General features: G+C 63.3%; 230 protein-coding genes, 3 tRNA genes and 2 pseudogenes (1 of these 235 running past the window's edge). 150 read left to right on the top strand and 85 right to left on the bottom strand.

Translation table 11 applies throughout. The features are described from left to right. Nucleotides 1-283 precede the first annotated feature (283 nt). From BMI85_RS21635 to BMI85_RS07220, 7 genes and pseudogenes are all read left to right on the top strand, one after another. A pseudogene (locus BMI85_RS21635) lies at nt 284-787 on the top strand (IS5 family transposase); the annotation flags it as partial. A 198-nt stretch (nt 788-985) separates the two neighbouring features. Further along, the gene (pheS, locus tag BMI85_RS07245) at nt 986-2059 is read left to right on the top strand and encodes a phenylalanine--tRNA ligase subunit alpha (protein ID WP_078600495.1); all 1074 of its coding nucleotides are present in this window, start codon (nt 986-988) and stop codon (nt 2057-2059) included. Further along, nucleotides 2059-2700 (top strand): hypothetical protein, encoded by a 642-nt coding sequence (locus tag BMI85_RS07240; RefSeq protein ID WP_078600493.1) that lies wholly within the window; start codon nt 2059-2061, stop codon nt 2698-2700. The genes pheS and BMI85_RS07240 overlap by 1 nt, the downstream gene beginning before the upstream one ends. A 96-nt stretch (nt 2701-2796) precedes the next feature. Beyond that, nucleotides 2797-3228 (top strand): ASCH domain-containing protein, encoded by a 432-nt coding sequence (locus BMI85_RS07235; protein ID WP_078600491.1) that lies wholly within the window; start codon nt 2797-2799, stop codon nt 3226-3228. After that, a complete protein-coding gene (locus tag BMI85_RS07230; protein WP_078522554.1) occupies nt 3188-3481 on the top strand; it encodes a YrhK family protein in 294 nt (97 codons plus the stop codon). Before BMI85_RS07235 ends, BMI85_RS07230 begins: the two co-directional genes overlap by 41 nt. A gap of 10 nt (nt 3482-3491) precedes the next feature. Further along, entirely contained in the window at nt 3492-5900 is a 2409-nt protein-coding gene (pheT, locus tag BMI85_RS07225) for a phenylalanine--tRNA ligase subunit beta (RefSeq protein ID WP_078600490.1), read from the top strand. Nucleotides 5901-6135: 235 nt separating this feature from the next. After that, nucleotides 6136-7758, top strand: coding sequence for a GMC family oxidoreductase N-terminal domain-containing protein (locus tag BMI85_RS07220; RefSeq protein WP_078600488.1), 1623 nt, complete (start codon nt 6136-6138; stop codon nt 7756-7758). Here BMI85_RS07220 and BMI85_RS07215 read toward each other — a convergent pair. Genes BMI85_RS07215 through BMI85_RS21385 form a run of 3 tightly spaced genes read right to left on the bottom strand, consistent with a single transcriptional unit; the run spans nt 7734 to nt 9296 of the window. Beyond that, nucleotides 7734-8120, bottom strand: coding sequence for a GFA family protein (locus BMI85_RS07215; RefSeq protein ID WP_078522557.1), 387 nt, complete (start codon nt 8118-8120; stop codon nt 7734-7736). The two genes, BMI85_RS07220 and BMI85_RS07215, sit on opposite strands and share 25 nt — an antisense overlap. Further along, entirely contained in the window at nt 8120-8848 is a 729-nt protein-coding gene (locus tag BMI85_RS07210) for a rhomboid family intramembrane serine protease (protein ID WP_078600486.1), read from the bottom strand. The genes BMI85_RS07215 and BMI85_RS07210 overlap by 1 nt, the downstream gene beginning before the upstream one ends. Nucleotides 8849-8888: 40 nt before the next feature. Further along, a complete protein-coding gene (locus BMI85_RS21385; protein WP_158522130.1) occupies nt 8889-9296 on the bottom strand; it encodes an META domain-containing protein in 408 nt (135 codons plus the stop codon). A 166-nt stretch (nt 9297-9462) separates the two neighbouring features. Here BMI85_RS21385 and BMI85_RS07200 point away from each other — a divergent pair, with 166 nt between their 5' ends. Both BMI85_RS07200 and BMI85_RS07195 read left to right on the top strand, forming a co-directional pair. Then, a complete protein-coding gene (locus tag BMI85_RS07200) occupies nt 9463-11430 on the top strand; it encodes a heme lyase CcmF/NrfE family subunit (protein ID WP_078600482.1) in 1968 nt (655 codons plus the stop codon). Nucleotides 11431-11433: 3 nt separating this feature from the next. Continuing rightward, nucleotides 11434-11910 carry a cytochrome c-type biogenesis protein gene (locus BMI85_RS07195; protein WP_078600480.1) on the top strand — a complete coding sequence of 159 codons (477 nt, stop codon included), beginning with the start codon at nt 11434-11436 and terminating at the stop codon, nt 11908-11910. 158 nt (nt 11911-12068) lie between these two features. Here BMI85_RS07195 and BMI85_RS07190 read toward each other — a convergent pair whose 3' ends face one another. Together BMI85_RS07190 and BMI85_RS07185 are read right to left on the bottom strand one after the other, a co-directional pair. Then, complete coding sequence (locus tag BMI85_RS07190; RefSeq protein ID WP_078600478.1) at nt 12069-13523, bottom strand: NAD-dependent succinate-semialdehyde dehydrogenase; 1455 nt, start codon at nt 13521-13523, stop codon at nt 12069-12071. A 1-nt stretch (nt 13524) separates the two neighbouring features. Further along, nucleotides 13525-14799 (bottom strand): 4-aminobutyrate--2-oxoglutarate transaminase, encoded by a 1275-nt coding sequence (locus tag BMI85_RS07185; protein WP_078600476.1) that lies wholly within the window; start codon nt 14797-14799, stop codon nt 13525-13527. 158 nt (nt 14800-14957) lie between these two features. Between BMI85_RS07185 and BMI85_RS07180 the strand changes: the two genes are divergently transcribed. Continuing rightward, entirely contained in the window at nt 14958-15542 is a 585-nt protein-coding gene (locus tag BMI85_RS07180; protein WP_078522564.1) for a cupin domain-containing protein, read from the top strand. Between the two features lie 9 nt (nt 15543-15551). On the opposite strand, the gene BMI85_RS07175 is transcribed toward BMI85_RS07180, so the two are convergent. Next, the gene (locus BMI85_RS07175) at nt 15552-16508 is read right to left on the bottom strand and encodes a LysR family transcriptional regulator (RefSeq protein WP_078522565.1); all 957 of its coding nucleotides are present in this window, start codon (nt 16506-16508) and stop codon (nt 15552-15554) included. 155 nt (nt 16509-16663) lie between these two features. Here BMI85_RS07175 and BMI85_RS07170 point away from each other — a divergent pair, with 155 nt between their 5' ends. The 15 genes from BMI85_RS07170 (at nt 16664) to BMI85_RS07100 (ending at nt 31575) form a co-directional block, all read left to right on the top strand. Next, on the top strand, nt 16664-17449 hold the full coding sequence (locus BMI85_RS07170) for an ABC transporter substrate-binding protein (RefSeq protein WP_078600474.1): 786 nt from the start codon (nt 16664-16666) through the stop codon (nt 17447-17449). A 68-nt stretch (nt 17450-17517) separates the two neighbouring features. After that, a complete protein-coding gene (locus BMI85_RS07165) occupies nt 17518-18336 on the top strand; it encodes a creatininase family protein (RefSeq protein WP_168173872.1) in 819 nt (272 codons plus the stop codon). Between the two features lie 10 nt (nt 18337-18346). Then, on the top strand, nt 18347-18994 hold the full coding sequence (locus BMI85_RS07160; RefSeq protein ID WP_078522568.1) for an amino acid ABC transporter permease: 648 nt from the start codon (nt 18347-18349) through the stop codon (nt 18992-18994). Nucleotides 18995-19041: 47 nt separating this feature from the next. Continuing rightward, nucleotides 19042-19698, top strand: coding sequence for an amino acid ABC transporter permease (locus BMI85_RS07155; RefSeq protein ID WP_078600472.1), 657 nt, complete (start codon nt 19042-19044; stop codon nt 19696-19698). A gap of 16 nt (nt 19699-19714) precedes the next feature. Beyond that, nucleotides 19715-20485, top strand: coding sequence for an amino acid ABC transporter ATP-binding protein (locus tag BMI85_RS07150; RefSeq protein WP_078522570.1), 771 nt, complete (start codon nt 19715-19717; stop codon nt 20483-20485). Next, the gene (locus tag BMI85_RS07145; RefSeq protein WP_078600470.1) at nt 20482-21840 is read left to right on the top strand and encodes an aspartate aminotransferase family protein; all 1359 of its coding nucleotides are present in this window, start codon (nt 20482-20484) and stop codon (nt 21838-21840) included. Before BMI85_RS07150 ends, BMI85_RS07145 begins: the two co-directional genes overlap by 4 nt. Next, complete coding sequence (locus BMI85_RS07140) at nt 21837-22529, top strand: CoA transferase subunit A (protein ID WP_078542167.1); 693 nt, start codon at nt 21837-21839, stop codon at nt 22527-22529. Before BMI85_RS07145 ends, BMI85_RS07140 begins: the two co-directional genes overlap by 4 nt. Continuing rightward, entirely contained in the window at nt 22516-23169 is a 654-nt protein-coding gene (locus tag BMI85_RS07135; RefSeq protein WP_246831871.1) for a 3-oxoacid CoA-transferase subunit B, read from the top strand. The genes BMI85_RS07140 and BMI85_RS07135 overlap by 14 nt, the downstream gene beginning before the upstream one ends. Nucleotides 23170-23177: 8 nt before the next feature. After that, nucleotides 23178-24470 carry an ArgE/DapE family deacylase gene (locus BMI85_RS07130; protein ID WP_078600468.1) on the top strand — a complete coding sequence of 431 codons (1293 nt, stop codon included), beginning with the start codon at nt 23178-23180 and terminating at the stop codon, nt 24468-24470. Nucleotides 24471-24478: 8 nt separating this feature from the next. Beyond that, on the top strand, nt 24479-25654 hold the full coding sequence (locus tag BMI85_RS07125; protein ID WP_078600466.1) for an acetyl-CoA C-acyltransferase: 1176 nt from the start codon (nt 24479-24481) through the stop codon (nt 25652-25654). Nucleotides 25655-25756: 102 nt separating this feature from the next. Beyond that, complete coding sequence (locus tag BMI85_RS07120) at nt 25757-26533, top strand: enoyl-CoA hydratase-related protein (protein WP_078600464.1); 777 nt, start codon at nt 25757-25759, stop codon at nt 26531-26533. A 51-nt stretch (nt 26534-26584) separates the two neighbouring features. Beyond that, nucleotides 26585-26666 (top strand) — tRNA-Leu (locus BMI85_RS07115). 127 nt (nt 26667-26793) lie between these two features. After that, nucleotides 26794-28575 (top strand): ABC transporter transmembrane domain-containing protein, encoded by a 1782-nt coding sequence (locus tag BMI85_RS07110; protein ID WP_078600462.1) that lies wholly within the window; start codon nt 26794-26796, stop codon nt 28573-28575. Nucleotides 28576-28745: 170 nt separating this feature from the next. Continuing rightward, a complete protein-coding gene (locus BMI85_RS07105) occupies nt 28746-30635 on the top strand; it encodes an acyl-CoA synthetase (protein ID WP_078600460.1) in 1890 nt (629 codons plus the stop codon). Between the two features lie 244 nt (nt 30636-30879). After that, a complete protein-coding gene (locus BMI85_RS07100) occupies nt 30880-31575 on the top strand; it encodes a VPLPA-CTERM sorting domain-containing protein (RefSeq protein WP_210402324.1) in 696 nt (231 codons plus the stop codon). A 370-nt stretch (nt 31576-31945) separates the two neighbouring features. On the opposite strand, the gene BMI85_RS07095 is transcribed toward BMI85_RS07100, so the two are convergent. Together BMI85_RS07095 and ettA are read right to left on the bottom strand one after the other, a co-directional pair. Then, nucleotides 31946-32755 (bottom strand): division plane positioning ATPase MipZ, encoded by an 810-nt coding sequence (locus tag BMI85_RS07095; RefSeq protein WP_078522580.1) that lies wholly within the window; start codon nt 32753-32755, stop codon nt 31946-31948. Nucleotides 32756-32947: 192 nt separating this feature from the next. Beyond that, nucleotides 32948-34603: an energy-dependent translational throttle protein EttA gene (gene ettA / locus BMI85_RS07090; RefSeq protein ID WP_078569868.1), complete on the bottom strand. Its 1656-nt coding sequence runs from the start codon at nt 34601-34603 to the stop codon at nt 32948-32950. A gap of 282 nt (nt 34604-34885) precedes the next feature. Here ettA and BMI85_RS07085 point away from each other — a divergent pair, with 282 nt between their 5' ends. The 3 genes from BMI85_RS07085 to BMI85_RS07075 all read left to right on the top strand — a co-directional run bounded on the left by BMI85_RS07085 (nt 34886) and on the right by BMI85_RS07075 (nt 36919). Continuing rightward, on the top strand, nt 34886-35218 hold the full coding sequence (locus BMI85_RS07085) for a hypothetical protein (protein ID WP_078522583.1): 333 nt from the start codon (nt 34886-34888) through the stop codon (nt 35216-35218). Between the two features lie 275 nt (nt 35219-35493). Beyond that, on the top strand, nt 35494-36045 hold the full coding sequence (locus BMI85_RS07080) for a hypothetical protein (protein WP_078600456.1): 552 nt from the start codon (nt 35494-35496) through the stop codon (nt 36043-36045). Between the two features lie 112 nt (nt 36046-36157). Continuing rightward, complete coding sequence (locus BMI85_RS07075) at nt 36158-36919, top strand: ion channel (protein WP_078600454.1); 762 nt, start codon at nt 36158-36160, stop codon at nt 36917-36919. A 3-nt stretch (nt 36920-36922) separates the two neighbouring features. Here the strand turns inward: BMI85_RS07075 and BMI85_RS07070 are convergent, their stop codons facing one another. Continuing rightward, the gene (locus BMI85_RS07070; RefSeq protein WP_078600452.1) at nt 36923-37393 is read right to left on the bottom strand and encodes a CAP domain-containing protein; all 471 of its coding nucleotides are present in this window, start codon (nt 37391-37393) and stop codon (nt 36923-36925) included. Next, on the bottom strand, nt 37390-38775 hold the full coding sequence (gene rimO / locus BMI85_RS07065) for a 30S ribosomal protein S12 methylthiotransferase RimO (protein WP_078522587.1): 1386 nt from the start codon (nt 38773-38775) through the stop codon (nt 37390-37392). The genes BMI85_RS07070 and rimO overlap by 4 nt, the downstream gene beginning before the upstream one ends. A gap of 235 nt (nt 38776-39010) precedes the next feature. Between rimO and BMI85_RS07060 the strand changes: the two genes are divergently transcribed. Then, a complete protein-coding gene (locus BMI85_RS07060; RefSeq protein WP_078522588.1) occupies nt 39011-40276 on the top strand; it encodes an outer membrane protein transport protein in 1266 nt (421 codons plus the stop codon). 71 nt (nt 40277-40347) lie between these two features. On the opposite strand, the gene BMI85_RS07055 is transcribed toward BMI85_RS07060, so the two are convergent. Continuing rightward, nucleotides 40348-40950 (bottom strand): GcrA family cell cycle regulator, encoded by a 603-nt coding sequence (locus tag BMI85_RS07055; RefSeq protein ID WP_078522589.1) that lies wholly within the window; start codon nt 40948-40950, stop codon nt 40348-40350. A 220-nt stretch (nt 40951-41170) separates the two neighbouring features. On the opposite strand from BMI85_RS07055, the gene BMI85_RS07050 reads away from it, so the two are divergent. Beyond that, on the top strand, nt 41171-41965 hold the full coding sequence (locus tag BMI85_RS07050) for an ABC transporter permease (protein ID WP_078600450.1): 795 nt from the start codon (nt 41171-41173) through the stop codon (nt 41963-41965). A gap of 26 nt (nt 41966-41991) precedes the next feature. On the opposite strand, the gene trpA is transcribed toward BMI85_RS07050, so the two are convergent. Together trpA and BMI85_RS07040 are read right to left on the bottom strand one after the other, a co-directional pair. Then, complete coding sequence (trpA, locus tag BMI85_RS07045) at nt 41992-42783, bottom strand: tryptophan synthase subunit alpha (RefSeq protein WP_078522591.1); 792 nt, start codon at nt 42781-42783, stop codon at nt 41992-41994. A 106-nt stretch (nt 42784-42889) separates the two neighbouring features. Next, nucleotides 42890-43306 (bottom strand): VOC family protein, encoded by a 417-nt coding sequence (locus tag BMI85_RS07040; RefSeq protein WP_078600448.1) that lies wholly within the window; start codon nt 43304-43306, stop codon nt 42890-42892. Nucleotides 43307-43421: 115 nt separating this feature from the next. Here BMI85_RS07040 and ychF point away from each other — a divergent pair, with 115 nt between their 5' ends. Beyond that, a complete protein-coding gene (gene ychF, locus BMI85_RS07035; RefSeq protein ID WP_078600446.1) occupies nt 43422-44519 on the top strand; it encodes a redox-regulated ATPase YchF in 1098 nt (365 codons plus the stop codon). Between the two features lie 16 nt (nt 44520-44535). Here ychF and BMI85_RS07030 read toward each other — a convergent pair whose 3' ends face one another. Beyond that, nucleotides 44536-45024: a cupin domain-containing protein gene (locus BMI85_RS07030; protein WP_078548781.1), complete on the bottom strand. Its 489-nt coding sequence runs from the start codon at nt 45022-45024 to the stop codon at nt 44536-44538. A gap of 53 nt (nt 45025-45077) precedes the next feature. Further along, nucleotides 45078-46700, bottom strand: coding sequence for an acyl-CoA dehydrogenase family protein (locus tag BMI85_RS07025; protein ID WP_078600445.1), 1623 nt, complete (start codon nt 46698-46700; stop codon nt 45078-45080). Between the two features lie 120 nt (nt 46701-46820). Between BMI85_RS07025 and msrB the strand changes: the two genes are divergently transcribed. From msrB to BMI85_RS07000, 5 genes are all read left to right on the top strand, one after another. Beyond that, on the top strand, nt 46821-47261 hold the full coding sequence (msrB, locus tag BMI85_RS07020; RefSeq protein WP_078600443.1) for a peptide-methionine (R)-S-oxide reductase MsrB: 441 nt from the start codon (nt 46821-46823) through the stop codon (nt 47259-47261). Between the two features lie 83 nt (nt 47262-47344). Next, nucleotides 47345-48391, top strand: a complete 1047-nt coding sequence (locus tag BMI85_RS07015; RefSeq protein ID WP_078600441.1) for an aldo/keto reductase — start codon at nt 47345-47347, stop codon at nt 48389-48391. Beyond that, the gene (locus tag BMI85_RS07010) at nt 48391-48741 is read left to right on the top strand and encodes a hypothetical protein (RefSeq protein ID WP_078600439.1); all 351 of its coding nucleotides are present in this window, start codon (nt 48391-48393) and stop codon (nt 48739-48741) included. Before BMI85_RS07015 ends, BMI85_RS07010 begins: the two co-directional genes overlap by 1 nt. Beyond that, nucleotides 48738-49244 carry a lipocalin family protein gene (locus BMI85_RS07005; RefSeq protein WP_078600437.1) on the top strand — a complete coding sequence of 169 codons (507 nt, stop codon included), beginning with the start codon at nt 48738-48740 and terminating at the stop codon, nt 49242-49244. The genes BMI85_RS07010 and BMI85_RS07005 overlap by 4 nt, the downstream gene beginning before the upstream one ends. Beyond that, on the top strand, nt 49241-50143 hold the full coding sequence (locus tag BMI85_RS07000; RefSeq protein ID WP_246832505.1) for a DMT family transporter: 903 nt from the start codon (nt 49241-49243) through the stop codon (nt 50141-50143). Before BMI85_RS07005 ends, BMI85_RS07000 begins: the two co-directional genes overlap by 4 nt. Here the strand turns inward: BMI85_RS07000 and BMI85_RS06995 are convergent. Together BMI85_RS06995 and BMI85_RS06990 are read right to left on the bottom strand one after the other, a co-directional pair. After that, the gene (locus BMI85_RS06995; RefSeq protein ID WP_078600435.1) at nt 50140-50847 is read right to left on the bottom strand and encodes an NUDIX hydrolase; all 708 of its coding nucleotides are present in this window, start codon (nt 50845-50847) and stop codon (nt 50140-50142) included. The two genes, BMI85_RS07000 and BMI85_RS06995, sit on opposite strands and share 4 nt — an antisense overlap. After that, nucleotides 50840-51241, bottom strand: coding sequence for a DUF983 domain-containing protein (locus tag BMI85_RS06990; RefSeq protein WP_078522601.1), 402 nt, complete (start codon nt 51239-51241; stop codon nt 50840-50842). Before BMI85_RS06990 ends, BMI85_RS06995 begins: the two co-directional genes overlap by 8 nt. 188 nt (nt 51242-51429) lie before the next feature. Between BMI85_RS06990 and BMI85_RS06985 the strand changes: the two genes are divergently transcribed. The 4 genes from BMI85_RS06985 (at nt 51430) to BMI85_RS06970 (ending at nt 53902) form a co-directional block, all read left to right on the top strand. Then, complete coding sequence (locus BMI85_RS06985) at nt 51430-52302, top strand: EF-hand domain-containing protein (protein WP_078600433.1); 873 nt, start codon at nt 51430-51432, stop codon at nt 52300-52302. Nucleotides 52303-52396: 94 nt separating this feature from the next. Continuing rightward, complete coding sequence (locus BMI85_RS06980; RefSeq protein WP_078569883.1) at nt 52397-52981, top strand: RNA polymerase sigma factor; 585 nt, start codon at nt 52397-52399, stop codon at nt 52979-52981. Next, complete coding sequence (locus BMI85_RS06975) at nt 52974-53396, top strand: hypothetical protein (protein WP_078569884.1); 423 nt, start codon at nt 52974-52976, stop codon at nt 53394-53396. Before BMI85_RS06980 ends, BMI85_RS06975 begins: the two co-directional genes overlap by 8 nt. Beyond that, nucleotides 53396-53902, top strand: coding sequence for a periplasmic heavy metal sensor (locus BMI85_RS06970; protein ID WP_078548755.1), 507 nt, complete (start codon nt 53396-53398; stop codon nt 53900-53902). Before BMI85_RS06975 ends, BMI85_RS06970 begins: the two co-directional genes overlap by 1 nt. Before the next feature lie 110 nt (nt 53903-54012). On the opposite strand, the gene BMI85_RS06965 is transcribed toward BMI85_RS06970, so the two are convergent. Further along, nucleotides 54013-55407, bottom strand: a complete 1395-nt coding sequence (locus BMI85_RS06965) for a diguanylate cyclase (protein WP_078600431.1) — start codon at nt 55405-55407, stop codon at nt 54013-54015. 143 nt (nt 55408-55550) lie between these two features. Between BMI85_RS06965 and BMI85_RS06960 the strand changes: the two genes are divergently transcribed. Genes BMI85_RS06960 through dacB form a run of 7 tightly spaced genes read left to right on the top strand, consistent with a single transcriptional unit; the run spans nt 55551 to nt 62384 of the window. Then, a complete protein-coding gene (locus BMI85_RS06960; protein ID WP_078542139.1) occupies nt 55551-55829 on the top strand; it encodes a DUF3572 domain-containing protein in 279 nt (92 codons plus the stop codon). A 45-nt stretch (nt 55830-55874) separates the two neighbouring features. After that, on the top strand, nt 55875-56579 hold the full coding sequence (locus tag BMI85_RS06955) for an HAD family hydrolase (protein WP_078600429.1): 705 nt from the start codon (nt 55875-55877) through the stop codon (nt 56577-56579). Between the two features lie 50 nt (nt 56580-56629). Beyond that, nucleotides 56630-58363, top strand: coding sequence for a DUF4153 domain-containing protein (locus tag BMI85_RS06950; protein WP_078600427.1), 1734 nt, complete (start codon nt 56630-56632; stop codon nt 58361-58363). Nucleotides 58364-58423: 60 nt separating this feature from the next. Next, complete coding sequence (locus BMI85_RS06945) at nt 58424-59035, top strand: heme NO-binding domain-containing protein (RefSeq protein ID WP_078600425.1); 612 nt, start codon at nt 58424-58426, stop codon at nt 59033-59035. Then, complete coding sequence (locus BMI85_RS06940; RefSeq protein WP_078600423.1) at nt 59035-60237, top strand: GGDEF domain-containing protein; 1203 nt, start codon at nt 59035-59037, stop codon at nt 60235-60237. The genes BMI85_RS06945 and BMI85_RS06940 overlap by 1 nt, the downstream gene beginning before the upstream one ends. A gap of 50 nt (nt 60238-60287) precedes the next feature. Then, a complete protein-coding gene (locus tag BMI85_RS06935) occupies nt 60288-60905 on the top strand; it encodes a nicotinate-nucleotide adenylyltransferase (protein ID WP_078600421.1) in 618 nt (205 codons plus the stop codon). A 51-nt stretch (nt 60906-60956) separates the two neighbouring features. Beyond that, nucleotides 60957-62384: a D-alanyl-D-alanine carboxypeptidase/D-alanyl-D-alanine-endopeptidase gene (dacB, locus tag BMI85_RS06930; RefSeq protein WP_078600419.1), complete on the top strand. Its 1428-nt coding sequence runs from the start codon at nt 60957-60959 to the stop codon at nt 62382-62384. Nucleotides 62385-62448: 64 nt separating this feature from the next. Here the strand turns inward: dacB and BMI85_RS06925 are convergent, their stop codons facing one another. Further along, nucleotides 62449-62871, bottom strand: a complete 423-nt coding sequence (locus BMI85_RS06925; RefSeq protein WP_078522614.1) for a tellurite resistance TerB family protein — start codon at nt 62869-62871, stop codon at nt 62449-62451. Nucleotides 62872-62976: 105 nt separating this feature from the next. Here BMI85_RS06925 and BMI85_RS06920 point away from each other — a divergent pair, with 105 nt between their 5' ends. Further along, the gene (locus BMI85_RS06920; protein ID WP_078600417.1) at nt 62977-64623 is read left to right on the top strand and encodes a lysine--tRNA ligase; all 1647 of its coding nucleotides are present in this window, start codon (nt 62977-62979) and stop codon (nt 64621-64623) included. Here BMI85_RS06920 and BMI85_RS06915 read toward each other — a convergent pair. Then, nucleotides 64620-65474 carry a CHAD domain-containing protein gene (locus BMI85_RS06915; protein ID WP_078600415.1) on the bottom strand — a complete coding sequence of 285 codons (855 nt, stop codon included), beginning with the start codon at nt 65472-65474 and terminating at the stop codon, nt 64620-64622. The genes BMI85_RS06920 and BMI85_RS06915 overlap by 4 nt on opposite strands. Nucleotides 65475-65727: 253 nt before the next feature. Between BMI85_RS06915 and BMI85_RS06910 the strand changes: the two genes are divergently transcribed. Then, complete coding sequence (locus BMI85_RS06910; RefSeq protein WP_078600413.1) at nt 65728-68019, top strand: glycosyl hydrolase family 28-related protein; 2292 nt, start codon at nt 65728-65730, stop codon at nt 68017-68019. A gap of 81 nt (nt 68020-68100) precedes the next feature. Here the strand turns inward: BMI85_RS06910 and BMI85_RS06905 are convergent, their stop codons facing one another. Next, on the bottom strand, nt 68101-68598 hold the full coding sequence (locus tag BMI85_RS06905; protein WP_078600411.1) for a pyridoxamine 5'-phosphate oxidase family protein: 498 nt from the start codon (nt 68596-68598) through the stop codon (nt 68101-68103). Nucleotides 68599-69021: 423 nt separating this feature from the next. Between BMI85_RS06905 and acs the strand changes: the two genes are divergently transcribed. From acs to BMI85_RS06865, 8 genes are all read left to right on the top strand, one after another. Continuing rightward, nucleotides 69022-70989: an acetate--CoA ligase gene (gene acs, locus BMI85_RS06900; RefSeq protein ID WP_078569896.1), complete on the top strand. Its 1968-nt coding sequence runs from the start codon at nt 69022-69024 to the stop codon at nt 70987-70989. Then, on the top strand, nt 70986-71681 hold the full coding sequence (locus BMI85_RS06895; RefSeq protein WP_078548729.1) for an adenylate kinase: 696 nt from the start codon (nt 70986-70988) through the stop codon (nt 71679-71681). The genes acs and BMI85_RS06895 overlap by 4 nt, the downstream gene beginning before the upstream one ends. Before the next feature lie 64 nt (nt 71682-71745). Next, nucleotides 71746-72003, top strand: coding sequence for a DUF4212 domain-containing protein (locus BMI85_RS06890; protein WP_078548726.1), 258 nt, complete (start codon nt 71746-71748; stop codon nt 72001-72003). A gap of 21 nt (nt 72004-72024) precedes the next feature. Then, a complete protein-coding gene (locus BMI85_RS06885; RefSeq protein ID WP_078548724.1) occupies nt 72025-73764 on the top strand; it encodes a sodium:solute symporter family protein in 1740 nt (579 codons plus the stop codon). A gap of 93 nt (nt 73765-73857) precedes the next feature. Beyond that, nucleotides 73858-75687 (top strand): DUF294 nucleotidyltransferase-like domain-containing protein, encoded by a 1830-nt coding sequence (locus tag BMI85_RS06880; RefSeq protein ID WP_078600409.1) that lies wholly within the window; start codon nt 73858-73860, stop codon nt 75685-75687. Nucleotides 75688-75696: 9 nt separating this feature from the next. Then, entirely contained in the window at nt 75697-76233 is a 537-nt protein-coding gene (locus tag BMI85_RS06875) for a hypothetical protein (protein ID WP_078522623.1), read from the top strand. 4 nt (nt 76234-76237) lie between these two features. Further along, on the top strand, nt 76238-76627 hold the full coding sequence (locus tag BMI85_RS06870) for a response regulator (RefSeq protein ID WP_078548717.1): 390 nt from the start codon (nt 76238-76240) through the stop codon (nt 76625-76627). Continuing rightward, on the top strand, nt 76627-78723 hold the full coding sequence (locus tag BMI85_RS06865) for an exonuclease domain-containing protein (protein ID WP_078600407.1): 2097 nt from the start codon (nt 76627-76629) through the stop codon (nt 78721-78723). The genes BMI85_RS06870 and BMI85_RS06865 overlap by 1 nt, the downstream gene beginning before the upstream one ends. Before the next feature lie 185 nt (nt 78724-78908). Here the strand turns inward: BMI85_RS06865 and arsC are convergent, their stop codons facing one another. Genes arsC through BMI85_RS06850 form a run of 3 tightly spaced genes read right to left on the bottom strand, consistent with a single transcriptional unit; the run spans nt 78909 to nt 80625 of the window. Then, nucleotides 78909-79238 carry an arsenate reductase (glutaredoxin) gene (gene arsC / locus BMI85_RS06860; RefSeq protein WP_078548712.1) on the bottom strand — a complete coding sequence of 110 codons (330 nt, stop codon included), beginning with the start codon at nt 79236-79238 and terminating at the stop codon, nt 78909-78911. After that, complete coding sequence (locus tag BMI85_RS06855; RefSeq protein ID WP_078601095.1) at nt 79229-80281, bottom strand: quinone-dependent dihydroorotate dehydrogenase; 1053 nt, start codon at nt 80279-80281, stop codon at nt 79229-79231. The genes arsC and BMI85_RS06855 overlap by 10 nt, the downstream gene beginning before the upstream one ends. 5 nt (nt 80282-80286) lie before the next feature. Next, entirely contained in the window at nt 80287-80625 is a 339-nt protein-coding gene (locus BMI85_RS06850) for a DUF952 domain-containing protein (RefSeq protein WP_078600405.1), read from the bottom strand. Nucleotides 80626-80704: 79 nt separating this feature from the next. Between BMI85_RS06850 and BMI85_RS06845 the strand changes: the two genes are divergently transcribed. Further along, nucleotides 80705-81373 (top strand): SOS response-associated peptidase, encoded by a 669-nt coding sequence (locus tag BMI85_RS06845; RefSeq protein WP_078600403.1) that lies wholly within the window; start codon nt 80705-80707, stop codon nt 81371-81373. 36 nt (nt 81374-81409) lie between these two features. Further along, nucleotides 81410-81483, top strand: a tRNA-Gly gene (locus BMI85_RS06840). 107 nt (nt 81484-81590) lie between these two features. On the opposite strand, the gene BMI85_RS06835 is transcribed toward BMI85_RS06840, so the two are convergent. The 3 genes from BMI85_RS06835 to BMI85_RS06830 form a co-directional block, all read right to left on the bottom strand. After that, on the bottom strand, nt 81591-81740 hold the full coding sequence (locus tag BMI85_RS06835; protein WP_075774069.1) for a hemin uptake protein HemP: 150 nt from the start codon (nt 81738-81740) through the stop codon (nt 81591-81593). Further along, the gene (locus BMI85_RS21380) at nt 81737-81904 is read right to left on the bottom strand and encodes a hypothetical protein (RefSeq protein ID WP_158522126.1); all 168 of its coding nucleotides are present in this window, start codon (nt 81902-81904) and stop codon (nt 81737-81739) included. The genes BMI85_RS06835 and BMI85_RS21380 overlap by 4 nt, the downstream gene beginning before the upstream one ends. Before the next feature lie 175 nt (nt 81905-82079). Continuing rightward, nucleotides 82080-82964, bottom strand: coding sequence for a glycosyltransferase family 2 protein (locus BMI85_RS06830; RefSeq protein WP_078600401.1), 885 nt, complete (start codon nt 82962-82964; stop codon nt 82080-82082). A 151-nt stretch (nt 82965-83115) separates the two neighbouring features. Between BMI85_RS06830 and miaB the strand changes: the two genes are divergently transcribed. Then, complete coding sequence (gene miaB, locus BMI85_RS06825; protein ID WP_078600399.1) at nt 83116-84438, top strand: tRNA (N6-isopentenyl adenosine(37)-C2)-methylthiotransferase MiaB; 1323 nt, start codon at nt 83116-83118, stop codon at nt 84436-84438. Between the two features lie 77 nt (nt 84439-84515). On the opposite strand, the gene BMI85_RS06820 is transcribed toward miaB, so the two are convergent. Continuing rightward, complete coding sequence (locus BMI85_RS06820) at nt 84516-84884, bottom strand: hypothetical protein (RefSeq protein WP_078542121.1); 369 nt, start codon at nt 84882-84884, stop codon at nt 84516-84518. 511 nt (nt 84885-85395) lie between these two features. Between BMI85_RS06820 and BMI85_RS06815 the strand changes: the two genes are divergently transcribed. Continuing rightward, on the top strand, nt 85396-86406 hold the full coding sequence (locus BMI85_RS06815) for a PhoH family protein (protein ID WP_078600397.1): 1011 nt from the start codon (nt 85396-85398) through the stop codon (nt 86404-86406). 172 nt (nt 86407-86578) lie between these two features. Here BMI85_RS06815 and BMI85_RS06810 read toward each other — a convergent pair whose 3' ends face one another. Beyond that, on the bottom strand, nt 86579-86827 hold the full coding sequence (locus tag BMI85_RS06810; protein ID WP_078520603.1) for an accessory factor UbiK family protein: 249 nt from the start codon (nt 86825-86827) through the stop codon (nt 86579-86581). A gap of 123 nt (nt 86828-86950) precedes the next feature. Here BMI85_RS06810 and lgt point away from each other — a divergent pair, with 123 nt between their 5' ends. The 5 genes from lgt to BMI85_RS06790 all read left to right on the top strand — a co-directional run bounded on the left by lgt (nt 86951) and on the right by BMI85_RS06790 (nt 91164). Beyond that, nucleotides 86951-87856, top strand: a complete 906-nt coding sequence (gene lgt, locus BMI85_RS06805) for a prolipoprotein diacylglyceryl transferase (protein ID WP_078600395.1) — start codon at nt 86951-86953, stop codon at nt 87854-87856. Further along, on the top strand, nt 87853-88935 hold the full coding sequence (locus tag BMI85_RS06800; RefSeq protein ID WP_078600393.1) for an SAM-dependent methyltransferase: 1083 nt from the start codon (nt 87853-87855) through the stop codon (nt 88933-88935). The genes lgt and BMI85_RS06800 overlap by 4 nt, the downstream gene beginning before the upstream one ends. Before the next feature lie 25 nt (nt 88936-88960). Beyond that, entirely contained in the window at nt 88961-89713 is a 753-nt protein-coding gene (gene pgeF, locus BMI85_RS06795) for a peptidoglycan editing factor PgeF (RefSeq protein WP_078601093.1), read from the top strand. 181 nt (nt 89714-89894) lie between these two features. Next, the gene (locus BMI85_RS21375; RefSeq protein WP_168174749.1) at nt 89895-90050 is read left to right on the top strand and encodes a hypothetical protein; all 156 of its coding nucleotides are present in this window, start codon (nt 89895-89897) and stop codon (nt 90048-90050) included. A gap of 439 nt (nt 90051-90489) precedes the next feature. Next, nucleotides 90490-91164 carry a Hint domain-containing protein gene (locus tag BMI85_RS06790; protein WP_168174748.1) on the top strand — a complete coding sequence of 225 codons (675 nt, stop codon included), beginning with the start codon at nt 90490-90492 and terminating at the stop codon, nt 91162-91164. A 125-nt stretch (nt 91165-91289) separates the two neighbouring features. Here BMI85_RS06790 and BMI85_RS06785 read toward each other — a convergent pair whose 3' ends face one another. Further along, the gene (locus BMI85_RS06785) at nt 91290-93107 is read right to left on the bottom strand and encodes a M3 family oligoendopeptidase (RefSeq protein WP_078600391.1); all 1818 of its coding nucleotides are present in this window, start codon (nt 93105-93107) and stop codon (nt 91290-91292) included. Between the two features lie 218 nt (nt 93108-93325). Here BMI85_RS06785 and BMI85_RS06780 point away from each other — a divergent pair, with 218 nt between their 5' ends. The 4 genes from BMI85_RS06780 to BMI85_RS06765 are packed head-to-tail and all read left to right on the top strand — an operon-like array spanning nt 93326 to nt 97272. Then, a complete protein-coding gene (locus tag BMI85_RS06780; RefSeq protein WP_078600389.1) occupies nt 93326-94738 on the top strand; it encodes a circularly permuted type 2 ATP-grasp protein in 1413 nt (470 codons plus the stop codon). 4 nt (nt 94739-94742) lie between these two features. Next, nucleotides 94743-95705 carry an alpha-E domain-containing protein gene (locus BMI85_RS06775; protein WP_078520529.1) on the top strand — a complete coding sequence of 321 codons (963 nt, stop codon included), beginning with the start codon at nt 94743-94745 and terminating at the stop codon, nt 95703-95705. After that, a complete protein-coding gene (locus BMI85_RS06770; protein ID WP_078600387.1) occupies nt 95702-96514 on the top strand; it encodes a transglutaminase family protein in 813 nt (270 codons plus the stop codon). The genes BMI85_RS06775 and BMI85_RS06770 overlap by 4 nt, the downstream gene beginning before the upstream one ends. A gap of 32 nt (nt 96515-96546) precedes the next feature. Then, nucleotides 96547-97272, top strand: a complete 726-nt coding sequence (locus BMI85_RS06765) for a peptidase (protein ID WP_078548680.1) — start codon at nt 96547-96549, stop codon at nt 97270-97272. On the opposite strand, the gene BMI85_RS06760 is transcribed toward BMI85_RS06765, so the two are convergent. Together BMI85_RS06760 and BMI85_RS06755 are read right to left on the bottom strand one after the other, a co-directional pair. Next, nucleotides 97253-98236: an alpha/beta hydrolase gene (locus BMI85_RS06760; protein ID WP_078600385.1), complete on the bottom strand. Its 984-nt coding sequence runs from the start codon at nt 98234-98236 to the stop codon at nt 97253-97255. The genes BMI85_RS06765 and BMI85_RS06760 overlap by 20 nt on opposite strands. Further along, nucleotides 98236-98523 carry an SCP2 sterol-binding domain-containing protein gene (locus tag BMI85_RS06755; protein WP_078542112.1) on the bottom strand — a complete coding sequence of 96 codons (288 nt, stop codon included), beginning with the start codon at nt 98521-98523 and terminating at the stop codon, nt 98236-98238. The genes BMI85_RS06760 and BMI85_RS06755 overlap by 1 nt, the downstream gene beginning before the upstream one ends. Before the next feature lie 134 nt (nt 98524-98657). On the opposite strand from BMI85_RS06755, the gene BMI85_RS06750 reads away from it, so the two are divergent. From BMI85_RS06750 to BMI85_RS06730, 5 genes are all read left to right on the top strand, one after another. After that, nucleotides 98658-99161, top strand: a complete 504-nt coding sequence (locus BMI85_RS06750; RefSeq protein ID WP_246832504.1) for a tetratricopeptide repeat protein — start codon at nt 98658-98660, stop codon at nt 99159-99161. A 19-nt stretch (nt 99162-99180) separates the two neighbouring features. Continuing rightward, nucleotides 99181-102015 (top strand): helicase-related protein, encoded by a 2835-nt coding sequence (locus tag BMI85_RS06745; RefSeq protein WP_078600381.1) that lies wholly within the window; start codon nt 99181-99183, stop codon nt 102013-102015. A 9-nt stretch (nt 102016-102024) separates the two neighbouring features. Beyond that, entirely contained in the window at nt 102025-102315 is a 291-nt protein-coding gene (locus BMI85_RS06740; protein ID WP_078600379.1) for an RNA-binding S4 domain-containing protein, read from the top strand. Between the two features lie 101 nt (nt 102316-102416). Continuing rightward, nucleotides 102417-102755, top strand: coding sequence for a ferredoxin FdxA (fdxA, locus tag BMI85_RS06735; RefSeq protein ID WP_078520521.1), 339 nt, complete (start codon nt 102417-102419; stop codon nt 102753-102755). 320 nt (nt 102756-103075) lie between these two features. Beyond that, on the top strand, nt 103076-103585 hold the full coding sequence (locus BMI85_RS06730) for a CarD family transcriptional regulator (RefSeq protein WP_075774088.1): 510 nt from the start codon (nt 103076-103078) through the stop codon (nt 103583-103585). A 78-nt stretch (nt 103586-103663) separates the two neighbouring features. Here BMI85_RS06730 and BMI85_RS06725 read toward each other — a convergent pair whose 3' ends face one another. From BMI85_RS06725 to BMI85_RS06710, 4 genes are all read right to left on the bottom strand, one after another. Next, a complete protein-coding gene (locus BMI85_RS06725) occupies nt 103664-105556 on the bottom strand; it encodes a monovalent cation:proton antiporter-2 (CPA2) family protein (RefSeq protein WP_078520520.1) in 1893 nt (630 codons plus the stop codon). A 121-nt stretch (nt 105557-105677) separates the two neighbouring features. Next, the gene (locus BMI85_RS06720) at nt 105678-108947 is read right to left on the bottom strand and encodes a hypothetical protein (RefSeq protein WP_078600377.1); all 3270 of its coding nucleotides are present in this window, start codon (nt 108945-108947) and stop codon (nt 105678-105680) included. Nucleotides 108948-109167: 220 nt separating this feature from the next. Continuing rightward, nucleotides 109168-110451: an O-acetylhomoserine aminocarboxypropyltransferase/cysteine synthase family protein gene (locus tag BMI85_RS06715; protein WP_078600375.1), complete on the bottom strand. Its 1284-nt coding sequence runs from the start codon at nt 110449-110451 to the stop codon at nt 109168-109170. Nucleotides 110452-110539: 88 nt separating this feature from the next. Continuing rightward, nucleotides 110540-111544, bottom strand: coding sequence for a hypothetical protein (locus BMI85_RS06710; RefSeq protein WP_078600373.1), 1005 nt, complete (start codon nt 111542-111544; stop codon nt 110540-110542). Nucleotides 111545-111600: 56 nt separating this feature from the next. On the opposite strand from BMI85_RS06710, the gene BMI85_RS06705 reads away from it, so the two are divergent. Beyond that, nucleotides 111601-112017, top strand: a complete 417-nt coding sequence (locus BMI85_RS06705; RefSeq protein WP_246832503.1) for a hypothetical protein — start codon at nt 111601-111603, stop codon at nt 112015-112017. Between the two features lie 290 nt (nt 112018-112307). Here BMI85_RS06705 and BMI85_RS21090 read toward each other — a convergent pair whose 3' ends face one another. Genes BMI85_RS21090 through BMI85_RS06700 form a run of 3 tightly spaced genes read right to left on the bottom strand, consistent with a single transcriptional unit; the run spans nt 112308 to nt 113702 of the window. Then, nucleotides 112308-112802 carry a hypothetical protein gene (locus BMI85_RS21090; RefSeq protein WP_143595019.1) on the bottom strand — a complete coding sequence of 165 codons (495 nt, stop codon included), beginning with the start codon at nt 112800-112802 and terminating at the stop codon, nt 112308-112310. After that, nucleotides 112799-113167 carry a helix-turn-helix transcriptional regulator gene (locus BMI85_RS21085; RefSeq protein ID WP_210402323.1) on the bottom strand — a complete coding sequence of 123 codons (369 nt, stop codon included), beginning with the start codon at nt 113165-113167 and terminating at the stop codon, nt 112799-112801. The genes BMI85_RS21090 and BMI85_RS21085 overlap by 4 nt, the downstream gene beginning before the upstream one ends. Further along, nucleotides 113142-113702, bottom strand: coding sequence for a hypothetical protein (locus BMI85_RS06700; RefSeq protein ID WP_210402322.1), 561 nt, complete (start codon nt 113700-113702; stop codon nt 113142-113144). The genes BMI85_RS21085 and BMI85_RS06700 overlap by 26 nt, the downstream gene beginning before the upstream one ends. A gap of 410 nt (nt 113703-114112) precedes the next feature. Here BMI85_RS06700 and BMI85_RS21080 point away from each other — a divergent pair, with 410 nt between their 5' ends. Beyond that, on the top strand, nt 114113-115063 hold the full coding sequence (locus BMI85_RS21080; RefSeq protein ID WP_143595017.1) for a hypothetical protein: 951 nt from the start codon (nt 114113-114115) through the stop codon (nt 115061-115063). A 259-nt stretch (nt 115064-115322) separates the two neighbouring features. Here BMI85_RS21080 and BMI85_RS06695 read toward each other — a convergent pair whose 3' ends face one another. The 13 genes and pseudogenes from BMI85_RS06695 to BMI85_RS06635 all read right to left on the bottom strand — a co-directional run bounded on the left by BMI85_RS06695 (nt 115323) and on the right by BMI85_RS06635 (nt 122995). After that, nucleotides 115323-116297 (bottom strand): calcium/sodium antiporter, encoded by a 975-nt coding sequence (locus BMI85_RS06695; protein ID WP_078600368.1) that lies wholly within the window; start codon nt 116295-116297, stop codon nt 115323-115325. A gap of 266 nt (nt 116298-116563) precedes the next feature. Continuing rightward, entirely contained in the window at nt 116564-117193 is a 630-nt protein-coding gene (locus BMI85_RS06690; RefSeq protein ID WP_078600366.1) for a hypothetical protein, read from the bottom strand. A 319-nt stretch (nt 117194-117512) separates the two neighbouring features. Next, the gene (locus BMI85_RS06685) at nt 117513-118613 is read right to left on the bottom strand and encodes a tyrosine-type recombinase/integrase (RefSeq protein ID WP_246832502.1); all 1101 of its coding nucleotides are present in this window, start codon (nt 118611-118613) and stop codon (nt 117513-117515) included. Further along, nucleotides 118598-118786: a hypothetical protein gene (locus BMI85_RS06680; RefSeq protein ID WP_078548641.1), complete on the bottom strand. Its 189-nt coding sequence runs from the start codon at nt 118784-118786 to the stop codon at nt 118598-118600. Before BMI85_RS06680 ends, BMI85_RS06685 begins: the two co-directional genes overlap by 16 nt. Nucleotides 118787-119063: 277 nt before the next feature. After that, nucleotides 119064-119696: an HNH endonuclease gene (locus BMI85_RS06670; protein ID WP_078600362.1), complete on the bottom strand. Its 633-nt coding sequence runs from the start codon at nt 119694-119696 to the stop codon at nt 119064-119066. Beyond that, nucleotides 119683-119943 (bottom strand): hypothetical protein, encoded by a 261-nt coding sequence (locus BMI85_RS06665; protein ID WP_078600360.1) that lies wholly within the window; start codon nt 119941-119943, stop codon nt 119683-119685. Before BMI85_RS06665 ends, BMI85_RS06670 begins: the two co-directional genes overlap by 14 nt. 22 nt (nt 119944-119965) lie before the next feature. Next, nucleotides 119966-120214: a LuxR C-terminal-related transcriptional regulator gene (locus BMI85_RS21370; RefSeq protein WP_281480488.1), complete on the bottom strand. Its 249-nt coding sequence runs from the start codon at nt 120212-120214 to the stop codon at nt 119966-119968. 289 nt (nt 120215-120503) lie between these two features. After that, on the bottom strand, nt 120504-120779 hold the full coding sequence (locus BMI85_RS21630) for a DUF2312 domain-containing protein (protein WP_246832531.1): 276 nt from the start codon (nt 120777-120779) through the stop codon (nt 120504-120506). A gap of 126 nt (nt 120780-120905) precedes the next feature. After that, nucleotides 120906-121094 (bottom strand): annotated as a pseudogene (locus BMI85_RS21770) (DNA translocase FtsK); the annotation flags it as partial. 14 nt (nt 121095-121108) lie between these two features. Continuing rightward, nucleotides 121109-121324 carry a hypothetical protein gene (locus tag BMI85_RS06650; protein WP_078600354.1) on the bottom strand — a complete coding sequence of 72 codons (216 nt, stop codon included), beginning with the start codon at nt 121322-121324 and terminating at the stop codon, nt 121109-121111. Beyond that, entirely contained in the window at nt 121321-121509 is a 189-nt protein-coding gene (locus BMI85_RS06645; RefSeq protein ID WP_078600352.1) for a hypothetical protein, read from the bottom strand. Before BMI85_RS06645 ends, BMI85_RS06650 begins: the two co-directional genes overlap by 4 nt. Before the next feature lie 115 nt (nt 121510-121624). Then, nucleotides 121625-122335, bottom strand: a complete 711-nt coding sequence (locus tag BMI85_RS06640) for a type VI secretion system-associated protein TagO (RefSeq protein ID WP_078600350.1) — start codon at nt 122333-122335, stop codon at nt 121625-121627. 21 nt (nt 122336-122356) lie between these two features. Beyond that, the gene (locus tag BMI85_RS06635) at nt 122357-122995 is read right to left on the bottom strand and encodes a S24 family peptidase (RefSeq protein ID WP_078600348.1); all 639 of its coding nucleotides are present in this window, start codon (nt 122993-122995) and stop codon (nt 122357-122359) included. 87 nt (nt 122996-123082) lie between these two features. Between BMI85_RS06635 and BMI85_RS06630 the strand changes: the two genes are divergently transcribed. After that, a complete protein-coding gene (locus BMI85_RS06630; protein ID WP_078600346.1) occupies nt 123083-123298 on the top strand; it encodes a hypothetical protein in 216 nt (71 codons plus the stop codon). Nucleotide 123299: 1 nt separating this feature from the next. Then, nucleotides 123300-123650 carry a hypothetical protein gene (locus BMI85_RS21070; RefSeq protein ID WP_143595015.1) on the top strand — a complete coding sequence of 117 codons (351 nt, stop codon included), beginning with the start codon at nt 123300-123302 and terminating at the stop codon, nt 123648-123650. Nucleotides 123651-123719: 69 nt separating this feature from the next. Here BMI85_RS21070 and BMI85_RS06620 read toward each other — a convergent pair whose 3' ends face one another. Next, nucleotides 123720-124049 (bottom strand): hypothetical protein, encoded by a 330-nt coding sequence (locus tag BMI85_RS06620; RefSeq protein ID WP_078600344.1) that lies wholly within the window; start codon nt 124047-124049, stop codon nt 123720-123722. Nucleotides 124050-124585: 536 nt separating this feature from the next. Here BMI85_RS06620 and BMI85_RS06615 point away from each other — a divergent pair. The 8 genes from BMI85_RS06615 to BMI85_RS06580 all read left to right on the top strand — a co-directional run bounded on the left by BMI85_RS06615 (nt 124586) and on the right by BMI85_RS06580 (nt 128730). Next, nucleotides 124586-124906 (top strand): hypothetical protein, encoded by a 321-nt coding sequence (locus BMI85_RS06615; protein ID WP_078600342.1) that lies wholly within the window; start codon nt 124586-124588, stop codon nt 124904-124906. Then, on the top strand, nt 124903-125412 hold the full coding sequence (locus tag BMI85_RS06610; RefSeq protein ID WP_078600340.1) for a DUF1937 family protein: 510 nt from the start codon (nt 124903-124905) through the stop codon (nt 125410-125412). The genes BMI85_RS06615 and BMI85_RS06610 overlap by 4 nt, the downstream gene beginning before the upstream one ends. Next, on the top strand, nt 125412-126200 hold the full coding sequence (locus BMI85_RS06605) for a hypothetical protein (protein WP_078600338.1): 789 nt from the start codon (nt 125412-125414) through the stop codon (nt 126198-126200). Before BMI85_RS06610 ends, BMI85_RS06605 begins: the two co-directional genes overlap by 1 nt. Next, complete coding sequence (locus BMI85_RS06600) at nt 126197-126415, top strand: hypothetical protein (protein ID WP_078600336.1); 219 nt, start codon at nt 126197-126199, stop codon at nt 126413-126415. The genes BMI85_RS06605 and BMI85_RS06600 overlap by 4 nt, the downstream gene beginning before the upstream one ends. Continuing rightward, on the top strand, nt 126415-126648 hold the full coding sequence (locus BMI85_RS06595; RefSeq protein WP_078600334.1) for a hypothetical protein: 234 nt from the start codon (nt 126415-126417) through the stop codon (nt 126646-126648). Before BMI85_RS06600 ends, BMI85_RS06595 begins: the two co-directional genes overlap by 1 nt. Next, complete coding sequence (locus tag BMI85_RS06590) at nt 126645-127283, top strand: hypothetical protein (RefSeq protein WP_143595014.1); 639 nt, start codon at nt 126645-126647, stop codon at nt 127281-127283. The genes BMI85_RS06595 and BMI85_RS06590 overlap by 4 nt, the downstream gene beginning before the upstream one ends. A 164-nt stretch (nt 127284-127447) precedes the next feature. After that, a complete protein-coding gene (locus tag BMI85_RS06585; RefSeq protein WP_078600332.1) occupies nt 127448-128023 on the top strand; it encodes a hypothetical protein in 576 nt (191 codons plus the stop codon). Beyond that, nucleotides 128020-128730 (top strand): hypothetical protein, encoded by a 711-nt coding sequence (locus BMI85_RS06580; protein ID WP_246832501.1) that lies wholly within the window; start codon nt 128020-128022, stop codon nt 128728-128730. The genes BMI85_RS06585 and BMI85_RS06580 overlap by 4 nt, the downstream gene beginning before the upstream one ends. Nucleotides 128731-128810: 80 nt before the next feature. Here BMI85_RS06580 and BMI85_RS21620 read toward each other — a convergent pair whose 3' ends face one another. Next, entirely contained in the window at nt 128811-129032 is a 222-nt protein-coding gene (locus tag BMI85_RS21620; protein WP_246832536.1) for a hypothetical protein, read from the bottom strand. Between the two features lie 311 nt (nt 129033-129343). On the opposite strand from BMI85_RS21620, the gene BMI85_RS06570 reads away from it, so the two are divergent. The 9 genes from BMI85_RS06570 (at nt 129344) to BMI85_RS06530 (ending at nt 136539) form a co-directional block, all read left to right on the top strand. Continuing rightward, on the top strand, nt 129344-129835 hold the full coding sequence (locus tag BMI85_RS06570; protein WP_143595013.1) for a hypothetical protein: 492 nt from the start codon (nt 129344-129346) through the stop codon (nt 129833-129835). Further along, nucleotides 129835-131550 (top strand): terminase large subunit, encoded by a 1716-nt coding sequence (locus BMI85_RS06565; RefSeq protein ID WP_078600326.1) that lies wholly within the window; start codon nt 129835-129837, stop codon nt 131548-131550. The genes BMI85_RS06570 and BMI85_RS06565 overlap by 1 nt, the downstream gene beginning before the upstream one ends. Beyond that, nucleotides 131547-132779: a phage portal protein gene (locus BMI85_RS06560; protein WP_078600324.1), complete on the top strand. Its 1233-nt coding sequence runs from the start codon at nt 131547-131549 to the stop codon at nt 132777-132779. Before BMI85_RS06565 ends, BMI85_RS06560 begins: the two co-directional genes overlap by 4 nt. Continuing rightward, the gene (locus BMI85_RS06555; protein ID WP_078600322.1) at nt 132776-133624 is read left to right on the top strand and encodes a head maturation protease, ClpP-related; all 849 of its coding nucleotides are present in this window, start codon (nt 132776-132778) and stop codon (nt 133622-133624) included. Before BMI85_RS06560 ends, BMI85_RS06555 begins: the two co-directional genes overlap by 4 nt. A gap of 11 nt (nt 133625-133635) precedes the next feature. Then, on the top strand, nt 133636-134940 hold the full coding sequence (locus BMI85_RS06550; RefSeq protein ID WP_078600320.1) for a phage major capsid protein: 1305 nt from the start codon (nt 133636-133638) through the stop codon (nt 134938-134940). A gap of 68 nt (nt 134941-135008) precedes the next feature. After that, the gene (locus tag BMI85_RS06545; protein ID WP_078600318.1) at nt 135009-135494 is read left to right on the top strand and encodes a hypothetical protein; all 486 of its coding nucleotides are present in this window, start codon (nt 135009-135011) and stop codon (nt 135492-135494) included. Between the two features lie 18 nt (nt 135495-135512). Beyond that, nucleotides 135513-135800: a head-tail connector protein gene (locus BMI85_RS06540; protein WP_078600317.1), complete on the top strand. Its 288-nt coding sequence runs from the start codon at nt 135513-135515 to the stop codon at nt 135798-135800. Continuing rightward, a complete protein-coding gene (locus BMI85_RS06535) occupies nt 135761-136138 on the top strand; it encodes a head-tail adaptor protein (protein WP_281480483.1) in 378 nt (125 codons plus the stop codon). Before BMI85_RS06540 ends, BMI85_RS06535 begins: the two co-directional genes overlap by 40 nt. Beyond that, a complete protein-coding gene (locus BMI85_RS06530; RefSeq protein ID WP_078600314.1) occupies nt 136135-136539 on the top strand; it encodes a DUF3168 domain-containing protein in 405 nt (134 codons plus the stop codon). The genes BMI85_RS06535 and BMI85_RS06530 overlap by 4 nt, the downstream gene beginning before the upstream one ends. A 3-nt stretch (nt 136540-136542) precedes the next feature. Here BMI85_RS06530 and BMI85_RS06525 read toward each other — a convergent pair whose 3' ends face one another. Then, entirely contained in the window at nt 136543-136827 is a 285-nt protein-coding gene (locus BMI85_RS06525; RefSeq protein ID WP_078600312.1) for a hypothetical protein, read from the bottom strand. A gap of 10 nt (nt 136828-136837) precedes the next feature. Here BMI85_RS06525 and BMI85_RS06520 point away from each other — a divergent pair, with 10 nt between their 5' ends. The 16 genes from BMI85_RS06520 to BMI85_RS06440 all read left to right on the top strand — a co-directional run bounded on the left by BMI85_RS06520 (nt 136838) and on the right by BMI85_RS06440 (nt 150551). Beyond that, nucleotides 136838-137263 (top strand): HK97-gp10 family putative phage morphogenesis protein, encoded by a 426-nt coding sequence (locus tag BMI85_RS06520; RefSeq protein WP_078600310.1) that lies wholly within the window; start codon nt 136838-136840, stop codon nt 137261-137263. Between the two features lie 202 nt (nt 137264-137465). Then, nucleotides 137466-137912, top strand: a complete 447-nt coding sequence (locus BMI85_RS06515) for a phage tail tube protein (RefSeq protein ID WP_078600308.1) — start codon at nt 137466-137468, stop codon at nt 137910-137912. Beyond that, nucleotides 137912-138349 carry a GTA-gp10 family protein gene (locus BMI85_RS06510; RefSeq protein ID WP_078600306.1) on the top strand — a complete coding sequence of 146 codons (438 nt, stop codon included), beginning with the start codon at nt 137912-137914 and terminating at the stop codon, nt 138347-138349. The genes BMI85_RS06515 and BMI85_RS06510 overlap by 1 nt, the downstream gene beginning before the upstream one ends. A 127-nt stretch (nt 138350-138476) precedes the next feature. Next, entirely contained in the window at nt 138477-140678 is a 2202-nt protein-coding gene (locus BMI85_RS06505) for a hypothetical protein (RefSeq protein WP_078600304.1), read from the top strand. After that, entirely contained in the window at nt 140678-141253 is a 576-nt protein-coding gene (locus BMI85_RS06500; RefSeq protein WP_078600302.1) for a hypothetical protein, read from the top strand. Before BMI85_RS06505 ends, BMI85_RS06500 begins: the two co-directional genes overlap by 1 nt. Further along, on the top strand, nt 141250-141816 hold the full coding sequence (locus BMI85_RS06495; RefSeq protein ID WP_078600300.1) for a hypothetical protein: 567 nt from the start codon (nt 141250-141252) through the stop codon (nt 141814-141816). Before BMI85_RS06500 ends, BMI85_RS06495 begins: the two co-directional genes overlap by 4 nt. Next, the gene (locus BMI85_RS06490; RefSeq protein ID WP_078600298.1) at nt 141816-142214 is read left to right on the top strand and encodes a hypothetical protein; all 399 of its coding nucleotides are present in this window, start codon (nt 141816-141818) and stop codon (nt 142212-142214) included. The genes BMI85_RS06495 and BMI85_RS06490 overlap by 1 nt, the downstream gene beginning before the upstream one ends. Before the next feature lies 1 nt (nt 142215). After that, nucleotides 142216-144975, top strand: a complete 2760-nt coding sequence (locus tag BMI85_RS06485) for a phage tail protein (protein ID WP_078600296.1) — start codon at nt 142216-142218, stop codon at nt 144973-144975. After that, nucleotides 144975-145613 carry a hypothetical protein gene (locus BMI85_RS06480; protein ID WP_078600294.1) on the top strand — a complete coding sequence of 213 codons (639 nt, stop codon included), beginning with the start codon at nt 144975-144977 and terminating at the stop codon, nt 145611-145613. The genes BMI85_RS06485 and BMI85_RS06480 overlap by 1 nt, the downstream gene beginning before the upstream one ends. Further along, entirely contained in the window at nt 145610-146272 is a 663-nt protein-coding gene (locus BMI85_RS06475; protein WP_078600292.1) for a hypothetical protein, read from the top strand. Before BMI85_RS06480 ends, BMI85_RS06475 begins: the two co-directional genes overlap by 4 nt. Nucleotides 146273-146344: 72 nt before the next feature. Next, the gene (locus BMI85_RS06470; RefSeq protein ID WP_078600290.1) at nt 146345-146659 is read left to right on the top strand and encodes a hypothetical protein; all 315 of its coding nucleotides are present in this window, start codon (nt 146345-146347) and stop codon (nt 146657-146659) included. A gap of 4 nt (nt 146660-146663) precedes the next feature. Continuing rightward, nucleotides 146664-147467, top strand: coding sequence for a lysozyme (locus BMI85_RS06465; RefSeq protein ID WP_078600288.1), 804 nt, complete (start codon nt 146664-146666; stop codon nt 147465-147467). Continuing rightward, a complete protein-coding gene (locus tag BMI85_RS06460) occupies nt 147464-147832 on the top strand; it encodes a hypothetical protein (RefSeq protein ID WP_143595012.1) in 369 nt (122 codons plus the stop codon). The genes BMI85_RS06465 and BMI85_RS06460 overlap by 4 nt, the downstream gene beginning before the upstream one ends. A gap of 565 nt (nt 147833-148397) precedes the next feature. Then, the gene (locus BMI85_RS06455) at nt 148398-149654 is read left to right on the top strand and encodes a DUF6161 domain-containing protein (RefSeq protein ID WP_078600284.1); all 1257 of its coding nucleotides are present in this window, start codon (nt 148398-148400) and stop codon (nt 149652-149654) included. Nucleotides 149655-150174: 520 nt separating this feature from the next. Then, nucleotides 150175-150369: a hypothetical protein gene (locus BMI85_RS06445; RefSeq protein ID WP_078600280.1), complete on the top strand. Its 195-nt coding sequence runs from the start codon at nt 150175-150177 to the stop codon at nt 150367-150369. After that, on the top strand, nt 150369-150551 hold the full coding sequence (locus tag BMI85_RS06440) for a hypothetical protein (RefSeq protein ID WP_078600278.1): 183 nt from the start codon (nt 150369-150371) through the stop codon (nt 150549-150551). The genes BMI85_RS06445 and BMI85_RS06440 overlap by 1 nt, the downstream gene beginning before the upstream one ends. A 134-nt stretch (nt 150552-150685) precedes the next feature. Here the strand turns inward: BMI85_RS06440 and BMI85_RS06435 are convergent, their stop codons facing one another. Then, nucleotides 150686-152212 (bottom strand): anti-phage dCTP deaminase, encoded by a 1527-nt coding sequence (locus BMI85_RS06435; RefSeq protein WP_078600276.1) that lies wholly within the window; start codon nt 152210-152212, stop codon nt 150686-150688. 80 nt (nt 152213-152292) lie between these two features. On the opposite strand from BMI85_RS06435, the gene BMI85_RS21365 reads away from it, so the two are divergent. Next, nucleotides 152293-152463, top strand: coding sequence for a hypothetical protein (locus BMI85_RS21365; protein WP_168174746.1), 171 nt, complete (start codon nt 152293-152295; stop codon nt 152461-152463). 295 nt (nt 152464-152758) lie between these two features. Here BMI85_RS21365 and BMI85_RS06430 read toward each other — a convergent pair. Beyond that, nucleotides 152759-152842, bottom strand: a tRNA-Tyr gene (locus tag BMI85_RS06430). A 128-nt stretch (nt 152843-152970) separates the two neighbouring features. On the opposite strand from BMI85_RS06430, the gene rlmB reads away from it, so the two are divergent. Together rlmB and BMI85_RS06420 are read left to right on the top strand one after the other, a co-directional pair. Then, a complete protein-coding gene (rlmB, locus tag BMI85_RS06425) occupies nt 152971-153744 on the top strand; it encodes a 23S rRNA (guanosine(2251)-2'-O)-methyltransferase RlmB (protein ID WP_078520515.1) in 774 nt (257 codons plus the stop codon). 193 nt (nt 153745-153937) lie between these two features. Beyond that, nucleotides 153938-154357, top strand: coding sequence for a CoA-binding protein (locus BMI85_RS06420; protein WP_078600274.1), 420 nt, complete (start codon nt 153938-153940; stop codon nt 154355-154357). Between the two features lie 77 nt (nt 154358-154434). Here BMI85_RS06420 and BMI85_RS06415 read toward each other — a convergent pair whose 3' ends face one another. The 5 genes from BMI85_RS06415 to trpS form a co-directional block, all read right to left on the bottom strand. After that, entirely contained in the window at nt 154435-155619 is a 1185-nt protein-coding gene (locus tag BMI85_RS06415; protein WP_078600271.1) for an aminotransferase class I/II-fold pyridoxal phosphate-dependent enzyme, read from the bottom strand. Between the two features lie 102 nt (nt 155620-155721). Continuing rightward, nucleotides 155722-157023, bottom strand: coding sequence for an FAD-binding oxidoreductase (locus BMI85_RS06410; protein WP_078569918.1), 1302 nt, complete (start codon nt 157021-157023; stop codon nt 155722-155724). Nucleotides 157024-157027: 4 nt separating this feature from the next. Beyond that, nucleotides 157028-158383: a glutamine synthetase family protein gene (locus BMI85_RS06405; RefSeq protein WP_078520601.1), complete on the bottom strand. Its 1356-nt coding sequence runs from the start codon at nt 158381-158383 to the stop codon at nt 157028-157030. A 12-nt stretch (nt 158384-158395) separates the two neighbouring features. Continuing rightward, nucleotides 158396-159094, bottom strand: a complete 699-nt coding sequence (locus BMI85_RS06400; protein WP_078600269.1) for a type 1 glutamine amidotransferase — start codon at nt 159092-159094, stop codon at nt 158396-158398. 251 nt (nt 159095-159345) lie between these two features. Next, nucleotides 159346-160386: a tryptophan--tRNA ligase gene (trpS, locus tag BMI85_RS06395; RefSeq protein ID WP_078600267.1), complete on the bottom strand. Its 1041-nt coding sequence runs from the start codon at nt 160384-160386 to the stop codon at nt 159346-159348. 127 nt (nt 160387-160513) lie between these two features. Here trpS and BMI85_RS06390 point away from each other — a divergent pair, with 127 nt between their 5' ends. After that, entirely contained in the window at nt 160514-161200 is a 687-nt protein-coding gene (locus BMI85_RS06390) for a rhomboid family intramembrane serine protease (protein WP_078600262.1), read from the top strand. A 142-nt stretch (nt 161201-161342) separates the two neighbouring features. Here the strand turns inward: BMI85_RS06390 and murJ are convergent, their stop codons facing one another. Genes murJ through BMI85_RS06375 form a run of 3 tightly spaced genes read right to left on the bottom strand, consistent with a single transcriptional unit; the run spans nt 161343 to nt 166894 of the window. After that, nucleotides 161343-162896 (bottom strand): murein biosynthesis integral membrane protein MurJ, encoded by a 1554-nt coding sequence (gene murJ, locus BMI85_RS06385; protein WP_078600260.1) that lies wholly within the window; start codon nt 162894-162896, stop codon nt 161343-161345. 1 nt (nt 162897) lies between these two features. Then, nucleotides 162898-165660 carry a [protein-PII] uridylyltransferase gene (locus tag BMI85_RS06380; protein ID WP_078520600.1) on the bottom strand — a complete coding sequence of 921 codons (2763 nt, stop codon included), beginning with the start codon at nt 165658-165660 and terminating at the stop codon, nt 162898-162900. Nucleotides 165661-165718: 58 nt separating this feature from the next. Further along, complete coding sequence (locus BMI85_RS06375; RefSeq protein WP_078548480.1) at nt 165719-166894, bottom strand: penicillin-binding protein activator; 1176 nt, start codon at nt 166892-166894, stop codon at nt 165719-165721. 134 nt (nt 166895-167028) lie between these two features. Between BMI85_RS06375 and rsmI the strand changes: the two genes are divergently transcribed. The 4 genes from rsmI (at nt 167029) to BMI85_RS06355 (ending at nt 170221) form a co-directional block, all read left to right on the top strand. Continuing rightward, nucleotides 167029-167934, top strand: coding sequence for a 16S rRNA (cytidine(1402)-2'-O)-methyltransferase (gene rsmI, locus BMI85_RS06370; protein WP_078548478.1), 906 nt, complete (start codon nt 167029-167031; stop codon nt 167932-167934). After that, on the top strand, nt 167931-168296 hold the full coding sequence (locus BMI85_RS06365) for a YraN family protein (RefSeq protein ID WP_078548476.1): 366 nt from the start codon (nt 167931-167933) through the stop codon (nt 168294-168296). Before rsmI ends, BMI85_RS06365 begins: the two co-directional genes overlap by 4 nt. A 73-nt stretch (nt 168297-168369) precedes the next feature. Beyond that, complete coding sequence (gshB, locus tag BMI85_RS06360; RefSeq protein ID WP_078600258.1) at nt 168370-169311, top strand: glutathione synthase; 942 nt, start codon at nt 168370-168372, stop codon at nt 169309-169311. Between the two features lies 1 nt (nt 169312). After that, on the top strand, nt 169313-170221 hold the full coding sequence (locus BMI85_RS06355; protein ID WP_078600256.1) for an alpha/beta hydrolase: 909 nt from the start codon (nt 169313-169315) through the stop codon (nt 170219-170221). On the opposite strand, the gene BMI85_RS06350 is transcribed toward BMI85_RS06355, so the two are convergent. Continuing rightward, on the bottom strand, nt 170202-171713 hold the full coding sequence (locus tag BMI85_RS06350) for a YifB family Mg chelatase-like AAA ATPase (protein ID WP_078600254.1): 1512 nt from the start codon (nt 171711-171713) through the stop codon (nt 170202-170204). The genes BMI85_RS06355 and BMI85_RS06350 overlap by 20 nt on opposite strands. A 468-nt stretch (nt 171714-172181) precedes the next feature. Here BMI85_RS06350 and BMI85_RS06345 point away from each other — a divergent pair, with 468 nt between their 5' ends. From BMI85_RS06345 to BMI85_RS06320, 6 genes are all read left to right on the top strand, one after another. Beyond that, complete coding sequence (locus tag BMI85_RS06345; protein WP_078520502.1) at nt 172182-173060, top strand: RNA polymerase factor sigma-32; 879 nt, start codon at nt 172182-172184, stop codon at nt 173058-173060. Beyond that, complete coding sequence (locus BMI85_RS06340) at nt 173057-173869, top strand: ChaN family lipoprotein (protein WP_078600252.1); 813 nt, start codon at nt 173057-173059, stop codon at nt 173867-173869. The genes BMI85_RS06345 and BMI85_RS06340 overlap by 4 nt, the downstream gene beginning before the upstream one ends. A gap of 59 nt (nt 173870-173928) precedes the next feature. Further along, a complete protein-coding gene (gene coaBC / locus BMI85_RS06335; RefSeq protein WP_078600250.1) occupies nt 173929-175137 on the top strand; it encodes a bifunctional phosphopantothenoylcysteine decarboxylase/phosphopantothenate--cysteine ligase CoaBC in 1209 nt (402 codons plus the stop codon). A 127-nt stretch (nt 175138-175264) separates the two neighbouring features. Beyond that, a complete protein-coding gene (gene dut / locus BMI85_RS06330) occupies nt 175265-175735 on the top strand; it encodes a dUTP diphosphatase (protein ID WP_078600248.1) in 471 nt (156 codons plus the stop codon). 3 nt (nt 175736-175738) lie between these two features. Further along, nucleotides 175739-176803, top strand: coding sequence for a HesA/MoeB/ThiF family protein (locus BMI85_RS06325; protein WP_078600246.1), 1065 nt, complete (start codon nt 175739-175741; stop codon nt 176801-176803). Nucleotides 176804-176840: 37 nt separating this feature from the next. Continuing rightward, a complete protein-coding gene (locus BMI85_RS06320) occupies nt 176841-178862 on the top strand; it encodes a M3 family metallopeptidase (protein WP_078600244.1) in 2022 nt (673 codons plus the stop codon). 126 nt (nt 178863-178988) lie between these two features. On the opposite strand, the gene BMI85_RS06315 is transcribed toward BMI85_RS06320, so the two are convergent. Then, a complete protein-coding gene (locus tag BMI85_RS06315; protein WP_078600242.1) occupies nt 178989-179873 on the bottom strand; it encodes a cation diffusion facilitator family transporter in 885 nt (294 codons plus the stop codon). A 48-nt stretch (nt 179874-179921) separates the two neighbouring features. Beyond that, the gene (locus BMI85_RS06310) at nt 179922-180563 is read right to left on the bottom strand and encodes an SH3 domain-containing protein (RefSeq protein ID WP_078549772.1); all 642 of its coding nucleotides are present in this window, start codon (nt 180561-180563) and stop codon (nt 179922-179924) included. A gap of 184 nt (nt 180564-180747) precedes the next feature. On the opposite strand from BMI85_RS06310, the gene BMI85_RS06305 reads away from it, so the two are divergent. Continuing rightward, complete coding sequence (locus tag BMI85_RS06305; protein WP_078520495.1) at nt 180748-181734, top strand: D-glycerate dehydrogenase; 987 nt, start codon at nt 180748-180750, stop codon at nt 181732-181734. Between the two features lie 158 nt (nt 181735-181892). On the opposite strand, the gene BMI85_RS21360 is transcribed toward BMI85_RS06305, so the two are convergent. Then, a complete protein-coding gene (locus BMI85_RS21360) occupies nt 181893-183140 on the bottom strand; it encodes a PRC-barrel domain-containing protein (protein WP_246832498.1) in 1248 nt (415 codons plus the stop codon). A 368-nt stretch (nt 183141-183508) separates the two neighbouring features. On the opposite strand from BMI85_RS21360, the gene BMI85_RS06295 reads away from it, so the two are divergent. From BMI85_RS06295 to BMI85_RS06280, 4 genes are all read left to right on the top strand, one after another. Continuing rightward, a complete protein-coding gene (locus tag BMI85_RS06295) occupies nt 183509-186010 on the top strand; it encodes an FAD-dependent oxidoreductase (protein WP_078600238.1) in 2502 nt (833 codons plus the stop codon). Between the two features lie 277 nt (nt 186011-186287). Continuing rightward, a complete protein-coding gene (locus BMI85_RS06290) occupies nt 186288-186632 on the top strand; it encodes a carboxymuconolactone decarboxylase family protein (RefSeq protein WP_078520492.1) in 345 nt (114 codons plus the stop codon). Between the two features lie 93 nt (nt 186633-186725). Beyond that, nucleotides 186726-187241: an EF-hand domain-containing protein gene (locus BMI85_RS06285; RefSeq protein ID WP_168173971.1), complete on the top strand. Its 516-nt coding sequence runs from the start codon at nt 186726-186728 to the stop codon at nt 187239-187241. 199 nt (nt 187242-187440) lie between these two features. Further along, entirely contained in the window at nt 187441-188181 is a 741-nt protein-coding gene (locus tag BMI85_RS06280; protein WP_093477057.1) for a GH25 family lysozyme, read from the top strand. A 55-nt stretch (nt 188182-188236) separates the two neighbouring features. Here BMI85_RS06280 and BMI85_RS06275 read toward each other — a convergent pair whose 3' ends face one another. From BMI85_RS06275 to BMI85_RS06265, 3 genes are all read right to left on the bottom strand, one after another. Next, nucleotides 188237-188932 carry a porin gene (locus BMI85_RS06275; RefSeq protein ID WP_078600236.1) on the bottom strand — a complete coding sequence of 232 codons (696 nt, stop codon included), beginning with the start codon at nt 188930-188932 and terminating at the stop codon, nt 188237-188239. Nucleotides 188933-189072: 140 nt separating this feature from the next. Further along, on the bottom strand, nt 189073-192402 hold the full coding sequence (gene carB, locus BMI85_RS06270; RefSeq protein WP_078600234.1) for a carbamoyl-phosphate synthase large subunit: 3330 nt from the start codon (nt 192400-192402) through the stop codon (nt 189073-189075). A gap of 182 nt (nt 192403-192584) precedes the next feature. Further along, the gene (locus BMI85_RS06265) at nt 192585-193823 is read right to left on the bottom strand and encodes a cyclopropane-fatty-acyl-phospholipid synthase family protein (protein ID WP_078600232.1); all 1239 of its coding nucleotides are present in this window, start codon (nt 193821-193823) and stop codon (nt 192585-192587) included. A 243-nt stretch (nt 193824-194066) separates the two neighbouring features. Between BMI85_RS06265 and aspS the strand changes: the two genes are divergently transcribed. After that, nucleotides 194067-195845, top strand: coding sequence for an aspartate--tRNA ligase (aspS, locus tag BMI85_RS06260; protein ID WP_078600230.1), 1779 nt, complete (start codon nt 194067-194069; stop codon nt 195843-195845). 154 nt (nt 195846-195999) lie between these two features. Here aspS and BMI85_RS06255 read toward each other — a convergent pair whose 3' ends face one another. Next, nucleotides 196000-196476: a hemerythrin domain-containing protein gene (locus BMI85_RS06255; protein WP_078520485.1), complete on the bottom strand. Its 477-nt coding sequence runs from the start codon at nt 196474-196476 to the stop codon at nt 196000-196002. A gap of 68 nt (nt 196477-196544) precedes the next feature. Next, on the bottom strand, nt 196545-197255 hold the full coding sequence (locus tag BMI85_RS06250; protein ID WP_078600229.1) for a response regulator: 711 nt from the start codon (nt 197253-197255) through the stop codon (nt 196545-196547). Between the two features lie 169 nt (nt 197256-197424). On the opposite strand from BMI85_RS06250, the gene mce reads away from it, so the two are divergent. The 3 genes from mce to BMI85_RS06235 are packed head-to-tail and all read left to right on the top strand — an operon-like array spanning nt 197425 to nt 198833. Continuing rightward, complete coding sequence (gene mce / locus BMI85_RS06245; protein ID WP_078600228.1) at nt 197425-197829, top strand: methylmalonyl-CoA epimerase; 405 nt, start codon at nt 197425-197427, stop codon at nt 197827-197829. Next, a complete protein-coding gene (locus tag BMI85_RS06240) occupies nt 197829-198098 on the top strand; it encodes a DUF1467 family protein (RefSeq protein WP_078600226.1) in 270 nt (89 codons plus the stop codon). The genes mce and BMI85_RS06240 overlap by 1 nt, the downstream gene beginning before the upstream one ends. Nucleotides 198099-198155: 57 nt before the next feature. Further along, nucleotides 198156-198833, top strand: coding sequence for a DUF4396 domain-containing protein (locus tag BMI85_RS06235; RefSeq protein WP_078600224.1), 678 nt, complete (start codon nt 198156-198158; stop codon nt 198831-198833). 22 nt (nt 198834-198855) lie between these two features. On the opposite strand, the gene BMI85_RS06230 is transcribed toward BMI85_RS06235, so the two are convergent. Then, entirely contained in the window at nt 198856-199551 is a 696-nt protein-coding gene (locus tag BMI85_RS06230) for an EI24 domain-containing protein (protein ID WP_078600222.1), read from the bottom strand. Further along, entirely contained in the window at nt 199548-200150 is a 603-nt protein-coding gene (locus BMI85_RS06225; RefSeq protein WP_078600220.1) for a nitroreductase, read from the bottom strand. Before BMI85_RS06225 ends, BMI85_RS06230 begins: the two co-directional genes overlap by 4 nt. Before the next feature lie 108 nt (nt 200151-200258). On the opposite strand from BMI85_RS06225, the gene BMI85_RS06220 reads away from it, so the two are divergent. Then, nucleotides 200259-200507: a DUF167 domain-containing protein gene (locus BMI85_RS06220; protein WP_078600218.1), complete on the top strand. Its 249-nt coding sequence runs from the start codon at nt 200259-200261 to the stop codon at nt 200505-200507. A 27-nt stretch (nt 200508-200534) separates the two neighbouring features. On the opposite strand, the gene BMI85_RS06215 is transcribed toward BMI85_RS06220, so the two are convergent. Continuing rightward, nucleotides 200535-200801 (bottom strand): hypothetical protein, encoded by a 267-nt coding sequence (locus tag BMI85_RS06215; protein ID WP_078548415.1) that lies wholly within the window; start codon nt 200799-200801, stop codon nt 200535-200537. A 141-nt stretch (nt 200802-200942) separates the two neighbouring features. Here BMI85_RS06215 and BMI85_RS06210 point away from each other — a divergent pair, with 141 nt between their 5' ends. The 5 genes from BMI85_RS06210 to BMI85_RS06190 all read left to right on the top strand — a co-directional run bounded on the left by BMI85_RS06210 (nt 200943) and on the right by BMI85_RS06190 (nt 205152). Then, nucleotides 200943-201680, top strand: a complete 738-nt coding sequence (locus BMI85_RS06210; protein ID WP_078601084.1) for a M48 family metallopeptidase — start codon at nt 200943-200945, stop codon at nt 201678-201680. A gap of 99 nt (nt 201681-201779) precedes the next feature. Next, a complete protein-coding gene (locus tag BMI85_RS06205) occupies nt 201780-203108 on the top strand; it encodes a DUF2254 domain-containing protein (RefSeq protein ID WP_078600216.1) in 1329 nt (442 codons plus the stop codon). 76 nt (nt 203109-203184) lie between these two features. After that, the gene (locus BMI85_RS06200) at nt 203185-203478 is read left to right on the top strand and encodes a DUF6455 family protein (RefSeq protein WP_078520475.1); all 294 of its coding nucleotides are present in this window, start codon (nt 203185-203187) and stop codon (nt 203476-203478) included. After that, nucleotides 203478-203738: a DUF6455 family protein gene (locus BMI85_RS06195; RefSeq protein WP_078520474.1), complete on the top strand. Its 261-nt coding sequence runs from the start codon at nt 203478-203480 to the stop codon at nt 203736-203738. Before BMI85_RS06200 ends, BMI85_RS06195 begins: the two co-directional genes overlap by 1 nt. Before the next feature lie 286 nt (nt 203739-204024). Continuing rightward, on the top strand, nt 204025-205152 hold the full coding sequence (locus tag BMI85_RS06190) for an acyltransferase (protein WP_078600214.1): 1128 nt from the start codon (nt 204025-204027) through the stop codon (nt 205150-205152). A gap of 59 nt (nt 205153-205211) precedes the next feature. Here BMI85_RS06190 and BMI85_RS06185 read toward each other — a convergent pair whose 3' ends face one another. Next, the gene (locus BMI85_RS06185) at nt 205212-206132 is read right to left on the bottom strand and encodes a glycosyltransferase family 8 protein (RefSeq protein WP_078600212.1); all 921 of its coding nucleotides are present in this window, start codon (nt 206130-206132) and stop codon (nt 205212-205214) included. A gap of 28 nt (nt 206133-206160) precedes the next feature. Continuing rightward, a complete protein-coding gene (locus BMI85_RS06180) occupies nt 206161-207240 on the bottom strand; it encodes a glycosyltransferase family A protein (protein WP_210402321.1) in 1080 nt (359 codons plus the stop codon). 108 nt (nt 207241-207348) lie between these two features. On the opposite strand from BMI85_RS06180, the gene BMI85_RS06175 reads away from it, so the two are divergent. Next, nucleotides 207349-208119, top strand: a complete 771-nt coding sequence (locus tag BMI85_RS06175) for a sulfotransferase (protein WP_078600208.1) — start codon at nt 207349-207351, stop codon at nt 208117-208119. Here the strand turns inward: BMI85_RS06175 and BMI85_RS06170 are convergent. Both BMI85_RS06170 and BMI85_RS06165 read right to left on the bottom strand, forming a co-directional pair. Beyond that, complete coding sequence (locus BMI85_RS06170) at nt 208085-209596, bottom strand: lipopolysaccharide biosynthesis protein (protein WP_078600206.1); 1512 nt, start codon at nt 209594-209596, stop codon at nt 208085-208087. The genes BMI85_RS06175 and BMI85_RS06170 overlap by 35 nt on opposite strands. Before the next feature lie 53 nt (nt 209597-209649). Continuing rightward, complete coding sequence (locus BMI85_RS06165; protein ID WP_143595010.1) at nt 209650-210423, bottom strand: hypothetical protein; 774 nt, start codon at nt 210421-210423, stop codon at nt 209650-209652. Between the two features lie 647 nt (nt 210424-211070). On the opposite strand from BMI85_RS06165, the gene BMI85_RS06160 reads away from it, so the two are divergent. Both BMI85_RS06160 and BMI85_RS06155 read left to right on the top strand, forming a co-directional pair. Then, nucleotides 211071-211769: a sugar transferase gene (locus BMI85_RS06160; RefSeq protein WP_078569956.1), complete on the top strand. Its 699-nt coding sequence runs from the start codon at nt 211071-211073 to the stop codon at nt 211767-211769. Next, nucleotides 211694-213049, top strand: coding sequence for a polysaccharide biosynthesis/export family protein (locus BMI85_RS06155; RefSeq protein ID WP_143595009.1), 1356 nt, complete (start codon nt 211694-211696; stop codon nt 213047-213049). Before BMI85_RS06160 ends, BMI85_RS06155 begins: the two co-directional genes overlap by 76 nt. A 12-nt stretch (nt 213050-213061) precedes the next feature. Here the strand turns inward: BMI85_RS06155 and BMI85_RS06150 are convergent, their stop codons facing one another. Together BMI85_RS06150 and BMI85_RS06145 are read right to left on the bottom strand one after the other, a co-directional pair. Next, nucleotides 213062-214279, bottom strand: a complete 1218-nt coding sequence (locus tag BMI85_RS06150) for an O-antigen ligase family protein (RefSeq protein WP_078600202.1) — start codon at nt 214277-214279, stop codon at nt 213062-213064. Then, nucleotides 214276-215001 carry a family 16 glycosylhydrolase gene (locus BMI85_RS06145; protein WP_210402320.1) on the bottom strand — a complete coding sequence of 242 codons (726 nt, stop codon included), beginning with the start codon at nt 214999-215001 and terminating at the stop codon, nt 214276-214278. Before BMI85_RS06145 ends, BMI85_RS06150 begins: the two co-directional genes overlap by 4 nt. 277 nt (nt 215002-215278) lie before the next feature. Between BMI85_RS06145 and BMI85_RS06140 the strand changes: the two genes are divergently transcribed. Next, entirely contained in the window at nt 215279-216478 is a 1200-nt protein-coding gene (locus BMI85_RS06140) for a glycosyltransferase (protein WP_078600200.1), read from the top strand. A gap of 25 nt (nt 216479-216503) precedes the next feature. Here the strand turns inward: BMI85_RS06140 and BMI85_RS06135 are convergent, their stop codons facing one another. Continuing rightward, the gene (locus BMI85_RS06135; protein ID WP_078600198.1) at nt 216504-217487 is read right to left on the bottom strand and encodes a glycosyltransferase family 2 protein; all 984 of its coding nucleotides are present in this window, start codon (nt 217485-217487) and stop codon (nt 216504-216506) included. Next, complete coding sequence (locus BMI85_RS06130) at nt 217484-218590, bottom strand: nucleotidyltransferase family protein (protein WP_078600196.1); 1107 nt, start codon at nt 218588-218590, stop codon at nt 217484-217486. Before BMI85_RS06130 ends, BMI85_RS06135 begins: the two co-directional genes overlap by 4 nt. Before the next feature lie 346 nt (nt 218591-218936). Between BMI85_RS06130 and BMI85_RS21765 the strand changes: the two genes are divergently transcribed. The 5 genes from BMI85_RS21765 to BMI85_RS06110 all read left to right on the top strand — a co-directional run. Further along, the gene (locus tag BMI85_RS21765; protein WP_256365664.1) at nt 218937-219071 is read left to right on the top strand and encodes a hypothetical protein; all 135 of its coding nucleotides are present in this window, start codon (nt 218937-218939) and stop codon (nt 219069-219071) included. 87 nt (nt 219072-219158) lie between these two features. Continuing rightward, on the top strand, nt 219159-219431 hold the full coding sequence (locus BMI85_RS06125) for a PqqD family protein (protein WP_078600194.1): 273 nt from the start codon (nt 219159-219161) through the stop codon (nt 219429-219431). Continuing rightward, a complete protein-coding gene (locus BMI85_RS06120) occupies nt 219403-219879 on the top strand; it encodes a lasso peptide biosynthesis B2 protein (RefSeq protein ID WP_078600192.1) in 477 nt (158 codons plus the stop codon). The genes BMI85_RS06125 and BMI85_RS06120 overlap by 29 nt, the downstream gene beginning before the upstream one ends. A gap of 209 nt (nt 219880-220088) precedes the next feature. Next, entirely contained in the window at nt 220089-221765 is a 1677-nt protein-coding gene (locus tag BMI85_RS06115; RefSeq protein WP_168174744.1) for an asparagine synthase-related protein, read from the top strand. Continuing rightward, on the top strand, nt 221762-221805 hold the start of the coding sequence (locus tag BMI85_RS06110; RefSeq protein WP_078600188.1) for a hypothetical protein. It continues 943 nt past the right edge of the window; the window shows 44 of its 987 coding nt (coding positions 1-44); its start codon is at nt 221762-221764; its stop codon lies off the right edge, out of view. The genes BMI85_RS06115 and BMI85_RS06110 overlap by 4 nt, the downstream gene beginning before the upstream one ends.

Below are 221805 nucleotides of genomic sequence, written 5' to 3'. Positions count from 1 at the left end.
GGCGGCGGCCTTGCGGTGATCGGTGATCGCGCGGGTTGACTTGGAGTTGTGCTGAAATGCAGTGCTGTGACCCCCGACATTCATCCAGCTGATGCCGGAATCCGCGGTTGAGTTCGGCGCTGTTGCGCCGAGGGAGCAATGGGCGAGCGGTGGAACGTTTCCGTTTCGTGGAGGCGGTCGTCCATTGGGGTGAGTTGGGCCGCGAATGCGGCGGGTGTCTGGTAGCCGAGGGTCGTGCGTTGGCGCTCGGCGTTGTAGTGGGCCACCCAGTCCACGAAAATGGCGCGGGCAATGGCGCAAGGTCCACATCGCCATTGACACCGAGACCGGCGACACGCGCGCGGTAGAGTTCACCGCCAGCCGCCAAGGGAGCACCCCTCTGCTGCGCAAACTGCTGGAGAAAATTCCCGATGACAAATAGATCGCTACCGTTGCCGCGGATGGCGCCTATGACACATGACGATACCACGTCGCGATCATCGACCGAGGTGCCCATGCAGTCATACCGATCCGCCGCAACGGGCGCGCATCGAAAGAGGACTGCTCTTCAGCTTCGGCCCGGAACGAAATGCTGCGCGCGATCCGACGCATTGGCAGGGTACTCTGGAAGCGACGGTTCGACTATCACCTCCGAAGTCGGGTCGAAGCTCAAATGAATTGCCTGAAGCTTTTCGGTGAACGGATCCTGTCACGAGAACCAGATCGATAGACCGCTGAAATCCAGATCCGCATCGCCGTCATGAACCGTTTCTCGGCCCTCGGCATGGCTTGGATCGAGGCCATCGCCTCAACGGCCACGGGAAAGGGCATCTTCAGCCGAACGCTGATTTGCGCAACATCACCCCCTATGAAAACGCCCTTATGAAGTCGTCTGCAAAACAACGGTCAAACTAGGCCCCCATCCGCCCTTTGCCTGCAAGCGCGAGGTTGCAAAGGCGCGCCGGCGCGGCTAACCCGTGGGCCAAGCAAATTCCCGGGGAATGATATGCAAGAGCTTCGCGATAAATACCTGAGCGCCGTGGCCGATGTGACCGACGAGGCCGCGCTGGAAGAGATCCGTCTGGCCGCCTTGGGCAAGAAGGGCGAGATCAGCCTTAAGATGCGTGAGCTGGGCAAGATGACCCCGGAGGAGCGCCAGACCACGGGCAAGGCGCTCAACGTGCTGAAGGACGAGATCGACGCGGCGCTGCGCGCGAAGAAGGCGGCGCTGGCGGATGCGGCGCTCGATGCGCGGCTGCGCGAGGAATGGCTTGACGTGACGCTGCCGGGCCGCCCGCGGCGGCAGGGCACCATCCACCCGGTCTCTCAGGTGATGGACGAGGTCACCGCGATCTTCGCCGATATGGGCTTTGCGGTCGCCGAAGGCCCGCAGATCGAAGATGACTGGCACAATTTCGACGCGCTCAACATCGCGCCCGAACACCCCGCGCGGCAGGAGCATGACACGTTCTTCATGCATCGCGACGAGGGCGACAATCGTCCGCCGCATGTGCTGCGCACCCATACCTCGCCGGTGCAGATCCGCGCGATGCTGGAGCAGGGCGCGCCGATCCGCGTGATCGCGCCGGGCCGCGTCTACCGCATGGATATGGACCAGACCCACACGCCGATGTTCCATCAGGTCGAGGGTCTGGCGATCGGCAAAGACATCTCGATGGCGAACCTGAAATGGGTGCTGGAGGAGTTCTGCAAGGCCTTCTTCGAGGTGGACGGCGTCGAGCTGCGCTTCCGCGCCTCGCATTTCCCCTTCACGGAGCCGTCGGCCGAGGTCGATATCCGCTGCTCGTGGGAGGGCGGCAGCCTGAAGATCGGCGAGGGCGACGACTGGATGGAAATCCTCGGCTCGGGGATGGTGCATCCGAAAGTGCTCGAATCCGCCGGGATCGACCCGAGTGAATGGCAGGGCTTCGCCTTCGGCATCGGGATCGACCGCCTCGCGATGCTGAAATACGGCATCCCGGACCTGCGGGCGTTCTTCGAGAGCGACCTGCGCTGGCTGAAGCATTATGGGTTCAGCGCGCTGGATCTGCCTACGGTGGCTGGTGGGTTGAGCCGCTAATGGAGACGATCACGGCATGTGAGAATGTGTGCCGTGATTTTTCGTGGTTGCCCGCGACTATAGCATTTGCAGCCGATATCGCGACGATAGTTGCAGTAGCGTTCGCAGTTTACCAAGTTAGAGCTTGGCGAACCCAGCAACTTGCAATCAAAGGTCAAGAGTTCTCGAGTGAGCTACTGACCTTTTGCCACGTTTTGGAGCGCAAATTTGATGCTGTCGCAATGCTACCCGATCGTCACGAAGATGCCGGGTCTTTCTTCGCGACGTGGACGCCTCAGAGCTTCATTCGAAGTGTTCTAAAGCAGCGCGCATTAATTGCCGAAATTCACGCGACGCTCGATGAAGTCGAGACCCTCATTAGAAAGCTAGAAGCCCTGATGGGGGAAGAGGGTTATATCGATGTTACGAAATACTTGCGGTACAGTGTCCTTGAATATGAGAACTCGATAACCTCATTCATGTTTTCTGCGGGTGTGTACAACGCCTTGAAGGGGTCAGAAGCACAGAAAGAAAGAATTGAAAAAGCTTCTGATGAGTTGCTTGCCGCCGCGCGAAAGTTGGCGCCCTCGCAAAATGGAAATTCCCAGAGAAATTTCTCCCGCCTCAGAAATATTGCCGAAAGCCATTTGAGTCTGAGTTAAGTTGAGTTGAGTTGCGTTGCGTACCAATAAGGCTTCTCGGTTAAGTCATCGTCTTACGTTCGGACGGGCTGGTCTGAACCCCAAAAGGAAGCCCCAATGCCCAACCCCATCACCTTCACCTTCGGCGATAGCCGCGAACTCTGCGACCAGCTCCTCACCCTGATCCGCGAAGGCAAGAAGGCCGCCACCTGCGGTGCGCTCACTTACTTCACCGAAGGGGGCGAGGATATGCCGGTGGTGGGTCGGCGCGATATCGCGCTCGACTGGGACGGCAAGCCAGCCGTGATGATCGAAACCATCGAGGTCACGATCCGGCGGTTTTGCGATGTCGATGAGGATTTCGCGCTGGCCGAGGGGGAGGACGAGACGCTGGAAGGCTGGCGGCATGGCCATCAGGCCTATTTCGAGCGTAACGGAGGTTTTACCCCCGAGATGGAACTCGTTTGCGAGCGGTTTCGCTTGGTAAAGGACTATCAAGGAGAACCCGATGGCCCAGAAGAAACGCCTCTTCGACACCCCGAAGCATGAACAAAGCCCCGAGCAGCGCCGCTTCGTCGCCCTCACGGAGATCGCCTATACGGTGGTCGATTTCGGCGCGGCCTTCTGTTTCGTCATCGGCTCGATCTTCTTCTTCTACGAGAGCCTGATGATCCCCGGCACGTGGTTGTTCCTGATCGGGTCGCTCCTTTTCGCCGCAAAACCCTCGATCCGGCTTTGGCGGGAGTTGAAACTCCTTGAGATGGGGGATTACAAGGACCTCGCGCAGCGCAAGCAATCCTGAGGGAAGTCCGATGAAATTCACCCTGTCCTGGCTCAAGGATCATCTCGAGACCGAGGCCACCGTCGATCAGATCGCCGAGGCGCTCACCGATTTGGGTCTGGAAGTCGAGGAGGTCGTCGATCCGGCGGCGAAGCTGGAGACGTTTACGCTGGCGCGTGTGCAGTCCGCCGAGCAGCACCCCGACGCCGATCGTCTGCGGGTCTGCATGGTCGAGACGGATGAGGGTGTGACGCAGATCGTCTGCGGTGCGCCGAATGCGCGGGCCGGGATCACGGTCGTGCTGGCCAAGCCCGGCGATTACGTGCCCGGCATCGACGTGACGCTGTCGGTGGGCAATATCCGCGGGGTGGAAAGCCACGGGATGATGGCCTCCGAGCGCGAGCTGGAGCTGTCGGACGAGCATAACGGGATCATCGAATTGCCGTCGGGCGAGGTCGGGCAGAAGTTCACCGACTGGCTGGCCGAGAACCGTCCCGAGGCAGTCGATCCGGTGATCGAGATCGCGATCACGCCGAACCGTCCTGACGCGCTTGGCGTGCGCGGGATTGCGCGCGATCTGGCGGCGCGGGGGCTGGGCAAGCTCAAGCCGCTCGACGTGCCGGAGGTCAAGGCTGCGTTCGAGGCTCCGATTTCGGTGACGATCGACCCGGCGCTGAAGGACAAGGGCTGCCCGCTATTTGCTGGTCGCGTGATCCGGGGCGTGAAGAACGGGCCGTCGCCTGAGTGGCTGCAAAAGCGGCTCAAGGCGATCGGTCTGCGCCCGATCTCGACGCTGGTCGATATCACCAACTACTTCACCTATGACCTGAACCGGCCGCTCCACGTCTTCGACATGAAGAAGGTGGCGGGCAATCTGGTGATCAAGCCGGCTGAGGGCGGCGAGGAGTTCCTCGCGCTCGACGAGAAGACCTATACCGTGCGCGCAGGCGACATGGTGATCTGCGACGACAAGGGCGTCGAAAGCCTTGCCGGGATCATGGGCGGCGAGGAGTCCGGCGCGGATGAGGACACGGTCGATGTGTTCCTCGAGAGCGCCTATTGGGACCCGATCACCATCGCGGCGACGGGTCGTGCGCTGAAGATCAACTCGGATGCGCGCTATCGGTTCGAGCGCGGTGTCGATCCGGCCTTCACGCTGCCGGGGCTCGATCTGGCGGCGAAGATGGTCGTCGATCTGTGCGGCGGCGAAGTCTCGGAGCTGGTGATGGACGGCGCGGTTCCGGATGTCAGCCGCGCTTACAAACTGGACCCGGCGCGGGTGATCTCGCTCGTCGGCATGGACATTCCCGAGGCCACGCAGCGCGAGACGCTGGAGGCGCTTGGCTTCACGCTCGACGGCGACATGGCGACGCCCCCGACCTGGCGCCCCGATGTGCTGGGCGCGGCCGATCTGGTCGAGGAAGTGGCGCGGATCGCCTCGCTGACGAAGCTGATCGGCAAGCCGATGGGGCGCGAGACGACCGGCGTGCCGGACGCGATCCTCACGCCGATGCAGCAGCGCGAGCGGATGGCACGGCGCACGACGGCGGCTTTGGGCTACAATGAATGCGTGACCTACAGCTTCATCGACGAGGCGTCCGCCAAGCTGTTCGGCGGTGGCGCGGATGCGACCAAGCTGGAGAACCCGATCAGCTCGGAGATGACGCATATGCGCCCCGATCTGCTGCCGGGTCTGTTGCAGGCGGCTGCCCGCAATCAGGCGCGCGGCCTGAACGACCTGGCGCTGTTCGAAGTGGGCCCTGCGTTCAACGGCGGCGAGCCGGGCGAGCAGGTGTTGCAGGCGACCGGGCTTCTGGTCGGTCACTCCGCGCCGCGCGATCCCTTCGGGTCGCGCCGTCCGGTGGACCTTTACGATGCGAAGGCCGATGCAGAGGCTGTGCTGGCCGCGATCGGCGCTCCGGCGCGTGCGCAGATCAACCGCAAGCTGGATGCGTGGTGGCATCCGGGCCGCGCGGGCAATGTGGCGCTTGGTCCGAACCTGCTGGCGACGTTTGGGGAAGTGCATCCCAAGGTGCTGCGCGAACTGGGCGTGAAGGGCCCGGCGGTCGCCTTCACCATCCGTCTGGCAAACATCCCCTTCCCGAAGAAGAAGGGCGCGACGCGGCCCGCGCTGCAGATCTCCGACCTGCAGGCGGTCGAGCGCGATTTCGCCTTCGTCGTGGATGCGAATGTCGAGGCGCTGACGGCGGTGAACGCGGCGATGGGCGCCGACAAGAAGCTGATCGAGAGCGTCAACGTCTTCGACCAGTTCACCGGCGCCAAGGCCGAGGAGCAGATGGGCGCGGGCAAGAAGTCGATCGCGCTGACGGTGCGGATGCAGCCCGCCGACAAGACGCTGACCGATGCCGAGATCGAAGCGGTGAGCAAGAAGATCGTCGAGAAGGTGAGCAAGGCCACCGGCGGCACGCTGCGCAGCTAAGGTTGTCCTCGAGAGAGTTTGGAGCGCCCGGTCGGAGATGCCGGGCGTTTTCTTTTGCGTGCAGCAGAGGGCGGTCGGGCGCTGCCCGGGCAGTTGACGCGGCTGATCCGGGCATTCAATTCCAGTCGTTCTCACCCGAGGCTCGGGCGCGTCCCTGACGCGTCCGACCCAGCGTAATCCTTCCCTATCTTCCGAAACCCGTTAGGCTTTTCGCGAACGAGGGAAGGAGGAGCCCTTGCGTTTCGATTATCTCATTCTGGGCGGCGGCTCGGCGGGGTCGGTGCTGGCGGCGCGGCTGTCGGAGGACCCGCTCGTGACTGTCTGTCTTGTCGAGGCAGGCCGCGAGGCGCGCGACATCTTCGTGCGTGCGCCTGCGTTGGTCGCCACGATGGTGGCGGGGCGGCCGCCGATCCATAACTGGGCGCTGCGCACCGTGCCGCAGCCGGGGTTGAACGGGCGGCGCGGGTTTCAGCCTCGGGGCCGGGGGCTGGGCGGGTCGTCGGCGATCAACGCGATGCTCTATGCGCGCGGCCAGCCAGAGGATTACGACGGTTGGGCCGAGGCGGGCGCCGAGGGCTGGGACTGGGAAACCGTGAAGCCGTGGTTCCTCGCCTCCGAGCGCAATGCCCGCGGGGCATCGGACTGGCATGGCGCGGCGGGGCCCTTGCAGGTCGGCGATCAAAGGCGACCACGGGCGATCAGCCGCGCTTTCATCGAGGCCTGCGCGGCCATGCAATGCCCGCCGAACGAGGATTTCAACGGGCCGCGGCAGGAAGGGGCGGGGCTCTATCAGGTCACGCAGTTCTGGGACGGTCCACGCAAGGGCGAGCGCTGTTCGGCGGCGGCGGCCTATCTGCATCCCGTGATGGCGCGGCCCAATCTGACCGTGCTGACCCGCGCGCGGGCCGAGAAGATCGAGATCGCGGACGGGCGCGCGACGGGGGCAATCGTCAAGCAAGGCCGCAAGCGGATGAAGATCGAGGCGGCGCGCGAGGTGATCGTCTCGGCGGGGGCGTTCGGCTCGCCGCAGCTGCTGATGCTGTCCGGGATCGGGCCTGCGGATCATCTGCGCGAGGTCGGGATCGAACCGCGTCTCGATCTGCCGGGCGTGGGCGCGAACCTGCAGGATCATCTGGATTACGTCATCAGCTACACTTCGCCCCGGCCCGACGTTGTGGGGTTGAACCCGCGCGGGCTGATGCGGCTGGCGCGGGCGGCGGGCGCGTGGCGCAAGCATGGCGAGGGGCTGTTCGCTTCGCCCATGGCCGAGGGCGGGGCCTTCCTGCGAAGCGATCCGAGCCTCACCCGACCCGATCTGCAAATCCATTTCGTCGTGGGTATCGTCGATCAGCATATGCGCAAGCCGCATCTGGCCGATGGCTGGTCCGCTCATATCTGCCCGCTGCGGCCTCAGTCACGCGGCACGCTGCGGCTGGCGTCGAGCGATCCGCGCGCGGCACCCTTGATCGACCCGGAATACCTCTCCGATCCGCGCGATGCAGAGCTGCTGCTGAAAGGCGCGCGGCTTCTGGACCGGATCGCCGAGGCAGAGCCGCTTCGCCCGTGGCGGGGGCGCAGGTTCTATCCGCATGACGGGACGGATGAGGGGCTGATGGCCGATATCCGGGCGCGGGCGGATACGATCTACCATCCGGTCGGCACCTGCGCGATGGGGCAGGGCGACATGTCGGTGGTCGATCCTCAGCTGCGGGTGCGTGGGATCGACGGGCTGCGCGTCGTCGATGCCTCGGTGATGCCGCGGCTGATTTCGGGCAATACCAACGCGCCGACGATCATGATCGCCGAGCGCGCCGCCACGTTCATTCGAGAGGATCAGTCGACGCGATCGGTGGGGTGATTGACGCCGTCATTCCATGGCACCGGATCGAGATCGCGCGGGTTCACCCCTTCCAGACAGGCGGCGTTCACGCCGTATTGGTTCGGGTTCGAGCGGCGCTGGTGATGGGTGTAGATGCCGCAGGTTTTGCAGAAGTAATGCTTCGCGGTCATCGTGCCGAATTGGTAGAGCGTCAGGTTATCCTCGCCCTTCACAATGCGGATGCCCGAGAGCGGGGCCGAGACCGCCACCGCCCCGCGCCGACGGCAAAAAGAGCAGTCGCAGCGCCGCTTCGTGTTGAGCCCGTCGGAGAGCGTCACCTCCATCTCCACCGCGCCGCAATGGCAGGTCAGGCGGTGGGGCGACTGGATTTCGGGCAGCATCAGCGTCTCCGTGTGACTGTGGGGATATTGGTCTGGCGCTCGCGCGCCTCGGGGAAGGGCGGGTGGCCATGGGTGAGCCGCCAGAAGAGCGGCCCGCCAAGGCGATACCACAGCGGCAGCGTCAGAAGTGCGCCCGCCACGAAACCGCCGATATGGGCCATATGTGCCACTCCGCCTGCCGTGCCGCTAGTGACTTCATTGAACAGCTGAATCACGAACCAGAGACCGAGAACCAGCCAGGCAGGCGTGGCCCAGATCTTGAAGAAGACGAGGAAGTAGAACAGCACGTCGATCCGGGCTTTCGGATAGAGCAGCAGATAGCCCCCCATCACGCCTGCAATCGCCCCTGAGGCGCCCACCATCGGCACGGTCGCATCGGGGTTGGCCGCGATCTGCGCGAAGGCGGCGGCCAGCCCGCAGGCGAGATAGAAGATCAGGAAGAGAACGCGCCCCATCCGGTCTTCGAGATTGTCGCCGAAGACCCACAGAAACAGCATGTTGCCTGCCAGATGCAGGATGCCTGCATGCAGGAACATGTGGGTGAAAAGCCCGTGCCACGCGACGCCATGGGTCACCGCGGCAGGCCAGAGCGCGTTATTGAGCCAGAGGTCCCGCATATCGCCGCCCCAAGGCGCGGTGAAGACATAGACCACGATATTGATCGCGATCAGGGTCCATGTGACCCACGGGGTGCTGTAAGAGGGGTTGTGATCGCGGATCGGGAACATTGCCCGAGAGGGCCACGCCCCGCACCGTCGGTCAAGGCGCTTATTGCGTGGCTTCGATCACCGTGTCGCCCTGCGAGATCAGCTCCAGCCGGTCCTGCGACAGTTTCACCGTATCGACGCGGGCCATGGCCGAGTGGAAGGCCTTCTCGACGCCCATTGCGGGCTCGGGGCACATCATGCGCGTTCCGGCCAGTTCGCCGACGCGCACCCGGCCGTCCTTTTCCGAGATCCGGCCGTTATAGTGATTGCAGCCCGCCTTGCCCGCGATCAGGCCCTTTTCGGGATGGGTCAGGGTGACTTCGACGCCGTCGGGCAGGGGCTTGCCGTCGATCGCGACAACTTCCCAGATCGCGTTCGGCGCGATCGCCTCGAGAGGGTCGCCCGGCTCCGACTGGCATCCTGCCACAAGCCCCAAGGCCAGCAGCGGCCCGATCACGATCGCACGCATTTTCGCATCCCTCCTGGTCTCACGCGCCTTGCTTAGACCTTGAGAATGGGCTGTGCCATTCACGCCCCCGTGAGCGGCTGTCGGAAAGTTGCGACATCGGCGCGCACCCTCCTTGGCCCGAAGGCGGTATATCGCTATGCTCTCGCCCCGCGACAGGAGGAGTCCCATGATCAACGAACTCGGGCATTTTGCCCTGATTCTCGCCTTTGCGGTGGCCATCGTGCAGGCCATCGTGCCCATCGTCGGCGCGCAAAAAGGCTGGCGCGGCTGGATGGCGGTCGGCGAACCCGCAGCGACCGCGCAGTTTTTGCTCATCGCGGTGAGCTTTGCGGCGCTGACCCACGCCTTCGTCGTGTCGGACTTCTCGCTGAAGCTGGTCTGGGCGAATTCCCATACCGACAAGCCGATGCTCTACAAGATCACCGGTGTCTGGGGGAATCACGAAGGCTCGATGCTTCTGTGGGTGTTGATCCTGTCGCTCTTCGGGGCGGCGGCGGCCGTGTTCGGTGGCGCTCTGCCGCCGCGACTGCGCGCCCGCGTGCTGAGCGTTCAGGCCTGGATCGGCGTGGCGTTCCTCGGCTTTATCATCTTCACCTCCAACCCGTTCCTGCGTCTCGCAGAGCCGCCGTTCAACGGCGAGGGGATGAACCCGCTGCTGCAGGACCCGGGCTTGGCTTTCCACCCGCCCTTCCTCTATCTCGGCTATGTCGGCCTCTCGATGTCGTTCTCCTTCGCGGTGGCAGCACTGATCGAGGGCCGGGTCGACGCGACCTGGGCGCGCTGGGTGCGGCCGTGGACGCTGGCGGCCTGGATCTTCCTGACCATCGGCATCGCGCTGGGCTCGTGGTGGGCCTATTACGAGCTTGGCTGGGGCGGTTTCTGGTTCTGGGACCCGGTGGAGAACGCCTCCTTCATGCCGTGGCTTCTGGCCGCCGCGCTGCTGCACTCGGCCATCGTGGTCGAGAAGCGCGAGGCGCTTAAGTCGTGGACCATCCTTCTGTCGATCATGGCGTTCGGTTTCTCGCTGATCGGCACCTTCATCGTGCGTTCGGGCGTGATCACCTCGGTGCATAGCTTCGCCTCCGACCCGCAGCGCGGCATCTTCATCCTCGGCATTCTCGCGCTCTTCGTGGGCGGGGCGCTGACGCTCTATGCGTTCCGAGCGACCTCGATGCAGGCCAAGGGCGTGTTCTCGATGCTGTCGCGGGAAACCGCGCTGGTGATCAACAACATCCTGCTGGCCGTCGCGGCGCTGGTGGTCTTCGTGGGCACGGTCTGGCCACTGGTCGCGGAGATGTTCTTCGGCCGCAAGCTGTCGGTCGGCGCGCCGTTCTTCGATCAGGCCTTCACCCCGTTCATGGTGATCCTCGCCCTGATCCTGCCGATCGGCGCGATGATGCCGTGGAAACGCGCGCGTCTCGGCCGCGTGGTGAAGCCGCTGATCCCGGCCTTCGTGCTGGCGCTGGCCGTGGGCGGCCTCGCCTGGGCCGTCGAGAGCGGCAATTCGCTGCTCGCGCTCGTCGCGGTGTTCCTGGGCAGCTGGCTTGTCTTCGGGGCCATGACCGAGCTGTGGCAGCGTTCGGCGCGCAATTTCGGGCGCCTGACCCGTCTGCCGCGCGCCGATTGGGGCAAGGCTACGGCCCATGCGGGTCTGGGTGTCACCTTCATCGGCATCGGTCTTCTGACCGCGGGCCAGATCGAGGATATCCGCGTCGCCAAGATCGGCGAGCCCTTCACCGTGGACGGCTACCAGATCACGCTTCAGAAGGTCGAACAGGTCAAAGGTCCGAACTACACCTCCTCCACCGGCACGATGACGGTCGAGAAGGACGGCAAGCTGATCGGCACCATGCATCCCGAGAAGCGCGTCTATCCGGTGCAGCGGATGCCGACGACCGAGGCCGCGATCCACACCACGCCGCTGGGCGACATCTACCTCGTGCTCGGCGATCCGCAGGATCAGGGCGGCTACGCGGTGCGTACCTATATCAAGCCCTTCGCGGACTGGATCTGGGCGGGCGCGATCATCATGGCGTTGGGCGGGCTGCTGAGCCTGTCGGATCGCCGCTACCGTGTGGCAGCGGGGGCGCGCAAATCGCGTGCCGCCCCGTCGCAAGCGTCTCCGGCGGAGTAAACGATGCTCAGGAAAACCTTCTTTGCTTTGGCGTTGATGCTGTCGGCGCTCCTCTCGATCGGGCCTGCGCTTGCGGTGCAGCCCGACGAGATCCTGAAGGACCCGGCGCTCGAGGCGCGGGCGCGCGAAATCTCCAAGGTGCTGCGCTGCCCGGTCTGTCAGGGCGAGAATATCGACGACTCCAATGCCGAAGTGTCGCGGGATCTGCGGCTGCTTGTGCGCGAGCGCTTGCAGGCGGGCGACACCAATAGCCAGGTGATCGACTACATTACCGCGCGCTACGGCGAATATGTCCTGTTCGAGCCGGAGAAGCGCGGGGCGAACCTGCTGCTATGGTATCTCGGCCCGGGAGCTCTGATCGTCGCGCTGATCGGCGGGTTCTTCTATGTTCGTTCGCGCCGCGCCGCGTCCGAGGGTCCGGCTCAGCCCGATCTCTCCGACGACGAACGCAAGCGGCTCAATGAGTTGATGGGGGAGTAGGGGGCTTTCCGGCTCCGAGCCTAGCTCGAGCCTTCCCTCCAGACGGAAAAGCAGGGCGCGCTCCGGGCGCAGGCGCTCTTCAGGCCTCTGAAAATAAAAGAAGCGGCGGGAAAGCCCGCCGCTTCTCTATTCTCGCCCTGATGTCTCAGGTTCAGCGCTTACTCGATCCCGCCGAGGCACATGTATTTCAGCTCGGTGAAATCCTCGATCCCGTATTTCGAACCCTCGCGACCCAGACCGGATTGCTTGATGCCGCCGAACGGGGCGACCTCGGTTGAGATCAGGCCGGTGTTCACGCCGACGATCCCGGTCTCCATCGCTTCGGCCACACGCCAGACGCGGGCGAGGTCGTTCGCGTAGAAATAGCCTGCCAGCCCGAACTCGGTCGCGTTGGCCATCTCGATCGCTTCGGCCTCGGTCTCGAAGCGGATCAGCGGAGCGAGCGGCCCGAAGGTCTCCTCGCGCGCGACCCGCATCTGCTGCGTCACGCCGGTCAGCAGCGTCGGCTCGAAGAAGGTGCGCCCGAGGTTCGAGCGATGCCCGCCCGCGGCGACCTGCGCGCCCTTTTCGGTCGCGTCCGAGATATGCGCCTCGACCTTGGCCAGCGCATCCGCGTTGATGAGCGGCCCGGTGGTCACGCCCGGCTCGAACCCGTTGCCGGGGCGTAGGGTCGCAAGCCGCGCGGTCAGCTTCTCGGCGAAGGCGTCATAGACCCCGGCCTGCACGTAGATCCGGTTCGCGCAGACGCAGGTCTGCCCGTTATTGCGGAACTTGGCGATCATCGCGCCATCGACCGCCGCATCGAGATCGGCATCGTCGAAGACGAGGAAGGGCGCGTTGCCGCCCAGTTCAAGACTGATCTTCTTCACCGTCTCCGCCCCTTGGCGCATCAGGATTTTGCCGACACGGGTCGAGCCCGTGAAGGTGATCTTGGCGACCTTGGGGTTGGCGCAGAGCTCTTCGCCCATGCCCGCCGCATCGACGCCGGGGATGATGTTGAAGACACCCGCCGGGATGCCCGCGCGCTCGGCCAGAACGGCCATCGCGAGAGCCGAGAGCGGCGTCAGTTCGGAGGGGCGCCCGACGAAGGTGCAGCCCGCGGCCAGCGCCGGGGCCAGCTTGCGCGCGATCATCGCGTTGGGGAAGTTCCACGGCGTGATCGAGCCCACCACGCCCACGGGCTGGCGGATCACGAGGATGCGCTTGTCGCGCTGGTGGCCGGGGATCACGTCGCCATAGACGCGCTTGGCCTCTTCGGCGAACCATTCGAGGAAGCTTGCGCCATAGGCGATCTCGCCCTTGGCCTCGGCGAGCGGCTTGCCCATCTCGGCGGTCAGGATCGCGGCGAGGTCGTCCTGATTTTCCATCATCAGGTCGTGGAAGCGGCGCAGGTAGCCCGCGCGCTCCTTGCCGGTGAGTGCAGCCCAGTCCGGTTTCGCGGCATGGGCGGCCTCGATCGCGGCGCGCGTGGCGTCCACGTCGAGATCGGCCACCTCGGCGACGGTTTCGCCGGTCGCAGGATCCTGCACGGCGAAACGCTTCGCGCCCTCGATCCACTCGCCGTTCACATGTGCGCGGGTCTCCAGCAGGCTCGGGTCGTTCAGCTTGAGCATATCAGCCCTCCTTCGCGGCGGTCATCGCCTCTTCGAGGATGTCGAGCGCCTTGGCCATCTGCTCGTCGGGGATGGTGATCGGCGCGAGGAAGCGGATCACGTTGCCATAGACGCCGCAGGTCAGCAGCAGCAGGCCGCGGTTGAGCGCTTCGACACGGATGCGCTGGGTGAGGGCCGCATCGGGTTTGCCATCCGACATCAGTTCGACCGCGACCATGAAGCCGGGGCCGCGGATCTCGGCGATTTCCGGCATGTTGGCGCGGATCGCTTCGAGACGCTGCTTGAGACGCGAGCCGAGCTCGTTGGCGCGGGCGCAGAGGTCTTCTTCCTCGATCACGTCGAGCACCGCGTTCCCGGCAGCGATTCCCAGCGGGTTGCCGCCATAGGTGCCGCCCAGACCGCCCGGGTTCGCCGCGTCCATGATTTCGGCGCGACCGGTCACTGCCGCGATCGGAAGACCGCCGCCCAGACCCTTCGCCATCGTGGTGATGTCTGCGGCCACGTCGTAGGCGTCCATCGCAAACATCGTGCCGGTACGCGCGAAGCCGGTCTGCACCTCGTCCGCGATCATCACGATGCCATGCTCGTCGCAGAAGGCGCGCAGGCGCTTGACGAAATCATGCGGCGCCGGGTTGAAGCCGCCTTCGCCCTGCACCGGCTCGAAGATCACCGCGGCGAGGCGCGTGGGGTCGAGATCGGTTTTGAACAGGCTCTCCATCGCGGCGAAGCTGTCCTCGGTCGACACGCCATGCAGCGCGTTCGGGAAGGGGACGTGGAACACGTCGGGCATCATCGCACCGAAGCCCGCCTTGTAGGGCGCGACCTTGCCGGTGAGCGTCATGGTCATGAAGGTCCGGCCGTGGAAGCCGCCGCTGAACGCGATGACCGCGTTGCGGCCCGTGTAGGCGCGGGCAATCTTGATCGCGTTCTCGACCGACTCCGCGCCGGTGGTGACGAAGATCGACTTTTTGTCGAAATCGCCCGGCACCTTTTCGTTGAGCCGCTCGGCGAGGCGCACATAGGGCTCGTAGGGCATCACCTGATGGCAGGTATGGGTGAAGGCGTCGAGCTGGGCTTTCACCGCCTCGATGACTTTCGGGTGGCGGTGGCCGGTGTTCACAACCGCGATCCCGGCGGCGAAATCGATCAGCTCGCGGCCATCGGCATCGGTGACGGTGGCGTTCTCGGCGGAGACGGCGAAGTTTTGGGTCTGCACACCCACGCCCCGGGCAAGGGCGGCGGCGCGGCGGGTTTCGAGGTCGGCATTGCTGGACATGGGCACTCCTCAGGGGCTGGAGAATCACGGAATGATGTGACGCTAGTGTTTAACGGATAACTGTGCAATGTTTAGTTTGTTAAACGCATGGCTGCGGTGCGTGCGCTGGAATTCCGCCCGGCCGCACTCTAGAACAGGCACAGGACAGGAGGCTTGCGGTGAGCGAATTCGACGTGGGCGGACGGCTTCGGGCGATCCGCGAGGACAAGGGATTGTCGCAGCGCGAGCTGGCGCAGCGGTCGGGCGTGACCAACGGGCTGGTTTCGCTGATCGAGCGCAACAAGACCTCGCCCTCGATCACCTCGCTGCGCAAGATCCTCGAAATTCTCGAGACGACGCTGGCGGAGTTCTTCGACAGCGATACGCCCTCCGAGCCCGGCAAGTTCGTCTTCCGGCATTCTGAGCTCACCGAGATCAACCCGGGCCGGATCTACCGCTCGGGTGGCGCGGCGCTCGATGCGCTCTCGCTCAAGCGGGCAGGCAAGTCGGGGCAGACCAACATTCTGCTGCTCTACGAAACCTATGAGCCCGGCGCTGATACCGGGGCGGAGGCCTATGCCCATGAGGGCGAGGAGGGCGGTTTCGTCATCGAGGGCGAGTTGCTGCTGACGGTGGGCGAGACCACCGAGCTGTTGCGCGCGGGCGATGCCTACCTGTTCGACAGCCGCCTGCCGCATCGGTTCCGCAACGTGGCCAAGGCGCGTTGCGTGGTGGTCTCGGCCGCGACCCCGCCGACTTTCTGAGCGGTGCGCTCAGTAATAAGTCCGCTCTTTCAGGTCGCTCTCGGCCATCATTTTTTCGCAGGCTGCGAGGAAGGCGGCTTCCGCGCTCGACTGCTTTCGCTGCCGATTGGTGAGCAGGTAGATATTCACCATCGGCAACCCGTCATAGGGCGGCAACTGGCGTAGCCGACCCGACTCGACATCGCGATGCGCGACGTGCAGCGGCAGCGCCCCGATCCCGATGCCGGCCACGATCATCCGGCGCAGCTCGTGCAGGTTCGACGACACCCCGCGCCAGCTCGGGGCGAGCTTGGCCCGCGCACGCAGCAGCGAAACCGGGTGAAGCGGGCCGTCCTCGGTCTCGGTCTGGAACGAGACCGAAGTCTCGCCTTCGATCTCGGCGAGTGTGATGTCCTCGCGGTCGAAAAGGGGATGGCGCGTGCCGCAGAACAATCCGAAATACTCGCGGTAGAGCACCTGAGCGCGGAGGTTCTCGGGCGTCTTGTGAAGCAGGCAAATCCCCAGGCTCGCCCGATTCTGTTGCACCCGGTTCACCACTTCCTCGCTCTCGGCCACCGTCATCGAGAAGGTCACCTTCGAATGTTCGGTGGCGAAATCATGTAGCACCGCGTCGTAGTGATCCGAGATCACATGCGAGGTCGTCGTGATCGCGATATGGCCGCGCAGCTCCTCCGCGCCGGTCTCCAGCAGGGAAGGGATCTGCGACACCGCGCCGAAGATCTGGGCGCATTCCTGATAGAGCAGGTTGCCCGCCCTAGTGACTTTGAATTCATTGGGTTTTCGAATGATCAGCTCGTGGCCGGTGCGTTCCTCCAGCCGCTTGAGCGCCGCCGAAATCGTGGGCTGTTTGAGCCCCAGAAGATAGGCCGCGCGCGAGATGCCCCGCTGCTCCACCACCACCATGAAAGTGCGCAGAAGGTTCCAGTCGAGATGCCAGGGGAAACGTTGTTCGTAGGGCTTGACCATAGCCTAGATCTATATTGAAGATTTCTATTATTTATTTGCGCAATGGCGGTCGCCATGCAAGCGTTTCCGTCAACGAGGCTCTGGAAGGGGCGCTCGCCGTGGCGGGACGCGCCGGAAACAAGGCCGCCCGCAGTCATGACCAACAGGAGAAATCCATGACCAACCGCAGAACCGTTCTCAAAACCATCCTCGGGGCTGGCTCGCTCGCCGCGACCGGCATCTCGCTGCCCAGCCTCGCCGCGGCTGACGAGCTGGAGAGCCTCAAGGACAAGGGCGTGATCCGGATCGCCATGTCGGGCGCCTACCCGCCCTTCAACTTCATCAACGATTCGAACGAGGTCGTGGGCTTCGACCCGGCTATCGGCGAGGAGATCGCCAAGCGCATGGGGCTGAAGACCGAGATCGTGACGACCGCGTGGGACGGGATCATCGGCGGTCTGCTGGCCAACAAATACGACGCCATCGTCGGCTCGATGTCGATTACGCCCGAGCGCGAGAAGGTCGTCGATTTCGTCGGTCCGTATTACACGACAAAGCGCGCGATCTTCGTGCTGCCCGACAGTCCGATCAAGTCCGTCGCCGATCTGAAGGACGTCACCGTCGGCGTGACGCTGGGCGAAACGCACGAAGCCTGGGCGCGTGAGCAAGGCTATGACGTGAAGACCTACAAAGGTCTGCCCGAGTTGATCCTCGAGCTTCAGAACGGTCGTGTCGACGCGATCATCAACGACTCGATCGCGGCGATCCTCGCGATGAAGAAGAACGATTACAAATACCGCATTCTCGACGATCTGAAGACCGACGCGATCGGTGCGGGCATCGCCATCCGCAAGGGCAATCCCGAGCTGAAAGACGCGATGCAGAAGGCGCTCGATTCCATGATGGAAGACGGCACCTACGAGAAAATCGCGATGAAGTGGATCGGCGCTGACATCCGCTGATCGGCGCGATCCAAGGAATGGTGGGCAGTCCGTCGTCTGACGGCTGCCCCGCCACACCCCAAACTTCGATGGATTCCCGAAAGGACACCGAACGGATGACCGCCGACTATGGAAAGCTGACTTGGGAGCAGGTCCGTGACGCGGATAAGGATCGTGTGGTGATCCTGAATGTTTCTGCAACGGAAGATCACGGGCCGCATATGCCGCTCGATACCGATACGGTTCTGGGAATGGCGGTGGCCAACGGCGTTGCCGAAGCCGCGCCCGACGAAGTTTTCGTCATGCCCGCGATCCCCTATGGCTTCAACGAGCATCACAAGGACTTTCCGGGGGTCATCTGGATTCAGCCGGAGACGCTGATCAATTTCGTCTGCGACGTGACCGAGTCCCTCGCGCATCACGGCTTCCGCCGGATCCTGCTGCTGAACTCGCACGGGTCGAACCACCCGATCCTCGATCTCGCGGCGCGCAAGACGGTCATCCGCACCGGCATCATCTGTGTTTCGGCGTCCTATTGGAACTTGTGCAGCGATCGAATTCAGGGCCTGCGCAAATCCGAGGTGGGCGGCATTGCCCATGCCGGAGAATTCGAAGCTGCGATGTACAAGCATCTGCACCCCGAGCTTGTCGATCTCGACAAGGCCGAGTGTCAGAACCTGCACGATCCAGACACCAAATTCTTCAATCTCGATTTGGCGGCCGGTGGTGGCAAGGCGATGCTGATGCGCTGGTGGTCCTCTGTGTCACCCGACGGCACGATGGGGGATCCAACCGTCGCCGATGCCGAGACCGGCAAGGCGTTCCTGGAAGCGGCGATCGAAGAGACGACAGCGCTCGTGCGCGAGATACGCGCGCTGCCCATCCTGTCCCGCCGCGATCATCATTAAGGGGAATGCCGTGGATATCGAACTAATCCTCAAGGTCTATCCGTACTTCCTGAAAGCCGCCGTGATCACGGTCGAACTTTCGGTTCTGACCATCGTGCTGGGGCTCATCTGCGGCGCACTTGGCGCAGCATCCCGGCTTTCGCGCTTCGCCATCCTGCGCTTCATCGGGGCGGCCTATGTCAGCTTCTTTCGTGGCACGCCCGCGCTGATCCAGCTGTTCCTGCTCTATTTCGGTGGCCCGCAGATCGGCATCCAGCTCGATGCCTTTCAGGCCGGTGTGATCGGGCTGGGCGTCAATATCGGGGCCTACATGACCGAGACGATGCGCGGTGCGATTGTCGCGGTCGACCGGGGGCAGACCGAGGCCGCGCGCACGCTGGGCCTGTCGAAGGCGCAGGCGTTCCGAAAGGTGACGCTGCCGCAGGCGCTGCGGCTGATGATCCGCCCGCTCGGCGTGAACATCAACGCGCAGATCAAGGGCACGGCGCTCGTCTCCGCGATCTCGGTGGTGGAGCTGACCTATACCGCGCAACGCTACATCGGTTCGACCTACAAGCCGTTCGAGATGTTTTTCCTCGCGGGGGTTCTCTACCTCATCATCATCACTGCGGTGGGTAAGGGCGTGTCGTTCCTCGACCGCAAGGTGCGCATCCAATGAGCCGCGCATCCGCCCCCCATTCCCGCCCGCAAGAGAAGGAGTGAGCCATGGGTCTCGATTTCTCCGTCATCCCGCCTTTCTACGGCACGCTCATGCTGGGTGTCCTGTGGACCATCGCCATCACCGCCGCCTCGGCCCTGCTGAGCTTCTTCGGGGGTATCCTGCTTGCGGTGGTCGCGCTTTATGCGCCTGCGATCATCCGTCTGCCGGTGCGTTTCATCGCCTGGCTCTTCATGGGCACGCCGCTGCTGCTGCAACTCTTCCTGATCTATTTCGGGCTGGTGCAGATCGGCATCGACCTTCCGGCCTTCGTGGCGGGTGTGATCGGTCTGGGCTTCCACTTCGCCGTCTATAACTCCGAGCTGATCCAGACCGCGATGCTCGCGGTGGACAAAGGTCAGATGGAGGCCGCACGGACGCTGGGCCTGTCGCGCAAGCAGGCGCTCATCAAGGTGGTCGTGCCGCAAGCGGTGCGCGACGTGCTGCCGCCCATCGGCAACAACATGATTGCGCTTCTCAAGGACTCGGCGCTGGTCTCGGTGATCGGGGTGTCGGAACTGACGCTCTCGGCGCAACGCGCCATCGGCCAGACCTACCGCGCCTTCGAGTTCTACGCGGCCGCTGCCGTCCTCTACTACATCATCAATCTCGGCATGGAGGCGGTGATCCGCTGGTTCGAGAACCGCAACCGCCTCTATCGCTGATCCGGGAGATATCGACATGACAGAGACAAAATCCTTCGTCGAAATCCGTCACGCCCAGAAATCCTACGGCACGCTGGAAGTGCTCAAGGACATCTCGCTCAACGTGGAGCGTGGCCAGATCGTCGCGATCATCGGGCCCTCGGGCTCGGGGAAATCCACGCTGCTGCGCGCCATCAACGATCTCGATCCGCTGACCGGCGGCGAGGTCTGGCTCGACGGGGTGCAGGTCAACAAGAACCTGCCGCACAATCAGTATGAGAAGCACATCAACCAGATGCGTCAGGACATCGGCATGGTGTTCCAGCACTTTAACCTATTCCCGCATCTCAGCGTTCGGGACAACGTCACGATGGCGCCGAAGCTGCTGAAGAAGATCTCCGACAAGGAGGCCAACAAGCTCGCCGAAGAGCAGCTCGATCACGTCGGCATGCTGGAGCGGATCGACTATTACCCGGCGCAGCTTTCGGGCGGTCAGAAGCAGCGTGTGGCGATCGCCCGCGCGCTGGCGATGAAGCCGAAGCTGATGCTGTTCGACGAAGCCACCTCGGCGCTCGATCCCGAGCTGGTCGAAGAGGTGAACCTGGTCATGAAGAAGCTCGCGCAAGAGCACATGACCATGATCATCGTCACCCACGAGATGGATTTCGCCGCCTCGGTCTGCGATCGCGTGCTGTTCATGGACAAGGGCGTCGTGGTCGAGGAGGGCCCGCCCGAGCAGGTCTTCAAGAACCCGACCCAGGAACGGACCCGGAATTTCCTGCGCAAACATCTCGAAGGTGCAAAATGACGACTGAGAAGTCTCACCTGTTCTACCAGTCGCGCCAGCCGCGGCCTTTCCTCGAACGCTCCGAGGGAATCTACCACTACGACGAGAACGGGAAACGCTACATCGACGGTTCCTCGGGGGCGATGGTCTCGAATATCGGCCATTCCAATCCGCGCGTGCTGGAGAAGATGAAGGCGCAGATGGACCGTTCGACCTTCGGCTACCGGCTGCATTTCCGCACGCACCCGTCCGAGGATCTCGCCGCACGGGTCGCCGCGCGGATGCCCGAAGGGCTCGACAAGGTGTTCTTCGTCTCCGGCGGTTCCGAGGCCGTCGAGACCGCGATCAAGCTCGCGCGGCAATACGCCGTCACACAGGGCGAGGAGAGCCGTTACAAGGTGATCTCGCGGCTGCCCTCCTATCACGGTGCGACGATGGGTTCGCTGAGCGTGACCGGCAGCCCGATATTTACCGGAAAATTCGCGCCGATGTTCACGGAGATGCCGAAGATCCCGGCGCCGACCTGCTATCTCGACCGCGACAATCTCACCGAGGAAGAACGCGGCATCAAATATGCCGAGATGCTGCGTGAGAAGATCGAGGCCGAGGGCCCCGAGACGGTGCTCGCCTTCCTGATGGAGCCGGTGGGCGGGGCCTCGACCGGCGCGCTCGTGGCGCCCGACAGCTATTACACCCGCGTGGCCGAGATCTGCCGCGAATACGGCATCCTGCTGATCTATGACGAGGTGATGACCGGGGCCGGGCGCACCGGCAAGTTCCTCGCCGCGGAGCATTGGGGGATCACCCCCGACATCGTCGCGCTCTCGAAAGGGTTCGGGGCGGGCTACGCGCCGCTGGGCGCGGTGGTCGCGCGCAACGACATGGTCGAGGCGCTGCTCGACGCGGGTGGCTTCCTGCACGGCTTCACCTATGCGGGCAACCCGCTGGCCTGCGCGGCCGGTCTCGCGGTGCTCGACGAGATGGAAGAGCGGGACCTGATCGGCAATGCCGCGCGGATGGGCGATGTTCTCAAGGCCCGGCTGACCGGGCTGATGGACCGCTATCCCTTCATCGGCGATGTGCGCGGCAAGGGCTTGCTGCTGGCGTTCGAGCTGGTTTCGGATCGCGACACGATGGAGGTCCTGCCGAAAGAGTGGAACGCGCATACCGAGCTGGTCGAACTGGCCTATGAGCGCGGTCTCATCATCTATTCGCGCCGCACGCGGGGCGGCTACGAGGGTGACCATTTCCTCGTCTGCCCGCCGCTGATCGTGACCGAGGCGCAGATCGACGAGATCATGGCGATCCTCACCGACGCGCTCGACGCCTTCGCCGCCAATCACGACCTGCCGGTGGTCGAGGAGGTCAGCGCATGAAGCTGCCCGACAAATCCATCGCGATGGAAGAGGTAGTCGCGCAGATCCCCGACGGCGCCACGGTGCTGGTGGGCGGCTTCGGCGTGCCCGGTACCCCCTTCGCGCTGCTGCGCGAGCTGGCCCGTCAGGGGCAGCGCGATCTCGTGCTGGTCAAGAACGACGCCAACGAGGCGGGCATGGGTATCGACCACCTGATCGCGGGCGGTCAGGTGCGCAAGCTGATCGTGACCCATCTCGGGCTCAACGCCAACGCCATCGCGGCGATGAACGAGGGCCGGATGGAGGTCGAGTTCTGCGCGCAGGGCATCCTCGCCGAGCGTATCCGTGCAGGCGGCGCGGGGCTGGGCGCGATCCTCACCGATATCGGCATCGACACCGAATTGGCGCAGGGCAAGCAGGTGGTCGAGATGAATGGCCGCCCGATGCTGGTCGAACCGGCTCTGCGTGGCGATGTGGCGCTGGTCCATGCCGCGCGCGCCGATTGCTTCGGCAACCTCGCCTATGCCGCCACCGCACGCAATTTCAACCCGCTTATGGCGATGGCCGCGACCCGCGTGATCGCCGAGACCGAAGAGCTGCTGCCGTTGGGCGGGATCGACCCGGACGCGGCCGAGAGCCCCGGTGCCTTCATCGACCACGTCGTGAAGCTCGACGAGATTTCCGAGGAGTATGGCATTGTCAGACGCTAGATCCCGCATGGTGGCCCGTGCCGCGCGCGAAATCGCGCCCGGCATGGTCGTGAACCTGGGTATCGGCTTGCCCACCAAGGTGGTCAACCATCTGCCCGCCGACTTCCCCGTCTGCCTGCATTCGGAAAACGGGCTGACCGGGATCGGGCCGACGCTGCCGCCCGAGCGCGCCGACCGCAACCTGATCGACGCGGGCGGGGCCTATGTCTCGACGATCCCCGGCTCGGCCTTTTTCGACAGCGCGGTGAGCTTCGCGCTGGTGCGCTCGGGGCGGCTCGACCTGACGCTGCTGGGCGCTTTCGAGGTCGCGCAGAACGGCGATCTGGCGAACTGGAAAATCCCGGGCAAGTTCTCCCCCGGCGCGGGCGGCGCAATCGAACTGGCGCAGAAGGCGCGCCGCGTCGTCGTGATGACCACCCATTGCGACCGCAAGGGCAACCCGAAGCTGCTCGAGACCTGCTCGCTGCCGCTGACCGCGAAGGCGCGGGTGGCGCGGATCTATACCGACATGGCGGTCGTGGACGTGACCGCGCAGGGCTTCGCGCTGGTCGAACTGGCCGAGGGCATCTCCGAGTCGGAGATCCGCGAAGCGACCGGCGCGCCCCTTGCACTGCCGCAAGGCGACATTCCCAGATTCTGAGGCACCACATGGATACCGAGCTGAAAACCCGCATCCTCTCGGCGGTCGACGCCGCATTCGACGACGAGACCGCGTTTCTCTCCGAGCTGACCTCGCACCCGTCCACCCGTGGGCAGGAGCAGAGCGCGCAGGACTTCATGGCCGCCGCCCTCGACGAGCGCGGCTACGAGGTGGACCGCTGGCAGATCGATGTCGACAAGATCCGCGACATGCCGGGCTTTTCGCCGGTGATGGGCGATTACGAGGACGCGGTGAACGTGGTGGGCACCCATCGCAGCCAATCGCAAAAGGGCCGCTCGCTGATCCTCAACGGTCATATCGACGTGGTGCCTGCGGGCCCTCTGGACATGTGGGACGCGCCGCCGTTCGAGCCGCATGTTGCCGATGGCTGGCTCTATGGCCGCGGCGCAGGCGACATGAAGGCGGGGCTGGTGTCGAACCTCTTCGCGCTCGATGCGCTGCGCAAGGCGGGCTTCGCCCCCAGCGCGGATGTGTTCTTTCAATCCGTCGTGGAAGAGGAATGCACCGGCAACGGCGCGCTGGCCTGCCTTGAGCGGGGCTACCGCGCCGACGCCGCGCTGATCCCCGAACCGTTCGAGGAAAAGCTGGTCGGCGCACAGCTCGGCGTGGTCTGGGCACAGGTGCACCTGAAAGGTCTGCCCACGCATGTGGCCTATGCTGGCACCGGCGCCAATGCGATCGAGGCCGCGATCCCGCTGATCGAGGCGCTGCACGGGCTGGAGGAGCGCTGGAACGAACCGGGCTGCCGGCACGGTGATTTCGGTCATGTGCATCACCCGATCAACCTCAATATCGGCAAGATTCAGGGTGGCGACTGGGCCTCCTCCGTCCCGGCCTGGTGCATCTTCGACATGCGCATCGCGATCTATCCGGGTCAGGATATTGCCGCCGCGCGCGCCGAGATCACCGAGACCATCATGGATGCCGCGCGCTCCAACGCCTTCCTGAAGAACTCGCTGCCCGAGATCGTCTGGCACGGCTTCATGGCCGAGGGCTACGCGCTTTCCGACGACCACTCCGCCACCGCGAAGGCGGCGATCGGTGCCCTCGAAGGCGCGCATCGCAGCGTCAACGAGAGCGATCTCGACCGCGTGGCGATCACCGCGACCACCGATGCCCGCTTCTTCGGGCTCTATGCCGACACGCCCGCGCTGGTCTACGGGCCGCGCGCCGAGGCGATCCACGGCTTCAACGAGCGCGTCGAGCTGGAAAGCATCCGTCGCATCACCCAGAGCACCGCCCTGTTCATCGCGGACTGGTGCGGACTCGAAACCATCTGAGGGTTCCCATGCGCGACGCTGTCATCGTCTCCACCGCCCGCACGCCGATCGGCAAGGCCTATCGCGGGGCGTTCAACAATCTCGAAGGTCCGGCGCTGGCCGCCCATGCCGTGCGCGCGGCCGTTTCCCGAGCCGGGCTCGAAGGCGGCGAGATCGCCGATGCGATCTTCGGCTCCGCCCTCACGCAGGGCTCCACAGGCGTCAACGTGGCGCGCCATATCGCGCAGGCTTCGGGCCTGCCCGACTCCGTGGCGGGCGTCACGCTGGACCGTCAATGCGCCTCGGGGCTCAACGCGATCGCGGCGGCTGCCCATGGCGTGATGACGGGCGAGATGGACGTGGCGCTTGCGGGCGGGCTCGACTCGATCTCGCTGGTGCAGAACGAACATTGGAACGGCTATCGCTATCGCAGCCCCGGTGTGCCCGACGCCTATTACATGGCGATGATCGAGACGGCGGAGGTCGTGGCGGAACGCTATGGCGTGACCCGCGAAGCGCAGGACATCTACGCGTTGCAAAGCCAGATGCGCACCGCCGCCGCGCAGGAGGCGGGGCGTTTTGACGCCGAGATCGTCACGGTCGAGGCGGTGAAGCTGGTGAAGGACAAGGCCACGGGCGACGTCTCGGAGCAGTCGGTGCGGCTCGAGCGCGACGAGTGCAACCGCCCGCAGACCACGCTGGAGGGGCTTCAAGGGCTCAAGCCGGTGCTGGGCCCCGACAAATGCGTCACCGCAGGCAATGCGAGCCAGCTCTCCGACGGTGCGTCCGCCTGCGTGGTGATGTCCGTAGAGGAAGCCGCGCGGCGTGGGCTGGAACCGTTGGGCGCGTTCCGGGGCATGGCGGTTGCGGGCTGTGCGCCCGACGAGATGGGCATCGGTCCGGTCTTCGCGATCCCGCGCCTGCTGGAGCGCGCGGGGCTCTCCATCGAAGATATCGATCTGTGGGAGATCAACGAGGCCTTCGCCTCGCAGCTTCTCTATTGCCGCGACCGGCTGGGCATTCCCGACGACAAGCTCAACGTCAATGGCGGCGCGATCTCGATCGGCCACCCCTATGGCATGTCGGGCGCGCGCATGGCGGGCCATATCCTGCTGGAAGGCAAGCGTCGCGGCGCGCGCTATGGCGTCGTGTCGATGTGCATCGGCGGCGGGCAGGGGGCTGCGGGCCTGTTCGAGATCTTCTGAAGAAAACGAGGCGGGCGTCCTTCGTGACGCCCCGTTCCGCTTTCCCTTCGCGTGACCCGCGTTATCGTGGGCGCGCGACAAAGAGGGAGGCGCGTTTTCCAGATGGTGTTCAAGGTTATCCGGTACGAGGTCGAAGAGCAGGTCGCGGTGATCACGCTCAACCGGCCCGATGTGATGAACGCGCTCAACGCGCAGATGCGCGCGGAAATCCTCGAGGCGGTGAAACGCGCCGAGGATGAGGCCCGGGTGATCGTGCTGACCGGTGCGGGCCGGGCCTTCTGTTCGGGGCAGGATCTGGGCGATGGCGTCTCGGCGGCCGGGCTCGACCTGGAGCGGGTGCTGCGCGACGAATACGAGCCGATGCTCAAGGCGATCTACGAGAGTCCGCTGCCGGTAGTCTCCGCAGTGAACGGGCCTGCGGCAGGGGCGGGGGCGAATATCGCGCTGGCCGCCGACGTGGTCATCGCCTCGGAAGCGGCGAGCTTCATTCAGGCCTTCACGCGGATCGGGCTCATGCCGGATGCGGGCGGCACCTATTGGCTGCCGCGTCAGGTGGGTTTTGCCCGCGCGATGGGCATGGCGCTGTTCGCCGACAAGATCTCGGCGCGGCAGGCGGCCGATTGGGGCATGATCTGGGAAGCGATCGCGGAGGTCGATTTCGACCATCACTGGCGCGCCCGCGCGGCGCATTTGGCCAATGGCCCGACGGCGGCCTATCGCGCCGTGAAGCGCTCGCTGCGCGAGGGCTACAGCAACGATCTGTCGACCCAGTTGGAACTGGAAGCGGAGCTTCAGGGCGGCCTCGGCCAGAGCCATGATTTCCGCGAAGGCGTGACCGCGTTCCTCGAGAAGCGCGCGCCGAAATTCGAGGGGCGCTGAGCGCCTCGCGGCCTTGCCAAGTCGCCGCGCCCGCGCTAGCCAGAGCGCGCTGCGGGCGTGGCGAAATGGTAGACGCACGGGACTTAAAATCCCTTGGGCATTGCCCGTGCCGGTTCGAGTCCGGCCGCCCGTAGCCTTTTCGGCGAAAATGTGAGCTATCGTGAGGCCGTCCGGGCATGGGCGTGCCGCAGGCTTGACCAATCGAGGCTTGCCCGCAATGCCCCCGCCGCCTAAACCCGTCGTCAAGCAAGGGGGAATTCATGGCTCGCAGACCGACGGGACCGGCCGATGACCGGCCGAAGACGAAGAAGATCGGCGCGCTCAAGGGGCTCGGCCCCTTTATCGCACCTTACAAGGGACTTGCCTTCGGAGCGTTGCTGGCGCTGATCGCCACCGCCTCGATCTCGCTGATCCTGCCGCTCGCGGTGCGCCGCGTGGTGGACGGGTTCCAGAAGGGCGCGGCGCTGCTCGATCAGTATTTCTTCGCCGCTCTGGTCATCGCGGGGCTGCTCGCGATTGGGACGGGCCTTCGCTACTACCTCGTGACGCGCTTTGGCGAACGGGTCGTAGCCGATATCCGCAAGGCGGTGTTCGACCGGGTGATCTCGATGAGCCCCGCCTTTTTCGAGCGCATCCTGACCGGCGAGATCATCAGCCGCATCACCACCGACACGACGCTGATCCTCTCGGTGATCGGGTCCTCCGTCTCGGTGGCGCTGCGTAATGTGCTGATCCTGATCGGCGGGTTGATCATGTTGATGTTCACCTCGGCCAAGCTGACCGGGCTGGTGCTGCTGGTCGTGCCGGTGGTCGTAGTCCCGATCGTGGTTCTGGGCCGTCGGCTGCGGGTGCTGGGTCGCGAGAACCAGGACTGGATCGCGAATTCGTCGGGCTCGGCCTCGGAGTCGCTTCTGGCCGCGCAGACCGTGCAGGCCTTCACCCACGAGGCGATCACCCGCGAGAAATTCTCCGACGTCACCGAGAAAGCCTATCTCTCCGCCAAGAAGCGGATCGGCACGCGCGCGGTGATGACCGTGATCGTGATCTTCCTCGTCTTCGCAGGCGTCGTCGGCGTGCTGTGGATCGGTGCGCGCGATGTGCGCGGTGGCGAGATGAGCGTGGGCGAGCTGGTGCAGTTCGTGATCTACGCGGTGATGGTGGCGGGCTCTGTCGGCGCGCTGTCGGAAATCTGGTCCGAATTGCAGCGGGCGGCAGGCGCGACAGAACGTCTGGTGGAGCTGCTGCAAAGCGAGGATTCGGTGAAGGACCCCGAGCATCCGGTGCCGCTTCCGCTGCCCGCTACCGGCGCGATCCGGTTCGAGGATGTGAGCTTCCATTACCCCTCGCGGCCGCAGGCCTCGGCGCTCGACCATGTCGATCTCGACATCGCGCCGGGCGAGACGGTGGCGCTGGTCGGCCCGTCGGGTGCGGGCAAGACGACCGTCGTGCAGCTGATCCAGCGGTTCTGGGATCCCGAGACCGGCAAAGTCACGATCGACGGATACGACCTGCGCGACATGGCGCGGCGCGATTTCCGTCAGGCGATCGCGCTGGTGCCGCAGGACCCGGTCGTCTTCGCCGCTTCGGCGCGCGAAAACATCCGCTTCGGTCGTCCCGATGCGAGCGATCGCGAAGTCGAAGAAGCGGCCCGCGCGGCCCATGCCTACGACTTCCTCGAAGCGTTGCCCGAAGGGTTCGACACCTATGTCGGCGAGCGCGGCGTGATGCTCTCGGGCGGTCAGAAACAGCGGATCGCGATTGCGCGGGCGATCCTGCGCGACGCGCCGATCCTGCTGCTGGACGAGGCGACCTCGGCGCTCGATGCAGCCTCGGAACGCGAAGTGCAGGCGGCTGTCGATCAGCTGGCCAAGACCCGCACCACGGTGATCGTGGCGCACCGTCTGGCCACCGTGAAGAAGGCCGACCGGATCGTCGTCTTCGAGGACGGCAAGATCGTCGCGCAAGGCACGCATGACAGCCTCGTCTCCGAGGGCGGTCTTTATGCCGAACTCGCGAGGCTGCAGTTCACCGAAGGGGCGTAACGGGGCGTTCGCGCCTTTGCACCTTGAACCCGGACGCTTGTTTCCCCACGTCAGAATTTGCGTGACGTGACGTTTTGGCGGCGGCGTAACTCTTGCCGTGGCGGGCGCTTTTGCCGCATCCTGCGCATGGCCCGTCAGTGGAGGAACGCGGCGGCCGCTGGAGGAGACTAATGCAGAAATTCGCGACAGTTGCCGACCGTGATGCGGTCGAGGCCGAGAAACCTTGGGAGGCGCGCAACCGCCCCGAAACGCTTTACGGCTTTCTGAGCGAGACCGCCAAGGCCCATGGCGATCGTCCGGCCCTGTCATTCCAAATCATGTCCGGCCCGACCGACAAGGCGGAGACGCTGAACTGGTCGCAACTGCACGGCAAGGTCACGCAGGCCGCGAACCTGCTGCGCCATCTGGGCGTGGGGCCGACCGACACGGTGGCCTATCTGCTGCCGAACTCGCTCGAGACCGCGACGGTGCTTCTGGCGGGCGCGACGGCCGGGATCGTGAATCCGATCAACCCGCTTCTGGATGCCGAGCAGATCGGCGCCATTCTGCGTGAGACCAAGGCGAAGGTTCTGGTGACGCTGAAGGCGTTCCCGAAGACCGACGTGGCGCAGAAGGCGGCTGAAGCCGTGCGCCTTGCGCCCAATGTCGAGGCCGTGCTGGAGGTCGACCTCAATCGCTACCTCTCGCCGCCGAAAAGCTGGATCGTGCCCTTCATTCGCCCCAAGACCGAGGTGAAGCACAACGCGAAGGTGATGAGCTTCAACGGCGAAGCGAGCAAGATGCCCGGCGACCGGCTGATGTTCGACGATCCCAACGAGGATCGCGTCGCGGCCTACTTCCACACCGGCGGCACCACCGGCATGCCGAAAGTGGCGCAGCACAAATATTCCGGCATGATCTACAATGGCTGGCTCGGCGGGCGGCTCTTGTTCAAGCAAGACGACGTGATGATGTGCCCGCTGCCGCTGTTCCACGTCTTCGCGGCCTATCCGATCCTGATGTCGGCCATCGCGAGCGGCGCGCATGTCATCTTCCCGACCCCTGCGGGCTACCGCGGGGAGGGCGTGTTCGACAATTTCTGGAAGCTGATCGAGCGCTGGCAGGTGACTTTCCTGATCACCGTGCCGACCGCCGTCTCGGCGATGGTGCAGCGCAAGGTCGATGCCGATATCTCTTCGCTGCGGACCGCGCTCTCGGGCTCGGCGCCGCTGCCGATCGAGCTTTACAACCGCTTCAAGGCGGCGACCGGGGTCGAGATCGCGGAAGGCTACGGCCTGACCGAAGCGACCTGTCTCGTGTCGGTCAATCCGGTGGACGGGATGAAAAAGGTTGGGTCGGTTGGGATCCCGATGCCCTATACCCACGTGCGCATTCTCAAGAAGCGCAACGGCACGTTCGACGAATGCGCGCGCGACGAGGTCGGCGAAATCTGCGTCGCCAATCCGGGCGTCTTCGAGGGCTCGACCTATACCGAGCCGGACAAGAACCACGACCTGTTCGCCGAGGAGCGCTTCCTGCGCACCGGCGATCTGGGCCGTATCGACGAGGACGGCTATCTCTGGATCACGGGACGCGCGAAGGACCTGATCATCCGGGGCGGGCACAATCTCGACCCGGCGGAGATCGAGGACGCGCTGCTGAGCCACCCGGCGGTGGCCTTCGCGGGGGCGATCGGTCAGCCCGACAGCTTCGCGGGCGAGCTGCCCTGCGCCTATGTCGAGCTGGTGGCCGATGCCGAGGTGACCAACGAAGAGCTGATGGAGCATGCGCGCGCCAATATCCACGAGCGCGCCGCGGTCCCGAAATATCTCGAGGTGATGGACGAGTTGCCGAAGACGGCGGTGGGCAAGATCTTCAAGCCCGACCTGCGCAAGAAGGCGATCATCCGGGTGCTCAATGCCGAGCTGGAGGCGGCGGGCATCAAGGCGCATGTCATCTCGGTCACCGAGGACAAGAAGCGCGGTCTGGTGGCGCATCTGGCGACCACGGGAGACTGCGATCAGGACGCGCTGGCCCATAAGCTGGGCGAGTTCACCGTGCCGTGGGATTGGGCCCGGTAACCTCCCTCTCGCATCGCTAGCAACAATCGCGCCGCCCTCCGGGGCGGCGTTTCGATTGTGGAAACATCATGGCGGCCCATCGTGAAATTGCCCCGGTGGAGCCCCAGTGCGTCCCGATTCCGATGGTTAATGAAAGGTAACGAAGTCGTCTCCGCATCAAGAACGGGGCGACGCCATCGAGATCGAGCGTGTCATGTTGTTACCGATTGCCAGTTTTGCGAAACGCTGTCTCGCCCTTGTGGTGGTGAGCGTCCTCTATGCCTCTGCCGCGCAGGCGGTGACAGTTGATCTGATCACCAACGGTGATTTCGAGACCGGCGACCTTACGGGCTGGAATTCGACCAGCACCGCGCTTGCCGATGACTTCCAGATCAATAATGGGCGGTTCAATCCGCGTGGGCCGACACGCCGCGTGGATCCGATCTCTGGCAATTACGACGTGATGAACGAACAGACCGGCTATGGGATTTCGACCCTGACGCAGTTCTTCACGGTGCCCGATCAGGTGATCAGCGCCAGTTTCAACTTCACCTATCAGCTCGTGAACCATTACGTGCTGGGCTTCGACGATCCCAATCAGCAGTTCCGCGTGAGCCTGATCGACGACGCGGGCGCGGTGATCTCGCAGATTTTCTCGACCCAGCCGGGCGACGCGTCGGTGCAGGGCGCGACGCCGCTGAGCTACGATCTGACCAGCTATCTACAGGCGGGTGTGGGGTCGACGCTGGGCATCCAGTTCGATGTCGAGACGAGCTATTACTATATGAACGCCTCGCTCGACGACATTGCGATGATGGTGGAGACGCCCGCAACGGTGCCGCTTCCCGCTTCTGTCTGGATGATGCTGGCGGGGCTGGGGCTTTTCGCGGCGCTTGGCTGGTCGCGCAAGGTCCGTAATGGCGCGGATATCGCAAACTGCGACGGTCCTGTCGCGGCGTAAGAGGCCGTGAAAGCGTCCCGACAACGCCACTGACATATCCTCAGCCCGCCACGTAAGCGCCTCAATTGGCCGGAAATCTCGAAGGGTGACGCCAAAACGGCGTCGATACAAAGGAGACACGAAATGCGCTGTCTGGCTGCCCTTTTTCGCCTCTTCAAGCGCCGCGAGGATCGGATTGACCTGCGGATGAAAGAACTCGGCTCGATGCCCGCACCGTGCCGCAGACGCGTATCGCCTTTCGCCGAGATGCCGAAGCCTCAGTAAAAGCGCGCGCCTTAGTCAACCACCCGTACCAGTACGAAACGCCCGAGGGTCATTCCCAGCGGGCGTTTGTTTGTCTCAAGGGGCCTGTCGCGCCGTGTGATAGGCCTCAGAAGTCGACCGCGACGCCGGGCAGGTCCAGCTCCTTCATCAGGTCGCGCACTTCCTGACGGGCCGCCACGTTTGAGATGTTGAGGCTCTCGACGCCGAGGTCCTTGAGGTCCAGAAGCGTCAGCCCACGCGGGAACAGCTCGCGGAAGATCACCCGCTCGGAGAAGCCGGGCGAAACGCGGAAACCGATGCGCTTCGAGAGCTGCTCCAGCGCCGCGCCGACCTTGCGCTTGTTATGCATCTGCTGAGCGCCCACGCGGTTGCGCAGCACGATCCAGTCGATCGGCTTCAACCCCGCCTTCGCGCGCAGCTGCCGCGCCGACCAGACCATCTCGGAATAGATCGACGGGCCGATCACCTTCGACGTCACCGGGTCGATCCGTGCCAGCAGGTCGAAATCGATGAAGCTGTCATTGAGCGGCGTGACCAGCGTATCGGCCAGCGAATGTGCGACCTGAGACAGCCGCGTATGCGAGCCGGGGCAGTCGATCAGGATGAAGTCGCAAGACGGCTCCATCTCGGCCACGGCGGTCGACAGACGATGGTCATAGGGGTTCTCCCCCGGACCCAGCGTCGAGGCGTCCACCTCGGGCAGTTCGCGATAATCGGGGCAGGGCAGGTCGAGCCCCTCGCGGTCCATATAGGCCAGCCGGTTCTCGACATAGCGCCCGAAACTGCGCTGCCGCAGATCGAGATCGAGCGCCCCCACTTTCCATCCCATCCGCGCCAAGGCGGTCGCCACATGCATCGAGGTGGTGGACTTCCCCGACCCACCCTTTTCGTTGCCCATCACGATGATATGCGCCAAGTCCCATCCCCGCTTTGTCTTGTGTCTTGTCCCTTACCAGACACTATAGATGGCAATGGGGAACTGGGGAAGGTGGCGCGCAAGGTGCGAGGTGCCGTGGCGTAGAAACACTGCGTTTAAGCAACAGAGAAAGAGCGCAGAGCATGGATATGCTCTGCGCTCTTTCGTTTCGTTCGAAGTGTATGTCGGAACTTACCGGCTGAACTTCTTATACTTCACCCGCTTCGGCTCGACCGCATCCGGCCCCAGACGACGGATCTTGTCTTCCTCGTAATCCTCGAAGTTGCCCTCGAAGAATTCCACATGGGCGTCGCCCTCGAAGGCGAGGATGTGGGTGCAGAGGCGGTCGAGGAAGAAGCGGTCGTGCGAGATGATGATCGCGTTGCCGGCGAAGTCTTCGATCGCGGCTTCCAGCGCCTGCAAGGTTTCGACGTCCAGATCGTTGGTCGGTTCGTCGAGCAGCAGCACGTTGCCGCCTTCTTTCAGCAGCTTGGCCATGTGGACGCGGTTGCGCTCACCGCCCGAGAGGAGACCCACCTTCTTCTGCTGGTCGCCGCCCTTGAAGTTGAACGCGCCGCAATAGGCACGGCTGTTGACCTGCGCGTCGCCCAGCTCGATCAACTCGGCCCCGCCGGAGATTTCCTCCCAGACGGTCTTGTTCGCATCCAGCGCGTCGCGCGACTGGTCGACATAGGCCAGCTTGACCGTGTCGCCCACGGTGATCTCGCCGGTGTCCGGCTTGTCCTGACCGGTGATCATGCGGAACAGCGTGGATTTACCGGCACCGTTCGGACCGATCACGCCGACGATGGCGCCCGGCGGGATCGAGAAGGACAGGTTCTCGATCAGTTGCTTGTCGCCGTAATGTTTCGAGATGCCCTCGACCTCGATCACCTTGCCGCCCAGACGCGGGCCGTTCGGGATGATGATCTGGGCCTTGCCGACGCGCTCGCGCTCGGACTGGTCCGCCATCTTCTCATAGGCCGAGATACGCGCTTTGGATTTCGCCTGACGCGCCTTGGCTCCGGCCCGGATCCACTGAAGTTCCTTCTCGAGGACCTTCTGCTTGGCCTTGTCCTCGCGGGCTTCCTGCTCGAGGCGCTTGGCTTTCTGCTCCAGCCATGCGGAGTAGTTGCCCTCATAGGGGATGCCGCGGCCGCGCTCGAGTTCGAGGATCCACGAAGTGATGTCGTCGAGGAAGTAACGGTCGTGCGTGACGCAGAGGATCGTGCCCTTGTACTCGATCAGGTGCTTTTGCAGCCAGGCGATGGTTTCCGCGTCGAGGTGGTTGGTCGGTTCGTCGAGCAGCAGCATGTCGGGCGCTTCCAAGAGCAGCTTGCACAGCGCGACCCGGCGGCGCTCACCGCCCGAGAGGGTTTCGACATCGGCCTCGTCGGGCGGGCAGCGCAGGGCTTCCATCGCGACGTCGACCTGGCTGTCCAGATCCCAGAGGTTTTCCGAGTCGATCTCGTCCTGCAGCTGGGCCATCTCCTCGGCGGTCTCGTCCGAGTAGTTCATCGCCAGCTCGTTGAAACGCTCCAGCTTGGCCTTCTTGGCGGCCACGCCTTCCATGACGTTGCCGCGCACGTTCAGCGCCGGGTCGAGATCGGGTTCCTGCGGGAGGTAGCCGACTTTCGCGCCTTTCGCGGCCCAGGCCTCGCCCGAGAAATCCTTGTCGATTCCCGCCATGATGCGCAGCAGCGTGGATTTACCCGCGCCGTTGACGCCCACGACGCCGATCTTCACGCCGGGAAGGAAATTCAGGCGGATGTTTTCGAAGCATTTCTTGCCACCCGGATAGGTCTTCGAGACACCATCCATGTGATAGACATATTGATAGGACGCCATGGTCGACCTCGTTTGGAATAAGGGGTTTGGGCGCCTTCTATGCGGAAAGCCGGCATAGGGAAAGGGGGCGTGGCGGGGGCCTACGGGCGAGCCTGCCGCTTCTGTCGTTTAACTGTCATTTTTCAAGGTGCGCAAATGCGCAGAACTGTGTGTGAAAAGGATTGTTTTCTGCGAATGCGAACGGTCCTAAATCCCTCTCATCGCCGAGAGCACAGACGCTTCCCCCTGTCGCTTCGCTCTCGGTGAGAAGCACAACACGCGTATTCGTATAGGAGAGTAACAATGAAAACGCTGATCACGACTTCGGTCCTCGCCCTCGCCCTGAGCACCTCGCTGGCCGCTGCCGGCGGTGACGGCTACGGCTCCATCGCACCGTCGATGTCGCAAAGCTCCTCGGCCAGCAAAGGCTCGGCTGTTGGTGAAGTGACCCCCGGCAAAGCGCAGATCGCAGCCCAACTCGGCCTGAACCCGGCTGAATACACCACCGCTGAACTGTTCCGCATCCAGAACGCGCTGCGCAACGGTAACCGCGAAGAGGCGAAATACGTCATCAACCACACCAACCGTCAGCCGGTTGACGTGGCGCCGCAGCCCGTGATGGGCCGTGACGCGTAAGATCGACACAGTCTTCTGACCGAAAACGGCCCCCTCAGGGGGCCGTTTCTATATCCGGCCATCGTGCCGGATTCTTTCGAGGAATACGGTTTCCTTTTGTATTCCAGTCACTTCACGGAATCCGGACTGGATGAGAGTTCCCTGTGTATATGTGTTTGAGTGAACACGGGGCGGGGCCAAAACGGCCTTTTGTGCGATGATTGGGCTCATATGTCGGGGTCATCGGCGCCACAGGGTGCCGCTGGAAATCAACCTGCTGATGAAAGGATTTCATCATGACCCGCAATCTTCTGACCACTGCTATCGCTGCCCTCACACTGACCGCTGGCTTCGCCGGGATCGCCTCGGCCGCCACGACCCAAGTCGGGGCCGACAATGGTACGGATCTGGGTGTCATCGCCCCTTCGATGACGCCGCAACCCCAAGCGTCGTCGATGGTCGTCAACGCCACCAATCAGGGCAAGACCCAGCTTGCGGCGCAGCTGCAAACCTTCGCCGGTCTGAACAATGTCGATCCCACGCAATATTCGGTGGGTGAGTTGCAGAAGATGTTGCACGCGGCCCGCAATGGCGATGTCGCCAAGCTCGCCTATTACCGCAGCCATGCGGACCGGCAGCTGGGCGGTCCCGGCCTTGGTGAGACCACACCGGGCAAGACCCAGATGGCCGAGCAGCTCGGGCTCAACCCCGATGACTACACCGTGGCCCAGCTCCAGCGCATCCAGCATGACGTTCAGCGTGGACGTTACGGCGACGCCAATTACATCGTGACCCAAGGCGCCTCGTCGCAACCCGCGATGATGCTGTTCGCGCCCAGTGCGCAATGAGCTGATATGAGCTGCCTCAACGAAAAGGGCGGTCCTTCGGGGCCGCCTTTTTCATGCGCTTTGACAGGGCGTTCAAAGCCTGTATCCCTGAGCGAAGACGATGGGAGAGACGATGCTCAAGACGCTGCACCATTACTACGAGGAGGATTCCCGCCGCGCCCATGCGTTTCGCTACGCGCTTCTGGCCTTCGACCTTGCCACGATCCTCTTCGTCATCGTCACCTCCTTCTTCCCCCACACGGTCACGATCGAAGTCATCGATGCGGTGATCGGCGTCGTGATCGTGGCGGATTTTCTCGCCCGCTACGCGATCTCAGGCGAGAAGGTCCGCTTCTGGACCCGCGCGGCGACATGGGCGGACATCATCGCGATCGGGTCGTTCCTCGCGCCGATCGCAGGGGAGGGGTTGGGCTTCCTGCGGATCCTGCGGACGTTGCGATTGCTGCATACCTATCAACTCATGGCGCGGCTGCGTCACGACTTCAAATTCTTTCGCGATCATCAGGAAATCATCATCGCCGCCATCAATCTGGGCGTCTTCCTCTTCGTGATGACGGGGCTGATCTATGCCACGCAGGTGCGGATCAATCCGCAGATTTCGAACTATGCCGATGCGCTCTATTTCACCGTGACCACGCTGACGACGACGGGGTTCGGGGATATCACGCCCAAGGGCGAATGGGGGCGGATGATCTCGGTCGCCATCATGATCTTTGGCGTCACGCTGTTCTTGCGGCTCGCGCAGGTGTTGTTCCGGCCTACGAAGGTACGCCATGAGTGCCCGACCTGCGGGCTGAGCCTGCACGATGCCGATGCGATCCACTGCAAACATTGCGGCGAGGTGATCCACATCGACACCGAAGGGCTGACCTGAACTTCAGCAGGGCTTCGCGAGCACCATCACATACCACGGGCCCTTGCCGTCGCGCTGGGGCACGACCGCCACGCCGATCCGGGTCACGCCGCGCAGCAGGATGTTGCGGCGATGGCCGGGCGAATGCATCCAGGCGTCGAACACCTCGCCCGGATCGCGCTGGCCCATCGCGACATTCTCGGCGATCAGGCAGGCGCGGAAGCCAGCCTTCGCCGCCCGCCTGAGCGGGGTCGATCCGTCCGAGCCCTTGTGATCGAAGAAGCCGCGCCGGGCCATGTCGCAGCCTTGCGTTGCTGCGGCCTGCGTCAATTGCGGATCCATCGCGAGCGCGTTCAGCCCCTGAGCTTGCCGCTGTTGCGAAGTCGCCTGCGCAATTTCGCGACCCTGAGCGGCATCGATGGCGCATTCGCCAGCCTGCGCCGCGACGGGCTGCAGGCCGAGAAGCAATGCGAGCAGAGCGAGAGTGCGGATCAAACGAGCCTTCCCCAGAGATCGTATTCCGAGGCCTCATCGACCTCGACCGTCACGATATCACCGGGGCTGAGATTCTCGAAATCTTCATCGATGAAAAGGTTGCCGTCGATCTCGGGCGCGTCTGCCTTGGTGCGGCAGGTGGCACCTTCCGCATCGACCGCATCGACGATGACCTGTTGCACCGAGCCGACCTTGGCTTGCAGCTTCGCCTCGGAAATCGCCTGCGCCTTCTCCATGAAGCGGTTCCAACGATCCTGTTTCACCTCGTCAGGCACGTGATCGGGCAGGGTGTTGGAGCGCGCGCCCTCGACGTTTTCATATTGGAAGCAGCCGACGCGGTCGAGCTGCGCCTCGTCCATCCAGTCGAGCAGATATTGGAACTCGTCCTCGGTCTCGCCGGGATAGCCCACGATGAAGGTCGAGCGCAGCGTGATATCCGGGCAAGCCGCGCGCCATGCCGCGATCTCGTCGAGCGTCTTGGCCGAGGCCGCGGGCCGCGCCATCCGTTTGAGCACATCGGGGTGCGCGTGCTGGAACGGAATGTCGAGATAGGGCAGCACGCCGCCGCCGTTTTCCTGAGCCTCCGCCATCAGCGGGATCAGGTTGCGCACATGCGGGTAGGGGTAGACGTAATGCAGCCGCACCCACGCGCCGAGCGAGCCCAGATCACGGGCGAGATCGGTGATGTGCGCGCGGTGGCCCCGCTCCTCGGCATGTTTGATATCGACGCCGTAAGCGGACGTGTCTTGGCTGATCACCAGCAGTTCACGCACGCCCGCGCTGACGAGCTTCTCGGCCTCGCGCACGATCGCATGGGCCGGGCGGCTGACGAGGCGGCCGCGCATGTCGGGGATGATGCAGAACTTGCACTTGTGGTTACAGCCTTCGGAAATCTTCAGGTAGCTGTAATGGCGCGGCGTCAGCTTCACGCCGGCGGCGGGCAGAAGATCGACGAAGGGATCGGGATCGGGCGGCACGGCGGCATGGACCGCGTCCAGCACCTGCTCGTATTGATGCGGGCCGGTCACGGCGAGCACGGAAGGGTGCGTGCCGGTGATGTATTCGGGCTCTGCGCCCAGACAGCCGGTCACGATGACCCGGCCGTTTTCATTGAGCGCCTCGCCGATCGCCTCGAGGCTTTCCGCCTTGGCGCTGTCGAGAAACCCGCAGGTATTCACGATCACCGCATCCGCGCCCGCGTAATCGGGCGAGATCGCGTAGCCCTCGGCGCGAAGCCGCGTCAGGATGCGTTCGCTGTCGACCAGTGCCTTGGGGCAGCCAAGCGAGACCATCCCGATCAGCGGTTGACCGGGGCGGGGGGCATCCGTGATGCGCGCGCGGGGCGCGAGATCTGGACGCAGGTTCGGAGGGTTTGTGCTCATGGCGCGCGATATAGCCCTTGCAGAGCGTTCCGAAAAGCCCCCCGCGTGACGGGGGGTATTCCCGTGGCATGAGAGGCGGATTTCGGCCCCACTCGCGCCAAACGAGAAAACACTTGCCAGATCAGGTATATTTAAAGTTGAATATTTGAAGCTGTTTTTCGAACGGCACAGCCGAGGCGCAGGGGGGAAGGGAGAGCCTGCCTGCGCGACAAACCGGCTCAGAGGGAGGAAACTAATGAAGAAGTTTGAATTACCCCGTTTTGCGGGGGCGGTTTCGCTGTGCCTGGCGTTGGGCGTTCCAGGTGTCGCAAGCGCGACCGAGGGCTACTTCGCCCTTGCTTACGGACCCGCGCAGCGCGGTGTCGGCGGGGCAGGGGTGGCCTATTCGGTCGACCCGATGTCAGCGGCGATCAACCCCGCGAATATCGCCGATATCGGCCACGCGATGACCTTCGGGCTCGAGGCGTTCTCGCCGCGGCGGGGATTTGACGCAAACGGGGCCTTCCCCTTGCCCGATGGCGGGGCGGATTCGGGGCATGAATGGTTCGCGATCCCGAATTTCGGCTATAACCGCCCGCTGGAAGGCGGCGGCGCGTTGAACGTCATGGTCTATGGCAATGGCGGCATGAATACGAGCTATCCCGATGTCGCGAACCCGAACTGCGCGGCCGCGCCGGGCGATTCCGGGATTTTCTGCGACGGGAAGGCGGGCGTCGATCTGATGCAGATGTTCGTCTCGGTCGGCTACGGGCGCAAGGACGGGAACTTCAGCTGGGGCATCGCGCCGACCTTCGCCGCACAACGGTTCGCGGCGCGCGGCCTGAACCCTGCGTTGTTCGGGCCGATGACGACGGATGCCAGCAATTTCAGTGGCAGAGGCTACGATATCTCCACCGGGTTCGGCCTGCGCGCCGGTCTGAAATACGAGATTTCGCCGCAGGTCACGGTAGGCGTCGCGGGGCAGACCCGCTTCAAGATGACGAAATTCGACAAATATGCCGGGCTTTTCGAGGATGGCGGCAGTTTCGACATTCCCGCCTCGATCAGCGCGGGCGTCACATTCAAGCCGCGCAGCGATCTGGCGCTGATGCTCGATTACCAGCGGATATTCTACAGCAATATCGCTGCGGTCGGGAATTCCAATACCAACGGACTTTTCGGAGCCAAGGGCGGCGCGGGCTTCGGTTGGGACGATGTGGATGTCGTTCGGATCGGCGCGGAATGGCAGCAGACGCCGGACATGACGTGGCGCGCGGGCTATGCCTACGCGACGAACCCGATCGGCAAGGAGGACGTGATGCTGGGCGTGCTCGCCCCCGGTGTGGTCGAGCATCATTTCAGCTTCGGCGGGGCGAAGAAGCTCAACGAGCGCGACACGTTCGACTTCGCAATCAACTACGTTGCGCCGCATAAGGTCAAAGGGCCGGGCATGTTCGGCGGCGATGTCGAATTGGACATGCATCAGTTCTCGGCCTCGGTGGGCTGGACCCGGCGGTTCTGACCCTCCGACCAACCGACCAAAGAAAAAGGGCGCCTCGCGGGGCGCCCTTCGTCATTCGTATCGCGATTGCCTCAGCGGCGACGGTCGCGGCGCGAGCTCATCGGCTGGAAAGCGACGCCGACATGGGCCTCGCAATAGGGTTTTCCGGATTGGCTCGGCAGGCCGCAGAACCAGAATTCCTCGGTCGCGGGGTCGCCGATCGGCCATTTGCAGGTGCGCTCGGTCAGTTCCATCAGGCCAAGCTTCTTGGCGTGTTTCTCGACCTCACCGACCTTGGCCAGCGCGGCCGGGTCGATCTCGTTGGCGGAGGGCTGCGGCGGAAGCGGCTGACCGGCGGGGATGATCGCCTTGCGCGCAGGCGAGACCGCAGGCGTTGCAGCCTGTGCGGGCGCGGGGCTTGCCGGTTTCGCGGCGGGCTTGGGCTCGGGCGCCTCGGCTGCGGGCTGCGCGGCGGGCTTCTCGGCCTTCGCCTCGACCTTCTCGGGCTTGGCTTTCGGCTCGGGTTTCGCGGGCTCTGCTGCGCCGCCGGTGCGGTTCGACAGGCCGAGGCGATGCACCTTGCCGATCACCGCGTTGCGCGTCACACCGCCCAGCTCTTTCGCGATCTGGCTGGCCGACTGGCCTTCGGTCCACATCTTCTTGAGCAATTCGACGCGTTCATCGGTCCAGGACATGGGCATCCTTCCTTGGTTTCCTGCAAGTCCGTCTTGCAGGCCATTCCAGTTTCAATCCCTATTTTAGCGGGAGAGCGCAGAGATACAATCGCGAGGCCCGCTTTTCAAGGCCCGCGAGGACGTCCGGAGCAGTGCGCAAGCGGGAAACCAGCTGTGCGCGGGCTACGTTGAGATGCGGGCCGCGAGCGTGTAGGGAGCGGGCAACAACGGGAGTATCAGGATGTACGAGATCGGTGTGCGCCGTTTTGGCGCGGTGAACTGGATGGGCCTGCGGATGCTGGGGTGGCGCGAGATTCGCCGCTTTCTCGCGGTCTGGCAGCAGACGGTGCTGGCGCCGCTGATCACCGCCGGTCTGTTCCTGACCGTCTTCGCGCTGGCCTTCGGGCGCAACCGCGCCGACGTTCTGGGTGTCGATTTCCTGCATTTCATCGCGCCGGGCATCCTGATGATGACGGTGATCCAGAACGCCTTTGCCAACACATCTAGCTCGATCGTGATCGCGAAGGTGCAGGGCAATATCGTCGACACGCTGATGCCGCCGCTTGCGCCGTGGGAAATCCTCGTGGGTTATCTGACCGGCGCGGTGGCGCGGGCGCTGATCGTGGCCGTGGTGATCTGGCTCGGGCTGTTCGCCGTGCTGGGGCAGGGGATCGCGCATCCGCTCTGGGCGATTGCGGCGGTCGTGTTCGGCGCGGCCTTCCTTGGCGGTCTGGGCATTCTGGCGGCGGTGTTTGCCGACAAGTTCGATCAGATGGCGGCGATCACCAACTTCATCATCACGCCGCTGTCGTTCCTGTCGGGGACGTTCTACTCGGCCAAGGCGCTGCCGCCGGCCTTCCAGATTCTGACCCACTACAACCCGGTTTTCTACCTGATCGACATGGCCCGCTTCGGTTTCCTGGGCGTGTCCGACGCCTCGCCGTGGCACGGGTTGGCCGTGATCTGCGCCGCGCTGGTCTTGGTTTTGGGGCTTGGCTGGTACTGGCTGCGCATCGGCTATCGCATGAAGCCGTGAGCCGCGCTTAAGCGGCGCGTGGCCGTTCAGGCCGAATGCGCGCCGCCTGCGAGGCCCTTCACGAAGTCCAGCACTTCCGCCACCGGCTTGCCCTCGGCGATCTCTTTCACGATGGCCGAGCCCACGACGCAGCCATCGGCCACACCCGCGATGGTCTTCGCGGCTTCGGGCGTCGTGATGCCGAAGCCCACGATCACCGGCAGATCGGTCTTCGCCTTGATCCGGGCGACTTCCGGGCCGACCTCGGTCGCCTGCGCGGCCTGAGAGCCGGTAATCCCCGTCACAGAGACGTAATAGACGAAGCCCGAGGTGTTCTGCAGCACCTTCGGCAGACGCTTGTCGTCGGTCGTCGGAGTCGCGAGGCGGATGAAGTTGATCCCGGCGGCCTGCGCGGGGATGCAAAGTTCGACATCTTCCTCGGGCGGCAGATCGACCACGATCAGCCCGTCGATCCCGGCCGCCTTCGCGTCTTCGAGGAAGCGATCCACGCCGCGCGAATAGATCGGGTTGTAATAGCCCATCAGCACGATCGGCGTGGTGTCGTCGGTCTTGCGGAACTCCGCCGCCATATCGAGGGTCTTCTGCAGCGTCTGCCCACCGTCGAGCGCGCGCTGGCCCGCCAGCTGGATCGTCGGACCGTCGGCCATCGGATCGGTGAAGGGCACGCCCAGCTCGATGATGTCGACGCCTGCCGCCGGCAGCCCTTTCATCACCTCGAGCGAGGTCTCCAGATCCGGGTCGCCCGCCATGATGTAGGAGACGAAGGCTTTCTTGCCCTCTTCCTTGAGGCTGGCGAATTTGGCGTCGATGCGAGTCATGGCGTCCCTCCGGCTGGTCCCGAAGCGGTTTGCGCGAAGAGGGCGGGAAAATCAATGCCTCGCGCGCGGTCTCGCGCGCGGCGGCGACGTCCCAGACGGCCCGCGCCTACATCTTCGACGGGCCGTTGATCATCCACGCCGTGCCGAAACGGTCGCGTAGCATCCCGAACCCGTCGGCCCAGAACGTGTCGTCGAAGGGCATCATCACCTCCTCGGCCCCGTCCATCAGCCGTTCGAAGATCGCCTTCGCGTCCTCCCGGCTGTCCGAGACATGCGAGATCGAAACCGAACTTTGCGGGCGGTCGCGCCCCTCGGGCCAATCCGAGGCCATCAGCGCGCCATCGCCGAGCTTGATCAGCGCATGCATGATCCGCGCCTTGCCTGCCTCTCTCATGCCTTCGCTGGCCTCGGGCATATCGCCATAGCGCATGATGAAGGGCGGCTCGGTGCCGAAGAGCTCGGCATAGAAGCGCATCGCCTCTTCGCAGTTTCCTTGAAAGTGGATGTAGGGTTCGAAACTCATCGCGGTCACCTCCCTGAACGAGAAGGCCAGCCTATCACGATTCCGGCCCTCGCGCGCGCTTGCACCGGGGGCGGCCAATGAATAAGAAGCGCGCAGCCACAAACAGGAGGGCGAAATGGGTTTCAAGATGGGTATCGTGGGTCTGCCGAATGTGGGCAAATCCACCCTCTTCAACGCGCTGACCAAAACGGCGGCCGCGCAGGCGGCGAATTTCCCCTTCTGCACGATCGAGCCGAATGTCGGCGAAGTTGCCGTTCCCGATGAGCGGATCGACACGCTGGCCCAGATCGCCGGCTCGAAAGAGGTCATCCCGACCCGCATGACCTTCGTCGATATCGCAGGCCTCGTGAAAGGCGCCTCGAAAGGGGAGGGCCTTGGCAACCAGTTCCTCGCCAATATCCGCGAAGTCGATGCGATCGCCCATGTGCTGCGCTGCTTTGAAGACGGCGATGTGACCCATGTGGAGGGGCGCGTCGATCCGGTGGCCGATGCCGAGACCATCGAGACCGAGCTGATGATCGCCGATCTCGAAAGCCTCGAGAAGCGTATCGCGAACCTCGCGCGCAAGGTGAAATCCGGCGACAAGGAAGCGAAAGAGGCAATGCGCCTTCTGGAACAGGCGAAAGAGGCGCTGGAAGCTGGCCGTCCCGCGCGCACCGTCGAAGTCTCCGAGGACGACCGCAAAGCGTGGAACATGCTGCAGCTGCTGACCGCCAAGCCGGTTCTCTATGTCTGCAATGTCGAGGAAGGGTCCGCCGCGACCGGCAACTCGAAATCCGAGGCCGTGGCGAAGATGGCCGCCGAGCAGGGCGCGGGCACCGTGGTAATCTCGGCCAAGATCGAAGAGGAAATCTCGCAGCTCGACGCCGAGGAAGCCGAGATGTTCCTTGAAGAGATGGGTCTGGAAGAGGCCGGTCTCGACCGCCTGATCCGCGCGGGTTACGACCTGCTCGGCCTGCAGACCTATTTCACCGTCGGCCCGAAAGAGGCCCGCGCCTGGACGATCCGCAAGGGCACGCTGGCCCCGGCGGCAGCGGGCGTCATCCACGGCGATTTCGAACGCGGCTTCATCCGCGCCGAGACGGTCTCCTACGACGACTACGTCGCCAATAAGGGCGAAGCGGGCGCAAAAGAGGCGGGCAAGTTCCGCGTCGAGGGCAAGACCTACGAAGTGAAAGACGGCGACGTCCTCCACTTCCTGTTCAACGCGTGAACCTCGGCTGGGGGCGTTACTTCTTCGCCCCCGCCGTGACCTCCGTGATCGCGTCGGCCTCCACCATCTGCCACGCCATTCCCGCATTGCGATAGAGCCGTTTGCCGAGGTCGGGGTAGTCGCCCACGTCATGGCCCAAGCGCTGGCCCATGACGAGCAGCCGCAACAGCTCCGATCCGGTATTCTCGATCGTATGGGCCGCGCCGCCCGCGCGGTAGCCGATGAAATCGCCCGGCCCGATCGCGTGACGCTCTTCGCCGATCCGCGCGGTCGCCTCGCCACTCAGCACAAAGATCGCCTCGTCCTCATGGTGGTGGCGGTGAAACTCGGTGGTCTCGCAGCCGGGCTCCACCTCGATGATATGCACCCCGATCCCCGTCAGCCCCGTCGCGTCGCCAAGGCTCTTGTTGATCCGCCGCGCATTCGGGTTGAGGAAATGCTTCTTCGCCAGCCCTTCCATTGCCGCGATCTCATCGGCCCGGATCAGATACCGGTCTTCGCTCATCGCGCCTCTCCTTCTCATTGATCCAAATATCCCCGCCGGAGGCTTCCGCAGTCTCAGCCAGCGATCCGGCCCAGGATAGCAGAGACATCGCTGCCCGCCATCGCCCCGGTGGTCCGGCCCGCCTCGCCCGCAAGCCGCGTCGCGACGAAGGCGTCGCTCACCGCCGCAGGTGCATTTCGGATCAGCAGCGACGCGGTCAGGAGCAGTGCCAGCCGTTCCGCGAACCAGCGCGCTTCGGCCTCGGGTGGGAGCGCTGGCCAGCGGGCGAGGTGATCGGCCAGCGCCGCGTCGTAGCGCGGATCGGTGCCGCGCGCCGCGTCCAGCTCCGCGCGCAGCATCTCCGCCGCCAGTGGTTCTTTCGCCAGCGTGCGCAGTATGTCGAGACAGATCACATTGCCCGAGCCCTCCCAGATGCCGTTCAATGGCGCTTCGCGATAGAGCATCGGCATCGGCGTGTCCTCGACGTAACCGATGCCGCCCAGCACCTCCATCGCCTCATAGGTCACGACGGGGCAGCGCTTGTTGCCGTAATATTTCGCCAGCGCCACGCCGATCCGGGCGAAGGCGCGATCCTCGGGGCGCGTGCTGTCGAAGGCCTGCGCCACTCGCATCCCCAAGGTCAGCGCGCCTTCCCAATCCAGCGTCAGATCGGCCAGCACCGCGCGCATCAGCGGCTGGTCGATCAGGCGGCGTTGGAAGGCAGCGCGATGCGTCGCCCAGTGATGTGCCTCGGAAATCGCGGCGCGCATCAGCCCCGCAGGCGCGAGCGCGGTGTCGAGCCGGGTGTGGTGCACCATCTCGATGATCGTCGCGACGCCCCGGCCTTCCTCGCCCAGAAGATGGGCCACCGCGCCCTCATATTCGATCTCGGAAGACGCGTTGGAGCGATTGCCCAGCTTGTCCTTCAGCCGCTGGATGCGGATCGCGTTGCGCTCGCCTTCCAGCCAGCGCGGTACGAGGAAGCAACTGAGCCCCTTTTCGGTCTGCGCCAGCGTCAGGAAGCCGTCCGACATCGGCGCAGAGCAGAACCACTTATGCCCGGTCAGCCGCCAATGCCCGTCTGCGCGCTCGGCCCGCGTGGTGTTCGCGCGCACGTCCGAGCCGCCCTGCTTCTCGGTCATCGCCATCCCCAGCGTCGCGCCGGTCTTCTCGCCCACCGGCAGCACGCGCGGATCGTAGCTGCGCGCGGTGAGTTTCGGACGCCAGAGTGCGGCGATCTCGGGCGTGGCTTCGAGCGCGGGCACGGCGGCATAGGTCATCGTCATCGGGCAGCAACTGCCGGGTTCGATCTGGCTTGCGAGATAGACCATCGCGGCATGGGTGGCATGAGCGCCCTTCGCGCCCTCCCACGGCAGCGCGGCATAGCCCGCGCCGATCCCGGCCTCCATGAAACGATGATAGGCAGGATGAAAGCGCACCTCGTCGAGCCGCCGCCCGCCCATATCGAAGAGCCGCAGCTCCGGCAGGTATCGGTTCGCGTCGCGGCCCGCCTCGCGCATCTCTGTGGTGCCGAGCGTCTGGCCATAATCTGACAGCCCCTCCGCCTGACCGCCCGCCCGCGCCACGGCCTCGCGCAGGGGCGCATCCGTCCCGAACAGATCGACGTCGCCGCGCGCGGGCGGCTGGTTCTCGACGCGGTGGGTGGGCAGATCGGCGCGGGGATCGGGTGTGGTCATGGTCGGCTCCTCCTGATCCGGATGGTAGGCTTGCGCCGTAGAACATGCGAGTGAAACGCGGCGGCAGGGCTTTTCTCGCGGCCGCCGCCGCCTAGATCAGGCGCGAAAGGGAGACCCATCATGAGCAACTGGCAAAAATCCGACGACGCGGTCGCAAAGCTCACCCCCGAGCAATATCGCGTCACCCAGCAAAACGGCACCGAGCGGCCCTTCACCGGCGAATATGACAACCACTCCGCCAAGGGCATCTATGTCGACGTGGTCTCGGGCGAGCCGCTTTTCGCCTCCTCGACCAAATACAATGCGGGCTGCGGCTGGCCGTCCTTCACCAAGCCGCTGATCGACGATCATGTCGTGGAACTTACCGACACCAGCCACGGCATGACCCGCGTCGAAGTGCGCTCGAAAAACGGCGACAGCCATCTGGGCCATGTCTTCCCCGACGGGCCGCGCGATCAGGGCGGTCTGCGCTATTGCATCAATTCCGCCTCGCTGCGCTTTGTGCCTTACGAGGAGATGGAGGCCGAGGGCTACGGCGACTACATGGACCGGGTCGAGTAAACCCGACCGGGTCAGAGGCCTTTACCTTCCCGCGGCCCGGTGGCAGGGTCCGCGCAATATCATATGACAAAGGGGGCGCGGGCATGCGCAAGCTGGAACTTGGTCAAAGCGGGATCATGGTGTCCGAGATTTGTCTCGGGACGATGACCTGGGGCAGCCAGAACACCGAGGCCGAGGGCCATGACCAGATCGATTTCGCGCTCGACCGGGGGATCAACTTCCTCGATACGGCCGAGATGTATCCGGTGAACCCGGTGAAGGCCGAGACGATGGGCCGGACGGAGCAGATCGTGGGCACTTATCTGGCCAAGCGCGGCAAGCGCGACGATCTGGTGGTGGCCACCAAGATCACCGGCGAGGGCTCGAACGCGATCGAGGGCGGCCCCGAGATCAGCCCGACCCGCATCCGCCAGGCAGTGACGGATTCGCTGACCCGGCTGCAGACGGATTACATCGACCTCTACCAGTTCCACTGGCCCAATCGCGGCTCCTATCACTTCCGCAAGACGTGGCGCTTCGATCCATCGAAGCAGCCTTCGAAGCAGGAGGTGCTCGACGATATGAGCGCCTGTCTCGAGACTCTCGAAGATCTGCGTAAAGAGGGCAAGATTCGCGAATTCGGCCTGTCGAACGAGACCGCTTGGGGCACCGCGCAATGGCTGGCGCTGGCCGAGGCGGGCAAAGGGCCGCGCGTCGAGTCGATCCAGAACGAATATTCGCTGATGTGCCGCTACTACGACCTCGATCTGGGGGAGTTGGGGCAACAGGAGAAAGTGACGCTGCTGGCCTATTCGCCGCTCGCCGCCGGTATCCTGACGGGCAAATATTCGGGCGACGTGATCCCCGACAACACCCGGCGGTCGCTGGTCAATAATCTCGGCGGGCGGGCCAATCCGCGCGCCTTCGAGATCGCTGACCGGTATGTCGCGCTGGCCAAGGAGTTCGATCTTCACCCGGTGACGATGGCGATTGCGTGGGTGATGAGCCGTCCCTTCCCGGTGATCCCGATCGTCGGCGCGACCTCGGTCGACCAGCTCAAGCCGAACCTCGACGCCGAAGGGGTGGAACTGCCGAAGGAGCTGCTCGACAAGATCGCCGAGCTCCACAAGCATCACCCGATGCCCTACTGATGCGCGGGGCGTCGATCTTTCTGTGTGCGGCGCTCGCCTTGGCGGGCTGCAATCCCTTCGGCCCTGCTGACGGGACCGACACGGCAGAGCAACTGCCGCTGGTCGGGCAGGAGAAGATCGATGCCGGGAAATTCGAATGCGTCGCGCGCGGCGGCAAATGGCTCGCGCGCGACGGGGCGTTCATCTGCGTTAAGATGACCTCCGATAGCGGCAAGAGCTGTCAGGCGGGCAGCGAGTGCGAGGGTGAATGCCTCGCGCGCTCGAAGACCTGCGCGCCGGTGACCCCGCTTCTGGGGTGCAATGAGGTGATGAGCGAGGCGGGCTACCCGATGCAGCTATGCGTGCAATGAGCTGGGCGAAGATCGCTGCGCTGGGTGGGATGCTCGCGCTGACCCTCGCGGGCTGTGCGCCCCAGCCGGAGACCGCGTCGCTGCGCAAACCGGGCGCGCTGATTTCTTCGGCGTCGCTCTTCGATCCGCAGCGCTTCGAAGGCGAATGGCATGTCGTCGAGAGCGGCATTCCGGGCTGCTCGGGCACGCAGAACTGGGCGTGGGACGGCAAGAGCGCCTACCGGCTGCGCGGCACCAACTGTGCGATCAAGCCTGCCGCTGTCGACGAGACCGTGACGCTGACCGGGCCGGGCGGGCGGCTTCTGGCGAAGGACGCGTTCGGCGGCGAGCCGATCTGGGTGCTCTGGGTCGATTTCGATTACCGGGTTGCGGTGCTTGGCACACCTTCGGGCCGTTGGGGGATGATCCTGTCGCGGCAGACCCCGCCACGGCCCGATCTGATCAAGGCGGCGCGCGATGTCATGGATTTCAACGGCTATGACATGACGCAGGTCGGTAAGTGACCGACGCGCCGGTGCATCTCTGGGTCTGGGTGACGCTGTTCGCCGCGGCCGTCCAGACCATTCGCTTCATGCTGCAAAAGCTGCTGGCGGGGGCGCAGCTCTCGGTGGGCGGCGCGACGTTTTCACGCTTCCTGTTTGGTTTCCCGCTCGCGGCTGCGACGGCGCTGGGCTTTCTGGCTGCGACCGGCACGCCATGGCCGCATCTGAGCGGCCCCTTCTGGGGTTTCGTCATTGCGGGCGGCGCGGCGCAGGTGGCGGCGACCTTCCTGACGGTAGCGCTGTTCGGCCTGCGCAATTTCGCGGTGGGCGTGGCCTTCACCAAGACCGAGACGGTGCAGGTCGCGCTGTTCTCCGCGATCATCCTTGGCGAATTCGTGGGCCCTATCGGCTGGATCGGGATCGCGATCGGACTGGCGGGGGTGCTGTTCCTGACCAAACCGCCCGAAGGCGGCTTCAACCCGCGTGCGGCGCTTTACGGCGTCGGGGCAGGGGCGCTGTTCGGCCTGTCCTCGATCTTCTATCGCGGCGCGACGCTGGAGCTGGAGCCGCTCGACTTCTTCGCCCGCGCCATCGTCGCACTGGCCTGCGCGACCTTCGCGCAATCGCTCGGCATGGGGCTGTATCTGCGGCTGCGCGAGCCGGGCGAATTGACCCGCGTGTTCGGCGCGTGGCGACGCACGGTTCTGGTGGGGATCACCGGCGTTCTGGGCTCGGCGGGCTGGTTCACCGCGTTTTCGCTGCAAAACGCGGCCTTCGTGCGCGCGCTGGGCCAAGTGGAGATCGTCTTCACGCTGCTCGCCTCGGCGCTGGTCTTCCACGAGCGGCTGCACAAGCGCGAAGGGGTGGGCATCGCGCTCGTCGTGGTGTCGCTGATCGTGATCGTGCTGGCGGGACGTTAAAGCCCGATCCGCCGGAACTCCGAACGCGGCCCGCGATTGTCGAAGAACGGCACCGAATGCGGCGTGCCAAGCGCGTGTTTGGTGGTGATGAGGGCGGCGATTTCGGCCAAAACCACTTCGGTGATAAAGGGCAGGTTCAGCGCACGCGCTTCGGGCAGAGGCACCCAATGCAGATGCGAAAGCTCGTCGCAGGCGCGCGAGAAATCGTCGAGATCGCCCTGGATCGCACCCGCATCGATCAGGAAGAACCGCGCATCGAAGCGGCGCGGGCGGCCTGGGGGCGTGATCGCGCGGAACACGAAATGCAGATTGGCCGCCGAGGGCAGAAAGCCCAGATCGGCAAAGCCCTGCCAGTCGGCGGGCACCGCGCCGGGCCAGCTGGTTTTCTCGCCCAGCAACAGCCCGGTCTCTTCCCACAGCTCACGCAGAGCGGCGGCGGCCAGCGCCCCGCCGATCCCTGCGGGCGCATCGGCCTCGAGCCGCGCGTGATCGGGCGCGGGCAGGGGAGAGGCGAAGGGCACCTCCCAATCCGTGGCGTCGAGCGCGCCGCCCGGAAAGACGTATTTCGACGGCATGAAGGCGGCTCCAGCGCCACGCTGGCCCATCAACACGCTCGGCGTCGCATTCGCGTCACGGCGCAGGACGATCACGCTGGCCGCGTCGCGTAGCGCGGTTTTGTCGACCGGGGGGCGCGTGTCAGTCATGGACGATTTCGCCTTCGCCGAAACCATGCATCCGGCGCGACCATTGGATGCCCACCAGCATCCCCTTCATCAGCGGCAAAAGCACCGCCGAGAGCACCATCGAGCCGATGCCGAAAATCCAGATCATCTCCCACGGTCCGGGGCGGAAGGCGATGAAATAGGCCGCCATCATCGGAATCGCGAGATGGCCGACGATCAGGATCGTCAGATAGGCGGGGCCGTCATCGGCGCGCTGATGCGAGAGGTCCTCGCCGCAGGCCGGGCAGGTATCACGCACCTTGAGATAACTGTGCAAAATCCGCCCCTTGCCGCAGGCCGGGCAGCGGCAGCGCAGGCCCCGCCCGATCGAGCGGCCCAGCGGGCGGTCATCGTGATACTCGTCATGCGACTGCATTGCGCTCTCCCTTGTGGCGGTCTCTCTCCGCCCGTTCGCAGGGCAGTATGGCGGCAGCCGGGGCGGATGGAAAGTCCGGCGGGTCTATCACGGATGCGTGAGTTTGGCGACGGAATGCTGCGGGCGCCTCGTTTGGTTAGACATCGACGGCGCGAGATGTGCCGTGGGAGCGAGAACAGGAGTTTCGAATGAAAGTCATGAACAGGCAGACCCTCGTCGCGGCAATCCTCGCGGGCAGCGCGATCACCCTCGCAATGCCGGTGGTGGCGCAGAACCAGACCGGCAACCAGGCGCAGGGACAGCAAGTCATGCCCGGGAATGGGCCGGGCAACGGACCGGGCAACGGTGCTGGCAATGGCCCCGCCAATGGTATGGGGCAGAACATGAAGCCCGGCGCGATGCGCGATCAAGACGGGCGCGGCTTCGGCTTCGACATCAGTCGCTTCGACACCAATGGCGACGGTCAGGTGACGATGGAGGAAATCCAGGCCAAGCGAGCTGCTGACGCTGAGGCGCTCGACGCCAATGGCGATGGGATGATTTCTCAGGAGGAGCTCGTCAATTCCGAGATGGCCAAGGTGAAAGCCCGCATCGAAGCCCGCGTGAAAGCGCGCTTCGCCGCGCAGGACAGCAATGGCGATGGCGAGCTGTCGGCCGCCGAACTGATGGCGCATCCGATGCCGACGCGCATGTTCGACCGGATGGACCGCAACAATGACGGGGCGATCAGTGCCGACGAGATGCAGATGGCCAAACGGTTCATGCAGCGGATGAGCGACCGCCGCGACCATGGCCGGATGGGCAGGGGCGATTACCACGGCCATGACCGCATGGGCAAAGGGGATCGCCATGGCCATGACCGTATGGGGTGGAACGGCGACCGCGACGGCTACGGGCGGATGATGCAAGGCGACGGCCCGATGGGTCAGGGTCCGATGGGGCAAGGCCCGAACGGCCAAGGCCCGCAGGGCACGCCGCCGATGCAGCCGGGCGCCGGGGCTGGCCAAGGTCAAGGTCCGGGCAATGGACCCGCGGATGGCTCGGGCCGCTCCACGAACTGAGTTTCGAGCAGTGAAAAAAGCCGGGGCGCGGAAAAGCGCCCCGGCTGCATGTCAAATTGCATGCGCAGGGAAAGCAGGCTAGGCCTTTGACGGAATGACGATGGCACTGGATGCGATGAACGAGGCTTCGGACGAGGCTCTGCTGGAGCTTTACGCGCAGGGCGACCCGGCGGCGGCGCGGGCGTTGACGCTGCGCTTCGGGCCCTTGGCCTACCGGCTCGCCTATCGCTATCTGCGCGATGCGGCCGAGGCCGAGGACGTCGCGCAAGAAGGGCTCTTGCGGCTCTGGAAGATCGCGCCGGAGTGGCGCGCCGGCGAGGCGAAGGTCTCGACTTGGCTTTACCGGGTGGTGGCCAACCTCGCGACGGACCGGCTGCGCAAGCGCCGCGGCGTGGGGTTGGACGAGGCGCCAGAGGTGGCCGATGACCGCGCGAGCGCGCTGGACGAGTTGATCGCGCGCGACCGTTTGGCAGCGCTGGAAGCGGCGCTGGAGCAATTGCCGGAACGGCAGCGGATCGCGGTGACACTGCGACATATCGACGGTTTGTCCAATCCCGAGATCGCTGCCGCGATGGAAACTGGCGTCGAGGCCGTAGAAAGTCTGACAGCGCGTGGAAAACGCGCTTTGAGCAAGCTGCTTCGGGGGCAGCGAGAGAAATTGGGGTTTGGCGATGACTGACAAACGCATGGATCGCGAGACGGACGCGTTCGACGACGCGGCGCTGGAGCAGCTGTTCAGCGAGGCGCGCGCGGCGGGCGGGCCCGAGGCCGAGGCGGGGTTCCTCGCCCGGGTTCTGGCCGATGCGGAAGCGGAGCAAGCTGGCTTCGCGCGTCCCGGCCCCGCTGGAGCGTCCGACAAGCCTGACGTCTTGGCCGGTATCTGGGACGCGCTTCGCGGCGCGTTCGGCGGCTGGGCTCCGATGGGCGGTCTGGTCACGGCCGCTCTGGCCGGGGTCTGGATCGGCTTCGTGGGGGCCGACGAGATCGGCGCGCTCAGCCCGTTTTACGCCAGCAGCACGACCGAAAGCCTCGGCACGGTTAACCTGCTACCCGAGGGCGACACCTTCGCCTTCGCCGATGAAGGAGGGTTCTGATGGCGGCTGCCGAGACGCGAAATGGCCGGGGATTGCGCTGGGCGCTGATAGGGTCGGCGGTGCTGAACCTGCTTTTGCTGGGGTTCTTCATCGGCGGCTGGCTGGCGCATGAGCGGCATCCGCCGCGCCCGGTCGTGGGCGATGTCAGCCTCGGCGCTTTTACCGGGGCGCTGAGCCCGGAAGATCGTGATGCGCTGCGCAAGGCGGCGCAGGCGCGCGGCTCGGAGTTCCGCGATATGCGGCGGCAGGCGCGTAGCGACATGACGGCGCTGATCGCTGCGATCGACGCGGAGCCCTGGGATCGTGCGCAGGTGGCCGAGCTGCTAGAGCGACATAAGGCGCGGACGGTGCAGCGGGTCGATATCGGCGAGCAACTGATCCTCGACCGGCTCGACGCGATGAGCGCCGAGGCGCGGCATAGCTTTGCCGAGCGTCTGCGCGAGGGCGCGGCGCGGTTCGACAAGCGCAAGAAGGACCGCGAGGACGCGCCAAAGCCCAAGCCCTGAGGTCAGGCGGACGGGCGCCCCTAAGGGGGCATCACCATTCGCCGTTTGGAAAATCGCCAACCCTCAGTCTCATCACCTGCCCACGCGCGGCGTGACCCTTCTATTTCGGGTCAGGCCGCGTTTGTGTGTTGGGCGAGGGACACTTGGTTTCGACCGCTTCCCTTGGCGCAGAGAAGCGCCGCATCCGCCTCGTCGATAAGATGCTGAGGATCGTCATGGCGCGTGCCGCCGAAGGCGAGGCCAATCGAAATGGTGACCTGCGTCATTTGTCCGTCGGGCAGCGTGATCTTGCTCTGCGCGATTTCGTGCCGGAGCCGTTCCGAGATCCGGCAACCCTCGACCAGAGAACTGTCGGGCAGCGCCACGAGAAACTCCTCGCCGCCGATGCGGCCGATGAGATCGACGTCGCGCAGGCTTTGGCGCAGATGGCGGGCGATACTCGCCAGCACTTCGTCACCCGCGCCGTGGCCATAGGTGTCGTTCACTGATTTGAACCGATCGAGGTCGAGCAGCATCACCGCATAGCCGTGGCCCGTGCGGCGCGCGCGGTCGGACATGCGCGACAGATGCGCGTTCACGTAGCGACGATTGTGCAGCCCGGTCAGCGGATCGACCAGCGCAAGACGCAGACCTTCATCGACCGAGAGACGCAGTTGATCGGACAGGCGCTTGCGGCGGAGCTGCGCGCCGATCCGGAGTGCGGCTTCCTTTGCTGCGAGCGGTGTCGACATCTCGGCGGGCAGCAGGTCATCCGCACCCAGATCGAGCGCGCTGGCTTGCGTTTCGCGTGCATCAGGCTGGCTAGCGATCAGGATCGCCGCATGGCGCGTTTCGGGATGCGAGCGCAATTCCGACATCAGCCGTAGCCCATCGCCGCGCTGCGCGAGGTCTGCGCCGATCACGAACAGATCGGGGGCGCGACGCGTGGCGTCGTCGCCGCAGGGCTGATCGTAACTGGTCAGCAGGATCCGATTGGTCGTCAGCAGGGGCGCGAGCGCGGATTTCCAGCGCAGCCCCTCGGACGGGGTGGGCGCGATCAGAGCGATCCGCGCGAGAGGGACGAAGTCGCTCGCCGCCTCTGCGAAGCCGAGTTCCCGGCAGGTCTGCTCGCGCAGCGCCGAATCCTCGTCGCCGGCATGGGCGCGTATCAGGCTGCGCAAACGGGCGAGCAGCACGAGTTCGTCGAAGGGTTTGGCCAGCACCTCATTCGCCCCGGCCTGCAGCAGCGTCACGCGCTGCGCGGGCGTATCGCGCCCCGTCATCGCGATGATCGGGATGCGCCGGGTCCGCGGGTTCGCCCGCAACCGGGCAATGAGGCCCTCTCCGGTCATGTCGGGCAAGGTGACGTCGAGCAGGATCAGGCCGGGCCGTTGCGCCGCGGCGAGGGCGAGCGCCTCCGCCGCGCTTGCAGCTTGCAGCGTGTTGTAGCGCGCGCCGGTCAGCTTCGCCTTAAGCACAATGCGATTGGTCGCCACATCATCCACGATGAGGATCGATCCCGGCATATAACGCTACTCCTTCAACCTCCGGCGCGGTGCGGCTTGCATCGGGCGGTTCCCGACTGCGCCAGCTTCTCATCGCGCCTTTTCTTGACCTTAGCGGTCGATAGGTTAACAAAGCGTTTCCCCTCGGCAGAGAAGGACCCGTCATGCGGCAAGAAAACGCTCATACGCTCGCGTTGCAGACCCTCGGCTGGCTTGCCGGTCGCGAAGATCTGATCGGCGCGTTCCTCGCCAATTCCGGGGCGAGCGTGGACGATTTGCGGGCGCAGGCGAGCGATCCGGACTTCCTCGCAGGGGTTCTCGACCATGTTCTGCAGGACGATCAGGTGGTGCTGGATTGCGCGCAGGACCTTGGTGTGCAGCCCGAGGCGCTGATGCAGGCGCGCGCGGTTCTCGGGCGCGGCGATCTGCGCCACTGGACCTGACGCGCAGCTTTAGGCAATCTGCCCGCAAAGGGAGGCAGATCGCAGATGGCAGGCGGCAAGATACGGGCGGTGCTGTTCGACAAGGACGGTACGCTTTTCGACTTCGACGCGACATGGGGCGCGTGGGCGAAGCTGCAGATCGAGGCGTTGGCGAAGGATGCCGAGCAGGCCGGTAGGCTTGCCGCGGCGATCGGATTCGACCTCGATCGGATAGAATTCGAACCGCACTCGCCGGTGATCGCGGGCACGGTTCGGGAGGCGGCGGAACTGCTGTTGCCGCATCTTCCGGGACGGTCGCTCGACGATCTGGTGCTCGAACTCGAGCAGGCGGCGCATGACGTGCCACTGGTGGAGCCGGTGCCGCTTGCAGCGCTTCTGTCCGATCTGCGCGGACGCGGATTGCAGCTGGGCATTTGCACGAACGATGCCGAGTCCTCTGCGCGGGCGCATGCCGCGCAGGCGGGCATCACCGATCTTTTCGACCGGATTATCGGCTATGACAGCGGGCATGGGGCGAAACCCACGGCGCGCCCGCTTCTGGCCTTCGCGGATTCGCTGGGGCTGGACCCGGCCGAGGTCGTGATGGTCGGCGACAGCCAGCATGACCTGCACGCGGCGCGCGCGGCGGGGATGATTGCGATCGGCGTGCTGAGCGGACCGGCGGAGCGGGCCGATCTGGCCCCGCTCGCCGATGCGGTGCTCGATCATATCGGGGGGCTTCCCGACTGGCTCGCACAGCGCGCGGGCTAGCAAGGCGCGTCAGACGCGCGGGAGCCTCGCGCAAGACAGGAGAGGGACGCATGCAACTACGTTTGCAACATATTCTGCTCGGGCTGCTGGCGGGCATGTTCTTCTGGGCGCTCGATAACCAGTTGCAGCAACGGCTTCCGATTGACGCGCACGGACAGTTCGGCGTGTCGGTTCTGGGCACGGTGTTCTTCGCGACCGCGCTTGCGATGCTGGGTGAGATCGGCTGGCGCAAGGCATTCGGCGCGGCGGCGCTGATTGCGGTTCCGGTTGCGCTGCTCGGATGGTGGGCGTCGCTTGGCTATGCTGCGAGCGAGTCGCTGGCGGGATATATGCCTTACGAGCTGCTCGCGCTCTCGGTTCTGGCGATGCTGCCGATGCCCTTCGCGATGGCCGTGGCGCAGGGCGGCGGGCGCGCCTGGAACGACTATCCGGCGCTGTTCCTGCATGCCTGGAATATCGTGGTGCGCTATGCCGCCGCGTGTATTTTCCTCGGGATGGTCTGGCTCGTGCTGTACCTCTCGGCACGCCTGCTCGAGAGTGTGGACCTCGATTTCCTGCGCCAGCTTCTGCGGGAGAAGCTGTTCGCCTTTACGGTCTCGGGCGGCATTCTCGGGCTCGGACTGGCAGTGGTGACCGAGTTGGAGGAGATGATCTCTCCGACCCTGATCCTGCGGCTTCTGAGGCTGTTGCTGCCGCCCGTTCTGCTGGTGGCGGTGATCTTTGTGGCTGGGTTCATTGCGCGCCGCGGGGAGGTCTCGCTGATCGGGTTCTCGCAGATCGAGACACTGCTTGCGATGGCTGCGGCGGCGGTGACGCTGATCTCGATCAGTATTGAGCGCGACGATGAAAGTGCCGTCCGTGCGCGGGTCTTGCGCCTGTCGGCTCAAGGCTTGGCGCTGGTGCTGCCCGTGCTGGTCGGGGCGGCGGCCTGGACCGGATGGCAAAGCGTCACCGCGCAAGGCTGGACCCCGGGACGCGTGGCGCAGGCGGTGCTGATCGTGCTTCTGGTGGGCTATGCGCTGGGATATGCCGGGTCGGTGCTGCTGGGGCGCGGCTGGATGGCGCGGCTGCGGCGGATCAATATCGCCATGGCGGGAGTCCTACTGCTTGCCGCGCTGGCATGGCTGACGCCGGTGCTGGATGCGAACGGGGTGGCTGCGCGCTCGCAACTGGCGCTGTATCGCGAGGGGCGCATCACGGCGGGCGCTTTGCCGCTCTACGCTTTGAAGAACCACTGGGGGCTTGCCGGGCAGGCGGCGTTCGCGGAGCTGGAGGCGCAAGCCGGTGATGATCGCGCGCTCGCAACGGCCTTGGCCCGTTTGAGTCCGTCTGCGGATGGGGCGGAAGGTGCCAGCGCCGCGCGCGCCCAACTGCGCCGGGATCTCGTGCTGCCGCCCGGTGCGAAAGCGCCCGAGGATGCGCTGCTCGATGCGATCCGCGCGCGCGCGCCCGAGGTTGCGGCGGGGCTTTGCGCCTCGGCCGAGGGGGCAGCGGCGAATTGCGCCTTGATCGAGGCCGATTTCCTGTCGGATGTGCCCGGTGACGAGGCGATGGTGCTGCTGCATCTGCCCGACCGCGATGCGATCTATGTGCTGCGGCAGTCGAAAGGCGCGTGGGATTCGATCGGTTGGGGGAGCGTCGTCGATGCGCAGGGCGAGCCGCGCTTCCGCGTCGATCTGGCCCCTGTCATCGCCGCGATCAAACGTGGTGAGATGCAGCTGGCCCCGAGCGGGATCATGGCGCTTGAGGCCGGTGGGCTGCGTCTTTTGCCGCTGTCGCGCTGAGCCGGGCGAATTTGGAGCTTTGTTAACTTCTGACCGCTAGCGTGGCGGTCAGGAGGGCACATGCTCGGCTTGATCAACCGCTCTATCGAGACGTTTCTGACCGACACCCACGGGGCGGCGCTCTGCGCGTGCGTGCGGCGGCGCGCGGATTTGCCGGGCGAGAGCTATGAGCCCCTGCTGCAATATGACGATGCGCAGACCTTGCGGCTGATCGATGCCGCCTGCGACGAGTTGGGGCGGGCGCGATCCGAGTTTTTGGAAGACCTTGGGGCGCATCTGTGCAGCCGCGAAGCGGTGCGCCGCCTGTTGCGTTACGGCGGCTGCGACTATCGCGGTTTTCTGAACTCGCTCAACGAGTTGAACGATCGCGCGCGCATGGCGCTGCCCGATCTCAAACTGCCAGATCTGCATCTGGTCGCAACCCAGCCGGGGCAGTTCCGTCTGCGTGTCGCCGCGGATCTGCCGGGCTGGGGGGCGGTGCTGGCCGGGATCCTGCGCGCGATGGCGGATGACTATGGCAGCCTCGCGCTGATCGAGGTGCCGCCGCGTGTCGCCGGGCGCGATCTGCGCGACCCCGACCCGATGGGGGAAACCGTGACGATTCAGCTGCTCGACGCCACCCATGCCGAGGCGCGCCAGTTCGCCCTCGCGCGCATGATTGGTGAGGTCTGATGAGCGTGCCGGGCGAGAACGCTGTCACGAGACTGGCCGCGCAGCCACCCGCCGATCGGGGCGCGCACGCCTATTGGCTGGCGCTGTTGACCGGGCTTTTGCCGATGTTTCTCTGGCTCGACGATCAGGCCTGCATCCTCGGGGTCGGGCGCACGTTGCGCAAGGTTCTGGGGGTGCCGGAAGCCCAGATCGTCGGCGCGCCGTTCTCGCGGTTTTTCTCGGTCGCGCGGCGCGGCGGGGCGGTACGGATGTGCCCGAAAGAACTGCGCTCAAGTTGCGGGGCTGTTGATTGCGATCGCCAGATCGGGCGCTGCGGGCGCTCCCTCGGGGCCATGACGGCGGAGGAGATGCTGCATGTCATCCTTCGCATGCGCCCACAGGTAAGCCTGCGCGGCGCACTGGTGAGCCATACGGGTCCGCCAGTTCCGGGGCGCGCGCCGACGCGGGCGGGGGGCGATATGCTCCTTAATTTCAGCTTCGGTATTCACCTGCGTGAACTCGTGGCGGAATTCGACCTGACCGAACATGATTTCTCCGCCGCCGATCTCGCGATGGAAATGCTGTATCTGCAGGAAGCGAAATCGCTCGTGCTGGAAGAGTTGCGGGCCCTGACCGGGCGGCTCGAACAGGCGCGCAAAGCGGCGGAGGATCAGGCTCTGAGCGACCCGTTGACGAAACTCGCCAACCGCCGGGCCATGGCGCAGGCGCTTGCGCGGGCCGTCGACCACGCGACGAACGGGCTGGCGAATTTCGCATTGCTGCAGGTCGACCTCGATCACTTCAAGACGATCAATGACACGCAAGGCCATGCGGCGGGGGATTTCGTGCTGCAACTGGTGGCCCGCAACCTGTGCGAAAGCGTGCGCGGAGGTGATCTGGTCGCGCGCATGGGTGGCGACGAGTTCCTCGTTCTCTTGCGCGGTAATCCGAGCCGCGCGGAGATTGGTGCGCTCGCGGCACGCATCATCGAACAGCTCGAAGCGCCGAAATGGTATCGGGGGCAGGAATGTCTGGTCTCCGGATCGCTCGGCGCTGTGTCGTCGCGCGACTACAAGAGCCTCGAGATCGAGGCGCTGCACAACGATGTCGACAGGGCGACCTATGCCGCGAAGACTGCAGGGCGCGGATGCCTTCGTTTCGGGTCCGGGCCTGTCGAAAACGTCGAGGATGGGCCGGCGACGTCACCCGGCGCTCCGCCTTAGCCGCACAAACGCTCTTTTCCTGACCGGTCGCCTTCGGGTAAGGGCAGCGCATGAGACAAGGTTTCCCCTATGCCCGCGCCGGACAGCGCATCGGTCTTCTGGGCGGGTCGTTCGATCCGGCGCATGAAGGTCACGTCCTGATCACGCGCGAGGCGCTGCGCCGCTTCAATCTTGATCGGGTTTGGTGGATCGTGAGCCCCGGCAACCCGCTCAAGGCGCATGGGCCCGCGCCGCTCGATCAGCGGATCGCGAGTGCGCGGGCGAGCCTTGGGGGCGATCCGCGCGTCGTGGTGACCGACCTCGAAGCGCGGCTCGGCACGCGTTACACGGCCGACACGATAACGCGGCTGCGTGCGCTCTACCTCGGCGTGGATTTCGCGTGGCTGATGGGGGCCGATAACCTCGTGCAATTCGACCGCTGGGATCATTGGCGCACGATCATGGAGAGCGTGCCGGTCGGTGTGCTGGCGCGTCCGGGCTGGCGGATGCCGGGGCGCTGGGCGCGCGCGGCGCGCATTTATGCGGGGGCCGAATTGCCCGCGGTCGCCTCGCAGCGCCTCCTAGACGGACCGGCGCCGCGCTGGTGCTTCGTCAACATTCCGATGTCGTCTCTTTCCTCCACGGAAATTCGCGAGAAAGGCGGCTGGCGGGCGTCGACACCCGCTTGAAGACGGTGCGGGGCGCGCTACGCTCGGATTGACGCCGAGGGAGGAATCGCCATGCCGCTATCGATATCGCGCCGCTTCGCATTGCTGGGTGGCGCCGCGCTTTTCGCCACTCCGAAAACGGGCTTCGGCCAGACGGTCGCGGCAGCAGAATTGGTCCGGATGGCCGGGCTCAGCGGCGATGTGGGCTATGTCGTCGCGGACCTGAAGAGCGGCCAGATCCTCGAACAGCGCAATGCAGGCCAAGCGATGCCGCCTGCCTCCGCACTCAAGTCGATCACCTCGCTCTATGCGATGGAGCAACTGGGCGGCGATTTCCGTTTTGGCACGCAGTTGATCGCGACCGGCCCGATCTCTGGCGGGCGCATTCAGGGTGATCTGATCCTCGCGGGCGGGGGCGATCCGACGCTGACGACCGACGATCTGAACGCGATGGCGAAGCAGCTGGCGGCGAAGGGCGTGCAGGGCGTCACGGGGCGTTTTCTGACTTGGGCCGGGGCGCTGCCCTACAAGAACGAGATTGCAAACGATCAGCCGATTTTCGCGGGCTATAACCCGTCGATCTCGGGACTGATGCTGAACTTCAATCGCGTGCATTTCCAGTGGCGCCGCTCCGGTGGGGGCTGGGCGCTGAGCATGGATGCGCGCGGGCGCGACGTGCAGCCGCAGGCCTATACCGCGAAGGCGTCGATTGCGAAACGCTCCTCGCCCACTTTTACCTATTCCGACCGCGGCGGGGTCGAGCATTGGACGGTCGCCTCGGCGGCCTTGGGACGTGGTGGGAGCCGGTGGTTGCCGGTGCGCCATCCGGCGGCCTATGCGGGCGACGTGTTTCAGACATTGGCCCGCGCGCAGGGCACACCGCTGCCCGCGCCGGAAGAGGTCCGCAACCTGCCCGGCGGTACGGTTCTGGTGAGCCATGGCAGCGATCCGCTGGTGCCGGTGCTGCGCGCGATGATGAAATATTCGACCAATATCACCGCCGAGGCGGTGGGCATGACGGTCAGCAAGCGGCTGGGCGCGGGGAACTCGCTGAAGCAGTCGGGGCAGACGATGACCCAGTGGCTGCAGCAACGCACGGGCGCGCGCTCGGCCCGGTTTACCGACCATTCCGGGCTGCGGGCCGATGCCGAGCTTTCGCCGCAGGACATGGTGGCAGCGCTGCGCAATCTTGGTGCGCCGATGGGGCTGCGCAGTTTGATGAAGCCATTCAAGCTGCGCGATGCGACGGGCAAGAACATGCCAGCCCAGCCATTCCGCGTCGATGCCAAGACAGGGACGCTGAATTTCGTCTCGACTTTGGCGGGCTATATGACCGCGCCGGATGGCACCGAACTGGTCTTCGCGATCTTCACAGCCGATCTAAACCGACGTCGTCGTGCGGGCTCGGCGCCGCGCCCGCCGGGGCAGGTCCAATGGGTGCGGGCGTCGAAAATCCTGCAGAGCCAGCTGTTGGAGCGTTGGGCCGGGATTTACGGCTGAGGGGTCGCTCCGCCCGGACGGCGGGGCGGTCGTCAGGTTTTCTCGCTGGGGCTCTATCGTCCGATCAGAGCGTGACGTGGCGCACTTTTGCGCCCCATTCGATGGCGACGGCGTGCAGCCGGTCGATCGCCAACTCACCGCGAATTTCTTCGAGAAGCCGTAGTTCGGTTTGACGGATCGTGCCATCTGCGGCGGCCACATCGCAGGCCAGCGCATACGCGGTTTCGAAAATATGTTCGGGCAGCGCGTCGCGGATCAGGCCGAACAGCGCCTCGAGTCCGTCTTCCTCTTCGAACAGCGTGAAGACCGAGCGGGAGACCCGCGAGACGCGGTCGAAATCGTAGCCCGCGAAGATCGGCATGTGGTTCACTATCCGCTCGATTGCGACGAGTTCGGAGGTCGGCACGTCCTCATCGGCGGCGGAAATCGCGACCATCACGGCGACGAGCGCGTCTTGGGGCGAAAGCGAGGCGAGAACGTCGGGCACGTGGGAGCTCCTTGATAGTGTTCGAGTGCTAATTATTGACTGTCCCCGTCCGCTTCAATAGGTCAGGCGCGACTGGGCGCACGGGGCGCCTTCATGAGGTATGCAATGACGAGCTTGCGTGACGCTGCGATGAAATCCAAGGCCTGGCCCTTCGAGGAAGCCCGCCGGGTGCTCAAGCGTTACGAGAAACGGGACCCGGAAAAGGGTTACGTCCTGTTCGAGACGGGCTACGGTCCCTCGGGTCTGCCGCATATCGGCACGTTTGGCGAAGTTGCGCGCACGACGATGATCCGTCGCGCTTTCGAGCTGATCTCGGATATCCCGACGAAGCTTTTGTGCTTCTCGGACGATATGGACGGGATGCGGAAAGTGCCGAGCAACGTGCCCAATCAGGACATGCTGCGTCAGCATGAGCAGAAGCCGCTGACCTCGGTGCCCGATCCGTTCGGCGAGTTCGACAGCTTCGGCAACCACAACAACGCGATGCTGCGCCGTTTCCTCGATACGTTCGGGTTCGAGTATGAATTCGCGAGCGCGACCGATTACTACAAGTCGGGTCGGTTCGACGAGATGCTGATCAAATCGGCTTACGAATACGATCAGATCATGGAAATCATGCTGAAGTCGCTGCGCGAAGAGCGTCAGCAGACCTATTCGTGCTTCCTGCCGATCCATCCCGAGACGGGCCGCGTGCTCTATGTCCCGATGAAGGAGGTCAATGCGCGCGACGGCACCGTGACCTTCGACGACGAGGACGGGCGCGAATGGACGCTGCCGGTCACCGGCGGCAATGTGAAGCTGCAGTGGAAACCCGATTTCGGGATGCGTTGGGCCGCGCTCGGCGTCGATTTCGAGATGTATGGCAAGGACCACTCGACCAATACGCCGATCTATGACGGCATCTGCCGCGTGCTTGGTGGGCGTGCGCCGGAGCACTTCACCTACGAGCTGTTCCTTGATGCGAATGGCGAGAAGATCTCGAAGTCGAAGGGCAACGGGCTGTCGATCGACGAGTGGCTGACCTATGCGGCGACGGAATCCTTGAGCTACTTCATGTATCTCAAGCCGAAGACCGCGAAGCGGATGCATTTCGACGTGATCCCGAAGGCGGTGGACGAATATCACCAGCAGCTGCGCGCCTATCCCGATCAGCCGATCGAGCAGCAGGTGAACAACCCGGTCTGGCACATCCACGGCGGCAATCCTCCCGAGAGCCGGATGGTGGTGCCTTTCGCGATGCTGCTCAATCTTGCGAGCGTCGCGGGCGCGACCGAGAAGGAAGGGCTGTGGGGCTTCATCAAGCGCTACGCGCCCGAGGCGAGCCCGGAAGGCAATCCCGATCTCGATCAGGCGGCAGGCTTCGCGCTGAAGTATTTCGAGGATTTCGTGAAACCCACGCTGGTCTTCCGCGCGCCCGACGCCTCCGAACGTGCCGCGCTGGAAGATCTGGCCAAGGCGCTGAAATCGGAAGAGGCGGCGCTCGACCAGATCGCGCGCAAGAACGCGGCGGCCGGCAACGAAGAGCCGCTGCCGGAGGCCGATTTCCATAGCGACGAGTTCCTTCAGACGGTCGTTTTCGCGGTCGGCAAGAACCACGAATTCGCGAACCTGCGCGATTGGTTCAAGGCGCTCTACGAGGTGCTGCTGGGCCAGAGCCAAGGGCCGCGTTTCGGCGGGTTCATCGCGCTTTACGGTGTCGATGAGACCGTCGCGCTGATCGAGCGGGCGCTGGCGGGCGAACTGGTCGACTAAGCTTTCCAGAGATCGAACCAAGCCCCCCAGCGGTCGCAAAGCGGCTCGGGGGGCTCGGCGAATATCCTGGCGCCGAGGGTGAAGGCTTCGGCCTCCAGTCGGGCGGATTCGGTGCGGATCAGTGCAAGCAAAGCCTCGGCCCTTTCGGGGTCGAGATGCTCTGGCACTTTCATCTCGAGCACATGCAGGTCGTGATGGTCGCCGATCAACTCCCCCAAAGTGTCGAGTGCGTCTTCGCGCGGATGCAGCATTTCTGGCCAGATCGGGGCGAGCAGGCGGGTGTGATACCAGTGCTGCTTCACCCGCGTCCGCCAATGGTGCAGGTCTAAGCCAGCCCTAGATTTCTGCGCGGTTTTCAGACGCTTGCGGCAATCTTTCAGCGTCTCGTACAATCCGGCCTCATAGGCGGGCCAGCCCTTTTCGGTGACGTCCCAATCCTTCGCGCGTTTGCGGATTTCCGTGACGCGTTTCGCGAATGTCGAGATGTCGCCTTCCTTTGGGGGCGGGGTCGCGGGCAGCGCGTCGAGCATGGCGCGGGCGGCAGACGCACCGTCGAGATCAGGCCCTTCGCGCCCGAGCCGGATAAGCGAGGCGCGCATCACCTCGTCGTCGCGCAGGCTGGAAATGCCGCGGGCGGCTTCGGCCAAGGCGTCGTTCTCCTTGTGGAAATCGGAGAAATGCGGCGCGAAGAGGCGGATCAGGCCGCGGGTCTTCTTGATCGCTTTGCGAAGGGAGTGAACCGACGGGTCGGGCTTGCCGGCCAGTTTAACGGCTGTCCCAAGCTCGCTGCGCGCGATGCGGCGCAGGGCTTTCGTCGGGGTCTTGTCGTCGGGGGATATGGCGTAAACCATCTGCGGCTCCTCTTGGCTGCACACCCGATGTGGCGCGAGGATATGTCAGGCGCATGACGCTGTCACCTGCGAAGCGGGAGGCGCGCCGCGAGCGCAGGCCGTGACCGGAGGCTGCGAACGGCCCTCTCAGGTCTTCTTTAACCTTTCCTTCTAGCTCTGTTCGGGCCGAAGCGCGGGCGCTTTCGGTCGGTCCCGGCGCGCAATTGGCATGGCAAGGGGCGCGCGGGTGGGAACATGGACAAGAGGATTGCAGATGAACGTCGCGATTACCGAAGGGCTGGTGCTGACCCCGCCCGCATTCGCCGAAGGGCTGGATCAATGGTCGAGCGAGGATGGCACGCCGGGCTCCACGACCTATGAGAGCACGGGCAATGCCGTGCTGGTTCCAGCGGATGCGGATTTCGGCGGTTGTCTGGAGATGCTCAAGACCCAGACAGTGCAGAAACTGCGCTACATGGGCGACACGCCGATCCTGCCGGGCACCTATCTGCGCATCCGGGCGCGGTTGAAGGCGGTCAGCGGCAACCTGCCGGAGGTGCGCGTCGCGGGCTATGCGGCGATGGGGTCGGGTGCCCATGTGAGCGGCGTGGTCGAAGTCGGTCCGACGGTCGCGCTGCAAAGCTATGGCGCGGTGGTCGAAGTGTCGGCAATCGTCGGGACCGGCTCGCGCGACGGTGTCGATATGCCGTGGGGGCTGGATGCGGTCTACGGGCATTTCGGGCTGGACCTGACCGGCGCGAATGGCGGCGTGGTGCGCATCGACGATATCGAGATCGAAGATGTGACCGAGGCTTTCCTGCGCGACCTGATGGGCTGGGTCGATGTGCGCGACTACGGCGCGGTGGGCGACGGGACGACCGACAATGTCGCGGCGTTCAACGCGGCCGATCAGGCGGCGAACGGGCGCAAGGTTTTCGTCTCGGAGGGCGTTTATTACCTGGGCAGCACGATTTCGATCTCGTCGCCGGTCGAGTTCGTGGGCGCGCTGGTGATGCCGGTCGCAGCGAAACTGGCGCTGATGTCGTCCTTCGACTTTCCGACCTATGCGGCGGCTTTCGGCGATGAGCTGGCGGGCTTCAAGAAGGCGCTGCAGGCGCTGTTCGGCTATACCGATCACAACGTGCTCGACCTGAAAGGGCGCCGCGTCGAGGTTACCGAACCGATCCGCATCGAGGAGATTGCGCCGGACCTTACGAGCTTTTCCAACCGCCGGGTTCTGCAGAACGGGCAGATCAACGTGATCGCGGGCTCTGCCTGGGACGATGAGGTGGTGACGTCGCAGGCGACCTATTCGGTGGGCCAGTCGATGCAGCTGACCTCGGTCGCCAATATCGCCAACATCCCCGTTGGCGCGCGGATCACCGGCACCGGGGTCGGGCGCGAGGTCTATGTGAAGTCGAAGAATGTCGGGGCGCAGACGCTTTACCTGTCGCAGCCGCTTTACGGTGGATCGGGTGCGCGCACCTACACGTTCACGCGCCACCAATATGTGCTGGATTTCTCGGGGATGGAGAAGCTCGACCGGTTCAACATCGCCAATGTGGAATTCCTCTGCAACGGTGCGGCGAGCTGCGTGATGCTGGCGCCTGACGGGCAGATGTTCCAGATCCGCGACAGCTATGTGGTGCGGCCCAAGGATCGCGCGATCACTTCGATCGGGCGGGGGTGTCAGGATCTGCTGATCGATGGCTGTCAGTTCCTGTCGGACGAGATGCTGGTGCCCGCGCAGGATCGCAAGTCGATGGTGCTCAACGTCAATGCCAATGACAGCAAGATCCGCGACTCGCGCTTCGTACGCTTCGGGACGAGTTTCGTGCTGAATGGCTCCGGGCATCTGATCGTCGGCAATCACTGGTTTCAGGGCGATGAGGAAAGCAACGGCGTGCGCGTGGCGGGGCTGGTCTTTACCCAGACCAATGTGCAGTCGGCGGTGACCGGCAATTACATCGACAACTCGGTGATCGAGTGGACCAACGAGCATGACGCCGAGCCGGATTTCGCGAGCGAATATAGCTTTGGCGGGCTGACGGTGACGGGCAATACCTGCGTGTGCATCAATGTCGCGCCGTGGTTCACCTGGCTGTCGATCAAACCCTACGGGCCGGGGCATTTCATCCAGGGGCTGAGCGTGACGAACAACGTGTTCAAGTCGCTCAACGGCAGTGTCGACCGGATCGAGAAGATCGACACGAGCTTCGCGGATATCGACCGCTCGCGGGTGCGCAACGTGGTGTTCGAGGCGAATATGTTCAACGCGATCAACGACATCTCGCAGAACCCGGTGATGGTCGAGGTGAACCAGTCCACGGCGCAATCGGTCTGGACGGTGGATGCGAGCGAGTATCTGCCCTTCGGGGGCTGGGCGCGCAACGTGCAGAGCCTGATCGCCGAGGGCATGGTTCGCGACGGCTCGGGGGCGCGGATCGACGCGATGCCCTATGTCGCGGTGGAGCAGGGCGCGGCCAAGAACCAGATCACGGTGAACTGGCCGGAGGCGGCGAAGGGTCGGCTGCAGGTCACGCTGCGGATGGATAACCCGATCTGAACGATGTGAGCGGAGCCGGTCCGGGCCGGGGCGGACGGATTGGCGGGACGGCGCGTGGGGCGAAAGCCCTGCGCGCTGTTTTTATGTCAGGTCGGCAGATGTCAGGCGAAAGGCGCGACCGAAGCCGCCATTGAGAGCCGCCGAGGTCGCGCGGAGATCGAAGAAGAAGAAATCGGGCAGGTCGATATAGAGCTTCGATTTCGGATGATCCGAGAGCCAGCGGTCTCGCATCGCCGGGAAGGCGGGGTCGTCGCGGTGGAAGGCATGCGCCTCGACCTGCAACGAGAGGCGGGGATGGGTGAGCGGATCGCCTTTCGCGCCGGGCTCGCCAAGCAGCAACCCGGCCCGGCGGTCCCGGAGCAGGGCTGTCGTATGCGCCGCGAGGCTGGAAACGAAGGTTAACAGCTCTCCCTTAGGGCCGGGGCCGAGGGCGACGCGGGTTACGGCCGGCGCGCCCGTATCCGGGTCGAGCGTGCCAAGCGCGCCGAACCGGGCTTCGCGGATCAGGGTTTGCGCCAAGGCGCGGGCCTCGGCATCCGTGGGACGGATCGGGTTGGTCGGCGGGGTCGGCTGTGGCATGGGAGGCTCCTTCAAGGCGGCGCGATGGTAGGGCGCGGGCCTGCGGGCGACAATCGTCGAAGTTATCCACAGGATGCCGTAACGGAAGGTCGCGCGCCGAATCATTCTGAGCGTCCGATTCGTCTCGTCGCAGCCGCGGCATGATTTTAACCGTGCGGTCGATTTTCAAATTCAGTCGGGTCCGAGCGGAAACGCTACAGGCAAGCACTTGAATTAGCTCGCCTATTTTCTGCCTCATTTCCGTGCATTTACAGCGTTAGCGCAATCGGTGTCAAAAAATTTACAGAAATATGTAGCGTATAAAGGGGGTTACATGAATCTTAACCTTTGAGTTACAGTGGCGCGGGGTAGAGGGCCTGCACTATCACGCGGGCGACATGCGGACACGCCGTGCCGCAATGCGAAATTGCTGGGAGGAAGCTCATGACTGCGCAAGACAAGGTGACTCAGGTTCCAGAGGTCAAAGAGGTCCCGCCGGGCTTCGAGAACGCCCATGCCGACGCCGCGAAATATCGCGAGATGTATCAGGAATCGATCACCGATCCGGAGAAGTTCTGGGGCCGCGAGGGCAAGCGCCTCGACTGGATCACGCCGTATACCAAGGTGAAGAACACCGATTTCACCTTCGGCCATGTCGATATCAAATGGTTCGAGGACGGCGTGCTGAACGCCAGCGTGAACTGTATCGACCGTCACCTCGCCACGCGCGGCGACCAGACAGCGATCATCTTCGAGCCCGACGATCCGGAAACCCCGGCGCAGCACATCACCTATAAGGAGCTGTCCGAGAAGGTGAACCGCTTCGCCAACGTGCTGTCGAGCCAGGGCGTGATGCGCGGCGACCGCGTCGTGATCTATCTGCCGATGATCCCGGAAGCGGCTTACGCGATGCTCGCCTGTGCGCGTATCGGCGCGATCCACTCGATCGTCTTCGCGGGCTTCTCGCCCGACGCACTCGCCAACCGCGTCAACGACTCGGGCGCCAAGGTCGTCATCACCGCCGACACCGCTCCGCGCGGTGGCCGCCGCACGCCGCTCAAGGCCAATGCCGATGCCGCGCTGCTGCACTGCTCGGACAAGGTGCGCTGCCTCGTCGTGAAGCATACCGGCGACCAGACCTCGTGGATCGACGGTCGCGATGTCGACGTGAAGGCGATGATGGAGAACGTCTCGCCCGAATGTCCGCCGCGTCCGATGAATGCGGAAGATCCGCTGTTCATCCTTTACACCTCGGGCTCGACCGGCAAGCCGAAGGGCGTGGTGCATACCACCGGCGGCTATCTCGTCTACGCCGCGATGACGATGCAATACACGTTCGACTACCATGATGGCGACGTGTTCTGGTGCACCGCGGATGTGGGCTGGGTCACCGGCCACAGCTACATCGTCTACGGGCCGCTCGCGAATGGCGCGACCACGATCATGTTCGAAGGCGTGCCGACCTATCCGGATGCGGGCCGCTTCTGGGCCGTGTGCGAAAAGCACAAGGTCAACCAGTTCTATACCGCGCCCACCGCTATCCGCTCGCTGATGGGCCAAGGGCCGGAATGGGTCGAGAAATACGATCTGTCCGATCTCAAGGTGCTGGGTTCGGTCGGTGAGCCGATCAACCCCGAAGCCTGGGCCTGGTACGACAAGTACGTCGGAAAGGGCAAATGCCCGATCGTCGACACGTTCTGGCAGACCGAGACCGGCGGCCACATGCTGACCCCGCTTCCGGGGGCGACGCCCACCAAGCCCGGCTCGGCGACTCGTCCGTTCTTCGGCGTGAAACCGGTCGTGCTCGATCCGCAGACCGCGGTGAAGCAGGACGAGACCGAGACCGAAGGCGTGCTGTGCATCTCGGACAGCTGGCCGGGCCAGATGCGCACCATCTGGGGCGACCACGAGCGTTTCCAGGAGACCTATTTCAGCCAGTACAAGGGCTATTACTTCACCGGTGACGGCTGCCGCCGCGACAGCGACGGGTACTACTGGATTACCGGCCGGGTCGATGACGTGATCAACGTCTCGGGTCACCGCATGGGCACGGCGGAAGTCGAATCCGCGCTGGTCGCGCATCAGGCCGTGGCCGAGGCTGCCGTGGTCGGCTACCCGCACGAGCTGAAGGGTCAGGGCATCTATGCCTATGTCACGCTGATGAACGATGTCGAACCGTCCGACGAGCTGCGCAAGGAGCTCGAGAAGTGGGTCCGCACCGAGATCGGTCCGATCGCCAAGCCCGATATCATCCAATGGGCGCCGGGCCTGCCGAAGACCCGTTCGGGCAAGATCATGCGCCGCATCCTGCGCAAGATCGCCGAGAACGATTTCGGGTCGCTCGGAGACACCTCGACGCTGGCCGATCCGTCGGTCGTCGATGATCTGATCGAAAATCGCGGGAACAAATGATGTCGGACAGCACGACCATGACGCAGACCAAGCCTGCCGTTCTGATCCTTCTCGGCCCTCCGGGCGCGGGCAAGGGCACGCAGGCGCGGATGCTCGAAGAGACCTTCGGCCTCGTGCAGCTCTCGACGGGCGATCTTCTGCGGGCCGCGGTGTCTCAGGGCACCGAGGCCGGTCTCGCCGCGAAAGCGGTGATGGAGGAGGGCGGTCTCGTCTCGGACGAGATCGTTCTGGCGATCCTGCAAGATCGCATGGCTGAACCGGATGTTGCGAAAGGGGTGATCCTCGACGGGTTCCCGCGCACCGCCGGTCAGGCTGCGGCGCTCGACGGTCTTCTGGAGGAGAATGGCCAGTCGGTGACCGCAGCGATCAGCCTGGAGGTCGACGACGAGGCGATGATCGCCCGCGTCGCCGGCCGATACACCTGCGCCAAATGCGGCGAAGGCTATCACGACGAGTTCAAGCAGCCCGAAGTTGCGGGTGTTTGCGACAAATGCGGCGGCACGGAATTCAAACGCCGGGCCGACGACAATGCCGAGACGGCGCGCGCGAGGCTGGAGGCCTACCACGCGCAAACGGCACCGCTGATCGCCCATTACAAGGCGCTCGGTGTTCTCGAGGAGATCAACGCGATGGGCTCCATCGACGAGATCGCCTCGGGCCTTGGGTCGATCGTAAAGCGCGTCTCGGCCTGATTTTTGGGGAGGGGCGGGCCCATGAGGGGCCCGTCTGGAGAGAAACTAAAAGGGAGTTAGTCTCATGGCGGACAAATCCTCGTCCAACGCCTATTGGAAGGCGAATATCCGGACCATCCAGATCTCTCTGGTGATCTGGTTCATCGTGTCCTTCGGCTTCGGTATCGTGCTGCGCCCGATGCTGGCAGGCATCAAAATTGGTGGCACTGATCTCGGCTTCTGGTTCGCCCAGCAAGGCTCGATCCTCGTGTTCCTGGTGCTCATCTTCACCTATGCGTGGCGGATGAACAAACTGGACCGCGAGCACGGCGTCGAAGAATAATCTCAGGGAGGAGAGAGGGACATGGATCAGTTTACCCTCAACCTGCTGGTGGTCGGCGCGACTTTCGTGCTCTACATCGGCATCGCGATCTGGGCCCGTGCGGGTTCCACGTCGGAATTCTACGCCGCCGGTCGCGGCGTTCACCCGGTCGTCAACGGTATGGCTACGGGCGCTGACTGGATGTCGGCCGCGTCGTTCATCTCGATGGCGGGCATCATCGCCTTCGGCGGTTACGACACTTCGGCCTACCTCATGGGCTGGACCGGTGGCTACGTGCTGCTGGCCATGCTGCTTGCGCCCTATCTGCGCAAGTTCGGCAAGTTCACCGTGCCGGAATTCATCGGCGACCGTTTCTACTCGCAAACCGCGCGCACCGTGGCCGTGGTCTGCCTCATCGTTGCGTCGATCACCTACGTTATCGGTCAGATGACCGGCGTGGGCGTTGCGTTCTCGCGCTTCCTCGAAGTGGACAACACCACCGGCCTCTTCATCGGCGCGGCAATCGTGTTCCTCTACGCGGTTCTGGGCGGCATGAAGGGCATCACCTACACGCAGGTTGCGCAATACGTCGTGCTGATCATCGCCTACACCATCCCGGCGATCTTCATCTCGCTGCAGCTGACCGGCAACCCGATCCCGGGTCTGGGTCTGTTCTCGAACGACGTCAACACCGGTGCGCCGATCCTGACCACGCTGAACGGTCTGGTCTCCGATCTGGGCTTCGCGTCCTACACCGGCCAGCATGACACCACGCTGAACATGTTCCTGTTCACCATGACGCTGATGGTCGGCACCGCCGGTCTGCCCCACGTCATCGTGCGCTTCTTCACCGTTCCGAAGGTCGCCGATGCGCGCTCCTCGGCGGGTTGGGCGCTGGTGTTCATCGCGCTCCTCTACCTCACCGCTCCGGCTGTGGGTGCGATGGCGCGTCTGAACCTGATCTCGACCTTCTACCCGAACGGCGTCGGTCAGCCGGCCGTGGAGATGACCGCGATCGAGAACGATCAGAACCTCTCCTGGGTGCGCAACTGGGCCCAGACCGGTCTTCTGACCTTCGACGACAAGAACGGCGACGGCCGCATCGAGTACAATGCGGGCGACACAAACGAACTGAGCGTGAACCGCGACATCATCACGCTTGCCAACCCCGAGATCGCCAACCTGCCGGGTTGGGTGATCGCGCTGGTGGCAGCTGGTGGTCTGGCTGCGGCTCTGTCGACGGCTGCCGGTCTTCTGATGGCAATCTCGTCGGCGGTCTCGCATGACCTGATCAAGTCGCAGATCAACCCGGGCATCTCGGAAAAAGGCGAGCTTCTGGCTGCCCGTATCTCGATGGCCGTGGCGATCGTCATCGCGACCTATCTGGGTCTGAACCCGCCCGGCTTCGCGGCACAGACGGTGGCTCTGGCCTTCGGTCTGGCAGCGTCGTCGATCTTCCCGGCACTGATGATGGGCATCTTCACGAAGCGCATCAACAACACCGGCGCTGTTGCAGGTATGCTCACGGGTCTCGCGACCACGCTGATCTACATCTTCCTGCACAAGGGCTGGTTCTTCATCCCGGACACCAACACGTTCACGGATGCGAACCCGATGATCCTCTCGATCAAGTCGACCTCCTTCGGGGTGATCGGCGCGGTCCTGAACTTCATCGTGGCCTATGTCGTGTCGAACGCGACCAAGGAGACCCCGGAAGATATCCAGGAGCTCGTCGAGTCGATCCGCGTGCCGAAAGGCGCCGGTGCGGCAGTCGACCACTAAGACAGCGGCGCGGGACGGGGTTCGCCTCGTCCCGACCTCTGAAGCTTCGGCAGGCGCCCCTCGGGGCGCCGCCACCACCCAAAGGAAAAGATCATGGCCGCCGATCTGACCCCGATCCTCGCATTTCTCGAAGGCGTCCACCCTTACGACAATCTGTCGCGCAACGAGCTGGAGCACGTCGCCAGTTCCTTCCGCCGCAGAGAATTGCCCGCGGGCGAGACCGTCTATTCCTACCGCGAGCCGCTCAAGGGCATCTACCTGATCAAGCGCGGAGCGGTCGAAGTGACCGATCAGAACGGGGCGCTGGTCTCGATCCTCGGTGCACGCAACACCTTTGGCGAGCGCGGGCTGATGCGCGACGGGCTGGCCGCGACCACCGCGCGCACGACCGCCGAGACCGTTTTGCTGGAGCTGCCGGTCGAAGAGTTCCGCGAGCTGTCGCAAAACGCCCCCGCCTTCGCGCGCTTCTTCAACCGCGTGCGCGGTGGCGAGACCCGCACCAATTCCATCGCGACGATGAAGATCGCCGATCTTCTGGCGCAGGAACCGATGGGCTGCGCGCCCGAGACCACCGTCACCGAAGCCGCGCGGCAGATGCGCGATGCGCATATTTCCTCGCTCGGCGTGACCGATCCCGAGGGCGGGCTGGTGGGCATCGTCACGGTGCGCGACCTGTCGAACAAGGTTCTGGCCGAAGGCCGCGCGCCCGATACGCCCGTGGGCGAGGTGATGACCCCCGATCCGGTGACGCTGACCCCCGAGGGGCTGGGCACCGACCTTCTGCATGTCATGCTGGAAAAGCGCGTCGGCCACCTGCCGATCACCGATCGCGGGCGCTTCGTGGGCATGATCACCCAGACCGATCTGACCCGCTTTCAGGCGGTCAGCTCGGCCGTGCTGATCCGCGATGTGGCAGGCGCCGAGACCGTGCCGGAGATGGCCGCCGTCACCGCGCGCATTCCGCAGCTTCTGGTGCAGCTCGTGGGCGGGCATCACGCGCATGAGGTCATTACCCGGCTGATCACCGATATCGCCGATGCGGTCACGCGCCGCCTGCTGAAGATGGCCGAGGAGGCGCTGGGGCCGCCGCCCGTGCCCTATCTGTGGCTGGCCTGCGGCTCGCAGGGGCGCCAGGAGCAGACCGGGGTCTCCGATCAGGACAATTGCCTGATCCTCGACGACGCCGTGACCGAGGCGGATATGGAGTATTTCCGCCAGCTCGCGAAGATCGTCTCGGACGGGCTGGATGCTTGCGGTTACGTCTATTGCCCCGGCGACATGATGGCGACGAACCCGCGTTGGTGTCAGCCGGTCCGCGTCTGGCGCGACTATTTCCGCGGCTGGATCGCCAAGCCCAACCCCGAGGCGCAGATGCTCGCCTCGGTGATGTTCGATCTGCGCGCGATCGGCGGCAACGGGGCGGGGCTGTTCCAGCAGTTGCAGGAAGAGACCCTGGCGAAGGCGTCGAAGAACTCGATCTTCGTGGCCCATATGATCGCCAACAGCCTCAAGCATCATCCGCCGCTGGGCCTGATCCGGGGCTTCGCCACGATCCGCTCGGGCGAGCATCGCAACCATATCGACATGAAGCATAACGGCGTGGTCCCGGTGACCGATCTGGCCCGCGTCTACGCGCTGCAAGGGCGCCTGCCCGAAGTGAACACCCGCGCCCGTCTGATCGAGGCCGAACATGCCGGCGTGCTGAGCCATTCCGGCGCGCGCGATCTGGTCGAGGCCTATGACCTGATCGCGTCGATGCGGCTGGAGAACCAGGCGCATCTCGCGCGCTCGGGGCGCAAGCCCGACAATTATCTTGCACCCTCGGACCTGTCCGATTTCGAACGCTCGCATCTGCGCGACGCCTTCGTGGTGGTGCGCACCATGCAATCGGCCGCCGGTCACGGCAAAGGCGCGATGAGCTGAGGAGAGCTTATGACGAACGACTTCATCTCGACCCTTGCTGCGGGCCTGCTGGCCGCCCTCGTGGTCTTCCTGCTCTCGCATCTGAGCAAGAGGTTCCGCGGCGAGAAGCTGCCGAAATGGGCGATGCCCGCAGCCATCGGGGCCGCGCTCATCGGCTATACGGTCTGGAGCGAGTATTCGTGGTTTCCCAATATGCGCTCCGAGATGCCCGATACGGTCGTCGTGCTGCAGCCGATCGACGAAAGCGTGCCGTGGCGGCCTTGGACCTATCTGGTGCCGATGGTCACGCGTTTCATGGCGGTCGATGCGGGCAAGGTGGAGCATCCGGTGGCGGGCAAGCCGGAGCTGGCCGAGACGGATCTGCTGCTGATCGGGCGCTGGCAGAATTTGCAGACGGTGCCGACGGTCTATGACTGCAAGACCGACAGCCGCGCCGATCTGGTGAACGGGGCCACGCTGACGAAAGACGGAGAGCTGTCGGGCGGCGGCTGGCTGAAACTCACGCCCGACGACCCGGGGCTGAAAGCGGTATGCGCAGGAGGATGAGACCATGCCGGGGGGGAGGAAACATCGCGTCCTGATCGTGGAGGATGAGGACAATATCGCCATCGCGCTCGACTATCTGATGAGCCGCGAGGGGTTCGACCATGACCGGATCGATACCGGGCGCGGCGCGCTGGAGAAAATCCGCGAGACCCGCCCCGATCTGGTGCTCCTCGACGTGATGCTGCCCGAGGTCTCGGGCTACGAGATCTGCGAAGGCGTGCGCGCCGACAAGGGCCTCGGCGATGTGAAGATCCTGATGATGACTGCGCGCGGCTCCGCGATGGAGCGCCGCAAGGGCCTCGCGCTCGGCGCTGACGGGTTCATCGCCAAACCCTTCGAGCTGCGCGAGTTGCGCGAGGAGGTCCACCGCATCCTCGACGGGGAGACGGCCTGATGGACCTCACCCGGCTTTCCCTGCGCACCCGGGTGTTTCTGTTCTTCGCCGCCTTGGCGCTCGGCAATCTGGTGGCGCTGGTGGCGGGATTGTGGTTCGGCTTCACCCGGCTTGGCGATCCTGAGCTTCTGAATGCGATGGTGATCGGCGGCGCGGTTGCGGGCTTCGTGATCCTCGGGCTGATCGCCTGGATCTGGTTTCTGTTCGACGAGAACGTGGCCAAGCCGATCGAGCGGCTCTCGGGGATGCTGCGCGCCCGCACCACGGCCGAGATCGAGGGCGATATGGACGCCGATATCGCGCGTTATCTGGGCGATCTGGCCCCCGCCGCGGCCTCCGTCACACGCCACCTGTCGGAGACCCGCAACGCCCTGACCGAAGCCGTGCAGCGCGAGACGACGCGGCTGGCGCAGGAAAAGGAACGGCTCGAGGCGCTCTTGTCGGATGTGCCGGTGGGCGTGCTGCTCTGCACCGCCGATCATCAGCTGGCCTTCTATAATGGGCAGGCGGTGGAGCTCTTGGGTTCGGCCCATGCGCCGGGGCTGGATCGGCGCGTCTTCGACTATCTCAACCAGCCACCCATCGCCCATGCCTATGACCGGCTTCTGGCGACGGAAGATCCCGACGCCGCCTCCGACCTGCTCTGTTCGACGAAGGCGGAGGGCCGGGTGCTCGCCGCCCGGATGCGGCTCCTGTCAGAGGGCGAGGATCACCATCTGAGCGCGCGCCCGGGCTATGTGCTGACGCTGCGCGATGTCTCGGGCGACATGGCCTCCCATGCGCAGCGCGAGCAGTTGATGGACGAGCTGTTCGACCGCATCCGCCGCCCTGCCGCCGCCCTGCAATCGCTGATTGGGGTGCTGACCGCCGATGACGGCCCCGCGCCGGGCCCCGAGCGCGACCGCGTCCGTGAGGCCGCCAATTCCGAGGCCCATCACCTCTCCGCCGCGATCCACGAATTCTTCGAGCGCCACGAGGCGAACCGCGCCGACTGGTGGCCGCTCGCGATGATCCGCGCCTCCGATCTGGGGCAGGCGGTGGCCGCGCGGGTGACCGCCGAGGGCGGGGCGATCCTGCCGGTCACGGCGGGGCTGATGCTACGCTGCGAGGGCTTCGAGATGGTGGCCCTGCTGGCGGGGCTGGTGCGCCGCCTGACCGACCGGCGCGACTTCCGGCTGGAGATCACCGAGGACGGCCCCGGCGCGCTGATCGCGCTGGAATGGGAGGGCGCGCCGGTCCCGATCTCCGAGCTGGAGCGCTGGCTCGATCAGCCGCTCGATGTCGGGCTGGAGGATGTCACCGGGCATCGCGTGCTGACCACCCATGCCGCCGAAATCTGGCCCGAGAAGCTGGGCGACACGCGTGCGCGGCTCTGCATCCCGCTGCGTGAGGCGCGCCATGTCACCAAGCGCCCCAAGCCGGTGCCGCGCGCGGTGGTCTATGATTTCGACCTGCTCTCGCGCGAGCGCGTGGCCGAAATCGCCGACACGCCGCTGACCGATCTGACCTATGTCGTCTTCGACACCGAGACCACGGGCCTACTGCCCACCGAGGGCGACGAGATCGTGCAGATCGCCGCCGTGCGCATCGTCAACGGCCGGCGGGTCGATACCGAGGTCTTCGACACGCTCGTCGATCCCAAACGCCCGATCCCGCCCGGCTCGACCGAGGTGCATGGCATCTCGAACGCGATGGTCGAAGGCGCGCCCGACATTGCCAAGGTGGGTCGCGATTTCCACCGCTTCGCCGAGGGCGCGGTGCTGATCGCGCATAACGCGCCCTTCGACATGGAATTCCTGCATCGCAAGGAGGTGGCGATCGGCGAACGGTTCGACCATCCGATCCTCGACACGGTGCTGCTGTCGGCGGTGGTGTTCGGGCAATCCGAGAGCCACACGCTCGACGCGCTGACCCATCGCCTCGGCATCACCATCCCCGAGGAGGCGCGTCACACCGCGATCGGCGACACGGTCGCGACGGCGGATGCCTTCCTGAAGATGCTTCCGGCGCTGCAGGCGCGGGGCTTGCGGACCTTCGGCGAATTGGTGGCCGAGCTACGCAAGCACGGGCGACTGATCAAGGATCTGAACGGGTAGGGGGCGCTGCCCCCCCCGTCGCCGTAGGGCGACAAGACTTAAGGAAGAGGGGGCTCTGCCCCCATCTCCTCCGGAGATTCCCCCGGGATATTTTGGCCAAGGCGAAGAAGCTGTTTTGCTTCTCCTTGATTGAAATATCCCGGGGTGAATTCGGCGGAGCCGCAGAGGGGCAGCGCCCCTCAATCTTAAAGGATTTCGAGAACCGTCTCGGGTGGGCGCCCGATGCGGGCGGCAGTGTCCGTCAGCACGAGCGGGCGTTCGATCAGCTTCGGATTGGCTGTAAGGGCCGAGAGGATCTCATTCTCATCGGCGTCTTTGGGCAGATCCGTGTCCTTCCAGCGGATCATCGCGGCGGCGGGCTGGCCGAGTTTCATCAGCGCGTCCTGCAGCTCGGCCATGGTCGGCGGCTCTTTCTGGTAGTCGCGCACCTCAGGGGCGATCCCGCGGGTTTCGAGCAGCCTCAAGGTCTCGCGCGATTTCGAGCAGCGCGGATTGTGCCAGATCGTTACAGCCATTTGTCCCTCCCGGTGCCGGTTGCCTCGGAAACGCTGGCGAAGCCGTCGCGTTCCAGAAGCCGATCGAGGCCGCGCGCGATATCTGCCGCGAGCGAGAGGCCCGCGAAGACCATCGCGGTATAGAGCTGCACCGCCGAGGCGCCTGCGCGGATTTTCTCGTAGGCCTGCTCGGCAGAACCCACGCCGCCCACGCCGATCAGCGGCAGCGCGCCCGCGGTATGCTGCGAGAGCTGCGCCAGAACGCGGGTCGATTTCTCGAACAAAGGCGCGCCGGAGAGGCCGCCCTGATCGGAGGGGTTGGGCGAGGTCAGACCTTCGCGCGAAAGCGTCGTATTGGTGGCGATGATCCCGTCGATGCCGCTTTCCAGCGCGACCTCGGCGATCTCGGCCAGTTCCTCGGCGCTCAGATCGGGGGCGATTTTCAGGAAGACCGGGATGCGCCGTGCGAGAGTGTCGCGGGTCTCGATCACGCCCGCCAGCAGCGCCGAGAGCGCGGCTTTGCCCTGCAGGTCGCGCAGCTTCTCGGTGTTGGGCGAGGAGACGTTGACCGTCGCGAAATCGAGATGCGGCCCGGCATGGGCCAGCACGGTCGCGAAATCTTTCGCGCGGTCGGCGGCATCCTTGTTGGCGCCCAGATTGAGCCCCACCGGAATGCCTTGCGGACGCTTTGCCAGCCGCTCGGTGATCGGTCCCATGCCCTGATTGTTGAAGCCGAAACGGTTGATCGCGGCGCGGTCGGCGGGCAGGCGCCAGAGGCGGGGCGGCAGGTTGCCTTCCTGTGCGCGGGGCGTCGCGGCACCGACTTCGATGAAGCCGAAGCCCGCGCGCATCAGCTGCGGCACGGCTTCGGCATTCTTGTCGAAGCCCGCCGCAAGGCCAACTGGGTTCAGAAGCGACATCCCCGCCAGATCGGTCTTCAGCCGCGGCGAGCTGATCGGGCCGGGCAGGGGCGCGAGCCCCATCCGCAATGCGCGCAGCGACAGGCCATGCGCCTTTTCCGGGTCGATCTTCTGGAAGGCCGCAAGGCCCACGCGCTCGATCAGGGTGGTCACGACATTTCCTTCGGGAAGATATGGCCCGCAGCGCCCAGGGGCAGGGCGTGGTCCCAGACGACTTCGCTGAGATGGAGCGGGCGGTAGAGATGCGGGAAGAGCTGATCGCGGCGCGAGGGCTCCCATTTCAGATCTGCGCCCATCGCGGTGGAATCGAAGGCGACCAGCACCAGATCGGATTCGCCCGCGAAATGTTTCGCAGCCGTTTCGACGACCTGATCGGCGGTGGAGAAATGGATGTAGCCGTCCGCGAGGTCGACCGGCGCGCCGAGCGTGTGCCCGGCTTCGCGAAATGCATCCCATTCAGGGCGGCGGAGGATTTTGTAAATCAACATGGCTTTCCCTTGCCCGAAAACGCGCCGTCCGGTCAAGCGTGGGGCTTGTGCTGCGCGCGTAGGGGCATAGCTTTGTGCCATGTGCGGACGTATGGCCAACACTCTTCCCGTCGATGCGATGGCGCGTCTGTTCAAGGCGGTGCCGGGCAATGACGTGCCGGGTGGCGAGCGGTTCAACATCTGCCCGACCGAAAGCCTGCCGGTCTGCATCTCCGGCGAGGGTCAGCGGCAGTTGCGGGCGATGCGCTGGGGTTTCATCCCGCATTGGTACAAGACGCCGACGGACGGGCCTTTGCTGATCAATGCGCGGTCCGAGACCGTGGCGGAGAAACCTGCCTTCCGAGAAGCGATCCGGTCGCGGCGCTGCCTGATCCCGGCGGACGGGTTTTACGAATGGCATCGCGAGGGGGAGGCGAAGCTGCCTTTCTATGTCTCGCGCAAGGACGGCGCGCCGATGGTGTTCGGCGGGCTCTGGCAGGACTGGGAGAAGGGGGGCGAGTTGCTGGCCACCTGCGCCATCGTGACCTTGCCGGCGGGGCCGACGCTCGCCCCGATCCATCACCGCGAGCCGCTGGTTCTCGAGCAAGCCGATTGGGCGAAATGGCTGGGCGAGGAAGGCCATGGCGCGGCGACCCTGATGCAGCCGAGGCCCGAGGGCATCCTGCAGGCGTGGCGCGTGGGGCAAGAGGTCAATTCGAACCGCGCCTCGGGGCCGGGTTTGCGCGAACCGCTTGCCGATCCCGCTTGAATGGTGCGGCGTGGGCCGCTAAGGAGGGGCCAGAGCGCGGGTGTAGCTCAATGGTAGAGCCGCAGCCTTCCAAGCTGAAGACGTGGGTTCGATTCCCATCACCCGCTCCATCTCCCCCGGATCACTGTGATACGCGTCTTTGAGACAGAAAAAACCGCCCGAGGGACGATCGGGCGGCTTAAGACGTTCGGAATCTGTGGGTGGCGCAGGACTGCGCTCATTTGGTCAGGATCAGCTTGCCCGCCTTCGTGATGCGCAGCGTATAGACCTGACCGTCCAGCACGATATGGGCGAGGTTGCCCTTGCCGGTCAGCACCTCTGCGTCATGGACGGGCAGGGCGTTGGCAAAGCTCTCATTGATGCTCATCTGCGGCCTCCCTCGATCCGGTCGAGCGTCGCTTCGAGCGCGCTCTGGCCCGGGGGGAAGCCACTGCACAGCGCCTCGACGATGTCGCGCAGGCTCAGCGGCGGATCGATATCAACATGCGTGTCGGCCCGGTATCGGGGGCCGGGGGAAGAGGGGCGTTTCATCTCCGGTCTCCATCTCGCGAAAGCGGCTCGTCGGGGATCGACTGGCTGATGGAAATAACCTGAGTGAAATGATCGGAATTGTAAAGGCGATTCTTTTACTAAGGAATTGCACAGATCACTCTGCGCCCGCGCAGACATAATTCGGGAACCATCCGGGATCAGTTGGAAGGGCGGATCAGAACCACTGGCCGGGTTCGATCAGACCCAGATCCATGAGCTGCTGGCTCGACCAGTTGAAGCGTTCGGAATTGACCCAGGTGAAGCTGTGCACATCGTAGGTCGACCCGGGATTGAACTTCAGCGCTTTCGCGACCCGGAACGAGGCGGTGGCACAGGTCAGGTTATGGTGCCACGGGCAGGAATAGGTGTTGTATTCCTCGTCGTTGAACGTGTGATCGGGGCGCAGTTTCAGGCCGGATTTGGCGCGAAACAGGGCGATCCGGTCGATCTTGCGGCGCTGGGCGGGGACATGCTCCTCGAAGCGCCAGCGCAGCCCGCCGAAGAAATCCAGCTGCCGCTCTTTCGGGTGGTCGTGGTTCTCGGGATCGAGCCGGGCGAGCGCGTAATAGCCCGCCTTGTCGAACATCGCGTTCTCGGTATCGACGCCGTTCGGATGCGCCTCCAGATCGCCGGTATAGAGGTCGATCACATAGCTCAGCATCGAGGCGCGGCGTTCTTCGGTGTGAAAGCTCAGAACCTCGCCGATCGAGCGGCTCTCGCAGAAGGGAAAGAACAGGTATTCCGCGTTGAAGCAGTAATAGAGCCAGGTGCCCGGGGGGACTGCGGCGATGATCGGGTTGATTGCGAGGGGCGCTGCGTCGCGGCGGTTCAGCTCGAAATCGATGCGGTAGATTTTCGTTGGGCTGTCGGCGGCCAGGTCGTCCGGCAGGTCCATCGCGGCATGCCCCAGAACCAGCAGCACCGGAAACCCGAGGTCGATATGGTGGCGGATCGTGCTCTCCAGCTCGACCCCGTCCTCGGCTAGGATCACGCCGACCGGGCCTTTGGACAGAGCCGCGCTCTGGCGGGTGAGAAAATCGATCAGCGAGGAATATTTCATGCCCGATGCAGCCCTTTCGCGGGGTCTTCGGGCGCAGGATCGGGGAAGGCCCGCATGAAATCAAGCCTTTATGGCCCGCCCCAAGCGCGACCTTGCGGGAAAGGGTGATTTGGCTGTATCAGGCCCGCTGGAAAGACGCGCGAGGATTGGCATGAGCGACGCTCCGAAAAAGCTGCATATCAAAACCTATGGCTGTCAGATGAATGTCTATGACAGTGAGCGAATGGCCGAGGCCATGGGCGCCAAGGGCTATGAGCTGACCGACGATGTGGGCGCAGCGGATATGGTGCTGCTCAACACCTGCCATATCCGCGAGAAGGCGGCCGAGAAGGTCTATTCCGATCTGGGGCGCCTGCGTCCGTTCAAGGAGGCCAAGCCCGACCTGAAGATCGGCGTCGCGGGCTGTGTCGCGCAGGCCGAGGGCGACGAGATCCTGCGGCGCTCGGATCTGGTGGATCTGGTCGTGGGCTCGCAAAGCTATCACAAGCTGCCCGAACTGGTCGCGCGGACCGATAATGGCGCGCGCCCTGTCGAGACCGAGTTCCCGCTGGAAGACAAGTTCGACCATCTGCCCGCGCGGCCCGTGCAGACGCGCCCGACGGCGTTCCTGACGGTGCAGGAGGGCTGCGACAAGTTCTGCGCCTTCTGCGTGGTGCCTTACACGCGCGGGGCCGAGGTTTCGCGCCCGGCGGACAAGATCCTGCGTGAGGCGCAGGCGCTGGTGGAGAAAGGCGTGCGCGAGATCACGCTGCTGGGCCAGAACGTCAACGCCTATCACGGAGAGGGTGAGGGCGGTGACTGGTCGCTCGCGCGGCTGGCCCGGTCGCTCGCCAAGATCGATGGGCTGGAGCGTATCCGCTACACCACCTCGCACCCGAACGACATGGAAGACGATCTGATCGCGGCCCATGGCGACGAGCCGAAGCTGATGCCCTATCTGCATCTGCCGGTGCAATCGGGCTCGGACAAGATCCTCAAGGCGATGAACCGCAAGCATACCGCGGAGAGCTATATCCGCCTGATCGAGCGTATCCGCGCCGCGCGCCCCGACATCGTGATCTCGGGCGATTTCATCGTGGGCTTCCCCGGCGAGACCGATCAGGACTTCGAGGACACGATGGCGCTGATCCGCGAGGTCAATTACGGCATGGCCTATTCGTTCAAATACTCGCCGCGCCCGGGCACGCCCGCGGCTGGCGCGAAGGGCGCGGTGCCGGCCGAGGTCGCCGATGCGCGGCTGCAAGAGCTTCAGGCGCTTCTAACCTCGCAGCAGCGGGCCTGTCAGGAGAGCATGATCGGGCGCGAAGTGAACGTGCTTTTTGAGAAGCCCGGGCGGCTGGACGGCCAGTGGGTCGGCAAATCCGATTACCTGCAGGCGGTCCATGTTTCGGGCGAGGGGCTTGGCCCCGGCGTTCTGGCGAAGGTGCGGATCACCGGCACGGCGCCGAATTCGCTGGCGGGCGAGTTGATCTGAGTTCTCATCGCATTGACGTCATAAATGAAAAGGGCCGCGTGATCCGCGGCCCTTTTTTGATTAGATACCCTGAACGATCAGTTCGGGCCAGGCGGGTCGTTTGCGATCGCTTTCAGAAGCTCTCTACGCAGACCTTCCGGGTTGCCCACGAGGCTCTCGTTCTTGCAGATCTGGGTCGCGAGGCCGTTCGCATCGCCGTAATCGTAGCCGAAAGCCACCAGATCATCGACGAAGCTGCCCTGCGGGTGATCCCAGATCGTCTCGCGCCACGGGCCGCGGAAGCAGTCGATATGAATCTGTTGCTTGCGGGTCGGTCCGCAGACGGTCTGGTTGTTAACGTGATCGCGCCCGACCGGGCCGGTGTAGCAGCTCGTACCGGCCTGTGCGGCGCCAGCGAACGCCATTCCGGTGAGCAACGCGGCGGCGGTGATTGCAATGGTCTTCATCTCTCGAGACTCTCCTGATCGGGCAGCGGAATAACATGCGGCGCTCAAGATCCCTCCGACCCGAGCGCCGTCAGGGTGCAGTTTGCCCTGAATAAACCTAAATTGGCGAGAGATTGTCGATATTTGCCGGGTTTGTGAGAACAATAGCCGAAAAAGACAGCGGGTGTTCCGATTGTTGCGACAGTGTTCGCGCTAAGGTTGTGGGTCCTTTGGCTTTTGCAGCCTGTTTCTGAGCCCCGGAGGCCCTTTTTCACAGCCAGCGATTCGGGGGCCATGATGCGGTGCGGCGAAGAGGTGGCATCCTCGGTCAGCGTATCGCCGCGCATCCCCTTGCGAAACCGGATTCGCCTAATAAATAGGCAATGCCGCCAAGCGGAACCGCGCCTGCGTTTTTTAGTTTCAGTTTGATGAAATTCGCTGCCGCGCCTAGGAGGGCGGGAAACCAGTGCTTGCGTGAATCCCCCGAGGCAGGCACCATATCTTTACCAAACCAGCTAAGGAGACTCTGTATTTGGGCTTCAGCGCGATCACACCCCCGCCTCGCTCTCAGGATGCTCACGAGACGCTTCTTGAGTTCCCCAACAACCGGCTGCTGATCGATCTTTGCGGTGAATTCGACCGCAATCTGGCCCAGATAGAGCACAAGCTGCAGGTTCACATCCTTCGGCGTGGCAACCAACTGGCCGTAGTGGGCGAGCCCGAAGCGCAATCGCAAGCCGCTGCCGTGCTGCATCAACTGTATCAACGCCTTGAGCAGAACAAACCGATCGACGCCGAAGAGGTCGATGCGGCGCTGCGCATGGCCGATCTGGGCGGAACCGGCACCACGGTCGACGAGCAGCTCGAGATGTTCGAGGCGGGCAAGTTCGAGATCCGCACCCGCAAGAAGCAGGTCGAGCCGCGCACCGAGGCGCAGAAGGCCTATGTGAAGCATCTCTTCGAGAACGAGCTGGCCTTCGGGATCGGGCCTGCGGGCACCGGCAAGACCTATCTCGCCGTGGCCGTGGGTGTGACCATGCTGATCGGTGGACATGTCGACAAGATCATCCTGTCGCGTCCGGCGGTCGAAGCGGGCGAACGTCTGGGCTTCCTGCCCGGCGACATGAAGGACAAGGTCGATCCCTATATGCAGCCGCTCTATGACGCGCTGAACGACTTCCTGCCGGCCAAGCAGCTTGCGAAGCTGCTGGAGGAGAAGCGGATCGAGATCGCACCGCTCGCCTTCATGCGCGGCCGAACGCTGTCGAACGCCTTCGTGGTGCTGGACGAGGCGCAAAACGCCTCGACCATGCAGATGAAGATGTTCCTGACCCGTCTGGGCCAAGGCTCGCGGATGGTGATCACCGGCGACCGGTCTCAGGTGGACCTGCCGCGCGGGATGCCCTCGGGCCTTCAGGATGCAGAGCGTATCCTCGGCCATGTAGAGGGGATCAGCTTCAACTACTTCACCGCGAAAGACGTGGTGCGTCACCCGATGGTCGCGAAGATCATCGACGCCTATGACAAGGCGGAAGGCGAGTAAGGCCGCGAGGCTTTCGACGGAGTTTCAATCTGCCCGCGCTTCGGCGCGGGCATTTTAGTTTGTGGGGAAGGGTACGAAAGGTTCGGGGGCTGGTCGCCCCCGAACGGGTCCCCCAACGAAAAAAACGCCCGGCTATGACGACCGGGCGCTCTCAAATTCCATCGCGAAGAATTCAGCTCTCGGACTTGCCTTCGAGCGCCTCGATGCGCGCTTTCAGAGCCTCGTTCTCCTCGCGCGCTTTCTGTGCCATCGCACGGACCGCATCGAACTCCTCGCGGGTCACGAGGTCCCGGTCGGCCAGCCAGCGGTCCATCCAGCTTTTCATCGCCGTCTCGGCCTCGTCCTTCGCGCCTTGGGCCACACCCATCGCGTTGGTCATCAGCTTGGACATTTCGTCGAACATCTTGTTGGGCGGCTGCATCGGCATCCCCTTGCGGTCAATTTTTGCTTCCCTGTCTATATGGGCCCCGGCGGTCCCGCTGGCAAGGTTGACTTCCCGGCCTGCGCAGGGCTTTCTCGCGGCGATTTCTGACAGGAGACCGCCTTGCTGCCTCTCGCCATACCCTTCCCCGATTTCGATCCGGTCGCCATCACGATTCCCGGTCTCGGCCTGCCGATCCGCTGGTATGCGCTGGCCTATATCGCGGGGCTGATCGCGGGCTGGCAGATCATTGTGGCGCTGATGAAGCGCGATACGCTCTGGCCTCAGAACCGCGCGCCGATGAAGCCGGGCAAGGTCGAGGACCTGCTGACGGCGGTGATCATCGGCGTGGTGCTGGGCGGGCGGCTTGGCTTCATCCTGTTCTATGAACCCGCGTGGTATCTGGCGCATCCGCTCGATATCGTGAAGGTCTGGCAGGGCGGCATGTCCTTCCACGGGGGCTTTCTGGGCACGCTGCTCGCGGGGTGGTGGTTCGCGCGACGGCATGACGTGCCGAAGCTGCAACTGGCCGATGCGATGGCGCTGGTCGCGCCGATCGGGCTGTTCCTCGGGCGGATCGCGAATTTCATCAAGCCGGAGCTTTGGGGGCGGCCCACGGATGTGCCGTGGGGCGTGATCTTCCCCGGTGAGCTGGCGCAGACCTGCCTCGGGATCGCGGGGCAGGTGGATGGCACCTGCGCGCGCCATCCCTCGCAGCTCTATGAGGCGGGGCTGGAAGGGCTGCTGCTGGGCCTGATCCTCTGGAGCATGGTGTGGTTCGGTCGCTCGCTGAAACGCCCGGGGCTGAGCCTCGGCGTGTTCCTGATGGGCTACGGCGCCGCGCGCGCCTTTGTCGAGCTGTTCCGGCAGGGTGATCCGCAATTCGTGACCCTCGGCAATCCCTACGGCCACGTGATCCGCTTCACCGATGGCTGGGGTCTGACGATGGGGCAGGTGCTGTCGCTGCCGATGATCGCGGTGGGGCTGTATTTCGTGATCCGCGCGTTGCGCGCGCCGAAAGCCTCGTGACCGCGCTGGGTGACATCCTTGCCGCGCAGATTGCGGCAGAAGGGCCGATGCGGCTCGACCGCTATATGAGCGCCTGCCTGCTGCATCCCGAGCATGGCTATTACGCGACCCGCGATCCGTTCGGGCGGGCTGGCGATTTCATCACCGCGCCGGAGATTTCCCAGATGTTCGGCGAGATGCTGGGGCTGTGTCTGGCGCAGGCGTGGCTCGATCAGGGTCGGCCCGCGCCCTTCGTGCTGGCCGAGGCCGGGCCGGGGCGTGGCACGCTGATGGCCGATATGCTGCGCGCGATGAGGGCGGTTCCGGGGATGGTGGAGGCCGCACAGGTCCATCTGATCGAGGCCTCACCCACCTTGCGCGAAATCCAGCGCGAGACGCTCGCGCCACATCAGGTTACTTGGCACGAGACGATCGACGGCTTGCCAGAGAGGCCGGTTTTCCTCGTCGCGAACGAGTTTCTCGACGCGTTGCCGATCCGGCAGTTCCAGCGGGACGGCGACGGCTGGGCCGAGCGGCAGGTGGGGTTGTCCGACGACGGCAATCTGACGCCCGGCCTCGCGCCGCCGTCGCGTCTCGAGGCGCTGGAGGCGCGCATGGCCGACACCGTGCCGGGCGACGTGGTCGAGATCTGTGCGGCTGCGGTGAACTTCACCGAGACGCTGGCGGCGCGGATTGCAAACCAAGGCGGGGCGGCGCTGCTGATCGACTATGGAAACTGGCATTCGAAGGGCGACACGTTTCAGGCGCTCAAGGGCCATGAACCCGTCGATCCTTTCGCGGAGCCCGGCGAGGCGGACCTGACCGCCCATGTCGATTTCGAGCCTCTCGCGCAGGCCGCGCAAGACGCGGGGGCCGCCGTCTCGGGCATGACCGCGCAGGGCGTTCTGCTGGAGCGGCTCGGCATCACGGCACGGGCGCAGCGCCTCGCGGAAGCGTTATCGGGGGCCGCGCGCGAGACCCATATCGCCGCGCATCGCCGCTTGACCCATCCCGAGGAAATGGGTCACCTGTTCCAAGCTCTGGCGATTGTCGCACCCGCTGCGCCGCTGCCGCCGGGGTTCGATCCGAAGACCGTCTGAGCTATTGAGGAACGCGATGTCGACGATGCTCGAAATTCTGACCTCACCCGCCTTGGGAACCGTGAAGCACGGGTTCTTCACGCGCAAGGGCGGCGCGTCCTCGGGTATTTTCGCGGGGCTCAACTGCGGTCCCGGCTCGTCGGATCAAAGCGAGGCGGTGCGCACCAATCGCGCCCGTGCGGCCAATGCGATGGGCGTGGAGCTGAACGCGCTGCAAGGCGTCAATCAGGTGCATTCGCCCGATGTCGCGGTGATCGAGGAGATCACCGACCCGCCGCCGCGCGCCGATGCGGCCGTGACCAAGGTGCCGGGCATCGCGATCTCGATCCTGACCGCCGATTGCCAGCCGGTGCTGTTCTCCGATCCGAAAGCGGGCGTGATCGGCGCGGCCCATGCAGGCTGGCGCGGCGCGATGGAGGGGGTGCTGGAAAACACGCTCGACGCGATGGAGCGTTTGGGCGCTCATCGCGAGAATATCACGGCGGTGATCGGGCCGTGCATCTCGGTCCATTCCTACGAGGTCGGCGAAGACTTCATGGAGCAGTTCCTGATGGAGGACATGGACTACAGCCGGTTCTTCTCGCCCGGGCCCTCGGGCAAGCCGCATTTCGACCTGCCGAGCTTCTCGCTGCACCGGCTGCGCGAGGCGGGTGTCGGCGAGGCGGAATGGATGCGCCGCTGCACCTATCAGGAGCCCGAGCGCTTCTATTCCTATCGCCGCACGACCCATGCGGGCGAAGCCGATTACGGGCGTCTGCTCTCGGCGATCCGCCTCTGATCCGAACGTGCGGGCGGCGCGCTACGCGGGGCCGACGGGCTTGCTGAAACAATCCGCCTTGCCGCATTCGTTCGTTTCCTTGCGCGAAAAGATCCCACTCCCGCCCCATGCTGGCCCCATTGCGCGGGCAGAACAGTCCCGAACCGGATCGAAAACGATCTCGAGACGAGGGGACAAAGAGATGAACAAGACTCAACCGACCCGCCGCTGGATGAAAGCCGCCGTGGCCTCCGCACGCGACTGCGACACGCGGATGCCCTGGGCCCGCAAGGCGCGCCCGTCGCAGACCGGCCGTCCTGTGGCGTCCGCTCCGCGCCGGGTCAGCGCCGCACAGTGACCTCCCTTCTCGCGCGGCGATCGTAATTGGTCATGCTGATCGCAATGCGAGACCTGGCCGGGCGCTGCCACGCCCGGCCATTTTCATCACCCGTCTCCAGTGTCTCTGGGGGCGGGTGATTCGTTTCGAATGTGGTGAGACTGTGGCGGTTTGTGCGCGGTCGGGAAACGTGCCGTTAGGGCAGGGGCTGACTGCTCGGCGATCGCGAGACAATCGCGTCAATAATTTGACGCCTGTGCAGGTTTTAGCCATGTTGTGAGCGTCTCTCTGCAACCGGTGGGGGCCGATGCAGCCGTGAGAAGACCGAAAGGCCTATCGCATGAATCTACCCCACCGGACGGCAGCTGCCGCGCTACGTCCCACCGAAACTGAACCGCCTCTGCCGCGCCCTTTGCGTGCGAGTCCGAATGCGCCGAAACGCGCCCTGCGCGCTTCCGCGATGACTCGCCGCTATGCCGCGTGGTGGCTGGAGGCGAACGGCTTCATCGAAGAAACCTCCCGCGTCGCCCCGGCGATTCCGCTGTTCGAGGAGGCGTTCTCCGCCTTGGCGCGCGGTGCCGTGATCGCGACCGAGGAAGGCCCGGTCTCGGTTGAGGATCTGGTGCCCGGGATGCGGGTTCTGACCGCCGATGAGCGCGTCGAGACCATCACCTGGAAAGGGTCGATGACGATGTTCCCGGCCGCGAAGGACGTGGCCGCGCGGATGATCCGCGTGACCGCCGAAGCCTTCGGGCATGGCCGCCCGTCGCAGGATCTGGTGCTGGGCCCGCATGCGCGGATTTGCCTGCGCGATGCCCGGCTGCGCGGACGTCTGGGCATCGAGGCGGCCTATGCGCCGATCGCGGCCTTCGTCGATGGGGTGAGCGTAATCGAGGTCACGCCGATCTCGCCGGTCTCTGCCTATCATCTGGTGCTGGAGCAGCACGGCTCGCTCAAGGTCGGCGGCATGGAGGTCGAGAGTTTCCATCCCGGCGAAGGGTTCGAGCGGATGATCGACCCGCGGATGGCCGAGCTTTTCCTCGCGCTGTTTCCGCAGATGGACAAGCTGCGCGAGTTCGGCCCGCTCGCCGCGCCGCGGCTGACCCGGTTCGAGGTCGAAGAAATGCTAATCTGATCGGGGCCTTCAGGGGTAAAGGTTCCGGTTGGAGTTGACAGTGCTTGTGGGGAGCCGGTCACGGAAACGCCGCGCGTTGAGAACCTCGCGCGGCGTTTTTTCGTTTTCAGAACGGGGCGGGAGGATTACTCCTCCATCGCCTCCAGCTCGTCGATGAAGCCTTCGATCATCGACAGACCCTTGTCCCAGAAGGCCGGGTCGGACGCATCGAGGCCGAAGGGCGCGAGCAGTGCCTTGTGGTGCATCGAGCCACCCGCTTCCAGCATCGCGAAATACTTGTCCTGGAAGCCCTCGGGCGCGGCCTCATAGGCGGCGTAGAGCGCGTTCACCAGGCCGTCGCCGAAGGCGTAGGCGTAGACGTAGAAGGGCGAGTGGACGAAGTGCGGGATGTAGGACCAGAAGGTCTCATAGCCCTCCATGAACTCGAATGCCGGGCCGAGGCTTTCGCCCTGCACCGACATCCACAGCGCGTTGATATCCTCGGGCGTCAGCTCCCCTTCGGCGCGGGCTGCATGCAGCTTGCACTCGAAATCGTAGAAGGCGATCTGGCGCACGACCGTGTTGATCATGTCCTCGACCTTGCCGGCCAGAAGCGTCTTGCGCTCTTCCTTGGTTTTCGCGGCAGCCAGCAGCTTGCGGAAGGTCAGCATCTCGCCGAAGACCGAGGCCGTTTCGGCCAGCGTCAGCGGCGTGTTGGCCAGCATCTCGCCCTGTTTCGCGGCCAGCACCTGGTGGACGCCGTGGCCTAGCTCATGCGCCAGCGTCATCACGTCGCGCGGTTTGCCGAGGTAGTTCAGCATCACGTAGGGGTGGACGGTGGTCACGGTCGGATGCGCGAAGGCGCCCGGTGCCTTGCCCGGTTTCACGCCCGCATCGATCCAGCCTTTGTCAAAGAAGGGCTGTGCGATGTCGGCCATGCGCGGATCGAAGCCGGAATAGGCATCAAGGACGGTGTCCTTCGCCTCGTCCCACATGATGTCGCGCGGGGCCTCGGTGGGCAGCGGCGCGTTGCGGTCCCAGATCTGCAGCTTGTCGAGGCCGAGCCATTTCGCCTTCAGCTTGTAGTAGCGATGCGACAGGCGCGGGTAGGCCGCGACCACGGCGTCGCGCAGCGCTTGCACCACTTCCGGCTCCACGTCGTTCGACAGGTGGCGACCGGTCTGCGGGGTCGGCATCTTGCGCCAGCGATCCTCGATTTCCTTTTCCTTCGCCAGCGTATTGTGGATGCGCGAGAAGGTGCGGATGTTCTCGCCGAACACATTCGCCAGCTCCTTCGCCGCCGCTTCGCGCTTTTCGCGATTGTGGTCGGAGAGAAGGGTGGTGGTGGCCTCAAGGCTCAGCTTTTCGCCCTGCACCTCGAATTCCAGCGCTGCGGTGGTCTCGTCGAAGAGGCGGTTCCAGGCGGCGGCGCCGACGACCGATTGATCGTGGAGGAATTTCTCCAGCTCGTCGGAGAGCTGATAGGGCTTCATCGCGCGCATCCGGTCAAACACCGGCTTGTAGCGGGCGACTTTCGAATCGGCGAAGACGGCCTCGTAGGTCTCGTCCGGGATGCGGTTGAATTCGAGGCTGAAGAAGACGAGCGGCGTGGTGTAGGTGGTGATCTTGTCCTGCGCATCGGACAGCAGCTTCACCCGCGCCGGGTCGGTCGTGTTCTGGTAATAGCGCAGGCCCGTATAGGACATCACGCGGCCCGCTTTCTCGTCGATTTCCTCGTAGCGCTTGATGCACTCTGCCATGCCCGCGGCATCAAGATCGGCCAGCTTGCCTTCGTAATCGGCGGCGAACTCGGCGCAGGCTTTTTCCAGCCATGCCATGTCCTTGGTCAGTTCCGGCGCGTCGGGTGCGGGGTAGAGATCGCTCAGATCCCATTCGGGCAGATCGCCGAACGCCCCTGCATTTGAATTCGCATCGAAAACGGGGCGGCGGGGTGTGAGCGTCATGAGGTTCCTCGTGTCTGATCGGTTGCTTTCCAGATAGGGGCAGGGGCGCCGCCCTGACAAGGGCGCGGGGCCGCTCGGCGCTGCACAATTTTTCGGCAGATGCTATGAAATGAACTTTTCCCGGACGCGGCGCGTTGCATAACATCGGCCATCGCCTTTTACTCGCGGGGTACAGGGCCTAGACATAAATAAAAGACTAGGGGGACTTAACCGGCGCGATGACAGAGTATTTCAACGAGATGTTCGACGGCGGCAAAGTGCGTCAGCCCTATAACGGGCTCGACGGCTGGATGCGCGAAATGCCGTCCGAGTTGCGCGCGATGAAGCAAGCCGAGGCGGAGGCGCTGTTTCGCAGGATCGGCATCACTTTCGCCGTCTATGGCGAGGGCGGCGATCCGGACCGTCTGATTCCCTTCGACATGTTTCCGCGCGTCTTCACCCAGCCCGAATGGCGCAAGCTGGAGCGTGGCATCAAGCAGCGCGCCCGGGCGCTCAACGCCTTTCTGCTCGACGTCTACGGGCGCGGCGAGATCGTGCGGGCGGGGCGAATCCCGGCGCGGCTGGTCTATCAGAACGACGCCTACGAACGTGCGGTGTCGGGCTTTATCCCTCCGCGTGGCATCTACAGCCACATTGTTGGTGTCGATCTGGTGCGCACTGGGCCCGATCAGTTCTACGTGCTCGAAGACAACTGCCGCACCCCGTCGGGCGTCTCCTACATGCTGGAGAATCGCGAGATCATGATGCGGATGTTCCCGCAGCTGTTCCGCGAGAACCGGATCGAACCGGTGGATGGCTATTCGGATGCTCTGCGCCGCACCTTGGCCTCGGTTGCGCCGGCGAAATGCGACGGCGAGCCGACGGTCGCGATCCTCACGCCGGGCCATTTCAACTCGGCTTATTACGAGCATTCCTTCCTCGCCGATCTGATGGGCGTCGAACTGGTGGAAGGGCCGGACCTGTTCTGCGAGGGCGGCTTCTGCTGGATGCGCACGACGGAAGGCCCGAAGAAGCTCGACGTGATCTATCGCCGGATCGACGACGCTTTCCTCGACCCGCTCTGCTTCCGCCCGGATTCGATGCTGGGCATTCCGGGGCTGATGGATGTCTACCGCTCGGGCGGCGTTTCGATCTGCTCGGCGCCCGGGGCCGGCGTGGCCGACGACAAGGCGATCTATACCTTCGTGCCGGAAATGGTGCGCTTCTATCTGGGCGAAGAGCCGCTTCTGGAAAACGTGCCGACCTGGCAATGCGCCAAGAAGGACGACTGCAAATACGTTCTCGAAAATCTCTCCGAGCTGGTGGTGAAAGAGGTTCACGGCTCGGGCGGTTACGGAATGCTCGTCGGTCCAAAATCGACCAAAGAGCAGATCGAGAATTTCCGCCACAAGATCGAGGACAACCCCGAGAATTACATCGCCCAGCCGACGCTAGCGCTGTCGACCACGCCGACCTTCGTGGAAGAGGGCGTGGCGCCGCGGCACGTCGATCTGCGGCCCTATTGCCTTGTCGGCGAGAAGGTCGAGTTGGTCCCCGGCGGGCTGACCCGCGTCGCGCTGACCGAAGGGTCGCTCGTCGTGAACTCCTCGCAGGGCGGGGGCGTGAAAGACACCTGGGTTTTGGCGGAGTGATCGGATGCTGAGTAGAACCGCTGAAAACCTGTTCTGGGTCGCGCGCTACATGGAGCGCGCGGAGACGATGGCACGGCTTCTGGAGGTCGGCGCGCGGATCGCGCTGACGCCCTCGACCGGGCATGGCTACCGCTCGGAATGGGAGAGCCTGCTGCAAGCCTCGGGCACCGCCGACGGCTTCTCCGAGAAGTACGGCGACCCGGTGCAGCGCAATATAGAGAGCTACCTGTTCTTTGACCGCGACAACCCGTCCTCTGTGGTGTCCTGCATCGAGCGGGCGCGGGAAAACGCCCGCATCGTGCGCACGGCGATCACCGGTCAGGTCTGGGATACGCTCAACACGGCGTTTCAGGAAATCCGCCAGATCGAGCGCCAGCCGCGCTCGGAATGGGAAATTACCGAGCTCTGCGAGTGGGTGGCCCGGCAATCGGCGCTGCTGCGCGGGGCGATGGACGGCACGATGCTGCGCAATGACGGGTTCTTCTTCATGAACCTCGGCTATGCGCTGGAGCGGGCGGACAACACTGCGCGTCTGATCGACGTGAAGTACTTCGTGCTGCTGCCCTCGGTGGAGATGGTGGGCTCCGGCCTCGACAACTACCAATGGCAGGTGCTGCTGCGCGCGCTGCAATCCTACCGGGCCTTCCACTGGGCCTATGGCGGCGAGTTGACGGCGTCGAAGATCATGCATTTCCTGATCCTCAACCCGGCCAGTCCGCGCTCGCTGATTTCGGCCACGCGCAAGGCGATGCACCATCTCGACAATCTCGAAAGCTTCTACGAGGTCGAGCCGGGCACCGGCCTGCCGCAGATGCGCGCCAAGGCGATCATGACCGAGCTGAACCAGACGCAGGTCGCCGAAATTATCGACGAAGGCCTACATGAGTTCCTCACCCGCTTCATCGGCGAGGTCGGGCAGCTTACCGCGCTTGTTCAGCAAACCTACCTGTCGGGAGATGCGCGATGATCCTCACCGTCAACCATGTCACCACCTATGATTACGACGCACCGATGGGCGCTGCGGTGCAATCTTTGCGCATGTTCCCCTCGCGCTTCGAGGGCCAGCGCGTGATCGAATGGGATGTCGCGGTCGAAGGCGGTCTCCGGGGTGGATCGTTCCGCGACGGCGCGGGCGACCGCATCGAGGGCTGGTCGATCCGTCCGCCGGTCGACGAGGTCGCGATCACCGTGAAAGGGCAGGTCGAGACTTTCGACACCTCGGGCGTGCTGCGCGGCCATCGCGAGCTGGTGCATCCGATGGCGTACCTGCGCGAGACCGTCGCGACCTGGATTGACGACAGTCTGGCGGCGCTGGCGGAAGAGGCCGTTGCAGGGGCCACGGAAGATCTCAACCGGGCGCATCGCCTGAGCGCTGCGATCTCCGAGGCGATCGAGTACAAGCCGGGGGCGACCCATTCCCACACAACCGCCGCCGAGGCGCTGGCGCAGGGCGAGGGCGTCTGTCAGGACCATGCCCACGCGCTGGTCGCTGTCGCCCGCTGCGTCGATCTGCCCGCGCGCTATGTCTCGGGCTACCTGTTCGCGACCGATGACGGCACGCCGCACGAGGCAGCCCATGCCTGGGGCGAGATCTGGGTCGCGGGGATCGGCTGGATCGGCTTCGACCCGGCGAACAAGTGCTGCCCCGACGAGCGCTATATCCGCCTCGGCTCCGGTCTCGATGCGCGCGAAGCCGCGCCGATCCGTGGCATCACCCAAGGCTCGGGTGAGGAGCGACTGCACGTCACAGTTGCCTTGGACCAAGTCCAGCAATAGATTGCGCGCTTGTCAGGGATCAGGGAACGAACATGACCTATTGCGTAGGCCTCTTGCTGAACGAGGGGATGGTGCTGCTGTCGGACACGCGGACCAACGGCGGGCTCGACAACATCGCGACCTATCGCAAGATGTTCACCTTCGAAGAGCCCGGCGAACGGGTGATCGCGATCATGACCGCGGGCTCGCTCTCGGTGACGCAAACGACGCTGGCGCGGTTGCGCGAAGCGGCGGATGCGAGCGACGCGACGGGCGACAGCTCGATCATGGAAGCGCCTACCATGCTGAAAGTGGCCGAAATCATCGGCAACACGATGGCGGGCGTGCGCAAGGACATCACGAGCCGGATGGATGCCGAGCGGGTCTCGACCTCGGCCTCGATGATCGTCGCGGGCCAGCGCGCGGGCGGCGAGATGCGGATGTTCTTGATCTACCCGGAGGGCAACTTCATCGAGGCGACCGAGGACACGCCCTTCCTGCAGATCGGCGAGCATAAATACGGCAAGCCGATCCTCGATCGCGTGGTGCGCCCCGAGACCAACCTGATCGACGCTCAGAAGGCGGTGCTTCTGTCGATGGATTCGACGCTGCGCTCGAATCTCTCGGTGGGGATGCCGCTCGATCTGGCGGTGATCAAGAAGGACGACTGCCGGATTTCCAGCCAGCGCCGCATCGAGGCGGGCGACAGCGATTTCGCGGAAATGTCGGAAGCCTGGTCGAACGCGCTGCGCGACAGCTTCACGCAGATTCAGCTTTGACCGGCTCGCGGGCCTCCAGCCCGCCCGCCGCGTCGAACAGCGCGGCGCAGCCGTCGTAGAAGCGTTTCCGCGTCGCGGGAACTTCCATCATCAATTCGTGCTCGGCGCCGGGGATCACGTCCAGCTTGCCCTTCGGCCAGCGTCCCATCCGCTCATGGACCGCGGGCGTGTGCACGATCTTCTCCACCCCGCCCAAGCCACAATAGCAGGGCAGATCGGGGGAAGGCAGCGCCGCCAGCGCCTCGCATTCCAGCAGGCTCTCGGCGACCCAGTGGATCGTCGGGCCGGCCAGCGTCAGTTCGGGATGTTTTGCGGCCTGCTCGACCAACCAGGCCCACATTTCGGGATCGCGGGTCAGGCGGTTCGACTCGAAACTGTCGCGGTAGACATAGGTGGTGCCGTTCATGCCGGGCGGATAGTTGTTCGCAAGGAAACCTTCGCCCAGAAGGTTTGCCAACACGATCCGGAACGGGTGCAGCAGGGCCGAGGTGGCGATCCCCCACATCGGCGCAGAGAACGCGACCGCGTTAAAGCGATGGTGCTCGTGCATCACCGCGCGCAGCGCGATCGCGCCGCCCATCGAATGACCCACGATGTAATAGGGTTGCGGCAGGCTCAGCTCGTCCGCGGCGGCGATCACCGCGTGCAGATCCCACTGGTAATCCTGCAAGCCGCCGACATGGCCCTTTTCGGGCGCGTCAGGCAAAAGCCGGTCGGCCAGGCCTTGCCCGCGCCAGTCGATGGCGAGCATGGCATAGCCCCGGGCCGCGAATTCCGCGGCCGCAGGGCCGTATTTCTCGACATATTCGGTGCGTCCGCATCCCAGAAAGACCGTGCCGCGTGGTTGGGGCGGGGCAGGCCAATGTGCGAAACGTATCCGCACACCGTCTTCCGCCGTCAGCCAGTAGGCCGCGCCCCCCTCGGGGCCGCGCGCGATCTCTTCGAAAAGCGGTGCGCGTTCCATCAGGCGAGCGCCGCACCCAGCTGCATGGCGAGGCCCATCGAGCCATCGACCGAAAGCTTGCCGGACATGAAGGCCGCAGTCGGGTTCACGTCGCCGTTGAGCATGCCTTCGAAAGTTTCGCGGTCGGCGGTCAGAACGACTTCCGCGTCGTCGTCGCCTTCACGCACGCCGTTCTCGTCGGCAATGATCGAGCCTTCGTCCTCGATCACGAATTTTGCAGTCGAAGAAAACCCATCGGGCAGTTTCGCCCGCAGTGCCTCAACAGCCTTGTCGATAACCTCGCTCATCGCGTCCTCCAAATTTGATGGCCGGGCTCTCGCATTCTCCGGCAATTGCATTACAGTCATGATTTATGTGGCAGCGATTTGACAGATACAAATGTGTCGTCACGGCATTTTGCTTTTCGGCGATGCTGGGAACAATGGCGGCATTCCCCGCCAGCGCCGAAACCGAGGGGCTCGAGCCCTATTTCAAAGAGTTGGCCGATCCGAACGATCCGGGCTGGTCGCGGGCCGAGGCGGACATCCGCAGGGCGTGGTCGCGCTCGGGGTCTGCGGCGATGGATTTGCTGTTCAAGCGCGGCGAGGACGCACTGGACGCGGGCGACACCGAGGCCGCGATCGAGCATTTCACGGCGCTGACCGACCATGCCCCCGATTTTGCCGCTGGCTGGAACGGGCGGGCGACGGCCTATTTCATGGCCGGGCTCTACGGTCCTTCGGCGGCGGATATCGCGCGCACCCTGAAGCTGGAGCCGCGTCATTGGGGCGCGCTTGCCGGGTTGGGGGCGATCCTCGAAGAGATGGGCGACGACAAGCGCGCGCTTGAGGCCTATCAGAAGTCTTTTGCCTTGAATCCGCATCAACAGGATGTGAAAGACGCCATTGCGCGCCTCGATAAGGCGCATCAGGGCACGGCTCTCTAAGGGCCGGAACGGAGCTGCGATGCAAGGCGGGCGGATCACGGCCGTTCTGGGGCCGACCAATACCGGCAAAACCCATTACGCAATCGAGAGGATGCTGGCGCATCGGACCGGCGTCATCGGGCTGCCGCTGCGGCTCTTGGCGCGCGAGGTCTATGACCGGATCGTCGCGCAGCGTGGGCCTTCGGTCGTGGCGCTGGTCACTGGCGAAGAGCGCATCGTGCCCGAACGCACGCAATACTGGGTCTGCACGGTCGAGGCGATGCCGACGGGGATAGGTGCGGATTTCCTTGCCATCGACGAGATCCAGCTGTGTGGCGACCCCGAGCGCGGTCATGTCTTCACCGATCGGCTTCTGCATGCGCGCGGGCTGCACGAGACGCTGTTCCTCGGCTCGGAGACGATGCGCGGCGCGATTGCCGCACTGGTGCCGAAGGTGCAATTCACCAAGCGCGAGCGGTTTTCCGAACTGACCTATTCCGGCTCGAAGAAAATCTCCCGGATGAAGCCGCGCTCGGCCATCGTCGGGTTCTCGGTCGAGAATACCTATGCGATCGCGGAGCTGATCCGCCGCCAGAAGGGCGGCTGCGCGGTGGTGATGGGCGCGCTTAGCCCGCGCACCCGCAATGCGCAGGTCGAGATGTATCAAAATGGCGACGTGGATTATCTTGTCGCCACCGATGCGATCGGCATGGGGCTCAACCTCGATATCGACCATGTCGCGTTCTCGGCCACCTCGAAATTCGATGGGCGGCGGATGCGTCCGCTTTTCCCGCATGAGCTGGCGCAGATCGCGGGCCGCGCAGGTCGTCACACCACTGACGGCACGTTCGGCGTGACGGGCGAGGCGCGCCCGCTGCAGCCCGAGGTGATCGAAGCTGTCGAGAACCACCGTTTCGCGCCGCTGCAACGGCTGCAATGGCGTAACGCGCGGCTCGAATTCGGCACCGTGGACCGGCTGATCCAGTCGCTCGACGCGCGGCCAGAGGGCGAATGGCTCACCAAGGGGCGCGAGGCCGACGATGCGCGCGCGCTCAAGGTGCTGGCTGACGATCCGGCGATCCGCGACCGCATCACCAGCCCAAAGGATGTGCAACTCCTCTGGGATGTCTGCCGAATCCCCGATTTTCGTTCGATTTCCGAGGCCGAACATGCAACGCTTCTGGCGCGCATCTTCGAGTTCCTGCAATCGGGCAAGGGCGTGCCCTCGGACTGGCTTGCACGTCAGATCGAGCGTATCGACAGGACGGGCGGCGATATCGACACGCTCTCGCGTCGTCTCGCCTTCATCCGCACATGGACCTATGTTGCGCAACGCAAAGGGTGGGTCGATGATGAAAGCCATTGGCGCGAGGCGACCCGCGCTGTAGAAGACCGCCTGTCGGACGCGCTGCATGGCGCGCTGACGCAAAGATTTGTGGACCGGCGCACCTCTGTGTTGATGCGCCGGCTCAAGCAGAAGGAGACCCTCGTGGCCGAGGTGAACGACAAGGGCGAAGTGACGGTTGAAGGCGAATTCGCGGGCCGTTTGGAAGGATTCCGGTTCAAGCAGGACGAGACCGGCTCGCCCGACGAGGCGAAGATGCTTGCCCGCGCGGCCTACGAGGCGCTTGCGCCCGAGTTCAGCCTGCGCGCGGACCGTTTCTACAACGCCCCCGATACGGAGATGGATTTCACCGAGCAGGGCGGCCTGATGTGGGGCGATACCGCTGTCGGCAAGCTGGTGAAGGGGCCCGATCTGCTGAAGCCGACCGTGCAGGCTTTCGTCGATGACGAGGCGGGCGCGGATGTGGCTGAGAAGGTTACGCGCCGTCTGCAGCATTTCATCGACCGCAAGGTCGCAGCCCTGTTCGAGCCGCTTCTGGCGATGAGCCGCGACGAAGAGCTGACGGGTCTCGCCCGCGGCTTCGCGTTCCGCATGGTGGAATCGCTGGGTATCATCCCGCGCGAGCAGGTCGCCGCCGAGGTGAAGGATCTCGATCAGGACGCGCGCGGCAGCCTGCGCAAGCACGGCGTGCGCTTCGGTCAGTACACGATCTTCATGCCCGCGCTTCTCAAGCCCGCGCCGACGCGGCTGCGGCTGGTGCTGGCCTCGCTGTGGTCGGGCGCGGATGAATTCCCCGAAAGCCCGCCTCCGGGCCTCGTGACGATCCCGAATATCGACGCGTTCGATGCCGAGACCTACCGCCTGTCGGGCTACCGCCCCTCGGGCGCGCGGGCGATCCGCATCGACATGCTCGAACGTCTCGCCGATCTGCTGCGCACGCAGGACAGCCGTGGCGGGTTCGAAGCCAATCCGGACATGCTCTCGATCACCGGCATGACGCTGGACCAGTTCGCCGATCTGATGGGTGGCATGGGCTACAAGGCCGAGAAGGGCGAGCGCGCGAAGGTGAAAGCCGCCGATCTCGAGAAGGCCGAAGAGCAAGCCGGTGCCGAGGCGCTCAAGACCGAGCAGGCCGATGAGGCGAAAGCCGAGGCTGGCGGCGGCGAGCAGCCTGCCGAGACCCATCCCGAGGCGGAGGCTGCGGCCGAGGCCGGCGGCGACATGGTGGCAGCCGGTGACGTGACCAGCGACGAGGTCGAGGTGTTCTACACCTTCACCTGGGCGCCGCGCCCGCGTGGCAACCGTCCGCCGCGCCGCGAGCAGGGGCAGGGCGGCAAGCCCGGTGGCGAACGTGGCGAGCGCAAGGGTGGCGGCGGCAAGCCGCATGGCAAACGCGACGGTCACAAGGGCAAGAAGGGTGGCAAGCCGCAAGGCGCGCGCAACTTCGAAGCCCGTCCGCCGAAGAAGGACAAGCCGGTCGATCCGGACAACCCCTTCGCGGTTCTGGCTGCCCTCAAGGACAAGAAGTAACGACCTGCCATGGCTGACGCGCCCGAGCGCATCCGCATCGACAAATGGCTCTGGCAGGCGCGGTTCTGTAAGACCCGCGGCCTCGCGCAGGAGCTGGTGCAGGGTGGCAAGGCGCGCGTCAACGGTCAGCGCATCGACAAGCCCGGCCGAGCGATCGGGCCGGGCGATGTGCTGACGCTCAGACTTGGCAAAGGGCAGGACGCGCGGATCTGCGTTTTGCGGGTGCTGGACTGCGGCACGCGGCGCGGTCCGGCGGTCGAGGCGCAGACGCTTTATGCATTGCTCGAACCGGAAGGCTAAGCTGTGCGCAATGCCGCAGCGAAAAGCTCGGGCTCTCTCTTGAAAGAGGGGGCATCCCCCGCTAGGACGGGTCAGGAAGCTGTTCAATCGGGGTTTCACCAATGACCTACGTCGTCATCGATAACTGCATCAACTGCAAATATACCGACTGCGTCGAGGTCTGCCCGGTGGATTGCTTCTACGAGGGGGAGAACACGTTGGTGATCCATCCCGACGAATGCATCGACTGCGGCGTCTGCGAGCCGGAATGCCCCGCCGATGCGATCCGTCCGGATACCGAGCCGGGAATGGAATCCTGGGTCGAACTCAACCGGAAATATTCCGAACTCTGGCCGGTGATCACCCAGAAGAAAGATCCGATGCCGGATGCCGAGAAGCACGACGGCGAGAGTGGCAAGCTGGAGAAGTATTTCTCCGAGGCGCCCGGCGAAGGCGACTGACGGGTCGGTGATTCTGACCAATTTGCCCGATTCTGAGCGAATTGGGGCGGTTTACGCTGCGGCAAAGTGTCAAAATGCGCCGCATAACCCACTGAAATCGTGTGATATTACACATGCGCGACAGTAACGCGCTTTGAAATGCACGCGTTTTTTGCTATATTACTGTTACAAAATGAGTTCGACCCCACCTTTTGCGTCGCCTGCTCGCCCGCAAAAGAGATCTCGTGACTGACTGACGAACGCGGAGCTATTCAGCCCCGTGGGCGTCGTATGCTCGCTGGATACCGGGGTTCGTGACCGGCTGCAAGGAAACGAACCGCATGACCAAGACCAAGAAGACCGAATTCCGCCCCAATGATTTCGTCGTCTACCCGGCGCATGGCGTGGGGAAAATCATGTCCATTGAAGAACAGGAAATCGCCGGGCTCAAGCTCGAGCTTTTCGTGATCTCCTTCGAGAAGGACAAGATGACCCTGCGTGTGCCGACGCACAAGGCGACAGAAGTCGGGATGCGCAGCCTCTCCTCGCCTGACATGGTGACCAAAGCGCTTGAGACCCTCAAGGGCAAGGCAAAGGTCAAGCGGGCGATGTGGTCGCGCCGCGCGCAGGAATACGAACAGAAGATCAACTCGGGCGACCTGCTCGCGATCGCTGAAGTGGTGCGCGACCTGCACCGCAGCGACGATCAGCGCGAGCAGTCCTACTCGGAGCGTCAGCTCTATGAAGCTGCACTCGAGCGTCTGACCCGCGAAGTCGCTGCCGTTTCGGGCACCGACGAAGAGCGTGCCGCGAAAACCGTCGATGAGGTTCTGGTCGGCCGCGCCGCCTGATCCCGACACTAGCGGAACTTTTCCAACGCGAGGCTTGCGAGCCTCGCGTTTTTTCATGTGCGCAGGGCAGGGGGCGGGTCAGGCTTCGGGGCCGGTCTTCTCGCTGCCCGGTGCCTCGCGGTCGCTCTCGTCGCGCTCACCGCGGCGGCGGAACTGCTCCATCATCGCGGCTTCCAGCTCGGCGTTGAGCTCCTTCGTGCGCGCGATGTAATCGGGGTTCTGCTCCACCGGGACGCCCGGCTTCCAGACCTGCGCCAGATCGCGTACCGCGGCCCGGTCGAGCTTGAAGAACAGCTTCTCCAGCTCGGAGGCCTCGAAGGCCGAGAGCCCCGCATTCTCCAGCACGTAGCGCCCGGCGCGCAGCGAGCTGTCGAACATCTCGCGCACGATGTCATTCGCGCCCGCCCGATACAGGTCGAACACATGCGTCCGGTCGCGAGCGCGGGCGACGATATGCAGATCGGGCCGGATCCGGCGCGCATAGGCAACCAGTTTCGTGGTGTTCTCGCGCCCGTCCAGCGCCACCACCAGCACACGCGCCTGATTGATCCCGGCCGCGGCAAGCAGATCGGGCCGCGTCGGGTCGCCGAAATAGCCCTTGAAGCCGAAGGTCCGCATCAGCTGGATCGTCTTGAGGTCGGCGTCCAGAACCGTCGTGCGCATCCCAGACATCGTCACCAGACGGTTCACCACCTGACCGAAGCGGCCCACCCCCGCGATGATGATCGGCTGCTGCTCGTCGATCGCGTCCGGGTCCGGGCCGGGGGGCTTACGCAGCCGCAACCCGATCTGCTCGTGCAGGATGAACAGCAAGGGCGTGATCAGCATCGACAGCGCGATCACCACCAGAAGCTTCTCGGCCAGCGCGTTGGGCAGGATCCGTTGCCCGACCGCGAAGGAGACCAGCACGAAGCCGAATTCCCCCGCCTGTGCGAGGCTCAGGGTGAACAGCGAGCGATCCGGCCCGCGGATCTTGAACAGCACCGAGAGGCCATAGAGCACCGCCGATTTCAGCGCGACAAGCAGGAAGACCAGCGCGAAGATATTGGCGGGCTGCGCGGTGATGACGTCGAAATTGATGCCCGCGCCCACGGTGATGAAGAACAGCCCCATCAGAAGCCCTTTGAAGGGCTCGATGTCGGATTCCATCTCGTGCTTGAACTCGCTATCGGCCAGAACGACCCCGGCGAGGAAGGTGCCGAGCGCGGGCGAGAGGCCCACGAGGTTCATCAGGCTCGCAATGCCCACCACGATCAGCAGGGCCATCGCGGTATTCACCTCGCGCAGCCGGGCGCCTTGCACGAAGCGGAAGAGCGGGCGCACGAGGTAGTGCCCCATCAAGACGGTGAGGGCGACGGCTGCCAGCGTGATCACGGTGACACCCCAGGCGGGCAGCGAGTCGATAAGGCGAGCCACGACGTGATCGCCATGCCCCGCCTTGGCCACCGCGCGCGCGCCGGGCAGCGCCAGAAGCGGCATCAGCGCCAGCATCGGGATCACCGCGATATCCTGCGTCAGCAGCACCGCAAACGAGGACCGCCCGCCCGCCGTCTGCATCAGCCGCTTCTCGTTGAGCGTCTGCAGCACGATTGCGGTTGAGGACAGCGACAGCGTCATCCCGATCGCCAGCGAGACGCGGAAATCCTCGCCCATCGCCATGACGATCGCCGTCACCAGCACCATGGTGACCAGCACCTGCAACCCGCCAAGGCCGATCAGCTTGTCGCGCATCGCCCAAAGTGCGCGCGGCTCCAGTTCCAGCCCGATCAGAAACAGCATCATCACCACACCGAATTCCGCGAAGTGCTGGAGGTCGGTCATTTCCGCGCCGGAGAGTCCCGTGGCGGGGCCGATCAGGATGCCCGCGATCAGATAGCCCAGCACCGAGCCGAGGCCCGCACGCGTGGCTAGCGGCACCGCGATGACCATCGCGAGCAGGTAGAACGTGGCTTGGAAGAGAAAGCTTTCCATTGGCGGCTTGCATCCTTGGGCGGGCGCGCGGGGGAGGCGCGCGACGCGGCTATTCCCCAGCGTAGTCCGGCGCGGGCGGTGCGCAAGGGCGCAGGGGAAAGAATGGTTGCGCCGGGCGCGGTTAGCCGCCTTGCAGCAGCTTCAGCGTCAGGTTGCGCGACCCTTTCTTGTAGGTCAGCGCGTTGGAGCCGATCTGCGTCACGCGCCCGCCATCCAGCCGGTCACCCACCCCCACTTTCACGAAGCGCCCATTCGAGAGCCGCACCAGTGCGCGCCGGTTCGAGGAGGAGCCATAAAGCCCGATCAGGTTGATCTTGCGCAGGTTGATCACGTTCTCCTCGGTCGCCTGCCGGGCCACGGAGGCCGAAGTCGGCAGACGCGGCGGCGCCGCGGTGGGCTCGGGCTCGTCGAGATCGGCGGGCCTCGGATCGGGTACCGGTGTTGCGACCGGGGCGCGGGCGGCGGCTGCGGCGACCGATGGGGCAGGTTCGGCGGCAATCGCGGCGGCCAGTGCGTTCTCGACCGAGCGCGAGAAGTTACGCGGTTTGGTCGGCGGGGGAGCGGAGCGCGCCACGGCCAATGCGGTCGCGCCCGCGAATGGATCGGTGTTCTCGGCGACGGCGTCGTCTTGCGCCTGCACCGCTGCGGCGACCGCGTCCTGGATCGAGGTCGGGCGACGCTCGGGGCGCAGCGCGGCGAGTTCGGGGTTCGCGACCGCGGCCGATTCCGAAGCGGGCGCCTGCGTCGAGGCGAGCTCGGTCACAGCGTCGGGCCGAGCCGTCGGGCGCGTGGTCTGAAGTTCGGGATTGGGCTGCAGCGCCGGGTCGAGCGTGCCTTGATCGTTCGGATCGGCCTGCGCTGCGGGATCAGTCTGCTCCGGCGCAGGGGCCGCGCCGGTGAGATCAGCGGGGCGGTTGGCCGGGCGGAAGCCTGATAGCGACGGGATCGCGCCCAGCGTGCCTTCCGGCGTGACCGGTTGCGTCGCGGCATAGGCCTGCGCGACCGCCTCGGGGCGAGGCCCGGGTGTGACGTCGGGCTCGCCCGCGAACAGCGTGAAGCCGCCCGGCATCTCGACCCCGTCTTCCGTCGGCGTGACGGGCGGGGTGTCCGGCGTCAGCGTCTCGGCGCTTGGCGGATCGAGCGGCGTCGCGGTGAAGGCCGGTAGATCGGACGGCTGCGTCTCGGTCGTCGCGGTTTGCGCGTCGCTCGCCGGGGGCTCGGTTGTGTCGCTCTGCGGGGCGTCGCTGGTAACGGCGTCCGCTTGGGTGTCCGCCGTGCTGTCCGCCGCCGCGACTTGCGGATTAGGTGCGGTGTCGGCGGCCGTGTCTGCTGCGGTGTCGGGAGTGTCCGGATGCATATCTGCGAGCTGGTCTGCCATGCCCGTGTCGGCTGGCTGCGCATCGGTAGGCTGCTCATTGGCGGCAGTCTCAGTGTCCGTCTCGGCGGGCGTCGCCGCGGTGTCGTCGGTCGCGGACGTGGAGCCTTCGTCGCTTTGTGCCGCCGGAGCGGGCTGCTCATCGGCAGGGGCGAGGGCTGCGACCTGATCGCTCTCGGGGGCAGGCTCTTCTGCCCCAGCGTCGGCTGGCCCCTGCGAGTCCGGCTCCGCGACTTCGGGAGCGGCGGTCGTGTCGGGCGTGGCCGGTGCGAGCGCGGTCTGCTCAGGCGCGTCATTCGTCTCCGGGGCGGGTGCTTCGGCGATGGCGCCCGTTGGTGCGTCGACGGGAGCGGGGTCGTCGAGCAGCGTGGTCCAGAGCGCGATGATCGCCAGAACCAGCACCAGCGCGCCGGTGAGCATCAGCCCGAGATGGCGCGGCTTGCCGTCGGTCGTGGGCCGCTTGGTGCCGCCGAAAACGGTCTTGTCCTGTGCGTTCTCGACGATGGGGGCCGGGGTCGCGGTGTTCGGATCCGGCCCGTCCTTCGCCTCCTTGCGCAGCAGCGAGGTTGCGGGTTTCGTGCCGAGCGCGCCCGTGCCGCCGATGCCTTTGCGTGCGGCGGCGCCCACGGCTTTGGTTTCTTTCGCTCCGGTTTTAGGAGCCGCCTTCGGCTCAAAACGCGGATCAGGCTCGTCGAAATCGAGGGTCGGCGCCGTGATCTTGGCGCTGCCCGAGGCGATCTCGCTGCGATCGGGCTGAGGGTGGAGCCGGGTGGCTCCGCCGAGCCGGGGGGGCGTCTCGTTCACGGTCACGGTGGTCGTGTGATCCCGGCGCGAGGCGAAAGCGGCGGCGATTACGCTCGCATCGGATTTCGGCAGATCGTCGTCGTCATCCTCGGCCGTATCGTGGCCTTCGTCCTCCGTGCTGGAGCTCGCTTCCTTGGGCGTTGCGTCGGGCTCTGCGGCGTCGGGCACGGCAGGGGTGGCGGCAAGGCCTGCGGCGGTCAGCGATGCGTCCGAGGGCTCAACGCCATCCTCGGCGTCATCAATGGCCGTATCATTCGGCTCGGTCGCGGCGAATTCGACCGCCTCCGTCGCTTCGGTTTGCTCGGGGGCGACCTCGCCAGCCGCGACCGCTTCGGCTGCCTTGGCGGCCGGGCTTTCCGCGTCGGGCGTGTCTTCGCTCGGGGCTTCGGGCGCACCCGTATCTTGCGCGTCCGTTTCAGCCTCAGACGTATCGAGCAGATCGGAGAATTCGCCCGGCTCTTCCGGCAGCGTGGCCTCGGGCTCTTCCGTCGAATCTGCCTCCGACGGTTGGTCCAAGGCACTCAATTCGGCCAGCTCGGTTTCCGAGACCGCGCTATCGTCGGCAAGCTCCGCCATGTCGCTTTGCGTGTCGGCGGGGTCCGCCTTAGCGGCGGTCACCTCCGGCGTCGCGGCTTCCGCCGACGCCTCGGTCGCCTCCTCGGACAGGTCGACGGCCACGATCAGCGCGGATTTGTCGGGTTCGACATGCGCACCCTCGGGGATGTGCTGCGCGACCGAGGAGGTCAGGCCGAAATGCGGCTCGCCGGGGAAATCGCCGGGCTCGGGGGCGGCGACGAAGCTGACCGGGTTGAAACCGTTTTCCTGCGCGAAGCTCTCGGCTTCCTTCAGCGTCTCGCGCGCGATCACGGCGACCTGCACAGTCTGGCCGGGGCCTGCGAAATCATAGACCAGCTCGCTGACCGGGTAGGGCGTCATGCCCTCCAGCGCAGTCTCGATCTGGGTCTTGCGCTGCGCGGGGCTCGGGCCGGGGGCATAGATCGCGGTGTAGAGGATCTGCGAATCCGGCAGCACGAGCTTCGAGGTGAAGCCGCGCGGTGCCTGCGCCCGCGCCTTGTCGCGCAGGGCGGCGACCTCGGCCATCGGGTCATCGCCTTCGAGCGCGGCCTCGCCCAGAAGCGTCCAGCCCTCTTTCGCGCGGTGCACCAGAGCGATGCCATCATGCGAGAGGATCAATGCAAAATCGGGTTTCATGGGTACTGCGCGCGCCTCGGAGCGGTCCGGTCCAACTCTTCACATCTTCGTAAAGGAGATTCGATCTTCTGAAAAGCGTCGCGACCGGGGCGGAGCGGGCAATTGCCGGTTTTCCACTGTTTCGACGGCGCAGCCACAGCGAGCGCCGGAAGAAATGTTCGAAATGCAATGAGAAGTGGTTTGAATGGCGCGCCGCTATCGCGGCGCGCCATGTTTGTTATCAGCTGGTTGCGGCGCTCAGCGCCTGATCGAGATCGGCGATCAGATCGTCGACATTCTCGATGCCGATGGAGAGGCGCACCACGTTCGGCGCGGCCCCTGCAGCGATTTGCTGCGCCTCGGTCAACTGGCGGTGCGTCGTCGAAGCGGAGTGGATGATCAGCGAGCGCGCATCCCCCAAATTCGCGACATGGCTGAACAGCTTGAGATTGTTCACCAGCTTCACGCAGGCGTCGTAGCCGCCCTTCACCGCGACGGTGAACAGCCCGCCTGCGCCCTTCGGCGAGATGGTCTTCATCCGCTCGTGCCACGGCGAGCTCTCCAGCCCGGCATAGGTCACGTAGTCGATGCGCGGGTCCTTCTCGAGCCATTCGGCCACGGCCTTGGCATTGGCGTTGTGCTTGTCCATCCGCAGGCTCAGCGTCTCGATGCCCATCAGCGTGTAATGCGCGCCTTGCGGGTTCATCGTCATGCCGAGATCGCGCAGCCCCACGGCGATCGAGTGGAAGGTGAAGGCCATGGGCCCCAGCGCCTCGTGGAATTTCAGCCCGTGATAGGCGGGTTCGGGTTCGCTCAGCGAGGGGAACTTTCCGCTCGCCGACCAGTCGAACTTGCCGCTATCGACGACGCAGCCGCCGGTGACGGTGCCGTTGCCGGTCATGTATTTCGTCAGCGAGTGGACGACGAGCGTCGCGCCATGTTCGATCGGGCGGCACAGGTACGGGGTGGCCAGAGTGTTGTCGACGATCAGCGGCAGGCCGACCTTGTCGGCGACTTTCGCCACCGCCGGAAGGTCGGTGATGTAGCCGCCCGGATTCGAGATCGACTCGCAGAAGATCGCGCGGGTGTTCTCGTCGACCGCCGCTTCCAGCGCGTCGAGATCGTCGAAATCGACGAAGGTGCAGGACCAGCCGAAGCGCTTGATCGTGTGGCTGAACTGGGTGATCGAGCCGCCATAGAGCCGCGTCGAGGCCACGATGTTCAGCCCCGGTCCCATCAGCGGGAAGAGCGCCATGATCTGCGCCGCATGACCCGAGGAACAGGTGACCCCGCCCGCAGCGCCTTCCAGCGCCGCGACGCGTTCGGCCAGTTTCATCACCGTCGGGTTGGTCAGGCGCGAATAGATGAAGCCCACTTCTTCGAGGTTGAACAGCCGCGCCGCGTGGTCGGCGTCTTTGAAGGCGTAGGATGTGGTCTGGTAAATCGGCACCTGCACCGCGCCGGTCGCGGGATCGGGCTCGGCGGCGGCGTGAATTTGCAGCGTGTCGAAAGCGTAATCGGACATGGTCTGGGGCTCCTCTTCTCTCGCCGAAACGTTAGCGGGACCGGGGGAGGCCGACAAACACATTCGTTTTCGGTAATGAGAGCGTGGCTCAGCGCATCCAGAGCTTCGCGCGCTTGATCCGGTTGCGCAGCGCCTTCTCGTGGCGCGGCATTCCTTCTTCGGCGATGATCGCGCGCAGTTTGCGGCCCTTGCCCTGATAGATCAGCTTCTTCGCAGGCTCGTAGGCCTTCAGCACCTTCTTGATCTTGTTCGGGGCGGTCAGCTCTTCGACCGTGTCGATCACGGCCTCGCTTTCGCGCGCATACATCAGCGGCAGCGCGCGGTAATGGCAGGTGATCTCGCCGTCGAGCCCGTCGAGCTCCGGCCCCGGACGCCCGCCACCGAAGCTATGGATCACCAGCGGCAGCGCCACCTGATCGAGCCACGGGTCGAGCGACTGGCAGGCCAGCTCATCGGGTGCATCGTCGCGAATCTCGCTTGCATAGCGCAGGAAGCGCGCGCCGAATTCGACCGGGTCGGCGCCGAAGAACCAGCCCGCGTTGAAATACAGGTAGCGCCGCCAGTATTCGTCCGGCTGGCTCAGATCGAGCGTATCCTCGAACCCATCGAGCCCGAACTTGTCGTAGAGCGATTTCCAGATGCCCGCGTAGCCGGGACCGTACAGCGGCGGTTCGGGCCATGTGCCGGTGCGCCGCATCGACGCCGAGGGGCGGTCGAAATCGAAGCCCACCTGCGACAGCGGTCCGGTGAAGACCGTATCGGTGTCGAAGAAGACGAAGGGCTCCCCTTCGGGCAGGGCGGCGAGCGCTTCGATCTTGTTGCCATAGGGATAGGATTGGCCGAAAACCTTCGACTCGAAGGGCACGATCTCGGCGCCCGCATCTTCCAGCAGCGCCCGGACCGGCCCGGAGATCCGCGTTTCGTCGGACCAGCGCGGCCCGGGCTGCGGCTCGGCTATCAGAAGGCGCCCTTTGAACTCCGGATTGGCCGCGCGAAAGCTCAGCGCGAAAAGAATTGCCTCGAATTCCAGCCGTCCCGCCTGTGCAACACAGAAGATGTTATAGGGTTGTGAAGTCCGGGGGGTCGCCGCCATACTGCCGCCTGTCGGAGGGTTTGGTGCAGTATAGCGAGAAAGTTCAGGGGTAAAAGGTGATACGGATAAGCAAGTTAACTGCGTTGGCGCTGTGTGGCCTCGTGTTGAGCGGCCCGGCGAGCGCGCAGAATTTCACCACCGCCGCCGAAGTGCGCCCGATTCTCGGTATGACCCGCGATTCCTGGGTCGCGATCCGTGAATATGGCGGGAAGGATCTGGTCTATTTCACCCATCTTCTGGCGTGGCGCTGCGGGCTGAGCGAGATTCGCTATGGCTTCAATGGCGCGCCGCCGACCAAGTCGTTCAAGATGGAGAAATGCCACGAAGGCACAGCCCAGCCCAACGCGATCTCGGGTGATAATGTCTATGTCAGCCAGTCGCAGGGCTCGGTCTCCGAGGTGCGGGTGAAGCTGATCTATGACGACGGCAGTTCGGAAGAGGCGCGGTTCAACCGCAAGGCGGTGCTGCAGTAAACGACGCAGCGAATACGCGTTATTCAACGCAGCGGCCCCCGTGGGAGCCGCGTATCACCAGTTCCTGAGAGGGGGAAGTGGTGGGTGACCCTGGAATCGGATTGTGGGCTTTTCAGCGTTATTTTTCTGTCAAAGGTGTCCCGCATAATCTCTTTGCGGGACACCTTTGTTCTGAGGTAGGTCTTCATCGCTTAGGAACAGATGATACTCATAGGTCCGCCCAGTTGTTCTCGAAGGCGCCCAGCTTCACAGAGCCAACTTCCACAATCGCAACGGGTGATCGCCAGATTTTATGTTCCCGCTGAGCTTTCGCTGCCTTGATCTATGTCTTGATCGGCTTTGGGAAAATTGACTTTTAGAGCACCAAGTCGAATTTCTTTTTCTCCATCAAGATACGCTCGAACTTTTATGAAGCCCGATTCTGATATCGGTAGCGGCGACCAGCGACATGGCAATGTCAGTGAAATCATCGTGCCGTCTTTATCTTGCTTTTCTGCTTCTGAAATTATCCTTCTAAGATCTTCTTCATCCGGATCCAGATCAGCGGTCAGAATGTCCTGTTTTTGATCGCCTTCTTCTTTAATGACGTGAAGCTTGAGGGACCTGAAAATAGTCGTCTTCGGGATCCTAATGTTAACGAGGGCGGAAAAAGTGGGCAGAGTGGCAGGGCCTGGATTGGTAAAATTCATGTCACCAGAATAACAACCGATCAGCGTGAGCTTCCCGTTCACTTCATTGCGAATATCGTCGCAAAAGATAGTCGTTCCGTAGGGCTCGGTGTTCACGATGCGATGCTCTCAAGTTGATATTTGGCCTTAGGGTCAATTGTGCCTTTTGCTCCACTTCGAGGCTCAGACTGTACCGTTACCAACGTCTCATTCGCTGAAACCCAGTTCGCGTTGTGAGGTTTTTCTTTATCAACAAATTCTATAGTGACATCTTTGTCGAGGGCATAAGCGAACTCTGCAATTGACCGTGCTGTCAGATTGGCGCTCCCTTTCAGGCGTCGATTCACTACGGAGCGATCTACGCCAAGAATGGTTGCGACTTCCTGTTGGCTCTTGCCAGAAGAAATCAATGCTTTCTGTATTTTATTTTGAAGGCTCGAAATAAAGCGTGCTGCCTTACGGGATTTTGGGTCCAGTCGCATTCGATAAGACATCTGCATAATTCCCACTATCAATGTACTTAGGTTCGTCAAGGTCGATATTGTCCCGGACGTAGGTGGTCTGCGCCATGTAACGACCGTAGCTGTTCGTGGCTTTTATACGATCTGCGCTGTCGCCAAAGCAGCAAATGAATGCATTCTTCTGAGGCACCCATCCGAACACACGAACTTCGTCGGTCTTAAACTCCCAGATGCGATGATCGGGAGTCCAGCTTAGTTTCTTGAAGCGTCGATCTGTAGAAAGCTCCTCTCCTGAGACATACTCAGCGAACGCCGAGAAAACCTGTTCTTCCGGCGTAAGGTTGGAGTACAACTCATTGTGGTTGAGACCGGGTAGTCCCTCCTCAAGCCATGTGAGGAAATCCATGGTCGCATAAAGTGTCCTCCACGTTAGCTCGCCGGGTTCCAGTGGATCGATCTTGTCTAAGGTTCCCGACTCAACCAAGTCTATCAGTGTTGCCATATATATCAACTGAGGGTTAATGCAAGGTGAACAAGGATCGAATTTAGCTTGCATTGGTGGTTCGGGCAATGCTTACTGCGCTCAGGAGGCTCGTGGCCGTGTCGCGATCATTGTGCAACTTGGGGTGCCCGAGACGGCCGTCTAAGCCGCTTGAGGCCGGTCAGCCCTTACAGCCATACCCGCCTCGCTTCCGGAGTGCGGTAGCGGTCGCTCTCTCTCAGAGGGGAGATGAGTCCGCTAGGCGACGAGGGGCGCCCTCATCCTGCGACGGAACAATTGCTTGCGGCGCACTGTTGAAACAGTGGATTGGCTGCAAGGGACCAATTCGCCGACGCCTTCGGTCGCGCCTGTGGTCCAGCCCCCAGTAAACCTTTCACGTCGACCTTGAATTTCATAGTGAAGCCAAAGAAGTATTGAAGGAATGCGGACTGGAAGAGTGTCGCGATGCCCTTGAGGGGAGAGAGATGAAAGAGCCCTGCGGGATTTCAAGTCGCAAAGGTAATTCTAGCGTTTTGATTCTTCTAGAGAGTGAGAAAGTTATTGGGGTACTTAAGGATATAGGATGCGATCCTCGTCTTGAATTTTCGAAACTCGCTTTTGAGGAAAACATCACTGGCGTGCTGAATTTGGCTCATATCCCATTCACTTTGGCTCGAGCCTCAGTATGGCGCCAACGTTTTACGTCTCTTTTTGCTGCCGAAAAGATTCGTAGCCTGAATAAAGTCGAGCTAGGAGGTGATCTTACTGACGAACTTGTACGAGAAGCCGAGATCTCAGCGATCGCGCGACTCTCTCAAGAGTGGCTAGAGCCTGAGAAAAGGAACGATTTTAGCGGATTAATAGTGAAGGAGCTTCTTAGTGCTGCAGAAGATAAGGATTATGAGTCGGGGATTTCAGAGCTTTTGAGGCAACTCTGCATTATGGTATGGACAGCTTTTGAGGTTTTGGCCTCGGACGTTATAAGATTGACTCTGAATGAAAGGCCTCATTTGGTAATGCGCTTGGCTGAAAGTAAGGAGTTTAAAAATCATTTTTCTGGCGGAGCACTGCTAGATGGGTTGAGTAATCTTGACTTTGATATGTCTAAAAGTATCGGTGATTACTTTGTATCTCAAGTAAATTTGGACAGCTTGCCGAAAATTAGATCAGTTATTTCGCGTATTTTTGATGATGGGGCGATGGATCAAGGCTTGAAGAACCCGCAAATATATAACCTCAACGCTAAGCGAAATTTAATAGTGCATAGGCGTGGGGTGATCGATGAAAAATACAAGGCGGCAACTAGCAGCTCGCAGGCAGTAGGTGAAAAGCTAGTTTTAGATGCTAACATGATATCATCGGATTTGGAGCTAGTTATTTCACTCGCTAATACGTTGTTGGACGTATCGTCTCAAAGACTATGCGATTCAACATAGCCCCGTGATGTCACGTCGTTCTTGCAGTTGGCTGATAGGGTAAAGGCGCTCGAATAGTATTTGTAGTTATGTCGGTTGGATTCAAATTGATGGAAGTCACCATTACCACTTGATCCCCGCCAGCTTCCGGCGCTCGACTCGCTTCGAGGGACTGCGGCCATTCGGCTTCGGTGCTTTTTTCGGATCGGCGTGACGATCCTCCCCAGCAGGTCGAAATGGAAAATCTCTTACCTTGGCGTTCACCTTTGGCGCTTCTACCTCACGGCCAAAGCATCCAGAGATAGGCACCATAGCCCGCGATCAGAGCCAGCCCTTCCCATCTGTTGATCCGCAGGCCAGTGGCCGCGAAAACCACCAGAAGGACCGACACCATCACCATTAGCGGGGCGTCGAACCGCGCGATCTCCACGGGCACACGCGATGGGGCGATCAGCGCGGTCGTCCCGCCGATGCCGAGGATGTTGTAGATGTTCGATCCAACGACATTGCCGAAGGCGACTTCGCCTTGCCGCTTCAGCGCGGCCATGACCGAGGTGACCAACTCGGGCATCGAGGTGCCGATCGCTACGATGGTCAGACCGATGATCGTTTCCGAAACGCCGAAAGCCCGAGCGAGCGACACGGCCCCGCCGACCAGCAGCGATCCCCCGAAGACCACGAGGCCCAGTCCGGCAAGCGCAATTAGTAGCGGCCCAACGAGACCGCGAGGTGCATGGGGCGGCGCGAGGCCCGGATCGGCTTCGGAGAGGGCGAACGTCTTGTCATAGATCGCGCCTCGGTCGCTTCGCGTGCGTTCTTGGTGGATAACAAAACCCAGATAGCCCACAAGCCCCGCGATCAATACGAGCCCGACTATCCGTCCCATCGGCATGAAAGGCGCAAGCCCTGCGAAAATGATGGCAACGCCGAGCATCACCAATGCGTCCCGCCGCAATGCGGCGCGTGCCACGACGAGCGGAGTGATCGCGGCAGAGACGCCGGCGATCAGGAGGATATTCGCGATGTTCGATCCCACTACGTTGCCGAAGGCAATGCCCGGAGATCCGCCCAGCCCGGCCTGCACCGAGGTCACCAGTTCCGGGGTTGAGGTGCCGAACCCTACCAGCGTCAACCCAATCACGAGCGGCGAGATGCCAATCCGCTCGGCAGTCTGAACCGCACCGCGAACGAGAAGCTCTCCACCTGCCACCAGCGCCACCAGCCCCGCCAGAATGGGCAGCCATATCTCGAACATTCTTGTCCCCCCCTCGCGCGGTCATTGCCGCCTGTCGCGCATCAGGTGGTGGTGCCGGGCGCAATTATCAATGGCGCCTTCTAAGCGCTTGAGGGTGTAGCGATTTAGGTAAACGAAGGTGATGCGCGAAAGTCTGTTGATTTGCGATGCGGCAGGTATCATCGGCTCTTTGAGCACGACTTACCATTCTTGCGAGGAAGAGACTGCGCGCTATCCAATTACCGGAAGCTGGCGCGGCGAACTTTATTCGCCACGCCGGGCGCGGGTTACCCGCTGACTTGGGGAGCAATCGCTGACCGGAATTGGTTTTCGGTCATTCCAATTCGCGTGAAACCAGAGGGCTTCCCGCTTGGGCTCAATAGCAGCATCACTTCGCGCTGGCCGAACCCGAGCGCTGGGTTGAGCATCAGCTTCACTGAATAGCGGCCGCCCTGGCGCGGCTGCGCGTCTTGAACCATGCCAAGAGACTGCCCATCCGACGAAATAAGCGTAGAGCCGACATAGGCGTGCGCTTTGGCCAAGGCTGCGGCATTGCTGCCAGATGCGAGCTTGCCGCCGCTTTGCTCGGCGTAGCTTCCGTTGCCATTGGCAACGTCGCCGCCGGTGCCACCGCCACTTGTGCCGCCGCTGCCGCTGCCACTCGTGTCGCCACCGCCGCTTGTACCGCCGCCGCCACTCGAGCTACCACCACCGCTTGTGCCACCGCCACCGCTTGTGTCGCCGCTGCCACCAATCGAGGCGGAAGCACTCACGCCGCCGCCTCCTACGCCTACGTCAGCGCTGATGCCACCAAGGCTCACTCCCACTGATAGTGCCTGCGCCGGGAGCGCACTCAAACCTGCGAGGGCGAGGGAAGAGCAGGCCGCAAGAAAAATACGTTCGTACTTAGACTTCATTTTGATCTCCTCTTGATTCTGGCGCCAGCCAAACAATCTGCCAGGTGGACGAAATGTCCGGGCGTGTAGGAATGACGCCGGCAGGCCGTCTTAAGCACTACGAGGGATTCAATAACGTGCCTTCAGCAGCCTATGGGGTATGGGGCAAAACAATTGAGGCAAAAATCTTATTAAATTGCCGCGGATAAAAGGTTTGTGAAGCATACATGATTTGAGGCGATCACGCGTGGAGCCGAAGATTTCGTCTCGTCGCGACTTCGGATCCGCTACCAGACTTATTGAAAATTGACCGGCCAGCTTCGAAGTGACCGGGGTCGCTTTACCACTTGATTCCGGCCAGCGCCTGGGCGCCGAACGCGGCCAGCTTCCTACGTTCCACACGCTTCGTGTAGATCTCCGACGTCTTTGCCTGAGTGTGCGCCATCACCGACATGATCTGGTGCTGCGTGCAGCCGGCCTCGGCCATCATCTGCGCCACGGCCTTGCGCACGCCGTGCGATGACTTCCCGTAGAGGCCGGCGCTGTCGCACCATTTCCGGATGCGGTTGCGCAGGCTCTCCGAGCTGCCGAACGGCTTTCCCATTTCGCCTAGCAAGTAGGTGGGTCCGACGACCGTCGCGGCTCGGGTGGCCTCGTAGAGGGGCGGGAGCATTGGGATCGATACGAACGCTGATCCCTTCTTCCGCGGCTGCCAGTCGAGCCAGATTTGCCCGTTGCGCGTTACCTCTTGATCGCGCCCAAGCCAGATCGCATCGCCAACGCGGCAAGCGGTGAAAGCCTGCAGCGTGAGCCAGAGGTGCGCGGTCGTACCCGGCGGGTGCTTCTTCTTGAACTTGAGCAGATCATCCGGCGTCCATGGAACGGCGCCGCCCTTCGATGCGGTGTTGATCGCGGCGATGCCGGCGGCGGGGTTGTTGGCGACATACTCGCGCTCGATCGCCCATTTGTAGAGCGCCCGCACCGAGCGGATCATGTTGTCAGCCGCGCCAGGTGTCGCGCCCCAGGCGTCGCGGATCTCGACGAAGGCGCTCGCGGGCGCATCAATGTCGCACTCGCCATAGCGCGTGCCGTTGGCGTCCTTGTGGTCGAGCATGCGGCCCAGGACGGACCGCTTCTGGCGAAGCGTGTCGGCGCTGGCAGTCCCGGCTGCGACGGTCTTCTCGAAATGGTCTAGGTAGCGCATCACGAGCCAGTCGAGGGAGTTCTCGACGGCGCGGCGGTATCCGGGCTGCCACGTCTCGCCGGCGCGCGCAGCGTAGTAGTGGTTCGCGAAGTCGGGATGGTCCGGCGCGACGGGGATGGTGATGCGACGCTTTTTGTCACCCTCGACCCGCACGCGGTAGCGCGGCGAGCCGTTGCGGTTTCGCTCGATCAGCAGCCCCGGAAAGTCGACCCGCACATTCATCACCTCTTGGCCCATTGCTTCGGTTTGCGAGCTTGAGAGGATTCGGGCTGGCTGTCCATGTTCTGGGCGGTCGAGACGGTTACCGTGCCGTCGCGCGTCACCGTGAAGCTGGTCACGGCAAGGCCGGTCGCCTTCGCGGCGGCTAGGGCGCGCTTGATCGCGGCTTCTGTTGCGGCTGGGGCGGGCATGGGGGCTCCGGTTTGCGTGGGTTAGCTGGACAGACTTGGCGCGGGCTGCGCGGTAATCATTACCGGCGGATGCCCAGTGCCGAGTATTGTCAGGCGAACTGCACCGCCTCCATTGAGCATCTTCAGTTCCGATGGCGTTGGCTCCCACACGCTCGTCATATGGTTGGCGCCGTCTATGACTTCGTGCCTGATCGCGAGCGCGTAATATTCGTCTTGAGACTCAGCGAGGATGCGTGTGGCGTTTGCTATGCGTAGCGGGAGCATTGCGATCTCCTGGTCACTTCTTCGCCTCCCGAGCTGCTTGTTCGAGGCGCGCGATCCCGAGCAGCGTCGGCTTCAGCTCGTTCGGCGCGCTGTCGTAATGCACGCCCTTCTTTGCTCCGGCGAGGCGGGGGAGCATCGAGCGCGACACCAGTGTCCAATTCGTCGGGTCGGTGTTCTGCTTGTCGCCATCCAGGCACTTGAGCGCGTGGCCCGCCGGAATCGGCCCGTTGACGGCTTCCCAGTTGATCAGGTGAACCGCACGCCATCGCTTCTGGAGGGGAAGATCATCGTTCACCTTGCGCTCGAGGTAGCCATCCTTCGAGACGCGCTCGGTTCCGATGGGCTGATAAAGGCGAACAGCCACGCCGCGGCGCTCGCCGGGCTTGAACCAGCCCTTCTCCGAACCAGGAGCGCAAAAGCCCTTCATACCCTTGTTGTGCGTCTCGTGGCCGCGCTCGAACTGTCCGGTGCGGCCTGTGAGCCAACCGTGCCGTTTGCATAGGGAGTGATAGTTGGCGAGGGAAACATCTTCGCGACCGAACTTCTCGACAAACAGCGCGTGTGCCTCGCGACGGATCATCGACTTATGCGCCTCGATCCACGCAAGCTCCTCCTCACTGTAGCTGATCCGCTCACCCTTCGGCATTGTCGGTTTCCTTCGTCTTGCCGCCGATCTGGGGCAACATGGGCAGAATGGCCTGACCGTGTTCCGCGAACAGCTTCGCGGCCTTGAGCTTCAGATCCGCGTTCGAAGTGATCTTGTCGGCGACGGAGACTATGGCCTCGGTCCGGCTGACCTCGGTCGCGATCTGCTCGGGCGTCAGGTCTTCGTCCGATAGCCGCTCCAGCTGAGCAAACAGGTGATCGTTCAAGTCGGTGAGCTTGTTTTTCATCGTCCTGTCCTCGCGTTGTTTGTCAGGTGTTTCGGGTTTCCATCACTTCGATCGCGACGCCTGCAGCGGCGAGGCGCACGAGCGCGCTCTGACGATCGACAACTCCGAGTTTCTGGCAGATGTTGGTGGAGATTGCTTTCACGTTGCTCTCTGAGCATGAAAGCCGACGTGCCGCGACTTTGCGGGGGATGGCGAGCAGTGGGATCATATCTCGCTCACGCGGGGTGAAACTCGGCAGGGTTGCGGGCTGAATGGGTCCTTGAAAAAACATTATTTGGGCTCCCGGTTGGAGGCGAATTGCGAGGCATCGCCTATTCCGCGACGTCCTCACCTTGTTCCGTTGGTGGCGGAGAGTCCGCATCAACGGCTGCGCGATAAGTTGTGGCTGAAAACCAAGCGATCAGCGTAAGGATCAGCACCACGGCGGGTGCGAAAAGTTTGTGGTTCGTCAATTACTGAAGCCGATCTACTCGTACATTTACGTCCTCCTAGCACATTTTCGACATTCCGCAGAGGAGAGTGCTCTCTTTGCGTTTGGCTTTGGAGCACCGTCGGAGACATCACTCGATACCCAACGCAGACTTGTAGAGGTCGAAGATCGCGTCCTCCTCGGCGACGTCGTCCTTGTCGCGCTTGCGCAGGGCGACGATCTTCTTCAGCACTTTGGTGTTGTAGCCGCGGGCCTTGGCTTCGGACATGACGTCCTTCTGCTGCTCGGCGATGTCCTTCTTCTCGGCTTCGAGGCTTTCGAACTGCTCGATGAACTGGCGGAGCTCATCGGCGGCGACGGAGTAGGCCTTGTTCTCTGCCTGTGCGAAATCATGGTCATGTTTCATCGGTGGATATCCTTGCTGTTTGCGCAAAGCCTCACGGGTCTTGCGGATCTGTTCGAGCGAGACCGGCCCGATTTCGACCGTGTCTACGGCGGGGTCATTGGCGTCTGCGCTCGGCAGGATGTCGCGCTTCCCAACGTGGTTGGGTGCGGAGATGAGGCCGGTTTTCTCAAGGTGCTCGATGATCTGCGCTGCCTTGTTGTAGCCGATCGCGAGCCTTCGCTTGAGGAACGAGGTCGAGGCTTTCCCGTGCTCGGACATGATCTTCCGTGCTTCCGCCACGAGGGCGTCGAATTCTGGGGAGCTTGTATCGAGCATGTCGAGCCTCGCTGTTAGGGGATGAGTGCGATTAGCGCGACACAAGCGATCGCGATCGTAAGAGCGAGAACCACCGGGCCAAGACGCAATGCATCCTGCCAGCTGTCGGCGCGGATTGCGTTGCTGTTCAGGTGTTCTTGCGACGAGAAGAACTCGGCGTCCTGCCGTTCCGCCTTGGCGGTCTCATCGCGAATGAATTGGTCGCGGAGGCGATCATAACTCTCGGTCATGCTGCGTCTCCGGGGCCACCGTGGCGGGAAACGCGGTCGCTGAAGTTCCAACTATAGCGACAGCGCTTCCCGCGCTCGTGCATGAGGCTGAGCCACGCGGACTCGCGCGCTTTCTTGCTGGCGGCGGCAGCGCGGGTCGGATCGGTCACGAGGGTCTTCGCCCAGTTCGTCGTGAGAGTATGCATGGATGCCTCCATCGGGTTGCGATAGAGACTAGAATATGGAGTAAAAATACCCTGTCAAGTAAAAAGGGGTATAATTACCCCATCTGGGCCGGGCGTATGGTGCGGGCTTGTGGCGTCACCAGTGGCAAGTCTCGCGAAGCGGCTTGATCACGTCATCGATCCCCGAGATATCGAAGGTCATGCTGACGCGGGCCTCGCTGAACGGAGTTGCCTCTACATACAGTTTCGATCCGCCGAGAAGGTTCTTGATGAACGGAATGGATGATCCTCCGTTCCAGAGTCCGAGCGCCATGTTGTTGTTCGACTCGCGCATATTGACGCGTGCTGGTTGCTGATCATCGACTCGATAGGCGACAACGCCGTGCCCCGAATTGGACGACATGAACAGGCCGCCGAAGACGATGTAGGCGTTGGTCGTGTTGCTTTCGCACCTGATCACCAACGCGGCAGGGTCCTTGGCTTGGAAGCGGTCATGCATCGGTTCGGAAGAGAGGGTGGAAATCCTCACGATCTTGGAGTCGTCCAGCTTCGAGGTCTCACTATTCACCAACCAGTTTTTCCGGGGCTCCGGCTTAATCGGGGTGTAGAAGACGGACGACGGGTCGTCCGTCTGTTTTGCCAACGCGCTGTCTTGGTCGGTTTTTTGGGCCTCTTTGGCCGGCTTGCTCTGGAAGGCGGCGTCGAAACAGTCCAGGCGCTTGTCGTCATCGGCAATTTTCGCACAGCTGCTACCGGCTGCCTCCTTGGATGTGGTCTCCGCCAATGCGGGGACGCTCAGGCTCCATGCCAAGAGCGGAATGGCGGTCGCAAATATGATGGCCTTCATCGAAATAGGTCTTTCTGTTGGTCAGGTATGTATTTTTCGCACGAATTCCTTGGGTAGGCTGAGGCGGACCGGCGCTGCCCATTTCAGGGCGACGTCATGGCGGTTCTCTGCTATGGGGTTGATCGAGATGAGGTGGAAGCGGCCCGGCTCCGAGCCGGTTTTCACCTGCTTGACCCATGCGCGGCCTTCGTCATCCTCGCAGACGCAAATTCTGCCGATCGCTTCTGTCGGCACGCCGAGCGCGTCGCGGGTGTAGAAGAGGATGGTTCCTGGTTCGTAGACCGGGGTCATAGAGTCGCCCGCGACCTCGACGGCGACAATGCCATGGGGCGATAGGTCTGCCGGGCAGGCGACATGAAAGAGCCCGTCACCTTTTGGATGTGCGTCTACGAGCTCGATTTTCGCGCCGGCACCGACTTGCCCTGCGACTGCGATGGTTGCGGGCTCTTCGGCCGAAGCGCCCTCGAGAAACTCCTCCAGCGTTACGCCGAAGTAGCGCGCGATCTTGATTGCATCTTCAAGATTCGGGCGCTGGCTCTTTCCCTGCATCACGTTTTTGAGGAAGTCATAGGGGACGCCTGCCTCCGCTGCGGTTTTTCGCAGCGAATTTCCCTTTCGCTCTTGGGCGGCAATAAGGGCGTCAAGAAAGCTCAGTGTCATTGGGCAATTTTACCCCGCGCTTGTCATCGCATCCATGAAGTAAAAATACCCTTGACCTGGGAGTAAAATTACCCCACCAAATGAGGCATGGAACAGCTCATCACCGAAATCGAAGTCTATGCACGGCATGCTGGCATGAAGCCGCAAGCGGTTCTGCGCGCGGCAATCAATGCAAAGTGGTCGTCTTGGGCAGGGTGGGTTGCCGGAACATCTAGTCCGACGATGGCGAACGCCGATCGAATTCGAGCGTGGATGCGGATGAACCCCCCGGGTGAGAGCACCAATCGCAAAAAGGCTTCCTGACATGACCAAACCTCATCTCGTTTCAGTCTCATCTCCGCAGCCTGCCGAAGGGCCCGCGCAAAAGTCCCATCCCAATCCGTTCGACGGTCGCGGTAGGGGCCGCGAAGCGCATCGCCGCGCGCATGGTTGGCGCGTTGATCCATTGCCTTATCGCGTGGCGTTTCTCGATCGCTGGTCAGCGTTGATCCGTCACCTGTTCGGTTCGCGGGAAGATGTCGCGTCGGCGTTTGGCGTGACGTTTCAGACCGCATGCAATTGGTGGGACGGCACGAACCGGCCCTCTGGCGATAAGGTGGCGCTGGCGGCGATTACCTGGCCCGAGGCGTTCGCGCGTTTCATGGACGAGGCGTGAACTATGCGCCGGTGTGGGGTTGATCTTCTGATTGCAAACGGGCTGGAGAAAGCGCGGAAGCACCCTTTCTCAAAGGGTCATTGCGCGCCAGATCGCAGCGATCAAACAGGCCGTGCCGGAAATGTAAAGCACGACGCTGACGACGGTAATCTTTCTGGCGGGTCCGGTGATCTTAAAGTCGCTTCCAACGATCTGCCGAAAGGTTCGCGTTTCCGCTTCGCCAAAGCCAAATCCGATCATCACGCCTGCAATCAGTCCAATCAGCACGTCGTCGTGCGGGGTTCCGATTACGAGAACCCACATAAAAATCAAAAGCCCGATCAGTCCCATTCCGGCATACCATTTCTCGCTCACGAGGGCGGCAAGATCGCCTGCGACCTTGCCAAACAGGGTTTCCATTCGGTTGGTCCTTTCCAATGTGACCGGGTGGATTGCTCGGCCGGAGGTGGTGCTCCGGTCGAGTGCCTATTCAGCATGCGCAAAACTAGCGCAGCGTCAAAACCTTTCGAAATATGCCATGTGCGGGGTTCGAAACCTGTGTTCACTGCCGCCCGCACGGGCTCAACTGGCGCGCGGGGCTTGCTCGCACCGCGCGTCCTTTTCTTTCCGGCCGGCCTATGGAGCCATGGGTTGCGAGCCGTAGCGGGGGGCGGTCACGGTCGGAAAGCCCCCGCCCCCATTCCGGGCGAGCGGCCCCACAACGCAGGTAACATCGTAGCCGGGGGCGGTGACGCCCGGAATTCCCCGGCGCCCATTTCCATTTCGGCGCGCTTCTCCTCCGAGTGCCGAGATCACGCGGCGGGGCAGGGGCCCCACATGTCCCGCCGCGTGCGGATCCCTTCCGTGCGGGGAAAAGCACGGCCTTCCTTGTTGGACCTGCGGGCGGGGTTCGCCTCGCCCGCCTTTTCACAGTCTTCGACATCGGGGTGCCTCCAATGAATGCGCTCGCATCCAAAGTGATCGGTGGTGCTGTGCTGGCGCGCGCGACAGACCCTGCGACCAGGCGCCCAGCTCTGGCGCATTTCCTGCGCCGGCGCAGCGGCAAACTCATACCTGTTGCGCTGACCTATGGCGAATTCGTCACCTGTCTCCCGGCGGCACAACGGGTGCTCGCAGCTGAGGTGCTGTCTCACCTGCGCGCGGCCGGTTGGGTTCAGCGCGGCAAGGGCGGTGAGGCCAATGGTGATCTTCGGATCTTCGAGCTTTCCACCTCTGGCGCGGTTATCGCGTTGCAGGATGCAGGGGTGACCGCATGATCCGCGCAGATATTCAGTACGCGGCCCCAGACTGGTCTGCCCTGAAGGGCCTCTTTGATGGCTCGAAGCTTCTGCGGCCCGGCGTGAGCGTCCCTGAGGTTGCGGGGCTCGGCTCCGGTCGATCGGTCTATCTAGCGACCCCATACCGCCGCGAAGTGACCAATGCGGATGGCAGGTTCGATCGCTGGCTCGGTCGGCAGGCCGCGTCTGCTGCCGCTCTTTGGTCGTGGCGCTTAGCGCAGGAGGGCGCGAGCGCGGTGTCTCCTGTGATCCTGTCGACTGCGATCTGCGAGATTGGGATTGATCTCGGGCAGGGGCCAGACCCGCTCGATGATAGCTTCTGGTCGGCGTGGTGTTTGCCTCTGATGCGCGATGCTGCCGTGTTCGCCGTGCCGCCGATTTCGGGCTGGGATCGCTCGATCGGGGTCTGGCGTGAAGCGTGCTGGGCGCTTGAACGGAATGTGCCGGTCTGCCTGATCGCCTCGCCGGTTGCGGAGGTATGCTGATGGGCGCGCGCGTATGGACAGATTTCGAGATCAGAGGCGTCAGATACGCCACCACGGCTGACGCCGCGCGCGCGCTCGGGGTCTCGACGGAAAATGTCCGTTTGATGCTGCGCCGCGGGCGCGCAGACAAGATTGGTTTGGGCCAGTCCGCCAAAGCTATGCCGATCCGGATCAGAGGCGTCGATTATCCGAATGCCCGCGCTGCCGCGAAGGAGTTCGGTGTGACGCCGGGCGCGATCTGGAAGGCACTGAACGATGGCCGCATCGACCAAATCGGGCTGCCGCAGCGATACGGCGTCTCGCGGGCTATGCCGATCACGATCTCCGGTATCACGTTCAGCTCCCATGCCGCTGCCGATCGGGCGCTTGGGTTCTCCCCTGGTTACATCGCCCACGCAAAGAAGCTCGGGCGCCACTCTGCTCTCTGGAAGGCGGTGCATGCTGCTGTGCGCCTGAAGCGTGAGCGCGATGCGCAGGACGCGGCAGCCGCCGCAGCTGAAAAGAAGCGTGTTGGTGAGATCGAGGTCGATGCATTGCCTGTCGACACTCGTTTCGAGGCGGCACTCTCATTCCAGCGCCAACTCACGGGGCTATCGCGCCACGCGATCCTCGGCCGGTGCCGCAAAGCAGCTCTCGTTCGGGCACGCCACATGGTTTGGTTTCGTGCTTGGCGGGCAGGAATGTCCGTCTCCGAGATCGCAGCCTGCACTGGCCGTGCGGAAGAGACGGTGAGCGCCGTGCTTTCAAGGCTTGAGGCGAGTGGAAAAGCGAAGCGGAGGGCTGCATGATGCCACACCGGGGCACGCATACGCTCGATCGTGCCGACGATGAGCGCGATCTCAAGATGCTCGAGCTTCGCTGCGAAGGGTTTGCAGCCTCCGCGATCGCTACGCGCTTCGGGATGGCGCGCGGGTCAGTTCTGCGGATCACCAATGACATTCGACACGCCGACACGACGCAGAGCGGCGAGCCGCTCGAAGCTGTCGCAGCGGGGTACTGGTGATGGCTGGCGCCCAGGTGACCCGGAAAGACGCGCTGCGCGAGCTGCCTCTTGGAGACTGTATCGCGCGCCTATCGCGAGGCGAGGCGGGCGTGTCGATGGTGATCCTGCGCGACCTCGGTGACGCGCGGCCGGTGCTCTGGAATGACTTCCCACGCGCCGAGACGCCTGCGCAACTCCGTGCTCTTGCCGACGCGGTCGAGGCAGAGCTTGCCGCGCACGAGGTGAGCGAATGAGCGAGCTTGCTCCGATGACATTGGTGGATTCGGGAGAGTTGCCGGAATATCCTCTCGGGTCGGAAGACCGGCTCGATAGCCATTACTTCATGGTCTGGGAACGCCGCCGCTGGCTGAACAGCGACATGCGCCTCAAGGCGACGGCTGAGTGCAGGGCCTATTACTTCGACCTGATCAATATCTCCTATGACCAGTCGCCGATCGGTACGCTGCCGCTCGACATGGAGCTGCTCGCCAAGTTGTTGTTCGTGGACGCCGCGCACTTTCGGTCGCTCTGTCGTCTCGACTTCGGGCCGCTGCACAAGTGGTCGCAATGCATCGTCGAGGGCGGAGAGGTCAGGTTGATGCATCCGATGGTTCTGCGCACGCTGACCGAGGCAATTTCCCGCAAGGAAGACAACCGTGCGCGGAACGAGGCTGCCAACGCAAAGAAGCGCATCCAGCGCCTGCGCAGCGTCATAGCTGGATACCACGCCGAGCTGGCGAAGAACGATGCAGCGATCCGTTTCATGGATCAGTGGCTGCAAGAGCAAGGATGCGAATACCGCACCTCGCAATGGATCGAGCGCGCCATGGCGGCGTGGTCCGATCACATGCTCACCCTCAACATGAAGAACCGCCGAACAATGTCCTGAAGTGTCCCGGGGACAGTTCGAGACAGTCTCGGACAATCTCAGACTGTCCCGCACGATAGGGAAAAGACAGAGAAATAGAAAAGACAGAGGGACAGTCCGCGCCAGAGATCGCACCGGAACGCGGGCTGAGATGTGGATAAGTGCTGAGAAAAGGAGCCTGAGCCATGGACAGCGCAGATCAGGAAGCCGGAGAGAAGCGGGTCAGGGAGCACCTCGTGCTTCCGCTTGAGCGCCGCGGGTTGGTGAAGCCATCGACGCTGACGCGGGCACAGTATGACGAGATGATCCGCGATCTCTGCGCGCGGCTGGCCTATATGACAGAGGCTGGTCTCGACGCGCTCGAAGAATGCGCGGCAGCTCAGCCCGGCGGCAAGGGGCGGGACCGGATGCCAATCGCGAACGATCTGCTCAAATGGGCTGTCGAGATCGAACCGCCGCGCGATGACGGATCACCCCTGATGCGCAAGGTTTTCGCTCATGACATTGGTCGGCGCGCGCTTGATGGCGGGTTCGCTCCAGAGCTGCTCGCCGAGATTAAGAAGCACCGCCGTTGGCCCGGTTCCTACATCGTCGACCAGGCGCAGAGCAGAGCGCGAGACAGCATCGTGAGGCTGGAAGATATCGAGCGACGCTTGATGGCCGGCCGCGAGGTGACGCCTCAGGAAGCACAGTGGCGAGATCGGCGCCGCGAGGTGGTCGCCCGGTGCGAAGAGTGGTCCAGTGCAGGTGGGGCGCAATGACAAAAGTTTTGGACTTCTCGCAAGCGTCGGTCGCTATTGCGGCGGTCGGAGTTGGGCGCGGAATGCGCGAGCTGTCGATCGAGGCCGCGTTGGTCTGGGCATTCGCAACAGAGCGATCCAGCATCGATTTCGCGGAAGAGCGAGACCCTGACAGCTATGCTGGCGGTGGCAGCGCGGATTCGGTTTGGACGTTGATGAAGCGCGGGCGGCTCGGGTGCCGGGTCGACGGTGGCGGGTACTCTGAACCGCACGATGACGCGCAGATGATCTCGTCACAGGTCGCCGCGCTTTCGGAAGGTTCCGGCGGTCGAAAGATGGCGCTGCAGGTGGCGGAACTTGCACGGGTCGGGATGCGGCCTGACTGGATGAAAGATGCTCGTCCACGCTGTGTCGCGGCAGAATGGAAGGGAAACCGACACGGCCGTGGGGCGGCGACGGCAGACGCTGCAGATCTCGGGTCAGTAGGGTGGAAGGCTGCACCTCGTCGGAACCGAAAGGGCGTCGTTGTCCATGACCCAGTGCGGTACTGCCCCGTGATCTTCACCCCAACCGCTCGCACCATCGCAGCGGCCCGGCGCAACTACCTGCAATGGTGGGGAGCGCTGCTGGAGATCGGTGCGCATCTGAGGCTGACCGGTGTGCTTTCCGGCATCAAAATCACCGATGAGATGCCGCCGCTTCATCCGTGGCGAGCAGAAAGTTCTTGACGAAATCTAGAGCTGTTGACATCTTGCCCTTGCAACACGTGCGCCCGGAGCGGAGATCCCGCTGCCGGGCGTTCTTCGTTTCAGTGGTAGATCAGCGAGACATGCATGGGAAAGCTTGCAGGCCGCGGTCTGCCGTCGCGATTGGGTAAGGCGCCGTCGCGCTTCACCACTTCGAGCCCAACAGGAGATGCATCGGTGAGCCGAACGGTGCGACGCCGTGAGGTATCGCCGTGGCGTGCGTGGTACTCGACTGCGCGCTGGCAGAAGCTGAGCTTGAAGGTTCGCGTCGCGGCCAACTTCATCTGCGCCCGGTGCGATGAGCTGGCGATCGGCAAAGGTCAATCGGTCGCCGACCACAAGATACCTCATCGAGGTGACCCGGCTCTCTTCTGGGATGAGGGGAACCTGCAGTGCCTCTGCAAGAGGTGCCACGACATTCACAAGCAACGCGAGGAGGCGGCTGGCCTCCACCGGTAGCGCCGCGAGGCCGACCTCCGCGCGCGGTTGGCTCCGGCGGGCCGCAGGCGGGGGGTGGGTCAAAAGTCCAGGGGGGCTCGGCGCCCAGACCCGCCGCCCCCTCATCCGCACGTTTTTTTCTGGGGAGGACGGAATTTTGAACGATCCTCGTGAAAGAGATCTATTCGGCAATCCCGTGAGAGCCGGTAAGGGGCGCCGTGGGCGGCCTGCCAAAGAGCTGACTGAAAAAGACGTCGACATGCTGGAGGCGGGCCTGATGAAGGGCTGGTCGAACCAGCGGCTCGCCGATGTGCTGGGGGTCGGTCTTTCGACGCTCAAGCGGAATTTTGGGCCGATGCTCCGTGAGCGGAGTGAGTTCCCGGATCGGCTCAAGCTGGCGCTGTTCGCATCAACAGTTCGGAAGGCGCTCGAGAAGGGCGACATGGGTGCGGTCCGCCAGCTCCGTCAGTTGATCGGAGAAGATGAAGCGCTTGAGATCGAGCGCAAGCTTCGCGACCTGCCGGACGAAAAGGACGAGCCGGAAGTGGTGGGCAAAAAGGAGGCTCAGCGGCGCGCGGCGAAGGATCTCGTCTCTGGGGATGCCCAAGGCACTTGGGGCGATGACTTGAGCCCGGGTTATCGGAACTGATGGACGGCGCGCTCGATCTCGGCCGGGACGATTGGTCGACAGCCGTTCCCGACTGGGAAGATCGGATCCGGGGAGGCCGCTCGCTTATTCCGGACCTGCCGCTCTTCGATGAGGTGGCGGAGAAAGCCCTTCGCATCTTCAAGCGGTTGCGTGTTCCGGACCTGATCGGCACGCCGACCTACGGCGAGGTCTGCGAAGAATGGGTTTTCGACCTCGTGCGGGTGATCTTCGGGAGCTACGACCCGGAGACCAAGAAACGGATGTTGCGGGAGTTCTTCCTGCTCATCCCCAAGAAGAATGGGAAGTCGGCGATCGCGGCGGCGATCATCGTGACGGCAGCGATTCTGAATGAGCGCCCGCAGGCGGAGCTGATCCTGATCGCGCCGACGCAGAAAATCGCAAGCATTGCGTTCAAGCAAGCAAAGGGCATCATCGCGCTCGATCCGCAGCTCACCACGCTGTTTCATGTTCAGAGCAATCTGAAGGAGATCACCCACCGGACGACGAACGCAGTCATCATGATCCTGTCGGCTGACGGCGATGTCGTGACGGGATCGAAGGCCACCTACATCTTGGTCGATGAGACGCACGTGCTCGCGAGCAAGCACAAGGCACCGGACATCTTCATCGAGTTGCGCGGCGGTCTCGCCTCGCGGCCTGAAGGTTTCATGCTGCAGATCACGACGCAGTCGAAGGATCGGCCGACCGGGCAGTTCGAGAAGGAGCTGCAGCGGGCCCGCGATGTGCGCGACGGGAAGCTCGACCTGCCTGTGCTGGCAGTTCTCTATGAGCTGCCGAAGAAGATGATCGAGGCTGAGGCTTGGCGCGACCAGAAGACCTGGGGGCTGGTCAATCCGAACCTGGAGCGGTCGGTATCGCTCGACTACCTGCGCGACAAGATGATCGAGGCCGAGAGCGACGGGCCGGAAGCGCTCGCGCTGTTCGCCTCACAGCACTTGAACGTGCAGATCGGGATTGGTCTCGGCAGCGGGCGCTGGGTCGGCGCCGACTACTGGGAAAAGGCTGGGCGCGACATGTCGCTCGACGACGTGATCGAGACATCTGAGGTCTGCGTCGTTGGGATCGACGGCGGCGGTCTCGACGATCTTCTGGGGCTTTCGGTGCTCGGCCGACACTCGGAAACGAAGAAGTGGCAGCACTGGGCGCGCGCTTGGGCGGATCGCGACGTGCTGCGGCTGCGCCAAGTCATCGCGCCGGAACTGGCGAAACTAGAGCAGATCGGCCAGCTGACGCTCGTCGACAATATCGAGGACGAAGCGAACCCGCAGATCGTCGAGATCTGCACGCGGTTGCGCGAGGCGGGGCTATTGCCCGAGGAACGCGGGATCGGGATGGACCCGGAAGGGGTCGGCTCGATCATTGACGCTCTGGTCGAGGCTGACTTCGAAATGTCGATGATCTGCCCGATCAGCCAGGGCTACAAGCTGAACGCGGCGATCAAGACCGCACCGGTCAAGCTGAAGAATGGAACATTCGTTCACTGCAACCAGCGTCTCATGACCTGGTGCGTGAGTAACGCAAAGACCGAAGCGCGCGGGAATGCGGTGATCGTAACGAAGGCTCAGAGCGGATCGGCAAAGATCGACCCGCTCATGGCGCTCTTCAACTCGGTCATGCTGATGAGCTGGAATCCAGTGGCCGCAAAGAGAAACGACCTGCGCGACTTCCTGTCTAACCCGGTGATGGTGGTATGAAGCGATTGATCAAAGCAGCCATTCGAGGCGTTCGCCAGGAGCTGGCCGTCGGTCAAAGTGGCTGGGTGAGCACAACTACCGCGCAGTCGCTTCCGACAGTTGGTTATAGCTCGGCAGCAGGAAAGAACGTCTCGGCCGACTCCGCTTTACAGGTCTCTGCTGTGTGGGATTGCGTCAAGGTCACCTCACAGGTCGTTTCTTCGCTCCCGCTCAAGCTCTTTGAGCGTAGCGGGCCGAATGCGCGGCGCGAAGTGGATCATGACATCGCCTCGATCGTCGGGTCGAGCCCGAATTCGGTACAGACGAACGTCGAGTTTTGGGACGGGATGGTGGCGCATCTGACGATGCGCGGAAACGCTGTGGCGGAGCGCCAATTCGTCGGGCGCAACTTGGTCGGGCTCAAGCCGCTCCCGGGGCTTACGCCCTTTCTCGATCAGTCCGGAAAGGTGGTCTACGAGTTTTATGACCGCGGCAAACGCGAGAAGCTTCCTGCGGAGAAGGTTCTGCATCTTCGCAGCTTTGATCCGGGCACCGGGATTGGCCTCTCCGCGATCAAGTACGGCGCCAATTCTATCGGCGCTGCGCTCGCGGCGGATGAAACTGCGGGAAGCGTGTTCTCGAACATGATGATGATGGCAGGCTTTCTGATGTCGGAGCAGACGCTCGACGCTGAACAGCGCCAGCAGGTGCAGGACATGATGCAAACCTTCGCGGGGTCGCGGCGCGCGGGCAAGATGATGACGCTCGAGGCTGGGTTCGATTTCAAGCAGGTTCAAATGAACCCGGAGGATGCTCAGCTTCTCGCGACCCGCCAGTTTCAGGTTGAGGATGTGTGTCGCTGGTTCGGAGTACCGCCGATCATCATCGGCCACGCCGCGCAGGGGCAGACGATGTGGGGGAGCGGGATTGAGGCGATCATGCTGTCCTGGCTGACACTGGGAATCAACCCGCTCTTGACGCGGATCGAGGCTCGGCTGAACCGAGACATCATCCCTGCCGAGAAGCGCGGTAAGTGGTTCTTCAGGTTCAATCGCGAGGCAATGCTGCAGATGGATAGCAAATCGAAGGCTGAGTTCCTGTCGAAGATGGGCCAGTCGGGAACGATGACCGCCAACGAGCGCCGCGCGAAATTGGACCTGCCGCCGCATTCTGATCCCAACGCGAATGAGTTGCTCGCGCAGACGGCGCTCGCGCCGCTCGGAGACCTTGGAAAGGACACGAACCAATGACGATGCGCAATCTCCCGAAAGCAAATGTGCCCGTCCATCCCGGCGTGAAGTCGCATGTCGGTGAAGTGGCCGCGAAGCGCTGGAACCCGGATATTCGCGCGGCGGCGAGCAGCTCCGATTCTGAGCGCACGATTTCCGTGCTCGACGTGATCGGTGCTGACATGTGGGGCGACGGCATCACCGCCAAGCGGATCGCCGGTGCGCTGCGCGCGATGGGGGATGGACCTGTCACGGTGAACATCAATAGCCCGGGTGGGGACTTCTTCGAAGGACTGGCGATCTATAATCTTCTGCGCGAGCACAACGGGGAAGTCACCGTTCATGTGCTCGGGATGGCAGCATCGGCCGCTTCGGTCATCGCAATGGCTGGCGATCAGATCCTGATGGCCCGTGCGAGCTTCCTGATGATCCACAATACCTGGGTGCTCGCCGCCGGAGATCGCCATGCTTTCCGTGAGGTCGCAGATTGGCTTGAGCCGTTCGATGCCGCTGCGGTCAGCATCTACGCCGCGCGCACCGGTATCGACGAGAAGAAGCTCGGCGCGATGCTCGACAAGGAGACCTGGATCGGCGGCGACGCTGCGGTCGAACAGGGTTTCGCCGATGATCTTCTGAGCTCCGATCAGATCGATGCTTCACCTTCCAACAGTGCCGGCGCTGGCCATGCTGCGCTGAAGAAGCTCGACATGCTGCTCGCGAACGGGGTGAGGGCTACGAAATCCGAACGGCGGGAACTTCTCGCCGCGGCAAAGGGGGGCAAGTCTGGCGCTGCCCCGACCGGCAAGTCTGGCGCTGCCGTTAGCGACTGGGCGCAGTCTGCGCTCGACAAACTGAAAACTCTCTGAGGAACACGACAATGAAAAAGCTCATGATGCCCGCCATTCATTTGGCGGCAATGCAGGCGCATGTCCCGGTTGCAGTGATCGGTGGCGTGCGGAATGAAACGCTCGATACCGAAGCGATGCTGAAGAAGGTCAGCCAGCAGCTCGACCAGATCAACGGCGAGACCAAGAAGACCGCGGAGAACGCGCTGAGCGAAGCCAAGAAGGCGGGCGAGGTCTCGGCGGAAACCAAGGAGACGGCCGACAAACTGCTGACGCAGCAGACCGAGCTCCACAACGCCGTCAAAAAGCTGACCGAAGAGCTCGAGGGTGTGAATCAAAAGCACCTCGATATCGCTCAGCAGATCGCCGATGGCCTGCCGGGTAACAAGACCGGCGGTGTGAAGTCGCTGGGTCAGGCGGTGCTTGAGAGCCACGACAAGATCAAGGCCTTCAACGGCGGTACGATTGCCCTCACGGTGAACAACGCCATCACGACCGCGGCTGGCTCCGGCGGCGGGCTCATCTTCCACGATGAAGAGCGTGATCCGGTGCGTATGCCGCGCCGCCGGCTGCTGGTTCGTCAGCTGCTCACGCAGGGGCGCACATCGTCCGACCTGGTGACTTACCGAAAGCAGGTGGTTCGCACCAACGCTGCCGCTCCGGTTGCCGAGGAGGGGACTTACCAAGCTTCGACCTACGGTTGGGACAAGGCGACGGCGCAGGTCAAGAAGATCGGCCACGTCACCCATGTTTCCGAAGAGGCCTTGGCTGACGCAGACCAGCTTCAGACCGAGATCGATGGTGAGCTTCGCTACGGTCTCGATCTCGAAGAAGAGAACCAGATCCTCGCGGGCGACGGCACCGGTGAAAATCTCTCGGGGCTGCTGAGCAATGCTCCGGCATTCGTCGCAGCTGCTGGCCTTCCGAACGCAACGCGGATCGATCGTCTGCGTCTGGGTATTCTTCAGGTTACCCTCGAAGATTACATCGCTTCGGCCATGCTGCTGAACCCTCTCGACTGGGCTGCGATCGAGCTGCTCAAGGTTTCGGGCACGGACAACCGCTACGTCTGGGGCAACCCCGCAACCGGCAACACGCCGATGCTCTGGGGCAAGGACGTGGTCGACACGGCCTCGATGTCTTCGGGCGAATGGCTGGTCGGTGATCTCGCGATGGCGGCGACCTACTACGATCGCTCGGAAGTCGAAGTGCTGTTCTCGACCGAGCACGGCACGAACTTCATCGAGGACATGGTCACCATGAAAGCGCGCAAGCGCGCTGCGATGGCGAACAAGCGTCCGCTGGCGATGGTGCAGGGCGACTTCACCTTCGTCTGATCGACGTAGCAGAGCGTAGCGGCGCAGTCAGCTGATCGCGCCGCTTTCTCACTGAAAAGGAGACTGACATGTTCGTTCATGTGAAATCGACGCGGCATACCAAGATCGGAACCCTCCGTCGCGGTGTCGTGTATGCGATCGACGAAAATAACCAGGCGGCTCGTTCCGTGGTCGCAGCCCACACCGGGGGCGATAACCCCGCGATGAAGAAGGTCAGCGCGGCGGAAGCGAAGAAGCTCGCCACCAAGATGGTGTCGCTCGACCTTGAGGATGGATCGCCCACGCTCAGCGAGGATGCTGATGAACTGTCAGCGCAGTTCGAGGCAATGACTGGCGCCCTGAAAGCGGCGGAAGAGCAGCGTGATGCTGAAGCCGCGAAGGTGACCGAGCGCGATGCAAAGATCGACGAGCTGACGTCGGCGCTCGAAGACGCTGAGAAGCAGCGCGATGACGTGATCGCGCAGGCTTCCGAGCAGAAAGCCAAGATCGATGAGCTGCAGGCCATGGTCGCCGAAAAGGACGACCAGAAGCCGAAGCAAGACGGCAAGAAATAACGGTAGGGAGCGCTCCGCATGGCTTTGCAGGTGTCCGACCTGAAATTGCATCTCAAGATCGACTTCCCCGACGACGATCTTGAACTGGATCGGATGCTCTCTGCGGCCACGATGCATGCGGAGCGTTACCTCCGGCGCGATTTCGCGACTGAGTACCCAGACGGCCTTCCGAAGCCGATCGAGGTAGCAATCATGCAGCATGCAGCGAACATGTACCGTTTCCGGGAAACAGCTTCGACTTCGAGCATCACCGAAGTCCCTATGGGATGGAAAGAGCTGCTCTCGACTTACCGGGTGTTCAGTTGACTGGGGCAGGGGCGCTTGGTCAGCGTGTCGCGTTCGATGCACCTGGTTCTACGGTCGGGCCCGGCGGTGTCGTGTCGTCGACTTGGCAGCGCCATCACGAATGCCGCGCCCAGCTGATCTATCAGCGCGGCAGCGAGGTGGTTGAAGCGGCGCGCCTTGAGGGGCGGCCGATCTACAAGGTCAAGATCCGCTCCTGCGCGGCCGCGCGCGCGATCACGACGGATTACCGGATGATCGACCTTCACCGAGCCGACACGGCCTATGCGGTGATCGAGGTCGATGCCATCACGGACCCGATGTGGGTCTATGTGGTGGTTGAGGGAGGTAAGGCGGCATGAGCGCGGACGTGGCCCTGCAGGACGCAGTCTATGATGCCCTGATCGCCAACGCTGGCGTTTCGGCGCTTGTCGGCGCTCGTGTCTTTGACAACGCGCCGGATGGTGTTGCCTATCCCTACATCACCTTCGGCCCGTCGCAGGCGGTCACCGACGATGTGGAATGCATCGACGGTGAAGAGAACTATCTGCAGATCGACGTGTGGACGCAGGAGGGCGGATCGAAGCGCGGTGCCAAGGTATTATGCGCGGCGGTGAAGAAGGCGCTCCACAATGCCGCACTAGTGCTGTCCGATCCAGTCGCGCTGGTCCTCGTGGAGGTCGAAGATACGCGCGTGATTGGTGATCCGAATGAGAAGGTCGCGCATGGCATTGTTTCGCTCAAGGCGATCACGGAGGGCTGAGAACTACTTCAGGCCAGCTTTCGCTTTGAAGATTTTGATCGTTGCTCGGCAAAACTCGACCCCGCTATCTGCAGCGGAGCCATACTTGGCCAGTGCAGGTTTTTTGTCGCCTTGGTCCCAAGCATAAACTAATGGAAGGCAGTCCAAGTAATCGCGCTGCAACTCGGCAGATTTAACCGCCTCCTGTGCTGCCTGCCGAGCCTCGCTCTCACGGTGCATCGTCGAGATGAAGAAGTAGGCTGCAATCGCTGATGCCGCGATCACGCTCGCCGCTGCTAATTTAATCATGGGGGCTCCAATGCCTGACTATGGTGCAAATCGTCTCATCGCCAAGCTGCGAAAGCATGGCGCTGCGGTCATTAAAGCTGCTGACGCTGCCGCAAAGCAAGGCGCAGACGAGACGGCCAATGTGATGCGCGCCACCGCGCCGCGCGATGATCTAGAGCTTGTTCGGTCGATCCGTGTAGAGAAAGCCGACCAGGTGATGAGCAGCAAGGGAAAATCGAGTAAGTTCATCGGCTACCTCGTGAAGGCAGGTGACGAGACGACGATCGTGACAAATGAACGCGGCGTGAAATTCCAGAACGCCAAGCTTCAAGAGCATGGCACGAAGAACATGCCGGCTAATCCGTATTTCAATCCGTCATGGCGGCGGGTGAAATCGCGGGTGAAGGCAAGAATAACGCGCCAGATCCGCAAGGCGTGGCAGAGCGGCAATGCCTAGGCAGCGCTGCTGGCTCGTCATCGAGTATTTCGAATTCATGCCACGCCCAAGCGTGGTGATGGTGTTCCGCCCGGGCGATGTCCGGTGCGGCCTGACGCGCGCGTGCCGCGAAAAGGCAGGCGATCGGATCAGGGAAGTCAGGGAATAGCCCTGTCGCCCGTCAGATGCCCTTGGGCAAGGCATATCACAAAGGAGCCACTCAATGGCTAAACCGACCTCCTATGTCGGCTCGACGGTTGCGGCGCAGCTCGAAACCTCGACGCCCGGCACCTTCGCGCGCCCTTGCGGGCTCAATAACCACACCGTGCAGTTCTCCAAGAACACGCAGGACATCGTCGTCCCGGACTGTGACGATCCGGAACTCCCGGCATGGATCGAGCGCGGCGTCGAAAGCCTCGATATGAGCGTCAACGGTTCCGGCGTCCTTGCTGCTGAGGCGGTGACCACGTGGTGGGAAGCGTTCAACAGTGGCGATAGCATCAATGCCCGCATCTATATCGGCAAGCCTGATGACACGACCAACGGTCATTATTGGGAAGGCAAGATGCACGTCACCGCGTTCGAGATCACCGGCGAGCGCGGGAACAAGGCGCAGGTCAGTGTCACGCTCGTGTCCGACGGAGAGATGACCATCACGGCGGTGACCTGATGGAGCCTATCCGGCTGAACTATCCGAGCGGAGAAGATGAATTTCTTCTCCGCATCGGGGAACTCGAAGCGCTCGACGATCTGACCTCTGACGGCGTGCTCGATCTGCTCTATCGCCTTCGCATGGGGCAGGATCGCGGCAACCTCACCTATGCGCCGGTCAAAGTGCGCGAAGTGATCGCTTGCATCCGCCTCGGCCTCATCGGGGCCGGAATGGACCGCGAGACAGCGCACCGAAAATCGCGCCAAGCCTTCGAAGATGGCGACATGGCGGAACTGAACCTTCTAGCCTTTACGGTGATCTCCCATTCGCTGGCTGCAAAAGAGCATGACCCGTTGGGGGAGGTGGAGGCGGGGGAGGAGAGCGGCCTAGATTCTCCCGCATCTACGGAAACGGGGCCGCCCTCGGGTTCACGCCGTCGCAAGTCAAAGAAATGACGCTCTGGGAATATTCAGCATGCATCGAGGGCTGGAACAGAGCGCAAGGCAAGGGCGCGGGCTCAGAAAACCCGCCGCTCACAGATGAGCAATACGATGCTCTCTGCGATATCATGGATGGTCTCTGATGGCAGACAATACCGCCGGAATGGAACTCCCGATCGGGGTAACAGAGAACAAGATGCTCCAGCAGCTCGCGCGCCTGGAGAAGAAGCTTCTCGATACCCAGGACAAGGCGGGCAAGGGCTTCGTTAAGGCGAATGCGGCGGCAACCGGCTCGTTTCTAAAGATGTCGAAGTCGGCACAGGCTGGCATCCAGAACGTCAGCTATCAGATGCAGGATTTGATCGTCCAGATTTCGAGCGGTCAGGGCGCCTCGCGCGCATTGTCCCAGCAGCTTCCGCAACTCCTTTCTGGCTTCGGCGTCTTCGGCGCCATCCTCGGCACGGTGGCGGGCGCGACAATTCCGCTGGCTGCCAGCTTCTTCAATACCGGCGAAGAGGGGAAGGCGCTTAAGAAGAAGGTCGACGACCTCACGAAGTCGATCGACGAATATCGCGGCGCCGTCAAAGACGCGTCTCTTCCGACTGACGAACTCGCGAAGAAATACGGGACGGCGACCGCTGCGGCTAGGGAGTTTCTGGACGCCCTCGTGAAGATCGATCGCGCCAAGACGATCACCGGTGCACAGGATATCGGGAAAGAGATCGCAAAGGGATTCGGCGATTTCGGGGGGCTGAATGGTTCGCAGGTGAGTGACCTTGCGGCAAAGGGTGTCGCCGGGATCAAGCGTGAGCTTCAGGACGTGGCGCGGCAGTTCACAGTCGTGACCGACGCGGCGAAGCGGCTCGATCTGTCGAACCTGCAGGCGAGCCTGCAGGGCCAAGCAAACGACGCGGAAGCGATCGCGAAGGCTATCGAGAAGATCCAAGACAAGCTAGGCCTGTCGAAAGAGGCTGCAACGCAGTTTGCGTCTGCTTTGGCCGATCTCGCTCAGGCGAAAACGGTTGGCGATCTGGTCAGTGCATTCTCGGAGATCAAGCAGCAGATCGAAGCCGCATATCCGGACATCAACAACATGCCGACAGCTGTGGCTGATCTCTATCATCAGGCAGCCAATGCCGGTGAGGCGATGGCAAATCTCACCGGCGCCAGCGAAAGCGCTGGAACTGCGATTAGCAATGCAGCGAACGAAGCTGCGCGCCTAGCGCAAAACCTCGGTGCTGCAATGGCTGCGCTCGCTCAGGTTGAGCAGGGGATCGTCACCGCGAACCGGCGCGCGTCGAACCAGCTCAAAGTGAAGCTTGCAACGGTTGGTAATCCGGAGGGTCGAGCTGCTGGTCTCGCGCGCGAAAAGTACAACGAGGCGAGTGGCGCTGCCGCATATGCGGCTATCGCGAACGGAAGCACATCGACACTCACAGAACTTTCGCGGCGCACCGCTGCTCAGGCAGAGGCAGCGAAAGAGATCGCAGCGGCGCAAGAGCAGCTGTCTGCCGCGGAAAAAGCTTTCCAGAAGTCGCAGAGCAGCAGCGGGAAGGACAAGACCGCAAAGGATCGGCAGAAGTTCTTCGACACCGCTGACCAGCAGATGGAGAGCATGAAGCGCCAGATCGAGCTACTGGGGAAAACGAAGGCAGAGGCGGCCGCCCTCGAAGCCAAATGGAAGCTGCTCGACGAGGCCAAGAAGCGCGGGATCGATCTCGACAGCCAAGTCGCGGGGTCGGGTGAGACGGTGCGCGAGCAGATCGACCGACAGGCGCAGTCCATCGGCGACCTGACCGCGAAATACGAGCAGGCCCGCGAGCGTGCGCAGTTCTTCGAGCAGGCTCAACAGACGCTGAAGGATGGGCTCGTCGACGCGATTGTTGAGGGCAAGAACCTGTCCGGCGTGCTGGAGGATCTGGCGAAGATGCTGGCGAAGGCTGCGCTGCAGGCCGCACTGTTCGGCGATGGCCCGCTTGGCGGCAGCGGCTCGGGGCTACTTGGTGGCATTGTTTCTGGCATCTTCGGTGGCGGTTCCACCCCCACGATGCCGAAAGGTGGATACACGCTGGCAAACGTCAACAGCTTCGACGGCGGCGGCTTCACTGGCCTTGGCATTCGGTCTGGCGGCATCGACGGAAAGGGCGGTTTCCCGGCCATCTTGCACCCGAACGAGACAATCCTAGACCATACCAAGGGCCAGTCCGGCGGCGTCAGCGTCAGCATGAGCATCGACGCGCGAGGCGCGAAGGGTGGCGAGGCTGAGAACCTGCAGCGCGTAGCAGGACAGATCGTCGACCAGGCTGTTGCCAAGGTCAAAGCCGCACAGAAACGGGGATACTGATGCCGGATTTCCCGAAGACGATCATCACCGGCGTCACCCGACAGCTTGCAAGCGCCGTCACGTCCACGCAGTCGCCGTTCACGCTCGGTCGGCAGGTGCAGGACTGGGGCGGCGAACTCTGGCAGTTCAAGATCGACGTGGTACTGCGGGGCAAGAACGCGCGCGCCTTCGAAGCCTTCACCAACGCCATCCTAAACAAGCGCAAGATCTTCACCCTGCGCGACGCCCTGATCTGCAACTCGAGCCGCACCGAGGCCATCACGGTCAACGGCGCCGGGCAGTCCGGCAACCAGCTCGTCACCAGCGGCTGGGGCGCGGCTGGCATTGCGGCCGGCGACTTCTTCTCGATCGGCACGGGCGACGAGGCGCGGCTCTACCAGATCACCGAGGACTGCATCCCGGTCGCGGGCGATTGCACGCTCAAGTTCGTGCCGCGTCTGCGCTCGATGCCGAGTGAGGGTGAGGCAGTCGAGATCGCTTACCCGCAGGTGGCGATGCGCGCGATCGAGGATGTTCCGACAAGTATCGCGGTCGGCGTGATGCGCTTCACGGTCAGCGTAGCGGAGGCAGTATGAGCCGGGATATGCAGGCGGCGAATCTCGCGTCGATCGGCGATCAGATGGTGCGGATCGTCGGCTTCTTCGAGGGCGAGTTCGCGGGTGGCACGGTGCGGCTGTGGACTGGCGACATCGGCACGAACTTCACCTGGGACGGCAAGGAATGGGCCGGGGCAGGGACGCTACTCGGGTTCTCGAACATCGAAGAGACGAATGATGTCGTTGCTAGCGGGATCAGCGTCTCGCTCTCCGGCGTCCCGGTGGACATGGTAGCGATCGCGATCGCGGAGTCGGAACAGAACGCCCCTGGCACGCTGTGGATCGGGTTCATGTCTGAGGACTGGCAACTGCTGGCCGATCCAGAGTTGGTGTTCTCCGGTCTGCTCGATGTCCCGACAATCGAAGATGGGGCCGACACCTGCACGGTCACGATCAGCTATGAAAGCCAGCTGATCGACCTGCAGCGTGAGCGGGAGTGGCGCTACACGAATGAAAGCCAACAGGTGCTCTATCCCGGCGACAAGGGCTTCGAATACGTCACCTCGATTCAGAACAAGACCGTAAATTGGGGCAAGGACTGATGCGAAAACCGGATTGGCCCAGCATTCTGACGCGCGAGATCGAGGCTGCCCGTGGGCGGCCTTTTTCATACGGCGAGCATGACTGCGCGACTTGGGCGTTCGATGTTCGCCATGCGCTGATCGGGGGAGATAACCCGGCAGAGCAATGGCGCGGGCGCTACCGCACTGAGATCGGCTGCGCGCGGGTCATGAAGCGGCTCGGCTGGGAGAGCGTCGAGGCGGGCGCGCGGGCGCTCCTGGGCGAACCACTCGCATCAGTTCGGCTGGCGCAGCGCGGCGATATCGTCTTCGCAGACGGTGCGCTCGGAATTTGCATTGGGAAAGAGGCCGCGTTCGTGGGTGCGGACGGGCTTAAGGGCAAGCTGCTGCGCGACTGCGCTCTGGCTTGGAGGGTGTGATATGCCGCAGGCTGCTGTCGGTGCTCTGGCCCTTGGTGGGGCGGCTGTTGCTGCTGGTGGTGTCGGTGCCGCGCTTGCCGCGACCGGATTCATCGGAATTGCTGCCAACTTCGGTGCCTCGCTCCTTCTGTCGGCTGCCGCGTCCGCGCTCGCGCCCAAGCCTGACTTCGGGATCAAGTCCCGCGATGTCACGGTGCGAGAGCCTGCATCGCCGCGCAAGATGGCTTATGGCACGGTCCGCACTGGCGGCACGATCGTATTCTTGGAGACCAGCGGCGAGAAGCGCCTGTCCGACCAGAACCAAGACGGCTGGGTCAATGGCCCGTGGGATCTGACCGAGCTGAAGGAGTGGCTCGACAAGCTGCTCGGACCGGTTCAGGACGCGTTCGGTGGCAGTGACGCGACAGAGGAGACCTTCGAGAACCCCGGAAAGCGGATGCTGCACATGATCATCGTTCTCGCTGGTCACGAGGTCGAGGCGATCGACGAGGTCTATTTCGACGGCGAACTCGCGTTCAACGCAGATGGATCCCCAGCGCTCAACAAAAAGGGAAAGCCGAAATACGTCGGCAACAACGTCTATGCCCAGATCGAGAAGCGCCTCGGCGCGCCGGATCAGGAAGCCTTCACGCTTGTGCGCGACTACCTGCCCTATAAGTGGACGGCTGACCATAAGCTAAGCGGCTGCGCAGCGCTTGCTGTAACGCTGTATTTCGACCCGAAAAAGTTTGCCAACGGGATGCCGAACGTTACCGCGAATGTGCGCGGGAAGAACAACATCCTCGATCCGCGCACCGGCACCCGTGGTTATACCGATAACGCGGCGCTCTGCCTCGCAGATTACCTTGCAGACAGTACCTATGGGCTCGGCGCCGAGATCGACGACCCGCGAGGCACCAACGAAGATGAGCTGATCGCGGCCGCGAATGCCTGCGATGAGGTGGTGGCAACCGTCGATGACGCGACCGAGACGCGGTACACGCTCAATGGGATCGTCGACACCAGCCAGACGCCGCAGACAGTCATCCGCGCCATGCTGACCTCGATGGCTGGGCATGCAGTACGGCGAAGCGGCCAGTGGTATGTGCTGCCCGGTGTCTATCGCCCGCCCTCGATGAGCCTCACGGACGGGCAGGCGACAGGTTCGCTCAAGCTCGTGACACGGCTTTCCCGGAGCGACAACTTCAACTCCGTCCGGGGCACATTCGTCAGCCCGGAGAATGACTGGCAGGTCGATGATTTCCCGGCTTACGAGAGTGCCGCCTACCTCGCAGAGGATCGCGGCCGGAAGTCGTGGCAGGATATCGAGCTTCCCTTCACCATCTCGGCGTCAATGGCCCAGCGGATCGCGAAGATCGAACTCGAGCAGGCGCGCCGTCAGATGTCGATAGAGTGGCCTGGGAACCTGAGCATCATGCAGGTCGGTTGCGGTGATGTCGTGAGCGTCACGCGCGATCGCTGGGGCTTCGATGGCAAGCCATTCATCGTGACGGGCTTCACCTTCGAGAAGGCGGACAACGGGTTGATCCCGAGCTTGCGGCTGGCTGAGACGTCTCCGCTTGTCTACGACTGGGACTCGAACGAGGCGCAGATCTACGCCGCGGCGCCGCGCACCTCGCTGGATGATGCGTTCGACGTCTTCCCGCCGGGCATCACCGATGTCACCGAGAGCCTCTACGCAACCCGCCAGAACGCGGTGAAGGCGCGCACGGCAGTGAGCTGGTCGGAGAGCCTGAGCGGGAGCGTCGATCGGTACGAGCTGGAAGGCAGCCTCGACGGTGGCGAGTATGGGCTCCTTGCGATCACGCCAAACCTCACGGCGAGCATCGACGACATCACCCCGGGCAACTGGAAGTTCCGCGTCCGGGCAGTGACGATCCTCGGCGCGGATTCCGATTGGTCCTCAGTGGTGACGAAAAAGATCACCGGCCTCGGAGACGAGCCTGCGGCGCTGGTGGACGCCACGCTTCAAGCGGCTGGCGGTCTCGCAATCCTGAAATGGGACCTGCACGCGGATCTCGATGTGCGCATCGGTGGTCACATCGTGATCCGGCATTCGAGCAATGCCGTCCCCAGCTGGAGCAACTCGGTTTCCGTGGATGAGGTGTCCGGTGCTCAGACGGTCGCGTTGGTGCCACTCGTGCCCGGCGCGTACATCGTCCGAGCCCGCGACAGCTCCGGCATCCTTGGGCCCGCGACGACGCTGATCGCGATGGGCGTGCAGGCCGTGCCGTTCACAGCGGTCGGCACGCTGCAGGAGGACGACACTTTCACCGGCACGAAGACTGCGTGTGGGGTCGTCTCTGGTGCGCTGCAGCTTTCGTCCGGGGAGCTGATCAGCTCCTTTGCATCAATCGCTGCACTGCCGTCGATCGCATACCCGACCGGAACGGTCGCGGGGCAGGCGACATATGAATTCGCGAACAGCTTTGACTTTGGGGCTGTGAAGACCGTTCGACTGCGTCGCGAGATCGATATGGCGATAATCAGCCTCACGGACAGCATCGCCGGGCGCCCAGGCAAGGTGTCTACGTGGTCCTCGATTGTTGGCGCAGGTGGCGCGGACGCAGATGCATGGGTCGAGGTCGCCCTGACCGACGACGACCCCGCAGGAACGCCCGTTTGGGGTGATTGGAAGCTTGTCGAGAATGACGAGATTACTGCACGCGCGGTCAAGGCGCGCGCTCAGATGAAAACGCTTGATGCGAAATACACGCCACGGATCTCCGTGCTGCGTCTACATGCTGACGAGGTAGCATAATGTCCCAAGTTCCGAACTATGCCGTCGAGGACAGCGATGGCGCGATGTTCATTGCGCAACTCAACGATCTGTTTTCAGCGGTCAAAACACTCAATGCAGGCGCGACGGAGCCCGCCGACCCGTCTCCGTCGATGCTCTGGGCCGACACGAGCACGAGCCCTCCCGCCATCAAGGTCAGAAACGATGCCAACACTGATTGGGTAGATGCCCTGCAGGCGTTCGGAATGTCTAATAATGGCCAGTCTCTGGCCAAAGCGGCTACCTATGCGGCAATGCGCACGCTGTTGGGACTCAAGACGCTCGCGCTCTACGATATCCAAGGTCTCAGCAAGGGGGTAACGACCGCCTCTGTGAGTGATGGGGTTCAGGCGAGCTCCTATTCGCCTTCGCCGGATACCGGGAACATGCGTCACATCACCAACGGCGGAGCCTTCACTTTCAACGCGCCCATCTTCGCCAATGAATACACGATGGTCATCGAGGTGACGAACAACGCGACCGCAGGGGCGATCACCTTCGCTGGTTTCGACAAGGTGAACGGAGAGAGTGATCTCACTACGACAGATGGCGACGTGTTCATCATCTCGATCGCGAAGACCAAGAACAAGGTGATCGCCAACATCGGGGCCGCCCAATGAGCTTTCCTTTGTCTCCTCTTTTCTTACAGGGCAAGCGTGGTAGCTCTTCGGTATTTCTCGACCCGTTCATGACCACCTCGCCTGCTGCAGACTGCCGAGAGGGTGACCTCGTGATCGTGGTCAACAAGAAGGACCAAGGCGGTTCGCCCCCGGGTCTGCCCAATGTGCCATCCGGATTCACCTCGATCATGGCGATCTCGGCCTCCGGAGGCTCGCCCACGACCTATTACCTCACCATGCGCATGAGCTACGGGATCATTGGAGCGAGCGGTTTCCCCGCCGTTCCAAACGATTTCGTGAGAGCCTTTGTGCTTCGTCCGGCCAAACCTACGGCTGCGCCTCTTGCTGTCGCGAGCATTGCTCCCGGTACAGTTGACCTATCAGGTTATGCGAAGCCGATTGCGGCGTTCAGCTGCTCGATGCAGAAGAATTCGCTTGTTGCCGCCAGTACGCTTTCCGGTGGCTCTGGAGATCTCAATCTAAGCTATGCCCAGGCCTACAGCGGGCTGTCCATCAAGTATCGGATGCAGTTTTTCGTCGGCGGCGCGGCCTATACGCTGGACCCTGCAACGTACACCCTCAGCGAGGGTACGCCGGACGTGATCTTTGGCTCTCCGCAGGGCTACGTCGAGACATTTGCCGTTCACAACGCGGCCTGATCCCACCCCACAACCAGACGACGACATCCCGCCACAGGCGGGCTTTTTTGTGCCGAAAGGGGGCATGACGTGATGACAGAAGACATCCGGCCACGGATCGAAAACAGCGAGCGTGGGATCACGCTGAACAAGTCGTTGGCGTGGACCATTCTCACGGCCCTCATTGCTGGAGGGTTCTGGGTCGGCTCGCAGGTGACGGCGCTGCAATCCATCACGCAGGACAACAAGGCCCGGTCAGCTGACCAGAGCGCCGAAATTACCGTCATCAATAACCGTCTTCGCAGCATCGAGACACAGCAGGCCCGCAGCGACGAGAAGTTCTCGAACATTCTCGGCTACCTAACGCGCATCGACGCCCGTCTCGAGCGGATTGAACAGGGGAAGTGAAACCATGAAACTGATCTCCAAAGAGGAGCGCCATCGCGCTCGCATCGGCTATTCCTTCGCAGGCATTGTGCTCACGCTTTGCGCACTTCTGACGCCTGTCGTGAGTTGGAGCTGGCTCGGCTATCAGCTCGACCCGAATGCGGTGTTCTTCATTGCGCTCGGCTTGCTCGTTTTCTCCGCAGTAGGGCGCTTCATTGCGCAGCCGCAGGGCTTCTGGGCAAACCTGTGGCGCATCGGACTGATGGTCGTGATCATGGTTTTCGCGATGGCGCACTTCGCCGCCGCCGAGGTGTATCGACCAGCGGGCCCCCAGCTCTCGCCCAGCCAATCAGCGATCGCGCCCGGTGCATCCGTCACTGAGCATCAGATCATCATGCGCGCGTTGCCAGAGATCAAGCGGCACGAGGGCGTTCGGCTCACCGCGTACCGCGACCCAATTGGCATTCCTACGATCTGCTCCGGCACGATCCGTGGTGTCAGCATGGGAATGACGATATCTGCCGCCGACTGTGACCGGCTGATCGCATCCGAGGCCACGGAATACTGGCGCGGCGTCTCGCGGGCGATGACGCTGGAGACGAAGCGGCTGCGGATCAACGTGCCGCGTGGGGCGGCATGGACCGATTTCACGATCAACGTCGGCATCGGCGCGGCGAGTAAATCTACTGCAATGCGGCGGTTGAATGACGGGAACGTCACGGGTAGCTGCAAGGCAATGACCTGGTTCAACAAGGCGGGTGGCTTTGTCTGGGTCGGCCTCGTCGTCCGGCGCGACGACAATTACGACATGTGCATGGTGGGCGCGTGATATGGCTCGCCAAGAACTGGCGTCTGGTAGCGTCGCTCGGTCTGCTCGCCACCGCGTTCGGCGCGGGCCTGTGGGTGCGTGACGCCTTCTGCCGCGCCAAGGTGGCCCAGATGCAGGCGAACGCAGCAGAGGCCACGTCAGCCGCCCTCCGGGCCGAGCGGGTCCGCACCGCCCATGCAATCGCCGAGGCCAATGACAAAGCGCGCCAGCTAGCCGACGCCGAAGCGGCGCTGCTCGCCGCTCGCGATGCCCGCGCCGCAGCCGAAAGGAGGCTCTTCGATGCGCTTGATGCTGACCCCGGTCTTGATGCTCCCGGCCTTCCTGGCAGCGTGCTCGACCAAATCCGCGGACATTGGGCCCAATGAGCCGCTGGCGCAGATCCGCGTTGAAGTCCCTGCAGCGGCGCGCGTTCCGTGTCCGGCGCCAGAGACGTTTATGGCGGCAGGCGGGACGCTACGTGCAGACGCTGTGACGATCACGCGGCTCGGGGACGCGTTGACCGACTGTGAGCGGCGACGGGCGCTGGCGGTGAGTGCGGTGAATGGGTGAAACAAGAGGCGCTCCGATGAAAATATTCCAGGACGTCCTGCCACACGCAGCAAAACATCGGGATCAAGAACAAAAGAGCAGCCTTCATGTCGACGGCCCGATATCGACGTACCAACGCAAGCAGAGCGCGATCTGGACGAAGCAGGGCTGAGGCGGGGGTATGAGCTCAAAGCGACAAAGGGGGACCCCGAATGATTAATGCTCTCGCGAAAGCCCACCCATAAACGCACTTTTCCGGTAAGCTGAGGCAGACGGTTGCGGTCGGCAAAAAGGTCGACCATCTCAGGCGAGCGATAAACTTGTCATCTCGGCCAACAGCTTGTGCTGAGGTGAAAGCCTCCGATAATCCCCATAGATTAAGTGATTCTTTGAGAGGAAGTTATGGCCAGAAAGCTGTCGATCAGCGTGCCCGGAATCGGGAGCTTTAGAGCTTCTAGTAAGAAGGCGCTGATCGCGCTCCTCGTTCAAGAGAAAGAATTTTGGGAGAGCCTATTTCCAGAAGGGGTTCCCACCCGTTTCAATGATCACCATCGAACGAGAACCGATGCACTTCAATATTCGAAGGTTATTTCGACTGTGGAGGAAAGTTCAGTCGACGAGTTAAGGTCAGACGTAAGTCTGATGGGAGTAAAAGTGTTTCCACCCAGAGGCACTGCAATGGGTAAGGTGCTCGCGATACTGAGTTCGAGCGACAATCCAAGATATAAATTTGTGATAGCGAACGTCATGACCGCTCGATTGCGTGTTTCGGAAGGGGTCCCTAGAAATCAGATTACTGGAGACTTTGAGCAGAACATGCTGACAGTCTCACAGTCCATCGAAGCGCTCGCTGACGTCGTCGAAAATTTCAAATCGTCGCTCTTCCTTAGAGAGCAAGAGAAACTAGTGAAGTCTCTCGTTGAGAACATCAGCCTCGATCAGGTGGCGGCGACGGAAGCATCTCTAAAATTATCAACTTTCTCTTCTGAAGAAATAGCTCGCAGACGCGCTGAGACGTCACGATTTCGCAGGATCAGGCTTGCGATTGCGGACCGATATAAAGCCAGAGGGGAAGAACTGGTGGCCGACTGGGATGGGAGGTTTCGTGATGCCCATGACCGGTACATAAAAAAGCTCCAGTTCGAAGCTCCCGTGACGCTGTGGAAGAGAGAGAAAAAGAGACACACTTGGCGGTCAAATGTGGCTCTTTTTTCGTTCATCTTGGTTCTCATCCTAATCATCGGCGCAGCGACTTGTGGCGTCATCGCCTATGGTGACACGATCGCAAACAGCTTTCATCGCAACAGCTGCTCTACAGCGGATCCTTTCGACTGCCGCGACATCCTCAATGCGAAGGGTCCGCTAACGGTTGGGGTTATTTTGCTCGCTGCTTCTATGCTGCTCTGGTTGATGAAAATCCTCAATCGAACTTACAGGGAGGCGGGCCAGCACGCCGAGAATGCAGCAGAGCGGAAGGCGTTCGTGGAGACCTATCAGGCGATGATCGAAAGTGGACAAGTCCCTGAGGAGCATAGAGCTATCATTTTGAACGCTGTCTTCCGACCCTCGAAAGATGGTCAACCGGTCGACGACAACAGCGGCTTAGACGTTTCCGCCGTAAGTGCCATCTCAAAGATCCTCCACGGCGGCCGGGTTTGATTGCTGCTACTATCTGTGAGGCTAACTACACGCCGCGCTGAATGGATTGGGCACCGAGGCTGGAAACCGAACACAAGCGGAATTCAGACTCCGACGGATCGGCGCCGGATAGGAGCGCACGGGTTTCGGAGAGACCAGGTCAATCTTCCATCCTGCCAGCCGGAGCCGCGGGCGGCGCACAATCTCCCGGTGCTTATTATAGGAGCTAGAACGCATGTCGTGGATTGCTGAGAACTGGGCTGACCTATCCGCCGTGACCGGGCAGCTTCTTACCGTCGCGGGCGCGGCATGGGCGGTGCGATCGCTTCTACGGCTGACCCCTGACGCGGCGGTTGCGATGTGGAAGCAAGCGGGTGGGCTCAGCTCAGTTGATGATCGAAAGATCAGGGATCTTCCAGCGGTACGACAGCTACTCAGCGACGCCTCAAATGCGCGTTGGGGCGTTGCGCTGGCGGCTGTTGGTACGATACTGCAGGCCCTTCACCCCATAGCCAATCTGGTCCACTGAAAGAAGGTTGCGATGAAGCCCTCCGGGATTAAAGTCGAGCGCCGCGAGGACGGCACGCTATACGTCGCGAAAGAGACCTGGTCGGACACGATCCCGGCCGACATGATAGACCACTGGATCGACTGGTACGCGCAGATGCACAAGCAGCACGGATATGACGGGTATCGCGAGATGTCCGAAGCTCTGCGAGCGGCGACTGTGCGCTGATGGGGAAGTTTCACGTCTGCCACCGCATCGTCATCCGCGACGAGGATGACCGGATCGTCTCGGACGAGCCCTATGACAACTTCATCGAGGGGAAGGACGCGTTTGATCGGGTTGAGGCAATGCCGGGCCAGACCGTCGCGCTGCAGCACGGGGCGAGGGTGATCTTAAAGAAGTTCCGGTGAAGTTGACGCCGTGGCGCTCGTATTTCATCGATGATAGTTTTGATGACCGCACCGTGAGGCAAGTGGGTCTAATCAATATCTACCGCAGCGGCATCTCAGAGAGCTCCGATTTTTTCTCGACATTAAAGAGCCGGCTAATCCGCTTCCGCCAGACCTAACTTCCTAGCAAATTCGATGTCGTAACTCAGGACATGTTCTTGGAATTCTTTGAGGAAGACCGGCTCGCGTTCTTGTTGCTCTTGGAACATTTTCTCAACGGCGGGTAATGCGTTTTCTGGGTCCCAAGATGTCACGTACCCCTGATGGTCCTTTGAAGAAGACTTTTTGAAAAGCCTTGCATATCGCACTGGCGTGATCCCGATGAATTGCTTGAATGCGACGCGCTGGGAGCAAGGATCCGTCGAATCAACCTCAATAGAATCGGGGTAAAGGTGGTTCACAAAGCTCTTCGGATAAGGTTCCAAGAAGACTACAGATGTAATTCCGCTAGCGACGATGTGCTTGGCACAATTGTGGCAAGGGAAAGTTGTGCAGTAAAGGTTAGCCCCTCCAATAGCTGCGCCATTGCGAGCCGCACCTGTTATCGCGGCCATTTCAGCATGTACGGCTCGACCGAACTCCAAGGATGACATGACCTGGGTCTTTTTGAGTGGGGCATCATCTCCATCGAGATACTTCTTTTCTATCTCTTGGGCCTCAATCTCCCCATCCTGTAACTCGCCGTGGTCGCGTAACTTCTCTACTATTTCGATCACCATCTGGCGCTTTAGAATTGTATTTACGTCTCGACCGAGGGCGACATCTCGAGCGTCGACGCCATCTTCAGCCCAGTAAGTCCCACCAAAAGCTTTTGGCGCCTCGTTGAAGCCAGTTGCGACTATATAGCCTTCTTTCTCGATGGCCGCTCCCACCTGCCTCGCGGTGTCGCAGGATGTTAGAGCAACATTGGCTGCAAGGTTCTGAAAAAATTCCGACCGGGTAGGGGAGACCTTGGGGTCTTGAAACAGTGCCCGGAAAAATCGGTTCAGGGTTTCTTTCGCTTCTTTGGGCTTCGATGTGTCGATGATGACATCGGCTTGATGGAAAACCTTTCCCACTCGCTGTCCGAAGTCATTGTCGGCCTCAGAGTCGTCCTTCGCAATCAAGATTTGCGCGGTTTCTTCCCAGTTGCGAGCGTTAGGAGCTTCTGCATGCCCACCTGCGAATTTTTGCGCTAAACCCGCTCGGCGCAGGTCGGCGGGTTCATGGCAAGAAACAAGAATGAATTGGTCGCCATAGACCTCACGAAGTGATTTTGCTTCTTCCGGCCGTTTGATCTGGTCGACGATGTACGCGATCCCGAAATCATCGTCTTGTGGCGTCGCCTGCTGGCGTGCAAATGCGATGTTAACTACCGCCACCATGGCGAAGTAATCGTTCCGACCGGAAAGTTCTCGTAGGAGATTGCAGGCTTTTATCCTCGTGTCGAAGCGTGCTTCCGCGGGGCTATCTTGCAACTTTACGCCTACGTCGACTTCCTTGAGGTGATCGGTGAGCTTTATGACCCTAGATTTGTAGTAGAGGCTGTGCAGCTCTTGCTTCAGCCAGCTGGATACCTCGACAGTGTCCACGCCGATTCGACCGACGATGCCGATAACAAGCTCTGGAGACGCGACAGACATGATATCACTTTCAGGTATGATTTTCTAGATTTCAAATTCTTCTAGCATATGCTTTCTGAGACTACTCTAGGGAGTCAACTATGAAAAATGAAACCACAGGACAGACCGCAGTGACCTTCACTTCAGCATTCAGGCATGCAGTGAAGCAATATGATAATTTGAGTGCCTCCAAGAAGGAGGACATAAGAAGGACGAAGGCTCGTCTCCAGCATCGTCAGGAGAAAGCCAAGGAGTTTGCTTCGGCTTCCTGAAGCGAGGCTATAAGCGAAAAAATACTCTATGCTACTGCGCGCTCACGATTTTCTATCGTCGGCGCGTTTTTCATGGTGGAGAAAGGCCGTCGCCACCTGGCTAGGTGCGCACAAGCGTTTCCTAGGCGAGTCGGTCGTAGAAGCAGGTAATCGGAGGGTAGCAAGCGTCTTAAGGAGTGGGTCGGATACTACAAATCTGCGGGACACCTTCGCGGTAACCCATTGATTTGCATGATGCGCTATTTCGCACCTGCGGGACACCTAGTCCCTGTTTTCCAAAGGAAAAGAGGGAGTTTGGTGGGTGACCCTGGAATCGAACCAGGCGTGGGTCGCCCCGGCGGAGTTACAGTCCGCTGCCGCACCTTGCAGCACGTCACCCGACGCTGGGCGGGAGATACAAAAGGGGGCGGGAGGCGTCAAGAGAGAGTTTGCCGAAAAATTGCCCTCCGGATCAGAGCTTGCCAAACGAGGCCATTCAGCGCAGGTAGGGGCCAAAGGAGACCCGCGATGAAAAAGCCAGTCTGGGTGATCGAAAAGGAACGTGCCAAACGCGCTGCGGCCGCCGAGACCGTGTGGCTCTTCGGCCTGCATGCGGTGCGCGACGCGCTGCAAAACCCGATGCGCGAGCGGCTTCGGCTGGTTTGCTCCAAGAACGCCGCCGACAAACTGGCCGAGGCGATCGCGGTGTCCGGCATGGAGCCCGAGATCGTCGATGTGCGGAAGTTCGACAAATTCGTGCCGATCTCGACCGATTCCGTCCACCAGGGCGCGGCACTCGAGGTGAAGCCGCTCGATTGGGGCGCGCTGAAGGATGTCTGCTACGATGCGCGCCGCGTGGTGCTGCTCGACCGGGTGACCGATCCCCATAACGTGGGCGCGATCCTGCGCTCGGCGGAGGTCTTCGGCGCGGCCGCCGTGATCGCGCCGCATCGCCATTCCGCGCCTGAGACCGGTGCGCTTGCGAAAACCGCCTCCGGCGCGCTGGAGCGTCAGCCCTATCTGCGGGTGAAGAACCTCTCCGACGCGATGGAGGAGCTGCGCCAGATGGGCTTCCGGCTGATCGGGCTTGCGGGTGAAGCCAAGATGTCGCTCGAAGACGGGCTGTCCGAGGCGGGAATGGAACCGGTCGCGCTGGTTCTGGGCGCCGAAGGGCCGGGGCTGCGCGAGAAAACCCGTGAAACCTGCGACCGTCTGGTGCGAATCCCCTTCGCGGGCGAATTCGGGTCGCTCAACGTCTCGAATGCCGCCGCAGTGTCTCTTTACGCATCCGCAAGCCGCTGACGGTCACAAAATCGCGATTATGAGGGTATGGACCTTAAAACCAGTGAGATGCGTTCCTATCTCACTGTCAGAGGCGCAGCTTCGGAACCGCCGCGCCTCTAGTTCACTGTCCCTCGTTCCGCCACTATTGCGCCCAGCCTTTAAGGCTTGGGCGCATTTTTCTTAGAGGGCTGCGACAAAGTAGAGGTTTCAGATGCAAGACGAGATTCGCGACATTCTGGGCAAATCGAAGGTGATCGCCGTGGTCGGCATGTCCCACAAGCCGGAGCGCCCCTCCTATGGGGTCGCGCAGTTCCTGCAGTCCAAAGGCTACCGCGTGATTCCGGTCAACCCCGGCCTCGCCGGGCAGGAGTTGCTGGGCGAGACGGTCTATGCCGATCTCGGCGCAATCCCCGACGAGATCGCGGTGGATATGGTCGACGTGTTCCGTCGCTCCGAGGCAGTGCCTGAGGTCGTGGATGAGGCCTTGGCACATCTGCCGCATCTCAAGACCATCTGGATGCAGCTTGGCGTGTCTCATGACGCAGCGGCCGAGACGGCGCGCGGGCAGGGGGTCAAGGTCGTGATGAACCGCTGCCCGAAGATCGACTATCCGCGCGTGATGGCCGGCTGAGGCGGGGGCTCTGCCCCTCGGCCTGTCGGCCTCACCCCCGGGATATTTTCCAAGAGCGAAGAGGGGGGCAGCGCCCCTCAGCCCTTAACGGCTTTGACCGCCTCCAGGATCGCATCGGCGATGTAATCCAGATCGGGCTGCTTGAGGCGTGCGGGCAGGCGCGTGTCACAGGCGCGCATCAGCATCTCGCGGGTCTTCGGCAGGTCCGGTACGTCACCGAGGAACTGCCAGTTCCAGAAGGCGCGCGCGTTGTCTTGGCTGAGACCGAATACCTGAACACTGACGCCGCGGGCTTTCGCCTCTGATTGCAGCTTGCGGGCCTCCTCGTCGGACCAGTCGCCTGCAAGATTGAACTGCAGCGAATCCGGGGCGCGGGTTTCGGGGTCGAGCGGCGGAGGCACGTCGAGCCAGTCGCTCGTGTTTAACCGTTCGGCAACATAGTCGTGGTTGGCGCGGCCATCGTTCACACGGCGCTCCACTTCCGCGATCTGCGGGCGGATGACGGCGGCGGAGAGGTTCTGCATCCGGCAGTTATAAAGCGGCAGCTTGTTCTGCCAGTGATGGAAGCTGTTTTGCAGTCCCGGATGCTTCTTCCAGTTATGCTCGTAGGCGCCCGACATGATCACCGCGCGTGCGGCGAGTTCCGGATCGTCGGTCAGCAGGATGCCGCCTTCGCCCGCGTTGATCAGCTTGTAGGACTGGAAGGAGAGGCAGCCGATCTTGCCGATCGTGCCGATCTTCTTGCCATTCCAGAGCGTGCCGAGCGAATGCGCTGCGTCTTCGATCACCGGCACGTCCTTCTCGGCGGCCAGCTCCATGATCGCGTCCATGTCGGAGGTGTGGCCACGCATGTGGCTGATCATCACCGCGTCGATGCTGTCGTCGAATTTCGCGCGGAAATCGTCGAGGTCGATGCGGAAATTGGAGCCGACTTCGACCAGCACCGGCACGCAATCGGCATGGACGATGGCGGACGGGACGGCGGCGAAGGTGAAGGCCGGGACCAGCACGCGTGCCCCGCGCGGCAGGTCGAGCGCCTTCATCGACAGGAACAGCGCCTGCGAGCACGACGACACGGCGACCGCGTATTTCACGCCCATGAATTCGGCGAATTCGGCTTCCAGCTTGGCGACCGGCGCGTCTGCGGAGGTGTAGCGGAAGAGGTCTCCGCTGGTCAGGAGGCGTTCGATCTCGGCTCGGGCGGCCTCGGGGATGGCCTCGGCGTCATAGCAATTCGGGGCGGTCTGTCCGTCACGCGGCATGGCAAGATATCCTGAAACTGACTTTCAGGTTTTCTTTACACGAATGCCGCTTTTCGCGCCAATGAAGAATTCATGACCAAATTTGAGGCGGCGGCGGCTTGCCTAGATCCCCAGCTTGTCGCGCATCGAGAACCACGTCATCGCGGCGACCAGAAGCGGGCTGCGCAGGAGCGAGCCGCCCGGGAAGCCCGGCACTTTCAGCCCGGCCATCAGGTCGAAGCGCTCGGCCTGACCCGCGACGGCCTCGGCCATGATCTTGCCCGCCATCGTGCCCATCGCTACTCCATGGCCCGAGAAACCGCTGGCCGAGAGCGCGTTTTTCAAAGGCCGTGCGAAATAGGGCATCCGGGTGCGGGTGATCGCGAGCGTGCCGCCCCAAGCGTAGTCGATCTTCACATCCGCAAGGGAGGGGTAGACCTCCAGCATCGGTTTGCGCACGGTCTGCACGATGTCGGGGAACTTGTAGCCATAGCTTTCGCCGCCGCCGAAGAGCAGGCGATTGTCGTCAGAGAGCCGCCAGTAGTTCACCACGAATTTCGTATCCGCGACGGCGACGTTCTCGCGCAGCACTTCGGCCACGCGCGGCCCCAGCGGCTCTGTCGCGACGATGAAATTGTTGATCGGCATCACATGCGAGGCCACACGCGGCGCGAGGTTCCCCAGATAGCCGTTGGCCGCGAGGATCAGGTGATCGGCATCGATATGGCCGTGTTCGGTCTGCACGCGCACCGGCTCGCCGGGGCGGATGTGATGGACGAGCGAGCCTTCGTGGATCGTCACGCCCGCCTTTTCGCAGGCGAGCGCCGAGGCTTGCGCGAAGTTCAGCGGATGCAGATGCCCCGCGCCCCGGTCGATATCGCCACCCAGATAGGCCTCCGAGGGCAGGATCGCGTGCAGCGCGTCGCGCGAGAGCGGCTCCACCTGATCGTAGCTGTAATCGCGGGCCAGCCTTTCCGCCATGTGATGCGAATGCGCGACCTCGGATTGCGTCCGGCAGGCATGGGCGATGCCGGGATGGAATGTGACCGGCATCTCGTAGCGCGTGATCAGGTCGCGGATCAGCGCCTTCGCGTCTTCGCCGATGTCCCAGAGCCTGCGCGCCATCTCGGGACCGTGGGCTTTCTCCAGATCGTCCTGCTCCAGCCGCTGGCCCGAGCCGACCTGCCCGCCATTGCGTCCCGAGGCCCCGAAACCCACGCGATGGGCCTCGAGCAGCCGCACCGAATAGCCCTTCTCCGCCAGATGCAGCGCCGCCGAGAGGCCGGTAAAGCCGCCGCCCACGACGCAGACATCCGCCCGGTGGCGGCCCTTCAACTCGGGCCAGCGCCGGTCGGTCAGCGCGGTCGCTGCGTAATAGCTCGGCGCGTGCTCGCCCTTGCGGTCATTGGCGAAGAGCAGGTTCATCGGATCACACGTTCATCAGCAGATGCTCGCGCTCCCAGGGCGAGATCACCTGCAGGAATTCCTTGTATTCGTTGCGCTTCACCGCCTCGTAGACCGCGCAGAATTCCGGCCCCAGCACGTCGCGGATCGGCGCGCTCTCCGAGAACAGATCGAGCGCATCGCCCAGATTCACCGGCACGTCCTCGGCCGACATATAGGCGTCGCCCAAGCATTCGGGCTTCGGCATCTGCTTTTCCTTGAGGCCCAGATAGGCGCAAGCGAGCGAGGCGGCGAGCCCGAGATAGGGGTTGCAATCCATCCCCGCCAGACGGTTCTCGATCCGTCGCGCCGCCGGGCCCGAGATCGGCACCCGCAGACCCGTCGTGCGGTTGTCGCGCCCCCATTCGAGATTTATGGGCGCTGCGAAATCCGGCACATAGCGGCGATAGCTGTTCACGTAAGGCGCCAGCAGCGCGATCACCGCGGGCAGGTGCGTCTGAAGCCCCGCGATGCAGTGCAGGAAGGCTTCCGTCTCACCGCCATTCTCGTCCGAGAAGATGTTCTGGCCGGTCTTGGTGTCGATCACCGACTGGTGGATGTGCATGGCCGAGCCCGGCTCGCCCTCAATCGGTTTCGCCATGAAGGTGGCGAAGCAATCCTGACGCAGGGCGGCCTCGCGGATCAGCCGCTTGAAGTAGAAAATCTGATCGGCCAGTTCGACCGGGTCGCCATGCGCGAGGTTGATCTCGATCTGTCCGGCACCGCCCTCCTGCAAGATGCCGTCGATCTCGAAGCCCTGAAGCTCGGCGAAATCGTAGATATCGTCGATGACCTTGCCGTATTCATCGACCGCCGACATCGAATAGGCCTGTTTCGCCGCCGCCCGACGACCCGAGCGCCCCATCGGCGGGATGATCGGCTGGTTCGGGTCTACGTTGCGCGCGACGAGGAAGAATTCCATCTCGGGGGCGACGACGGGCGTCCACCCTTCGGCCTCATAGAGCGCGAGCACGCGCTTGAGCACGTTGCGCGGCGCGATCGGCACCGGATTGCCCTGCTGGTCCTCGACGTCGTGGATGATCTGCAAGGTCCAGTCCGCCGTCCACGGCGCGGCCGTCGCGGTCGAGAAATCGGGCGTCAGGATCATGTCCGGTTCGGTGAAAGCGCCCGAGGGGTTGTCCGTCCATTCGCCGGTGATCGTTTGCAGGAAGATCGAGTTCGGCAGGAAGAACCGATCCTGAAACTTGAATTTCGACGCGGGCATCGCCTTGCCGCGCGCGACCCCTGCGATATCGGCGACAATGCACTCCACCTCGTCGAGACGCCGACCTTCGATGTAATCGCGTGCGGCCTGCGGAATACGGTCGGTCCAGTCCTTCATGTCGCTCATCGGTCAGCTTTCCGGGTGCGCGGGCACCCTTGTCTTGAGGAAGAAATCGGCGATGCGCTCGGCAATCCGGGACGCGCCGTTGGGCTGCCCGAGCCGCGTGCGGGCGGCCTGCATCAGGTCATCGGGCACGACGCCGCGCCCGCGTGTGTCCATCAGCCCTTCCACGAATGCGTCGGGAAATTCAGGATGCGGCTGGACGGTGAAGATCGTGTCGCCATAGGCAAGCGCGGGGTAGGCGCAGAAATCATTGCCCGCGATCGGGGTCGCGCCCGGCGGCAGCTCGGTCACCTGATCCTGATGCCACGCGTTGAGCGCGATCACCTCGCCACCGAAATCGTAATCCTGCGGACCCACGGCCCAGCCGCCGGAGAATTTCTCGACCTTGCCGCCAAGCGCCTGCGCGATGATCTGATGGCCGAAACAGATACCCACCATCGGGACATTCTCGGCATGGGCGTCGCGAATGAACGTCTCGAGCGGCTTGATGAAAGGGTGATCCTCATAGGCGCCGTGGCGCGAGCCGGTGATCAACCAGCCGTCGCAGTCATGCACGTCTTTCGGGAAGTGCATATGCTCGACGTCGTAGCGTTTGAATTCGAGGCCGCGCCCGGCGAGCAGGGCTTCGAACATGTCAGGATAGTCGCCCGCCTTGTCGCGCAGAATGTCGGGGGATTGGCCGGTTTGGAGGATGCCGATACGCATGGGAGGTCCGCTCGTAAGCTCTTGTTGCCGAAGCGTAGTGCGGGGCGTGAGCGGCGGCAAGGGGGCTCCGCCCCCGGCGCGTGCCGCGCCTCCCCCGGGATATTTCTGCCAAGAGGAAGATGCGTTTCGGCTTGGTCGAAATATCCCGGGGGGAGGGCGAAAGCCCGAGGGGGCAGAGCCCCCTCGCCCTTAAGTCTTGTCGCCTACGGCGACGGGGGGCAGAGCCCCCTCTTCCTTTGGTTTTGCCGCGCTTAGCGCGAGCGGATCATCCCCATGATCTCGAGCGTCTTGCCCAGGATCGGCTGCGCGATCTCGTCGGCCCGGTTCGCGCCGTCGCCCAGGATATTGTCGATCTCGGAGGGATCGTTCATCAGCCGGGTCATCTCGTCCGAGATCGGAGCAAGCTTCGCGACCGCCAGTTCCGCCAGCGCCGGTTTGAACTTGCCGAAGCCTTCGCCGCCATATTCGCCCAGCACCTGCGTCGGCGTCATGTCGGCCAACGCCGCGTAGATGTTCACGAGGTTGCGCGCTTCCGCCCGGTCCTTGAGCCCGTCGATCTCAGACGGCAGGGGCTCGGGATCGGTCACGGCCTTGCGGATCTTCTTGGCGATCGTGTCGGCGTCATCGGTGAGGTTGATGCGGCTCGCATCCGACGGATCGGATTTCGACATCTTCTTGGTGCCGTCGCGCAAGCTCATCACGCGGGTCGCGGCGCCTTCGATCAGAGGCTCGGGGGCGGGGAAGAAATCGGTCTCGTAGTCGTGGTTGAACTTGGCCGCGATGTCGCGGGTCAGCTCCACATGCTGCTTTTGATCCTCGCCCACCGGGACCATCGTCGCATGATAGAGAAGGATATCGGCGGCCATCAGCGCGGGGTAGGCGTAGAGGCCGAGGCTGGCCTTCTCGGCGTTCTTGCCCGCCTTGTCCTTGAACTGGGTCATCCGGTTCATCCAGCCCAGACGCGCGACGCAATTGAACGCCCAGGCCAGTTCGGCATGTGCCGAGACCTGGCTCTGGTTGAACAGGATCGAGCGTTTCGGATCGACGCCCGAGGCGATGAAGGCGGCAGCCGCCTCGCGGGTGTTGCGGCGCAGCGCGTCGGGCTCCTGCCAGACCGTGATCGCGTGCAGGTCGACGAGGCAGTAGATCGTCTCGATCCCTTCGTCCTGCTTCTGGGCAAAGCGCTTGAGCGCGCCCAGATAGTTGCCCAGCGTCAGCCCGCCAGAAGGCTGGATGCCGGAGAAGATCCGCGGTTTGAAATTGGCGTTGAGGGGTTGCGCTTGCTCGCTCATCTGATGCTCCTGATCTGCGGGGGGTGGAAGCCCGCCATTGAGGATCTCCCGGGGTGGAAATCCGCTCTCCGCTCGCTTATCGCTAAAGCGCAAAGGGCGCAACTGAGCCCGCGAGCAGGAGAGCGATATGCGCGACGGCTATGACGAACACCCGATGAACCCGCTGCCGCCCGTGGTCTGGCTTCTGGCGCTGCCGATCATCGCGACGGAGCTGTTCTTCGCGATGGGCCAGTCGGGGCTGATCGGTGGGGCGCAGGCCGCGGGCTGGCGGCTCGACGCGCTGCAGAAATTCGCTTTCTCGCCGCAGGTGATGCGCGCGATGTTCGAAACCGGGCAATATCCGCCCGAGCAGATGATGCGGATTCTGACCTATCCTTTCGTGAACGCCTCGGTGACGCAGGCGATCTTCGTGCTCGTGTTCCTCCTGGCGCTGGGCAAGATGGTGGGCGAGATCTTCTCGGGACTCGCCGTGGCGGTCGTGTTCTTCGGCGCGACGATCCTTGGTGCGCTGGTCTATGCGGTGCTGCCGTTTACGCAGATCGGGCTCTATGGAGGCTATCCGGGCGATTACGGGTTGATCGGGGCCTTCACGTGGATCCTGTGGACGCGGCTGGGGCAGGAGAATGCGAACCAGCTGCGGGCGTTTTCGTTGATCGGGGCGCTGATGGGCATCCAGCTGATCTTCGCGATGATCTTCGGCGCGCGGCCCGACTGGATCGCGGATATCGTGGGCTTCGTGGCGGGCTTCGTGCTGAGCTTTTTCGTGGCGCCCGGCGGGATGCAGCGGACGTTGCAGCGGTTGCGGCGTCGGTGAAGGCTTAGGGGCGCGCCCGACCCTCCCGCGGGGAGGGCGCATTGGCGATGTCGGTGCAGGCACGGATGACACGCGGGCTTGAGAGATAAAGTGCCTAGCCACCAGCGGTTCGGCGCGCCCACCCGAGGGTCGGGCGCGGCCCTCACGCCCCGCCCGGACCGCGGCGCATCGCACCTTTCAGATCGGCCATATGCATCGCACCGATGGCGATAGCCGTGCCGAAATAGACGAGCATCCCGAACAGCACGAGCCCCAGCAGCGCCAACGCGCGCAGGCCCGGCACGGCGAACGCGCCCGGCACTGCCCAGGTCACCGCCCAGATCGCAGCGCCCATCACCAGCGCCGCGACCACGATGCGGGGCAGGCGGCGGTAGAAACGGTGATCGAAGCTCGCGGCCTCGCCCATCGGACGCGCGCCGAGCCAGAGCTGCGCGACCATCGCCCAGGCGGCGAGCGTCGTGCCGACAGCCGCCGCGAGATAGCCGATCACGAAGGACAGCCCGATCGCCAGCACCGCGTTCACCACCATCGCGACCAGCGCGTAGTTGAACGGCGTGCGGGTGTTCTCGCGGGCGAAATACAAAGGCTGCAGCACTTTCTGCAGCACGAAGGCGGGCAGGCCGAGCCCGTAGATCGCTGTGGCCCAGGCGGTGGCGATCGTGTCCTCGTGTGTGAACTGGCCGCGCTCGAACAGGACCGAGACGATGGGCTGGGCTGCCACCAGAAGCGCTACGGCGGGGCCGACGGTGAAGAGGAGCGCGAACTCGCCTGCGCGCGAGAAGGAATAGCGGCTGCCAGCCGTGTCGCCGCCGCGCAACCGGCGCGACAGGTCGGGCAGCAGCACTACGCCGATCGCGATCCCAACCACGCCCAGCGGTAGCTGATAGAGCCGGTCGGCATAGTTCAGCCACGCGATGGCGCCGTCGAAATGCGAGGCGACCTGACGGCCCACCAGAAGGTTGATCTGGACGACGCCGCCCGCCAGCATCGCCGGGATCGCGATCCGTATCAGGCGCTTCATATCCGGCGAGAGGCGCGGGCGTTTCGGGACGATCTTGAAACCCGCGCGCCATGCGGCGACCCAGACGAGCGCCAGCTGTGCCACGCCCGCGACCGGCACGGCCCAAGCTAGCGCATCGCCCACCGGCCAGCCTGCTTGATCGGCCATGAGCATCGCGATCACGAAGGTGATGTTCAGCAGGACCGGGGCGGCGGCTGCGGCGGCGAAATGCCCTGCGGCATTCAGCACGCCCGACAGAAGCGCGCTGAGCGAGATGAAGAGGATGTAGGGAAAGGCGATCCGGCCATAAGTTGTGGCGATCGTGAACCGCTCATCGCCCGCGAAGCCAGAGGCCATCGCCAGCACCAGCCACGGCATCGCCGCCGAGGCCACCAGCGTGAGAACGATCAGCACAGAGGCCAATCCCCCCATCGCCTCGCGTGCGAAGCCCTGTGCGTTCTCGCCACCCTCCAGCTTCTTCGAGAAGATCGGGATGAAGGCGGTGTTGAACGCGCCCTCCGCGAAGAAGCGGCGGAACAGGTTGGGCAGCGAGAAGGCCACGAGGAAGGCCTCGGCCACCGGACCCGCACCCAGGTAGGCCGCGATCATCATGTCGCGCGCAAAACCGAGGACGCGGCTCGCCATGGTCCAGCCGCCCACCGTGAGGAAGCCGCGCACCAGCCGGATTGGTTTCATATTAGTTGCCCGCCCGTTTCGCGCCCGACGCGATGGCGTCCATCAGCTTCTTCTCGAGCGCTTCCTGGCGAGGTTTGGAATGCAGTTTCAGGCCGAACATGTCTTTCACATAGAAGCTGTCCACGACCTGCGCGCCATAGGTGGCGATCACCGCCGAGGAGATCGAGATATTGTTCGACGCCAGCGCCCGGGTCAGGTCGTAGAGAAGGCCGGGCCGGTCGCGGGTATCGACTTCGATGATCGTGTAGATATCCGATCCTTCGTTGTCGATGGTGATATGGGTCGGGAACTTGAACTCGCGCTCACGCTTCTTGAGCTTGTCGCGATCCTTGAGCGCCTCGCGGGCGACGACCTCGCCTTTCAGCGTCTTCTCTATCATGCCGCGCAGGCGGGTCAGTTTCGACGCCTCGTAGGGGTGGCCTTCGGCATCCTGCACCCAGAAGACGGCGGTCGCATAGCCGTCCTTCGAGGTATAGGTGCGCGCGTCCACCACATTCGCGCCGACCAGCGCGAGCGCGCCGGAGAGCCGCGAGAAGATGCCGGGGTGATCGGCCAGCGCGAAGCTCACGCGGGTCGCGTCGTGATCGTCGTCGGGATGCAGGTCGATACGGATCTCGTCATCGCCCAGATCGCGCAGCAACCGCGCGAAGATCTCGTGATTGATGGTGGCGAGCGCCTGCCAATAGGGCGCGTAGTGCCGGGCCAGCTCGGCGCGGATCTGTGCCTTGTCCCAGTTGTCATCCGCCTCCAGAACCTCGCGCAAGGCACGCTTGGCCTCGTCGGTGCGCTGCTCGCGATTGACCGCTTCCAGCCCGTGCTCAAGCGCCATCGCGGTCTCGGAATGCAGCTTGCGCAGCAGCGTGGCTTTCCAGTTGTTCCAGACATTCGGGCCGACGCCGCGAATGTCGCAGACGGTCAGCACTGTCAGCAGGTCGAGCCGCTTGCGCGACTTCACGCGCTTGGCGAAATCGCGGATCGTGCGCGGGTCCGAGAGATCGCGTTTCTGCGCCACGTCGGACATCAGAAGGTGGTGGCGCACCAGCCATTCGACGGTCTCGGAATCCTCCTGATTCAGCCCCAGCCGCGGCGCGACCTTGCGGGCGATCTTCGCACCGAGGATCGAGTGATCCTCAGGTCGTCCCTTGCCGATGTCATGCACCAGCAGCGCGACATAGAGGACCTTGCGATTGATGCCTTCCTCGAGGATGTGCGACGACAGCGGCAGATCCTCGACCAGTTCGCCGCGCTCGATCTGCGCCAGCGTCGAGACGACCTGAATCGTGTGCTCGTCCACCGTGTAGCTGTGATACATGTTGAACTGCATCATCGCGACGATCGGCTCGAATTCCGGGATGAAGGCGGCCAGCACGCCCAGCTCGTTCATCCGCCGCAGCGCGCGTTCCGGGTTGCCGTGCTTTAGCAGCAGATCGAGGAAGATGCGCTGCGCCTCGCGGTTATTGCGCACCTTGTCGTCGATCAGGTCGAGATTGGCCGAGACGAGCCGCATCGCGTCGGGGTGGATCAGCATCCCCGAGCGCAGCCCTTCCTCGAACAGCCGCAGCAGGTTCACCGGATCGGAGAGGAACGCCTTCTCGTCGGCGACATTTATGCGGCCGTTCTCTTCGCAATAGGGGGCTTTCAGTTTGCGCCGCCTGCGGAAAATCCGCTGCAGCATCGGCGCGCTTTTCACGTGCTGCGCTTCGAGCTTGGTCAGGAAGATGCGGGTCACGTCGCCCACGGCGGTCGCGTGGCGGAAGTAATCCTGCATGAAGACCTCGACCGCGCGGCGGCCCGCCAGATCGCGGTAGCCCATGCGCTCGGCCACTTCGACCTGCATGTCGAAGGTCAGCTGATCCGAAGCCCGGCCCGAGATCAGATGCAGGTGGCAGCGCACCGCCCAGAGGTAATTCTCGGCCTCGTGGAAGGTCTCGTATTCCTCGGGGGAGAAGGCGCCGATCTTCATCAATTCGCGGGCGCGGCCCACGTGATGGATATATTTGCCGATCCAGTAGAGGGTCTGCAGGTCGCGCAAGCCCCCCTTGCCCTCTTTCACATTGGGTTCGAGCACGTAGCGCTGCCCGCCCTGACGGCGGTGGCGCTGCGAGCGTTCCTCCAGCTTGGCCTCGATGAACTCGGCCTCGCTGCCCTCGAAGAGATCGTGACGAAGCCGGAGCGACAGCGCCTCGGCCAGCTTCTCGTCGCCGCCCACGCAGCGATGTTCGAGAAGGGCGGTGCGGATCGTGATGTCCTCGCGCCCGAGCCGGATGCAGTCGTCGAGCGTGCGGGACGAATGCCCCACCTTCAGCTTCAGATCCCAGAGCATGTAGAGCATCGACTCGATGACGCTCTCGGCCCAGGGGGTGACCTTGTAGGGGGTGAGAAACAGCAGATCGACATCGGAATGCGGTGCCATCTCGGCCCGGCCGTAACCGCCCACGGCGAGCACCGCGAAACGCTCCGCCTCGGTGCGGATGCCGCTGGGGTGCAGACGCTGCGTCGCGATGCGCAGCACCGAGCGGACGATGCCGTCAGTCATCTGGGCATAGGCTTCGACCGTGTCGCGCGCGGCGCGCGGATGGGTCTCGAAATCGGCCTCAATCGCGGCGGCGGCGGCGCGGCGCTCCTCGGAGAGGAAGGTCACCGTCGCGGCCCGGATGTCCTTCGGGTCGCGCATGTCAGAGGTCGCTGCGTCGAGCGCCTCGAACAAACGCTGTTGATTTAGAAGGAGGGGCGCCCCGGTCGATGCCGGGGCGGGGTCTGTCATGCTGGTCACTGCGCAGTCTTGTCCCTTGACGGGCCCTTTCGTTTGAAGGCGGTCCGGGTCAGAACCCGAAGCCGCCGAAGTTGCGCGGCGCCGGGTCGATCACGACCGCCTGGCCGTTGCGGACCTGCGCCACGGCGAGCGCCCGTTCGTTGGTGCCGTCGGGCAGGAAGCGGAAGACGCCGTTGACGCCCACGAAGCCCGAACGCTGGGTCAGGCCCTGCTTGGTCAGCGCGCTCGGATTGCCGGACTTCACCAGCGCGCCGATTGCCGCGATCCCGTCATAGGCGAGGCCTGCGATCGGGTGGGGCGCTTGGCCGTAAGCAGCGCTGTAGCGCGACACGAACTGCTGTTGCAGCGCCGGATCGGGCTCGGCGAACCAGCCGCCCTGAGTGCCCGGCAGCGACAGCGTCGCCGGCGGAATGTCCCAGCGGGTCAGGCCGATATATTGCGTCATCTGCGGGGTCACACCCTGCTCGCCCATCAGCTGCGTGAGCAGCGGCAGCGCGCCTGCGGTATCGGCCGTCAGGAACAGCGCATCGACGTCACCGGACTTCACGCGGCTTGCGATCTGCGGCGTCGCATCGACCACGCCCTGCTGCGAGAACGGGTAGGAGGCCACGCCTGCGAGCGAAGCGCCCGAGCGTGCGACCGCGGTCTGGATCGCCTGTGCGCCGATCTCGCCCGCAGTGGTCTGCTCATGCACGACCATGATCCGCTTCTTGCCCTGACGTGTCGCGAAGCTCACGAGGCGGTTGGCGGTGTTCTGGAAGGTCGGGCCGAGCACGAAGACGTTGCCGCCCGCGACGTTGGTGTTGTTCGAAAACGCAAGCACGTTGATGTTGCGCGAGGCGACCGCAAGACCTGCGGCATTCGCCGATTGCGCATAGACCGGGCCGAGGATGATCTTGGCGCCCTCGTCGGCGGCCTTGGTGGCCATCGCGGCCGCTTGCTGCGGATTGCCGGCGGTGTTGTAGACCTGCAGGTCGATCCGTGCGCCTTGCAGATCCTGAATCGCGAGATTTGCCGCATTCTGCAGCGCCCGCGCGAGCGTCTCGTCGCCAGCGTTGCCGGAACCGGCCGGAACCAGAAGCGCGACCTTGACCGGTGCGCTGGTGTCGATCTTCTGACCGGAATTGCCCATCGGCCCCGGCTGACAGGCCGCAAGCCAGACCAATGCGAGGAGGGCTGCGATTCGCGCGGCGAGGGCGCGGGGGTTACGAATGAGATTAAACATGATACGTCCTTTTGGGCGTTGGCGTCCGGTCCGGGCACTGAAGCAACGCCTGCGAACCGCGAGGAAATGACGCGGTCGAGACTACGCACAAGCAGGCGTGAAGTAAACGTTCCACACAAGTGATGAGGCGGGCGATGGGCGAGGGTGTTGTATCTGATGCAAACGCGGAAAATAAGGGAACCAGGAGTGTTCCGGCGCCGTTAAGTCCGGGGCTTCATTTCATTGCCACACCCATCGGAGCCGCCCGCGACATCACCTTGCGCGCCCTCGACATGCTGCGCGCAGCCGACGTTCTGGCGGCCGAGGATACGCGCAGCCTGCGGCACCTGATGGAGATCCACGGCGTGCCGCTGAACGGGCGACAGGTGCTCGCCTATCACGACCATAACGGCGCCGCGATGCGCCCGAAAATCCTCGCAGCCCTGGAGGCGGGGAAATCGGTGGTCTACGCATCCGAGGCGGGGACGCCACTGGTCGCGGATCCGGGCTATCAGCTTGGCCGCGCGGTGATCGAGGCCGGGCTGCCGCTCTATAGCGCACCGGGTCCCTCGGCGGTGCTGACGGCGCTGACTTTGTCGGGCCTGCCGACGGATCGCTTCCTCTTCGCGGGATTTGCACCGAATAGTAAAGGCGCGCGGCGCAACTGGCTCGCGGAGTTCAAGGAAATTCCGGCGACGCTGGTTTTCTATGAAAGCCCCAAACGCATTAGGGAAATGTTAGCTGACGCGGCCCATAGTCTGGGAAAAGAGAGACAAGCGGCGCTGTGCCGGGAGTTGACGAAACGCTTCGAAGAGGTCCGCCGGGGAACGCTGGAAGAGCTTGCGGAAAGCGTGGCCGAGTCGCCGGTCAAGGGCGAGATCGTCGTCGTGGTCGACAGGCCGCACGCGGTCGAAATCGACGACGCCCAACTGGAAGAGCGCCTCGAAGCGGCATTGGCGCGCGAGTCGCTTCGCGACGCGGTCGACGCCGTCGCAGGGGCGACCGGGTTGCCGCGGCGCAAGGTCTATCAGGCCGCTCTGGCCATGGAGAAAAAGAGATGAGTGGATCGCTATCATATCATTCCGGTCTCGCCGCCGAAGAGCAAGTGATGCTGCATTACGAACGGGCAGGGCGCGCGGTCTCGGAACATCGCTGGCGGGGCAAGTATGGCGGCGAGATCGATCTGATCGCACGGGAGGGCGATACCCTGATCTTCGTCGAGGTGAAAAAATCGCGCAGCCATGCCCGCGCCGCGGAACGCCTCTCGCAGCGCCAGATGCGCCGTATATGCATTTCGGTCGAAGAATATCTGATGCGACATCCCGCTCCGGCAAACTGCAATCGCAAGGTCCGGTTCGATCTCGCCCTGGTTAATGAGATCGGGGAGATCAAGGTGCTGGAGAACGCCTATTTCGGAATGTGACCGGCCCGTGGGTTGAGGTTGCATCCAGACGCGCCACATTGCATCAAGATTGCAGTCTAAAGAGGGGGCGCTGATGGGATTGAAAGTTGCGATCCAGATGGATCCGATCGAAGCGGTCAATATCGAGGCTGACAGCACGTTTCGGATCGCCGAAGAGGCGCAGGCGCGTGGGCATGAGCTTTTCTACTACACGCCGGGTCGCCTGATCTACCGCGAGGGGCACGTCTATGCGCGTGGCTGGCCTCTGGTGGTGCGGCGTGAGAAGGGCAACCACTTCACGCTGGGCGAAGAGACCGAGGTCGATCTGGGCGACTGGGATGTGGTTTGGCTGCGGCAGGACCCGCCCTTCGATATGGGCTATATCACGACGACCCATCTGCTGGAGCGGATTCACCCTGAGACGCTGGTCGTTAACGATCCTTTCTGGGTCCGCAATTCGCCCGAGAAGCTTCTCGTTCTGGATTTTCCTGACCTGACGCCGCCGACGTTGATCGCGCGCGATCTGGAGGCCATTCGGGCCTTCAAGGCGGAGCACGGCGATATCATTCTCAAGCCGCTCTACGGCAATGGCGGGGCGGGGGTGTTCCGGCTCGATCCGAACGATCGCAACCTGTCGTCGCTGCACGAGCTGTTCATCGGCATCAACAACGAGCCTCTGATCGCGCAGAAGTTCCTGCCTGCCGTTTCGAAGGGCGACAAGCGGATCATTCTCGTCGACGGCGAGCCGGTGGGCGCGATCAACCGGGTGCCGGCGGCGGGCGAGACGCGGTCCAACATGCATGTCGGCGGACGGCCCGAGAAAGTCGAGCTGACCGCGCGCGATCGCGAAATCTGCGAGCGGATCGGCCCGTATCTGCGTGAGAAGGGGCAGATCTTCGTCGGCATCGACGTGATCGGCGACTGGCTGACCGAGATTAACGTCACCTCGCCGACGGGCATTCAGGAGCTTGAGCGGTTCGACGGCGTGAATATCACCGCCCGCATCTGGGAGGCGATCGAAGCGAAACGGAGCTGATATGTCGATCCGGCTGGTCTTTCTCAATCTTTGGCTGCGCAGCATCGCGAAACCGATGGTGCGACGGTTCCACGGGGCTGCGCAAACGCGGCGCGCGACGGAGAGATTGGCCAGTTGGGTCGTGCGCGAGCCGACCGGGCTTTGCCGTCTCCCGACCAAGCTGGCCGGGCGCAATGCGCTGTCGCTGCGCGCGGGGCGGTCCTCGGTTGGGCGGATAATTCTCTATCTTCATGGCGGCGGTTACGTCACCGGCTCCCCGTGGATGTATCGCGGGCTCGCGGGGCGCTTGGCGAAGCTGAGCGGGCTCGAGGTGGTCGTGCCGGACTACCGCCTCGCGCCCGAGGCGCCGGTCGGTGCGGCGCTCGAGGATGCGACCGCAGCTTTCGATGCGCTGGTGGAAATGGGATACGACCCGAGCGCGATCGTTATCGCGGGCGACAGCGCGGGGGGCGGTCTGACATTGGCGCTTCTGAGCGTGCTGTGCCAGCGCGGCACGCCGCCTGCCGGGGCGATTGCCTTCTGCCCGTGGACGGACCTGACCTGTTCGGGCGAGAGCCTCCGCGTCAATGCCGCGAAGGATGCGATGCTGCCTGTGGAGCGGCTTGGCGATACTTGCGAGATGGTTCTGCGCGGGCATGACGCGGCCGATCCGCGCTTTTCGCCGCTTTTCGCGGAGTTCCCCGATCCGCCTCCGGTGCTGATCCAGCATTCGATGGGGGAGATTCTGAGCGATGACTCGCTGCGCATGGCAGAGCGGCTGCGCAGCTTCGACGCGGATGTCACGGTGCAAAGCTGGCCCGACGCGCCGCATGTCTGGCAATTCTTCGACGGTCGGGTGCCCGAGGCGCGCGCGGCGCTGGAGGATGCGGCAGCGGCGGCGCGCCGGATGCTCAGCCTGCCACCGCGCTGAGCCGATAGCTCAATGCCTCGGCGATATGGGGCTGGCGCACGTGCTCGGCATGGTCGAGATCGGCGATGGTGCGCGCAACCCGCAGAACCCGGTGGTAGCCGCGCGCCGATAGTCCGACCCGCTCCGCCATTCGGGCCAATAAATCTCGCCCCTGTGCATCCGGCGTCGCGATGTCTTCCAGCAACTGCCCTTCGGCTTCGGCATTAACGCGGATCGCGGGGTGATCCGCGAAGCGCTGGGCTTGTCGCTCGCGCGCTTCCGCGACGCGGGCCGCGACCTCGGTGGAGCTGTCGCCGGAGGCTGGCAGGTCGAGGTCGGCATAGCGCACCGGGGGCACCTCTATTCGTAGGTCGAACCGGTCCATCAGAGGTCCTGAAATCCGCCCCAGATAGTCGTCGCCGCAGCCGGGCGCGCGGGCGCAGGCGCGCTCCGCATCGCCGAGATATCCGCATTTGCACGGATTCGCCGCCGCGATCAGCAGGAAGCGGCAGGGATAGCGGGTATGGGCGTTCGCGCGCGAGACGACAACTTCGCCGGTCTCGATCGGCTGGCGCAGGGTCTCCAGCACGGCGCGGGGAAATTCGGGGAACTCGTCCATGAACAGCACGCCATTATGGGCGAGGCTGACCTCGCCGGGGCGGGCGCCACGCCCGCCGCCGATCATCGCGGCCATCGAAGCGGTGTGATGCGGTTCGCGAAAGGGGCGCGTGCGCGAGATGCCGCCCTCGGCCAGCAGCCCCGACAGCGATTGGATCATCGAGGTTTCCAGCATCTCCTCGGGTCGCATCTCGGGCAGGATCGAGGGCAACCGCGCGGCCAGCATGGATTTGCCCGAGCCGGGCGTGCCGATCATCATCAGGTGGTGGCGTCCGGCAGCGGCGATCTCCAGCGCGCGTTTGGCTCGTTCCTGACCCTTCACATCGCGCAGGTCGCGCGGATGCGGTGCGTCCCGGACGAGACCCGGGCGGGCGGGCTCCAGCGGCAGGCGACCGCTGAGATGGTCGATCGCGGCGCCGAGCGTCTCCGGCGCCGTCACCTCGGCCGCACCGACCCAGGCCGCCTCCGCCCCCGAGCCCTTCGGGCAGATCAGCCCCTTGTCCTGCGCGGCGGCCGCCATCGCGGCGGGCAGGGCACCCGCGACAGGCAGGAGCCGCCCGTCGAGCGACAGCTCCCCCACGGCGACCAGCGCCTCGATCCGGTCGCGCGGCACGACCCCGATCGCGCCCAGCAGCGCCAGCGCGATGGGCAGGTCGAAATGCGAGCCCTCTTTCGGCAGGTCGGCAGGCGAGAGGTTCACGGTGATCTTCTGCATCGGCAGTGCGATCCCCAGCGCGCCGAGCGCCGCGCGCACCCGTTCGCGCGCCTCGGACACAGCCTTGTCGGGCAGGCCTACGACCGCGAAGCCGGGCATGCCTTCGGAGAGCGCGCATTGCACCTCCACGAGGCGGGCCTCCACCCCCTCGAACGCGACCGTATAGCTCTGGCTGACCATCGGCTCTCCTGCGCCTCTTCCCCGAGGGGTAGCGCAGCCGTGGTTTAGGAATGGTTAACGGGTGTAGGGGCGGGCACCGCGTCCTTCGCCCCTCGACTCGGAGACGGATGCGCCGCTCGAAACATCAGTGGAAATAGAGGGATAAAGGTGCAATTCCTGCATATCTGCACAGCCATCGCTTCAGTTTCGCGCACAAGATCAACATGTTGCGTTACAGTCGCTCAAGTGTCCGTGAGCACGCTTATGATATGCGGTGCTCAAGAAGGAGTGATGGCCTTCCCGTAGCGGCATGAATTTCTTCCATTTTTCGCTTGAAAACGTCGTCAAGTGCGCCACGCGCACAAAGTTTCAGGCAAAATTCAACATTTCCGTGAGGAACCAAAACATGTCATTCGCATTGGGTGGGCAAAGCAGCCACCCAATTCAAGGTTGCGCCGGTTTGGGCTGGACACCCCAGGGAGATTGTAAATGGCACTCGATGGTATGACCGATGAAACCCTGCCACGCCAAGCAATGCGGGCAGAGTTCCTGGATGCAGAAACCGAAGCGGAACTGGCGCGAGCGTGGCGCGATAATAGGGACGAACAGGCACTGCACCGGCTTGTGACAGCCTATATGCGCCTCGCGATCTCGATGGCCTCGAAGTTCCGCCGCTACGGCGCCCCGATGAACGATCTGATCCAGGAAGCCTCACTTGGTCTGATGAAAGCCGCCGACAAGTTCGATCCGGAACGTGGTGTGCGGTTCTCGACCTATGCAGTGTGGTGGATAAAAGCCTCGATCCAGGAATTCGTAATGCGCAACTGGTCGATGGTGCGCACCGGGTCGACTTCCTCGCAAAAGGCGCTGTTCTTCAACATGCGCCGCGTTCAGGCCCAGCTGACCCGCGAAGCGCAGCAAGAGGGTGAGCAGCTCGACGCGATGCAGCTGCGTCAGCGCGTGGCCGAAGTGATCGGCGTGCCGCTATCGGATGTCGAGATGATGGAAGGCCGCCTGTCCGGCTCCGACTTCTCGCTCAACGCAACGCAGTCCAGCGAAGACGAAGGCCGCGAATGGGTCGATACGCTGGAAGATGACGGCGCGAGCCCTGAGGAAACCGTGGCCGACAGCCATGACGGTCAGACGATGAAAGTCTGGCTGGGCGAGGCGATGGGCCGTCTGACCGACCGCGAAGCCTATATCGTCCGCGAGCGTCGTCTGATCGAAGATCCGCGCACTTTGGAAAGCCTCGGTGAAGAGTTGGGGCTTTCGAAAGAGCGTATTCGTCAGCTCGAAGCGCAGGCTTTCGGCAAGATGCGCAAATCGCTTGAAACCCATCAGGGCGAGGTGCAAAGCTTCTTCGTATGAAGAAGTTTCTTGCCGCGCTTTGCCTGCTGTCACTGACCGGTCCCGCCTTTGGCGCGGAAATATCGCCCGCCCAGCTGGATACGCTGTCGGGCGATATTGTCGTTCTGGGAGAGATTCACGACAACCCGACCCATCACCTCAATCAGGCGCGCGCGATCAAGGCGCTGAAGCCCGCCGCCGTGGTGTTCGAGCAATTGACGCCCGAGCAGGCGGCGAAAATCACGCCGGCGCTTTTGAAGGATGAGGGCGCGTTGGAAAAGGCGCTGGACTGGGACAATTCGGGCTGGCCCGATTTCGCGATCTATTATCCGATTTTCGCCGCTTTGGGCGATGCGAAGGTCTATGGCGCCGCGCAGCCGCGCGACACCGTGCGCGCCGCGATGACCAAGCCGCTGCCGGAGGTGTTCGGAAAGGACGCCGCACGCTACGGGCTCGATCAAGCCTATCCGGAAGACCTGCAGGCCAAGCTGGAAGCGGAGTCGCAGGAGGATCACTGTAACGCGCTGCCGCCCGATCTGCTGCCCGGCATGGTCGCGGCGCAACGCTTCCGCGATGCAGCGTTTGCGCGGGTCGCGCTTGAGGCGCTGAAGGAGACCGGCGGGCCGGTCGCGGTCATCACCGGATCTGGCCACGCGAAGACCGACCTCGCCGTGCCCGCGCTTCTGCGCAAAGCCGACCCGGACGCGAAGGTCGTGGCGATCGGTCAGATCGAGGCGGAGCCGGGCACCGATCCCGGCACGCAGCCCTTTGACGACTGGATCATCACGCCCCCGACCGAGCGCGCCGATCCCTGCGCCGCATTCAAGTGATCCTTGCGCCAATGCGCCCCGGCGCTTAGACCATCTGAGAGAGTTTCACGGAGAGGCAAATGCTTGCGGGCAAACGCATCCTGTTGATCATCGGCGGCGGTATCGCAGCCTTCAAGGCGCCCGAGCTGATCCGTCTGCTGCGCGGGGCGGGGGCCTCGGTGAGCCCGGTCCTGACCAAGGCCGGGGCCGAGTTCGTGACGCCGCTGACCGTCTCCTCGCTCGCGGGCGAGGCGGTTCATTCCGACCTCTTCGATCTGACGCATGAATCCGAGATCGGTCATATCCAACTGTCGCGCGCCGCCGATCTGGTGGTCGTCGTGGCGGCCACAGCCGATCTGATGGCGAAGATGGCGAACGGTCTGGCCAATGATCTCGCCTCGACCCTGCTGCTTGCCACAGACAAACGCGTGCTGATCGCGCCCGCGATGAATGTGCGGATGTGGGAGCACCCCGCAACGCAGCGCAATATCGCGACGCTCAAATCCGATGGCGTGATCTTTGCGGGCCCGACTGAGGGCGACATGGCCTGTGGGGAGTTCGGCGAGGGCCGGATGATCGAACCCGAGGCGATCCTTGCTGCGATCGATACCGCACTGTCGGACGGTCCGCTGAAAGGCCGCCATATCCTCGTGACGTCGGGGCCCACCCATGAACCGATTGACCCGGTGCGCTATGTTGCGAACCGCTCCTCGGGCGCGCAGGGCACGGCGATTGCCGCGGCGCTGCGGGACCTCGGTGCGACTGTCACCTTCGTCACCGGCCCCGCGACGGTCGCGCCGCCTGCGGGCGTGCGGGTGATCAAGGTCGAGACCGCGCGCGAGATGCTGGACGCGGTGCAGACCGCGCTGCCTGCCGAAGCGGCGATTTTCGCTGCCGCCGTGGCCGATTGGCGCGTGGCGAACGCGGCCGAGCGGAAGATGAAGAAGGACGGTACCGGCGCGCCGCCCGCGCTCGAATTCGTCGAGAACCCGGACATCCTCGCCACCGTCTCGAAGATGGGCGAAGGGCGCCCGGGTCTCGTGGTGGGCTTCGCGGCCGAGACCCATGACGTCGCGCGGTTTGCGGCCGATAAACGCGCGCGCAAGGGCTGCGACTGGATCGTCGCCAATGACGTGAGCCCCGCGACCGGGATCATGGGCGGAACCGAGAACGCGGTGACGATCATCGACGAGACCGGCGCGGAAAGCTGGGACCGGATGGGCAAGCAAGAGGTCGCGCGGCGGTTGGCTGCGCGCATCGCAGAAAGCTTGGGCGCGGCTGGCGCCTGAGGGACGCTCCGCGGGGGATATTTATGCCAAGCCGAAACGAAGCGCACCTCTTTCGGCTTGGTCCAAATATCCCCGCCGGAGGCATCCGCATTTGACGCCCGCGCGACATCGGGCAGGAGAGAGACACGTGAGCACACCGATCATCAAGGTTCTGCGCGAAGACTGGGCCGATCCCGAGATCGCCCTGCCGCGCTATGAGACCCACGGCGCCGCCGGGGCCGATCTGCGCGCTAATCTCGCCCCCGAGGATCGAGAAGGGGGCATAACGCTCGCCCCGATGCAGCGCGCGATCATCCCGACCGGGCTGCGCGTCGAGATCCCCGAAGGGTTCGAGATGCAGATTCGGCCGCGCTCGGGGCTGGCGCTGAAACACGGGATCAGCCTGCCCAACACGCCCGGCACGATCGACGCCGATTATCGCGGGCCGCTGGGTGTGCTGCTGATCAATCTTGGCACCGAGCCCTACCTGATCGAGCATGGTGCCCGCATCGCGCAGGCGATCGTCGCCCCGGTGGTGCAGGCGCGCTTCGAGGTCACGGACGCTCTGGGCGACACCGCACGGGGCGCAGGCGGCTTCGGCTCGACCGGCAAGGGCTGAGGCATGCTCGGGCTGGTTCTGATGGCGGCGATCGTGGGGCTCGGGCTGGTGCTCAAGGCCTCCGCGCGTGCGATCTTCGGGATGCTCGTGCTGATCTGGGCGGCTTTGGTGATCGCGCATCTGCCCATCCCCGGATTTGGGCCGCTGGGGCGCGTTCTGGGCGGTTCGCTTGCGGGTTGGATTGGCCTCGGTGTCGTCGTCGCGCTGGTGCTGATCTATCGCCGGATGCTCGGGGCGATCCGGGCGAAGGCCGAGGTGAAGGAGCCCGAAGCGCCCGCGCCCAAACCGGGCAGCTTTTCCGAGGCCGAACTGGATCGCTATGCGCGCCACATCATGCTGCGCGAGATCGGCGGGCCGGGGCAGAAGCGCCTCAAGCAGGCTAAGGTTCTGGTGGTCGGGGCCGGGGGGCTCGGTTCGCCTGCGCTTTTGTATCTCGCCGCGGCCGGGGTGGGGCGGATCGGGGTCGTGGATGACGATATCGTCTCGAACTCCAACCTGCAGCGGCAGGTGATCCATCGCGATGCCGATCTCGGGATGCCCAAGGTCTTCTCTGCGCAAAAGGCGATGCTGGCGCTCAACCCGCATATCGAGGTGCTGCCCTATAACCGTCGCCTGAGCGCCGAGGATGCCGAGGGGCTGGTCGCCGAATATGACCTCGTCCTCGACGGGACCGACAATTTCGACACGCGCTATCTGGTGAATGCGGCCTGCGTGGCGACCGGCACGCCGTTGATTTCCGGCGCGATCACGCAATGGGAAGGGCAGCTGTCGCTCTACGATCCGGCGAAGGATGCGCCCTGCTATGCCTGCGTCTTCCCCGAAGCGCCGGCTGCCGGGCTTGCGCCCACCTGCGCCGAGGCGGGCGTGGTCGGCGCGTTGCCGGGGGTGGTGGGCTCGATGATGGCGACCGAGGCGATCAAGGAGATCACCGGCGCGGGCCAATCCGCGCGTGGGCGGTTGATGATCTATGACGCGCTTTGGGGCGAGAGCCGCCAGTTCGGCGTCAAACGGCGCGCCGATTGCGCGGTTTGCGGAGAAGTTCACGGGGCGGGGGATGGTCAATCCTGAGCACGCGCCCTAGCTTGCGATGCAAAGGAGACCCGCCATGACCAACCCGCTTCTCGCCGACTGGACCGGCCCCTACGAACTCCCGCCCTTCGCGCAGATTTCCGACGCCGATTTTGCGCCTGCGTTCGACGCGGCGCTGGCCGAGGCACGCGCCAATATCGCGGCGATCGCGGACTCGCCCGACGCCCCCACATTCGCCAATACGATCGAGGCGATGGAGCTTGCGGAAGAGGCGCTCGAAAAGGTCGCGGGCGTGTTCTACAACCTCGCCGGCGCCGATGCGACGCCCGCGCGGCAGGAGCTGATGCGCGATCTGGCCCCGAAGCTCGCGGCCTTTTCCTCCGAGATCACGATGAACACCGCGCTGTTCGGGCGGATCGACCAGCTGTGGCAGAGCCGCGAGAGCCTCGGACTTGGCCCGGAGCAGGCGCGGCTTCTGGAGCAATATTACCAGATGTTCACCCGGTCGGGCGCAGCGCTGGAAGGGGACGCGGCCGAACGGATGCGCGAGATCAAGCAGCGCTTCGCCTCGATCACCACGCAGTTCAGTCAGAACCTGCTGGCCGACGAGAGCGGCTGGTTCCGCCCGCTGGCCGAGGACGAGCTGGAAGGTTTGCCTGACTTCGTGATCGACACTGCCCGCGCGGCGGGCAAGGAGCGCGGGCAGGACGGTCCGGTGCTGACGCTCTCGCGCTCGCTGATCGTGCCTTTCCTGCAGTTTTCGCCCAATCGCGAGCTGCGGCGCATCGCCTATGAAGCCTGGACGTCGCGCGGGGCGAACGGGGGCGAGACCGACAATCGCGAGATCGCCGCCGAGGTGCTGAGGCTTCGCGAGGAACGCGCGAAGCTTCTGGGCTATGACAGTTTCGCCGCCTACAAGCTGGAGCCCGAGATGGCCAAGACGCCCGAAGCGGTGCGCGGTCTTCTGATGCGCGTCTGGGAGCCTGCGAAGGCTGCCGCCGAGGCGGATGCCGCGAAGTTGGCCGAGATGATGCATGCCGACGGGATCAACGGCGATCTGGAGCCGTGGGACTGGCGCTACTATGCCGAGAAGCGCCGCGTGGCCGAGCATGATTTCGATGAGGGGCAGATCAAGCCCTACCTCTCGCTCGACGCGATGATCGGGGCTGCTTTCGATACGGCGAACCGCCTCTTCGGGCTGGAGTTCAAGGAGATCGACGGGCCGTTCTATCACCCTGACGTGCGCGGCTGGGAGGTTTCGCGCGGGGGCGAAGTGCTGGCCGTGTTCCTCGGCGATTATTTCGCGCGCGGCTCGAAACGCTCGGGGGCGTGGTGCTCGGCGATGCGCTCGCAGCGCAAGCTCGGCGGCGCGCCCGTGCCGATCGTGGTGAACGTGTGCAACTTTGCCAAGGGCGATCCGGCGCTGCTCAGCCATGACGACGCGCGCACGCTGTTCCATGAATTCGGCCATGCGCTGCACCAGATGCTGTCGGATGTGACCTATCAGTTCCTCTCGGGCACCTCGGTCGCGCGCGATTTCGTGGAACTCCCGAGCCAGCTTTACGAGCATTGGCTCGACGTGCCCGAGACGCTGGAAAAACACGCGCGCCATTACAAGACCGGCGAGCCGATGCCGATGGAGCTGCGCGAGAAGCTGAAAGGGGCCGCCACCTTCGATCAGGGTTTCTCGACGGTGGAATATCTGGGCTCGGCGCTGGTCGATCTGGCCTTCCACGAGAGCGCAGCCCCCGAAGATCCGATGGCGAAACAGGCCGAGGTGCTGCGCGAGATCGGCATGCCGCATGCGATCCGGATGCGCCACGCGACGCCGCATTTCGCCCATGTCTTCTCGGGCGACGGCTATTCGTCTGGTTATTACAGCTACATGTGGTCCGAGGTGATGGATGCCGATGCGTTCGAGGCTTTCGAGGAAGCAGGCGACGTGTTCGACCCGGAAACGGCGGCGAAGCTCGAACGCTTCGTGCTGTCGGCAGGCAATTCGCGGCCGCCGGAGGAGCTTTACACCGAGTTCCGGGGCAAGATGCCCGGTGTGGAGCCGCTTCTTAAGGGCCGCGGGCTGCTTGATCCCGCTGCCTGAGCGGGTGGTGATGCCGGAGCCTCCGGCGGGAGTATTTTGGGCCAGATGAAGGGGAGGCGCTTTTCCTCTTGGCCAAAATATCCCGGGGGGCGGCGTAAGCCGCGGGGGCAGAGCCCCCTTTCGCGCTCAGCCGCGATAGACATCCTTGTGGATGATGACGTCGGCCTGCGGATAGGCTTCGACGATGGCGCGTTTGAGCGCGGCGCCGATGTCATGGGCCTCTTCCAGCGTCTGATCCCCGTCGAGTTCGATATGCAGGTTCACGAAGATCTGTGCCCCTGCCGTCCTGGTCTTGAGATCGTGGAAGCCGCGCACGCCGGGCCAGTCGCGGGCGATCTTGGCGATTCCTTCGATTACGTCGTCAGGGGCCGCGCGGTCCATCAGGGCGTGCCATGCGCCAATGAAGATCTTCGCCGCGCCGAAAAGCATGATCGCGGCGGCGATCAGCGCGACGATGCTGTCCACGTCGCCCCAGCCGAACGCATGCGAGAGCCAGAGCGCGAGGATCGCGCCCAGCGTCGGCAGCAGGTCGCCCACATAGTGCAGCCGGTCGGCGGCGACGACCTTGTTGCCGGTCTTGCGCGCCACGCGGCCCTGCCACCAGATCAGGCCGAAGGTAATCACCGCAGAGGCGACCATGACCGCGATGCCGAGCCCCTCGGCAGCAAGCGGAGGCGGAGAGGGGGCCAGCAGGCGCTGAACGCCGGTGATGCCGATCGTGATGCCCGCGCCCAGCACGATCAGCGCCTGACCGAGGGCTGCGAGGTCTTCGGCCGAGCTATGCCCGAAGGCGTGATCGTCATCTGCGGGTTTCGCGGCATAGAGAATCGCGAGCAGCCCCGCGCCCGAGATCAACAGGTCCACCGCGCTGTCGGCGAGCGACGCGCCCACGGAGAGCGCGCCGGTCTGCCATAGCGCCCAGGCCTTGATCGCCACGAGCAGTGCTGCGGTGCCGACCGAGGCCAGACCCGCCGAGGTGTTCATCCGGTGTTCGTTTTCGCTATAGGCCATCGCTGCCGTCTCTACCTTTGCGCCGATCCTCTAGCGCAGGTGAGCGTCTCAGTCACGGGTCTCGTCGGGGTCGACGCCCCAGATTTCGGTTTTCGGCAACCAGCCATCCGCGCCAGAGCCTTCGATTTCGCACCAATCGTGGGTGCAGGCGCCGAGGCCCGCGATCGCGCCGGCCTGCGCCTTGGCGGTGACTGCGGATTTCGGGTCGGGACGGGCGTGGAGCGACACCATGTCCTGCATGACGATCACGTTGCGCACGCCCGAGATCAGCGTGTAGTGAATCCAGCCGCCCTGACCTTCGTTATCCTCGACCCGCCGCCAATGGCCGAATTCGGCGGTGACTTTCAGCGGCATGCCGGGATGGGTGAAGACCCAGTCGATCCGGTGCGAGAGCGAGGGCCCGCGACGCACATTGCCCTTGGAGCCTTTCAGCGAGACATAGCGCGGGATCGGCAGGTGGGTGACCGGGCCGCGGCGCTGGGGTTTCGCCAGTTGCACGTCGGGGCCGTTGGGGGCGGGCTTGGCCGCGGGCTTCGCTTGTGGCTTGGTGGTCTGGCTGGTTGCTGCGGGCTGAGCGGCGGGGGCGTTTGATTTCGACTGCGCGCCCGAGGCATTGCCCGACACGCTCCAGATTGCGCCGACCAGAATCGCAATTGAGGATACCGCCGCGAGGATTTTGCTGCCCGTCATCGTCCGCCTCATATCCCGGCCCGCCCGCTGGCTGATCCGCGGGTCTGCAACATCCGGCGCGCAATAAAATTGCGCTCCCATGTCGATTTCGGCCATTACTGCTCTTGCCGGGCCTTGTGCCTGCCCGCGTTGAGGGGCAGTTTGCATCCAACCGCCCCGCGATGGAAGAGAGGAGAGGACCGAGATGCCTGCACCGCGCCTGAGTGTTGTCGTGACGCGACGCCTGCCCGAGGTCGTCGAGACCCGGATGAAGGAATTGTTCGAGGTCGAGCTCAATCACGACGATCGCAAGATGAGCCGGGAGGAGCTGGTCGAAGCAATGAAACGTGCCGACGTCCTCGTGCCCTGCGTGACCGACCGGATCGACGCGTCGATGATCTCGCAGGCCGGCGAGCGTCTGAAATTGATTGCGAATTACGGTGCCGGGGTCGATCACATTGACGTTTCCTCGGCGCGTCAGCGTGGGGTGCTGGTGTCGAACACGCCGGGCGTCGTCACCGACGATACGGCGGATATGACCATCGCGCTGATGCTGGCGGTGACGCGGCGCATTCCCGAAGGGCTTGCGCATATGCAGGCGGGCAATTGGGAGGGCTGGGCGCCCACCGCTTTCATGGGCCATCGCATCGGCGGTAAGCGGCTGGGCATTCTCGGCATGGGCCGGATCGGTCAGGCGGTGGCGCGGCGCGCCAAGGCCTTCGGGATGCAGATCCACTATCACAACCGGACCAAGGTTCATCCCGATATCGAGGAGGAGCTGGAGGCGACCTACTGGGACAGTCTCGACCAGATGGTGAGCCGGATGGACGTGATCTCGGTGAACTGCCCGCACACGCCCTCGACCTTCCATCTGCTCAATGCGCGGCGGCTGAAGATGCTCAAGCCCGAGGCGGTGATCGTGAATACCTCGCGGGGCGAGGTGATCGACGAGAACGCGCTGACACGGGCGTTGCGCGCGGGCGAGCTGGCCGGTGCCGGTCTCGACGTGTTCGAGCACGGCGCAGAGGTCAATCCGCGGCTGCGCGAGCTGTCGAACGTGGTGCTGTTGCCGCATATGGGCTCGGCTACGGTCGAAGGGCGCGTCGAGATGGGCGAGAAAGTTCTGGTCAACATCAAGACCTTCGCCGACGGGCACCGCCCGCCGGATCTGGTCGTGCCGTCGATGACCTGATCCGCGCGAAACTGTTTTGAGGCCCCGGTGAGATCCGGGGCCTTTTCATTTGGGCTTCGGTTGAGTCGGGCCAGCAATGACGAAAGGCCCCGGGACACGCCCGGGGCCTTCGCTGGGAGCAGGGGCTGCCCCCGGCTCTCCGTCACATCATCCGAAGATTACTTCGCTTCGTATTTCGGAAGCTTCTTCAGTTGCTCTTCGGTCAGACCGGTATGCACGGTGATCGAGGTGTCGTTCTGCAGAACGGTCAGCTCGCTCGCCTTGATTTCGACCGGCTTGGCGCCAATGCCGAGGAAGCCACCCACGTCGATCACGACGCCCGAGACTTTACCGTCATTGCCCTGAACCAGCTCGGACACGTCGCCGACCTTGTCGTCGTTCGGGCCATAGACGCCTTCACCACGCAGCGTGTCGGGAGCGACCGAAGCGATATCGACTTTCTGGCCGTCTTCCTGGTCAGCTTGACCCATGGTGCCCACGGCAGCGGCAGTGCTGTCGACGGCGTCGTCGATCGCGTTGCCGGTCTCGTTCGCGGCTTCCTTGGTCGCTTCGCCAGCGTTGTCAGCCGCGTTCTCGACGGCTTGGCCAGTCGCGTTTGCAGCTTCCTTGGTGTTCTGAGCGGCGTCTTTCGCCATCTCTTCGGTCTTGTCGCCAGCGTTGTTCATCGCCTGCTCGGTTTCCTGCGCGGCGTTCTGAGCAGCGTCGGCAGTGTTCTCGGCGGCGTTGTCCATCGCTTCGCCTGCGTTGTCGGCAGCCTGAGCGGTCTTGTCGGCAGCTTCGTTCGCAGCGGCGCCTGCAGCAGCGGCGGTCGCGGTGGCAGCGGCTTCGGCGTTGTCACCAGCCTCATCCATCTTCTGCGACGCGTCGGCGTCCTGCATATCTTCGCCGTTGCCGTTCATGTCGCCATTGGCATCCGCGCTGAACGCAGTCTGCATTTCGGCGTCATATTTCGGCGCTTGGTCCAGCTGGTCCTTGCTGCCCTGAGCGACGACAAAATAGGAATTGTCGGTGTCGCCATCGGGGATCAGGTTGAGCGAATCCATCGAGATCGCGACGGTTTTCTCGCCAATGCCGAGGAAACCACCCACGTCGACGAGCACGGCATCGACTTCGCCATTGGTGCCGATCACGACGTCGCTGACTTCGCCAACGTCATCCCAGCTGTCCTGCGCTTCGTTGATCGCGGTCTTCGCGTCGACCTTGTCCTTCGAGATGTAAACGCGCTTGCCCATGAGGCCCGAAGCGTTGAAGGAATCCGGAATCGACTTCATGAACATGTCGCCCGACATGTTGGCCGAAGCATTTGCGTTGGCTTCAGCCGTCGCGTTGGCGTTTGCTTTGTCTTCGGCATGTGCAGGCAGGGCAAGCATCAGGCCGATGGCGGTAGTGGTGATGAGCTTTTTCATATCTCGTCTCCCTTTCGTTTTACGTGAGGCGCGTCGGTCCCGTTTTCGGTTTCCCCGGCCTCTGATGGTCTGAAAACTGGTGAAACGGCGCACAGTTCCTGTGCAAATGGGGGAAAAATTTTTACAAATCATGGGAACAAAACACGGATTCGCGACTCGCCTCACGGAAGCGTCATCGCGGGGTTTGCGCACATCCAATGGGGCTTGAGCTTTCATAATCGGGTCCCGCCAAGCAGGCGCCGCGCCCCCAAAGCGCCGCGCGTGCGCTTTTGTCGTTTTTGTCGCGCGAATGTCGCCCGGATCGGATTGCATTTGCGATTATGAGGGTCAATCTGCCCCTACGTCCGTATCGGCAAGGAGGCCCCGCGATGAAATCCCATGTGAAAGCTTTGGTCGTCGGTGGCGGCGCAGTCGGGTGCGGTGTCGCCTATCATCTTGCCAAGGCGGGCTGGGACACGCTGCTCATCGAGCGCGACGAGCTGACCTCGGGCTCGACCTGGCACGCGGCGGGGCTACTGCCGCTGTTCAACATGAGCTACGCGACGACCCACATCCACAAATACTCGGTCGATTTCTACAAGACGCTGGAGGCCGAGACCGGTTTGAACGCGGGCTTCGCGATCGTGGGCAACCTGCGCATGGCGCAGACGCAAGAGCGGATGGACGAGTACAAGCTCTATTCCTCCGTCGCCGAGACCGCGGATGTCTATCACGAGTTCCTCACGCCTGCGCAGATGAAGGAGCGCTGGCCGCTTCTGAACACCGAAGACCTCAAGGGCGCGCTGTTCCACCCGCAGGACGGCTATATCAACCCCGCGGACGTGACGCAGGCGATGGCCAAAGGCGCGCGCCAGCACGGCGCCGAGATCGCGCGCAAGCTGCAGGTCAACGCCTATCGCTGGACCGGCTCGGAATGGGTCGTCACGCTCGAGAAGATGGTCGAGAAGGGCGGCAACCTCGTCGGCTCCGGCGAAGAGATCGAGATCCGCGCCGAGCATGTCGTGACCTGCACCGGCAACCACGCGCAGCGCACCGCGCGCCTGCTGGGCATCAAGATCCCCGCGATCCCGGTCGAACACCAGTTCATCGTGACCGACGCAGACCCGGCGCTGGTGAAATGGCGTGCCGAGGGCAATCCCGAGCACCCGGTGCTGCGCGATGCCGATGCGAAATGGTATGTCCGCGAAGAGCGCGGCGGCTGGATCCTCGGCCCCTATGAGCGCAATGCGCCCGCGCGCTTCCTCTATGACGTGCCGGAGACTTTCCGCGCCGATCTGTTCCAGCTCGATCTGGAGCGTATCGAAGAAGAATACATGTCGATGATCCATCGTCTGCCGACCTCCGAGGAAGTCGGCTTGAAGGACGATTTCAACGGCCCGATCTGCTACACCCCCGACGGCAACCCGCTGGTCGGCCCCGCGCCGGGCCTGCGTAACATGTGGCTGGCGGAAGGCTTCTCCTTCGGCATCACCGCGGCTGGCGGCACCGGCTATTACCTCGCGCAGATGATGGTCGAAGGCGAAGCCGAGATCGACATGGCCTCGCTCGATCCCAAGCGCTACGGCTCGTGGATGACCACCGAATACGCGGCGCGCAAGAACGAAGAGGCCTACGAGCACGTCTTCATCCTGCACCACCCCGATGAAGAGCGCGAAGCCTGCCGTCCGCTGCGCACCGCCCCCGCCTATGATCGCCAGATCGCGGCAGGCGCGCAGATGGGCCAGACCAACGGTTGGGAACGCCCGAACTATTACGGGCCCAAGGATGCGCCTTCGAGCTTCGATCATGACAGCCGCTCGTTCCGTCGCGGGGAATGGTGGCAATACGCCAAGGACGAGGCCGAGGCGCTGCGCGACACGGCCGGTCTGATCGACGCCTCCGCCTTCACCAAGCATATGGTGCGTGGCCCCGGCGCGACCGCCTTCCTCGATGCCTTCACCTGCAACAAGCTGCCGAAAGTGGGCCGGATCAACCTGACCTACGCGCTGACCGAAGCTGGCACGACCCGCACCGAATACACGATCGTGCGTCTGGCCGAGGATGAATATTACCTGATCTCGGCGGGTGCCTGGACCGATTACGACGGCGACTTCCTGCGCAAGTCGATCGAGGATTTCCGCGCCGCGGGCGGCGACTATGTCGATTGCCACGACGTGACCACGCAATGGGGTGTCTTCGCGCTGGCGGGCCCCAATGCGCGCAAGATTCTGCAGGAGGTGGTCAAGGACGCCTATCCGGAGACGGTGCTGTCGAACAAGCGCTTCCCGTGGCTCTCGATGCGCAATATCGAGCTGGGCATGTGCCCGGTGCGCGCGGTGCGCGTGGCCTATACGGGCGAGCTGGGCTGGGAACTGCATCACCCGGTCGAATTCGGCCGCTACCTCTGGGATCTGCTGGTCGAGGCGGGCGAGAAGCACGGGATGAAGCTCGTCGGCGCGCGCGCCCAGAACTGGCTGCGTCAGGAGAAGAGCTACCGCGCCTTCGGCAACGAGCTGGGCCGCGATGCGACCCCGCAGGAAGCCGGTCTCGACCGCTTCATCGACCTCGAGAAAGAGTTCACCGGCAAGCAGGCAATGCTCGACACCGGCATCCGCTCGAAATGCGTGACGCTTCTGATCGACGGGCCAGACGATGCCGATCCTTGGGGCAAGGAAGTGATCAAACAGGATGGCGAGAAGGTCGGGCGTCTGACCTCGGGCGGCTGGTCGGTGGCCTTCGGCAAGCAGATCGGAATGGGCTATGTGCGCCCCGATCTGGCCGAGCCGGGCACCAAGCTGAGCGTACGTATCCTCGGCGCCGATTACCCGGCGGAAGTGACCGAAGACAGCCCGCACGATCCGAGCAACGCGCGAATCCGCGTCGACGGCTGAGCCTCGATTGATTGAGACCGGAGAAGGGGGGCGCTGCCCCCCTTTTCGCTGCGCGAATTCACCCCCCGGGATATTTGCGCCAAGGCGAAGGGGGAAACTCTGCGGTCTTCGCCTTGGTGAAAATATCCCGGGGGAGGCGCGCGTCTCGCGCCGGGGGCGGAGCCCCCTCAACTTTGGTCACATCACGCAGCGCCATCCCTTTGGGTTGACGCAGGTCAAGGATTTCGCCCGCGCCCCGTGTCACGCCGCGAGGGACGAAATGCGAAGGAGACCTGCGATGAGCTACAAGGCGAAAATCGACGAGATGCGCAACGAGCTACGCGTGATGAACAAGACGATACCCGACGCTGTCGGCGGTTTCGGTGTGCTGTCGAAAGCCGTGAAGGAGAACGGGCCGCTCGATGTGAAGACCAAGGAATTCATCGCGCTCGGTATGGCGGTCGTGCTGCGTTGCGAGCCCTGCATCATGTTCCATGTCGAGGCGCTGATGAAGGCGGGCGGCACGCGCGAGGAACTGGGCGACGTGCTCGCCATGGCGATCCAGATGGGCGGTGGCCCGGGGGTGATGTATGCCGGTCACGCGCTGGGCTGCTGGGATGAGCTGGCCGCCGCGAAAGGCTGAGCTGCCCCGCTCTGCGACATGTTGTCAGGCCCGCGCCGGAAAGGCGCGGGCCGTTTCGTTTCATTCACGACAAATCTAATGAAGGACAGACAGATGAAACGCATCGCTTCTCTCGCCGCCCCGTTTGCCGCTGCACTGCTGCTCGGTGCCGCTCCGGGGTTCGCGCAAACCGCCCCGGTGCCGGGGCAGGAATTCCTCCTGCAATGGGATCTCGATGGCGATGGCGGCGTCACGCTGTCCGAAGCCCGCGAGCGGCGCGGCGACATCTTTACGATGTTCGACGCGAACGAGGATGACACTTACTCCGTCGCCGAAATCGCGATGATCGACGAGCATAAGGAAATGGAACGCGAAGCCGGCAAAGGTCCGGGGCACCAGATGCCCGAGGGCATGGGGCAGGGGCCCGGCAAGCGACAGGGTCAGGGCCGCAACGCGATGCGCGCGGGCCACGATATCCCGACCGCCGAGGGGCTGCGGGCCTTCGATGCGAATGGCGACGGGGTGATCTCGCGCGCAGAATTCGTGGGTGGCACCGATCAGTGGTTCGCGATGCGCGATCGCAACGGGGATGGCGTGCTGACCCAAGCCGATTTCGGCCCCCGGAGCTGAGCGCCCCCTCTTAGGCGAAGCCTCGCCGATGTAAAAAGACGCCCGCCTGTCAGCGATGACAGGCGGGCGTTTGCATGAGAGGCTGGGAAAAAATCACGGGGGAGTGAGCATGGGGATTTCACGCAGGTTCTTCGTCTCGGGCGCAGCCTTGACCTTGGCGGGCTGCGGCGGCGCGCCAAGTGGCAAGCAGGCCAAATTGATGCGTCCGGCAGTGTTGTCGGCCTCGAACTACCGGGCGAGCGGCATTCCCGCGCGCTTCGGCGATACCGACCCGCATGATTGGGAAGGTCTGGCGCCGGCGCGGTTGCCGGTCCACGGGATCGACGCGGCGCGCTATCAGGGCGAGATCGACTGGCGCCGGGCGCGCGCGGCGGGGGTGTCCTTCGCGTGGCTCAAGGCGACCGAGGGCGGCGATCATTCCGATCCCGGTTTCCACATCAACGCCACCCGTGCGCGGGCGGCGGGCGTGCCGGTCGGGGCCTATCACTTCTATTACTTCTGCCGCTCCCCCGAAGAGCAGGCGGATTGGTATATCCGCAACGTGCCGCGCCGCCGGGGCGATCTGCCGCCCGTGCTGGATATCGAGTGGAACCACACCTCGCGTACCTGCCAGCGTCGTCCTGCGGCCCATGTCACCCGCGCCGAGATGCACCGTTTCCTCGCGGCCCTGACGCGTCATTACGGCACGCGCCCGGTGATCTACACGACGATCGATTTCTGGCGTGACAACGATCTGTCGCGCTTCTCCGGCTATGAGATGTGGCTGCGCTCGGTTACCGCGCACCCGATGGAGCGCTACCCCGGCGCCGATTGGAGCTTCTGGCAGTATAGCGGCACGGGTGTCGTGCCGGGCGTGCCGGGGAACGTGGACATGAACGCCTTCGCGGGCTCTCCGGCGGCGTGGCAAAGCTGGCTCGCCCGGCGGGCGCAGCGGGCCTGAGTATATAAAAAAGGCGGCCCCGAAAGGCCGCCTTTCCCCTGCAAGCGCGTCGCGGTCAGAGACCGGGGATGACGCGGATCAGATCACGCTGCTTGAACGTGGTGCGCCGCTGCGGACCGAAGGCGAAGGTCGCGCCGATCGAGACGTAGTTGCTCGACCCCAGATCGTCGCCATCGGCATGGCCGAAATCGCCGCTCAGCGTCACATTGCCGAGCTTGTAATCGACGCCGATCTGCGTGCGGTTCGCGTCGAAGCTCTCGACGTCGATATGGTCATAGCCCGCAGTCACGCCGAACGCGTCGTTGACGGCATAGCGCCCCGACAGGCCGAACAGGTTGCCGCTGACGCCGTCTTCCTTGGCGTGCGAAACATAGGCTTCGCCGCCTAATTTGCCGTAGGAATGGCCCGCTTCGAGGCCATAGTAATCCAGCCCTGCGCCTTCGGCGTGGTCGTGGCCCGCAAAGGCGCCGAAGGAGGTGGCCGGACCGGCGTGGTAGATCGCGTGAAGTGCGACGTTGTTGGCGTCGGTATCGCTTGCGCCGAAATTCGCGAAGGCCAGATCGCCTTGCAGCGAGAATTGCCGGTTGAACCCGACTTCGAGCGAGCCGGTGGCCGAGGTCTTGTCGAGATCGCCGTCATCGGTGAATTGCGAAAAGCCGATCCCAACGGTGCCGCCGGTGATTTCAGCCGCGCTGGAGATTTGCGGGAGCGCCGCGAAAAGGACTGCGGCTGCGAAAACGCATTTGTTCATAACTTGCCTCATGAAATTGTTTTTAGGCTTTAGCCATGCGTGAGCCACCGAGGCGCAGCAAGATCGACCCCGGGTTGAAAAAGAAACTCGCGGAAACCGTGTTCCGCGAGTCACATCATTTCTCTAATTGTATCCGTCGCTTATTGCAGCGAACGCACGCTCACCTCGCCCTCTTTCCGGCTCTTGATCGCCGAGACGGCGGCGATGGAGGCGGCGGCAGTGGTGAAATAGGGGATCTTGTCATAGAGCGCGACCGCGCGGATGTCGCGGCTGTCCGAGATCGCCTGGCTGCCGTCGGTGGTGTTGAAGACGAGGTCGATCTCGTCATTCTTCAGCCGGTCGACGATGTTCGGGCGGCCCTCATAGACCTTCAAAACCTTCTCGCTTTCCACGCCATGTTCGGCGAGCCATGCGGCGGTGCCGCCGGTCGCGACGATGGTGAAGCCCATCGAGACCAGCGAGGCGGCGGCTTCGGCCAGATCGTCGGTCTTGTTCGAGTCCTTGATCGAGAAGAACACGCGACCGCTTTCGGGTAGCACGGTGCCCGCGCCAAGCTGGGCTTTCCAGAAGGCCGAGGGGAAGTCGCGATCCCAGCCCATCACCTCGCCGGTGGAGCGCATTTCCGGGCCGAGCAGCGTGTCGACACCCGGGAAGCGGGCGAAGGGCAGCACGGCTTCCTTGACCGAGAACCACGGCGTTTGCGGATCGGCCAGCGTCAGCGGATCGGCGAAGGGCAGCGGCGTGTCGGGGCCGACGCCTTCGGGGTAGGGCGGGCGCGCCGGGAAGGCCGACAGCTTCTCGCCCGCCATCAGGCGCGCTGCGATCGACGCGATGGCCGAGTCGGTGGCTTTCGCGACGAAGGGCACGGTGCGCGATGCGCGCGGGTTGACCTCGAGGACGTAGATATCGCCGTCCTTGATCGCGAACTGCACGTTCATCAGGCCGACCACGTTGAGGCCCTTGGCCATCTTCTCGGTCTGCACCTTCAGCTCGGCCACAATCTCGGGGCTCAGCGAGTAGGGCGGCAGCGAGCAGGCCGAGTCGCCCGAGTGGACGCCGGCTTCCTCGATATGCTGCATGATGCCCGCGACATGGACGCTTTCGCCGTCGCAGAGCGCATCCACGTCGACCTCGATCGCGCCGGCCAGATAGCTGTCGAGCAGCACCGGGTTGTCGCCCGAGACCACCACGGCCTCTTTGATGTAGCGCTTGAGGTGGTCGAGGTCGCGCACGATCTCCATCGCGCGGCCGCCCAGCACGTAGGAGGGACGGATCACCAGCGGATAGCCGACGCGGCCCGCGATCTCGAACGCCTGCTCGTCCGAGCTGGCGATGCCGTTGACGGGCTGCTTCAGGTCCAGACGGTTGAGCAGGTCCTGGAACCGCTCGCGGTCTTCGGCGAGGTCGATCGCGTCGGGCGTGGTGCCGAGGATCGGGATGCCTTCGGCCTCCAGCGCGTTCGCGAGTTTCAGCGGCGTCTGGCCGCCGAACTGGACGATCACGCCGTGCAGCGTGCCGTTATCCTGCTCCACCCGCAGGATTTCGAGCACATGCTCCAGCGTGAGGGGCTCGAAATACAGGCGATCCGAGGTATCGTAGTCGGTCGACACGGTCTCGGGGTTACAGTTGACCATGATGGTCTCGTAACCCGCATCGGTCAGCGCGAAACAGGCGTGACAGCAGCAATAGTCGAACTCGATCCCTTGGCCGATCCGGTTCGGACCGCCGCCGAGGATGACGACTTTCTTGTTGTCGGAGGGCCGTGCCTCGCATTCGACCTCGCCCATCGCGGGGGCTTCATAGGTCGAATACATGTAGGGCGTCTGCGCTTCGAATTCGGCGGCGCAGGTGTCGATGCGCTTGAAGACTGCGGTGACGCCGAGGTTGCGGCGGGCGCGGCGGACCTGTGCTTCGTCGCGGCCGGTGAGCGTGGCCAGACGTGCATCCGAGAAGCCCATCATCTTGAGATTGCGCAGGCCCTTCTCGTCGAGCGGAAGGCCCTTCTTGCGGATCTCGTTCTCGGCCTCGACGATTTCGCGGATCCGGGCGAGGAACCACGGGTCGAAGGAGGTCGCGTGCTGGATCTCGTCATTGCTCAGCCCGTGGCGCATCGCCTGTGCGATCAGGCGCATCCGGTCGGGCGTCTGCTGCGAGATCGCCTTGATGACGGCGGCCTTCTCGGGCGCGCCTTCGATCTCGATCTCGTCGAAGCCGCTCAGGCCGGTCTCCATCGAGGCCAGCGCTTTCTGCACGGATTCGTGGAAGGTCCGGCCGATCGCCATCGCCTCGCCCACCGATTTCATCGCGGTGGTCAGTTCGGGCTTGGAGCCTGCGAATTTCTCGAAGGCGAAGCGCGGGATCTTGGTGACGACGTAGTCGATGGTCGGCTCGAAGGAGGCGGGCGTGACCTTGGTGATGTCGTTGTCCAGCTCATCGAGCGTGTAGCCCACGGCCAGCTTCGCGGCGATCTTGGCGATCGGGAAGCCGGTGGCCTTGGAAGCCAGCGCCGAGGAGCGCGACACGCGCGGGTTCATCTCGATCACGACCATGCGGCCGTCTTCGGGGTTGATCGCCCATTGCACGTTCGACCCGCCGGTCTCCACGCCGATCTCGCGCAGCACGGCGATCGAGCCGTTGCGCATGATCTGATATTCCTTGTCGGTCAGCGTCAGCGCGGGCGCCACGGTGATCGAGTCGCCGGTATGGACGCCCATCGGATCGACGTTCTCGATGGCGCAGACGATGATGGCGTTGTCGGCCTTGTCGCGCACGACCTCCATCTCGAATTCTTTCCAGCCCAGCAGCGACTCGTCGACGAGGATCTGGCTCATCGGGGAGGCGTCGAGGCCCGAGCGGCAGATGCGCTCGTAATCTTCGCGGTTATAGGCGACGCCGCCGCCGGTGCCGCCCAACGTGAAGGCGGGGCGGATGATCGCGGGCAGGCCGATATGCTCCAGTTCGAGCAGCGCCTGACGCACGCCCTCGTTGACGTCATAGGTGCCGTTCTCGCGCTTGGGCGAGGACACGATGGTCGCTTTCGGGTTCTCGAGGCCGATCCGGTCCATCGCCTCGCGGAAGAGCTTCCGGTCTTCGGCCATCTCGATCGCGTCGCGGTTCGCGCCGATCAGCTCGACGCCGAATTTCTCCAGCACGCCCATATCGGCCAGCGACAGCGCGGTGTTGAGGCCAGTCTGGCCGCCCATCGTCGGCAGCACCGCGTCGGGGCGCTCGGCCTCGATGATCTTGGCGACGACTTCCGGGGTGATCGGTTCGATATAGGTGGCGTCGGCGAGCCCCGGATCGGTCATGATCGTCGCCGGGTTCGAGTTCACGAGGATGACGCGGTAGCCTTCTTCGCGAAGGGCTTTGCAGGCCTGGGCGCCCGAGTAGTCGAACTCGCAGGCTTGCCCGATCACAATGGGCCCGGCGCCGATGATGAGGATTGACGTGATGTCTGTTCTCTTCGGCATGGGAATCCCCTCTGGTCACTGCGCAAATTGAGGCGCTTTATACGCAAAGGGTCAGGCGTCGCAAGAGGGTCAGGACGCGATAGCCGGGTTGCAGGGTGACGCGAGGGCGCGCGCCCAAGTCTGTCAGGCCGCGCACCGGGAGGAGCGCAGCCTGATTTCAGGCCGGTCAGGGAGTGGTCGACTTACTCGGCGGCCAGCCGATGTTCCTGTTCGTCTTCGTCGCGATAGAGGTAGTCGCGCGTCAGCGGCACGTCGCCCACCTCATGGGCCAGCTGATACTGGAACACGACTTGCCCGCCATGGCGGAAAGCCATCTCCGAGGCCACGAGGTAGAAGCGCCACATCCGGCAGAACCGCTCGTCATAAAGCGCGACGGCCTTGTCGATATTCGCCTCGAACCGATCGCACCAATGGCGCAGAGTTTCCGCGTAATGGAGCCGCCAGACTTCGAGATCCGTGGTGATGAGCCCTTCATGCTCGACCGCGTTCGACGCTTCCGACATGGCCGGGCAATAGCCGCCGGGGAAGATGTATTTCGTTATGAAATCGGCGGTCGCGCCACCAGGGCCCGAGCGTCCGATGAAATGGATCAGCGAGACGCCCCCCGGTTTGAGCAGTTCGCGCACCTTCGAGAAATATTCGCGGTAATGCGGCACCCCGACATGTTCGAACATGCCGACCGAGACGATCCGGTCGAATTTGTCGGTCACATCGCGGTAATCGGTCAGGCGGATGTCGATCTTGTCTTCGAGGCCGGCCTCTTTGACACGTTTGCGGGCCAGCGCGTGCTGTTCGGTAGAAAGTGTCACGCCGACGACATTCGCGCCGAAATCGCGTGCCAGCGTCAGCGCCATGCCGCCCCAGCCGCAACCGATATCGAGAACGGTCATGCCCGGCTCGATCAACAGCTTCTTGGCGATATGGTGTTTCTTGGCCTCCTGCGCCTCTTCCAGCGTCATGTCGGGGCGCTCGAAATAGGCGCAGCTATATTGCCGGTCCTCATCGAGGAAGAGGTCATAAAGCTCGCCCGAAAGGTCATAGTGATGCGCGACGTTGGTGCGCGCCTTGTTGACCGGGTTGAACTGCGCGAAGCGGCGCCCGAAGAAACGGCTCGCCTCGCGCGGTTTCTCGAACCACGGCATGCCGGATCCGGTCTGGTTGCGGATCGCGAGGGCGAGAAAGCCACGCAGATCGTCATTCGCGATCGTGTAGTCGCCGTTCATATACCCTTCGCCGACGCCGAGATCGGGCCGGAGCACGATCCTGCGCGTCACGTCGGGGGTTTCGATGGTAACGCGGACCGGGTCTCCGGTGCCGTCGCCATAGCGTCTGAGCGTCTCGTCCGAATAGACGAGTTCGAGCGTGCCCCTGCGGATCAGGTGGCGCAACATTCGGTCGAGAAGCGAGTCCCAAGCTCTCATATGGTCTCTCCGGATCATGCCGGGGCTTGGCAGGCTCCAGCGTTAGCCTTCACGACGGCAACCTTTGTGAAATTACCAAAGTTCCCGTTGTCTCTGAAGTTAACCGAAAATTTACAATTTTTCGAGCCACGCGCGCGTGAACAGCTCGAGACGGGCCTGTGTGCCTCCGCACAGCTTGACTTTTGCGCGCTCAACGGGTGTATCGGCGCGACTATACGCAATTCTCGATCCGGGGAGCCTCCCATGCATGCCTTTCGCAGCCATACCTGCGCAGATCTGAGCGCCGCCAACGCCGGTGAGACCGTCCGCCTCGCGGGCTGGGTCCACCGCGTGCGCGATCACGGGGGGGTGCTCTTCATCGATCTTCGCGATCATTACGGTATGACGCAGGTGCTCTGTGACGGCGACAGCCCCGCCTTCAAGACGATGGAGAAAACGCGCTCCGAATGGGTGATCCGCATCGACGGCACCGTGAAGCTGCGCGACGAGAGCCTGATCAACCCGAAGATTCCAACCGGCGAGATCGAGGTCTATGTCCGCGACATCGAAATCCTGGGCGAGTCCGAGGAACTGCCGCTGCCGGTCTTCGGCGAGCTGGAATATCCCGAAGAAACGCGTCTGTCCTATCGCTTCCTCGACCTGCGTCGCGAGAGCCTGCATGACAAGATGATCCTGCGCTCCAACGTCGTGAAATCCATGCGTAAACGCATGTGGGACGCCGATTTCAACGAGTTCCAGACGCCGATCATCACCGCGTCGTCGCCGGAAGGCGCGCGCGACTTCCTCGTGCCGTCGCGCCTGCATCCGGGCAAGTTCTACGCGCTGCCGCAGGCGCCGCAGCAGTTCAAGCAGCTGATCATGGTCGGCGGCTTCGACAAGTATTTCCAGATCGCGCCGTGCTTCCGTGACGAAGACCCGCGCGCCGACCGCTCGCCCACCGACTTCTACCAGCTGGACGTCGAGATGAGCTTCGTCGAGCAGGAAGACATCTTCAACACGATGCAGCCGGTGATCCAGGGCGTGTTCGAGGAATTCGCCGATGGCCGTACGGTCGATCCGAACTGGCCGCGCATTCCCTACGCCGAGTCGATGCTGAAATACGGCTCGGACAAGCCCGACCTGCGCAACCCGATCGAGATGCAGGTGGTCTCGGATCACTTCCGCGACTCGGGCTTCGCGATCTTCGCGAAACTGCTCGAGCAGGACGGCACCGAGATTCGTGCGATCCCGGCTCCCACGGGCGGCTCGCGCAAGTTCTGCGACCGGATGAACAAGTTCGCCCAAGAACAGGGCCTGCCGGGCATGGGCTACATCTTCTGGCGCAAGGGCGAAGACGGCTCGCTCGAAGGTGCCGGGCCGCTGGCCAAGAACATCGGCCCCGAGCGGACCGAGGCGGTCCGCGCGCAGCTGGGTCTGGGCGAGGGCGATGCGGCCTTCTTCCTCGGCGGCGCGCCGTCGAGTTTTGAGGGCGTCGCAGGCCGTGCGCGCAACGTGATCGGCGAAGAGCTGGGCCTGACCGACAAGACCAAGTTCAAGTTCGCCTGGGTCGTCGATTTCCCGATGTACGAGGCCGATGACGAGGGCAAGATCGACTTCTCGCATAACCCGTTCTCGATGCCGCAAGGCGGGATGGAGGCGCTTGAGGGCGATCCGCTGCAGGTCAAAGGCTACCAGTACGACCTCGCCTGCAACGGCTACGAAATCCTCTCGGGCGCGATCCGGAACCACAAGCTCGAGACCATGTACAAGGCGTTCGAGATCGCGGGCTACCCGGCGTCGGAAGTCGAGAAGCGTTTCGGCGGCATGGTCAAGGCGTTCAAATACGGCGCTCCGCCGCACGGTGGGTGCGCCGCCGGCATCGACCGGATCGTGATGATCCTCGCCGATACCGCGAATATCCGTGAAGTCATCATGTTCCCGATGAACCAGCGCGCCGAAGACCTGATGATGGGCGCGCCGTCGGAGCCGATGAACGAACAGCTGCGCGAGTTGCGCCTGCGGGTTCTGCCGCAAGAGGACTGATCCTCGCACGGTTACCGATTTAAAAGGCCCCGTTCCGGATGGAGCGGGGCCTTTTTCTATTCGCGGCGGAGGAGCGCGCCAGCGCAAAAGGCGCGGAGGGGTCAGGCGAAGGGGCTCTGGCCGAAGCCGAGCCACCCTGAGCCTCAGACCCCGATTAGTCTTCGAGACTGTCTTTCTTCTTCTCGTCGACCAGCTTCATTTCCTTCTTCTTACGCTCGAGGAATTTCTCGCCGTAATTCTCGATTTCGCTTTCGTCGATCACGTCCTTGGCGCGGCCGAAGATCTCGTCTTCTTCCTCGTCCATGTGGTGATTGTAGTCATGCTCGAGCTTGTGGAACTTGTTCAGCCAGCCGGGGCTCGCCATGTCCATCTCGTTGAGTTCTTCGAGCAGATCGTCGAGCTCGGCATGTTCCTCGACCGAGTGACGCGCCGAATCCTGACCCCAGGTCTTGGTCATCAGCTTGGAATAGAAGGTCTCTTCCTCGGCGGCGGCGTGGGACTTGATGTCGTAATAGAACTCATTCCACGCCTGCGTGCGCTCTGCGCTGTCGCCGGACGTATCGGCGATCTTCTTCATCAGGGCGCGGTGATTGTCGTGATCTTGCTTGATGGCGTCGTAGATCGAGCTCATCGGGCTGTCCTCCGGTTGCTTTGACTTGTTTGAGCAACGCGAAGTCGATCAGGCAGTTCCCGGCTGCGTCAGAACGCCCCGGCCGCCGCGATCCGCGCATCTATGATCTGAGTGACCCGGGTCATATCCTCGCGTGAGGGGCCGCCGGATCGTCTCAGGCGCTGCGCCGCATCGTCCAGCGCCGCATCATGAGCCGAGCACGCGATGCTATGAAGGAAATGTGCGGCATAGGGCAGGGCGCGCGCATCCGCCCCCTTGGTGTCGCGCAGCAGTTCCGAGAGGTGCTGCAGGTCGTCGCGCAGCGCGAGCGGGTCCGGCGCGATCACAAGATCGGCAAGCGCGCGCAGGCCGAGCGGTCGCATCTCTTCGGGCAGGGTCGACAGGATCGCTTCTTGAAATACGGCAAGGCTTTCGATCGGTTTTTCCAGAAACCCGTCCGCGCCCGCGGCGAGGGCCGCGCTTTTCAGGTCGGGGTCGCCCGAGGTCCCAAGGATCACAGGATGCGGCCCACGCGTCCCGCGTATCTCTGCGATCAGGTCGCTCCCGGAGCCGTCGGGCAGGCCCATATCCACGATCACGATCGAGGGCCGATAGGTCTTGAGATGCCGATCTGCCGAGGCGAGGCAATCGGCGCGCCGGATTCGCGCGCCTGAGCGCAGGCACAACAGCCGCACAGCTTCCGAGGCGAAGCGGCTGTCTTCCACCAGAAGCACCGTCAGCCCGGTCAGAGGGCGTTCGGGTGTCGGCATGCGGGTCAGGGTCGGGATCGTGTCGCTCATGTCGGGGCCCCTTCGGCTGCGATCGGATTCGGCTTGTCCAATCAGTAGGGCGCAGATTGCCTAACACTGGGTTAATCCGAACCGGGTTCACAACTGCCACCGCAAGGCTTGCGCGAAGCCGCGCGCCCGGCTACGCCTTTTAACGCCCGTGTTACCGGAGGAGACCCAGATGATCGGACGCCTGAACCATGTCGCCATCGCCGTGCCCGACCTCGAGGCGGCCTCGGCCAACTATCGCGACACGCTGGGTGCCAATGTCGGCGCGCCGCAGGACGAGCCCGATCACGGCGTCACGGTCGTCTTCATCGAACTGCCCAACACCAAGATCGAACTGCTCTACCCGCTGGGCGAGGACAGCCCGATCAACGGCTTTCTCGAGAAGAACCCCGCAGGCGGCATCCATCACATGTGCTTCGAGGTGGAGGACATCATCGAGGCGCGCGACAAGCTGAAGGCCGATGGCGCACGGGTTCTGGGCAATGGCGAGCCGAAGATCGGCGCGCATGGCAAGCCCGTGCTGTTCCTGCACCCGAAAGATTTCAACGGCTGCCTCGTCGAACTGGAGCAGGTCTGATGAGCCTTACCGGCGGCATCATCCTCTTCGCAGTCATCTGGTTCATGATCTTTTTCATGGTTTTGCCGGTGCGGTTGAAGACGCAAGGCGATGTGGACGAGGTCGTGCCGGGCACCCCCGCAGGCGCGCCGCACGAGGCGCATCTGGGCGCGAAGGTGAAGATCACCACCATTGTCACCATCGTGCTCTGGGCGATCATCGCGGGAGTGCTGCTGTCGGGGATCATCACTTTGGAAGATATCGACTTCTTCGGACAGTTGCGCCGTTAAGCGGGCGCGGAACCGTTTCGGATAAGCGTGTGTTGGGAAGCTGAAAGGAGCCTCCCGATGACACCCACCTGGTTTACCGCGCTTAGCTGGCTTTCGCTCGCCATTGGCGTGATTTCGTTCCTCTATCTCGTGGTCGAGATGCGTCGGAACCCGCCGCATATGGCGATCATGGCTTGGGTCTGGCCGATCTGCGGGCTGTTCGCCGGACCGCTGATAATCTGGTTCCACAGTCGGCACTCTGGCCACGGCGACTCCCCGTTCCCGATTTCGGTGGCAAAGGGGACGCTCCACTGCGGGGCAGGTTGCACTTTGGGGGATATCCTTGCCGAAAATCTCGCGCTTGCGGTTCCCGCGCTCCTGATCCCGTTTGGCTGGCCGGATTTCTGGCAACACAAGATCTTCGCGCTCTGGGGGCTCGATTACGTCTTCGCCCTCGCGATCGGGATCGTGTTCCAGTATTTCTCGATCGCGCCGATGCGTGGGCTCGGCCTCGCCAAAGGCCTCAAAGAGGCGGCGAAAGCCGACGTGGCCTCACTCACCTCGTGGCAGATCGGCATGTACGGGATGATGGCGATCTTCCATTTCGCCGTGTTCAAAGGGCTCTGGGGCGCTGAGATCACCGCCGCCGACCCGGAATTCTGGTTCGCCATGCAGATCGCGATGATGGCTGGTTTCGTGACCGCCTATCCGGTGAACTGGCTGCTGATCCGCAAGGGCATCAAGGAAGAGATGTGAGCGGCGCGTTGGCGCCGCCCCGTCACCCGCGGCGACCGGTGATCGCGTGGAACAGGTGGGTGAAGCCCGCAGCGCCCAGAACCGGCACGAAGAGGTTCACCAGAGGGATCGACAGCGGCACCGCCATCAGCGCGCCCGCGGCCCAGATCGTGACCTTGTTGCGCTCGTAAAGCTCGAGTGCCGCTTCACGCTCCATCCGCCGGAAGGCCGCCATCTGGAAGTATTCACGTCCTAGCAGATAGCCGTTCAGCCCGAAGAACAGAAACGGCGCCAGCGGGATCACGAAGGGGTAGATCATCAGGGCGATGATGTTGGCTACGAGGATCACGCCGAAAAACCGCACCGTGTCGCGCATGCCTTCGGCGAAGGTGAGTTTGCGCACTGGCGGCAGGGTCGGGTAGTGGACGTCCTCCACCATCTCGGCCACGTCTTCGAGGAAGAAGCCGGTGAAGGCGGAGGCCACGGGCACCATCAGGAAGATCGAGGCGAACAGGATCACGCCCGCCGAGACGATCGATAGTGCGGTATCGATATGGCCGACCTCGCCGATGAAGGGCAGCGAGAAGCTGTCCGGCACCAGCCAGCCGATCAGCATCACCATCGCCACATAGATCGCGACCAGAAGGCCCAGCGAGAGGGCCACGCCGAAGCCCACGACTTTTATCGCACCGGGCCGCAGCAGGTCGGCCCAGGCTTTCACATAGCTCGAGATGATCATTCCGAAATCCGCGTCGTGATTGCGTCGAGGTCGGGACGGGGGCGTTCCGGAGGCGCGACGCCCTCGGTGCCCAGATGGATGAAGCCTGCGACGCTTTCGCCCTCCTTGAGGCCCAGCATCTCGCGCCCGAAGGCTTCGTCATGCGCGGCCCAGCCGGTGAGCCAGTTCGCGCCCCAGCCCGCGGCGAGAGCCGCGTTCAGAAGCGACAGGCAGACCGCGCCCGCCGAATAGAGCTGCTCGACCTGCGGCACCTTCTCGCTGTCCTTGGGCGAGAACACCACCGCCACGCAAAGCTGGCTGTCATGGAATTGCTTGCCCGCCTTGGCGATCTTCTCTTCGGGCAGGCCCTGCGCCTTGGCGCGGGTCTCGGCCTCGCTGCCCAGACGCTGTGCAGCCTCGCGCGTGATGGTGATGAAGCGCCACGGCTCCAGCTTCCCGTGATCGGGCGTGCGCGCGGCGGCGGTCAGAATCTCGCGCAGCGCGGCCGCGTCGGGGGCAGGGGCCTTGAGGGTCTTGGCCGGGCGCGACCGGCGGGTCAGAAGGAAAGCCATTGCCGCGTCATTGCGTTCGGCCGGGTTCACTTCGGGCAGTTCAGTCATGAAATTCTCCGTCTGTTGCGCCAGATATCGGGCGCTCGGCGCGCGATTGCAACCGCAGCATGGGCAACTGGCTTGTGCGCCATTGAGCAGGGTCTATGCTGCGCGGCGATGACGGATCTCAGCCACCTTGCCATTCCGGGCAGCGAAATCGCGCTGCGCGTGACGCCGAAAGCGTCGCGGAATGAGATTCGGGAAAGCGAAGAGGGGCTTCGGGCCTATGTCACGGTGGTGCCGGAGAACGGCAAGGCCAATGCGGCGGTCGTCAAATTGCTGGCGAAGGCGCTGGGCGTCGCGAAATCGCGGCTGACGCTGATCCGGGGCCAGACCGCGCGCGAAAAGGTGTTCCGCCTCGATTGAGCGGGCGCTGCGGCGCGGGCAGGGTGCTCAGCCGTCCTCGCTGGAGGCGCTGCCGGTCTGCTTCAGGCGATAGACGCCTTCGGGCAGGTTGAGCGCCGCCGCGAGTTCGCGCAGCTGGGCATGGCTGAAGGTGATCGTCTGCACCTGCTCGGTCTGCTCGTCGAGCTGTTCGACCACGACGCAGTCCTCGAAGGAACTGATCGTGATGTCTTCCTGCAGATAATCAAGCGGATCCGTCCCCTCGTCGACAAGGGTGATCACGGTCGCGTCGAATTCGTGTTCGATGGTAAACATGCCCTCATGCTAGCGCGGCTTTTCGATCCGAAAAAGCGAAATCACGCCGGCGCTTGCAGGCGATCACGTGCAGGAGGCTATGCTGCCGCGGGCCAAGTGGTTAAGCTGGGCGAAATCCTCTTTCAGGGGCGCTTCCCGTCGATGCCTTCCTTCCGCTTTCTCCTCGTGATCCTGTCGCTCGCCGTGACGCTGCTTTCGGGCTGCGTGCCGACGATGACGCCTATGCCGCAGACCGAAATCTCGCCCGAAGACAGGCAGCGCGCCGAAGTGGCGGTGGCGCGGCTGGTTGATGTGGGCGACCGGATGGAGCCGCAGATCGAGCAGGAATGCCGCAAGCGCACACGCAAGCTCAACTGCGATTACCTCTTCGTGGTCGATGACCGGCTCGATCTGGATGCGAATGCGTTTCAGACGACCGATCGCTCGGGCCGTCCGGTGATCGGCGTGACGCTCGCCATGATCGCCGAGGTGCGCAATGCCGACGAACTGGCCTTCGTGATCGGCCACGAGGCCGCCCATCACATCGCGGGTCATATCGCGGCGCGCGAACGCGACGCGGCGGTTGGGGCGGCCTATCTGGGGCGCGCGGTGCAGGCGCAGGGCGCCGATCCCCTGACTGTGCAGCGTGCGCGGCGGATCGGGGCCGAGATCGGCTCGCGGCTCTATTCCAAGGATTACGAGCTGGAGGCCGACCGGCTCGGCACGATCATCACATGGGACGCGGGCTACGATCCGCTCAAAGGCGCGCAGTTCTTCCTGCGCCTGCCCGATCCGGGCGACAAGACGCTGGGTACCCATCCGCCCAATCAGCTGCGCTTCGACGTGGTGCGCGACACGGTCGCCCAGTTGCGTGCGGGCAAGATCCCGGCGGGCAGCTGAGGGAACCCGTTCAGGGCCTGCGCACTTGGGATTTGACATAGAGGCCCCCGGCAAAGGCGGGTCCGGGACGCGGGGACTGGGGACGGGGACAAAGAACCAATGGCAATCTTTTCGCGACTGCGCTGGCGGCTGAAGGTCATCCTGCGGGAGATCTGGGTGCGGGTGACGGCCTTCGGCGTGCTGGGGGTCCTGACCGCGCTGGGATCGGCGGGCTTCGGCTATCTCGTGCCGCCGGATCTCGGCTACAAGATGGGGGCAGGCTCGGTGGAGCCGATCCTGAAGATCATCGCGACCGCGATGCTGACCGTCACCACCTTTTCGCTGCAGATCATGATTACCGCGTTCAGTTCGGCCCAGACAGGGGCGACGCCGCGCGCGATCAAGCTGATGCAGACCGACCGCGTCACGCAGAACGTGCTGGCGAGCTTCATCGGCTCCTTCGTCTTCTCTCTGGTAGGGATCATCGCGCTCGAGACGAATGTCTATGACGACTCGGGGCGGTTCATCCTTCTGGTGGTGACGCTGGGCGTGGTGGCGATGGTGGTGATCTCGCTGTTGCGCTGGGTGCAGCATCTGAGCGAGTTCGGACGTTTGGGCGACGTGATCAGCCGGGTCGAGAACGCGGCGAGCACGGCGCTGAAGGCACGCTGCGAGCGGCCGTGGCTCGGCGGCAAGGAATGGGAAGACCCGCCCGTGGGTGTCTTCGGGATCACCTCGACGCGGACCGGCCATGTGCAGCATGTCGATATGGGCGCGCTGCAAAAGGTCGCCGAGGCGCATGACTGCCGGATCTGGCTTTGCGCGCGGCCCGGCGAATTCGTCCATGGGGCGTCTCATTTGGTCCAATGCGATGCGTTGCCGGGCGATACCGAGACCCGCGAGGAGATCGAGGAGGCCGCGCGCGACGCCTTCACCATCGACCATGCCCGCGACTATGATCAGGACCCCCAATTCGGGTTGATCGCTTTGGCCGAGATCGCCTCTCGTGCGCTCTCCCCGGCGATCAACGACCCCGGTACTGGTATCGATATTCTCGGGCGTCTGGCGAGGGTGCTGGCCGAATGGCACCCGCCGAACAGCCCCGAATGCGTGTTCGACCGCGTCTATGTGCGCGCGGTGACGCCCGAGCAATATACCGAGGACGCTTTCGCCGCGATCGGGCGCGACGGGGCGGGGCATCTGGAAGTCGCTCTGCGCCAGCAGGAAGTGCTGGAAGCCGTGGCCGAGATGCATCCCGATCACTTCGGTCGTCCCGCCGCGCATCAGGCCCTGCGCGCCGCCGCCCATTCGCAATCCGCGATGACCTTGAGGCGCGACCGCGCCGTGGTCGCAGAGGAAGCGCAGGCGTTGGCCGCGCGCTTCGCGCCCGATCTGGACTGCAATGTCGGACATGAAATCGACGGCGATACCTCGGATCGCAACGCTTGATCTGAATCATATCGAAATTGCGGACCCTACGGCAGAGTCCCCCCATCACCGGGATGACTGTTCAAGGGAGGCCGCCATGACCGCTGCCAAACATCTCAATCGCCACGCGGCGATGATGAACCGGATGGCCCAGCAGATGGGCGGCGATCTCAGCATGGAAATGGCCAGCGGACGGCTCAGTGGCGAGGGCTGGAGAGACGCGCTGATCCGCTGCACCAAGTGCCGCGAGGCCGGGGCCTGCCTGCTCTGGCTGGCCGAGCATGACCCGCAAAGCAACCCCGCGAAGGCACCTCCCGCCTATTGCGAAAACCGCCTGATGATGTCGCGGCTGCGCGCCACCATCGGCGCCGAACCCCAAGGAGTGGAATGATGGGAATGCAAAGCGAAATCGATCTGAACTTCTGGGTGACGCGCGGTATGGCGCGGCGTCTTGGCGTGAATATCTCCGAAGCGATGCATAACGGCTTCCTCACGCAAGCCGATTTCGCCGAGATGATCACCACCTGCCGCACCTGTGGACGCACCGAGTTCTGCCTCGCTGTTTTGGCGGAGAAGGGCGAAGGCCCACAGGCCATTCCGTCGGATTGCCCCAATTACGAGGTCCTGACCTCTCTGCGCGCCCTGCAATAACTGAGGGCACCGTTAACGTCGCGAAGCATGTGAGGGGCGGTCTTGCCCCCGTGCAGAGCGGATCGATGGTCCTTTCAAATCTGCGTGTTCATCGCGTGCGTAATTTCTTCGCATGCAGGCCAACAATGCTTCATTTAACGTGTGTGGCTCCTTGGTCTCGGATGGCCGCGGTGAGCAATACTTGCCTTGCGAATGGTATGCGCGCTCCCTGAGTTGAGGGAGCGCGGCACCCAAGTTTTCTTCGCATCGAAATCGCCCTGCCCCGTTCGAGCTACGAGGGCGCGCAATGGCACAGAAGATTGTAGGTCTCGACTGGCTTCGCGCAATCGCCGCGATACTGGTGATGATCGGCCACGCGAGAGCTTTCCTTTTTGTCGACTTCTCCGAGCTTGCGAACGACCCGACGGTCGTCGCCAAAGTCTTCTATTTGCTCACCGGTCTCGGCACCTATTCCGTAATCATTTTCTTCGTGCTCTCAGGCTATCTGGTCGCTGGCTCTGTGGATCGCGCCTATCACGAAGGTCGTTGGTCGTGGAAAGAGTACGCGGTTCACAGGGTCGTCCGTTTGGGTATCGTCTTGCTCCCGGTACTCGTCATGACAGCAATGTTCGACTGGCTTGGGGCATCTCAATTTGACCCGGCTTACTATCGAGGTGAGTTTGGGGCCGAGTTCGCGAGCGCTCCGAACGAGCCGGTGGCCAACGGCGTCCTCGTTTTTCTGGGCAATGCTTTCTTCCTGCACAATATCATCGTTCCCGTTTACGGGAGTAATGGACCGCTTTGGAGCATCGCCTACGAATTTTGGTATTACGTCGCTTTTCCGCTCGGCTTTTTTGCATTGAAACCAGGCCGTTATCAGCTCTTTTTTGCCGCGCTCTTCGTTCTGACGATGTGGTTCATCGGGCTCGACTTGGCAGTGCTCTTTCCGACTTGGTTGTTTGGATACTTTGCGTGGAAAGCGCGCGACGGGCTTCTCGGACGCCTTGTTGCAACGAAAGCGATCTACGCGCTCGCGGTGGTCTTCGCGCTTTTCGTCGTCATGTCCGCTCTCAAGTTCGTCAATGATTACTCAATCGGCTCACTCTACATCACGGCTGTCGCGGCGTTTTTCGCTGTGATCGCGCTCTCAAATCCGGTTTTCGACCACGGCGCGCGGCTGGCAGAGTTCCTCTCCAAAATCTCTTACTCTCTGTATCTTGTTCATTTCCCTCTGATGGCCTTGCTCAGTTCGATGCGTCATGTCGCGCGGTTCGACGCTTTGGGGAACGGGATGGTCCTGTTCGGGGTGTATATTCTGTCCTCCTTCTTGCTCGCGTGGTGTGTTCATTGGCTTTTTGAGCGTCATACCGCGACACTCCAGAGAGCTATCCTTAGAAACATGCGCCAGCGTCCTAGGCTCGGGGCTGCGGGATGAGTTGAGAGTGTAGCTCGTCACCGCCTTTGCTTGCCTTCCGGCGCCGGCATTCCATTCGCTCAGGAGCGCGGTTTCTTCAGGTGAAACTTCAGCCAGAACTTCAGAAGCCTGAGCCAACCGGCCTTCTCGCGCTGCATGACCTCTTCGAGAAAGGGCGTGCGGCGGAGATATTTCCAGTAGAGCCACGCATAGGGGTGCCATTCGGCTGCCTGCCAGGGTTTTGGCGACTCCGTGAAATGGATGATCCGCGGCAAAGCCTGAGCCAGAGGGACCGAAGAGGTGTAGTCGCACCCTTCCCAGAGAAAGAGGCGTTGGAAATTCCATTTCGCGTCCAGCGCCGACCAGTTCTCCCAGAATACCTTGTTCAATGCGTCCTGATCCGCAAACTCGTATTTCTCGGGCGCGGCCAAGAGCATGTCGAGCGCTCGGGACAATGCGTCCGTGGCCCGGATTGCTTCGAGATCGAGCAGAAGGACACCCGCGTTGAAATAAGTGCCCTCGCTCGGCAGCTCATGTTGCCGCGCGAAGTTCGTCGGGTCCACGAACGCGTCTTGCACGGCTCCGCAGGCCATACCTTTCAGATCGGTGCTCCAGAGGTCGACGAGACTTCCGGTCACAACCATGTCGATATCCAGGTAGATCACGCGTGAGATGTCCTGCGGCAGAAGCTCTGCCATGATGAGGCGCAGGTAGGTCGCGCGACTGATATGCAGGATCGGCGGAAGCTTCAGCGCCTTATGATCCGCAACGTGATAGGGATGGATTTCGAGACCCGCCGCCGTCTCTGCGATCTTTGCGACGCGCGCCTCATCGACGGAATCGAGTATCGCGTGAACGCGGATCTTCTCCGCGCCTTTGCCCGCCTCGATGGATTTCAGCAGCGACACGAAATGCGGCGCATAGTTGGAATCGGTCACGCAAACGATGTCGATCACGTTCGGGTCATACGCGGCATGCGGCTCGCGGACGTCGTACATCATTCGGAGTCCTTTGCGATCAGTTCGCCTGTTAGAAATATCGGGACTGTCTCTTGGGAGGCTTGAAATTCGCTGCCAGCAGAGCTTTGGCGATCGCGAAATGCATCCGGGCACGATCGGGGCGGCGGCGGATGGTGGCAAGCACACCGCGCAGAAAACGTGCGGCGATCCGGTCGGGCATCACCAGTCTTCGATTCACGAAATGCCCAATCGCGAGTTCTTCATTGAGAAGTTTCGCCTGACTCCAGACGGTCTCTCCGTGATTGGGGTTAAGGTAGCGGAACTTCTCGCTCTCTATCCGGAGCACGGGCCGCTTGAAGCGCTTCAGATAGTATCGCGTCCATTCCTGATCCTCGGCCGAGAAGACCTCTTCGCGGAAAGGACGTTCGCGCATCAGAGCCGTGGGCGTCAACGCGGCGCTATTCGAGATCCCGTTGCGACCGTTAAAGAGCCGAGGGGTGATCGAGACGGGTTCGAGCTTGCTCGGGTCCGGGCATTCGGAATGCGCCGGCGCCCAGTAGACGATCTCGAGGTCTCGCGCTTTCATCTCCCGCCAGCCGTTTTCCACGAACTTCGGATCGTCGAAGACAACATGGCTGCTGAAGATGAGCGTATAGGGAAGCGTGTTCGCCTCGACGCCGATGTTGATCGCCTTGGAATAGTTGAACTCGGTGTCGTCGTAGGGAACGACGGTCGCGCCCAGGGCCGCGAACTGGTCGCGCACCGCTGCATCATGCGAGGAATCCACGATGATGATGTTCTCTGGCGGGAAGCTCTGCTCGCGGAGTTTCTCGACCACCTCTGCAAGCAATGGCGGGCATTCATAGGCCCGGATCAGCGCCGCATATCGCGGGGACGCGTCGTCGCATGGAAGCTGCTCGGCTAAAGGTTGGGACTGTGAGGCCATCGTTTCTTGCCGCAATCTGAAAACGCTTTCCTGAAGGCAGGCACGGGCAGGTTTCCGTTCCTGATTATCGCTTCGAAAAACGGTAGGAGGGCTGCCCCAGCCGAGCAAGACAGCCCGCGCGCAGGAGCTCTCGGTGGCTGGTCCGCATATGAGATGCGCCGGTTTCTTATCCGTCGCGCCCGCATCTGCCCAAATAAATTGCAACTCGGGGTCGGATCGGAGGCGCGAGAACCGTCACGCGGTGAAGAGGGCGCAGGGCTCGCTTAGGTTCGAGTGGGGAGTGCTCGATACAGTTCAAAGGTAGCCCAGAGAATGCAGTATCTTTTTGTCGTCACTTACGGTCGGTCCGGTTCAACGGTCCTGCTCAACTTGCTCAACAGGTTGGAGGGGTATTGCATTCGCGGCGAGAATAACGGGATTGCCAACCATCTCGGCATGAGCGTCTCCGTGCTTGCCGAGGCACAGGAGCACCCGCATGCAAAGTCCCACAATCCGGACGCGCCCTGGTTCGGGATCAACGATCCGAAGGTCGACAGCTGGGGCCAGAAACTGGCTGACGCGTTTGTCGAGGAGATCTTACGCCCGGACCCGGACACACGCGTCACCGGCTTCAAGGAAATTCGGTTCACCGCCCATGAGACTACGCTGGCAGAGTATGAGAGCTCCATCGCGTTTCTGACGCAATATTTTCCCGGCGCGCGTATCATCTTCAACACGCGAGATTGGCGGGAGGTCGCTGAGTCCGGCTGGTGGCGTTACGAGTCGAACATGAAACGGATCCGCGATCTGATCGAGGATGCGGACCGCCGTTTCGAAGCGTCGGCCAAGGCGCTCGGAGATCGGGCCTTCTTGATCGACTATGCTGACTACAAGGGTAAACCGGACGGGTTCCGCCCTCTGCTCGAGTGGCTTGGGGAAGAGGTCGACGAGGCCCTGCTGGCCTCGGTGTCGCAGAATTGGCTCGTTCACCTGCAAAAGTCACACGATGACCGCGGGAAATTCCTCCGCCTGAAACGCGCGCTTTCGAAGCGTTTCGCGGAGCGCGCCATCAAGAAGTCCGGCGAAACTTCGATGCTTTCGTGAACAGCGCCTTCAACAACTGAGCCATTTCGAGTTCCGGCCCCGCTTTGCGCCCGTTGAACTGCCAGAGCGCGGCGACCGCAGCCACGTAGGCCATGCCGCCTATCGTAATCAGGCTCACCAGACGCACCGCCTCCAGAGGGACGCTCGACGGCTTCTCCCACAGGCTACCGGTGAGCCAGACGACCAGGGCCATGAAGGCCACCGCGATCGCCGGGGTCAGGGTGAGTTGCAGCTGCTCGCGCAGCCTGATGCCTGCGATCTGCGTGACCAGGGTCATGTTCCAGATAATGTTGATGACGACCGCCACCGCGCCGCCAATCAGGGCGCCGATGAGCATGCCGTAATAGCTCGCGCTGCCGAGATACATCCCGAGCAGGATCAGTGGCCATCGAATGAAGAATGCGCGCAGGTCGCGGAAAAAGAGATGCCGGGTGTCTCCCGTTGCCATGGCGATCGGCTGGATCGCCACCGTCGCCTGCAAGGCTAGGATGATCGCCTGTATCTGAATGACGGGGACGGCGGGCATCCACTTCTCTCCCAAGACCAACGCGACAAGGTCATGGGCGACCACCGCGAGGCCGAAGCCGAAGGGGAAAATCCAGAGGCAAGCAACACCCTGCACACGTTTATAGGCGGATACGAGTTTTTGCCGATCGTTCTTCACCCGGGAAAAGGCCGGGAAGAACGTCCTTTGCAGGGGTTGGTTCAGCTGAGCGATGACCACATTCGTGATCCGGTTGCCGAAACTGTACTGCCCCAGAATGTTGGTTGGCAGCACGGCCCCGAAAAGCAGCGGATTGGCGCGCCAGTTCATCGCCTGAATCCAAGTGCCCAAGGTGATCCAGATCGAGAAAGAGAGGATCTCGCGATACTTGCTGAAGGTCAGGCGGGGCCGGAAGGGATAGAAGACATAGGAAAGAACGATCCGGGCGACGTCTGAAGCCACGGCGCCAAGCACCAAGGCCCAATAGGACCGAAACACGAGTGCAAGCGTAATTGCGACGATCGTGCCGAAGAGTTTCTCCCCGACCTTCATGAGGACGACTTGATGGAAAACCAGTTCTCGCTCGAACAAGGCGAGTTTTGGATTTGCGAGACCGGCGAAGACGAAGGACCCCGCCATCACGAGCAGGATGTTCTGCAGTCGCATATCGCCATAGAGCAACGCGACCGGGTAGGACAGCGCGGCCACCGCGCACCCGACGATGAGGCCACGCGCGAAGGACATCGAAAAGACGGTGTTGAAATGCTCTTCGGTCGGGGCGTCATGGCGCACCAGCGTCTCCGACAGGGGCATTTCCGCGAGCGACAGAAGAATGGCCATCACTGCAGCACAGATTGCCACAAGCCCGAAATCCTCGGGCACCAGAAGCCGGGCCATGATGATCGTGTTCAGGAACCCGATTCCGTTCGCGATCATGCTTCCGAGCGCGATCCAGACGGCTCCCTTCAGCAGGCGTGTCCGTGTGTCGGTCATCTGTTCTGGGCGTCCTTTCGCAGCAAGCTATGATCGAGGTGGTCGCCCGACGATCAATGGATGAACGTGATATCCGCGCGCGCTTCGATCGCGGAGATGTCCGAAACGTAGTCTTGCTGCATTTTTCGGAATTGGTCCTCGGGCCATGGGGAGAACCGGTCCTGAGCGCCTTGCACCGGATACTCATGCTCCAGAGCCGCCATTCGAAACCGCCATTCCGTCGCTGAGAGCGGTTCAGCGGTCTCGGCCATGGCGCGGATTGCACTGTCGGAAGCGCTTCCCCGCACAGTAGGGTTCTGCAGCGGCTCAAACGCCTCAGCCTCGACGTCACTCAACCCTTCGAGGATGCGGGGCTCGAGGTCGCGGAAATCCTCGTAGCGCCAGATGAAGACATTCGCGTGCGGCAAGGCATCGCGGATGTCGTCGATGATCTGCAGCCACGCCCCCTTTGGTGAGGAAAAGGCGGATGCGAATTGCTCTGGGGGCGGCACGGGAGAGAAGCGGATCGCTTCGCCATAGATCGATGCCAGAAAGTCGGGATAGGACCGGATGCAGAGCCAGATATCCAAGGGGCGATCCGGCAGGAAAGTCGACAAGAGGCTGAGCCGCGATATCGCCGTCGGATAAAACGCCCCGTCGAGGAATTCACCCGTTTCGCCCAACAGGTTCTCTTCGGAAACAAGCAGTTCGTCCGAGGTGTCGAACAGGCTCGAGATCTTCGATCCAAGCTTGTCGAGGCGCGTTGGACGGCCCGAGAGTGCCTTGAGCTTTTCCGACCTGCTCGTGCCTTCGCTTTCCGCCCATGCCTGATGGAAAAGGGGCCGCACATTATTGATCGGCCAGAAAGCGACACCTTGCGAGGCAAGAAGCTTCGCGTTCAATTCGAGGCGCGCCTGGAGATAGGTTGTCGCTGTCTTGTGGGCTCCGAGATGGAGGCGAATTCGGGGCGTCGTCACATCATCCTCCGTCTTCTCACCGTTGCTTCAGGCTGCGGTCGGCAGCCGCCGCTGCGTCTGCGGCCTCCTTTGAAAGGGCCGGTCGCGGCATCTTCATACCAATGGCTTACTGAGGAACGGCCCGCGCTGTGAGGTGCAAAGCGCTGAACGGGGCGAGCGCTCTTAATGAAACCGTACGCCTGCCACACAATTGGCCAATTTTCTGGCCATCGCTAAAATAAGTCGCAGGAATTTCTTCGAATTAGGGGTAATTCCGCGATTTAGCGGAATTCTGGGAGAGCGAACGAGCTTCGCACCTGGGATTAAAGGTGATTCTGCCGCCCATAATCCTCAAATTGGATTCCTAGCGCCCGTTTTTCGTGCGGACCGCCTCCAGAATGGCGCAATTTCGCGGATCGGTGATGCGAAATTTATGCTGCAGGTGCGAAAGGGGCATTTGGTCTTGTTCGTTTCGCAAGGTTACCAAATCGTTAATCGAGGGATTTCAAACTGTCGCTCTTTCACTGGGGGGTGAAAACATGACCTTTGAAACGCGTAAGGGGCACTTCTTTGCTCCGACTACAGTCCATAGTGCTGCTTCTGCTGAACCGCTCGTTGAGCGTCCTGCAGGAGATATTGCCAAGCGTGGGCTCGATCTGCTGCTTGTGCTCGTTTTCGTGCCGTTGCTTGTTCCGCTTTTGCTCGGGGTTGCCGCGCTTGTCTGTATGACGAGTTCGGGGCCCGTGCTTTTCGGACACGTCCGCGTCGGACGGGGCGGCAAGAAGTTTCGGTGCTGGAAATTCCGGACGATGGTCGTCGATGGCGACCGGATCCTGGAAGAGCATTTCCGGCGTTTCCCCGAAGAGCGCACTATCTGGGAAGAAGAGAGAAAGCTGCACGACGACCCGAGGGTCACGCCTTTGGGGGCTGTCCTGCGCAAGCTCAGCCTCGACGAACTTCCGCAGCTGATCAATGTGCTTGTCGGCGAGATGAGCCTCGTCGGGCCGCGTCCCGTCGTTGACGAGGAAATGCGCAAATATGGCCGCTCTGGCCGTCACTATCTGCGTGTGCGTCCCGGTGTGACGGGCCTCTGGCAGATCAGCGGACGTAGCGACACTGGCTACGCGACGCGGGTGCTTCTCGATCGTCACTACGTGATGTCGTGGAACGTGCTGCTGGACATCAAGGTTCTGGTTCTCACGATCCCGGCGGTCCTGTTTGCGAGCGGGGCGAGGTAGCTGTGCCAATGTCCCGTGTCCCGTTACGGCGTTTCCTCTTTCCGTTGGCCGTGACTGCGCTGACTGCCTTTCCGGCCTATGCCGAAAAGCTTGAAGCCGGTGATGTTGTCTCGCTCAATATCGTTGAGTGGCGCAGCGTCGCCGGTGAAATGGCGCAATGGGCCGCGCTGAAGGGGCCATATGAAATCTCGTCCGACGGTGCCTTGGATATCGGGTTTATCGGGAAGGTCGAGACGAAGGGGCGCGAGGCTGAGGCTGTCGCCGAGGAAATCTCGGCGCGGCTGAAGGATACGTTGGCGCTGACGGAACAACTCGATGTTCAGCTGAGCATCACGCAGCGTGCGCCGGTGATCGTCGGCGGGCTCGCGAGAAAGCCGGGACCGGTGGACTTCACCTCCGGGATGACTGTTCGCCACGCCCTCGCTCTCGCGGGCGGGCTGACTGGCGTCTCCGGCGATGGGACGATGTCCCAATATCTTTCGATCGCGGCACAGGAGGCCCAGCTGGCGCGGCAAGAGGGCGATTTGCGCCTGCGCATCGCGCGTCTCGACGCGGAACAGGCTGGCACCAGTGATGCGAATTTTCCGACGGCTGCCTCACTCGGGCAGGATGGTGAGCTGCGCGTTGCACAAGAGCAGTCGCTTCTGAAATTGCGGCTCGACTCGGCGAAGCGCAAAAGCGAACTCGTGGACGGGCAGGTGACTCTCCTGACTCAAGAGATCGACAAGTTGCAGCAAAAATCCAAAGGCTTGGACCACCAACGGGAGTTGATTGCAGAGCAGCGCGACAAGGTTGCGCAGCTCGTTGATCGCGGCCTGAGCCCCAGTAACCGGGCAATCGAAGCCGAACAGAAGCTTGCCGCAATCCAAAGCCAGATCCTCGATGTCGACACCGCGATTTTGCGGTCTCGCCAAGCACTGGCCCGCGCCGAGAATGATCGTCTCGATCTGGGCGCCGGGCGCATCACACAGCTGCTGAACGATAAGCAGAAAGCGGAATCCGAACTTTCCGATGTGCGCGAACGCCTCGATCTTCAACGTGGGCTGATGCGGCTGGCCGTGCCGAGCGCTATCGGCGCAGGCTTGGCAGGCGAAGAGGGCGGCCCGCAATTGCAGGTCGTCGTCACGCCTGCCGGAGGGGGCACTGCGAAGACCGTTGCCGATTTCGACACGCGGCTGTCACCGGGTGACCTCGTGGAGGTGACGCTTTCGCGTGACCCCAACGAGACAGCGTCCTCGACGGAAGCTCCGCAAAAGCAGGCGGCCGGAAGCAACGGCTGAGGCGCGTCCCGCCTATTCGCCGCGTCGCAATCGGATCGCGTAAACCATCGCGCCGACCGTGATCACCGTGATCGGATCGAACTGGAAGAAATACGTCACTTCGACCAGCGACAGAACGAACTGACGGATCATGAAGGCCGCGAAAAAGATCGTTTCGGCGCGCACATCGCGGATCGCCCAGACAATCACGACATAGCCCGCCCAGAAGACGAGGCCCGTCTGCAGAAGTGCGAAGGGCAGGCCGAGCTCCACGGCGTTCGTGAGCAGGGTGTTGTGGAAGTGGAAACCGGATTTCGACGCGATCCCGAACTGCGCCCAGATTTCCTCCGCGACGGGCTGACCGGGAATCCAGAACGCCTGGAAACCTGTGCCAAGAACCGGACGTTCCGCAATCTGTCTTAACGCGATCGCCCAGAGGTCGGTGCGCCCGGTGAGCGTGACGTCCTTGCCCGTCGAATGGAAGAACCATGACTCGACATGGCTGAAATTCGCCATGATGAGCAGAATTACCAGAAGCAATAGCATCGACATCATGACGAGCAGGAAGAACCGCTTCCATGCCGAGGTTCGCGAGAGAAGCACGATCCCCACGGCGACGGCCAAAGCCCCCACGCTCGCAAGGATCGCGCCGACGGATTGCGCTTTCACGAGAAGCAGCGCGGCCAGCAGGGTCATCGCCACGCCCGAGTAGCGCAGCCATCGCGGCAGGCTGCGGTCGAAAAACAGCGGCGCCGCCGAGATGAGCAGCATCGAGGCGGTGCTCGCCATTGCGTTCTTGCTGTGGAATATCCCGAGGAAGCCCAGCCCATCCGCGCGCTCCCGACCCAGCACCGCACTGATGATGTTGACCGCGGCGAAAGAGTAGAAAACGGCCTTGTAGTAGTTGAGCGGGGACAGGCGCCGCGCAATCAGGATGGCGACCATGAAGGTGAATGTCAGAAGGATGCCGTATCGAAGGCTGAGAGCTGGCGCATCCGACCAGAGCACCGAAAGCACGGTCCAGCCGGGCAGCGCGAGAAGCCACCACATATCGACGATCTCGTCGCGCGAACGCCATGGTTGCCGAAGGATCAGGAAGCACCCGACGATCAGAAAGCCAAGCGCGCCGAGCGTCCCGATCTTCGGCGTGATGTGCAGGATGAACAGCGCCAATGTCGCGAAGAGCGCCGTCGGGCTGATCACGATCTCATTTCGATACGGATAGCCGCCATGTGCAGTTTGGGCCGTCATGGTTCCTTGCACAGCATCGATTCAGGGAATTGGCATGTCTCGCCGAGCGGCGTGTAACCGACCCAGTCGATCGTGTAGCGCAAGGGGCCGGGGGGCTTCTTATAGCGCCCCATCCATTCGCTCAGCGTCTGCGTGCTCCAGAAGGACAGATAGATCTTCTGAGCCGCGCTGGGTACGCCTGAAGTGACCTTCAGGATTTCCTTGCCGTCGGCATACCATGTGATCGCGCCCGGCTCCCAGCGGAAGGCAAGCGTCTGGAACCCTTCGGTCGTCGGTTTCGGCAGGGGGAATTCCCCGCCGCCCATCGGTTTGCCCGAGAGGTATCGATTGAGCGAGACTTTCGAGGGATCCTTGGTGAGAATTTCGATGTCGATCTCGTCATGGGGCATGCCGTGGACCGGCCCGATATAGGTGAAGAACGAAGCGTTGAGCCCCGAATTCTTCGGCGTGTTCAGCCGCACCTCGTAAGTGCCGTAGCTGTATCTCGCGCGGGTCTGAATTTCGGCGCACAGGTTGGTCTTGTCCGGTCCCGCTTCGGGTAGGAAGAACATGACCAGTTTGCTTTTCTCGAGCTTGAGGGCACGCCGTGCCCAGGTGCAGCTCTGGTGGTCGCCGTTGGTCCAGCCATCGGAGATATACCATCGCTTCTTGTTGAAGCTGTCGAAACTGTCGAAGAAGGCACCGCCCAGAGGTTTCTCCGCGCGGGCGAGGCTCGGTGCCAAAATGGCGAGAGCGACGAGACAAGAAAGGATGCGTAAGATCGACATGCAGCCTTTGTACCGCGCCCCGCAGTCGAATCGCTCGGGCTTTGGTGGCACATGCAGGAGGCCTCGGGCGTAGCTGTCTCAAAGCGATGGATTTTTTGGCGTTTCGCTTTCTGTGGCTCGCAAATGCAGCGTGATGCAGACCTGACTTCGGCAGCTTTCTTGTCAGGCGCGCGTGCCGCCGACTCGGCAGCCTGCATGGGGTAGCGTGTCTTCATCACTGGTGGAGACTGTCTTGGCCGAGCGTATCACGGTTATCATGGCGAACTGGTGCGGCGCGTCCTATCTCGCGGCTGCAATCGCATCGCTACGCCGCCAAACCGTATCGGACTGGCGGCTGATCATCTCCGATGACGGATCGGATGATGACAGCGTGGCGATTGCACAGGATTTCGCGCAGCAGGATCCGCGCATCGAAGTGCTGACGGCAGACAAGTCTTCCGGACCGGCCACCGCGCGCAATCGCGCGCTCGAGCGGGCCAAAGGCGAGTGGGTCGCCATTCTCGACAGTGACGACCTCATGCATCCAGAGCGGTTGGAGCGGATGCTGGAAGGGGCGGACGCGCTGGGCGCGGATGTTATCGCGGATGACATGGTGTTCTTCGGGACCGTGCCGGGATCGGGCGGTCGCACTTTGCTTGAACCGATGTCCTTGGTGGCTCCGCTCGAGATTACTGCGAAGCTGTGGGTCGAGGCTGCGGCGCCGGAGACCGAGCTCCCGCCGCTTGGGTATCTCAAGCCGATGATCCGTCGCTCGATCCTCGGCGATCTGCGTTACGATCCCGATCTGCGGATTGGTGAGGATTTCGATTTCGTCCTGCGTCTCTTGCTGAAGGGGGCGAAGTTCTGTGCGTTGCCCGACCCGATGTATCTGTACCGTCGACACAATGCCTCTATTTCACATCGGCTTTCGCCTGCTGCCATCGACGCAATGGTCCGCGCTCAGCAGCGGTTGTCGGAGGGGCTGGACCCAGCCGTTGCCGCGCAGTTGGCCGCGCGCCATCGCGGGTTGCGGAAGATGGCAGACTTCGAAGCGCTCGTGGCCAACCTGAAAGCCCGGCAGTTCGCGGTGGCAGCGATAAAAATCGTGCGGCGTCCGTCTCTGGCGCAGGACGTTCTCCGAAGTCTCGCCGAGAGACGCAAAGGCAAAGACGCGATTGACCAGGAGCGCCGCGCGGTTCAGGTCTCTCTCGGGGCCGAGGAAGGGGCTGACGTGCTGGCCGATGAAATCGCGACCGCATCCGTCGCGGAGAAAATGCATGTCAGCGTACCGAAGCCGGTCGCGCCCGGTGCGATGTGGGCCTCGCCGCCCGCGAAAATGGCCGCGAAGTTGAGCGCTCTTTCCGAAGCGAATGACGTCATCCCGGAGGCTCTGGATGGGGCAGGGGCCTGGGCGCGGTGGCTGTTGCCGCAATGGGCGCAGGAACAGGCCTAGGCGGATCCGACCAGCCAAACGCGTTCTAGTCCTCGGGTCGAAGCAAGAGGCGGAGCGTGTTTGTCGCCGGCGCGGAGGGTTGCTTTTGGGCACGCAATTTGTCCCGCAGGATACCCGACGCGATCGGTATGAAGTTCCGCGGCGGCTTGATAGAGAAGCCGAAGGCCGCCCCGAGACCGTCCTGCGCCTTGATGTCGAGAAAGCGCCGCAGCAGGTAGCGGTCGCGGATCTGGTCGTGATGCCGACGCATGGCGGAATTTGCCGCTCGGGGCACCGATTGGTCGTCGAGATGTGCAGAGGCCGCTGTCATCAGCGCGCCGAGATCCTTCGTCCCGTGCCGGCCCGAGAGCGAGTTTTCCCGCACACGCGCAGCGTAGCCGCATTCGCTGGTGACAAGAAATTTCGCGCCGCGCGCAAGCATGCGGACATAGAAGTCGAAGTCCTCGCCCAACCGCAGGCTTTCGTCATAGCGTAGAGCGTGCCGGTCCAGAAAGGCGCGCGACATGAGCGGCTTGAGAAACCCAAGCTCTCCGCGCGTCTCGCCGCGTTTGCCCATGTTTCCTTCGACGAACCCGGCCAGATCGAGTTCGAAAACCCGCGTCTCACTGTCGGGAAGCCGGGTAGGGTCGAATGCCTGCGCCATATCGGCGGGCACGAAGGCGATATTGTCCGCGATCAGATCCCAGCCTTCATAGGCGAGGAGGCGCGAGAAGCGGCCGGGGAGCAGAAAGTCATCTGCATCGAGCACTGCCAGAAACGGGGACCGGGAGGCGGCGATTGCACGGTTACGACCCGCGGCCGGCCCCTGATTGCTGTCGTTTCTAAGCACGATCAGACGCGCGTCCCCCGCTGCGGCCTCCTGCGCGGCCTCTGCACTTCGGTCCGTGGAGGCATCATCGACCACGACAACTTCCGCAACCTCTGGCTGTTCGAGTGCGGACCGGACCGCATCGCCGATCGTGTCTTCGGCGTTATAAGCAGTGATCACGACGCAAATCTCTGGGGTCATTGCTTGGTTTCTCCCACTTCGCCGACGGGCTTTCGTGTGCGCGCGATCACGTTAAGGAAGGCGTTCGAGAGGAAGGCCCGATTGCTTTCGCGCACCAGACGCCACAGGTCGCGCCCGCAGAGGCTTGCCAGAATTTCGCGCCGTCTGGGGAAACTCAGCCCTTTCTTCCAAGGCTGGAAGACCATGTCGCGAACGGTTTCGGCAGAACGGTCGGTAAGCAGTTCGTGCGATCGCGGCGGGAGGCCGTCTTGCCCGATGCTGGTCGTTGCGAGGGCCATGGCGAAATCCAGTGTTTCCGAGAGGCCCGTCTGTCGGGCGAGCTGTTCGAGCTGATCCCGTTCGCCCAGCTCGAGACTCTCGAATGCCTTGATCATGTCGAGGGCCACAGAGCCCGCAGGTTCATGCGAAAGAAAGGCTTTGCAGAGCGTGATTGCGGCGATCAAACACATGTCTGGCGGGGACGGCACCGGCAGTGTGCTATTCGCGACCGACTGCCTCACCGCCCGATGCAGGAAGCCCACCAAGTTCCGAGGGCGCGGCAAGCCGGGCTGTTGGACGCTATGGTGCAAGTCCACGAAGATGGGTTGGTCGGGCGCTTCGAAATGGCGTTCGCCGAGGAAATGCACCCACCAGCTGCCGAGTTCGGCTTCGGTGGGCTTGAACCCAGCCTCTTCGAGGATCTTTCCCGCCGCGATCCGGTCCTTGGGCGCGACCAGTATATCGACATCCCCGGACGGCTTGAAAAGGGGCGTGCCGTAGAGCCGGATTTGCTGCAGCGGGCCTTTCAGGTGAAGGTGCGGAATCTGGCCAGCATCGAGCGCTTTGGTGATCTCGGCGGCGAGCTTCAGCCCGCGATTATTCGAAACCATTCCGCGCATGCGTCCGAAGTTGAGCTCAGCGTTCACCTGCTCGGCCGCGTCGCCTTGAAGGTCTGGCCACCCGGGGTGCATCAACAGCTTGTTCACGCGCGCGATTTCAAAGAGAAGGCGAGGGTCGGTGCTGATCGGCGGCGCTTGACCGGATGCCATTTTCCGGAGAATTTCGACCTGTGTCGAACAGTCGCGCAGCTTCACGTAAATGAGCTCTTTCTCCGGAAAGCTCACGCGCCTACCTTCACGAAATCGCGAATCGAATCCATCGAGAGATCAACCCCAGGTTGAATTGCGCGACTTTTTAATTCCCCCAAGGTTGCAATTTTAAATGTCCAGCTTTCTGGCGAAATTTTAACGCGCTCATTTCTTGAGCGGGTTTTCGGACAGGATGCTCGCATATTGGACCCCCTGAAATCGGCCGCGGGAATATTGCCTTGATTTTGCCTGTTATTTTCGCAGCGAACTGAAGCTGTGACGCTCCGAATGGACTAAGGTTTGACTCAAGTGGAGCCTGATTAAAGACTTTAGGAGGCGCAAGCCAAAATGAGTACGTAACGTCAAAAGGGGGTATCTACTGATGAAAACGTATACTCGTCCGCAGCTTCAAAAGCACGGCAAGCTCGAAGACCTGACCCACGGTGCAGGTAGCACCACGATCGCCGACCAGGTGCTGCCGCCCGGTACGGATATTGCGGGTCTTACCTTCTCGTAATTCGAAAAAAAATGAGAAGGACAGGGGCGTGGTCTCGCCTCTGTCCACTCTATGCAACGTGGCTCTCAAGGTGTGGGTGGGTAGTCTATGAATGCAATGTCCCAATATCGGGTTCGTTCCGAATGTGTTGCTTGTCCTTATGGTGACGGCGTCGCGATTTTGGATTTAAATTCCAATGCCTATTTCAGTCTGGATTCCATCGGCGCCATCGTCTGGAATCTATTGGGTGACGAAAAGAGCGTCGAAGAAATTATCGATACGATTTCGGGCGCTTATTCTGTTCCGCGCGACACCGTTGCCGAGGATGTCTCGGTGCTCCTGAGCGACCTTCATGAAAACGGTCTCGTCGAGGCTTCGTGAAATGCGTTGGAAACGGCCGATCCTTCACGACGCTCGACTGTTGTTCGAGGCCTTCGTGACAGTCGTGCGTGTGCGTGTCGATCTGTGGCGCCACCGCCACGATGCATTGCGCAAGATCGTGGTGTCCAACGCCGCGCGTTTTCCGGAGCCGAAAGCCGCCGACCGCGGCACTCTCGCTGAAATTTCATGGGCCGTGGCGGCTGCTGCACGTCTCGTGCCGCAAGCGACCTGTTTGACTCAGGCCACGTCGGGGCAGCTCTTGCTCGCACGTCGCGGGATCGACTCCACCGTGCGCCTGTCTCTGCCGATGGGCGGGGAAGAGTTTCGCCCGCATGCCTGGCTGATGTCCGACAATATTATCGTGCTGGGTGGAACGCGCGCGGAATTCGCGCGCCATACGCTGTTGAAGAATATGACGGCGTTTGCGCAAGGCGAGGCGCGCCCATGAACCGGCCCGCACTGCATTGCGCAATTGGCGGTTTCGCGGATCCCGCCAAGCTGGCAGCCGTTCCCGAGCTGCGGAACACCGTGGTTGAGGCATCCGCGCGGTCTTCGGTTCTCATGTCGGGGCCGCAGACGACGCGCAGCGCAACCGGTGCGCTTGTCGCGGCCGATCTGGACCTGACCCACCTGCGCGACACGGCGCGGCGTCTGGCGATGCCGCCGAACAGCTCGGCCATCGAACTTGTTGCCGCAGCCTATGATCGCTTCGACGACGAGCTCGGCCATGTGCTCGAGGGGGCTTTCGCGATCGCAATCTGGGATCCAAAGCGCGCAACTCTTGTCGTCGTCCGGGACCGGTTTGGTCTCAAGCCTGTGGTCTATCGGGCCAATGCGCGCGGGCTTGCGTTGGCGAGCGATCCCGAAGCCGTCATCGCGATGACCGGAGACCGTCCGGAGCACGACGTCCTTTGGATCACCGAACATCTCTCGGGACAGCTGACCAATCAGACGCGCACGGCTTGGAAAGATATCGTTCGTTTGCCTCCGGGAAAACTGATGCACTATCGCGATGGCACCCTGTCGCCCCAGCGCACGTGGTGGAGCCTCGAGCCCCGCGACCTGAGCGCGGCCGAGCAAACTGACGAGGCCTTGCGGGATGCGCTCTCGGACGCCACCGGCGAGGCAATGAGCGGGGGCTCCGCCGCCGCGATGCTCAGCGGGGGCCTTGATTCAAGTTCGCTGGCGATCCTGGCGTCGCGATTGTCGTCAGAGCCTTTCCCGACCTACTCGCTGCGGTTTCCCTCTGCGCCTGAACTCGATGAGGGCGAATATATCGATGCCGTTCTGGAGGCCGGAAACTTCCGGCCCACGATGCTGAATGGCGGCGTTGGAACAGCACTCGATCCAACGCTTTCGGACCTTTTCCTCACGAACCAGCAACAGCCGTTTCCGGGCTTTGGCATGGTGACGACGCATACGATCTGTTCCGCGGCGCGCGCGGATGGCCATGCCATTTTGATCGACGGGCATGGCGGCGACGAAGTCATCGGTGGCGCGTCCTTCTCCTATCTCAACGAACTCGCCCGGTCGGGTGAATGGGCAAAGCTTTGGACGTTGCTGAGAAAGCTGCATGGGTTCGCGGGGGGGCGTGGTGCGGTCGCGTCCTTCGTGATGGCCTATGCGCGCCACGGCGGAAACCGTAGCGCCGCGAAATTGGCGGGTCGGTTGCAGCGTCGGCTTTTCAGCTCGAGCGATCCGGCCCAACCGGATTGGTTCAGCATCGTCGCGCCGGAGCTGGTTTCGCGTTTGGATCTGCGCGCGCGTTCCGAAGCCGCGAGCACCGCACTCTATTCGGACATGCCATTTGGGTTTGCGACGCATGCGCGCGCGCTCGCCGGGGATCTGACGCCGAGCGCGTTCGAGCTGCTTGATCGAGCCACGCGCCCCTTGGGGCTGCAGTTGCGGTTCCCGTTCTACGACCGGCGCGTCGTCGAGCTTTGCGTAAACCGATCCGATGTGGACAAGATAAAGAACGGACAGCCGCGCGCGCTGATGCGCGATGCGATGAAAGGCATCCTGCCGGAGCATGTCCGATTGAGATCGACGAAGGTCGACTTCACCGCCAACAATCGCCGCGCGATGCGCGAGGATCCGCAGGGACAGTTGCGGCGGTATATCGACAACCCGCCAGAACGACTTGAGCCATACGTCAATATCGCGCGCCTTCAAGAGACCGCGCGGGCGCTGTTCGACACCTCCGCCGATGCCGGTGGATTGGAGGTCATGCAGCTCTGGCGCGCTGCGTGGCTCGACATGTGGCTCGCGCGGGAAGAACGCGCCCGCCAACCGATTGCATCTGGAATAGAACCGATAAGGGAGGTCCACGCGTGACCGAACTCGAACATATTGAAGCCGCGCAGGGGCTCGGCGC

It is taken from the genome of Thioclava sp. DLFJ4-1, from assembly GCF_002020145.1.
Taxonomy (GTDB): Bacteria; Pseudomonadota; Alphaproteobacteria; order Rhodobacterales; family Rhodobacteraceae; genus Thioclava; species Thioclava sediminum.
Note: the sequence above shows the minus strand (reverse complement) of the source record. Positions and strands in the feature narration are given on the sequence as shown.

Bases quoted from the DNA above. Each gene is read 5' to 3' on its own strand.
- pheS (WP_078600495.1), top strand. From the start codon at position 986: ATGCAAGAGCTTCGCGATAAATACCTGAGCGCCGTGGCCGATGTGACC.
- BMI85_RS07240 (WP_078600493.1), top strand. From the start codon at position 2,059: ATGGAGACGATCACGGCATGTGAGAATGTGTGCCGTGATTTTTCGTGG.
- BMI85_RS07235 (WP_078600491.1), top strand. From the start codon at position 2,797: ATGCCCAACCCCATCACCTTCACCTTCGGCGATAGCCGCGAACTCTGC.
- BMI85_RS07230 (WP_078522554.1), top strand. From the start codon at position 3,188: ATGGCCCAGAAGAAACGCCTCTTCGACACCCCGAAGCATGAACAAAGC.
- pheT (WP_078600490.1), top strand. From the start codon at position 3,492: ATGAAATTCACCCTGTCCTGGCTCAAGGATCATCTCGAGACCGAGGCC.
- BMI85_RS07215 (WP_078522557.1), bottom strand. From the start codon at position 8,120: ATGCTGCCCGAAATCCAGTCGCCCCACCGCCTGACCTGCCATTGCGGC.
- BMI85_RS07210 (WP_078600486.1), bottom strand. From the start codon at position 8,848: ATGTTCCCGATCCGCGATCACAACCCCTCTTACAGCACCCCGTGGGTC.
- BMI85_RS21385 (WP_158522130.1), bottom strand. From the start codon at position 9,296: ATGCGTGCGATCGTGATCGGGCCGCTGCTGGCCTTGGGGCTTGTGGCA.
- BMI85_RS07200 (WP_078600482.1), top strand. From the start codon at position 9,463: ATGATCAACGAACTCGGGCATTTTGCCCTGATTCTCGCCTTTGCGGTG.
- BMI85_RS07195 (WP_078600480.1), top strand. From the start codon at position 11,434: ATGCTCAGGAAAACCTTCTTTGCTTTGGCGTTGATGCTGTCGGCGCTC.
- BMI85_RS07190 (WP_078600478.1), bottom strand. From the start codon at position 13,523: ATGCTCAAGCTGAACGACCCGAGCCTGCTGGAGACCCGCGCACATGTG.
- BMI85_RS07185 (WP_078600476.1), bottom strand. From the start codon at position 14,799: ATGTCCAGCAATGCCGACCTCGAAACCCGCCGCGCCGCCGCCCTTGCC.
- BMI85_RS07175 (WP_078522565.1), bottom strand. From the start codon at position 16,508: ATGGTCAAGCCCTACGAACAACGTTTCCCCTGGCATCTCGACTGGAAC.
- BMI85_RS07170 (WP_078600474.1), top strand. From the start codon at position 16,664: ATGACCAACCGCAGAACCGTTCTCAAAACCATCCTCGGGGCTGGCTCG.
- BMI85_RS07165 (WP_168173872.1), top strand. From the start codon at position 17,518: ATGGATTCCCGAAAGGACACCGAACGGATGACCGCCGACTATGGAAAG.
- BMI85_RS07155 (WP_078600472.1), top strand. From the start codon at position 19,042: ATGGGTCTCGATTTCTCCGTCATCCCGCCTTTCTACGGCACGCTCATG.
- BMI85_RS07150 (WP_078522570.1), top strand. From the start codon at position 19,715: ATGACAGAGACAAAATCCTTCGTCGAAATCCGTCACGCCCAGAAATCC.
- BMI85_RS07145 (WP_078600470.1), top strand. From the start codon at position 20,482: ATGACGACTGAGAAGTCTCACCTGTTCTACCAGTCGCGCCAGCCGCGG.
- BMI85_RS07140 (WP_078542167.1), top strand. From the start codon at position 21,837: ATGAAGCTGCCCGACAAATCCATCGCGATGGAAGAGGTAGTCGCGCAG.
- BMI85_RS07130 (WP_078600468.1), top strand. From the start codon at position 23,178: ATGGATACCGAGCTGAAAACCCGCATCCTCTCGGCGGTCGACGCCGCA.
- BMI85_RS07125 (WP_078600466.1), top strand. From the start codon at position 24,479: ATGCGCGACGCTGTCATCGTCTCCACCGCCCGCACGCCGATCGGCAAG.
- BMI85_RS07120 (WP_078600464.1), top strand. From the start codon at position 25,757: ATGGTGTTCAAGGTTATCCGGTACGAGGTCGAAGAGCAGGTCGCGGTG.
- BMI85_RS07110 (WP_078600462.1), top strand. From the start codon at position 26,794: ATGGCTCGCAGACCGACGGGACCGGCCGATGACCGGCCGAAGACGAAG.
- BMI85_RS07105 (WP_078600460.1), top strand. From the start codon at position 28,746: ATGCAGAAATTCGCGACAGTTGCCGACCGTGATGCGGTCGAGGCCGAG.
- ettA (WP_078569868.1), bottom strand. From the start codon at position 34,603: ATGGCGTCCTATCAATATGTCTATCACATGGATGGTGTCTCGAAGACC.
- BMI85_RS07085 (WP_078522583.1), top strand. From the start codon at position 34,886: ATGAAAACGCTGATCACGACTTCGGTCCTCGCCCTCGCCCTGAGCACC.
- BMI85_RS07080 (WP_078600456.1), top strand. From the start codon at position 35,494: ATGACCCGCAATCTTCTGACCACTGCTATCGCTGCCCTCACACTGACC.
- BMI85_RS07075 (WP_078600454.1), top strand. From the start codon at position 36,158: ATGCTCAAGACGCTGCACCATTACTACGAGGAGGATTCCCGCCGCGCC.
- rimO (WP_078522587.1), bottom strand. From the start codon at position 38,775: ATGAGCACAAACCCTCCGAACCTGCGTCCAGATCTCGCGCCCCGCGCG.
- BMI85_RS07060 (WP_078522588.1), top strand. From the start codon at position 39,011: ATGAAGAAGTTTGAATTACCCCGTTTTGCGGGGGCGGTTTCGCTGTGC.
- BMI85_RS07055 (WP_078522589.1), bottom strand. From the start codon at position 40,950: ATGTCCTGGACCGATGAACGCGTCGAATTGCTCAAGAAGATGTGGACC.
- BMI85_RS07050 (WP_078600450.1), top strand. From the start codon at position 41,171: ATGTACGAGATCGGTGTGCGCCGTTTTGGCGCGGTGAACTGGATGGGC.
- trpA (WP_078522591.1), bottom strand. From the start codon at position 42,783: ATGACTCGCATCGACGCCAAATTCGCCAGCCTCAAGGAAGAGGGCAAG.
- BMI85_RS07040 (WP_078600448.1), bottom strand. From the start codon at position 43,306: ATGAGTTTCGAACCCTACATCCACTTTCAAGGAAACTGCGAAGAGGCG.
- ychF (WP_078600446.1), top strand. From the start codon at position 43,422: ATGGGTTTCAAGATGGGTATCGTGGGTCTGCCGAATGTGGGCAAATCC.
- BMI85_RS07030 (WP_078548781.1), bottom strand. From the start codon at position 45,024: ATGAGCGAAGACCGGTATCTGATCCGGGCCGATGAGATCGCGGCAATG.
- BMI85_RS07025 (WP_078600445.1), bottom strand. From the start codon at position 46,700: ATGACCACACCCGATCCCCGCGCCGATCTGCCCACCCACCGCGTCGAG.
- msrB (WP_078600443.1), top strand. From the start codon at position 46,821: ATGAGCAACTGGCAAAAATCCGACGACGCGGTCGCAAAGCTCACCCCC.
- BMI85_RS07015 (WP_078600441.1), top strand. From the start codon at position 47,345: ATGCGCAAGCTGGAACTTGGTCAAAGCGGGATCATGGTGTCCGAGATT.
- BMI85_RS07010 (WP_078600439.1), top strand. From the start codon at position 48,391: ATGCGCGGGGCGTCGATCTTTCTGTGTGCGGCGCTCGCCTTGGCGGGC.
- BMI85_RS07005 (WP_078600437.1), top strand. From the start codon at position 48,738: ATGAGCTGGGCGAAGATCGCTGCGCTGGGTGGGATGCTCGCGCTGACC.
- BMI85_RS06995 (WP_078600435.1), bottom strand. From the start codon at position 50,847: ATGACTGACACGCGCCCCCCGGTCGACAAAACCGCGCTACGCGACGCG.
- BMI85_RS06990 (WP_078522601.1), bottom strand. From the start codon at position 51,241: ATGCAGTCGCATGACGAGTATCACGATGACCGCCCGCTGGGCCGCTCG.
- BMI85_RS06985 (WP_078600433.1), top strand. From the start codon at position 51,430: ATGAAAGTCATGAACAGGCAGACCCTCGTCGCGGCAATCCTCGCGGGC.
- BMI85_RS06980 (WP_078569883.1), top strand. From the start codon at position 52,397: ATGACGATGGCACTGGATGCGATGAACGAGGCTTCGGACGAGGCTCTG.
- BMI85_RS06975 (WP_078569884.1), top strand. From the start codon at position 52,974: ATGACTGACAAACGCATGGATCGCGAGACGGACGCGTTCGACGACGCG.
- BMI85_RS06970 (WP_078548755.1), top strand. From the start codon at position 53,396: ATGGCGGCTGCCGAGACGCGAAATGGCCGGGGATTGCGCTGGGCGCTG.
- BMI85_RS06965 (WP_078600431.1), bottom strand. From the start codon at position 55,407: ATGCCGGGATCGATCCTCATCGTGGATGATGTGGCGACCAATCGCATT.
- BMI85_RS06960 (WP_078542139.1), top strand. From the start codon at position 55,551: ATGCGGCAAGAAAACGCTCATACGCTCGCGTTGCAGACCCTCGGCTGG.
- BMI85_RS06955 (WP_078600429.1), top strand. From the start codon at position 55,875: ATGGCAGGCGGCAAGATACGGGCGGTGCTGTTCGACAAGGACGGTACG.
- BMI85_RS06950 (WP_078600427.1), top strand. From the start codon at position 56,630: ATGCAACTACGTTTGCAACATATTCTGCTCGGGCTGCTGGCGGGCATG.
- BMI85_RS06945 (WP_078600425.1), top strand. From the start codon at position 58,424: ATGCTCGGCTTGATCAACCGCTCTATCGAGACGTTTCTGACCGACACC.
- BMI85_RS06940 (WP_078600423.1), top strand. From the start codon at position 59,035: ATGAGCGTGCCGGGCGAGAACGCTGTCACGAGACTGGCCGCGCAGCCA.
- BMI85_RS06935 (WP_078600421.1), top strand. From the start codon at position 60,288: ATGAGACAAGGTTTCCCCTATGCCCGCGCCGGACAGCGCATCGGTCTT.
- dacB (WP_078600419.1), top strand. From the start codon at position 60,957: ATGCCGCTATCGATATCGCGCCGCTTCGCATTGCTGGGTGGCGCCGCG.
- BMI85_RS06920 (WP_078600417.1), top strand. From the start codon at position 62,977: ATGACGAGCTTGCGTGACGCTGCGATGAAATCCAAGGCCTGGCCCTTC.
- BMI85_RS06915 (WP_078600415.1), bottom strand. From the start codon at position 65,474: ATGGTTTACGCCATATCCCCCGACGACAAGACCCCGACGAAAGCCCTG.
- BMI85_RS06910 (WP_078600413.1), top strand. From the start codon at position 65,728: ATGAACGTCGCGATTACCGAAGGGCTGGTGCTGACCCCGCCCGCATTC.
- BMI85_RS06905 (WP_078600411.1), bottom strand. From the start codon at position 68,598: ATGCCACAGCCGACCCCGCCGACCAACCCGATCCGTCCCACGGATGCC.
- acs (WP_078569896.1), top strand. From the start codon at position 69,022: ATGACTGCGCAAGACAAGGTGACTCAGGTTCCAGAGGTCAAAGAGGTC.
- BMI85_RS06895 (WP_078548729.1), top strand. From the start codon at position 70,986: ATGATGTCGGACAGCACGACCATGACGCAGACCAAGCCTGCCGTTCTG.
- BMI85_RS06890 (WP_078548726.1), top strand. From the start codon at position 71,746: ATGGCGGACAAATCCTCGTCCAACGCCTATTGGAAGGCGAATATCCGG.
- BMI85_RS06885 (WP_078548724.1), top strand. From the start codon at position 72,025: ATGGATCAGTTTACCCTCAACCTGCTGGTGGTCGGCGCGACTTTCGTG.
- BMI85_RS06880 (WP_078600409.1), top strand. From the start codon at position 73,858: ATGGCCGCCGATCTGACCCCGATCCTCGCATTTCTCGAAGGCGTCCAC.
- BMI85_RS06875 (WP_078522623.1), top strand. From the start codon at position 75,697: ATGACGAACGACTTCATCTCGACCCTTGCTGCGGGCCTGCTGGCCGCC.
- BMI85_RS06870 (WP_078548717.1), top strand. From the start codon at position 76,238: ATGCCGGGGGGGAGGAAACATCGCGTCCTGATCGTGGAGGATGAGGAC.
- BMI85_RS06865 (WP_078600407.1), top strand. From the start codon at position 76,627: ATGGACCTCACCCGGCTTTCCCTGCGCACCCGGGTGTTTCTGTTCTTC.
- arsC (WP_078548712.1), bottom strand. From the start codon at position 79,238: ATGGCTGTAACGATCTGGCACAATCCGCGCTGCTCGAAATCGCGCGAG.
- BMI85_RS06850 (WP_078600405.1), bottom strand. From the start codon at position 80,625: ATGTTGATTTACAAAATCCTCCGCCGCCCTGAATGGGATGCATTTCGC.
- BMI85_RS06845 (WP_078600403.1), top strand. From the start codon at position 80,705: ATGTGCGGACGTATGGCCAACACTCTTCCCGTCGATGCGATGGCGCGT.
- BMI85_RS06835 (WP_075774069.1), bottom strand. From the start codon at position 81,740: ATGAGCATCAATGAGAGCTTTGCCAACGCCCTGCCCGTCCATGACGCA.
- BMI85_RS21380 (WP_158522126.1), bottom strand. From the start codon at position 81,904: ATGAAACGCCCCTCTTCCCCCGGCCCCCGATACCGGGCCGACACGCAT.
- BMI85_RS06830 (WP_078600401.1), bottom strand. From the start codon at position 82,964: ATGAAATATTCCTCGCTGATCGATTTTCTCACCCGCCAGAGCGCGGCT.
- miaB (WP_078600399.1), top strand. From the start codon at position 83,116: ATGAGCGACGCTCCGAAAAAGCTGCATATCAAAACCTATGGCTGTCAG.
- BMI85_RS06820 (WP_078542121.1), bottom strand. From the start codon at position 84,884: ATGAAGACCATTGCAATCACCGCCGCCGCGTTGCTCACCGGAATGGCG.
- BMI85_RS06810 (WP_078520603.1), bottom strand. From the start codon at position 86,827: ATGCAGCCGCCCAACAAGATGTTCGACGAAATGTCCAAGCTGATGACC.
- pgeF (WP_078601093.1), top strand. From the start codon at position 88,961: ATGCTCGAAATTCTGACCTCACCCGCCTTGGGAACCGTGAAGCACGGG.
- BMI85_RS21375 (WP_168174749.1), top strand. From the start codon at position 89,895: ATGAACAAGACTCAACCGACCCGCCGCTGGATGAAAGCCGCCGTGGCC.
- BMI85_RS06790 (WP_168174748.1), top strand. From the start codon at position 90,490: ATGACTCGCCGCTATGCCGCGTGGTGGCTGGAGGCGAACGGCTTCATC.
- BMI85_RS06785 (WP_078600391.1), bottom strand. From the start codon at position 93,107: ATGACGCTCACACCCCGCCGCCCCGTTTTCGATGCGAATTCAAATGCA.
- BMI85_RS06780 (WP_078600389.1), top strand. From the start codon at position 93,326: ATGACAGAGTATTTCAACGAGATGTTCGACGGCGGCAAAGTGCGTCAG.
- BMI85_RS06775 (WP_078520529.1), top strand. From the start codon at position 94,743: ATGCTGAGTAGAACCGCTGAAAACCTGTTCTGGGTCGCGCGCTACATG.
- BMI85_RS06770 (WP_078600387.1), top strand. From the start codon at position 95,702: ATGATCCTCACCGTCAACCATGTCACCACCTATGATTACGACGCACCG.
- BMI85_RS06765 (WP_078548680.1), top strand. From the start codon at position 96,547: ATGACCTATTGCGTAGGCCTCTTGCTGAACGAGGGGATGGTGCTGCTG.
- BMI85_RS06760 (WP_078600385.1), bottom strand. From the start codon at position 98,236: ATGGAACGCGCACCGCTTTTCGAAGAGATCGCGCGCGGCCCCGAGGGG.
- BMI85_RS06755 (WP_078542112.1), bottom strand. From the start codon at position 98,523: ATGAGCGAGGTTATCGACAAGGCTGTTGAGGCACTGCGGGCGAAACTG.
- BMI85_RS06750 (WP_246832504.1), top strand. From the start codon at position 98,658: ATGGCGGCATTCCCCGCCAGCGCCGAAACCGAGGGGCTCGAGCCCTAT.
- BMI85_RS06745 (WP_078600381.1), top strand. From the start codon at position 99,181: ATGCAAGGCGGGCGGATCACGGCCGTTCTGGGGCCGACCAATACCGGC.
- BMI85_RS06740 (WP_078600379.1), top strand. From the start codon at position 102,025: ATGGCTGACGCGCCCGAGCGCATCCGCATCGACAAATGGCTCTGGCAG.
- fdxA (WP_078520521.1), top strand. From the start codon at position 102,417: ATGACCTACGTCGTCATCGATAACTGCATCAACTGCAAATATACCGAC.
- BMI85_RS06730 (WP_075774088.1), top strand. From the start codon at position 103,076: ATGACCAAGACCAAGAAGACCGAATTCCGCCCCAATGATTTCGTCGTC.
- BMI85_RS06725 (WP_078520520.1), bottom strand. From the start codon at position 105,556: ATGGAAAGCTTTCTCTTCCAAGCCACGTTCTACCTGCTCGCGATGGTC.
- BMI85_RS06720 (WP_078600377.1), bottom strand. From the start codon at position 108,947: ATGAAACCCGATTTTGCATTGATCCTCTCGCATGATGGCATCGCTCTG.
- BMI85_RS06715 (WP_078600375.1), bottom strand. From the start codon at position 110,451: ATGTCCGATTACGCTTTCGACACGCTGCAAATTCACGCCGCCGCCGAG.
- BMI85_RS06710 (WP_078600373.1), bottom strand. From the start codon at position 111,544: ATGGCGGCGACCCCCCGGACTTCACAACCCTATAACATCTTCTGTGTT.
- BMI85_RS21085 (WP_210402323.1), bottom strand. From the start codon at position 113,167: ATGCGACTGGACCCAAAATCCCGTAAGGCAGCACGCTTTATTTCGAGC.
- BMI85_RS06700 (WP_210402322.1), bottom strand. From the start codon at position 113,702: ATGCAAGCTAAATTCGATCCTTGTTCACCTTGCATTAACCCTCAGTTG.
- BMI85_RS21080 (WP_143595017.1), top strand. From the start codon at position 114,113: ATGAAAGAGCCCTGCGGGATTTCAAGTCGCAAAGGTAATTCTAGCGTT.
- BMI85_RS06695 (WP_078600368.1), bottom strand. From the start codon at position 116,297: ATGTTCGAGATATGGCTGCCCATTCTGGCGGGGCTGGTGGCGCTGGTG.
- BMI85_RS06690 (WP_078600366.1), bottom strand. From the start codon at position 117,193: ATGAAGTCTAAGTACGAACGTATTTTTCTTGCGGCCTGCTCTTCCCTC.
- BMI85_RS06685 (WP_246832502.1), bottom strand. From the start codon at position 118,613: ATGGGCCAAGAGGTGATGAATGTGCGGGTCGACTTTCCGGGGCTGCTG.
- BMI85_RS06680 (WP_078548641.1), bottom strand. From the start codon at position 118,786: ATGCCCGCCCCAGCCGCAACAGAAGCCGCGATCAAGCGCGCCCTAGCC.
- BMI85_RS06670 (WP_078600362.1), bottom strand. From the start codon at position 119,696: ATGCCGAAGGGTGAGCGGATCAGCTACAGTGAGGAGGAGCTTGCGTGG.
- BMI85_RS06665 (WP_078600360.1), bottom strand. From the start codon at position 119,943: ATGAAAAACAAGCTCACCGACTTGAACGATCACCTGTTTGCTCAGCTG.
- BMI85_RS21370 (WP_281480488.1), bottom strand. From the start codon at position 120,214: ATGTTTTTTCAAGGACCCATTCAGCCCGCAACCCTGCCGAGTTTCACC.
- BMI85_RS21630 (WP_246832531.1), bottom strand. From the start codon at position 120,779: ATGAAACATGACCATGATTTCGCACAGGCAGAGAACAAGGCCTACTCC.
- BMI85_RS06650 (WP_078600354.1), bottom strand. From the start codon at position 121,324: ATGACCGAGAGTTATGATCGCCTCCGCGACCAATTCATTCGCGATGAG.
- BMI85_RS06645 (WP_078600352.1), bottom strand. From the start codon at position 121,509: ATGCATACTCTCACGACGAACTGGGCGAAGACCCTCGTGACCGATCCG.
- BMI85_RS06640 (WP_078600350.1), bottom strand. From the start codon at position 122,335: ATGAAGGCCATCATATTTGCGACCGCCATTCCGCTCTTGGCATGGAGC.
- BMI85_RS06635 (WP_078600348.1), bottom strand. From the start codon at position 122,995: ATGACACTGAGCTTTCTTGACGCCCTTATTGCCGCCCAAGAGCGAAAG.
- BMI85_RS06630 (WP_078600346.1), top strand. From the start codon at position 123,083: ATGGAACAGCTCATCACCGAAATCGAAGTCTATGCACGGCATGCTGGC.
- BMI85_RS21070 (WP_143595015.1), top strand. From the start codon at position 123,300: ATGACCAAACCTCATCTCGTTTCAGTCTCATCTCCGCAGCCTGCCGAA.
- BMI85_RS06620 (WP_078600344.1), bottom strand. From the start codon at position 124,049: ATGGAAACCCTGTTTGGCAAGGTCGCAGGCGATCTTGCCGCCCTCGTG.
- BMI85_RS06615 (WP_078600342.1), top strand. From the start codon at position 124,586: ATGAATGCGCTCGCATCCAAAGTGATCGGTGGTGCTGTGCTGGCGCGC.
- BMI85_RS06610 (WP_078600340.1), top strand. From the start codon at position 124,903: ATGATCCGCGCAGATATTCAGTACGCGGCCCCAGACTGGTCTGCCCTG.
- BMI85_RS06605 (WP_078600338.1), top strand. From the start codon at position 125,412: ATGGGCGCGCGCGTATGGACAGATTTCGAGATCAGAGGCGTCAGATAC.
- BMI85_RS06600 (WP_078600336.1), top strand. From the start codon at position 126,197: ATGATGCCACACCGGGGCACGCATACGCTCGATCGTGCCGACGATGAG.
- BMI85_RS06595 (WP_078600334.1), top strand. From the start codon at position 126,415: ATGGCTGGCGCCCAGGTGACCCGGAAAGACGCGCTGCGCGAGCTGCCT.
- BMI85_RS06590 (WP_143595014.1), top strand. From the start codon at position 126,645: ATGAGCGAGCTTGCTCCGATGACATTGGTGGATTCGGGAGAGTTGCCG.
- BMI85_RS06585 (WP_078600332.1), top strand. From the start codon at position 127,448: ATGGACAGCGCAGATCAGGAAGCCGGAGAGAAGCGGGTCAGGGAGCAC.
- BMI85_RS06580 (WP_246832501.1), top strand. From the start codon at position 128,020: ATGACAAAAGTTTTGGACTTCTCGCAAGCGTCGGTCGCTATTGCGGCG.
- BMI85_RS21620 (WP_246832536.1), bottom strand. From the start codon at position 129,032: ATGAAGTTGGCCGCGACGCGAACCTTCAAGCTCAGCTTCTGCCAGCGC.
- BMI85_RS06565 (WP_078600326.1), top strand. From the start codon at position 129,835: ATGGACGGCGCGCTCGATCTCGGCCGGGACGATTGGTCGACAGCCGTT.
- BMI85_RS06560 (WP_078600324.1), top strand. From the start codon at position 131,547: ATGAAGCGATTGATCAAAGCAGCCATTCGAGGCGTTCGCCAGGAGCTG.
- BMI85_RS06555 (WP_078600322.1), top strand. From the start codon at position 132,776: ATGACGATGCGCAATCTCCCGAAAGCAAATGTGCCCGTCCATCCCGGC.
- BMI85_RS06550 (WP_078600320.1), top strand. From the start codon at position 133,636: ATGAAAAAGCTCATGATGCCCGCCATTCATTTGGCGGCAATGCAGGCG.
- BMI85_RS06545 (WP_078600318.1), top strand. From the start codon at position 135,009: ATGTTCGTTCATGTGAAATCGACGCGGCATACCAAGATCGGAACCCTC.
- BMI85_RS06540 (WP_078600317.1), top strand. From the start codon at position 135,513: ATGGCTTTGCAGGTGTCCGACCTGAAATTGCATCTCAAGATCGACTTC.
- BMI85_RS06535 (WP_281480483.1), top strand. From the start codon at position 135,761: ATGGAAAGAGCTGCTCTCGACTTACCGGGTGTTCAGTTGACTGGGGCA.
- BMI85_RS06530 (WP_078600314.1), top strand. From the start codon at position 136,135: ATGAGCGCGGACGTGGCCCTGCAGGACGCAGTCTATGATGCCCTGATC.
- BMI85_RS06525 (WP_078600312.1), bottom strand. From the start codon at position 136,827: ATGATTAAATTAGCAGCGGCGAGCGTGATCGCGGCATCAGCGATTGCA.
- BMI85_RS06520 (WP_078600310.1), top strand. From the start codon at position 136,838: ATGCCTGACTATGGTGCAAATCGTCTCATCGCCAAGCTGCGAAAGCAT.
- BMI85_RS06515 (WP_078600308.1), top strand. From the start codon at position 137,466: ATGGCTAAACCGACCTCCTATGTCGGCTCGACGGTTGCGGCGCAGCTC.
- BMI85_RS06510 (WP_078600306.1), top strand. From the start codon at position 137,912: ATGGAGCCTATCCGGCTGAACTATCCGAGCGGAGAAGATGAATTTCTT.
- BMI85_RS06505 (WP_078600304.1), top strand. From the start codon at position 138,477: ATGGCAGACAATACCGCCGGAATGGAACTCCCGATCGGGGTAACAGAG.
- BMI85_RS06500 (WP_078600302.1), top strand. From the start codon at position 140,678: ATGCCGGATTTCCCGAAGACGATCATCACCGGCGTCACCCGACAGCTT.
- BMI85_RS06495 (WP_078600300.1), top strand. From the start codon at position 141,250: ATGAGCCGGGATATGCAGGCGGCGAATCTCGCGTCGATCGGCGATCAG.
- BMI85_RS06490 (WP_078600298.1), top strand. From the start codon at position 141,816: ATGCGAAAACCGGATTGGCCCAGCATTCTGACGCGCGAGATCGAGGCT.
- BMI85_RS06485 (WP_078600296.1), top strand. From the start codon at position 142,216: ATGCCGCAGGCTGCTGTCGGTGCTCTGGCCCTTGGTGGGGCGGCTGTT.
- BMI85_RS06480 (WP_078600294.1), top strand. From the start codon at position 144,975: ATGTCCCAAGTTCCGAACTATGCCGTCGAGGACAGCGATGGCGCGATG.
- BMI85_RS06475 (WP_078600292.1), top strand. From the start codon at position 145,610: ATGAGCTTTCCTTTGTCTCCTCTTTTCTTACAGGGCAAGCGTGGTAGC.
- BMI85_RS06470 (WP_078600290.1), top strand. From the start codon at position 146,345: ATGACAGAAGACATCCGGCCACGGATCGAAAACAGCGAGCGTGGGATC.
- BMI85_RS06465 (WP_078600288.1), top strand. From the start codon at position 146,664: ATGAAACTGATCTCCAAAGAGGAGCGCCATCGCGCTCGCATCGGCTAT.
- BMI85_RS06455 (WP_078600284.1), top strand. From the start codon at position 148,398: ATGGCCAGAAAGCTGTCGATCAGCGTGCCCGGAATCGGGAGCTTTAGA.
- BMI85_RS06445 (WP_078600280.1), top strand. From the start codon at position 150,175: ATGAAGCCCTCCGGGATTAAAGTCGAGCGCCGCGAGGACGGCACGCTA.
- BMI85_RS06440 (WP_078600278.1), top strand. From the start codon at position 150,369: ATGGGGAAGTTTCACGTCTGCCACCGCATCGTCATCCGCGACGAGGAT.
- BMI85_RS06435 (WP_078600276.1), bottom strand. From the start codon at position 152,212: ATGTCTGTCGCGTCTCCAGAGCTTGTTATCGGCATCGTCGGTCGAATC.
- BMI85_RS21365 (WP_168174746.1), top strand. From the start codon at position 152,293: ATGAAAAATGAAACCACAGGACAGACCGCAGTGACCTTCACTTCAGCA.
- rlmB (WP_078520515.1), top strand. From the start codon at position 152,971: ATGAAAAAGCCAGTCTGGGTGATCGAAAAGGAACGTGCCAAACGCGCT.
- BMI85_RS06420 (WP_078600274.1), top strand. From the start codon at position 153,938: ATGCAAGACGAGATTCGCGACATTCTGGGCAAATCGAAGGTGATCGCC.
- BMI85_RS06415 (WP_078600271.1), bottom strand. From the start codon at position 155,619: ATGCCGCGTGACGGACAGACCGCCCCGAATTGCTATGACGCCGAGGCC.
- BMI85_RS06410 (WP_078569918.1), bottom strand. From the start codon at position 157,023: ATGAACCTGCTCTTCGCCAATGACCGCAAGGGCGAGCACGCGCCGAGC.
- BMI85_RS06405 (WP_078520601.1), bottom strand. From the start codon at position 158,383: ATGAAGGACTGGACCGACCGTATTCCGCAGGCCGCACGCGATTACATC.
- BMI85_RS06400 (WP_078600269.1), bottom strand. From the start codon at position 159,094: ATGCGTATCGGCATCCTCCAAACCGGCCAATCCCCCGACATTCTGCGC.
- trpS (WP_078600267.1), bottom strand. From the start codon at position 160,386: ATGAGCGAGCAAGCGCAACCCCTCAACGCCAATTTCAAACCGCGGATC.
- BMI85_RS06390 (WP_078600262.1), top strand. From the start codon at position 160,514: ATGCGCGACGGCTATGACGAACACCCGATGAACCCGCTGCCGCCCGTG.
- murJ (WP_078600260.1), bottom strand. From the start codon at position 162,896: ATGAAACCAATCCGGCTGGTGCGCGGCTTCCTCACGGTGGGCGGCTGG.
- BMI85_RS06380 (WP_078520600.1), bottom strand. From the start codon at position 165,660: ATGACAGACCCCGCCCCGGCATCGACCGGGGCGCCCCTCCTTCTAAAT.
- BMI85_RS06375 (WP_078548480.1), bottom strand. From the start codon at position 166,894: ATGTTTAATCTCATTCGTAACCCCCGCGCCCTCGCCGCGCGAATCGCA.
- rsmI (WP_078548478.1), top strand. From the start codon at position 167,029: ATGGGCGAGGGTGTTGTATCTGATGCAAACGCGGAAAATAAGGGAACC.
- BMI85_RS06365 (WP_078548476.1), top strand. From the start codon at position 167,931: ATGAGTGGATCGCTATCATATCATTCCGGTCTCGCCGCCGAAGAGCAA.
- gshB (WP_078600258.1), top strand. From the start codon at position 168,370: ATGGGATTGAAAGTTGCGATCCAGATGGATCCGATCGAAGCGGTCAAT.
- BMI85_RS06355 (WP_078600256.1), top strand. From the start codon at position 169,313: ATGTCGATCCGGCTGGTCTTTCTCAATCTTTGGCTGCGCAGCATCGCG.
- BMI85_RS06350 (WP_078600254.1), bottom strand. From the start codon at position 171,713: ATGGTCAGCCAGAGCTATACGGTCGCGTTCGAGGGGGTGGAGGCCCGC.
- BMI85_RS06345 (WP_078520502.1), top strand. From the start codon at position 172,182: ATGGCACTCGATGGTATGACCGATGAAACCCTGCCACGCCAAGCAATG.
- BMI85_RS06340 (WP_078600252.1), top strand. From the start codon at position 173,057: ATGAAGAAGTTTCTTGCCGCGCTTTGCCTGCTGTCACTGACCGGTCCC.
- coaBC (WP_078600250.1), top strand. From the start codon at position 173,929: ATGCTTGCGGGCAAACGCATCCTGTTGATCATCGGCGGCGGTATCGCA.
- BMI85_RS06325 (WP_078600246.1), top strand. From the start codon at position 175,739: ATGCTCGGGCTGGTTCTGATGGCGGCGATCGTGGGGCTCGGGCTGGTG.
- BMI85_RS06320 (WP_078600244.1), top strand. From the start codon at position 176,841: ATGACCAACCCGCTTCTCGCCGACTGGACCGGCCCCTACGAACTCCCG.
- BMI85_RS06315 (WP_078600242.1), bottom strand. From the start codon at position 179,873: ATGGCCTATAGCGAAAACGAACACCGGATGAACACCTCGGCGGGTCTG.
- BMI85_RS06310 (WP_078549772.1), bottom strand. From the start codon at position 180,563: ATGACGGGCAGCAAAATCCTCGCGGCGGTATCCTCAATTGCGATTCTG.
- BMI85_RS06305 (WP_078520495.1), top strand. From the start codon at position 180,748: ATGCCTGCACCGCGCCTGAGTGTTGTCGTGACGCGACGCCTGCCCGAG.
- BMI85_RS21360 (WP_246832498.1), bottom strand. From the start codon at position 183,140: ATGAAAAAGCTCATCACCACTACCGCCATCGGCCTGATGCTTGCCCTG.
- BMI85_RS06295 (WP_078600238.1), top strand. From the start codon at position 183,509: ATGAAATCCCATGTGAAAGCTTTGGTCGTCGGTGGCGGCGCAGTCGGG.
- BMI85_RS06290 (WP_078520492.1), top strand. From the start codon at position 186,288: ATGAGCTACAAGGCGAAAATCGACGAGATGCGCAACGAGCTACGCGTG.
- BMI85_RS06285 (WP_168173971.1), top strand. From the start codon at position 186,726: ATGAAACGCATCGCTTCTCTCGCCGCCCCGTTTGCCGCTGCACTGCTG.
- BMI85_RS06280 (WP_093477057.1), top strand. From the start codon at position 187,441: ATGCGTCCGGCAGTGTTGTCGGCCTCGAACTACCGGGCGAGCGGCATT.
- BMI85_RS06275 (WP_078600236.1), bottom strand. From the start codon at position 188,932: ATGAACAAATGCGTTTTCGCAGCCGCAGTCCTTTTCGCGGCGCTCCCG.
- carB (WP_078600234.1), bottom strand. From the start codon at position 192,402: ATGCCGAAGAGAACAGACATCACGTCAATCCTCATCATCGGCGCCGGG.
- BMI85_RS06265 (WP_078600232.1), bottom strand. From the start codon at position 193,823: ATGAGAGCTTGGGACTCGCTTCTCGACCGAATGTTGCGCCACCTGATC.
- aspS (WP_078600230.1), top strand. From the start codon at position 194,067: ATGCATGCCTTTCGCAGCCATACCTGCGCAGATCTGAGCGCCGCCAAC.
- BMI85_RS06255 (WP_078520485.1), bottom strand. From the start codon at position 196,476: ATGAGCTCGATCTACGACGCCATCAAGCAAGATCACGACAATCACCGC.
- BMI85_RS06250 (WP_078600229.1), bottom strand. From the start codon at position 197,255: ATGAGCGACACGATCCCGACCCTGACCCGCATGCCGACACCCGAACGC.
- mce (WP_078600228.1), top strand. From the start codon at position 197,425: ATGATCGGACGCCTGAACCATGTCGCCATCGCCGTGCCCGACCTCGAG.
- BMI85_RS06240 (WP_078600226.1), top strand. From the start codon at position 197,829: ATGAGCCTTACCGGCGGCATCATCCTCTTCGCAGTCATCTGGTTCATG.
- BMI85_RS06235 (WP_078600224.1), top strand. From the start codon at position 198,156: ATGACACCCACCTGGTTTACCGCGCTTAGCTGGCTTTCGCTCGCCATT.
- BMI85_RS06230 (WP_078600222.1), bottom strand. From the start codon at position 199,551: ATGATCATCTCGAGCTATGTGAAAGCCTGGGCCGACCTGCTGCGGCCC.
- BMI85_RS06225 (WP_078600220.1), bottom strand. From the start codon at position 200,150: ATGACTGAACTGCCCGAAGTGAACCCGGCCGAACGCAATGACGCGGCA.
- BMI85_RS06220 (WP_078600218.1), top strand. From the start codon at position 200,259: ATGACGGATCTCAGCCACCTTGCCATTCCGGGCAGCGAAATCGCGCTG.
- BMI85_RS06215 (WP_078548415.1), bottom strand. From the start codon at position 200,801: ATGTTTACCATCGAACACGAATTCGACGCGACCGTGATCACCCTTGTC.
- BMI85_RS06210 (WP_078601084.1), top strand. From the start codon at position 200,943: ATGCCTTCCTTCCGCTTTCTCCTCGTGATCCTGTCGCTCGCCGTGACG.
- BMI85_RS06205 (WP_078600216.1), top strand. From the start codon at position 201,780: ATGGCAATCTTTTCGCGACTGCGCTGGCGGCTGAAGGTCATCCTGCGG.
- BMI85_RS06200 (WP_078520475.1), top strand. From the start codon at position 203,185: ATGACCGCTGCCAAACATCTCAATCGCCACGCGGCGATGATGAACCGG.
- BMI85_RS06195 (WP_078520474.1), top strand. From the start codon at position 203,478: ATGGGAATGCAAAGCGAAATCGATCTGAACTTCTGGGTGACGCGCGGT.
- BMI85_RS06190 (WP_078600214.1), top strand. From the start codon at position 204,025: ATGGCACAGAAGATTGTAGGTCTCGACTGGCTTCGCGCAATCGCCGCG.
- BMI85_RS06185 (WP_078600212.1), bottom strand. From the start codon at position 206,132: ATGATGTACGACGTCCGCGAGCCGCATGCCGCGTATGACCCGAACGTG.
- BMI85_RS06175 (WP_078600208.1), top strand. From the start codon at position 207,349: ATGCAGTATCTTTTTGTCGTCACTTACGGTCGGTCCGGTTCAACGGTC.
- BMI85_RS06170 (WP_078600206.1), bottom strand. From the start codon at position 209,596: ATGACCGACACACGGACACGCCTGCTGAAGGGAGCCGTCTGGATCGCG.
- BMI85_RS06160 (WP_078569956.1), top strand. From the start codon at position 211,071: ATGACCTTTGAAACGCGTAAGGGGCACTTCTTTGCTCCGACTACAGTC.
- BMI85_RS06150 (WP_078600202.1), bottom strand. From the start codon at position 214,279: ATGACGGCCCAAACTGCACATGGCGGCTATCCGTATCGAAATGAGATC.
- BMI85_RS06135 (WP_078600198.1), bottom strand. From the start codon at position 217,487: ATGACCCCAGAGATTTGCGTCGTGATCACTGCTTATAACGCCGAAGAC.
- BMI85_RS21765 (WP_256365664.1), top strand. From the start codon at position 218,937: ATGAAAACGTATACTCGTCCGCAGCTTCAAAAGCACGGCAAGCTCGAA.
- BMI85_RS06125 (WP_078600194.1), top strand. From the start codon at position 219,159: ATGAATGCAATGTCCCAATATCGGGTTCGTTCCGAATGTGTTGCTTGT.
- BMI85_RS06120 (WP_078600192.1), top strand. From the start codon at position 219,403: ATGAAAACGGTCTCGTCGAGGCTTCGTGAAATGCGTTGGAAACGGCCG.
- BMI85_RS06115 (WP_168174744.1), top strand. From the start codon at position 220,089: ATGCCGCCGAACAGCTCGGCCATCGAACTTGTTGCCGCAGCCTATGAT.